Below are 226438 nucleotides of genomic sequence, written 5' to 3'. Positions count from 1 at the left end.
CAATTGGGTTTCGATGTAGCCCGGCGCGATGGCGTTGACGCGAATGCCGTTGGCCGCGTATTCGATGCCCAGTGCACGGGTCAGGCCGAGCAAACCGTGCTTGGCCACCGGGTACGGGAAACAGCCCGGAATGATGTGGCTGGAGTGGGTCGACGCAATGTTGATGATGCTGCCGATGCCCTGTTCGATCATTTGCGGCAGCACAGCCTTGCAGCCATACCAGGCGCCGTCGAGGTCGATGGCGAAGCAGCGACGCCAATCTTCCTCGGTCATTTCCAGCGGATCACGGAACACATTGACCCCGGCGCAGTTGACCAGGACGTCGATGCGGCCGTGCAGATCAATCGCCAGCCTGGCCATGGCGTGCAGGTCTTGCTGGTGCGAAACGTCAGCCTTGATCGCGACCACGTCCGCACCCTGTTCACGCCAATGCGCCGCGACTTTCTCGACTTTCTCAGCCTGGATATCGCTGATGATCAGCTTGGCCTGCTGGGCCGCGAACGTCGCGACGATGGCCTCGCCGATGCCCTGGGCAGCGCCGGTCAGCAACACCACCTTGTTCTTCAGGCGCTCGCCTTTGGGCGGCTCCGGCACCGCTGGCAAGGAAAGAGGTTCAGCCATGAATCAAGACTCCTTTTGCGGGCACGACAAAAACCGGGCATCTGTCGATGTCCGGTCAAAAGACTGTCTGGAAAATCGCTGCATCACTTCACCTGTTTTGTTTTTTTAAGTGTGAGTGCGTGTAACTGATGGCCGACTATAAACCTGCCCGGCAAATAATCTCAATATATAATTTTACATCCCATATTTTGGGATTTATCCAGCAAAGCGCGTACAAGGTTTCCCGGCCACATTTACTCGAAGCGACAACACCGCCCCGTCCAGCGGATGGTTGAGCGGGCTCGCCGCGCTGGTGATGTACAGGGTTTTCAGGTCTTCGCCACCGAATACGCAACTGGTGGGACGGCTGACAGGCAGTTCGATGATTCGATCGACGTGTCCGTCCGGGGTCAGTCTTATCAGGCAACTGCCATCCCAGCGGGCGTTCCAGATGTAACCTTCGGCATCCATGGCCGAGCCGTCGGGGACCCCACGCTTGTCGGGACCGAACCAGACATAAGCGGTGTCCAGATTGCCGTCGGCGTGGATGAAGTAGCGGTACAGCGTGGCGTCGAGGCTGTCAGCGAAAAACAGAGTGGTGGCGTCTTCGCTCCACAGCAGCGTGTTGGGAATTCCCAGTCCGCGAAGCAACGGCGTAACCCGGGCATCGCGGTCGATACGGAACAGGCCACCGGAGCGACGGGTGACCGGCAAGTCTTCGCCGTTTTCGCCGATGTTGTTCTGCATGGTGCCGAGCCAGAGCCGCCCCTGCGCATCGCAACGGGCCTCGTTGGGGCGGTTGCCGGGTTGCGGGTCGGCCATGCAGAGCAAGGTCAGTCGTGGTTCAAGGCCCGGGGAGTCGAGGTCCAGACGATAGACGCCGCTGCTCAACGCGACCAGCGCATCGCCGCTTTCACACGGAATGAAGGCGGAGATGTGTTCCGGCATTTGCCAAATCTGGACGTTGGCGCCGATTAACCGGAGGGCTTGTTTGCCGGCGATGTCGACCCAGTACAGCGCCTGTGTCGGGGCATCCCAGAACGGGCCTTCGCCAAGCCGCGCCCGGTGCTGGGTCAGCGCATTCAACGTCATGAAACCTCCTGCCTTGTTCTTGTTTTTAGGTGTGAGCGAGCTTGCTCGCGATAGCGGTGTGTCTGTGACATCTATGTCGGGTGTGCCGACGCTTTCGCGAGCAGGCTCGGTCCCACATGGGTTCTTTGTAGTCAGCCAGTTCTTTTGTCGGCCACGACTTGGGGGTAGAAGCGTTTGATCGCCAGGTCTGCGTTATCGATCAGGGTCATGCACGCCCACACCCCGCGCGCGGCGTCGCGGGCGGCGATGGCGTCGGCCATGTCTTTGTGGATGGGCAGCGTACGCCGCAGTTCGTCGGGGTCGGCGGCAGAGACTTCGAATGACACCGCCAGCAGCGCGCCGAGCGCCGGGACCATTTGTTCGATGAATTGGTTGTGGCTGGCGGCGAGGATGCACTCGTGGAATACCCGGTCGGCGCGGTTGTAATCGACGCCACTGTCCACGGCCCGCTCCAGCGCGTTGTAGGCCAGGAGGATGGCCTGCACTTGCTCGACCGTCGCCCGTTCACAGGCCCAGCGCACGGCCATCGGCTCGATGGTGCGGCGCAGGTCGAGCAAGTCGTCGACGAAGTTTTCCGGCAAACCACTGCGTGACAGCCAGCCGACGACTTGCGGATCGAAGAGGTTCCAGCGCCGCACCGGCAGCACCCGCGTACCGACTTTCGGCCCGACTTCAAGCATGCCTTTGGCGACCAGTGTCTTGATCGCTTCACGGATGACCGTGCGGCTGACCCCCAGCTGCTCGCCCAGGTCGGCTTCGACCTTGAGGGTTTCGCCGGGCTTGACCTCGCCAGCGGCAATCCAGCAACCCAGCCAATCGACCGTTGAGGCGTGAAAACTGCTGGACATGGAAACCTCAAGACCGCGCGCGATGGAGCAACACGCTAATCATCATACGATTGGGTGTCAATTGGATTATTGAAAGAACACAGAGAACCCTGTGGGAGCGAGCTTGCTCGCGATGAGGCCGTAACATTCAACATCAATGTTGACTGTCACACCGCCATCGCGAGCAAGCTCGCTCCCACAGGGTTTTGCATTAAGGCTCGAGACCGATGGGGAAAAACTCGCCGCCACTCCACACACCCAGCCAGCGTTGCCCGTCGATTTCACGGGTCACGGCCAGTTCAACCAGTTGATAGAACACATTGCGGTGGATCAGGGCTTCAAGATTGGTCCGCACATGCACGTAGGGCGCGGGCTCTTGAGTGACCGGATCAATGACCACCCGAATCGGGTGCTCCGCGCCTGCCTCGGCCGTTTCATCCACGTTGGTGGTGAATCGCAGGAGCTGAGCCTCACCCTCGCCTTCCACATCGACGGCAATCGCCACGAACGGCGCATCATCGACCTTGATCCCGACCTTCTCGACCGGAGTGATCAGGAAGTAATCATCGCCATCGCGACGAATGATGGTCGAGAACAATTTGACCATCGGCTTGCGCCCGATTGGCGTGCCCAGGTAATACCAGGTGCCGTCGCGGGCGATGCGCATGTCGATGTCGCCACAGAAGTCGGGGTTCCACAGGTGGACCGGCGGCAAGCCTTTGGTCTTGGGGATTTGCCCCAACAAGTCGTTGGCTTTTTGCGGGCCACTCATGGCGTTCTCCTTTAAATTACTGGTCGCTGATCCCGATCAGGCTGCGCGCGTATTGCTGCAGGGGTGGGCCGATCAGGTCTTCTGGCTTGTTGTCGTGGAACGTCAGTAAACCGCCACGACTCTTGATGCGTGCAGTATCAATCAAATACTGGGTGCTGGTCTCGATCAACATGATCTGAATCACGCCGCTGTCGATGCCGAGGCGGTCCACGTATTCCTGATCGAGCCACTCATCGGAGTTGCCGATGCGGTCGTCAGCCTTGGCGAACCGCGTGTAAAGCAGGTAATGGGCACCCGCGGCACGGGCTTCAGCCATGGCCTGGTCGAGGCCTTCGGGTGCACGGGCGCGGCGGACCATCGGGAAGTATTCGACAAAGCCGTTAAAGGCTTCTTCGGCCACCACGTTTGGGCGCGGATAAGGACTGCCTGGTGGCGAAAAGGCACCTTGGGCGATGTAGATGAACGAGTCCGGCTGAATCCGCAGGTTATTCACCCGACGGCTGTCGCTGTGATCCAGCAGCCCCGCGTCGCTCATCTGGTAGCGAGTCCCTTCAGCCATGTCGCTGACATTCATGCAGCCACCAAGCGCCAAAACGGCCAGCAGCAAAACCAGGCTACGCATCCTACCCTCCAGAGGCCGGTGACGGAAAACCGGCGAATGGCCATGGGATGCAGCTTCCGCGCCAGTCTTGAGCATAGGGATGTTTGCAAATAGATAATGCAAATCTGTGGCGAGGGAGCTTGCTCCCGCTCGGTTGCGCAGCAGCCGTAAATTCTGAGGAATGCAGTGTCTTTGGAAATTCGGGGGCCGCTTCGCGCCCCAACGGGAGCAAGCTCCCTCGCCACAGGGCGTGTCAGCCGCCAATAATCTTCATGACTGTCGCGCCGCCGGAGAACGCCACTTCCTGCTTGTCACCCAAGGCCTTCACCAGCAGCCGCTGCAACGCCGGCAGCGCTTGATGGCGAGGTTTGTCGAGCAAGTCGCCGACATAGTGACGGTTGCTCGACGACAGGCAGCCATGCAGCCAACCCGTGGACGAAAGACGCAAGCGCGAGCACGTACGGCAGAATGGAACGCTTTCATTGGCGATTACACCAAAATGCCCCTGCCCCGGAATCTCGTAGCGCACCGCAGTGGCATCGACCGGTGCATCGGCCTGCAGATACTCATAACGCTCGCCAATCAAGCTCAGCAACTGCTGGAGGCTGACGAACTGTTGCAGGAACGCATTGGAGTCGGTGGCCAGGTGGCCCATGCGCATCAGCTCGATGAAGCGCAACTCATAGCCGCGTTCCAGGCAGTAATCGAGCAGCGGCATCACCTGATCAAGGTTCTGTCCGCGCAGCGGCACCATGTTGACCTTGATCTTTATGCCCGCCGCGCTGGCCTGATCCATGCCGTCGAGCACGGTCGCCAGATCGCCGCCGCGGGCAATGCTGCGAAAGGCGCTGGCGTCCAGGGTGTCGAGGGAAACGTTGATACGACGAATGCCGGCGTCCACCAGCAACGGCAGCTTTTTCGCCAGCAGCTGACCATTGGTGGTCAGGCTGATGTCTTCCAGGCCCATCTGGCCAACGGCGGTCATGAAGGCTTCGAGTTTGGGGCTGACCAGCGGCTCGCCGCCAGTGATACGCAAACGCTCGATGCCCGCCGCTTCGATCAAATATGCCACGCCGCGCGCCATGGCCTCGGCCGACAATTCATCCTGCGCAGCTACCAGCCGCTTGCCGTTGGGCACACAGTAGGTACACGCGTAATTGCAGGCTGAGGTCAGACTGATCCGCAAATTGCGAAAACGCCTGCCTTGACGGTCAACGATCATGGATCACTCCGGCGATGGACAAGTGGAACGCACAAAACTTGACTCAGAATTCAAGTTTTGGCAAGTCCCAAGCCTGAGTATATTCCTGCGGTACTGCGCCATATAGAGAAATCATGGCGCAATCAGGCAGCTGAATGGTTCAGCTGCTCGGAGTGTCGGTATCGCGCTTGCGCTTGTTGCCCATGCGCACGCCGATGTCCATCAGAAACTGGAAGAAGCCTTCCTGATCTTCCAGCACGTTGCTCCAGAACGGCGAGTGATACAGCGCCACAGCGCCATGCACCAGCGCCCACGATGCGCAGTAATGGAAGTACGGCGGCACGTCTTCGAGCTTGCCTTCGCTGATCCGGCCTTTGATCAGCAGGGTCAGGCGTTCGAAGTTCGAGGCGCGGATCTTGTGCAGTTCCTCGACCATCTCCGGCACTTGATTGCCCTTGACCACCTTCTCTTCCAGGCGGTCGAACAACCGATAGCGTTGCGGATCGCGCATGCGGAATTCGAAGTAAGCCCGGGACAGCGCTTCCTTGTCCTTGTCGACATCGGCCGAATGCAACAGCTCGTTCAAATCACGCTCGTAATCGAGCATCAGGCGCAGATAGATCTCCGCCTTGGATTTGAAGTGCTTGTAGATCGTGCCTTTGCCGATACCGACGGCATCAGCAATCATCTCGACGGTGACACTGTCTTCACCTTGGTCGAGGAACAGCTTGAGCGCGGTATCGAGAATTTCTTGCTCGCGGCGACGAAACTCACGGACCTTACGAGGTTCTTTATGCATAAGAAAAGGTCTGTTGGGGGTCAAAATTCGAAGCCGCGTATTATGCCTAACTTACGCAAAAATGCACGGATCATCCGACCATATCTGTGTTTCTTGATGATTTCCCGCAGGCTCGCTCATTGATGAGAACTCTTCCGAAGCGGGCGTATTCCAAAATTGTTTAAAAACCGGGGCCCGTAAACTGGACTAGGCGCAATAGTGATCAATACTTGAACTGTCGGCGAGACATCTCCCCCAAGTGTTGCGCCGATATTGGTACCAACGGACCGCGTACCATTGTTTTACTCCTAATGGTCTTAACCCGGATTCACCCCCCAGAACCCGGGTTTTTTTTGCCTGCGATTTGACCCTGCGCAGCGAGCCTGCTCGCGCTAGCCCTAAACCGGTTTCACATGCGCCAAAGGGAACAGCCGCTTGAAGTTCTCGGTGGTCTGCTCGGCAAATCGCTCGTAAGGCTCACCCCGCAACATGGCCAGAAATTCCGCGACTTCCCTTACATACTGCGGCAGGTTCGGCTTGCCGCGATACGGGATCGGCGCGAGGTATGGCGAGTCGGTTTCCACCAGCAAGCGGTCGGCAGGCACTTTGCTGGCCACATCGCGTAGCGCGTCGGCATTGCGGAAAGTGACAATACCAGACAGGGAAATGTAATAACCCATGTCCAGCGCGTCCTTGGCCATGTCCCAGTCTTCGGTGAAGCAATGCAGTACGCCGGCCTGTGGCAGTGCCGCCTCACGCAACAAGCTTAAAGTATCGGCACGGGCGCCGCGGGTGTGGATGATCACTGGCTTGCCGGTCTGCTGTGCTGCCTGCAAATGTAGGCGGAATGACTCCTGCTGCAACTCGGCCGCTTCCGGTTCGTAGTGATAATCCAGACCGGTTTCGCCAATCGCGACGACGCGCGGGTGATTGAGTTCGCGCAACAACCAGTCCAGTGCGGGCGCAGCGCCCGGCTGCACATCCAGCGGATGCACGCCGACCGAACAATCGACGTCGTCATAACGTTCAGCCAGGGCTTTGACGTCGGCCGCGTTGTCGACACTGACGCCGATGCACAGGAAGTGCCCTACCCCGCGCTGACGGGCCGCGTCGAGTGCCGCATCCAGAGAGCCGTCGTGGGCGGCGAGGTCGAGACGATCAAGGTGACAATGGGAATCTACGAGCATAAAAGGGCTGCAACTTACATCGTATGGGTGGGACGGTCGGATTTGAGGGCTCCGGCCAGGTAGTTTTCGATTCGACTGCGCGCCGTGTTGTCACCGTCGTTGAACTGCACGCCGACGCCAGCGGCGCGGTTACCCTGAGCGCCTTTGGGCGTGACCCAGGTGACTTTGCCCGCGACCGGAATCTTTTCGGCTTCATCCATCAGGTTCAGCAACATGAAGACCTCATCGCCCAACTTGTAGCTTTTGTTGGTCGGGATAAACAGCCCGCCGTTCTTGATGAAGGGCATGTAGGCCGCGTACAGCACGGATTTGTCCTTGATGGTCAGGGACAAAATGCCGTTACGCGGCCCCGGGTTGACGAGTTCATTCATGCTGACCTCCACTGCTGATGCACAGAGTCTAGGCGCAGACAATCACTTCTGGGTAGGCAGCGAGGCCCATTGCACCAGCAGCGCTTCCAGCAAAAGTGCCGGATTGAGGTTGGCTTTGCTCATCACCTTCTGACGCTGGGCAAGGATCCAGTCCTGGATATTCAGGACTTTATCCTGAGCGGCTTTCTGCGCCAGGTACTGAATCACCTTACGCATGTCCGTCAATCCCAGACCGTCTTCATCCTGGGTCAGCTGATAGCGCAGGATCAGGCTCGACCAGTCGCAGAACCAGTCGAACAGCAGCAACTGCGGAATGGTTTTCCATTCTTCGGCCAATTGTGTCGGCGATTGCTGTTGTTTGAGCAACTTCTTCACGCCCTCCACCACCAGCGCGCGCTGTTCGCGCACACCCTGGGCCTGCAACTTGACCGCGCCCAGCGGAGAACCGGCGGCCAGCGTCAGCAGTTCGACGCGCTCGTCTTCCGAGCTGTCCGGCAACGCCTTCGCCAACCATGCAAGGCTCATCGCTTCGCTCGGCAGTGGGCAGGCCTGCTGTACGCAACGGCTCTTGATGGTCGGCAACAGGCGACTGGTCTGGTGACTGACCAACAGCAAAACGGTATCGCCCGACGGCTCTTCCAGGCTTTTGAGCAAGGCGTTGGCGGCGTTGACGTTCATCGACTCGACCGGCTCGATCAACACCACTTTGCGCCCGCCCATTTGCGAGGTCTGCACCACGAAGCTGACCAGATCGCGGACCTGATCGACCTTGATCGCCTTGTCGGCTTCTTCCGGCTCGAGGATGTAGTTGTCGGGATGACTGCCAGCCTTGAGCAGCAGGCAGGATTTGCATTCACCGCATGCGTCCTGCGCGGTTGGCCGCTGACACAGCAGGCTGGCCATCAAGCGTTCCGCCAGCGCGCGCTTGCCGATCCCGGCCGGGCCATGCAGCAGATAGGCGTGAGCGTGTTGCTTACGACCGGCCAACTGTTGCCAGAGGCTGTCCTGCCACGGATAGGCTTCAGCCACGGGTCAACTCCAGCAGACGCGGCAACAAGGCGTCCAGCGAATGCTGAACCTGCACCAGCGGCTGGGCGGCATCGACCAGCACATAGCGCGCCGGATCCGCCTCGGCGCGCTTGAGGAACGCACTGCGCACGGCATCAAAAAAGGTTCGGCCTTCGAGTTCGAAGCGGTCCAGACGACCGCGAGCACTGGCGCGGGCCAGGCCCACTTCCACCGGCAGGTCGAAGATCAAGGTCAGGTCCGGGCGCAGATCGCCCTGGACGAAGGTTTCGAGCGTCGCGATGCGCTCCAGCGACAGACCGCGACCGCCACCTTGATAGGCGTATGTAGAATCCGTGAAACGATCACACAACACCACCGCACCACGGGCCAGCGCCGGGCGAATCACTTCGGCCAGATGCTGGGCGCGCGCGGCAAACACCAGCAGCAGCTCCGTGTCGGGGTTCATGACTTCATCAACCGGGGCCAGCAGCACTTCGCGAATCCGCTCGGCCAACGGCGTACCACCCGGTTCGCGGGTCAGCACCACTTCGATACCGGCAGCGCGCAGGCGCTCGGCCAGGTATTCGCGATTGGTACTTTTGCCGGCGCCTTCCGGGCCTTCCAGGGTAATAAACAAGCCAGTCACGGGCAGTCCTTATCAGAAATTATTGCGCGCCTTGCGGAGCGACAGCTTCCGGCGCGGGCTCAGCTGCCGGTGCAGGCATCGGAACCGGAACCGGAACCGGAGCCGGAGCCGGAGCCGGTTCTTGCGGCACGACGGAGGGCAACGCCTCGGGATCGGGATCAGGTGAAGCCGCCGGAATCGGCGCCTCGGCCTCCGGTGCTTCGCCATTCGCCGCCTCTGGCCCAGGGATCGGTGCCGGGCTGGAACGATAATCGGCACGACGCTTGAGCTGGAACTCACGCACTGCGTTGTTATGGGCATCCAGATCATCGGAGAACACATGGCTGCCATCGCCACGCGCAACGAAGTACAGGCTGTTGCCGGCCACCGGGTTCAAAGCGGCATGGATGGCTTCGCGGCCGACCATGGCAATCGGCGTCGGTGGCAGCCCCGAGATCATATAGGTGTTGTACGGGGTCGCTTCCTTGAGGTGGGCGCGGGTCAGTTTGCCGCTGTAGCGATCACCCAGACCGTAGATCACCGTCGGGTCGGTCTGCAGCAACATGCCGATCGCCATGCGTCGAACAAAGACCCCGGCAATCTGCCCGCGCTCTTGCGGCACGCCGGTTTCCTTCTCCACCAGCGAGGCCATGATCAGCGCCTGATAGGGTTCGGTGTACGGCGCATCCGCAGAACGTTGATCCCACTCTTTGGCGAGGACTTCGTCGAGGCGGTCATAGGCTTTTTTCAGCAGATCGACGTCGCTCATGCCACGTACAAAGCGATAGGTGTCGGGGAAGAAACGACCTTCCGGGAAAATCCCGCGGTGACCGAGTTTTTCCATGACCTGGCTGTCGCTCAAACCTGCGATTGTCTGCTCGAGTTTTTCATCTTTGGCCAGGGCGGCGCGGACCTGGCGGAAATTCCAGCCTTCGACCAGCGTCACGCTGTACTGAACCATTTCGCCGCGTTTCCACAGGTCGATCAGCCCTTCAACCGTCATGCCCGGAAGCATGCGGTATTCGCCACTGTGCAACGGTTGCTTGGGCAGATTGAAGCGCCAGTAAACGCGCAGCCAGAACGCGTCCTTGATGACGCCGTCGGCTTCGAGTCGATAGAAGGTGCGGGTGGGTGTCGTGCCTTTGGGCACGTCCAGCAGCTCTTCCTGGGTGATGTTCAGCGGTTGTTCCAGCGCCGAATGGATTTTCCAGGCAGAAGCGCCCAGACACAGCCCCGCCAGTACCAATCCGGTTTCCAGCAGCAGCAAGAATTTACGTCTCACGTATCAAGCATCCAGTAGCGCGCGGGCAATGGTTTGGAGTTTACGGGTGAGCGGCCCAACCGGCCAGCTCAGCGCAGCATAGGCGCGCACGGGCCAAACGCCATACACGCTGTTGCAGACAAAGACTTCATCGGCCCATTGCAGCTGTTCGAGCGTGATGTCGCCCACTTGCGTGGGGATCCCCGATGACTCGGCTTGAAACAATAATTCGTCACGCATCACACCGGCCACGCCGCAGCGTTTCAAATCGGCGGTGATTAGCACGCCATCGCGCACCAGGAACAGATTACTGAACACACCCTCGATCACGCGACCGGCCTGATCCAGCATCAAGCCTTCGGCATGTTCGCTGTCTTGCCATTCGGAGCGGGCAATCACTTGCTCAAGACGGTTCAAATGTTTGAGCCCGGCAAGCAAGGGTTGTTTTGAAAGTCGTGTGGCACAGGGAAACAATCGAACGCCCTGCTCGGCATGCGCAGCGGGATATACCGCCGGAGGATTGCCTTGCAGAATGCGTCGGACTTGCGCCGAAGGATCAGGCGCATAACCGCGCAGACTGTCGCCGCGCGTGAGGATGAGCTTGAGCACGCCCTCACCGAGCGCTGCGGCATAGGCCAGCAATTCGTTGCGAACCAGGTCGTGATCCGCCGAAATCGCCAGGCGCGAACAGCCCTGCGCCAGACGCGACAGATGCCGCTCCAGCAACAGCGGCTGCCCGCCGCGCACGGCAATGGTCTCAAACAGACCATCACCGTAGGCCAGGCCGCGATCCTTCAGCGACAGAGTGTCAGCCGGCTGACCGTCGACCCAGCTGTCCATCAGTCAGCGAACCGGCGGAAAACCAGCGAGCCGTTGGTCCCGCCAAACCCGAAGGAGTTCGACAGCACCACATCGATGTCCATGTTGCGCGCCGTGTGCGGTACGAAGTCGAGGTCGCAGCCTTCGTCCGGCTCATCAAGGTTGATGGTCGGCGGCGCGACCTGGCTGTTGATCGCCAGTACGCTGAAGATGGCTTCAACGGCGCCCGCCGCCCCCAACAGGTGACCGGTCATGGACTTTGTCGAACTGACGGCCAGCTTGTAGGCATGATCGCCGAACACCGACTTGATCGCACAGGCTTCGGCAAGGTCACCGGCCGAGGTCGAGGTGCCGTGGGCGTTGATGTATTGAACCTGATCAACATTGACCTTGGCATCACGCAGGGCGTTGGTGATGCAACGTGCAGCACCCGCACCGTCTGCCGGTGGCGACGTCATGTGGTAAGCGTCGCCACTGGTGCCGAAACCGATCAGCTCGGCATAGATGGTCGCGCCGCGCGCCTTGGCGTGCTCCAGCTCTTCAAGCACCAGGGCACCGGCACCGTCGGACAGGACGAAGCCGTCACGGCCCTTGTCCCACGGACGGCTGGCACGGGTCGGTTCGTCGTTGCGGGTCGACAGCGCGCGGGAAGCACCGAAGCCGCCCATGCCCAGTCCGCACGCGGCCATTTCGGCGCCGCCGGCAATCATCACGTCGGCTTCGTCGTACATGATGTTGCGGGCAGCCATGCCGATGCAGTGCGTACCAGTGGTACATGCCGTGGCGATGGCGTAGTTAGGTCCCTGTGCACCCAGGTGGATGGACAGGAAACCGGAAATCATATTGATGATCGAGCCTGGCACGAAAAACGGAGAGATCCGCCGTGGGCCGGAATCATGCAGGGTGCGGCTGGTTTCTTCGATATTGGTCAGACCGCCAATACCCGAGCCCATGGCCACGCCGATACGCTCTCGGTTGGCATCAGTAACTTCCAGCCCCGAGTTACGCACCGCCTGAAAACCTGCGGCCAGACCGTATTGAATGAACAGGTCGAGCTTGCGCGCTTCCTTGACCGACAGGTATTCCTCGACATTGAAGCCCTTTACCGAGCCGCCAAAACGGGTGGAATAGGCAGAAAGGTCGGTGTGTTCGATCAGACCAATGCCACTGCGGCCAGCCAGAATGCCCTGCCAACTGCTCGGCACATCCGTGCCCAGTGGCGACAACATACCCATACCGGTGACTACGACGCGTCTACGCGACACAGCACTCTCCTTTTTTCAAATGACGACTTTGCATCAGGCCTAAAGAAAAAACCGCACGCCGTGATGGCAGTGCGGTTTTTCCATGACAGCAAGCAACGATTACAAGCTATTAAGCCTGGTGGTTAGTAACGTAATCGATTGCGGCTTGTACAGTAGTGATCTTCTCAGCTTCTTCGTCAGGGATTTCGGTCTCGAATTCCTCTTCCAGAGCCATCACCAGCTCAACGGTGTCAAGGGAGTCGGCACCCAGGTCTTCAACGAAGGAAGCAGTGTTGACCACTTCTTCTTCTTTAACGCCCAGTTGCTCAGCAACGATTTTCTTGACGCGCTCTTCGATGGTGCTCATACCTTGTTTTCACTCCTAATGGACAAATTCAGGCAGCTGGCCAGTGGGTAAGTGTATAGAAAGACTTTTCAGCTTTTCAACTGAAAGCTTCACTCCTCAAACCCGACAGCCCTCTGCCTATAAATAGATTGCAGCTTTATAACGGATTTTAGACAGCTCGTATGACATTTTTTTGAAGCGATCCGTCACATTTAACTCATGTACATCCCGCCGTTCACCGGGATTGTAGCCCCAGTAACGTAAGCCGCACCGTCCGACGCAAGAAAAGCGACCACAGACGCGATCTCTTGTGCTTGTCCCAGACGGCCCAGCGGAATCTGCGTCTGCAAGGCTTCACGCTGTGCCTCGGGCAGTTCGCGAGTCATATCGGTATCGATGAACCCAGGGGCCACCGAGTTTACCGTAATCGAACGCGAACCGACTTCACGCGCCAGTGCACGGCTGAAACCTTCCAGACCGGCCTTGGCGGCTGCGTAGTTTACTTGGCCTGCGTTGCCCATGGCACCCACAACAGAGCCAATACTGATAATTCGTCCCCAACGGGCTTTGGTCATGCCACGCAAAACGCCCTTGGAGAGGCGGAACAGACTGTTCAGGTTGGTATCGACAACGTCATGCCACTCGTCGTCTTTCATGCGCATCATCAGGTTATCGCGGGTGATACCGGCATTGTTGACCAGGATCGCCGGCGCACCGAACTGTGCAGTGATGCTCGCCAGTACCGCAGCAACGGATTCATCGCTGGTGACGTTCAGCTCAAGACCCGTGCCTTGAATACCATTTTCTTTCAGGGTCGCGGCAATTCGCTCGGCACCGGAAGCGGAGGTCGCGGTGCCAATCACGATGGCGCCCTGACGACCCAGTTCCAGGGCGATGGCCTGGCCAATGCCACGGCTCGCGCCGGTGACCAGTGCAACTTTACCTTGCAGACTCATGCAAGCTTCTCCTGATTCAGGCCAGCGCTGCACGAGCGGCAGCGAAAGCGTCTGGGGTATTGAGGTTGGATGTCGACACGCCTTCGGCGCAACGCTTGTTCAGACCGGCCAGCACTTTGCCAGGACCGCATTCGACCAATTGGGTCGCGCCCTTGGCAGCCAGTGCCTGGACCGATTCCACCCAGCGCACGGGCTTGTAGAGCTGCTCAAGCAGATCACGCTTGAGGGTTTCCAGATCGGCCGGCACATTGGCACTGACGTTCTGTACCACTGGGATCTGCGGCGCCTGCCAGTCGATAGCAGCGATGGACGCGGCAAAACGCTCGGCTGCCGGGCGCATCAGCTCACAGTGCGACGGCACGCTGACCGGCAATGGCATGGCGCGCTTGGCACCACGAGCCTTGCAGCCTTCGATGGCACGCTCGACCGCCGCCTTGGCGCCGGCGATGACCACTTGGCCCGGGGAGTTGAAGTTCACCGCGCTGACCACTTCGCCTTGCGCCGCTTCGGCACAGGCAGCCAGTACATCAGCGTCATCCAGACCGAGGATCGCGGCCATGCCGCCCTGCCCGGCCGGTACGGCTTCCTGCATCAACTGACCGCGACGCTCAACCAGCTTCACGGCGTCACCCAGACTCAGGCTGCCTGCAGCGACCAGGGCGCTGTATTCGCCCAGGCTGTGACCGGCAACATAAGCCGGGCGCGCGCCACCTTCGGCCAACCACAGACGCCACAAGGCGATCGAGGCGGTCAGAATGGCCGGCTGGGTTTTATCGGTTTGATTGAGCTGCTCTTCCGGCCCTTGCTGGGTCAGTGCCCACAGGTCGTAACCCAGAGCATCGGAAGCTTCTTTGAATGTTTCGAGGACAACCGGATGTTGCGCGCCCAACTCGGCCAGCATGCCGAGGGACTGCGAACCCTGTCCTGGAAAGACGAATGCGAGGGAAGCAGACATGTAACGAGCCCCTAATGATCTTGTCGTCGGAGAAATGACGTCCCGCTTGGGGACGCAAGAAACTGACAGTTGGATGGCCAATTAAACTGAGCGGTCACATTTAAGCATTGTCCGACGAAAACGCCTAAAGCAACAAATCCTCCAGACGACCGTGTATCCGTTCCGGCAGGTTTTCCTGAATCTCGATCAGCGCACGGGAAATGGCGCTCTGAAAGCCCTGCACACCCGCCGAACCATGGCTTTTCACCACAATCCCCTGCAAACCGAGGAAGCTGGCACCGTTGTGCCGCGCAGGCGCGAGATCGGCTTGCAGCCGTTTCATCAACGGCAGCGCCAGGGCACCGACCATTTTCGAGGCGAGGTTTTTCCTGAACAAGGCTTCGATGCGCCCGGCAATCATGGTCGCCAGGCCTTCGCTGGATTTGAGCAGGATATTGCCGACAAAACCGTCACACACCACCACATCCGCCTCGCCACGGTACAAACCGTCACCTTCGACAAAACCGATGTAATTGATGCCCCGGGCTGCCTGCAATAACGTGGCAGCCAGCTTGACCTGCTGATTGCCCTTGATGTCTTCGGTGCCAATGTTCAGCAGCGCGACACGCGGGCGGACAATACCGAGCGTCTCCGCCGCCACCGAGCCCATAACGGCGAACTGCAACAAGTGCTCGGCACTGCAATCGACGTTGGCGCCCAGGTCGAGTAACTGGCAATAGCCCTTTTGTGTCGGAATCGCCGCCACCATCGCCGGACGATCAATGCCCGGCAAGGTCTTGAGCACAAACCGCGACAACGCCATCAGCGCACCGGTATTACCGGCACTGACACAAGCCTGGACCTTGCCATCACGTAGCAACTCCAGCGCCACGCGCATCGACGAATCGGGCTTGCCACGCAGGGCCTGCGCAGGCTTTTCGTCCATGGTAATGACTTCGGACGCCGGCACGATCGACAGGCGCGAGCGATCCACAGCCGATTGGCCAGAGAGCAATTCTTCAAGTAGGGAAGGTTGACCGACGAGGGTCAGGTGCAGCGAGGGTGTAGCAGACAGGCAAGCAAGGCTGGCCTGAACAATGCTGCGGGGACCGAAGTCCCCGCCCATTGCGTCAATCGCGATGACTTGAGCGGACAAGTGATTACTCGTCAGCGCCCTTGTCGATCACTTTACGGCCACGGTATACGCCTTCTGGCGATACGTGGTGACGCAGGTGAACTTCACCGGTGGTTTTTTCTACAGACAGGGTGCTCGCCTCGAGAGCGTCGTGCGAACGGCGCATGTCACGGGCGGAGCGGGATTTTTTGTTCTGCTGAACAGCCATAATTGATTAACTCCTAAACGTTTGGGTCACGCTTTAACTGCGCCAATACACTGAACGGGTTGGACCGCGTTACCTCGTCCTCGCTCGGTTCGGGCTCATCGAGACCCGCCGGCTGCTGGCATTCTTCCGGATGATGAGCAGGCACAATGGGCAAGGCGAGCAGAAGCTCCTCCTCGATCAGTGACTGCAGATCCAATGGATCTTCGCCCAGTTCCAGCACGTCATAACCTTTCGGCAACGACTGGGTATTCGCACCCTCCTTCACCACAGCATAACTGCATTCGCTATGGATCGGCAGGGTGACCAGCTCAAGACAACGCTGGCAAACCATTTTGACCTCGGTGTCGATAAAGCTGTGGATGACCACAGATTTACGTTCATCTCGTTCAAAAACGAATTTAGCCTGCACCGTACCGACAGTGTCGGAAAGCGGGTCGCAGAGTCTCTCCAAATCGGCCAGCAGCAGTTCACCTTGAAGGGTGGTGCCACGGTCAGCCAATTTGCGCGGGTCAACGTGAGGTGGAATCGGGTCATTCAACATAGGCGCAGCATTATAGGGATGCACCCAGCCATGTCAAAGGAAATTCAGCCCTGTCCGTCACTTGCAAGCCTCCGCTAGAATTCGCGCCTGACTTTTGGAGTTGCGCATGCTGCCTTTATTACTCGCTTCAAGCTCGATGTATCGCCGGGAATTGCTGGCTCGCTTGCAGCTGCCATTCACCTGCAGCTCGCCGGATATCGACGAAAGCCACCGACCGGGCGAGCCGGCCATCGAGTTGGTCAAACGCCTGGCCAAAGAAAAAGCCCAGGCGCTTTCGGGCAGCCATACCGCTCATCTGATCATCGGCTCCGATCAGGTCGCGGTACTCGGCGACCGCATTATCGGCAAACCTCACACTTTCGAAAACGCCCGCGAACAACTGCTGGCCGCGAGCGGCGCCAGCGTGACCTTCCTCACCGGCCTGGCGCTGCTCAACAGCCAGACCGGTGAATGCCAGGTCGATTGCGTGCCGTTCACCGTCCACATGCGCACGCTGGATCAGGCACGCATCGAACGCTACCTGCGCACCGAGCAGCCCTACGACTGCGCTGGCAGCTTCAAGGCCGAAGGTTTGGGGGTGAGCCTGTTTCAAAGCACCGAAGGCCCTGATGCCACCAGCCTGATCGGCCTGCCGCTGATTCGCCTGATCGACATGCTGCTGGCCGAAGGCGTGCAAATCCCCTAACTGCTACAAGGACCGCGCAGGCATAAAAAACCGGCCACACAGGCCGGTTTATTATGCAGCCTCAGAATCAGCGCATCGATGGACCGTGAAAGCCCATCCACATCGCCAATTGCTCGGCAACGCTGGCACCAAGCTTTTTCGAGAAACGATCGAACGGCGATTCCTGAACGGTGAAGTCCACCAGCTCCTTCTCGCCAATCACGTCACGGGCCACCGAACTGGCATTGCCCAGGCCATCGATCAGACCGAGCGGCAGCGCCTGTTCACCGTTCCAGATCAACCCGGAGAACAGCTCCGGATGCTCTTTGTCCTTGAGGCGATCGCCACGCCCCTTCTTCACGCTGTTGATGAACTGCTGGTGCGTGGTGTCCAGCACGCCCTGCCAGAACTGGGTTTCCTCGGGCTTCTGCGGCTGGAACGGATCAAGGAACGACTTGTGCTCGCCTGACGTATACGTCCGGCGCTCCACACCCAGCTTCTCCATGGTGCCGACAAAGCCATAGCCGGCCGCCGTTACACCAATGGACCCCACCAGGCTCGCCTTGTCGGCGTAGATCTGATCCGCCGCACTGGCGATGTAGTAGGCACCGGAAGCGCCCAGATCCGAGATCACCGCGTACACCTTGATCTGCGGATGCAGGGCACGCAGACGAACGATTTCGTCATACACATAACCCGACTGCACCGGACTGCCGCCCGGGCTGTTGATGCGCAGAATGATGCCCTTGACCTTATCGTCCTCGAAGGCCGCACGCAGGCTGCCGACGATGTTGTCAGCACTGGCCGATTCTTTGTCGGCAATCATGCCAACCACGTCGATCAATGCGGTGTAGTTGGAGCTGCGGGTCGCACTCTTTTCCATGTCCATCAGCGGCGTGAACAGGATCAGCGCCACAAACAGGTACACGAACGTCAGCAACTTGAAGAAAATCCCCCAGCGACGGGAGCGGCGCTGTTCCTGCACGCCGGCCAGCAAGGTCTTTTCCAGCAGCTTCCAGCTTTTTTCGTCACCGCTCTCTACGCTCGCCTTGGCGGGCGCTTTCCATTCGTCGGTCATGACATCTACCCCAGCAAAAACCGGTTAAGCCCGCTGATTCAGCCAGGCATGCAATTCTGAAAAACGATCAATAGCCAGCGCCGGCTCGAACAACTTCAACGCCTCGATCGATTGCGCGCCGTAGCTGACCGCCACCGAGTCCATGCCGGCGTTGCGCGCCATCTGCAAGTCGAAGGACGAATCGCCGATCATCAGCGCCTGCTCGGGGCGGACCTCGCAATGCGCGAGAATCTGCTCAAGCATCAGCGGATGCGGCTTGCTGGCGGTTTCGTCAGCGGCACGAGTGATATCGAAATAATCCTCCCAGCCGTGGGATTTCAGCACCCGATCCAGTCCGCGACGGGCCTTGCCGGTCGCTACAGCCAGATGATAACCCTCGGCACGAAACGCCTCCATCGACTCGGCGACACCTTCGAACAACGGCGAAGGCACAGCCTCGGCGGCGATGTAGTGATCGGCATAGTGCTGACGGAACGCTAAAAGCTCGGTATCGCCAATCTCCGGATACAAGGTGCGAATCGCCTCAGGCAAACCCAGGCCGATGATGCCCTTGACGGCAAAATCATCACGCAACTGAAATCCGGAGCGCTCGGAGGCGACATGCATCGCCTCCACAATCCGACCAATGGAGTCGGCCAACGTGCCATCCCAATCGAAAATCAGCAGCTTGTAATCAGAGTGGCGCACTCAGTCGCTCCACGGTCTTGGACCACATTTCATCCACAGGCGCCTGCAATTTCAGCTCGCTACCATCCGGCAGCGGCACGGTCAGCATGTAGGCGTGCAGGAACAGGCGCTTGCCGCCCAGATCGCGGATTTCCTTGCTGAAACCTTCGTCGCCATACTTGGTATCGCCAGCAATACTATGCCCGGCGTGCAGGGTGTGGACGCGGATCTGGTGAGTCCGGCCGGTGATCGGCTTGGCTTCGATCAGGGTGGCAAAGTCGCCGAAGCGGCGCAGGACCTTGAACACGGTCACCGACTCCTTGCCCTCCTCCTCGTCGACTTCGACCATGCGTTCGCCGGAGCGCAGATTGCTCTTGCCCAGCGACGCCCGGACTTGCTTGATCGAAGCCGCCCAGTTACCACGGACCAGCGCCATGTAGCGCTTGTCGACGCCATCGCCGCGCAATGCCGTGTGCAAATGGCGCAACATGCTGCGCTTCTTGGCGATCATCAGCAGGCCGGAGGTATCACGGTCGAGACGATGAACCAGTTCCAGCTCCTTGCAATCGGGACGCAACTGACGAAAGGCTTCGATCACCCCGTAAGTCAGGCCGCTGCCGCCATGAACCGCAATGCCGCAAGGCTTGTTGATCACGATCAGCGCTTTGTCTTCGAAGACAATCGAGGCTTCGAGGCGTTGCAGCAGGCCCTGGGCCAGCGGCACCGGCTCGTCGCGCTCAGGCACGCGAACCGGCGGCACGCGCACGATATCGCCCGCCTGCAGCTTGTATTCGGGCTTGATCCGACCTTTGTTCACACGCACTTCGCCTTTACGCAAAATGCGGTAAATCAAGGTCTTGGGCACGCCTTTGAGCCGAGCGAGAAGGAAGTTATCAATACGTTGGCCGGCATATTCCGGCGAGACCTCCAGCAGTTGTACGGCTGGGGTCGAAGGGGTTGTAGTCGTCATGGCGCGGATGATAACAATTTTTTATGGAATTGAAGCACTTAATCATTGCTGCTATAGTCGCGAACGCCGCCAAAAGCGGCCTGGACAGCGGACCAACGGTCAAAAACCGGCCCTGACCAACGCAATTCACCAGGACGCGAGGCCGTCCTACGGGGCTTTCGCTACGTAACGGTGGAGTTTGCAGCTGTAACGAGCGCAGGTGACATGAGGCCTGAATCATGCCGCAAAGCAGAGTTTTAACTCGCCTTGCGAGCAAATATTCACGGCCAGTTCACAAAGTGCAGTCAGCCACGAACGACCCTGAGCGAACGCTTCGGAAACAACGCCTAAATTAGCCATGATGCGTGACCTCCCCCTTCGGAGCTCACGGTAAATGCCAACCCGCTGCGGATTCTGCGCGCGGCAGCACCCGAATTATCAGGGATACGTGTAGGGTGGAGATGCACAACCGCTGGACTGTGTAGCAATAGGCTTTATCAAGACGCTTCATCTCGTCCACAGCCGCTGGTTGATTCCTCCTCCTGACTGAGTGCTTAAGTAGCCACAGCAAGCAGGACGCGTACGTCGCGACACCGGCCCAATTGGTCGGGGTTCGCTAGACACTGGAGTGGCCAACCACTCCTGACGCACCTGACACCGACCGTGAGAAGTCGTGTGTGCCGAACGCCGTTTCCGGCAGCCCGGAAACCGACGGTACTACATGAAAAGAATGCTGATTAACGCAACTCAACCCGAAGAGTTGCGTGTTGCACTGGTAGATGGCCAACGCCTCTACGACCTGGACATCGAATCCGGTGCACGCGAGCAGAAGAAGGCCAACATCTATAAAGGCCGGATTACTCGCATCGAACCAAGCCTTGAGGCTGCCTTTGTCGATTTCGGCTCCGAGCGCCACGGCTTCCTGCCCCTCAAAGAAATCTCCCGCGAATACTTCAAGAAAGCCCCCGAAGGCCGCGTCAACATCAAGGACGTCCTGAGCGAAGGCCAGGAAGTCATCGTTCAGGTCGAAAAAGAAGAACGTGGCAACAAGGGCGCCGCCCTGACCACCTTCATTAGCCTGGCCGGTCGTTACCTCGTTCTGATGCCTAACAACCCGCGTGCCGGCGGTATCTCCCGTCGCATCGAAGGTGAAGAGCGCAACGAACTGCGTGAAGCCCTGAACGGTCTGGTTGCCCCGGCCGACATGGGTCTGATCGTGCGCACTGCCGGCCTTGGCCGCAGCAGCGAAGAAATGCAGTGGGACCTCGATTACCTGCTGCAACTCTGGACCGCCATCAAAGAAGCTTCGCTGGATCGTTCCGCGCCATTCCTGATCTACCAGGAAAGCAACGTGATCATCCGCGCCATCCGCGATTACCTGCGCCAGGACATCGGCGAAGTGCTGATCGACAGCGTTGAAGCCCAGGACGAAGCCCTGACCTTCATCCGCCAGGTAATGCCGCAGTACGCCAGCAAGATCAAGCTGTACGAAGACAGCGTTCCGCTGTTCAACCGCTTCCAGATCGAAAGCCAGATCGAGACCGCTTTCCAGCGCGTCGTTGAACTGCCTTCCGGCGGCTCCATCGTTATCGATCCGACCGAAGCCCTGGTGTCCATCGACATCAACTCGGCGCGCGCCACAAAAGGCAGCGACATCGAAGAAACCGCCCTGCAGACCAACCTTGAAGCTGCCGAAGAAATCGCCCGTCAGTTGCGCTTGCGCGACATCGGCGGCCTGATCGTCATCGACTTCATCGACATGACCCCTGCCAAGAACCAGCGCGCCGTGGAAGAGAAAGTCCGCGAATGCCTGGAAGCCGACCGCGCTCGCGTGCAAGTCGGTCGCATTTCGCGCTTCGGTCTGCTGGAAATGTCCCGTCAGCGCCTGCGTCCATCCCTGGGCGAAAGCAGCGGCATCGTTTGCCCGCGTTGCAACGGCACCGGCATCATCCGTGATGTTGAATCGCTGTCGCTGGCGATCCTGCGCCTGATCGAAGAAGAAGCCCTGAAAGACCGCACCGCCGAAGTTCGCGCACAAGTGCCGATCCCGGTGGCTGCGTTCCTGCTCAACGAAAAACGCAACTCGATCACCAAGATCGAACTGCGCACCCGTGCCCGCATCGTCATTCTGCCGAACGATCACCTCGAAACGCCGCACTTCGAAGTTCAGCGTCTGCGCGATGACAGCCCGGAAGCCGCTGTCGGCCAGTCCAGCTACGAAATCGCTGCTGCCGCTGCCGAAGTCGAAGAAGTCCAGCCAGCCGCTGCGACCCGCACCCTGGTTCGCCAGGAAGCTGCGGTCAAGACGGCTCCGGCCCGCGCCAACGCTCCGGTTCCGACCGAAGTCGTCGCTGCCGCACCAGTGGCTGCACCGGCTGCCGCGCCAGAACCAAGCCTGTTCAAAGGCCTGGTGAAGTCGCTGGTCAGCCTGTTCGCGACCAAGGAAGAGCCTGCTGCTCCGGTTGTGGTTGAAAAACCAGTGACCACCGAGCGTCCGGCCCGTAACGAAGAGCGTCGCAACGGTCGTCAGCAGAGCCGCAACCGTAATGGTCGCCGCGATGAAGAACGCAAGCCTCGTGAGGAACGTGCACCGCGTGAAGAGCGCGCACCCCGCGAGCCACGCGAAGCCCGTGAAGAAACTCCGGCCGTAGCCCGCGAAGAACGTGCTCCACGTGAAGAGCGCGCACCTCGCGCCCCTCGTGAAGAACGTGCACCGCGTGCTCCGCGCGAAGACCGCAAGCCACGTGGCGATCGTGAAGAGCGTCCGGTTCGTGAACTGCGCGAGCCTCTGGATGCTGCTCCGGCCGCTGCTGCTGCAACGGCTACCGCTGAAGAGCGTCCGGCTCGCCAGCCACGTGAAGAACGTGCGCCACGCCCACCGCGTGAAGAACGTCAGCCACGTGCGGAACAAGCGGCTGCCGCCGTTGCTGAAGAAGAGTTGACCGGCAACGAAGAGCAACTGCAGGAAGACGGTCAGGAAGGCGCCGAAGGCGATCGTCCACGCCGCCGCTCCCGTGGCCAGCGTCGTCGCAGCAACCGTCGCGAGCGTCAACGCGACGCCAACGGCAACGTGATCGAAGGTTCGGAAGAATCCGAAGGTAACGAAGCTGGCGAAAGCAACGATGCGCCAAGCACTGCGGATCTGGCCGCTGGCCTGGCGGTTACCGCAGCCGTTGCCAGCACCGTGATCAGCGCACCGGCTGAAGCCCAGGCTCACGAGCAAGCTGAACGCGCAACGGCGTCTGTTCAGGAAACGGCTCCGGTTGAAGCGCCAGTGGTTGAAGCAACGACTCCGGTCGAAGCAACCGCCGCGCCGGAAATCGAAGTGGCTCCGGTTCGTGAAGCGTTTGTTCGTGAAGAAGCCCAACCGGTGGTTGAAGCGGCTGTTGTCGCCGAGCCAGTGGTGGCTGCCGAGCCTGCTGCCGAAACTGTCACTGAAACCGTGACCGAAGCTGTCCGCGAAGTTCGTGAAGAACAAACCGCGTTCAACTGGGTTGCCGAGACGGTTGCTGTTGAAGCGCCTGCACCGGTGGCTGAAGCTGTAGTGGCTGAAGCGAAGGTTTCCGAGCCAGTGGTTGTGGCTGCCGAACCTGCTCCAGTCGTTGAAGCACCGGCTCCGGTTGTTGCCGAAGTGGCTGAACCAGCCGTAGAAGCGGCCCCGGTCAGTGCCCTGACGCCAAGCGGCCGTGCGCCGAACGACCCGCGTGAAGTGCGTCGTCGCAAGCGTGAAGCCGAGCGTCTGCAGAAGGAAGCCGAACTGGCTGCCGCTGCGGCACCGGTTGAAGCGCCTGTCGCTGCCGAACCGGCTCCGGTTGTTGCTGAAGTGGTCGAAGCGGCACCTGTTGCCGAGTCGGTCATCGAAGAAGCACCGCGCTCCGTTCAGGAAGCCGTAAAACAACACGAACAAGCCCAGGAAAAAGAGCACGAGCCTAAACCTCTCGTCTAACGCCTAGGCCATAAAAAGCCCCGTCTGGTCACCCAGGCGGGGCTTTTTTATGCCTCCGAACATCGCTCCCACAGGGATTTTATGCAGGTCTGAAGGTCAGTGATTCAGGCACATCGACATCCCACAGCACTCCGGGATCATCCACCACCAACTCAACCACCCTGCCCTGCGCAAACAGCGGCTTGGCCCCTCGATCCCCCGACAACCTCATCAACCCCGGTCCAAAACGGCGACCAAAGCCCACCGGATGCCCAAACTCTCCCTCCAGCACCGGCACGCTGATCGCATCATCAGCCACACCCGCCAGCACATTATCTACCGTCGAAGGCAGGATAAACGGCATATCCCCCAGCACAACCAACCAACCATCCAGCTGCTGACACGCCGCCACACCCGCCGCAATGCTGTCGCCCATGCCTGTCGAGTCGATCAACACAATCTCGCAGCCATACGCTTGAGCCATGCGAATCACCTGCGGACGATCCGCTGTCGTCACCAGCACGCGCCTTTCTATCGTCGCGGGCAGACTCGCCAACACCTGCTCGATCACCGAACGAACCGCCCCGTCGCGCCCCGTGCAGTCGGCCAACAACTTGTCTTTTTCAGCCCCGGCCACCTGACGAAAACGACTGCCCTGCCCCGCCGCCAGCACGATGACGCCGATGGATTCACTCATACAGCCTCCTGCAACGGCTTCTTTTGCTTCAGTTCGACGCCGTTCTTGATCGCCACAATTTCGGCCATCAGTGACAAGGCGATTTCCGCCGGACTGTGGCTGCCAATGTGCAACCCGACCGGGCCATGCAGACGCTCGATAGCGTCTGGCGACAAGCCCAGTTCGGCGAGGTTTTCCCGGCGCTTCACGCTGTTGACCCGCGAACCCAGCGCGCCGACATAAAAGGCCTTGGAATCCAGCGCCGTGAGCAGCGCCATGTCATCCAGGCGAGGATCGTGAGTCAGGGCAACGATGGCCGTGCGTTCGTCAGTCTGGATATTCAGCACTGCCTCATCCGGCATGCCCGAGACAAAACGACCGTGCTGCTCTTCCCACCCATAAACAAACTCGGTGCGCGGATCGCAGATCAACACTTCGAAATCCAGCAACCGCGCCATCTCGGCGACGTAACGGGACAATTGCCCCGCGCCGATCAGCAATAAACGCCAACGCGGACCATAAATCGCGCGCAACGTGGTGCCGTCAAAGCTCAAAACATCGGATTTACTCGCTGACTGCACAACCACTTCACCGGTCGCAATATCCAGCGAACGAGCGACGATTTCATGGGCCTCACAGCGCGCCAGCAATTCGGCTACCCACTGCGGATCGCCGACCCGCTCCTCAGTCAGACGCAACGTGCCGCCGCACGGCAAACCAAACCGTGCGGCTTCCTCGCGAGTAACGCCGTAGGTGATCAACTGCACCGGCGGCCCATCCACCGGGATACGCCCGTCGTGCAGCCGGGCAATCAGGTCATCCTCGACACAACCGCCCGACACCGAACCGATCACCACACCATCTTCACGCAAGGCCAGCATGGCGCCAGGTGCCCGGGGCGCGGTGCCCCAGGTCTGGACCACGCTGTACAGCACCACCCGCTGACCCGCTAGGCGCCATTCGAGCACGCTGCGCAGGACATTCAGATCGACGCTGTCCATCAGGCTTGCGCCTTCTGCCAACCTTGCAGCTGAAAGCGAACCGGCAGGTTACGGATGCGCTTGCCGGTGGCGGCGAAGATCGCGTTGCACAACGCCGGCGCAATCGGCGGCACGCCCGGCTCACCGACGCCGCCCAAGGGCACAACGCCTGGCGGGGTGACCAGATGCACGGCGACTTCCTTGGGCGCCAGGGACATGCGCGCCACTTCGTACATGTGGAAGTTGTCCTGCTGGACCTTGCCGTCCTTGAAGCTGATTTCCCCCAGCACCGCATTGCCCAGGCCCATGACGCAGGCGCCCTCGAACTGCGAGCGGATGCGCTCGGGGTTGATCTGCGGCCCGCAATCCACAGCGATGTCAGCCTTGTGCACGATCAACGTGCCGTCATCTTTGACTTCGACCTCGATCACCGCCGCCACATAGGTGACGAAGCTGTAATGCACCGCCAGCCCCAAGCCTCGGCCCTTGGGCAATTCACGCCCCCAACCCGCGGCTTTCGCGGCGGTTTCCAGCACCGTGCGCAGGCGGCCGGTATCGATCGGATAGCGCTCGGGGGATTCGCCGTAGTTCCACTCTTCACTCAACGTGCGCGGGTCGATCTGACGATCAGGGCCAAGCAGCTTGATCTGGTATTTGAGCGGATCCTGACCGGCCTTGTGCGCCAGCTCATCGACGAAGCTCTGAATCGCAAAGCCATGGGGGATGTTCGACACCGAGCGATACCAGCCGACGCGGGTATGCACCGTCGCTTCCGGGTTTTCCAGGCGCACGTTGGGAATCGCGTAGGCCATGTTGGTGAACCCCATGCCCAGTTCAAACGCTGCCTCGTGGTTCATCCCCGGTGCAAACAGCGCGGTGATACTCGGGGCCACGGTACGGTGCAGCCAGCCGGAGGGCAGGCCGTCCTTGTTCAGGCTGGCTTTGAGGTACTCGGCCGACACGGTGTGGAAATAGGAACAGTGGATGTCGTCTTCACGGGTCCATTGCACCCGCACGGCCTTGCCGGGGAACTCTTTGGCGAGTATCGCCGCTTCAATGATGAAGTCAGGTTTGGACTTTCGACCAAAACCGCCGCCGAGCAAGGTGACGTTAAACGTAACGTTATCGAACGGAACGCCAAGGCGTTCGCCAATCCGTGTACGGGTGACCTGCGGCGCCTGACTCGGCCCCCAGGCTTCGCAGACGCCATCCTTGAAGCGGGCAATGGCAACCATCGGCTCCATCGGTGCCTGCGCCAGGTGCGGCAGGTAATAAGACGCTTCGAGGGTGCTGTCGGCGCTCTTCATTGCTTCGTCGATACTGCCGGTATTGCGCACCACTTTCCCGGGCTTGAGGGACGCCGCTTCGAGTTCCTTGCGATAGGCAATCGAGTCATAACTGGCGTTCGGGCCGTCATCCCACTCGATCTTCAGCGCCTCGCGGCCCTTGATCGCCGCCCAGGTGTTGCTGGCCACCACGGCCACGCCGCCCAACGGTTGAAATTCAGACGGCAGTGGGCTGCCTTCGATCTGCAGGACCTTGATCACGCCAGGGACTTTCAGCGCGGCGCTGGAGTCGAGGGATTTGACCTTGCCGCCGTACACCGCCGGACGCGCAATGGTGGCGTAGAGCATGCCGTCGAAATGCACGTCGGCCCCGTAAATGGCACGGCCGTTGACGATGTCGGCACCGTCGATGGCCTTGGTGCCCTCTTTGCCAATGTAGCGAAACTCCGACGGATCCTTGAGCCGTACGCTGTCACGCGCGGGCACCGCCAGCGCTCCGGCCGCCACAGCCAACGCGCCATAGCCCAATTCACGACCGGACGGTTTATGGATGACTTTGTGCAGTTGCGCATGGCACTCGGCGACCGGCACCTTCCACTGCTCGGCAGCGGCCTGTTCGAGCATGGTGCGCGCGGCGGCACCGCAGCGGCGCATTGGCTCGTACCAGTGACGCATGCTGCGTGAACCGTCGGTGTCCTGGTTGCCGAAACGCACTTCATCGCCTGGCGCCTGTTGCACCTTCACCATCGCCCAGTCAGCGTCCAGTTCATCGGCCACCACCATCGTCAGGCTGGTGCGTACGCCCTGGCCCATTTCCGAACGGTTGCAGATCACGGTCACCGTGCCATCGGCGGCGATGCTGACGTAAACCTTGGGATCATCAATCGCGCCGTGGGGCATGCCGTCGGCGCCGAACTTCTTCGAGGCCTCTTCAGCGAAAACGTCCTGCCAGCCCCAGCTGGCCGCGAGCACCAAGGCACTGGTGGCACCGACCCCTTTGAGGAAACCGCGGCGGCTGAAGTTACTCAGGGCAAAATCATTCGGTAACGGGCTCATGCCTTGGCCTCCTTCAAGTGAGTGGAAGCCTGGCGGATAGCCGTCTTGATGCGGTTATAGGTCCCGCAGCGGCAAATGTTGCCGACCATCGCCTCTTCGATCTGTGCATCCGTAGGATTGGGGTTGGTCTTGAGCAGCGCCGTCGCCGACATGATCTGCCCGCCCTGGCAAAAACCGCATTGGGCCACGGCGGTGTCGAGCCAGGCTTGCTGGACCACTTGCCCGACCGGATCGGCGTGCAGGTTGTCGATGGTGGTGACGTTCTGCCCGACCACCGAACCAATCGGCGTAATGCAACTGCGCGCCGGTGATCCGTCGATGTGAATCGTGCAGGCACCGCACAGGCCCATGCCGCAGCCGAATTTGGTGCCGTTGTAACCGGCCACGTCGCGGATCGCCCAAAGCAGCGGCATGTCCTCAGTGACGTCGAGTGGATGGTCTTGACCGTTGAGTTTCAGGGTAATCATGGGCACGCCCGCATAGATCTAGGGTTATGGGGTCGAGCAATCTGCCGTGGGATCTTGATTCGTGATACGCAGATCGACTCAGGCTAAAGAGGCTCTCTTATGCGACGGGAACGTCTGCACCGGGCCTTTGATGGAGCAAATGCTTGCATCGTTAGGTGGCTAAGTTAACCCAGCATTAACAAAAAAGCCCTGCACAGTGGAAGTGTGCAGGGCTTTGAGATCAGTCCTGAAAGCTTAGCTTCAATACTGGTTGGGCTCCATTTCCAGATCGACATGGAAACGGTCCGAAATGTCTTTCCGGATTCGCTGCGCCAGGTTGAGCAATTGCAGGCCCGTGGCACCGCCGTAATTGACCAGCACCAGCGCCTGTAACTTATGCACGCCGGCATCCTCGTCGCGGAAACCTTTCCACCCCGCCCGCTCGATCAACCAGCCTGCGGCCAGTTTCATTTGCCCGTCGGGCTGCGCATACGCCACCAGATCCGGGTATTCGCCCCTGAGTTGGGCGACCAGCGCCGCTGGCACCAACGGGTTTTTGAAGAAGCTGCCGGCATTGCCCAGCACCGCCGGGTCCGGCAGCTTTTCATTGCGGATGCTGCAAATCGCCTGGCTGACATCCGTGGCCGTCGGGTGCTCGATGCCTTGCTCGGTCAGGCGCTGGCGCACCGGGCCGTATTCCAGATGCAAGTGCGCCGCACGGTGGAGAGTGAAACGAACGCGCAGGATCAGCCAGCGTCCCGGCTCCTGCTTGAACAGGCTGTCGCGGTAAGCAAAGTTGCACTCGGCCAAGGTGAAGTCTCGCAGCTCGCCAGTCTGGCGATCCAGCGCGGTCAGGCCGGCAAACACATCCTTGATCTCGACCCCGTACGCACCGATGTTCTGCATCGGCGCCGCACCGACGGTGCCGGGGATCAGGCTGAGGTTTTCCAGGCCCGACAAACCCTGCGCCAGGGTGTGTTGCACGAACGGATGCCACGGCTCGCCAGCCTCGGCTTCGATCACGACTTTGCTGCCATCATCACTGAGGATGCGAATTCCGCGCGTGGCCATGCGCAGCACCAGCGACTGGATATCGGCGGTCAGCAGCAGATTGCTGCCGCCGCCAATCACCAACAACGGAACGTCATGCTGTGCGGCGTAGGCCAGGGCCTCACGCACGTCAGAATCGCTATGGGCCTCGGCGAACAGGCGAGCCTGAACGTCGACACCAAAGCTGTTGAACGGCTTGAGCGAAACCTGTGATTGAACCTGCAAACTCATAACCGTCCCTTCAATTCGATCACCAGCAAGTCACTGGCGCGCTCGATCAGGTCCAGCACCTGCTCGAAGCCCTGGTCGCCGTCGTAATACGGATCCGGCACTTCATCGAGCTCCGACTGGTAGCGGCGCAGGAACAGGTCCAGCTCGGCCTTGCCCTTGGCCGGCTGCAAGGCCTTGAGGTGCCGCAGGTTGCTGTTGTCCATCGCCAGGATCAGGTCGTAAGTGGCGAAATCGGCGCGGGTGACTTGCTGGGCGCGCTGGGCGGACAGGTCGTAGCCACGCAGTTTGGCCGCAGCCTGGCTGCGTTTGTCCGGCGCCTTGCCGACGTGCCAGTCACCGGTGCCGGCGGAGGCGACCTCAATCTGATCGGCCAGCCCCGCTTCGCGCAGTTTGTGCCGCAGCACACCTTCGGCCGTTGGAGAACGGCAGATGTTGCCCAGGCACACGAACAGAACGCGCATCAGGCCTCCAGCAGGCGACGAACGCGCTCAAGGTCTTCAACGGTGTCGACCCCGGTGGGTGGTGCGATCGACGCGTCGGCGACGTGAATCCGTACGCCGTGCCACAGGGCACGCAGCTGTTCCAGGGATTCGGTGTTTTCCAGCCAGCACGGGCCCCAGCTGACGAAGTCATGCAGGAAACCGGCGCGGTAGGCATAAATGCCAATGTGGCGACGATACGGCACGCCTTCCGGCAGTTGCTCGCGGCTTTTGGCAAACGCGTCCCGCGCCCACGGCAAGGTCGAGCGACTGAAGGTCAGCGCCAGACCATTTAGGTCACTGACGACCTTGACCACGTTGGGGTTGAACAGGGTGTCTACGTCTTCGATCGGCTCCGCGAGGGTGGCCATGCGCGCTTCGGTGTGGGCCGCGAGGTTAGCCGCGACCTGATCGATCACGCTCGGCGGAATCAGCGGCTCGTCACCCTGGACGTTGACCACGATGGCGTCAGGCGCCAGGCCCAGCTTCGCGGCGACTTCGGCCAGACGGTCGGTGCCGGAATTGTGGTCTTCGCGGGTCAGCACCACTTCGGCGCCGAAGCCGTTGCACGCCTCGACGATGCGCGCATCGTCAGTGGCAACCACCACGCGCTGGGCGCTGCTTTTGCTCGCCTGTTCCCAGACATGCTGGATCATCGGCTTGCCGGCGATCAGCAGCAGCGGTTTGCCCGGCAAACGGGTCGAGGCATAACGCGATGGAATGACAACGGTAAAGGCTGTGGTCATTTATCCAGTCGCTCGTCGGTGGTCAGGGTGCGGGCTTCGGTTTCGAGCATCACCGGGATGCCATCGCGAATCGGGTACGCGAGGCCGGCGCCCTTGCTGATCAGCTCGGTCTTGTCGGCGCTGAGCTTGAGTGGGCCTTTGCAGACCGGGCAAGCGAGGATGTCGAGCAATTTGGTGTCCATGAGCATTCCCTGGATAAAAACGGAGTTAAGGCAAAAGACGAGCCGGCAACAGGCGCATCAGCTGCGTATCGAACCAGGCCACGAAGGCCGGCGATGGCGCAGCATCGACCGCCAGGTACCACCAATCGGCGGCGGCGAAGGCACGGCACTTCACCGCGTCCTTTTCAGTCATCACCAACGGCAATGACGGTGTGAAATTCAAGGCCTGCACGCTGTATTCGGCGTGGTCGGCAAACGCATGCGGGACAGGTTTGCAGTGTAGCGTTTCGAGGGTGGTGAAGAAACGCTGCGGATTGCCGATCCCGGCTACGGCGTGCACCGCCTGACCTGCGGGGAAGTGATCGAGGGGACGTCGTTCACCGCTGCGCAAGTTGATCAGGGCGGTCGGTTGCAACTGGAAGGCAAACCCGCCGTCGCGATCCTCCGCGGCGCCGTTGTAGAGCACCGCGTCGACGCTTTGCAGGCGTTCGACTGGCTCACGCAACGGCCCGGCTGGCAGGCAACGCTGGTTGCCCAGGCCTCGGGCGGCGTCGATCAGCACCAGTTCAAGGTCGCGGGCCAGACGGTAATGCTGCATGCCGTCATCGGAGAGGATCAGGTCCAGCGGCTCGCTCGCCAGCAGTGCTTCTACCGCGCGGCTGCGGTCCGGGTCGATCATCAACGGCACGCCGGTACGCTGGACGATCAACAACGGTTCATCACCCGCCACTTCGGCACGTTGGTCGGCTTTGACCCGCCAGGGTAGCTGCGGCGGCTTGGCGCCGTAACCACGACTGACCACGCCCACCCGCAAGCCACTGCGCTGGCAATGCTCGATCATCCACAGGATCAGCGGCGTCTTGCCGGTACCGCCCACGGTGATATTGCCGACCACGATCAGCGGCACGGGCGGTTGATAGATCTCGCCCTCACCCGCGAGGAAACGCTTGCGCTTGTTCATGACCACCCGCCGATACAGCCACTCCAGTGGCTGCAGCAGCTTCAGGGCCGGATGACCTTCGTACCACGCGGCGAGCAAGCGATCAGACATGGCCATCAATGCGCGGGCGGCGCCGCCTCGACAGTGGTCATGCGCAAGTGGCTGAAACCGAGCTTGCCGGCGGCGTCCATGGCGGTAATGACAGACTGATGCTGCGTCTTGCCGTCAGCGCTGATGGACAGCGGCAGATTAGTGTCGCCGTTGGACTCTTTTTGCAGCGCTTCCATCACCGTTGCCAGGTCGCTCTTGGGCAGGACTCGATTGTTCACCGAGAACACGCCTTCGGCGTTGATACCGATGTCCAGTTGCTTGACCTGCTGATCCTCAGCTGGCGAACCACTGACCGCTTCCGGCAAGTCGACGCGCAACTGGGTTTCACGGGTAAACGTGGTCGTGACAACGAAAAACAGCAGCAGGATGAACACCACGTCGATCAGCGACGCGAGGTTGATGTCTACCGTTTCCCGCGGCTTGCGGCGGAATTTCACGCTCGGCCCTCGGTCAGGTCCACATCACGGTCACCCTGCACCACCTCGACCAGTTTGATCGCTTCCTGCTCCATGCCCACCACCAGTTCATCGATCCGGCGTTGCAGGAAACGATGGAAGAACACCGACGGGATACCAACCATCAGGCCCGCAGCTGTGGTGATCAAGGCTTTGGAAATGCCGCCGGCGAGCACCGCGGCGTTGGTGCCCATGCCTGTGCCCATGAACGCGCTGAAGATATCGATCATGCCCAGCACCGTCCCCAACAACCCCAGCAACGGGGCCATGGCGGCGATGGTGCCCAAGGCGTTGATGTAACGCTCCAGTTCATGGATGACCCGGGCGGCGGCCTCTTCGATGCACTCTTTCATGATCTCGCGACCATGCTTGGAGTTGGCCAGGCCCGCCGCCAGGATTTCGCCCAACGGCGAGTTGGCGCGCAGTTCCTTGAGTTTTTCTTTATTGAGCTGTTTGTCTTTGATCCAGACCCAGACCTGGCCGAGCAAGTGCTCGGGGGTCACACGGCTGGCGCGCAGGGTCCACAGGCGCTCGGCGACGATGGCCATGGCCGCGATGGAACTCAGAATGATCGGCAGCATCATCCAGCCGCCGGATTTGACCAATTCCCACACAGTGACAGTCCCCTCGAAAAAGTGCGCCACTCTAACATAGGGGGTCGGCGCACCGAAGACCGTGATGTCGCATCCGGTCGGGCTTTAATAACTCTCGGCTATTTATTGACCGGCGGTGGATCGCGCCAGAAACGCCGGTCCAGACGCATCGTCCACGGAGGCTGGAAACACCCCAGTTGCAGATAAATGGCACCGTGCTCGGCGCTGTCGTAAATCGCCATGCCGCGTTTTTGATAACGCGCCACGACCGTGGGGTGCGGATGGCCAAAGGAATTGCCCTGGCCACGGGAGATCAATACGGCCTTGGGTTGCAACACGTTCAAAAGAACCATTGACGAGGAACTGCGGCTGCCGTGATGCGGTGACTGCAACCAATCGGTGGCCACCGCCAGCGAACTCTCCAACAAGACCCGTTCGGCAGCGGTGTCGATATCACCGGTCAGCAACAGTCGCTCGCCGCTGGCTTCTATTTGCAAGACGCAGGATTTCTGATTGCGGTCCTGGGCTGACGTCCATTGCCACAATTGGAAATTCACACCGTCCCAAGTCCATTGCCGGCCACTTTCACAGCCTTGGGCTTGCAGTGCGTCAGGTAAACCCTCGGGATCGCCACTGAGTATCTGCTTGACCGGCAGGCCATTGCTCACGGCTCGCGCTCCGCCTGCGTGATCGGCATCGGCGTGACTGATCAGCATCAGGTCGAGGCCCCTTACCCCGAGTTTGCGTAACGACGGCAGCACCACCCGCTCCCCCATGTCCAGATCGCCGAAACGCGGCCCTGCGTCATACAGCAGCGTGTGATGTCGGGTCCGCACCAGAATGGCCAAACCTTGACCGACGTCCAGTTGCCAGACATCGGCCCTGCCTTCCGGCAACAACGGCCGAAGCGGGAACACCAGCAACAACAGCAGCGGCCATCCTAATGGGCGTAGAGGCACGCCTCGCGGCAACAACAGCAGGACGGCGCCCAATGTACCCAGTGCCCAACACCACCACGGGATCGCCACCGGCACCCACGCCGGCAAATGCCCGGCCATCATTGTCAGCGCCCAGAACATCCCGTCGATCAAACCGCCCGCCAGCCATAGCAAGCCTTCGCCCACATAAGGGACGAGCAACAACAATGTCCCGAGCAAGGCGGGCGGCAACACCACCAGGCTGATCCAGGGCACGGCCAGCAGATTGACCACCGGCCCGCTGAGGCTGATCGGCAAGCCGAGCACCAGCAGCAACGGGCACAGGCCGATCGCGATCAGCCATTGAGCCCGCGTCCAGGTTTGCCACCATCGCCAGGGGCCCAGCCGCCCGCCAAAGGTGAAGATCAACACCCCCACGGCGGCGAAGGACAACCAGAAACCCGGCTGCAGGCTGGCCAACGGATCCAGCAGCAAAACACCATTGAGCGCCAGCAACAGCGGCCACCAGGCGCCGAGGTGACGAAAGCGCAGCCGCCATAGCAGCACCAGACCGATCATCACGCAGGCGCGTTGCACCGGAACGTCGAAGCCGGCCAGCAGCCCGTAAGCCAGCGCCGCCGAGAACGCCAGCCCGCAGGCCCATGGCAGCCACGGTAAACGGCCTGGCCAGAGGCCAAACCGCGCCAACCCGGCGATCAGCAGGTAGACCAGCCCCGCCAACATTCCGATGTGCTGCCCGGAAATCACCAGCAGATGCACCGTGCCGGTGTCTTGCAGCACCTGCCACTCCTCACGGCTCAGCCCGGCGCCATCGCCCAGTACCAGCGCGGTCAACGCGGCGGTTCGGCCTTGGGCATCGACCGCGAGTAAACGCTGGCGGATACCGTCACGCCAGGCCCATCGGGCTTCGGCGAGTCGCTCACCGTCCTTGACCGTGCCGATCGCACCGATGCGTTGAGCCAGCAGCCAGGCGTCGTAATCGAAGGCATGCGGATTGAGCAGCCCGACAGGACGCTTCAATTTGACCGCCAGTCGCCAGCGTTCGCCGCTGCTGACCGGCGGCCCGCCATACCAGGCCAGGCGCAAACGCCTGGGCAGCTTCGTTCGCCTGGATTGACTGTCCGTCAGTTCGAATCGCACCACGCCGTCGGCATTTTGCGCCAGCCCCGTCACCCGCCCTTCAACCCAACGGGTTTCGCCGTCGAGTTTTTGTAGCAGCCGATCATCCAGCGCCCACTGCGCATTCGCGCACGCCCAACTGAAGCCGAACAGGAAAAACGCCAACGGATACGTCCGAAACGGCAGCAGCATCAAACCCGACAGTGGCAGCCACATCCAAAACCAGACCGGCGGTAAAACCGGCAAAAAACGCAGGGCCAACAAACCCAGCGCGAGCGCCAACATCCCTGTGCGCATACACTCATCCTTGAGAGTCCCCACCTAGGCATAGCCGGCCAACCGCACCGGCGCCGTTATCAATTGTCACAAAGTCTGAATGGGCGGTTCGTAGAATCCAGACATACTTGCCGCCTTAACCGACCGAGAAGCCTTATGCCCCGGCGCTTGTTCAAACGCTACATGCCAGACCCGACCAGCATCAGGGAACACAAATCCTTACGCTTTCTCGGCACCCTGCTGCATGACCCCAACCTCTGGCACCTCAACCGTCACTCCGTGGCCCGCGCGATGGCGGTTGGCCTGTTCGCGGCGTTTCTACCGATCCCGTTGCAAATGCTCCTGGCTGCGGTGCTGGCGATCATGGTGCGAGGCAACATGCCGATTGCGGTGAGCCTGGTCTGGCTGACCAACCCGATCACCATGCCGGCGGTGTTTTTCTGCACGTACCAGACCGGGGCCTGGCTGTTGGATGTGCCCACTCGCCAGTTGCCCGACTCTTTGTCCTGGGAATGGGTCAGCAGCGAATTGTCGACGTTATGGCAACCGTTTTTGCTGGGTTCGGTGGTGACAGGGTTGGTGTTGGGGGCTCTCGCCTATTTCCTGACCATGACGTACTGGCGGTGGTGGGTGGCGCGCCAGTGGAAGCGGCGCAAGAAAAGCCGGATGTAGGAATGCAAAACGGCCTCCATTGTTGGAGGCCGTTTTTTCATGCGGTGTTTGTGCTGGCGGTCTTGAATCAGGTACGCATCCCGCGCCCACTGACCAGCAACCGTGCGCAACCGACATACAACACAATCGTCGCCACCAGCATAAAGGTGATTGCGATGCTGATCTTGATGTCCGAAACCCCAAGAATGCCGTATCGGAACGCGTTGACCATGTGCAACACCGGGTTCGCCAGGGACACGGTCTGCCAGAACGGTGGCAACAGGGAGATCGAGTAAAACACCCCGCCCAGGTAAGTCAGCGGTGTCAGCACGAAGGTCGGGATGATCGAGATGTCATCGAAGTTGCGTGCAAACACGGCGTTGATGAAGCCCAGCAGCGAAAAGATCGTCGCCGTCAGTACCACCACCAGAATGGTCACGCCCAGGTGATGCACCTGCAAATCGGTGAAGAACAGCGACAGTATCGTCACGATGATCCCGACCATCAGCCCGCGCAACACGCCGCCCAGGGTATAGCCGATCAGAATCGTATGCGGCGACACTGGCGACACCATCAGTTCCTCGATGGAACGCTGGAACTTGCTGCCGAAGAAACTCGAGACCACGTTGCCATAGGAGTTGGTGATCACCGACATCATGATCAGCCCCGGCACGATGTACTCCATGTAGGTGAAGCCACCCATGCCACCAATCTGCTTGCCGATCAGATTGCCGAAGATCACGAAATACAAAACCATGGTGATGGCCGGCGGCAGCAGCGTCTGCGGCCAGATCCGGGTAAAACGCCGGACCTCACGGTAAACGATGGTATTGAGGGCAACGAGGTTGGGCTGCAGCTCGGAACTCATACCGCCACCTTCGACAGATTTTTCTCCACCAGGGACACGAACAACTCCTCGAGGCGATTGGTTTTGTTGCGCAGGCTCAGCACTTCGATGTTTTGCTGCGCCAGTTGAGTAAACAGCGCGGTGATGCCCATGGCCTTGTCGACCTGGACTTCCAGCGTGTGACCATCGAGCAGTCGGGTCGGGTAGCCGAGTAACTGCGGCGCACTGGTCAACGTGTTTTTGATGTCGAGCAGGAAGGTTTCCACATGCAGTTGGCTGAGTAACTGTTTCATGCTGGTGTTTTCGACAATAGTGCCGTGGTCGATGATGCCGATGTTGCGGCACAACTGCTCAGCCTCTTCCAGGTAGTGCGTGGTGAGGATGATGGTGATGCCTTTCTGGTTCAGCTCGGTGAGGAAGGTCCACATCGAGCGACGCAGTTCAATGTCCACACCCGCCGTCGGTTCGTCGAGGATCAGCAGACGCGGTTCGTGGACCAGCGCACGGGCGATCATCAGTCGACGCTTCATGCCGCCGGACAGTGAACGCGACGGCACATCGCGTTTGTCCCACAGCCCCAGTTGGGTCAGGTATTGCTCGGCGCGTTCCTTGGCGATTTTCGGCGGGATGCCGTAGTAACCAGCCTGGGTGACGACGATGTCGAAAGTCTTTTCAAACTGGTTGAAGTTGAATTCCTGGGGCACCACGCCGATGCAACGCTTGAGCGCCGCCGGCTCCTTGTCCAGGTCGTGACCGAAGATATTCACCGTTCCGCTGGTCTTGTTCACCAGGGTCGAGAGAATGCCGATGGTCGTGGATTTGCCCGCGCCGTTAGGGCCGAGCAGGGCGAAGAAGTCACCTTCGGCAACGTCCAGATCGATACCACTCAGGGCCTGGAAACCGTTGCCGTAGGTTTTGGTTAGCTGCCGGATGGACAGAGCGGAACTCATATCGGATTACGCACCAAGAAGGAAGAAAGGGATAAAAGACGGCCTGCGGCGACTGGAGCAACCACGGCACATGAGCGCAATGGTGCTTGTCGCCGCCACACAAGTACAGTCAAGTGTGTCGATAGTGAGTATTAACTCAACGCGGTCATAACGGCTTTTTGATACGCCGGACGCTGTTTCAACCGGGCATACCAGGCTTCGAGGTGCGGCTGCGGCGCCCGCTCGATCGGCATCTCGAACCAGGCATAAATAAAACTGCCGAGCGGAATATCGCCCATGCCGATTTCATCACCGGACAGGTAAGGTTTGATCGACAACGCTTGATCGGCCATCGACAGCAGCTCAGTGCATTCTTTGATTGCGGCGTTGATGGCCGACCAGTCCTGCTTGTCTGCCGAAGTGCGCATCACGCCCCAGAATACGGTGCGGAACGGGCCGGCGAGGCTTGAAGTGGTCCAGTCCATCCACTTGTCGGCCGTGGCGCGAGCTTTTACATCCGCCGGATACCAGGCGCTGCCGTCGGCATATCGGGCCATCAAGTAACGCACGATGGCATTGGATTCCCACAGGACAAAGCCGTCATCCTCGATCACCGGAATGCGACCGTTGGGGTTCATCGCCCGGTACTCCGGTGTATCGACGACACCAAAGGCGCCGCCCGCATCGATGGCCTCGTAGGCCAGCCCCAGCTCTTCGGCGGCCCACAAAGGCTTTCTGACATTCGACGAGTTTTTACGACCCCAGATCTTCAGCATGACCGCCTCTTTTTCGATAAGTGGGCAGGCAGCATACGCCGGATCAGGCGCGACTCAAATCGCTCTGCATATCCCCCAGCAGGGCCGGCAGTGTGTCGCTGAACAAGTGTGGATAGCACTTTTCCAGGTGCTCGAAAAAGAAGGCTTCCGGCACGTCGGTGAACTGGCCGTGATCGACCAGGTACTCCATCAACTGCGCGCCATCGCGATTGAACGGATGAAAGACACTGTCGTTGATCCCGTCGAATTCCAGCGGCGCAACATTGAACAATTCACAGAGTTGCTGGTTGAAGGCCGGCGTGGCCTTGACCCAGCGGTCGTTCAGATACAGCTCGGTGTAGCCGTGCATGGCGAACACATCGCTTTTCAGCAGTTCGAGCAAGCGCGGGGTCGACAGGTGATTGCGCACGTCCGCCAGGCCGATGCGCGCAGGGATCCCGCAATGTCGTGCGGCACCGGCCAACAACGTGGCTTTGGGCACGCAATAGCTTTCCCCGGCGGCCAGCGCATAACTGCCGCGCAAGGTCTCTGGGTTGCGGCTGAACGTGTAGGGGTTGTAACGCACGGCCTCGCGCACCGCGTAGTAGAGGTTGATTGCCTGCTCAAGCGGATCGCGACCACTGCCGCGGTGTTTTTCGGCGAACTCCACCACCGAGGGGTGGTCACTATCGATGAAGCGGCCGGGACTCAAGTACTCGTGCATGAGATCAATCTCCTGGGGAAGCCCCGAGTCTAGCGACAGGCTCAGCACAGAGATAACGACGTTTCGGCCAAACATGCGCGTATTGTCGCGTAGGAAACGAACGAATTCCCGAGCGTGTTGCCAACCGAGCCTACAAATCTCGCCCAAGGTTTCCCACGATTTCAATCACCTCGCTCTGACCACCCTGTTTGGCGGATGCCGTCTAAGCTCTGAAGGTTGGTTTTACCCTGGTTCACGGAGGATTAAATATGCTGCTGTTGTGGATACTGGTTCTGATTGTCGGGATAGCCTGGTTAGCCCATCGTCGCACCGCCCCCCTGCCCGCCCTGTGCATTATTGCCGTCTACATCGTCGCGATGGGCGCTTTCAGCCACGCGCCGGGTTGGCTGCTGCTGGTGTTCTGGGTGTTGATTGCAGCCGTTGCGGCCCCCTTGCTGCTGCCCGACCTGCGTCGCAAGTTCTTCAGCGCGCCGCTGTTCAGCTGGTTCCAGAAAACCCTGCCGCCGATGTCGCAAACCGAACGCGACGCCATCGACGCCGGCACCGTATGGTGGGACGGCGAATTGTTCAGCGGCCGTCCGGACTGGGACAAATTGCTGTCCTATCCAAAAGCCCAACTGACTGAGGAGGAACAGGCTTTCATCGACGGCCCGACCGAGGAACTCTGCGCCATGGTCACCGACTGGCAGATCGGGCAAGACATGGACCTGCCCGCTGAAGCCTGGACACACATCAAGGAAAACGGCTTCTTCGCGCTGATCATTCCCAAGGAATTTGGCGGCAAGGGCTTCTCCGCCTACGCCCACTCACAGGTCGCGATGAAACTGGCGACCCGCAGCGGCGATCTTGCGTCCACCGTGATGGTCCCCAATTCCCTCGGCCCGGCCGAACTGCTGCTGCATTACGGCACCGATGAACAACGCAATCATTACCTGCCAAGGCTGGCCCGTGGTGACGACATTCCGTGCTTCGCGTTGACCGGTCCGCTGGCCGGTTCTGACGCCGGGGCAATGCCCGACACCGGGGTGATCTGCAAAGGTGAATGGGAAGGCAAGGAAACCCTCGGCCTGCGCCTGAACTGGGAAAAGCGTTACATCACCTTAGGCCCGGTGGCGACCCTGCTCGGCCTCGCCTTCAAGGCCTATGACCCGGACCACTTGCTGGGAGACAAGGAAGACCTGGGCATCAGCCTGGCGCTGATTCCAACCGACACGGCCGGTGTTGAAATCGGCCGCCGTCACCTGCCGCTGGGGGCCGCGTTCATGAACGGCCCGAACTCCGGCAAGGACGTGTTCGTGCCGCTCGATTTCCTCATCGGCGGCCAGGAAATGCTCGGCAAGGGCTGGATGATGCTGATGAATTGCCTGTCGGTCGGGCGTTCGATTTCGTTGCCGGCAGTCGGCACCGGCGCGGCCAAGTTCACCAGTCTGGTGACGGGGCAGTACGCTCAGGTTCGCGAGCAATTCAACGTTCCATTGTCGGCGTTCGAAGGGATTCAGGAAGCCATGGCGCGCATCGGCGGCAACGCCTGGATGATGGACGCGGCGCGAATGTTGACTGCCAACGCGGTGGACCTGGGTGAGAAACCGTCGGTGCTCTCGGCGATTCTCAAGTATCACCTTACCGAACGCGGTCGCGAGTGCATCAGCCACGCGATGGACGTTCACGGCGGTAAAGCCATCATCATGGGACCGAACAACTACCTCGGTCGCAGCTGGAATGGCGCGCCGATTTTCATCACCGTGGAAGGCGCGAACATTCTTTCGCGCAACCTGATGATCTTCGGCCAGGGTGCCATTCGCTGCCATCCGTTCGTACTCAAGGAAATGGCCCTCGCCGGTCGTGAAGACAAGGACCAGGCCCTTACCGAGTTCGATGGCCTGCTGCTCAAACACATTGGTTTTGCCGTGAGCAATGCCGCCAGCACGTTGGTGCTGAACCTCGGTTTCGGGCACTTCGAGCACACGCCGGGCAACACGCTCAGCCAGGGCTACTTCCGCGCGCTCAATCGTCAGGCCGCAGCGTTCGCCATGCTGGCGGACCTGAGCATGATGCTGTTGGGCGGTGAACTGAAACGCCGCGAACGCCTGTCTGCACGCCTCGGGGATGTACTCAGCAACCTGTACCTCGCCTCTGCCGCCCTCAAGCGTTACCACGATCTCGATTCACCAGAGCACATGGCGCCGCTGTTTACCTGGGCCATGGAGGAAAGCCTTGGTCAGTCGGAACGGGCACTGGATGAACTGCTGACCAACTTCCCGAACAAGGTACTGGGTTGCCTGTTGCGGGTGATCGTGTTCCCGTTCGGCCGTCGACACAAAGGGCCATCGGACAAACTCGGCGCCGAAGTGGCTGCCGTGATTGGTCGCGCCAAGGGCGACCCGACGCTCGAAGAGCTGCTGGGCGGTTGCTACCGTCCGCAATCGGCCGAGGACGCCGTCGGTGCTTTGCAACACGCCTGCAATTTGTTGAACGCTGCGCAGCCGCTGCAGAAAAAACTGCACATCGCGCTCAAAAGTGGCCAGGTCAAACCGGCCGCCGGGGAACACGTCATCGATGCCGCGCTGGAGGCGGGAGTATTGCAGGCAACGGAAGCGCAAACCCTGCGGGCCGCCGAAGCGGCACGACGCAAGGTGATCGACGTCGATGATTTTGACAAAGGAGAACTGGCATTGGCACCCGGAAAGGTCCGCTGATCCAGTGCCCCCATGCAAAACGGGCGCAGGGGCTTTATACTCCCGCGCCCGTTTTGCTCTTGAGGACTTATCTCGTGTCCAACGTCGTTGCCGACCATCTCGTCTTGCTTGACCACTTGCGCAGCATCCTGGTCGCCGTGGGTGAGGCCGAACAGGTTCCCGAAGAAAGCCATGCCTTGTTCCTGGAGCGCTTCGATGAATTGCGTGCGTTGCTGCCGGTCGATCCGATCGAAAGCCAATACCTGGGCCAGGACATTCTCTGCCAGGTAATCACCCGCTACCCGCAAATTGCCCACCTGGTTCCGCGCGACCTGCTGTGGTACTTCGCCGGTGACTGCCTGCATTACATGCCCGATGATGAAATCGATCTGTATCAGGCGCTGGAAGAACGTCGCTTCGAAGCTGAACAGAACGACGAACCGTTTGACTGGAACCAGGAAAAGCAGCTGCTGGCGATGTCGAACGACGACAGCAAGCACTGATTTCCGACCAGTTACACAAAAGGCCCGCATGGTTGAACATGCGGGCCTTTTTTGTGCGATCAAAACAAGCCGTCACTCTCGGGCAGCTCATACTCCGATACGCCCATCACCAGACTGCTCGACTTACCGGGCTTGCCCAACGTCGGCTCCTTCTCCAGACACTCCACCAAGTAATCAATCAATACCCGTATTTTGGGAGGCAGGTACCGAGTGGGCGAATGCAGCAACCAGGCCCCGCCGTGGTAGGAGGCCAGAAAGGTCCAGTCCGGCAGCACTTGCACCATCACCCCCTTCTCCAAGGCCCGCCGCGCCGTGAAATACGGCAGGCTGCCAATGCCGATGTGCTGCAATACCGCTCCAAACCGTACGCCAGTATGATTGGCGGCATATCGCCCGCGCACACCGACAGTCACCGATTTGCTGCCTTTCTTGAATTTCCAGCGCGCATCGCTTGGGGTTTCACCCAGGTAGATACAACTGTGATTGAGCAAGTCATGGGGGTGCGTCGGCGTCCCGTGTTCGGCCAAATATTGCGGTGTCGCACAGAGCAAATGGTCGATCGTCAGCAACTGCCGCCCCACCAGCCCCGAAGGTGGCCGATCGGTGATGCGAATCGCCAGGTCGACGTGATCATCGATCAAATCGACCTGGCGATCTTCAAGCATCAGTTCTACATCCACTTTGGGATAGCGGCGTAAAAACTCCGGCATGTGCGGGTGAATCACAATTCTTCCCACCGCTTTTGGAACGCTCAGACGCACCAACCCTTCGGCTTCGTCAGTGAACTGCCCGCTGATTTCCATCACCGACTTGGCCGCGCTGACCATTTCCTGGCAACGCTTGAACACTTCTTCGCCACCGTCGCTCAAGCGTAATTTGCGCGTGGTTCGTTGCAGCAGGCGCGTGGCCAGCGCCTTCTCCAGCCGCGAAATGCTGCGACTGACCGCCGAAGGTGAAGAACCCAGTTGGCGGGCCGCCTCGGAAAAGCTGCCGGTCTCGACAACCTTGACGAAAATCGCCATTTCCCCAAGCAGCGGCAGTGGAAGATTTATGCTCACAGCGCAACAGTCCTTTGATGTTTGAACGGATTATCACGCAATTCCACGCTTCATATAATAAAAATAGAAACTTTAATAAGGGCATGGAATATGACGCTTCGCCTCTTTTTCCATAGTGATGACCTCAAGGCTAATGTGGAAGTCCTGGATTGCACGCCCCACGAAAACGAATTTGCAGTGGTGCTGCGCGCCACGCTGTTCCACCCACAAGGTGGCGGACAGCCCTTTGATACCGGCTCAATTGGCGATAGCCAGGTCCTGCGGGTAATCCAGGATCCTGAGCGGATCATTCATTTCGTCGACCGACCGGTAAAACCCGGCATGACCCAGATTCGCGTGGACGGCGAGCGACGCCAGTTCAATACGCGCATGCATTCAGCCGGGCATCTGATCGGTCACTTCGTCCAGGCCAAGGGCTGGATGCCGATCAAGGCGCATCACTGGCCGGGCGAAGGGCGGGTGCAGTTCAAAGCACTGGAAAGTGCACAGGACGTCGACGCCCAAACCGTTCAACTCGGCATTGAACAGTGGATTGCCGAGGATTTTCCGCGCCTGACGTCATTGCGCGAAGGCGCCCGGGAAATCGGTTTCGGGGCACTGCCCGCCTACGGCTGCGGCGGCACCCATGTACGTAGCCTGAAGGAATTGGCCACGGTCACGATCGCCTCCCTTTCATTGAAGAAGGGAACGCTGTCAGTCCACTACACCGTGGACTGAGCATTTGGGCGATGACGGCACCGTCATCGCCTGACGCCGGGGGAGCCTGCGCTCGCGGGTTCTGTTGACTATCTGATAGATGGACCTAAGACATGATGCTTGACGTCGAGCGTCTCGATGAGACGTGCATAAAAAAACTGGCCAATGAAGAAGTCCTCGCCATCCGCGTCAAAGGCTTGCTGCCCCAGCCGCTGGCGATTCAGATTGGCGACAAGATCCTCGCCCCCGGTTTCGAAGGCTATATCAATGCGCCAAGCATCGGCCGCATTGGCATGGCGTTTTATGAAGCGGAAAACCAGCCGCTGCTGATCGAGGACTACTTCGAACGCGCCACCCGCAACATTGCGGAATTGCGTAACCGGTGCGCGCCCTATTCGTCCCCGGTCGACACCCTGCGCTGCATGCTCGACGAATCCTGGCCGGCAGGCGCGCACCTGGAGAACCTCTACGGTCGCAAGATGTATGTCGGCTTGTCGCGGGTGGTGAAACCGGGCGTTTGTTTTCTTGCCCACCACGACATTTTCGCCAAGGACGCCCCCGACAGTTACCAGGCCAGAAGCCTGGAAGCACAGTTTGCCTGCAACGTTTACCTGAACATGCCGACCGAGGGCGGCGCACTGCAGATGTGGGACGACGACATTTCGCCGGACCGGTTCGACGAGATGCGCGGCGACAGCTACGGCATCGACCCGGCCTTGCTCGGCCCTCCGACCTTGGAGATACGCCCCGAGCCGGGCGATTTCATCATGTTCAATTCGCGCTGTATGCACTCGGTGACACCGGGCGTGGCGGATCCGCGATTGAGCCTTTCATTCTTTGTCGGCTACCGCGGCAATGCTTCACCCCTTACCTTCTGGAGTTGAGATGCTTTCGAATTACTTGGGCGAGTTCCTGGCGCTGGCAACCATTCACTTCCTGGCCGTGGTCGCACCCGGGCCGGACTTTGCCGTGACCATCCGCCAGAGCGTGCGTTTCGGCCGGTTGGTGGGCATCTGCACGGCGCTGGGTATCGGCGCGGGGATTTCCGTGCACGTGCTTTACACCCTGCTCGGGGTCGGCGCCCTGATGCATACCACACCGTGGCTGTTGACCGTGGCCAAGGTCGTGGGCGGCGCCTACATTTTGTACCTCGGGATCAGCTTGCTACGCAGCAAACCAAAATCCACGCTTGAGGGCGATAAAGTCCCGGACGAACCCGTCGTCGAACAAACGCTGTTGAAGGCCTTCACCACCGGGTTTCTGACCAACGCGACCAACCCCAAGGCGACGCTGTTTTTCCTGGCGATTTTCACCACCATCATCAGCGCCACAACACCGCTGAACATCCAGGCGCTGTATGGGGTCTGGATGTGTTTTGTGAATGCGGTGTGGTTTGTGATCGTCGCGCTGTTCTTTTCCAGCACCCGGGTGCGCGTGCTGTTCATGCGCATGGGGCATTGGTTTGAACGGACGATGGGGGTGATTCTGATCCTGTTCGCCGGGCGCCTGATTCTGTCGATGTAAAACCTGCGCCCACGCAAAAGGCCCGCCGAGTCTGACTCGCGGGCCTTTTTCATATCTGCGTCGCTTTTGCATTTCTGTGCGACAGATCCCACTTTAAAGCCTCCCCTTTCACGCCTACGTGGTGTTAGTTTGGAAATGTTTCTGACCAATCGATCAGACACTTCCCACAAACCGCCTGCAAAGGAATGCCTTTCACAATGGACTTCTCACTTAAGCATCTGGCCGCGTCGACCCTGATTCTGGCCAGCCTTTCGTCGTTTACCGTAGCCGCGCAAACCAACATCACCCCGCAACAGAGTGCGACCATTCTCAAGAATTTCAGCGACGCCTCAGCCTCGGATTTCAGGCAGTTCCTGGCCGGCGTGGCCAAAAGCAACCTGGCCAAAACCGCCGACCTCGGCCCGGCCATCAGCGCTTTCCAGGACAACAAGACGCTTACCCCGGAACAGCAGAACGAAATCCATCGTCTTCTGGGCCTCTATGCACGGGTGAAATATGGCGCTGCGGCTACCGAGACGTTGCGTGAGCTGGTGGCAATCCCGACCTTCCAGGTGGAGGGCGTTGCTCAGCACGACAACCCCGAATTCATCAAGATCGCCGACAAGATCAAAAGCCTTGCCCAGTCCTTCAACCTGAATTTCCGCAACATCGACAACCGTGTCTATGAAATTTCCCTTGAGGGCAGCGGTGATGAAGTGGTGGGCATTCACGCACATGCCGACGTGGTGCCGGTGACGCCAGAGAACTGGGTCCTGAAAGACGGCACCCGCCTGGATCCGTTCAAGGTCACCCTGATCGGCGACCGCATGTATGGTCGCGGTACCGAGGATGACAAGAACGGTATCGTGGTGGCCCTGTACGCCATGAAGGTGATCAAGGAAGAGAAGCTGCCGCTGGCAAGGAATTTCAAGCTGCTGATCGACACCACCGAAGAAACCACCGGCGACGCCATCCCCTATTACTTCGAACACAACCCGACGCCCAACTACAACCTGGCGCTGGACGGCGGCTACCCGGTGGTCATCGCCGAAAAAGGCTACGGCACCGTGATGGGCAGCTTTGCCCGGCGTGACGGCGAGGGCCAGGGCGCGGAAATCACCTCGATGACCGGCGGCTTGGCCACCAACCAGATTCCGTCGGCTTCGGTCGCCACATTAGTGACTGACAAGCCTGCCGAACTGGCCGCCAGCCTGCAAAAGGCCGGTAGCGAGTATGCCAAGCGCAATGGTGGAAACTTCGAGGTAAGCGCCAAAGTCGTCGACAAGGACGTCAAGCTCACGGTGACCGGCGTTTCCGCCCACTCCTCCGAGCCCGAGTCTGGCGTCAACCCGGTCGCCAGGATGCTGGACTTCATCAACAGCCTCGACGGAAAAGTCGCGCTCAAGCACAACCACATCACCGACGCCGCCCGCTACGCTGCCGACAACTGGGGGCTGGATTACCTGGGCGGGAAATTGGGTGTCGGTTTTGCCGATGACTTCATGGGGCCGCTGACGACGTCTCTGACCTTTGTCGGGATGAATGACACAACCTTCAAGCTGGCGGTCAACCTGCGCGTGCCGAAGGGCAAGTCCCCGGAAGCCCTCAAGGCCGAAATTGCCGAAAAGATTGGCGCTTGGAGCAAGAAGAGCCACGTAGCGGCAACGTTCGACTATTCCATCGCCGAGCCGATGTATCGCAATCCTGAGGGTGAGTGGGTCAAGGCCTTGCTGGCCGTGGCCAGCGAAAACCTGGGCATGGAACACAAGTACGGCACTTCTGCCGGCGCCACGTCGGTGCATGAACTGCCCAATGGTGTGCAATTCGGCCTGGCCCGGCCGGAAGTGAAATACACCGGCCACACGGATAACGAGTTCAAGACGGTCGACCAGTTCCTGCTGGACCTGCAGATCGTGACCGAAATGATGGGGCGCATCGGGCAGTTGCCGAAGCTCTGATCGCCTTCCGACCCACCTGATGCTCATCAGTCAGGGAACAAAACCTGGGGGAGCGAGCTTGCTCGCGATGGCGGAGTTACATTCAACATCAATGTTGACTGCCCCATCGCTATCGCGAGCAAGCTCGCTCCCACAAGGATTGCGTTGCTGAACACTTGAACTGATCGGCACAACTCGAAGAAGCTTTTTTGTTGCGCCATAAAAAACGCACAAACAAAAACGCCGCTCATTGCTGAGCGGCGTTTTCGTTAAATATGGAGCGGGAAACGAGACTCGAACTCGCGACCCCGACCTTGGCAAGGTCGTGCTCTACCAACTGAGCTATTCCCGCAAATGGCGTCCCCTAGGGGACTCGAACCCCTGTTACCGCCGTGAAAGGGCGGTGTCCTAGGCCACTAGACGAAGGGGACACGCTAACTGAAACACATGGTGTGTATTTCAGTGCCCAAATCCGCATCCGAAGATATCGGTTCTGGTTTCACTCAACGCCGCCCGAAAGCAACGCTGTTTAAAAATGGAGCGGGAAACGAGACTCGAACTCGCGACCCCGACCTTGGCAAGGTCGTGCTCTACCAACTGAGCTATTCCCGCATTGGCGTCCCCTAGGGGACTCGAACCCCTGTTACCGCCGTGAAAGGGCGGTGTCCTAGGCCACTAGACGAAGGGGACACACGTACAACATTCACTCCCTACCGCGTTTCGCTGTGTGCTTTACGCTGTAAGTGGCGCGCATTCTATGGATGGATTGAGGGGTCGTCAACCCCCAGATATAAATTTATTTAAATCAATGACTTCGCCCTGCTTTCAGACGCGTTTCGGGCTTTTCCACAGACTGGCCCCCAACGCCTATATTCCGGCCTCCTTCAAGACGCTATAGTCCACGCCATCAAGATGATGGCAATCTGGAACATCTTCGCCACCATTTATATAAGCAGAGCAACGGCCGATACATTTATGGCCATAGCTGATTCAAGTCGTCGAGCGGCCTATGCGCCCCAATGGCAAGCCACTACACTCGAACGCAAACCCTATAAAGAGGTCTTACCGGTGACACCACTCATGATCACCCTGCTAGTTGTAGCCGGGATCGCACTATTGATCGCCATTGGCTACATGAACCATGTGGTGGAAAACAACAAGCTGGAAAAGGCCCGTACCAAGGTTGAGCTCAACGACCGCCTGCGTCGCTGCGGCGAGATCACCGAGACCTTTCCCGGCCAGTTGATGACACCGGCGCTCAAGCTGCTGTTGACCCGCCTGGAGCTCAACGTCTGCCAGCGCCTGCTCAACCTGGAAAAGACCAGTGCCAACCTCAGGGCGCGGATCACCGAACTGGAGGCCCTTGCCGCCCAAGGCGAGTCGATCCCGGTCAACAATCCGCCAGCACCGATCCAGACCGAAGCCAAGGCCAAGGACGTACGCTTCCTGCTGGAAGCCCTGCATGGCCAGATCACCCGTGCCGCACAGGACGGTTTCCTGCCGACCAACGAAGCCAAGCGCTGGATCCGCGAAGTCCGCCATATCCTGGTACTGCTGCACATCGAGTTCTTCAACAATCTTGGCCAGCATTGCTTGCAACAGAACCAGCCAGGTCAGGCGCGCCTGGCGTTCGAACGTGGCGTGCAGTACCTGCGTAAACAGCAAGAGCCGCAGGTCTATGCCGAGCAATTGGAATACCTGGAGAAACTCCTGGCTCGCGCCAACGCCATGGTGATGGACAACATCGCTGCCGTTGAGGGTGAGGCAAACCAGTTGAACGTAGGCCTCAAACAAGTCGACGCCGATGCCGACTGGAAAAAGAAAGTGATCTACGACTGATTTGCGAGAATAGAAAAGCCACCTGCGAAGGTGGCTTTTTTTTGGGTTGGGTTGGGTGGGGAGTGCAGTCGGGAGAGATGGGTTGGCTGTCGGGCCGTCATCGCGAGCAGGCTCGCTCCCACAAGGCTCCCACAGTGATCACAGGGCTCTTCAGAGCCGGAAGTGCCCCACCATCCCTTTCAGTTCAAGCCCGAGCTGAGCCAGCTCAATGCTGGACGCCGCGTTGCCCTGCATCGCCAGTGACGACTGATCCGCGCTCGCGCGAATGCTCGTGACGCTGCGATTGATTTCCTCGGCCACCGAACTCTGCTCCTCGGCTGCCGCGGCAATCTGCTGGTTCATCTGCTGAATCAACGACACCGCTGCCGCAATACTCCCCAGCGCACTCTCGGTCTGCAACGCATCGCTGACGGCGAGTTTCACCAGTTCGCCGCTGTTCTGAATCTGCTGCACCGACGATTGAGCGGCCGAGCGCAAGGCACTGACCAGTCGCTCGATCTCCTCGGTCGATTGCTGGGTACGCTTGGCGAGCGCCCGGACCTCGTCGGCCACCACGGCAAACCCCCTGCCCTGCTCGCCTGCCCGCGCGGCTTCGATCGCCGCGTTGAGCGCCAACAGGTTGGTCTGTTCGGCAACACTTTTGATCACGCTGAGCACTGTGCCAATGTTCTGGATCTCTGCGCTCAGGCTTTCGATGCTGGAACTGGCCGACGTCGCCGAATCCGCCAGTTGCTCGATGCGTGCCATGCTCTGGCGCACCACTTGCTGACCGCTTTCGACTTTGCCATCCGCGGTCTGTGCGGCCTGGGCCGCCTCTTCGGCATTGCGCGCCACGTCGTGCACCGTCGCGGTCATCTGGTTCATCGCCGTGGCGACCTGCTCGGTTTCTTCTTTCTGACTGCTGACTTCCAGGTTGGTCTGCTCGGTCACCGCCGACAGTGAATGCGCCGAACTGGCCAATTGCTCGATACCGGCCTGCAAGCCACTGACGATGCTGCTGAGCCCGGCGCCCATCTGCTGCATCGCCTGCATCAATTGGCCGATCTCGTCACGGCGCGTCACTTCAACCGTCGCACTCAAATCACCCGCGGCAATTTGCTGGGCAACCAGGATCACACTGCGCAGCGGTGCCACGATCAACCGGGTAATCACCCACGCCGCCACCAGCCCGACCAGCAACGCCAGGGCTGAGGAGCCTATGATCAGCAACGAGTTCTTTTTCAACTCGGCCTGCATCGACTGGTCTTCGGCGACATAGGCTTGATCCACCCGCTCCACCACTTGCGCGGCGCGCTGATGCAACTGTTCGTAGACGGTTTTCTCCTGGGCCAACAGGCCGGTATATTCCGTCAGTTTTTCGCTGAAACTGCCGATGTGACCGCTCACTTCATTGAGGACCGTCTGATAGCCCTCATCCTTGACCGTGGTTTTCAGCTGTTCGGCCTGGGTCAACGCCTGTTCCGCCTGCTCGATCTTGCCCTGGCCTGCGCTGTCGTCACCCTTGCGGCTCTGGTCCAGACGCACGCGCGCCTCGTTCATGGCCTGCAACATCAACCGCGAGACCTGGCTGACCTGACTGGCCTGCTCAAGGAATTGCCCACCCTCCTTACCTTCGGATTGCTTCAAGGTGTAGGCGCCATCATCGGCCAGGCCGGCTTGCAACACATCAAGGTTGTTGGCCACGCTGGACACCGACCAACTGGCCATTTCCAGCGCCAGGTCCTTGGCCTGACTCAGCGAGACAAACTCATCGAACGCCTTGCGATAAGCACCCAGCGACTGCTCGACATCATTCATCACCGGCACGTTAGCCGCGGACGCAGCCTTGAGCTGGGTCGCCAGAGCGATCAGGCCATCAACGCCTTCGTGCAGGGCATCGGCGGTTTTCGGGTTGCCGTGCAAGGCGTACTCCTGCTCAAGCAGACGCACCTTGAGCAAGCCGCTATTGAGCGACGACATCTGCTTGAGCCCATCGAAGCGATGACTGATGGTTTGCAGGGACCACACGCCGATGGCTGCCACCAGCGCGGTCAGCAGCAGCACCAGGACAAACCCGACACCCATTTTTTTTGCCATACCGAGGTTGGCAAAACGTCCTTGCACGGCCGAAATCATTGCACTTAGTCCCCTGACATAGTCTGTTGACGCAGATTCGCAACGGGCCTGTGCCAGCACAAGTCTCTGGCGTCGGAATAATGGCAAAAAGCTACGCCCGCGTCGTTTTCAGAACGCTTGAGGTCGATTCAGAGTGGTGGCCTGAAAAAATGCCCGGGCACGAGGATCACAGGCGCAAGCCACGTTGATGCGCTGCCAGTCCGTGGCCTCACCGCCGGGATTGAATGCAGTGGCGGAAGACAACAACACACCGAAGCGTCGGGCTTGCGTGCGCACCTGAGCGTAGTCAGACATTCGTGATCGTGCCCAGATGAACAATCCGCCCACCGGTTTGCCGAAAACCTCCCAATCGGCATCTTCGAGTATCTGCAAGGCAGCCTCTCTGTCGGTGTTCAATCGCTGGCGCTGACGCTGGACCAATTTGCGATACGCGCCGCTGGCCAAGAGGCAAGCCAGCACCGATTCGCAGAATCTTGAAGCGCCCATGCTGCTGGTCATCTTGACCTCGGCCAGTCGCGAAACAACCGCGACACTGGCGACGACAAAGCCGACGCGCAATGAACTGCTGAGGGTTTTAGAGTAGCTACCGACGTAGATGACGTTGTCGTCGATACCCAGCGCCGCGAGGCGAGTGCCGGGGCCGCGGTGCAAATCGGCAAAGACGTCATCTTCGATGACCAGCACACCGTGGTCTCGGGTCAGTTGCAGCACCTGCTGCGCCACGGCGGGTGCCAGGCTGCTGCCGGTCGGGTTGTGGTAGAAGCTATTGATAAACAGCGCACGGGGCCGGTACTTCAGCAACAACGCTTCAAGCGCCTGCGTATCAGGCCCGCGGGGGGTACGCGGCACCTCGATCATCGTCACGCCGTTCAGCCTGAGCAGATCGAACAACAGCGAATACCCCGGGCTTTCCACCACCACGCAATCCCCGGGTTTAAGCAACGTACGCACGATCAGATCCAGCCCGTGAGTCGCCCCGGTGGTGGTCAGTATCCGTCGTTCATCCACTTCGATGTCGAGTGGCTGGAGACGCTTGAGGATCTGCGATCGCAAGGCTGGCAACCCCAGTGGCGTGCTGTAGCTGAACAAAGCAGCCATGTCGGTGCGGCTCACCTGGCGAATCGCGTAGCTCAAATCGTCGGTTTCACGCCAGCTTTCGGGCAGGCTGCCACAGCCCAGTTGAAGTTTGCCCGTCACGCACTCCTGCGTTACGTCCGCCCCTTCTGACCAGGGACAACCCGGTCCCTGCGCAGGATGGGCAACTATGAAACCGGAGCCCTGACGCGGCGCCAGCATGCCTTGTGCGACCAGGCGCTCACAGGCTTCGACGACGCTGGATTGACTGAGCAGATTGACCCGTGCAATTTGCCGCGCTGAAGGCAAACGTGTCCCCGGCAGCACTCCGTCCCGACGGAGCCAGTCGGCCAACCCGTCGACGATTTGCTGCACGACTGGCACCAATGCCTGTCGATCGATTCTCAATTCCATGAGCAAGCAAACTCCTGTCCGTTTTGCGGGAAACAGTTAATCACAGGAGCGCTGGAGGAGAGGTGCGACAACGCCGCCAAAACCCTCGGTTCTAACCCTTTGAAACACATTGATCAGCCACGTCACGGAACTGTAAAAAAGCCCGCAAACGTGCGGGCTTTTTCCTACATTGCAGCGCCTGATTTCAAAACGCGGTAACGCCACCATCCACCGCCAGCGAATGGCCGGTGGTGAACGCCGCACCGTCGCTGCACAAGTACAACACCGCGCTGGCGATCTCCTCTACCTTGCCGATGCGACCCACCGGGTGCATGGCGTTGGCAAACTCGCCCTTCTTCGGATCTGCTTCATAGGCACGGCGGAACATGTCAGTGTCGATCACCGCCGGGCAGACCGCGTTCACGCGAATCTTTTTCTTCGCATATTCGATGGCCGCCGACTTGGTCAGGCCGATGACTGCATGTTTGGACGCCGCGTAAATGCTCATCTTCGGCGCAGCCCCAAGGCCCGCCACCGAAGCGGTGTTGACGATCGCACCGCCACCCTGGGCCAACAACAAAGGCAACTGATACTTCATGCACAGCCAGACGCCCTTGACGTTGACGCCCATGATCGCGTCGAACTCATCCAGTGTGCCGTCGGCGAGTTTGCCTTTCTCGATCTCGATGCCGGCGTTGTTGAAGGCATAGTCGAGACGGCCGTAGGTGTTGACCACTTCGTCCATCAGATTTTTTACATCGCTTTCCAGCGTGACGTTGCAACGCACGAAGGTCGCTTCGCCGCCGGCCGTACGAATCAGCGCCACGGTGCCTTCGCCGCCGGCGGTGTCCATGTCGGCCACCACCACTTTCAACCCTTCGGCCGCGAATGCCTGGGCCGTCGCACGGCCTATACCGTTGGCAGCGCCGGTCACCACGGCGACCAGGCCGGAAAACGTCATGCTCATTGTTATGTCCTCGAGTGCGGGGGATTTCGTATTTTCAGTCTAGCCACGAAGGGTCATGCCACGGCAGCACTATCAGGTGGCCGGTTGGGCGCCCATGCGTGGCAGTGATAGAACGACGGTGCCAACTATCACTGCACTGGATCGATGTGCATTCGCCGTATCAGCCAAACTTGCGGCATTGGGCCTGAAGGGCTATCAACAAGGCTTCATTCATCTTGAGTGCCTGTCATGACTACCCAGACCAATCGCCAGTTCCTGCTCGCCAAACGTCCAGTGGGTCCAGCAACCCGCGAGACTTTTACCTATCAGGAAGTACCGGTCGGTGAGCCGGCGGCAGGTCAGATTCTGGTGAAAAACGAATACCTGTCCCTGGACCCGGCCATGCGCGGCTGGATGAACGAGGGCAAGTCCTACATTCCACCGGTCGGTCTGGGTGAAGTGATGCGTGCCCTGGGCGTAGGCAAAGTCGTTGCGTCGAACAACCCGGGGTTTGCGGTCGGGGACTACGTCAACGGCGCGCTTGGCGTGCAGGATTACTTCCTCGGCGAACCGCGCGGTTTCTACAAGGTTGATCCAAAACTGGCGCCGTTGCCACGCTACTTGTCCGCCCTGGGCATGACCGGGATGACGGCCTACTTCGCCCTGCTCGATGTCGGCGCGCCGAAGGCCGGTGACACGGTGGTGTTGTCGGGCGCAGCCGGCGCGGTGGGCAGCATCGCCGGGCAGATCGCCAAGATCAAAGGCTGCCGCGTGGTCGGGATTGCGGGCGGCGCGGACAAGTGTCAGTTCCTGATCGACGAATTGGGTTTTGACGGTGCCATCGACTACAAGAACGAGGACGTCGTCGCCGGTCTTAAACGCGAATGCCCGAAAGGGGTGGACGTGTATTTCGATAACGTCGGCGGCGACATTCTCGACGCCGTGCTGAGCCGACTGAACATGAAGGCACGCGTGGTGATTTGCGGCGCGATCAGCCAGTACAACAACAAGGAAGCGGTCAAGGGCCCGGCCAACTACCTGGCGCTGTTGGTCAACCGCGCGCGCATGGAAGGTTTTGTCGTGATGGACTACGCCGCCCAGTTCGCCGCCGCCGGGCAGGAAATGGCCGGCTGGATGGCCAAGGGGCAACTCAAGAGCAAGGAAGACATTGTTGACGGACTGGAGACATTCCCGGAGACACTGATGAAATTGTTCAGCGGCGAGAATTTCGGGAAGTTGGTGTTGAAGGTTTAACCCACTCTTACCAGACACCACAAAACTACTGTAGGAGTGAGCCTGCTCGCGATAGCGGTGTATCAGTCAATGATGATGTCGACTGATAGACCGCAATCGCGAGCAGGCTCACTCCTACATTTTGATCTTCGGTGTTGGGTCAGGCGAGTTCGGCGACTACGGCGGCAAGCGCTTTTGCTGGATCAGCTGCCTGGCTGATCGGACGGCCAATCACCAGATAATCGGAACCGGCGTCCAGGGCCTGGCGTGGGGTCAGGATGCGGCGTTGATCGTCTTGCGCACTGCCCGCCGGACGAATGCCCGGGGTCACCAGTTGCAACGACGGGTGAGCCGACTTCAAGGCCTGGGCTTCCAGTGCCGAGCACACCAGACCGTCCATCCCGGCTTTTTCCGCCAGCGCGGCCAGGCGCAACACTTGCTCCTGTGGCTCGATGTCCAGACCGATACCGGCCAGGTCTTCACGTTCCATGCTGGTCAGCACGGTCACGCCGATCAGCAGCGGCTTGGGCCCGGTACGCTGGTCCAGCACTTCACGGCAGGCCGCCATCATGCGCAGGCCGCCGGAGCAGTGAACATTGACCATCCACACGCCCATTTCCGCCGCAGCTTTGACGGCCATGGCGGTGGTGTTCGGGATGTCGTGGAATTTCAGGTCCAGGAACACTTCAAAACCCTTGTCACGCAGGGTGCCGACGATTTCCGACGCGCAGCTGGTGAACAGTTCCTTGCCGACTTTTACCCGGCACAGCTTCGGGTCCAACTGGTCGGCCAGCTTCAGTGCGGCGTCACGGGTGGGGAAATCCAGGGCGACGATGATAGGAGTCTGGCAGACGGACATGTGAGGGCTCTCAGGCAGGACGAAATCGGCGCGCATTGTAGCGGAACCAGCGGCGCTGCGGGACCCGATGATCGGTAATTCGTCATCGGCGCTCAGGCAAGACTAGTCCTTTGGCCAATTGTGTCGAGGCCGATACACTCATGACACGCTCACAACATCCTTCATCGCTACCGTCGGCAGCCGCAACACGTCCTTACAGCACTTCCCGCCTCCGGGCCGGACGCCTATGCTGAAGCCACAACCTCGCAGCCCATCTTTGTGGTTGGCAGCCTCTCTGGCAGATGAACGCACGCATGCACAACACCCAAGCCCCTTTGAACGACGATCAAAAAGCGCCCGGCGATGACAAACGCTGGAGCATTCGCGCCCTGATCGTCGACGATGACGTCCCGATTCGCGAACTGATGATCGACTACCTCGCCCGGTTCAACATCCACGCCAGCGGGGTCACCGACGGCGCGGCGATGCGTCTGGCGCTGCAAGCCGAACATTTCGATGTGGTGGTGCTGGACCTGATGCTGCCGGGCGAAGACGGTTTGTCGTTGTGTCGCTGGCTGCGTGCCGAGTCGGACATTCCGATCCTGATGCTCACGGCCCGCTGCGAACCGACCGACCGGATCATCGGCCTGGAACTGGGCGCCGATGACTACATGGCCAAACCGTTTGAACCCCGTGAACTGGTGGCGAGGATTCAGACCATTCTGCGACGGGTGCGCGATGATCGCACCGAACAACGGGCGAACATTCGCTTCGACAATTGGCGCCTGAACAGCGTGTTGCGCCAGTTGATTGCCGCCGACGGCCTGGTGGTGCCCCTGTCCAACGCCGAGTTCCGCCTGCTCTGGGTGTTTATCGAACGTCCGCGCCGGGTGCTCAGCCGCGAGCAATTGCTGGACGCCGCTCGTGGCCGCTCGATCGAGGCCTTTGATCGCAGCATCGACCTGCTGGTCTCGCGCCTGCGCCAGAAACTCGGTGATGACCCCAAAGCCCCGCAGTTGATCAAGACCGTTCGCGGTGAGGGTTATCTGTTCGACGCCAGAGACATCGGCTGATGCGTGCGCGCTTCGATACGCTGTTCGGCCGCCTGTTCGGCGTGCTGTTGCTGGCGATTTTCCTTGCGCACCTGTTGGCCTTTGCCTGGTTTCACCATTACGGCCCGCCCCCTCCTCCACCGCCACGGCCGGAGTTTTCCCAAGGCCTCGACGGGCAGCGCCCACCGATGGACCCACGCTTTGAAAACCGCCCGCCTCGACCATGGTTCGGCGGGCCGTTGGTGCCGCTGACCTTTCAATTGATCTCGCTGGTCATTGCGGCCTGGTACGGCGCCAAACTGCTGAGCCGACCGATCCAGCGCCTGAGCGATGCCGCCGAGCGCTTGAGCGAAAACCTCGACAGCACGCCGCTGGATGAGTCGGGGCCACGGGAAGCGCGGCAAGCGGCCTACACCTTCAACTTGATGCAGAAACGCATCATCGAACAGGTGCAGCAGCGCTCGCGGATGCTTGGCGCGGTGTCCCATGACCTGCGCACGCCGCTGTCGCGACTCAAATTGCGCCTGGAGCAGATCGACGACGAGAAGCTGCAAGGTCAGATGCGTCAGGACCTGGACGACATGATCAGCATGCTCGACGCCACCCTGACGTATCTGCATGAACAGCGCACCAGCGAGGCCCGGCAATGGATGGACGTGCAAGCGTTGGTGGAATCGTTGTGTGAAAACGCCCAGGACCAGGGCGCCGATGTGCAGGCCAGCGGTCACTGCGCCCCGCTGCAAGTCCAGCCGATGGCGTTGCGTTCGTGTATCAATAATCTGCTGGATAACGCGCTGCGCTACGCGGGACAAGCGTTGATCACCCTCGAAGACAGTCGCGAAACCCTGGTAATTCGGGTGATTGACCATGGGCCGGGTATTGCGGCAGATAAACGTGAGGCGGTGTTTGAGCCGTTCTTTCGCCTGGAAGGCTCACGCAACCGCAACTCCGGCGGTGTCGGCCTGGGCATGACCATCGCCCGCGAGGCTTCGGAACGTCTGGGCGGGCAATTGAGCCTGGAAGAAACACCAGGCGGTGGTTTGACTGCCGTCATTGATCTACCTAGATCCCTGTAGCAGCCGGCGAAGCCTGCGTTCGGCTGCGCAGCAGTCGTAAACCGACTGACTCTATCTTGCTGAAACACCGCGGTGAAGGGTCTAGCGACTGCTTCGCAGTCGAACGCAGGCTTCGCCAGCTGCGACAAGTACCTGACGTGATCTGTGTACTGACCGGTACAAACCTCACATACCCACGACACCTTGCCCCTTGAGGCTGCAGAAGCCGGTGTCCCCACCGGTTTTCCATTCCAGGGAGTGAGCACAATGATCGGTAGCGTCAGCAACTACACGAGCTATACCAGCACCAGCAGCACCACAAACAATACCGCCCGCAGCCAGCCGTTCCAGAAAGAACTGCTGGCCAAGCTCGATACCAACAGCGACGGCGCGGTGGATCAGGACGAGCTGAAAAGTGCCTTGTCGCAAAAATCCGACGACGGCCTGGTGGTCAACCTGAGCAAAAATTTCGCCGACCTCGACAGCGATAACAGCGGCAACCTGAGCAGTGAAGAAATGGCCGCGATGGCCCCGCCTCCGCCACCGCAACACGATCAACCACCGAGCACTGAACTCGCCGATGCAATGATCAGCGCCCTGGACACCGACGGTGACGGCGCCATCAGCAGCGACGAGCTGAGCACCGGCCTGACCAGCGCTGGCAGCAGTGCCGACAGCAAGGAAATCTTCTCGGCCCTGGACAAGAACCAGGACGGTACCGTCAGCAAGGACGAACTCGCCGCCAGCCTCGCCCCTGCGCCCCCACCGCCACAGCAGGTGTCCAGCGAGGAACTGTTCGGCCAGCTCGATACCGACAGTGATGGCAGCGTGACCGCCACCGAACTGAGCAGCGCGCTGCAGGCGAGCAACCGCCCGTCATCGACCAGCACCGACACCAGCGCCGCACTGCTCAAGGCACTGGACAGTGACAGCAGCGGCGGTGTCAGCAGCGATGAATTGAAAGCAGCCTTGCAAGCAGGCCGTGAGAAAACCAGTGACAGCTCGACCGATCAGTTCAACGTCAACGATGCGCTGCACAAGATGGTCGCCAATCTGAGCAAACAGTATTCGCTCGATAACGTGGCGACGGTGGGCAAGTACTTGAACGTCGCGACCTGAGCCAAGCGTCAAGCCCGGTAGACCGCAGCGACCCTATCGCGAGCAGGCTCACGCCTACAGGGGATTTGTGAACGACACAGATCCAGTGTAGGCGTGAGCCAGCTCGCGATGGGGCCATAAGCCTGAATACAAAAATCTAAGGGCGGCGATCTTCTACCCGAGCCTGACTCTTGCTCCAGTCAGTCAGCAAGCTGTATGCCACCGCCAACAACGTCGGCCCGATAAACAGCCCGATAAAACCAAACGCAATCAACCCGCCGAACACCCCCAGCAGCACAATCACCAACGGCAGATTCCCGCCCCGGCTGATCAGGTACGGCTTGAGCACGTTGTCGACGCCACTGATGATGAACATGCCCCAGATTCCCAGGAACACCGCCATCCCGTACTCACCTTTCCACGCCAGCCACGCCGTTGCCGGAATCCACACCAGCGGTGGCCCCATCGGAATCAGACTGAGCAGGAAGGTCACGATGCCCAGTACCAAGGCTCCCGGCACCCCGGCGATCAGGAACCCGATCAGTGCCAGCACGGCCTGCGCCGCTGCCGTACCGATCACGCCGTTCACCACCCGCTGCACCGTGCCCGCCACCAGATCAATGTAATACCCGGCACGCTCGCCGATCAGGCGCTCCAGCAACCCATGAACAAAGATCGCCAGACGCGGGCCGTCGCGGTAGAAAAAGAACACAAACACGATGCTCAGTGTCAGCTCGAGAATCCCGCCGCCGATCTGCGCACTGCGCGCCAGCAGCCAGTTACCGACCTGCCCCAGATAAGGCTTGAGCGCGACCATCATCGCCGCGCCCTGTTCATCGATGCTGTTCCAGACCACCACCAGCCGTGCGCCCACAAAGGGAACACTGCCTAACCAGTCAGGCGCCTGCGGCAGGCCTTCGACTTGTACATCCTTGATAAACACCGTGGCGTCACGCACATGGTCGGCCAGGTTGAACCCCAGCCATACCAGCGGCACGGCCACCAGTAACATCCAGCCGAGGGTCAGCAGCGCTGCCGCCAAGGATTCGCGGCCATTGAGCCAGCGGGTCAACAAACGCATCAGCGGCCAACTGGCAAACGCCAGCACCGCGCCCCAGAACAGCGCCGACCAGAACGGCGCCATCACCCAGAAGCTCGCACCAAACAGCACCAGGAGCAGAATCTGCACCAACAGCCGATCATTATTGGGCATGTAAAGTCTCGAAAAAATCAGTCAACAAAGGGTAGACGAATGCGCCGTGCGCATTCGCCTGTGCAGCTTATCGCAACAGCTCGATGTGCAGGCCAGAGCCTTCGACGGTGCCGCCTTCCAGTCGCGCCGCACGCACGCCCTGAGCAATCAATGCCTGACGCCAAGCCTCAGCCTTGGCACCGGAAACACTGACTCGCAAGGTGGTGTCCAGGTTCAGTCCGCGTGAAATCAGACGCAGCCACGTGTCGTCGGGATCAGCGTTCAGTTTCGGGAAATCGAGTTCACCGGTGCTTTTAAGCTGACGCAGCAGAGTGGCCGACGTCGGCAACAAGTCGCCCAACGGCGCCGCCGCATCGAATTGCTCGACATGCAGGTAGGCTTTGCGGTTGCCGCGAGTGATGCTGTAAAGCGCCACCAGCGAATTGTCCTGTGGCGCCGCCAATCTCAGCAGCAAATACGCCTGTTGATCGTCGGCACCGTAGAGCTTGGCATTGCCGAAGACTTCGTTGGCCCACAGGCTGCTTTCGCCGCAATCGCGGGCCTGGCACCAGAACAGCAACTCGGCGCCCTGTTTTTGCAAGGCTTCCCGCGCGGCGGTAAAGGCTTCGGTGGAGGAGTGCTCCGGCGGCAACTCATAGGTGACCGAGGTGGTTTGCCCGCGTGCCGTGACCTGACCGTCAAAGCGCAACTGGCCACTGATCTTGCGGATCGAACCCAGGGGGTAAATCCGTTCGAGCTCGACGGCCGGACGATAATCAACGATCTGCGCATCTTCCATGCGCGGCAGGATCGGCAAGTCCTGACTGCCGGGGACATCCGCGGCAAACGATAAAGGACTGAAACAGCACAACGCCAGCAGACTGAGTGAACGCATGGACAGGCTCATCGGATCAGCATGGCCTGAGCCCCTTTTAACGTTCGTTCCTTTTTGTCGAAATCCGGCGCATGCAGGCCGGGTTCCTCGATCACGATAGAGACCTTGTGGCCGTTCGGGGTCGCAGCGGTATAGCGATCTATCATGGTTGTCTCCCATTTCAACCCGCCCAGCCTCGACAGTTGCCCGGCGCAAGTCAAGGAACGGCGAAGAACCGATTGAAACAGTCTGCGACAAGGTCGGCGCCGGTTTCGTCATTCAGGTGCAAATGATGACCGCCTGGCAGCTGTTCACGGCTAAAGGGTAGACGTTCCAGCAACTCGGAATGCTTGGCGAGCATGCCGTCGGCCGCGACCACCAGTTTGGCCGGACAACTGACTCGCTGGACAAAAGCCATGGCCTGTTCGGTGGTCAGACGCAGCGGCGATGGCAGCGTCAGGCGGTTGTCGGTGCGCCAGGTGTAACCGCCCGGCACGGGCATCAAGCCGCGCTGGGCCAGCAGCTCGGCGGCTTCGCGACTGACCGCCACCAACCCCTTCATGCGCGCTTCGATGGCGCGATCGAGGGTGTTGTAGACCGGTTTTTGCTTCTCCCGCAAATCCAGCTGCGCTTGCAGGGCCATGCCCATGCGCTCGGCGGCATTTTCGCCTTTGTCTGTAGGAGGAATGAGGCCGTCGATCAACGCCAGGTGTGTGACGCGCTCCGGCATCGACCCGGCAATGATCAACGAGGCGATAGCCCCCATGGAGTGCCCCATCAGTGCAAACCGCTTGAGGCCCAGTTGTTCGGCGACTTGCAACACATCATGGGCGTAATCCCACATCGCGTAACCGGCGCCAGGCGGGCGATGCCCGGAATGACCGTGACCGGCCATGTCCAGGGCGATGATGCGCAAGCCTTTGAGCTTGGGCGCCAGTCGGGCAAAGCTGTTGGCATTGTCCAGCCAGCCATGCAGCGCAATCACCGGCAAGCCGTCTTCAGGACCGAACAAGTGTGCCGCCAACTCGATGTGCGGCAGGCTCAGACGGACTTCTTCGACGGCATTGCTCATGCGCAATCCTTTTGACGGCGACCGTCCCATCGGCTGAACAGGGTTTTCAGCAGCGTGGCCGTGTCGTGTGGACGTTCGAGAGGAAACATATGACCGCCGGGCAGCGTCAGAGATTCACCCTGCGGCATGCGTCCGACAGCGCTGGCGTGATGACGCATCACCACGCGGCTCTTGTGCCCGCGCACCACCGCCAGCGGCACTTTCAGCTGACGCGTGCGACCGGGGCTGGTGTGGGGCACGCCACGGTAGATGCTGATTTCCGTGGCAGGATCGAAGCGCAGGCGCAGTGTGTCACCCACCTTGTGCAAACCGTGTTGCAAGTAGGCGTCAAAGCATTCCGGGTCAAAACTGCGGAACAAGGTTTTGCCTGAGAAGTAGCTACGCGCACTTTCGAGGTCGGCGAATTCTTCTCGGCGCCCCAGGGTACGGCCGGCCGGGGTCAAGCGGTCGATGAAGCCGAAACGCTTGGCGGCGCGAATGACCCATTGATCGGTGCGGGTCAGGACCGGTGAATCGAGCATCACCACGCCGCGATACAACTCCGGGCAACGCAAGGCCGCGTGCAAGTGCAGCACGCCCCCAAAGGAATGGCCGACGCCCCACACCGGTTCCGCTTGCTGCTTGAGGTGATGGATCAGTTCGTCCACCAGGTTGTACCAATTGTCGTCCGCGGGAAAACGCGGGTCATGAGCGTGCTGCTCCAGATGCGTCACCTGATACTCGGGCGCCAGCGCCGCGAACAACTTGCCGTAGGTTCCGGAAGGAAAGCCATTGGCGTGGGCGAAAAATATCTGTTGCGACATACCGGCAAATCCATGAGCGAGAACAGGCGTTGATTGTCCGTAAGACGACGGCTGACAGCAATGACTGTAAGTGACAGGAATGATGACAGTCCGGTCAGGGCAATACCGAAACGCTGATGAAGATCCCTGTAGCAGCTGTCGAGCCTTGGCGAGGCTGCGTTCGCGGTCAACCTGAAACACCGCGTTGGTAGATTTCACGACGGCTTCGCAGCCGAGCGCAGCCTCGCCGGGGCTCGACAGCAGCTATACGAGGCGGATGCAGGCTTCGTTTAGCGGGCCGGCGGGTTCTCCCCCAGCGGCACGACCGCCATGGTCAGGCGCGACACGCAACTGGCCTTGCCTTCATCGCTGGTCAAGCGGATGTCCCAGACGTGTGTCGTGCGGCCAATGTGGATGGGCGTGGCCACGGCCGTCACCCGCCCACTGCGCAGGCCGCGCAGGTGGTTGGCGTTGATTTCCAGGCCCACGCAGTAAAACTTGCTGGCGTCGATGCACAGGTAGCTGGCCATTGAGCCGACCGTTTCGGCCAGCACCACCGACGCGCCGCCGTGCAGCAGGCCGTAAGGCTGGTGAGTGCGGTGGTCAATGACCATGCTCGCGGTCAGGGAGCCTTCGTCAAACGCTTCGAAGCGGATATCCAGCACTTCGCCGATGGTGTTTTTCTGGATCGCGTTCAACTGCTCGATGTTGGGAGTGGTACGCCACAGACTCATCGCTGCTTTCCTTTGTTGGTTTTGTTCGTGGCTCAATCCTGCCACAGCACCGCCTCGCTGCGCTCGCTCCATTCTTCGAAGCGGTCGCCGTAAGCCGCTTCGATCACGTTGCGCTTGATCTTCAGTGTTGGCGTCAGGAAGCCGTTTTCCACGGCCCAGCTGTCCTTGACCACCACCAGACGCCGCAAACGCTCGTGTTTGTCGAGGACGCCATTGACCTCATCCAGGAGTTTTTCCAGGCTTGAGTGCAGCCCCGCCCTCGCCGTGCCGCTGGCGTCCTGCTGCCCGACCGCCGATAGCACGCACAGCCCCAGCGGTGCACTCAAACCGTCACCGACCACGCACACTTGTTCAATCCGCGAATGCACCGCCAGGCGATTTTCAATCGGTGCCGGCGCGACGTACTTGCCCTTGCTGGTCTTGAAAATTTCTTTCAGGCGTCCGGTCAGGCGCAGGTTGCCTTCGGCGTCTTCCTCACCCTTGTCGCCGGTGCGCAGGAAGCCGTCCCCGGTGATGGTTTCAGCGGTTTTCTGTGGTTCCTTGAAATAGCCGAGCATGGTCGCGCCGCTGCGCACCATGACCTCGCCCGATTCGTCGATCCGCACTTCTACCTCAGGGCACGGCTTGCCGATCCAGCCGGACTTGTTCTCGCCGGGCCGGCCAATGTGCGAATAGCCGCAGCTCTCGGTCATGCCGTAGACCTCCAGCACGTCCAGCCCCAGTTTGCGGTACCACAGCAGCAAGGTTTGTGGCACGGGCGCAGCGCCGGACAAGGCAACGCGCAACGCGTCCAGCCCCAGCCCGGCGAGGACTTTATGCCCGACCCGCTTGCCGATGAAGGGCAGCCCGAGCAGAAAATCCAGGCGTTTTGCCGGGATCTTGCTGTACACGCCCATCTGGAATTTGGTCCAGATCCGCGGCACACCGAACAAGGCAGTAGGCCGGGCGCGCTTTAAATCCGTCAGGAAGGTGTCGAGACTCTCGGCAAAAAACACCGTCTGCCCGGTGTAAATCGACGCCAACTCAACGAACATCCGCTCGGCCACATGGCACAGCGGCAGGTAGGACAACAGCCGGTCCGACTCGTTGAGGCCGAATAGCTGCGTACCGCGGGTGGTGGCGAACCCCAGATTGCCGAAACTGTGCATCACGCCTTTGGGCAGGCCGGTGGTGCCGGAGGTGTAAATGATAGTGGCCAACTGATCGGCTGCCGGCGTGGGGTCATCCTGGATGGGTGAGCTGCGTTGCAGGTCGGCCCAGCTGAAATCGAAGGTGCCCGGTGGGTGCAACGGCAGACTGATCGTCGGCAGCTCAGGTCTGACGCCGAGGGACATGCTTGGCCAGTCATCGAGCTTGCCGATAAACGCCAGCGCTGCTTCGGAATGATCGAGTACCTGGGCCACCGATTCGGCGGTCAGGTTGGGGTACAACGGCACCGAGACATGCCCGGCCATCCAGATCGCCAGGTCGGCGATGATCCAGTGGGCACAGTTTTTCGAGATCAGTGCGATGTGGCTGCCTTGCGGCAATTCACGAGCGCGCAGCCAGTGCGCGGCGCAGCGAGCCTGATGGCCGACGTCGGCCCAGGTCAGTGTTTCAACTTGCCCGCCACCCGTGGGCTGGACCAGAAAACGCTGGCGTGGATGACGGGCCTCACGCTCGTAGAAAACATCCAGCGGCAAACGAAAAGCAGCAGACATGCGACTCGCTCCTGAATTTTTGGTCTGGAGCAAGCGTAGTCAACCAAGCGGTTGCTTGGTTGACTATTTCATTACAAATATCAGCAACACCGCAGCCCCCTGTAGGACCCGGGCTTGCCCGCGATGCAGGCGCTGCGGTTTATGAATCAGACCGCGTCGATGCAATCGCGGGCAAGCCTCGCTCCCACATTGATGCCCTGTACCGACAGTGCTAAGGGTGTTTGATGCCCTTGAGTTTCATGGCGCCGGCCGGCGGCAGGTCACCTTCTAGCTCTGCCAGGCCGGCGGTCTTGACGGTTTCCGGCTCTTGCAGGTGACCGTGTTGCAGGTAACCGAGCAGATTGCCCACCAGCGGGTTGTGGCTGACCAACAGCGCGTTATCCACCGACACCAACTGCTCCGACACCGCTTGCGGGCGGTTGTCGGGCGTCAGCCACTCGACGGTGCGGATGTTCGGTTCGAACCCCAGCGCGTCGCGCACCAACTGCGCGGTCTGTTGCGCACGCAGGTAAGGGCTGGCGTAGATCGCGGTAATCGGCTGACCGATCAACTCGGCCGCACTGCGCAGCACTTCTTCGCGACCACGAAGAGTCAGCGCTCGCTCGGAATCAGGACGCGAGCCGTACGGTTCAGCTTCACCATGACGCAATACCCAGAGTTTCATAGCTTGGGTTCCTCATCTCGGGCCGGATGCGGCGCGGGCGCCACAACATGCGGCGCTTCACCTTCCGGTGTACGCGGCGTCGGCCAGTCGGCGAACGGCCAGGGTTTCTGGTCGCTGTGGAAGCTGCCGAAACGACCGATCTGCGCCAGGAACTGGCTCAGGCTGTCGCCAAAGTTCATCAGGCTGGCGCTCGGGGCGCCATAGAACAAACGATAGATCAGTTGCACCAGCACTACCGCGCCCAGGATGAACTGCGCCACTTGCCAGACCAGCACGAAGACAATCATCCACAGCACCCGCAGCAGGATGGACTCGTACTTGGTTTCCATTTTCGGATCGTTCATGTCGTGCTCCCCTGCTTATTTACAAAGCGTGCTTAGTTGAAACCGCTGGTCGAGATGAAGTCGACGTCGGTTTTCGGTTCGCCGCGCATCAACAGCTCAATCACTTGATTTAGCGTGCGCCCTTCGAACAGGATCGCGTGCAGCCCGGCGACCAGCGGCATATAGACGCCCACCTCCTGAGCCTTGGCCTTGAGCACTTTGAGCGTGTTCACGCCTTCGGCGACTTCACCCAGACGCGTCACCGCTTCCTCCAGGCTCAGGCCCTGGCCGAGGGCGAACCCGACCTGGTAATTGCGGCTTTTCGGCGACGAGCAGGTGACGATCAAATCGCCCACCCCGGCAAGACCGAGGAAGGTCATCGGGTTGGCGCCCTGATTCACTGCAAAACGGGTCATTTCCGCCAGTGCTCGAGTGATCAGCATGCTCTTGGTGTTTTCGCCCATGCCCAGCGCCACGGCCATGCCGGCAATGATCGCGTAGACGTTTTTCAGCGCCCCGCCCAACTCGACGCCAAAGCGGTCGGCGCTGGCGTACACGCGAAAAGTCCGGCCATGCAGCGCTTCCTGAACTCGCTGACACAGCTCTTCGTCTTCGCTGGCGACCACCGTCGCGGTCAGCGCGTGTTCGGCGATTTCACGGGCCAGGTTCGGTCCGGACAGCACGCCGATGCGCGCTTGCGGAGCGATTTCCTCGAGGATCTCGCTCATCAGCTTGAAGGTGTGGGCTTCGATGCCTTTGGTCAGGCTGACCAGCAGTTTGCCGCTCAACTGTGCGGCATGCGGGACCAGGACCGAACGCAGGGCACTGGAGGGCAGCGCGACGAAACACAGGTCGCAGGCGTCCAGCGTGGCTTGCAAGTCTGTCACCGGTTCTACCGCCGGGAGAATCTTGATGCCTTTGAGGTAACGCGGGTTCTCGCGATTGACCCGGATGGCCTCGGCCTGTTCGGGGTCTCGCATCCACTGCCGGACCTGATGCCCGTTTTCGGCCAGCAGATTTGCCACGGCGGTACCAAAACTTCCGCCTCCCAGGACCGCAATTGGGCGCTGTTCAGTCATATGCAATCCGTTAATCCATACCAGTGGCGATGTCGGCATTATACGGAGCGCCCCCGTGGCGGCCAGCCCCTGCGTCAATTACCAACACTTGTAGGAAGAAGACCAATAAATACGAGGAAAATGCCGGCATCGTGAATGGAAAAGTGACCGCGCTCGGTTAACATGCGCGCCAACTCCTCACGATCAAAGGGTATGACGTGTCGCTTGGTTCTCCATCATCCCGTTCGCCGCTGGTCCTGGCGCTGATGTTCAGCCCGTCCTTGCTGGCCGACGATTTGTTCCTCGACAACGAACCGCTCCCGCAAGTGCTGACGGCGACACGCCTGAAGCAATCGCCGGCCGCAGTTCCGGGGAGCATGACGGTGATTGACAGCGAATTGATCAACGCCAGCGGCGCACGGGACATCAGCGAATTGTTGCGACTGGTGCCGGGCATGATGGTCGGCAACATCAGCGGCAACCAGGCCACCGTGAACTACCACGGCACCAACGCCACTGAGGCCCGCCGCCTGCAAGTGCTGATCGACGGTCGCTCGGTGTACCGCGCAGGCCTGGCCACGGTGGACTGGAGCGATATTCCGGTGGCCATGGAGGACATTGAGCGCATCGAAGTGTTTCGCGGCCCGAACACCGTCAGCTACGGCGCCAACGCGCTGATGGCCGTGGTCAATATCATCACGCGCAACCCGGCCAACAGCCATGGCACCCGCGTGAAAGTCACCCGTGGTCAACGCGGCATCAACGACTATTACGCCAGCCAGGGCACCGGCTGGGACGGCGGCGACTTGCGTCTGTCACTGTCGGGGCAGCAAGACGACGGTTTCGATTCGGACCGCAACGGGGCCGATTATCGGGACAGCCGTCGCCTGAACCGCTTCAACCTTGCGGTCAGCCAGACGCTCGCGCAAAACCAAAGCATCGACTGGCAATTGAATGCGAAGGAAGGCACCAACCAGCGACCGTATACCTACCGCCCGGTGTTCCCGGGGATTACCGCCGCCGGGGACAATTCCGACGTCGCCGCCAAAGATTACGCCGGCTCGCTGCGCTGGAACCTGGACCTCAATCCCGATCACAGCCTGTATGTCCAAGGCTCGGCCCAACACTGGGATCGCCAGCAAACCTGGCGCGCCTGTGATGCCGAAGCGTCGTTCAGCCCGGAGCTGACCCAGCTTTGGCAGCTCAACCCGAATTACACCGAACGCCTGGCGCGCAACATGGATCGCTTCACCGGTCCCGGCGCACCTCTGGGCACGCCAGCGGAACAAGCTCTGGCCAATCAGGTGCTGGGGCAATGGAAAAACGGCGCCCGGCAAACACTCTGTGGCGACATCGACCAGAGCGCCCGGGAATCGCGCTACGACCTCGAAGTGCAGGACACCCTCAGCCTGTCCGACAGCCTGCGACTGGTCAGCGGCATGAACTATCGTTACGACCGGGCCGATTCCGAGACCTACTTCAATGGCACGCTCGACGACACCACGTGGCGCACGTTCGGCCAGCTGGAATGGCGTGCCACCGAGCACTGGTTGTTGCAGGGCGGGGCGATGTTCGAAGACACGCAATTGACCGGCAGCTCACTGACCCCGCGCGTGGCGGTCAATTACCTGATCAACCCGCGTCATGGCTTGCGTGCCGTGTATTCGGAAGCGATTCGCTCACCGGACATGTTCGAGAACAACGTCAACTGGAGTTACCAGGTGACCAACCTGCGGCCCACCGCTTACGGCCAGACCAGCGCCCGCTATTTCGTCAAGACCCGTGGGCCCGGCGACCTCGACAAGGAACGCATGCGCTCGCGAGAGCTGGGCTACAACGGCTACTTCGTCGAACTGGGGCTGAGCGTCGATGTGAAGCTGTTCTACGACGAAATCAACGGCATGATCAGCGAACCGCTGCGCAACAATCAGTACATCGCCAGCAACTCCAACACCTCGCGCTTCACCGGGGCGGAAACGCAACTGGACTGGCGCCTAGGCAGCGCTGACCGCCTGCGCCTGACCTATGCCTACGTGGACACCGACGCCAGTAATCCGCTGGATGAGCAACAGACCGCGCGCAACAGCGGCTCCGCCGGTTGGCTGCGCAACTGGGGACAGGGCTGGAGCAGCGCCCTCTTCTACTATGGCGACGATGCGCTCAACGGCTATCGCTTCGAGCGGGTCGACACCCGCATCGCCAAACGCCTCGGTTTGGGCAAGGCCAACCTGGAACTGGCCGGCATCCTTCAGCAACGCCTGGACAATCAACCCACCACCTTTGTCGACAACAACTACGACGAGCGTCGAGTGGTTTACTTCAGCGCGGAGCTGACGTTTTAAATGCGCCGTCGCCTGTCATGGAAGTCGCCGCGACCGGGTCGCCTGCTGGCCGGGTTGTGCCTGGCGGTTGGCTGCCTGCTCGGCGCCCTGCCGATACAGGCTGCAGACATTCTGTTGACCGGCACCGAAGACAGCCCCGGCGTGCAGTCCTTCGTCCATGCATTGAGCGAGATGCGCCCCACCGACAACGTCCGCTTCCAACTACTGGCGAGTCTCCCCTCGCCAGGTAAACTGCCTGCCGCCACGCGCCTGATCCTGCTGGATCTGCCGAGCCTCGACTGGCGTCAGCAAGAGGCCCAGGGGCCGACGACGCTGGTACTGCGCATCAGTCGCCTGCAAGCCCAACAACGTTTCGGCGTGAACTTTCCACCACACCTCAGCCTGCTCTGGAGTGATCCGCCACTGGATCGGCAATTGCGCCTGACCCGACTGATCCTGCCCCAGGCGCGGCGCGTCGGCGTGCTGTTCGACAGTCACAGTGAATTCCTGCTGAAAGAAATGCGTCTGGCCGCCCTGGGGGAAAGTCTTGATGTGGTCGCCGAGCGCTGGGATAACACCAATGACAGTCGCCCCTTGCAGGATTTGCTGAAAAACTGCGACGTGCTGCTGGGCCTCGACGATCCCGACCTGTACAACCCGAAAACCGCAAAAAATCTGCTGTTGAGCAGCTATTCCCGGCAACTGGCCTTGGTCGGCCCGAATGCCGCGTTCGTCAAGGCCGGCAGCCTGGCCAGCACTTACAGCGATCAGAGCGACTGGCTGCAAGTGCTCGACGAATTGCTCGACCTGCCACCGACGAGCTGGCCGCGCGCGCTTTACCCGCAACACTTCAAAGTCTCAAGTAACCCGCAAGTGGCTCGTTCATTAGGTATTGAGCAGATTGATGACGCATCTGCCGCCCTCCAGCTGGCTGAAGGAGAAAGCCGCCCATGACCTTCCGACGCCCTTGGGACATCAATACCCGCACCCAAATGATCAGCCTTGGCCCGGCCCTGTTGCTGACATTGGTGCTGATCAGTTTTTTTACGTTCGTACGGATTCAGGACCTGCGTCAGGAGCTCAATCACACCGGGCAGTTGATCGCCAACCAATTGGCTCCCGCCACCGAATACGGGGTGATTTCGGGTAACAACGAGGTGCTCGAAAGCTTGCTCAAGGCGACACTCGCCACGCCGAACGTGCGTTTCCTGGAGGTCCAGGACAACGCCAACCGGATTCTGGTGTACGTCGAGCAACCCTCGGAAACCCACCGACGCTCGCAGCAGGTTGAAGTGTTCCAGGCACCGGTGCGGTTGCAGCGGATCGCGCTCAACAATGATTTTTTCCAGGGCTCCAAAGCCTCGAGCACCGGCCCCTCCGAGGACTATCTGGGCCGGGTGATCGTCGGTCTGTCGAATGACGCCTTCAACCAGCGTCAGCAGGAAATCCTGTTGAAAGCCGCGATCCTCGCCCTGTTCGCCCTGCTGTTTACCTTTCTGGTGGCACGGCGCCTGGCGGGCAGCCTGTCGCAACCGATTCGCGACATTGGCAACGCGGTGAAGGCCATCCAGGAAGGCGATTACACACGCCCCTTGCCGATTGTCGACGACACCGAGCTGGGCGCGCTGTCGCAACACATCAACAACCTCGCCAGCGGCCTCGAACAAGCCAGTCGCGAACAGCATCAGGCGATGGCGCAGTTGATCCAGACACGCGAGGAAGCGGAAAAGGCCAACAATGCCAAGTCTGATTTCCTGGCGATGATGAGCCATGAACTGCGCACGCCGATGAATGGCGTACTCGGCATGCTGCAATTGCTCGAAACCACCGACATGACCGAAGAGCAGCTCGAATACGCGGCACTGGCCTCGGAGTCCACCGAACACCTGCTCAAGGTCATCAACGACATTCTCGACTTCTCACGCATCGAGCGTTCGGAACTGGAACTCGAGCACATCCCGTTCAATCTCGCGGACCTGATCGTCAGTTGCGCCCAATCGTTCCAGCACAGCGCGGCGCAACGCGGGCTCGATCTGCAGTTGCTGATCCCCGACGACATGCGCGCCCTCCAGGTTCAAGGCGATCCGACACGCATCCGGCAGATTCTGGTCAACCTGGTCGGCAATGCCTTGAAGTTCACCGAGCATGGCCGCGTCAGCATCGAACCGCAGTGGCAATCGCTGGACCACGAACTGCTGTGGTTCACCTGCACCGTGCGCGACAGCGGCATTGGCATTTGCGCTGAAAGCCTGGAGCTGATGTTCAATGCCTTCCAGCAGGCCGACAGCTCCATCTCACGACGCTACGGGGGCACCGGCCTGGGGCTGCCGATTGCCCGCACGTTGGCTGAACGCATGGGCGGCACCTTGCGGGCGCAGAGCGAAGAAGGCCAGGGCTCGGTGTTTACCCTGGAAATTCCGCTAGCTCTCTATAAACAGACGCTTCCGGTGCTGGCCCCGAGGGCGCAGACCGGCAATGAGGATGGCGCGGGGCATAACGTGTTGCTGGTCGAAGACAACCCGGTCAATCAGACCGTGATCGAAGCAATGTTGCGCAGCCTGGGCTTTACTGTCAACGTCGCCACCGACGGCGCGCAGGCCGTGCGTAGCGCCGAAAGCCTGATTTTTGAAGCGATCCTGATGGACTGCCGACTGCCGATCATCGACGGCTATGAAGCGACCCGACAGATTCGCCAATTGCCCGGCTGTGCGGACTTGCCGATCATCGCCTTGACCGCCAATGCGCTGCAGGGCGATCGCGAAGCCTGTTTGTCGGCGGGCATGAACGATTACTTGGCCAAGCCCTTCAAACGAACGGATTTGCAGCAAATTCTGCAGCGCTGGGTGCAGTAGTACAGGCCTTTCGACCATCTGCGACTGGCGTGAAAGGCGAAAGTGCGGCAGTCTTAGGCACCCGAACAGGCCCGAAAAGGGGCTTGAATAATAATTTCAGTGCACAAGTGTACATTCATGTCCTTGGTGCTGTGACTTTCACCACAACGCAATAGTCTATGAGTAGGCTGCTGACTCGAGGCATGAACGCCTCGATCGGCCGGGAGATTTGCCCCACCCTGCCGCATGGGACTATTGAGGAGCTCGCATGACCCAACAAAACGCCTTTACTCGGGAAGACCTGCTGCGCTGCAGTCGCGGTGAGCTGTTCGGCCCAGGTAACGCACAACTGCCCGCCCCGAACATGCTGATGGTGGATCGCATCACCCATATCAGTGCCGAGGGTGGCAAGTACGGCAAAGGTGAATTGGTCGCCGAGCTGGATATCACTCCGGACCTGTGGTTTTTCGCCTGCCACTTCGAAGGTGATCCGGTGATGCCGGGCTGCCTGGGCCTTGACGCCATGTGGCAATTGGTCGGCTTCTTCCTCGGCTGGCAAGGCCTGCCGGGCCGTGGCCGTGCGCTGGGTTCGGGCGAAGTGAAATTCTTCGGCCAGGTCCTGCCGACCGCCAAAAAAGTCACCTATAACATTCAGATCAAGCGCGTGTTGAAAGGCAAACTGAACCTGGCCATTGCCGACGGTTCGGTCAGCGTCGACGGCCGCGAGATCTACACCGCCGAAGGCCTTCGGGTCGGCGTTTTCACCTCCACTGACAACTTCTAAGGGTTATCCGCATGCGCCGCGTCGTTATCACTGGTCTGGGCATCGTTTCGTGCCTGGGCAATGACAAAGAGACCGTCTCCGCTAACCTGCGTGCAAGTCGCCCTGGCATCCGGTTCAACCCGGAATATGCCGAAATGGGTCTGCGTAGCCAGGTTTCCGGCTCCATCGACCTTCCCCTCGAAGAACTGATCGATCGCAAGATCTATCGCTTCGTTGGCCACGCGGCGGCTTACGCCTACCTGGCCATGAAAGACGCCATCACCGACTCCGGTCTGACCGATGAGCAAGTCTCCAACCCGCGTACCGGCCTGATCGCCGGTTCCGGTGGCGCCTCCACGCTGAACCAGATGGAAGCGCTGGACATCCTGCGCGAGAAAGGCGTGAAGCGCGTTGGCCCGTACCGTGTAACGCGGACCATGAGCAGCACCGTTTCCGCTTGCCTGGCCACCCCGTTCAAGATCAAGGGCCTGAACTACTCCATCGCTTCTGCCTGCGCCACCAGTGCTCACTGCATCGGCAACGCCATGGAACAGATCCAGATGGGCAAGCAGGACGTCGTGTTCGCTGGCGGCGGCGAAGAAGAGCATTGGAGCCAGTCGTTCCTGTTCGACGCCATGGGCGCACTGTCCAGCCAGTACAACGAAACCCCGGAAAAAGCTTCCCGTGCCTACGACGCCAAGCGTGACGGTTTCGTCATCGCCGGCGGTGGCGGCATGGTCGTGGTAGAAGAGCTGGAACACGCTCTGGCCCGCGGCGCGAAGATCTACGCGGAAATCGTTGGCTACGGCGCGACTTCCGACGGCTACGACATGGTCGCCCCAAGCGGCGAAGGCGCCATCCGCTGCATGCAGATGGCCATGTCCACCGTTGACGCTCCGATCGACTACCTGAACACCCACGGCACCTCGACTCCGGTCGGCGACGTCGCGGAAATGAAAGGTGTGCGTGAAGTGTTCGGCGACAAGGCTCCGGCCATCAGCTCCACCAAGAGTCTGTCGGGTCACTCCCTGGGCGCCGCCGGCGTTCACGAAGCGATCTACTGCATGCTGATGATGGAAGGCAACTTCATGGCCGGTTCCGCCAACATCGAAGAACTGGACCCGGAAGTGGCAGACATGCCAATCCTGACCAAGACGCGCGAAAATGCCACCATCAACACCGTGATGAGCAACAGCTTCGGTTTCGGTGGCACCAACGCCACGCTGGTACTGAAGCGTTGGGCAGGTAAGTAATACCTCGCCGTTTCGCTGCACACAAAAACGCCCCGACTGGTTCGGGGCGTTTTTTTTGTGCCCTAATAAAGTGAATGCACCGCAGTTCCTGTAGCAGCTTGGTTATTCATGAACATGAAGCTTTTGTCATAAAACTCAACGCCCTGCGACCGAATGTCGCGCGTTACGCGGGCTGCAGGACTTTTGCAGAATCGGCAATTGTCCGTTACCAATCCCGAGCGTTTACTTAGCAAGCTAACAAAACGTATAACAAAGACCTGCACACGCCTTGGTGCAGATAATTGAGATTGGAGCTAGCAGATGACTGTAAAAGTAACTGAACGCGACGATTCACATAAATCCCATGAGGGTGTAGCCGCTGGTATCCGCATTTGGGATGTCCACCAACAGGACCTACTGGTGGGGATGTTTCATTCCGAGACTGACGCGCACAACTACAAAACCGAACTGGAAACACTGGAGCAGCAAAGGGCGTTGCGCTCCGCTTGAGCAACTACAGCATTGAAAACGACAAACCCCGCCATGAGCGGGGTTTGTCGTTGTTGCAACCTCTAACGGCTTACCACATCAGATCATCCGGAATCTGGTAGGCGGCGTACGGATCGTCCTCGGCGGCCACTTCTTCAGTCTTCACGTTCATCTGCACGATGCGTTGTGGATCACGCTCCTGGATCTTCAGCGCCGCTTCACACGGGATCACTTCATAACCGCCGGCGTGGTGCACGATGGCCAGGAAGCCATTGCTGAGCTGATTACGCATCAGCGTGTTGACGCAAAGGCGCTTGACCTTTTTGTCATCAACGAAGTTGTAGTAGTCCTCGGTGGTCAGCTTCGGCAGACGCGAGACTTCGATCAATTGCTTGATCTGCGCGGCGCGGGCCTTGGCCTCGACTTTTTCCTGCTGCTGACGGTTCAGCTCCTGGTCGCGCTTGACCTTCTCGGCCTTCGCTTCCTGCGCCGCACGCTGCTGCGAGTCATCCAGCTCGATATGGCCTTTGTGGGCCAGGCGCTGTTGTTTCTGCTTCTCTTTGCCGACCTGTTTGGCCTGCTTCTGGTTGACCAGCCCTGCTTTGAGCAACTGGTCGCGAAGGGAAATGCTCATGGTGCTTGTTTCTCACTTAGGCAACTGCTCAACCGCAGCTGGTCAAATTCTTTTCCTGACGTTTGGCTTCGCCCCACAAGGCGTCCAACTCTTCGAGGGTGCAATCTTCTATGGGACGGTGGGTGTCGCGCAATGCCTGTTCGATAAAACGGAAGCGTCTTTCGAATTTGCTGTTGGCGCCACGCAGCGCGGTTTCCGGATCAACCTTGAGATGACGCGCCAGATTGACCACGGAAAACAGCAGATCACCGACTTCATCGGCAATCGCCGCCGAGTCATTGTCGGCCATCGCTTCGAGCACTTCATCAAGCTCTTCACGAACCTTGTCCAGCACCGGCAAGGCGTCCGGCCAGTCGAAACCGACCTGCCCGGCGCGCTTCTGCAACTTGGCCGAACGAGACAACGCCGGCAGCGCAGCAGGCACATCGTCGAGCAAGGACAGTTGTTGCGGCGCGGCAGACTTCTCGGCGCGCTCCTCGGCCTTGATCTCTTCCCAGCGCTGCTTGACCTGTTCTTCACTCAGGCGCGGGATGTCCATGGGCGCGTACAGATCACCGGTGGGGAACACATGAGGATGGCGACGGATCAGCTTGCGGGTGATGCTGTCGATCACACCGTCAAACTCGAAGCGCCCTTCTTCCCGGGCCAGCTGGCTGTAATAAACCACCTGAAACAGCAAATCCCCCAACTCGCCCTGCAAATGATCGAAGTCGCCGCGCTCGATGGCGTCAGCGACTTCATAGGCTTCCTCAAGGGTGTGCGGGACGATGGTGGCGTAGGTTTGCTTGATGTCCCACGGGCAACCGAACTGCGGGTCGCGCAGACGGTTCATCAAGTGCAATAAGTCTTCGAGTGAATACATCAATCAGTCTCTACACAAACCCTTGCAGGAGTGAGCCTGCTCGCGATGGGGGCGTGTCAGTCGGCATTAATCGTGACGGATACACCGCTATCGCGAGCAGGCTCACTCCTACATTGATCATCTCAAGGAGTACGGTTACGGCGGGTTTCGATGATGTTCGGCAACTGGGAAATCCGTCCCAGCAACCGCCCCAGCGCATCCAGCCCCGGAATCTCGATGGTCAGGGACATCAACGCGGTGTTGTCCTCTTTGTTCGAGCGGGTGTTGACCGCCAGCACGTTGATCCGCTCGTTGAGCAGCACCTGCGACACGTCACGCAGCAAGCCGGAGCGGTCGTAGGCGCGGATGACGATGTCCACCGGGTAAGTGAGCACCGGCACCGGACCCCAGCTGACCTGGATGATCCGCTCAGGCTCGCGCCCGCCCAGTTGCAGCACCGAGGCGCAGTCCTGGCGGTGAATGCTCACGCCGCGGCCCTGGGTGATGTAGCCGACGATGGCATCCCCCGGCAACGGCTGGCAGCAGCCGGCCATTTGCGTCATCAGATTGCCGACACCCTGGATCTGAATGTCGCCACGCTTGCCCGGTTTGTAGCCGGTGGCTTTGCGCGGGATCAGCTCCAGCTGCTCGTTGCCGCGTTCCGGCTCGACCAGTTGCTGCGCCAGGTTCACCAGTTGCGCCAGGCGCAGATCTCCGGCGCCCAAGGCCGCGAACATGTCCTCGGCGGTCTTCATGTTGGCCTTGTCGGCCAGCTTGTCGAAGTCCACCGCCGGCAGGCCCAGACGATTGAGTTCGCGCTCAAGCAGGGTTTTACCGGCCGCGACGTTCTGGTCACGCGCCTGCAACTTGAACCAGTGGACAATCTTCGCCCGTGCCCGCGAGGTGGTGATGTAACCCAGGTTCGGGTTCAGCCAGTCGCGGCTCGGGGTGCCGTGCTTGCTGGTGATGATCTCGACCTGTTCACCGGTTTGCAGGCTGTAGTTGAGCGGCACGATCCGGCCGTTGATCTTCGCGCCACGGCAGTTATGGCCGATTTCGGTGTGCACGCGGTACGCAAAGTCCAGCGGCGTCGCGCCTTTGGGCAGGTCGATGGCGTGACCGTCCGGGGTGAAGATGTAGACCCGGTCCGGCTCGATATCGACCCGCAACTGTTCCGCCAGGCCGCCGATATCGCCCAGCTCTTCGTGCCACTCGAGGACCTGACGCAGCCAGGAGATTTTCTCTTCGTAGTGGTTGGAGCCGGATTTGACGTCGGTGCCCTTGTAGCGCCAGTGCGCACACACGCCCAGCTCGGCTTCCTCGTGCATGGCGTGGGTGCGGATCTGCACTTCCAGCACCTTGCCCTCGGGGCCGATCACCGCGGTGTGCAGCGAGCGGTAGCCGTTCTCTTTCGGGTTGGCGATGTAGTCGTCGAATTCTTTGGGAATGTGCCGCCACAGGGTGTGGACAATGCCGAGCGCGGTGTAACAATCGCGCATTTCCGGCACCAGCACGCGAACGGCGCGCACGTCGTAGATCTGGCTGAATTCCAGACCCTTGCGCTGCATTTTGCGCCAGATCGAGTAGATGTGTTTGGCCCGGCCGCTGATGTCGGCATCGACGCCGGTGGCCTGCAATTCATTCTTCAGCTGGCTCATCACGTCAGCGATGAAACGTTCGCGATCCAGACGCCGTTCATGCAGCAATTTGGCGATCTGTTTGTACTGGTCAGGCTCAAGGTAACGGAAGGACAAATCCTCCAGTTCCCACTTGATGTGACCGATACCGAGACGGTGCGCGAGAGGCGCATAGATGTCGAAGACTTCACGGGCGACGCGATTGCGTTTTTCGTCGTCAGCGGTTTTCACCGCTCGAATCGCGCAGGTGCGTTCAGCCAGTTTGATCAGCGCGACGCGAACGTCGTCGACCATGGCGACCAGCATTTTGCGCAGGTTTTCGACCTGGCCCTGAGTGCCCAGCACCAGGGATTTACGCGGGCTCAGGCTGTCGCTGATCGCCGCCATGCGCTGCACGCCGTCGATAAGCTTGGCCACCACCGGGCCGAAGCGCTGGCTGATCGCAGGCAACAGAATCTGCCCTTCGCGCACGCCACGGTACAAGATCGCGGCGACCAGTGAATCCTGATCGAGTTTGAGGTCGGCGAGAATCTCGGCGATCTCAAGGCCCGTGCGGAAACTCGACGTCCCTTCGGACCAGAGATTCTTCGCCGCATTGGCCTGCTGTTCAGACGTACGAGCGAACTCGCACGCTTCCTTCAAGGCTTCGCGATCCAGTGCCGGATCGACACTGACCGCATGATCGAGCCAAGCCTCGAGATTGATACTGCCGTCTGTATTGATCGGCTGGTGTGCTCTCACCTGTACCATCTTGCTTACCTTCCCTACGACGCAGATTCAATGCGTCAAATCGCTGACCTTCGTTGCCCGCTTGCGCTCGCGGGGCTCATGCGAGCGCTGCACGGGCGGGACAGTCGGACCAGACGAGCCGTCCTAGCTCGCTTCAAATAACGCCATGGCCTCGACATGTGCCGTTTGAGGAAACATATCGAGAATCCCGGCACGTTTTAACCGGTAGCCCTGCTTGATCAATTCAACCGTGTCGCGCGCCAGCGTTGCCGGGTTGCACGACACGTACACCAACCGCTTGGCGCCCAAGGACGCCAGCTTGCGCACGGCCTCGAAAGCACCATCACGCGGTGGGTCCAAGAGTACCGCACAAAAGCCTTCGCGCGCCCATTCGGCGTCGGACAAAGGCTGGGATAAATCGGCCTGAAAAAACTTCGCGTTATGCAGATTATTACTAGCCGCGTTCGCAGCGGCGCGCTCGACCATGGCCTGCACACCTTCCACCGCGACCACTTCGCGAACGGCCTTGGCCAGCGGCAATGCAAAGTTACCCAAGCCACAAAACAAATCCAGAACCCGCTCATCCGCTTGCGGTTTCAGCCAGTCCAACGCCTGGGCAATCATCGCTTCGTTGACCCCGGCATTGACCTGAATGAAATCCCCCGGCCGGTAGGCCAGTTCCAGGTCCCACTGCTCCAGGCGATAACCCAGCGACGCATTGGCCTCGACCGGTTGCGGTTCACCGTCCCCATGCAGCCACAATTGGGCTTCATGGACGGCGCAGAAATCCTTGAGGATGGCCATGTCGGCGTCAGACAACGGCGCCATGTGCCGCAGCAACACGGCCAATGACGAACCGCTGAACAACTCCACATGCCCCAGCGCTTGAGGTTTGCTCAAGCGACGGAGCATCTCCGGCAAGCCGCTCATGATCGGTTGCAAGGGCTGTACCAGCACCGTGCATTCGTTGATCGCGACGATGTCCTGACTGCCCGCTGCGCGGAAACCGACCTCGAGTTTTTTCGCTTTCATGTCCCAACGCACCGCCACGCGGGCGCGACGACGGTAACCGAATTCCGGACCGCTCAACGGCGCTGCCCACTCTTGCGGTTCGACACCGGCGACCTTTGACAGTTGCTCGGCAAGCATGCGTTGTTTCAGGGCGAGTTGTTCAGAATGAGGCATATGTTGCACGCTGCAGCCGCCACAGCGACCGGCGTGCGGGCACGGTGCCGGGCGACGCAGTTCGCTGGCCTGGAACACGCGCTCGGTGCGCGCCTCGACCACTTTGCCGTGGGCGCCCAATACTCGCGCCTCGACGTCTTCACCGGCCAATGCGCCGATGACGAACCAGGTGCGACCTTCAAAAAAAGCGATACCGCGACCGTCATTGGCCAGGCGCTCGATGCTCAAGCGCTGCTTTTTGCCGGTCGGGATTTGTGGGGCCTTGCTGCCGCCCGTGGGTTGGAAGCGCAGGCCTCTCTCGTGCTTGGCCATCAGTTAGGCGCGTCGAAAATGCCGGTCGACAAATAACGGTCGCCACGGTCGCAAATGATCGCGACGATCACCGCGTTTTCAACTTCTTTGGACAGGCGCAGCATCGCCGCCACGGCGCCGCCCGAAGACACGCCACAGAAGATGCCTTCTTCGCGGGCCAGACGACGGGTCACGTCCTCGGCTTCACTTTGCGCCATGTCGACAATACGGTCGACACGATCCGCCTGATAAATCTTCGGCAGGTATTCCTGCGGCCAGCGACGGATGCCCGGAATCGCCGAGCCTTCCATCGGTTGCAGGCCGATGATCTGCACGCCTTCGTTCTGTTCTTTCAAATAGCGAGAGACCCCCATGATGGTACCGGTGGTGCCCATCGAACTGACGAAATGGGTGATGGAGCCCTCGGTCTGACGCCAGATTTCCGGGCCGGTGGTGGTGTAGTGCGCTTGCGGGTTATCCCCGTTGGCGAACTGGTCCAGCACCTTGCCACGGCCTTCGGCTTCCATCCGCTGAGCGAGGTCGCGGGCGCCTTCCATACCTTCTTCCTGGGTGACCAGGATCAGCTCGGCACCATAAGCCGTCATCGCGGCTTTACGTTCGGCGCTGGAGTTGTCCGGCATGATCAGGATCATCTTGTAACCCTTGATCGCGGCGGCCATCGCCAACGCAATACCGGTGTTACCCGAGGTCGCTTCGATCAACGTATCGCCGACGTGGATCTGCCCGCGCAACTCGGCGCGAGTGATCATCGACAGCGCCGGACGGTCCTTGACCGAACCCGCCGGGTTATTCCCTTCGAGCTTGAGCAAAAGGGTATTGCTGGTGGCACCGGGCAGGCGCTGCAAACGGACCAGCGGAGTGTTGCCGACGCAATCGGCGATGGTTGGGTACTGCAAGGTCATGGCGTATTCGCAATCCAGACTGCGGGGGCGCCTATCATACCGGCAAACGTTCGAAGGCCATATCACGCAAAGTGCGGTGCTTATGGCTTATGGGAATAAGCAGTGAAATTCTGGTCACTCCTTTATGCCGACTGGTTAATTTGTGACGGGTGGCTGGGATGGCCTCATCGCGGGCAAGCCCGCTCCCACAGGGTTAGAGGACGATCACGCCATATACGGGTGACACACATCCAGTGTGGGAGCGGGCTTGCCCGCGATGGCGTCATCACTCACACCCTCAACTTCAGCCACCAACCGCATATTCAGCCGCAACCCACCCCCAGTGTTCTCAGCCCACAACTGTCCACCCTGACGCCGCACCGCATTCCTCGCAATGCTCAACCCCAACCCGAACCCGCCATCCCCCGGTCGCGAACCGTCGAGCCGAATGAAGGGGCAGAAGATCCGCTCAAGATCAGTCTCTGCCACCCCGCCGCCTTCATCTTCCAGCCACACATGCCAGAAATCGCCATCACGTTGCCCGCCCAGACTCACCACACCGCCCTTGGGCGAATGACGAATGGCGTTGCGCAGGATGTTTTCCAGCGCCTGCGCCAGGGTGTTGAGGTTGCCGCGCACCCAGCACGACGAGTCCACCGTGCAGCGCAATTGACTGCCCGGCCAGCCGCTTTCATAGCAGGCATTTTCCGTGAGCATTTCCCACAAGGCCTGGACCTGAATCGCTTCGTCAGGCAACGGCGCACGCTCGGTATCGAGCCAGGCCAGTTGCAGCGTGTCCTCTACCAGACGCTGCATGCCATCGACCTCCCGCCCGATACGCTCGCGCAACGCCGTCAACCCCTGCTCGCTTTCGCTGGCCACCCGCAAGCGGCTCAACGGTGTGCGCAGTTCGTGGGACAGGTCGCGCAGCAATTGTTGCTGCAAGGCCACGGTGCTTTGCAGGCGCTCGGACATGTGGTCGAAGGCCCTGCCCAGCTCGCCGAGTTCATCCGAACGATTGGTGGTGCTGCTCGACAGGCGCACGTTCAATTGGTCCGCGCGCCAGGCGTTGGCCTGTTCGCGAAGACTGTTCAACGGCACGACCAGCAGTCGATACAGACCGACACACAACAACAGTGTGAACATTCCCGGAATGATGCCGTTGGTGATCACGCGCCAGATCAACCGGTATTGCCCCGGTACAAAACGTTGGGGCAACTCGATCACCAGGCTGCCGGCCGCCGGGTCGTTGGGAAAAGGGATTCTCAACCATGGCAAGCCCCTGGTGTGGCGACTCGTTGGCCAATCCAGCCCCCGCAAAAAAGTCAGGCGCTGAATTTCTTTATCCGTCAGTGGATAGCTGCTCAACGACTGCAAGTCAGCGCCGATGACACCGACCCAGGATGTCTCGCGCTTGCCGATACCCTGCAGCCAGACGTCGACGCCTGCACTCTGGTGCTGATTCCAGGCTTGCTCGGCTTCGGCGGCGTAGCGGGTCAGCGTGATCCGGGCCTCTTCGGACAAGAACAGGTTTTTCTGCTCCATGTACCGCCCCCACGACCAGCTCAGCCAGATCATCAGCAGACAAAACGCTACCAACAAACAGGCAAGTTTCCAGAACAGCGAGTGACGTCCCGGCAGGTCAGACCATTTCATCGGCAGCACTCAGGACGTAACCCTTGCCCCAAACCGTACGCACTTCGCGCTCGGTGTAGCCGATACCCTTGAGCTTGCGGCGGATCTGACTGATGTGCATGTCGAGGCTGCGGTCATGGGCGGCGTAACCCCGTTGCAGCACATGCTGATACAGGAAGGCTTTGCTCAACACTTCATCGCCATTGCGGTTGAGCGTTTCCAACAACCGATATTCGCTGCGAGTCAGGCCGGCGGCGTGCTCGCCATGGAAAACCTCACACAGTTCATCGTCAAAACGCAGGCTGTGCGCCTCGCAGGCCAACGGCTGCGGCGCCGGTCGACGGTCGAGCGCCACCCGACGCAGGATCGCTTCGATGCGCACGCGCAACTCGGCCATGCTGAAGGGTTTTGGCAGGTAGTCATCGGCGCCCAGACGAAAGCCGCTGATGCGATCCTCCTCGGCACCCAATGCCGACATCAGCACCACGGGCGTGGCATGGCTCTGGCGTAATTGCGTCAACACATTGAGCCCGTCCAGGCCCGGCAGCAGGATATCCATCAACACCACATCGAAAGCTTGCTGGCGCGCGATGGCCAGGCCTTCCTGACCGTTCTGGCACCAGGTCACCTGAAAACCGCAACGGCCCAAATGCTCGCGCACATAGGCACCGAGCACGAGGTCGTCTTCGATGGAAAGGATTCGGGGATGGCCAATCGGGATGGGAGTCATCAGTATCTGCAAATAATTCTCAGTTGAGCGATTATTAAAGATTGCCTGCCGATGGGCAACCCAAGGTTTGCCCAAGACACAAAAGCAGCCCGCCCGCCGACGAATGACGACATCAATTTTACGAAGATTGACTGCCTGCAAATCGCTACACTGCCCGGGTGGCGCGTACCGGATGTACCCGCAGGTCAATCAATCGCTGGATGCAGGAGAGATGCGTGCTCAAGAAACTGGGAATTAAAGGCCGCGTGCTGTTGCTGACCCTGTTGCCGACCACTTTGATGGCCTTGGTCCTGGGCGGCTATTTCACCTGGATGCAGCAATCCGACCTGCAATCCCAACTGATGCAGCGCGGCGAAATGATCGCCGAGCAGCTGGCACCGCTGGTGGCCCCGGCCATGGCGCACAAGGACAATGAGCTGCTGGAACGCATCGCCACCCAGTCGCTGGAAACAGCCGACGTGCGCGCAGTGACCTTCCTCGCCCCCGACCGCACACCGGTAGCCCACGCCGGCCCGACCATGCTCAATCAGGCGCCGCCGCTGGGCGACGGTTCGAAGATGTTGCGCCGCAGCGGCAACGATGCGACGCGTTACCTGCTGCCGGTGTTCGGCAAACACCGCAACCTGGCCGGCGACTTGATTCCCGACGAAGCCGACCGCCTGCTGGGCTGGGTCGAACTCGAGCTGTCGCACAGCGGCATGTTGCTGCGCGGTTACCGCAGCCTGTTTGCCAGCCTGATGATGATTGCTGCCGGTCTGGCGGGTGCGGCGCTGCTGGCCCTGCGCATGGGCCGGACCATCAATCGGCCGATCAGCCAGATCAAACTGGCGGTGGCGCAACTCAAGGACGGTCATCTGGAAACCCGCCTGCCACCCCTCGGCAGCCAGGAACTGGATGAACTGGCGTCCGGCATCAACCGCATGGCCGGCACCCTGCAGAACGCCCAGGAAGAATTGCAGCACAGTGTCGATCAGGCCACCGAAGACGTGCGTCAGAATCTGGAAACCATCGAGATCCAGAACATCGAGCTGGACCTGGCGCGCAAGGAAGCCCTGGAAGCGAGCCGGATCAAATCCGAGTTCCTGGCCAACATGAGCCATGAAATCCGCACGCCGCTCAACGGCATTCTCGGCTTCACCCACCTGCTGCAAAAAAGCGAGCTGACGCCGCGTCAGCTCGACTACCTGGGCACCATCGAAAAGTCCGCCGACAGCTTGCTGGGGATCATCAACGAGATCCTCGACTTCTCGAAAATCGAGGCCGGCAAACTGGTGCTCGACAACATTCCGTTCAACCTGCGCGACTTGCTGCAGGACACCCTGACCATCCTCGCCCCCGCCGCCCACGCAAAACAGCTGGAACTGGTGAGTCTGGTCTATCGCGACACGCCGTTGTCGCTGGTGGGCGATCCGCTGCGACTCAAGCAGATCCTCACCAACCTGGTCAGCAACGCGATCAAGTTCACCCGCGAAGGCACCATCGTCGCCCGTGCCATGCTCGAAGAAGAACACGAAGACAGCGTGCAACTGCGCATCAGCATCCAGGACACGGGCATCGGCCTGTCGAGTCAGGACGTGCGCGCGCTGTTCCAGGCTTTCAGCCAGGCCGACAATTCGTTGTCTCGGCAACCCGGCGGCACCGGGCTGGGGCTGGTGATTTCCAAGCGACTGATTGAACAGATGGGCGGCGAGATTGGCGTCGACAGTACGCCGGGCGAAGGTTCGGAGTTCTGGATCAGCCTGAGCCTGCCCAAGACCCGCGACGACGCCGAAGACCTGCCCAGCGCTCCCCTGCTCGGGCGCCGCGTGGCGGTGCTGGAAAACCATGAACTGGCGCGGCAGGCATTGCAGCATCAACTGGAAGATTGCGGCCTGAGCGTCACGCCGTTCAATACCCTGGAAAGCCTGGCCAATGGCGTGACCGGCGCGCATCAGACCGATCAGGCCATCGACCTGGCGGTGCTCGGCATCACCAGCAACGACATGCCGCCCGAGCGTCTCAACCAGCACATCTGGGACCTCGAACACCTGGGCTGCAAAGTCCTGGTGCTGTGCCCGACCACCGAGCAGACGCTGTTCCATCTCTCGGTGCCGAACCCGCACAGTCAACTTCAGGCCAAACCGGCCTGCACGCGCAAACTGCGTCGGGCCTTGTCCGATCTGGTCAACCCGCGCCAGCAGCGCAGCGAACCCGGCGAACCGGTCTCCAGTCGTGCGCCGAAAGTCCTGTGCGTCGACGACAACCCGGCCAACCTGTTGCTGGTGCAAACCCTGCTCGAAGACATGGGTGCCAAGGTGCTTGCAGTTGAAAGCGGTTACGCGGCGGTCAAAGCGGTGCAGAACGAAACCTTCGACCTGGTATTGATGGACGTGCAAATGCCCGGCATGGACGGGCGTCAAAGCACCGAAGCGATTCGCCAGTGGGAAAGCGAGCGGCATTGCACTCCGCTGCCGATCGTTGCCCTCACCGCTCACGCCATGGCCAATGAAAAACGCGCACTGCTACAAAGCGGCATGGACGATTACCTGACCAAACCCATCAGCGAGCGGCAACTGGCGCAGGTGGTGCTGAAGTGGACAGGTCTGGCGTTGCGCAACCATGGGCCGGAGCGTGCCAACGAAAGCCACGGTGGCGGGCATGATTTGCTGGTGCTCGACCCCGAAGAAGGTTTACGCCTGGCCGCGGGGAAGGCGGATCTGGCGGCAGACATGCTGGCAATGTTGCTGGCCTCGCTTGAAGCCGACCGCGAAGCCATTCGCATCGCCCGGGAAAGCAATGACCAGAATGCATTGATCGAACGCGTCCACCGCTTGCACGGGGCGACCCGTTATTGCGGCGTCCCGCAACTGCGTGCGGCCTGTCAACGCAGTGAAACCCTGCTCAAGCAACAGGACCCGAAAGCCCCCGGCGCGCTGGAAGACCTCGACCGGGCGATCAATCGCCTGGCCGCGCATGCCCGCATCAACGCTTGATGCAGCGCAACGGCGCTGACCACCATCAGCGCTAAGCTGCCTTTGTTAGCAGCTGCCGAAGGCTGCTACATAAAAGCTTTGACCGAGTTAAATGGAGGACTCATGCGCACGATTCTTTTCAGCAGCCAGACCTACGACCGTGACAGTTTTCTGGGCGCCGAGCTGCCTGCCGGCATCGAACTGCACTTTCAATCGGCGCGGCTGAGCCTTGATACCGTGGCGCTGGCAGAACATCACGAGGTGGTCTGCGCCTTCATCAATGACGACCTCAGCGCCCCGGTGCTGGAACGTCTTGCTGCGGGCGGTACGCGCCTGATTGCCCTGCGCTCGGCCGGTTACAACCATGTCGACCTGGCGGTGGCGAAACGTCTGGGCCTTGCAATCGTGCGCGTCCCGGCTTATTCCCCGCACGCTGTGGCTGAACACGCGGTTGCGTTGATCCTGGCGCTCAACCGCCGCTTGCACCGGGCCTACAACCGCACCCGCGAAGGCGATTTCAGCCTGCACGGGCTGACCGGCTTCGACCTGGTGGGCAAGACCGTCGGCGTGGTCGGCACCGGGCAGATCGGCGCAACGTTCGCCAAGATCATGAACGGTTTCGGCTGCCAGTTACTCGCCTACGACCCGTTCCCCAATCCGCAGGTCGAAGCCCTTGGCGCCCGCTACCTGAGTTTGCCGGAACTGCTGGCGCAGTCGCAGATCATCAGCCTGCATTGCCCACTCAATGAGCAAAGCAAACACCTGATCAACCGAGAATCACTGGCGCACATGCAACCGGGCGCAATGCTGATCAACACCGGGCGTGGCGGCCTGGTGGACACCCCGGCGCTGATCGACGCCTTGAAGGACGGCCAATTGGGTTATCTGGGGCTGGATGTGTATGAAGAAGAGGCGCAGCTGTTTTTCGAGGACCGCTCGGACCTGCCGCTACAGGATGATGTGCTGGCGCGGCTGCTGACCTTTCCGAATGTGATCGTCACTGCGCACCAGGCCTTCCTGACCCGCGAAGCCCTGGGCGCGATTGCCGCGACGACCTTGCAGAACATCGTCGCCTGGGGCGCCGGAACGCCGCAGAATCAGGTCGAGGGCTGATTTTTCTCAGGCTTTGGACAACAGGATCATCAGGCCCAGCCAGCCGAAACCGAGCAAGCGCTGCCCCACGGAATGCCCGCGACGCAGCAGGAACCAGACAAAAAACGGCGGCAGGAAGAAAATCATCAGCTTCAGCCAGAGTTCTACCGGTCGCGTCCCGTTCAGCGTGGGTGTCGGAGCCGGTGCTGAAACGTCGGCTTCCACCTGGGTTTTTCGTTTGCGTCCGAACGCGGCTGGAGTCACCCGGGCCACTTTCTCATCTTCCGGCAAACGCCCGAAAGAAATCGGTGCCTGTACGGGCGCTACTGTCGAAGTGGCCGCTTGCACCGTTGCCGCCGGTGCACCGCAATGAATGCAAGCAGGCGCCGTAGAGCTGATGCTTTGCTTGCACTCATAACATTCGATTAACGCCATGTCCGTTCCCTAAAAGTGTAAAAGCGGCAGTGTGCCATGAGTCGACAGGTTTTTTGAACCTGATCGAAGGTCATCTCCCCGCCCCATGCTGCGTGCAGGCCCGTGATAGCATACCGCGCATATTTGGAGGACCCATGGTCGAACACGATTTCCGCTACACCCTGATGAGCCCGCAACACACCCTTACCGAATGCCGGGCCCTCGTGCCGGGGCGTTATCAAGTCACCGGCAACGGCGGCTCGATCCGGATTGGCGACGTGCTGGTAGTGACCCTCAAAGGCAGCAAGGACTTGTCCATGCGCCTGACCGTTGAAACGGTTCGCCACTTGATCAACCCGCCGGGCCAATGGGTCGCGGTGAGCAGTGGCCCGGTGTTCGGCGAGTTGGGGATCCACACCTGGGAAGTCAATTGCGACAGCTGCGCCAAAGCCTTGAGCTTTGAATTCGCGGTCGACGCCAAACTGGGCAACAAGGCTGAAAAACCGGCTGCTAACGCGCGGATTGCCGAATTGGGCTGGACCACCGTGGGTGAAAAACACCTGTGCCCGACATGCCAGGAGTCTGCGTGATGAAACGCCTCGCCCTGACCTCCCTGGTCGGTGCCAGCCTGCTGGGCTGCGCCGCCGAGCCGGTGCAACTGCAACAAAACCGTAGCTACATTCTGGAATGGATCGGCGAACGTCCGTTGATGGACTACAGCCACCTGACCATCACCCTCGGTGACGACGGCCGGGCCTACGGCAACGGCGGCTGCAACCATTGGTTCGCGCCCTACACTCTGGAAGGCGACAAGCTGAGCTTCGGCCAGATCGGCAGCACCCGCAAGTTGTGCGCGCCAGCGGTCATGGAGCAGGAAAAACGCTTCTTGCAGGCGCTGGAAGGCGTGCAGCGCTGGGACATTTCCCCGATCGAGCAGATGCGTTTCTGGCCGGCCGAAGGCAAGCCGTTGCGTTGGTGGCTTGAAGAGGGTTGATCGACGCACAGCAACCTATGTAGCAGCTGGCTGCGCCAGCTGCTACAAGTCGTGTACGGCTTAACAGTCATCTCACTTGACCGCCTGCAACGCCTCAAGCTTTGCCATCACCCCCGCCGCCGTCTGCTCGCCCATCAGTTGTTCGCGAACCTTGCCCTTGTTATCGATGATGTACGTCACCGGCAACGCCTCGCTGCGTGGCAATTCAAAAAAATCGGCCGGGTCTGAAGCCAGGACCGTGAACTTGATCCCCAGTTTCTCGCTGGCGCTCTTCAGCTCTTCACCCTGCACGTTGTCGAAATTGACCCCGAACACGCCGATCTTCTTGTCCTTCAACTGATCGGCCAACGCGTTCAACTGTGGAATCTCGGTCCGGCAGGGGCCACACCATTCAGCCCAGTAATTAAGCACCAGCCATTTGCCATCCAGGCGATTGGCAGCAACCTTGTGACCGTCCTGGTCGATACCATAGTCATTGCCGCAGCCCCCCAGCATCAACGCCCCGATAATCGCCAATGCCGCTGCCAGTCGCCTTGTCATGTCGTAATCCTTGCTCAAAATTGAATGCGCCTGCGACCCATCGCCTCGCAAGGTTCTGGATTGCGCGCTGCACAGTTAGAATAGCCGCCACTTTACGCAAGAAGCGACCCGCACATGACCGATCTGACGCTTTATCACAACCCGCGCTGCTCGAAATCCCGCGGTGCGCTCGAACTGCTCGAGGCCCGTGGCCTGACCCCGACCGTGGTCCGCTACCTCGAAACTCCGCTGGACGCCGCGCAAATCCAGACCCTGCTGAGGAAACTCGGCCTCAGTGCCCGGCAACTGCTGCGCACCGGTGAGGACGAGTACAAAACCCTCAACCTGGCGGACAGCAGCCTGAGCGAAGCGCAATTGGTCGGCGCCATCGCGGCGCATCCGAAACTCATGGAGCGACCGATTCTCGAAGTCGGCGACAAAGCCGTCATCGGCCGTCCGCCAGAGCAAATCCTGGAGTTGCTGCCGTGAGCGCGCCGTACATTCTGGTGCTGTATTACAGCCGCAGCGGCTCGACCAATGAAATGGCCCGGCAAATTGCCCGTGGCGTCGAGCAGTCCGGGATGGAAGCGCGCCTGCGCACCGTGCCGGCGATCTCCACCGAATGTGAAGCGGTGTCGCCGGACATTCCGGACGAAGGCGCGCTGTACGCCAGCCTCGACGACCTGAAGAACTGCGCGGGCCTGGCCCTGGGCAGCCCGACCCGTTTCGGCAACATGGCCGCGCCACTCAAGTATTTCCTCGATGGCACCAGCAACCTGTGGCTGACCGGCGCGCTGGTGGGCAAGCCGGCTGGCGTGTTCACCTCCACGGCGAGCCTGCACGGCGGCCAGGAAACCACGCTGCTGTCGATGATGTTGCCGCTGCTGCACCACGGCATGCTGATCACCGGCTTGCCTTACAGCGAGTCGGCGCTGCTGGAAACCCGTGGCGGCGGCACGCCATACGGCGCCAGTCATCACGCCGGGGCCGACGGCAAAAGCGGTTTGAATGAACATGAAGTGGCGCTGTGCCGGGCCTTGGGCCTGCGGTTGGCGAAGACTGCGCAAAAGCTGGGGAACTGACGTGGCCAAGAAGCCGAAGATTCTGCCGTCCATTGAATGGCTCCAGCCGCGGGTCCGGGCGATGCGCGTCATCAGCCTGCTGTGCTTTTTCGGTCTGGTGGGGCTGTTGTGCGCCTACTACCTGGTGTTCGCCGACCTGCATGGCGCGCGGCCATGGGTGATTCTGCTGATCGAGCTGGTGCCTTTGTTGTTACTGGCACCCGGCATGATTATCGGCAGTGCCCGCGGGCATTCGTGGATGTGTTTTGTGGTGAACCTGTATTTCATCAAGGGCGCGTTGGCGGCGTATGACCCGAACCGGCAGCTGTTTGGGTTGCTGGAGATGGGGGCGAGCCTGGCAGTCTTTTGCTCGGCATTGTTGTATGTGCGGTGGCGGTTTCAGCTCAATCGCAAGCTTGCGGGCGAAGGTGAGATTAGCGTCGCCTGACAGACCGCTGTCGCGAGCAGGCCCACTCCTACACTGGATCTGTGGTGTTCACAAATCCCCTGCAGGAGTGAGCCTGCTCACGATGGGATCAACTCGGTCTTAATGATTGACGGTGTAAGCCAGCATCATCGAAATCTGGCTCATCGCCCGCCCGCCACTCTGTTCATGCCACTGGTTGAACACCTCCTGCACCAAGGCCAGATCGCGCAAACTGGTCGGCACCTTGTCGACGATCTTCTGCGCATTCAACGCCGCAACCACGTCGTAGCTCGGCACAAACGTGTCCTTGCCGACCATGCGCAAGAAACGCGGCGCCGACAGCCCGCCCAATTGATGGCCGCGTTTTTTAAGGTACGTCCACAGCCCGACGATATCCGTCACCGGCCAATCGGCAATCAGCGCACCAAAGCTGCCCTTCTCATGCGAGACGTCCAGAATGAACTGCGCGTTGCGCGGCACGCTTTTGAGCTTGCCCAGGTGGCGGATGATTCGCGCATCCTGCATCAAGCGTTCGAGGTGTTCGGCGCTCATCAGCACGACTTTCTCCGGGTCGAACTTGAAGAACACTTCTTCGAAAGCCGGCCACTTGGCGTCCACCAGGCTGTGCTTGAGGCCGGCGCGGAAGACCCGCAGGGCCATAGTCGAGAGGTAGCGGTCGTCGCTGATTTTGCGCAATTGTGCCGGGGTTTTCGGAACGGGCAGATGGGCTTCCAGTTCAGCTGCTGAACCGAAGCGGTTCAGACAGTATTCGTGCAGCCACTTGTAATCGCGCATGCCCTCTCCTGAGGTATTAAACGAAAAACCAAATGGGGGAGCGAGCCTGCTCGCGAAGAGGGAGCATCAGTCAACCTACTCGTTGAATGACACACCGCTTTCGCGAGCAGGCTCGCTCCCACAGTTTTAATCAGAGGTTGACCACGTTAACGAAGCGCGAAGCCGCCGTCTCGTCGATCTTGAGGCTGGTGAAATCAAACAGGTTGCGATCCGCCAGTTGAGACGGCTGCACATTTTGCAGACTGCGGAAAATGCTTTCGGTACGGCCCGGGGTCTTGCGTTCCCAGTCTTGCAGCATGTCCTTGACCACCTGACGTTGCAGGTTTTCCTGAGAACCACAGAGGTTGCACGGGATGATCGGGAATTGCTTGAAGTCCGAATAGGCCTGGATGTCTTTTTCGTTGCAGTAGGCCAGCGGACGGATCACCACGTTGCGCCCGTCGTCGGCGCGCAGTTTTGGCGGCATGGCCTTGAGCGAACCGTTGAAGAACATGTTGAGGAAGAACGTCTCGACGATGTCGTCACGGTGATGACCGAGGGCCATTTTGGTCGCGCCGATTTCGTCGGCAAAGGTGTACAGCGTGCCGCGACGCAGCCGCGAGCACAGCGAGCAGGTGGTCTTGCCCTCCGGGATCAGCTCCTTGACCACCGAGTAGGTGTCTTTCTCGACGATGTGGTACTCGATGCCCAGTTCCTTGAGGTAGGCCGGCAGCACGTGCTCCGGGAACCCTGGCTGCTTCTGGTCCATGTTCACGGCCACGATCTCGAACTTGATCGGGGCGACCTTCTGCAAGTGCATCAGCACGTCGAGCATGGTGTAGCTGTCCTTGCCACCGGACAGGCAGACCATGACCTTGTCGCCGTCTTCAATCATGTTGAAATCGGCAACAGCCTCACCGGCCTGACGGCGAAGGCGCTTTTGCAGTTTGTTCTGGTTAACCGTGAGAGTGCCCATGACGCGAATCCGTGAGGTGTGACGAAAGGCCGGCATTTTACGCAAAAACTTCGCTCTTGTGGCGAGCGCCCCACAGGGACTTATGTCGACAGACCCGTCGGCGATTAACAGTGATCTTTACAGCGCGATTTGCTCTAAGCCCCTATCACCTGTACGGGTAAGTCCTTTCTATACTGCGACATAAGGTCGCATTCAAATCCAGACCTTTACTTACGTGGCCACTTTGGCCTGTAGGCGCTCCACTGGGGGGCGACGGTAAAAACAAGAGGAGTGACTGGCATGATCCATCACGTAGTGGGGCTTTTCACCCACCCCGACCAGGAATGGAAAGAAATCCGTGGCGACCAAGAGGAAAGCATCAGCCACATGTACCTGACTCACACGCTGATTCTGGCGGCGATCCCCGCCGTGTCCGCGTTTATCGGCACCACGCAGGTCGGCTGGGTAATCGGCAGCCGCGCACCCGTGATGCTGACGCAGGAAAGCGCGCTATGGATGACGATCATGTCTTACGTGGCGATGCTCGGCGGTGTTGCAGTCATGGGGGCGTTCATCCACTGGATGGCTCGCACCTATGACGCCAACCCGAGCCTGGCCCGTTGCGTTGCGTTTGCGACCTACACCGCAACCCCGCTGTTCATCGGCGGTCTGGCGGCGCTGTACCCACACATGTGGCTGGGGATGATCGTCGGGACGGCGGCCATCTGCTACACGGTGTACCTGCTGTACGTGGGGCTACCCACTTTCATGAACATTCCATCAGACGAGGGGTTCCTGTTTTCAAGTTCGGTGCTTGCGGTAGGCCTGGTGGTGTTGGTTGCCATCATGGCGTTCACAGTCATTGTCTGGGGACTCGGCGTGGGGCCGGTCTATACGAACTAATGGTTCTTTCCACCCAAAAACAAGATCTGCCAATACAGGCCGCCGCAAGGCGGCCTTCTAATGTCGGGGGCGACGACCATTCGGCGCCTCGGCGATTCGCAAGACTCCAGGGTTGCGGCATACTCGACGTCTCTGGAGATCCATCAAGCATGCCCGAGCAACTCAATACCCGCGTCGAAGACTGTTACCAACTGGCCGAATCCTTTTTCAAACGAACGTTCAAACGCCCCGTGGTGAGCCTCAAGCTGCGCGGTCAAAAAGCCGGTGTCGCGCATTTGCACGAGAACCTGCTGCGCTTCAATCCGCAGCTGTACCGGGAAAACACCGAAGACTTCCTCAAGCAAACCGTGGCCCACGAGGTCGCGCACCTGATCGCTCATCAACTGTTTGGCGACCGCATCCAGCCGCACGGTGAAGAGTGGCAGCTGATCATGCGCGGCGTGTACGAACTGCCGCCCAATCGCTGCCACACCTACGACGTCAAACGCCGCAGCGTGACGCGCTATATCTACAAATGCCCGTGTGCAGACAGCGATTTCCCGTTTTCAGCGCAGCGCCATGGTCTGGTGCGACAGGGCCGGCGGTATTTGTGCCGGCGGTGCCGGAGCACGTTGGTGTTCAGTGGGGAGATGCGGGTCGAGTAACCGCACGATCGTTCCCACGCTCCGCGTGGAACGATCAATGGGGCCCTGTCAGCCGCTAGATAACCACCTTGGCACGCCGCAATTCTTCGATCCGCTGCGCACTAAACCCCAACTCCCCCAACACCTGATCCGTATGCTGCCCCAGCGCCGCGCCGATATACCGTGGCTCAGGCAAACCGTCCGAAAACTTCAACGGACACGCCATCTGCGCCTGCGTAGAGCCATCCCCTCGCGGAACCTCGGTCACCAAATCCCGCGCCTTCAGCTGCGGATGCGCAATCGCCTCGCCCAGATTCAACACCGGCTCGACACACGCATCCAGCTCAGCAAACAAGCCGCACAACTCGCCGAAATCATGTTTCTCGAATTCAGTCTTCAACGCGTCCTTGAGCTTTTTCTGGTCCGCAGGCTTTGGCGACAACCCCAGGGATGACAACTCCTCCAGCCCCAGCGCCGTACACAGTTGCTTCATAAACGCGGGCTCCAGGCTGCCCACTGAAAACCAGCGTCCATCCCGTGAACGGTAATAGTCATAGAAGCTGCCGCCATTGAGCATCTGGTTTTCCCGGCGCGGCTCCACGCCACAGGCCAGGTACCCGGCGCCGGCCATGGCGTTCAGGCTGAACGCACAATCGGTCATGCTCACGTCAAGGTGCTGGCCCTGCCCGGTCTGCTGCCGGGCGATGACCGCCGCGAGCAGGCCGATGACCCCGTGCAGCGAGCCCCCGGCGACATCCGCCACTTGCATGCCCAACGGCAGCGGCCCGCTGTCGGCGCGGCCGGTGTAGCTGGCCAGTCCCGCCAGCGCCAGGTAGTTGATGTCGTGGCCGGCGCGGTCTTTGTAGGGGCCGGTCTGGCCATAACCGGTAATCGATACGTAGATCAACTTGGGATTGATCGCCTTCAAGGCTTCATAACCCAGGCCCAGGCGTTCCATCACACCGGGACGGAACTGCTCCAGCACGATGTCATAGTCGGTCAGCAACTGCTTGATCACCTCCAGTGCTTCGGGGTGCTTGAGGTCCAGCGCCAGGCTGCGCTTGTTGCGATTGAGGTAGGCGTGACTCGCGGACACGCCCTGATCATGCGGCGGCAACACCCGCAGCAGATCCATGCGCGTCGGTGATTCGATGCGCAACACCTCGGCGCCCATGTCCGCCAGCAACAACGAGGCAAACGGCCCCGGCAACAGTGTCGAAAAATCCAGAACCTTGAGTGATGCCAATGGCCCGAGCATGAGCGATCTCCGTGAACGATACCTCCAGCCTAGGCAGCCGATCGGATTGCAGCAATCACCCGAAGTGTCAGCAAAGGTGACCGTTACGCTCAAATCACGGGCAAGAAAAAACCCGCCGAAGCGGGTTTTTCATTGCAACGCGTGTTACTTGACGTTGCTTGGGGTTGGGCCTTCGGCCACGCCCAGGTCGTCTTCTACGCGCTCGTCGGAGATGCCGCGACCGCCAGAAGCCAGTTCTGCGTGCATCACGTCAACGTCCAGCTCCTTGACCCACTTGGCCACGACCAGGGTGGCAACGGCGTTACCCACCAGGTTGGTCAGGGCGCGGGCTTCGGACATGAAGCGGTCGATACCGAGAATCAGCGCCAGGCCGGCAACCGGCAAGTGGCCGACGGCGGACAAGGTAGCGGCCAACACGATGAAACCACTACCGGTCACGCCAGCAGCGCCTTTGGAGGACAGCAGCAACACCACCAACAGAGTGATCTGGTGAGTGATGTCCATGTGGGTGTCGGTCGCCTGAGCGATGAACACGGCCGCCATGGTCAGGTAGATCGCGGTGCCGTCGAGGTTGAACGAGTAACCCGTCGGGATCACCAGACCCACGACGGATTTCTGCGCGCCCAGACGCTCCATCTTGATCAGCATGCGTGGCAGTACCGATTCCGAAGAAGAAGTACCCAACACGATCAGCAGTTCTTCACGGATGTAGCGAATGACTTTGAGAATGCTGAAGCCATGAGCGCGAGCGATACCGCCCAGCACAACCAGTACGAACACGAGGCACGTGATGTAGAAGCACGCCATCAACTGACCCAGCTGCACCAGCGAGCCGACACCGTAGGCGCCGATGGTGAACGCCATGGCGCCGAAGGCACCCAGTGGCGCGAGCTTCATGATCATGTTGATGATGTTGAACATCACGTGGGCGAAGCGATCGATGAAATCGAGCAGCGGTCGGCCGTAGGAGCCCAGGCGATGCAGGGCGAAACCGAAGATCACCGAGAACATCAGCACCTGCAGGATATCGCCGGTGGCGAACGCGCCGAAGATGGTGTTCGGGATCACGTTCAGCAGGAAGCCAACCACGCTTTGATCAGCGCCGGCGGCCACGTACTGCGCCACTTTGGAGGCATCCAGCGTGGTCACGTCGATGTGCATGCCGTTGCCCGGCTGGACGATGTTGACCACCACCAGACCGACCAGCAAAGCGATGGTCGACACGATTTCAAAATACAGCAGCGCGTAACCGCCGGTCTTGCCGACCGATTTCATGTCCTGCATGCCGGCGATACCGCTGACCACGGTGCAGAAGATGATCGGGGCGATGATCATTTTGATCAGTTTGATGAACCCGTCACCCAGCGGCTTGAGGGCCACACCGGCCTGCGGATAGAAGTGACCGATCAAAATACCGATGATGATGGCAACGATCACCTGGAAATACAGGGATTTATACAGTGGCTGACGAGTCGTCATTGCAAAGTTCCTCAAGAGTGCCCGGTGACAACATCCACCTGTTGTCCCTGACACCTGAATTGCGAACCCTCCTGCTTCTGGAGGGATTTGTTTTTCGAGCTGCGCGACGGCAGGCATCTGCTCGTTGTATCGCAAGGCCCGTGCCACCTTCGCCGAAATCCCGGCAAGCCTTTTGACATCAAGGGCTGCAGGTTTTTCTTCGTCACCGAGCGGTGACACAGATGTGGCGGATTTCCGCCCATCTATCCAACCTCGTCCGGCAATTTGGCGGATATCCGCCTTGTTCGTCGGCGGTCAGCGCGGCTACCATCCGTCGTTCAATGGACGGACCTGCCTCCTATGCGCGAACGCACCATCGCCAGTCATTTCGCCCGTGCCGTCCTCGGTGGCGCGCGCCGGCTGGGTTATGACTATTCAGACCTGTTGCAGCAACTGGGCATCAGTCCCGAGCTGCTGGACGAACCGCGGGCGCGTATCGCACCGGAGCAGTTCACCCGTTTGATCCAGGGTCTGTGGCTGGCACTGGACGACGAATACCTCGGATTCGGGCCGGTCCCGAGTAAAACCGGGAGCTTCGCCATGATGTGCCACGCCGTGATCCACTGTCGCAATCTGGAAAAGGCACTGCATCGCGGCTTATTGTTTTATAGCTTATTCCCCGACGGTCCGCGCCTGACCCTGGCCCACGAAGGCGAAATGATCCGCCTGAGCCTCGACGATTCGAAGTTCCAGGACCCGGATCATTTCCTCACCGAAAGCCAGTTGATGGTGTGGCACCGCCTCGGCAGCTGGCTGATCGGCCAGCGCATGCGTTTGGAACAAGTGACGTTCAGTTACCCAAGGCCCGAACACGGCGCCGAATACGATTTACTGTTCCCCTGCCCGATGGTGTTTTCCTCCGCGCAGAGCAGCCTGCTGTTTCACAGTCGTTACCTGAACATGCCGCTGTTGCAGGACGAACGCACCCTCAAGCATTTCCTCGAACACTCCCCCGCCGACCTGCTGTCGCGCCCGGATGACGGCGACAGCCTGAGCAGCCAATTGCGCCGTTTGCTGAGCCGCGACAGCGCTCGCTGGCCTGACCTGGAAGCGGTGGCCGCGCACATGCACATCAGCCCGCAGACCTTGCGTCGGCATTTGCGCGAGGAAGGCACGAGTTTTCAGGAATTGAAGGATCAACTGAGGCGCGATATTGCGATTTATCATTTGGGGCGCGCGGATTTGTCGTTGCAGCAGATTGCTGAACAGTTGGGGTTTTCCGAGCCTTCGGCGTTTCATCGGGCGTTCAAGAAGTGGACCGGGTTGACGCCAGGGGCTTATCGCGCGCAGGAGAATTGATTTTTTGTATTGAATCTACGGGCCCCTTCGCGAGCAGGCTCACTCCTACAGGGATCTTCAGTGAACACACTATTTGTGTGCAACCGAGATCAAATGTAGGAGTGAGCCTGCTCGCGATGAACGATAACGCGGTCTACCAGACTGAACGCCTACGGCGGATCAAGCCTGTCCAGCATCCGGTTCACCGCCGGCTCCCCAGCCTCACAACCTGCAATCCCCAGTACCGTGTTGCGCGGTGTCCCCACCACCTCTTGAACGCAGTGAAGCTGCGTGGTTGGTTGAACCCCAAACGATAGAACCCACGCCCCAGGCGCACGAGCCGGCGGATTCTGGCGTAGTCGTAGGCAGCGCCGCAAGGATGTGTAGCCTGAGTGAGTATCTGGAGATGCCTTTTAAACACCTCTGTTTATGGCTTGATCAGATACCCGCAGGAAGGCAGGGAAGAACACATAAATTCGTCCCTTTTTCCCTCGAGTCTTTCTCTATCAATAGTTCAACGGAATAATCGCAAATGCTTTGGCGCTGGTAACATACGGCACCCCGTTTGCAGGTGCGTTGACGGGCAGTGTACTTATGATGGGAATAGATCGCTGTGTTGACCCGTCCGGGCGGAACCATTCTGTAATACAAGTAATCCAGCTCCGGTTCAAATTATCGACCCGAATTGTCGACATCCATCCTCTTCTAACATACCCGTCACTTCCCGCTTGAATCATCGGTGGATAGTCAGGAAGGTTATCCACCTTATATTTGTCGTACCGGATACTCATAGGGGAAATAAACGTGTTTAGCCAAATTGCATCCCCTGTCTGACCTTGCTCTCGAGCCCAAGCCTCTGCCTGCCGGGGCGTCAGCATTGTGGCGCTGAATACCACTTGATAGACATTAGAGACTGTTACCGGGTACCTGCCGGTGCTGCCGTTAGCGTCTTCAACTTCAATATAGGTACTCCCATTCATTCGCCCTGTAACGTTTCCTTCCTGGGAGACAAACGCAATATCCGGATTGCCCGACTTATAAGTTATCGGCAGTTGCCCCGTCGTCGGCCGGCGCGTTGCGTTGTTATTGTTGATGGGGTCACCCGTTTCACTCCACCCACTCACATAGAGCGCCAAACCGTTCAGCAGCATTATCGAGGGGTCGATATCCAAGGGGCGAGCAACAATAAAATCCCGCGACGGAGTAGATTCCGACTCACTTCCGTATAACGCTTTGGCCGTGAAGCTTTGAAGACCTACCGCCAGGGTGGCAGGAGCGGTCCAGCTGCCGTCAGTTTGACTGGTTGGAACGGGCGCCCCTATAGCGGCGTTCATATTGAGGATCTGGACCGACCGGCCTTTGCTTGCATTGCCTTCCAGGGTCACGTTCATATCAGTGATCGTTTCACCCGGAAGAATTTCCCTCCCCCCGGAGTCTCTTATCGAGGTGATGGTTGGCCTTTCATCCACTACCGGCTCACCAATCACCTGCGCCGTGGCAGGCGTCGAGGTAGCGACGACCGCACCGCCCCGGACCAACTGATACACCACCTTCACGGTGCTATTGGCGATGATCTTGCTGTTTGGAATACTCCCCACAAACTGACTCGGTATGTGTGTGACTGGCGAAGTTTCTTCGTGAGTCGCAACGACGTTGCCATTCAACTCGGCGGTAAAAACCAGTTTGATCGAATCGCCCACTTTCCAGATCGTTTCAATAAGGTGGATCAACGCCGATAACGGATTACCGTTCAACTTGGCGAGGTCCACAGTGTTGGGATCGTCATTGTTCTCGGTCGGGATTTCTCGCAGGATTGCCATCGCCAGTGTTAGCCGATTGAGATGAACATCGGCAGTCACAATATCCGACCAGGTAGGCGGCCCGTTAGGGTTGTTCAGGAAGTCGACAACCCTGAACTTGAATTCAAAATCTGAATCGTCTCCCCCCTCTATCAGTGTCTGCCGGGGGATCGGGATGACGATGTTTTGCGGTGGAGCAGAGTCAGGTGGTTCGCTGTCTGGCAGCAGTTGGTAGCGCACAAGAACACCGTTGCAATCGACAAAAATACGGTCATACCACTGGATATTTTTGTAGGTTACGGTAACCGTTACGCTATCTGCCTCGTCGACACCGATACTCTGATGACTGACGTTAATGGCCAATACAGGCGGGGTGTCACCCGGAGGGGAGCTGCGGTAGAGCAGTTTGAGTGGCTGGGTCAACTCCGTATTGCCTGAAGTACGCCGGACTCGAATGTTCAGTTCATTGTTGCCTTTCTGAAAATAATCAGGAGGAACGGTCAGCGAAATATCCTTTTCCTCCTCTCCCTCGGCGACGATCGTCTGGTCCACATCATCTCCATTCAGAACAAGTGTCAGCACGTCTTTTTCCGCCTGCCCGATGTAAGCCAGTGAAAAGACCATAAAACCGGCTCTGACATGAGCAATGGAGGCACCGCCGTGTGCATTTTCATCAGGCGGATACAGCTCGATCATCTTGGGGGCGAAAGGTAGCGACAAGTCAAATACTTGAATCGTGCGTTCGTTGCTCATTGCAAACTCCAGGTCCGATTTTCAGCAGGGCTGGTGTTATATGGCACGAACTTATCATGGGACGGCTACTGTCAAATCTGACAGTAGCGACGGGTGGCTGCGATCTAAAAATCAAACGGTCGCTGGTGAGTGTCTGGCGATGTGTTCAAAACATCAGTTGTTTCATCGCCAAGGCTGGCCCCATCGCGAGCGGGCTCACGCCCACACTTGGTCTCAAGTGCCCACAAAAAGTGGGTTCACCGAAGGTCCCTTGCGGGAGCGAGTCGGCTGCGGGGAGCTATCCGACTAAGATGCCCACAAGAACACCACCCACCCTGCGGTCAAACCACCGGAAAATGAATCCGGAACGCCGCCCCGCCCATCGGCGAATCCCCCAGCGTCAGCTTCGCGCTGTAGCTCTCGATAATGTCCTTCACCACCGCAAGTCCAATCCCCTGCCCCGGATGCTGGCGATCCAGCCGCTCGCCCCGTTGAAGAATCCGCGCGCGCTGATCTGCCGGCACACCCGGCCCATCATCCTCGACACACAACTCCACCCCGCTCAGGGTTTCACGCACGCGGATGCGCACTTCACCCAGGCACAGCCGATAAGCGTTTTCCAGCAGGTTGCCCATCATTTCCAGCAAGGCGCCCTGCTCGATCGGTATGTAACACGGTTGCGGCAGATCAAACGCCACACGCACGCGTTTGTCGCGGTAGACCTTGTCCAGCGTGTCGCACAGGCTTTGCAACACCGGTTGCAGGCGCACCTGGTGGCGCACCAGACCGCTTTTGCGCAGGCTCGCGCGTTGCAGTTGATAGCTGATTTGTTGGCTCATGCGCTCGATCTGGGTTTGCAACACCCAGGCCTGCTCGCGGTTTTCCGGGCGCTGGGCCATGTCTTCGCTGACGCCTTGCAACACGGTCAGCGGGGTTTTAAGGCTGTGGGCGAGGTCGTCGAGGGAATCGCGGTAACGACTGCGCTGCTCACGCTCGCTGTGCAGCAAGCGGTTGAGGGAGCCGGTCAGGCGCAGCAGTTCGCGCGGGTGTTGTTCGCTGAGGCTTTCGAGGGTGCCGCTTTCGATTTCGTCGAGTTCCTGGCTAAGCCGGCGCAACGCCTGCAACCCCCAGGTCAGGCCGATCCACAGCAACGACAGCAACACCAGCAAGGCTGCGCCGAAACCGAGGTAGAGGTTTTCGCGCAGGCCTTCGAGGGTGTTTTCGTACTCGCGCACCGGTTGCAGCGTGACGATGCTGAACGCCGCGCTTTTGCCGCCGAGCAACTTGACCTCGACGTCATAAACGAAGAATTCCTGCCCATTGGCCTCACGAATCCGCGCGAACTCGTTGCCGCGTCCGTCGTAACGCGGCTTGTAGTTGATCAGCTCTTGCCCGGTGGCCTTCGACCGCCAGACCAGGTGACCTTCGCGGTCGAAGATGTAGCCGAGCAAACGGCTGTCGGTCAGGTTGAAGCGCTCATCGGGCAATTGCGCCGGCATTTGCAGGGAGTTGTTTTCCACCCGAGCGGCGGAGATCAGCGTGGTGACGTCCGAGGCCAGGCGTTGCTCGATCGAGTCCTGCAACGCCAGGCTGAACGCGCCCTGCATCGCCGGCAGCAACGCCAACATGAACAACACCGCCAACAGCGTGGCGGCGAGCATCAAGCGAACGCGAAGGGAACGAATCAAGTGCAGCGCTCATTGAACAGGTAACCGAGGCCGCGCACGGTATCGATCGGTTTGAACCCGGCCGGGCCTTCGAGTTTGCGGCGCAGACGGCCGACCAGGACTTCAATGACGTTCGGATCGCGCTCGTCGTCATCGGGGTAGAGCTGCTCCATCAAGCGGTCCTTGGCCACCACTTGCTGGTGATGACGCATGAGGTATTCGAGGATCCGGTACTCATACGCCGTCAGCGCCAGCGGTTGTTCATCGAGGGACGCTTGCTTGCGATTGAGGTCCAGCAACAACGGCCCGGCGACGATGGTCGACTGGGTGAAACCGCTGGAGCGACGCAGCAAGGCATTCAGCCGCGCGTCGAGTTCTTCGAACTGGAACGGCTTGACCACATAATCGTCGGCGCCGGCGGCGAGGCCCTCGACCTTGTCCTGCCAGTTGCCGCGCGCGGTGAGGATCAGGATCGGAAAGGTCTTGCCCTGCGTGCGCAATTGACGGATCAAGTCGAGCCCGCCCATGCCCGGCAGGCCGAGGTCGATCACCGCCAGGTCAAAATTGAACTGTCCGGTCTGGTACAGCGCCTCTTCGGCATTGGCCACGGATTCGACCACGTGGCCGCTCTCCGTCAGGCGGGTTTGCAGGTGATGGCGCAACAGCGCTTCATCTTCGACGACCAGCAGTTTCATAACGCTCTCCCGGGCAAAACAACATCTCCAATGGCACAACGGCGCATCCAACGGTCAGGACAGATCATAGCGGCTCATCAGGTCTTGCTGATTGAGTTTAATGCCATTGTGCGAGACCGACACGGTGGCGTAACCGGCGCGGTAGTCGGCCGGGGTTGTGGGGTGGCCCAAATGCGCATTCCAGGGACTGTCATGGCCCACGGTACTGACCGTGCTGAAGCTGTTCAGTGTGAGGGATCTTTTGACCTTCTCGTTGGTCTTCCCAAGAGCAAGGCTGGCTATGATGTCATCGGAGGCAAGCGCGGCGGTGCTGGCGCTCAGAACGGTGAAAGCCAGAATCAGGTTTTTAAAGCCAGTCATTAGGGAATGTCCTCATGCGCAGGTGCTTTGGGTACGGAGCTACCTTACTGGCGCGCCCCTGAACTGCCCCTGAACGCAGACTGAACCTGAGCTGAACCAGATTGACCCGGCTGTTTTGATGACTCACTTGCAGGAGATCCGACCATGCGCGTATTCCTCGCCCTCTGTTGGCTGGTGTTGAGCGGGCTGACTCAAGCCGCCATCAAGACTCAGGAAATCCCCTATCAAAGTGCCGACGGCACAAAAATGATCGGCTATTACGCCTACGACGACGCCATCAAGGGGCCGCGCCCCGGCGTGGTGGTGGTGCATGAGTTCTGGGGCCTGAATGATTACGCCAAGCGCCGCGCCCGTGACCTCGCCGGCCTGGGCTACAGCGCGCTGGCCATCGACATGTATGGCGGCGGCAAGAACACCGAGCATCCGAAGGATGCGATGGCGTTCATGCAGGCAGTGCTGAAAGACAGCTCGGCGGCCGCCGTGCGTTTTCAGGCCGGGCTTGACCTGTTGAAGCAACAACCGCAAACCGACCCGAATAAAGTCGCGGCGATGGGTTACTGCTTCGGCGGTGGTGTGGTGCTGAACGCGGCGCGCCAGGGTGCCCCGCTGCTGGGAGTGGTGAGCTTCCACGGCGCGCTGGCAACCAATACGCCAGCAACCCCTGGCCGTGTGAAGGCGAAAATCCTGGTGGAACATGGAGCGCTGGACAGTATGGTCACGCCGGATGCCGTGGCGGCGTTCAAGGCTGAAATGGACAAGGCAGGCGCCGACTATACATTCGTCAGCCTGGAGGGCGCCAAGCACGGGTTCAGCAATCCGGACGCGGACCGGTTGAGCCATGGCGATCATGGTGGACCGGATATCGGGTACAACAAAGCGGCGGATGAGCGTTCGTGGGCGGATATGCGGGCGTTTTTCAAAAAGATATTTGGTTAGTCAGGTGGACCGCGGCGCGGCTATCGCGAGCGAGCTCGCTCCCACAGGGATCTATGTCGCTACGCAGATCCGGTGCGGGAGCGAGCTCGCTCGCGATGGCCGCGCCGCCCATCCAGACCTTTGCACTACCCAGCCCGCGAGCAACCCGGCAAAATGCCCGCCATGAATCCCGCCCCCGCCCTTCCCGTCTGCTGCACCCCACTCGACGCCCATTGGCCGCTGCCGTTGGTGCTGCCCGATACGGCGTTGCTGAGTACCCACTTCGACAGTTCGCAACTGGCCAGCGATGATTTCCGGCGTAGCGCCATCGAGCCGCCGGCAAGCATTCAGCGCTCGGTCGCCAAGCGCCAGGCCGAGTTTCTCGCCGGACGGGTGTGCGCCAGGGCCGCGCTGCAACAATTGGATGGCCTGAGTTTTATCCCGGCCATCGGCGAAGACCGGGCGCCAGTGTGGCCCGCGCACATCGCCGGTTCAATCACCCACAGCACCGGCCGGGCAGCGGCCATTGTCGCGAGGAAAACCGATTGGCGCGGGTTGGGGATGGACCTGGAAAACCTGCTCAACCCGGAACGGGCCGAGCGCCTGGCCGGGGAAATCCTCACGCCGCCGGAGTTGCAACGCATGACGGCCGGTCGTCGCGATGATCTGGCGCTGCTGGTGACGCTGACGTTTTCGGTGAAGGAAAGTCTGTTCAAGGCGCTGTACCCGATTGTTCAGCAGCGCTTTTATTTTGAACATGCCGAGGTGCTGGAATGGACCGAGGCCGGTGAAGTGCGGTTGCGGTTGCTGACGGATTTGTCTGGCGAGTGGCGCAATGGCACGGAGCTGGAGGCGCAGTTTGGGTTGATGGATGGGCAGTTGTTGAGTCTGGTCAGTATCAAGGCTTGAAGATTTTTAGCGCTTGTACTGGCCTCATCGCGCGCAAGCTCGCTCCCACAGGGATTTATGTCACTACGCAGATCCAGTGTGGGAGCGAGCTTGCTCGCGATGGCGGCCTGACGCTCACCACACCTCTCAACGCTTCTCCTGATTGCGCGGCCAACTCAAACTGAAACAAGCCCCACCCAGACTTTTGCTCTTGCTGATCAACGCACGCCCGTCATGCCAATGGATGATCCGTCGCACAATGGACAACCCCAACCCATGACCGCCCGACGCCCGGGTACGGCTGTCGTCCAGGCGCAGGAACGGCGTGAAAATCCGTTCCCAGGCCAACTCCGGCACACCCGGTCCGTCATCCTCGACGTCCACCCGGCAGCGTTGCTGCCCCACCTGATAACTCACGGTCACCCGCGACGAGGCGTGGCGCATGGCATTGCTGACCAGGTTCTGGATGGCCCGATGCAAGTAACGCGGTTCAGCCTCGACCCAGGCGTCATCGCAATCTGCCGCCGACAGGCATAACCCGCGCTGCACCGTAACGTCGGCGCGTAACGGCGCCAGTTCTTCGATCACTTGATTGACCAGCGCGTCCAGGTCGATCCGCTGGAAATTCAGCGCCGGCGAGCCCTGCTCCAGCCGCGCGTAGGTCAGCATCTCATCGACCAGTTTGTCGAGGTCCTCGATGTCGTGGTCCATGCCTTCGCGGTATTTTTCCAGCTGCTGCGGCGTGGTGGCCGAGCCGATCATCTCCAGGCCGAAACGCAGGCGCGCCACCGGTGTGCGCAATTCGTGGGACACCGCGCGCACCAGTTCACGCTGGATCGCCAGCAATTGCTGCAAGTGCTCGGCCATGCCGTTGAACGCGGCGGCCAGTCGCCCCACCGAGTCGGCGCCGCGCGCCGGCACACGGGTTTCCAGGCTGCCCTTGGCGATGCGCGTGGCGGCGGCTTCCAGACCGCGCAAACGGCGCTCCAGTTGCCGCACCAGGAGGTAGACGATCAAACCAATCAGGCTCAAACCCAGGGCCGCGATCAACACCAGCCATTCGGGCGGATAGGGATTCATCTGGTACAACGGGCCGATCTCCAGCACCCACGGCGTCCCGACCATGCCGGCAAACACCCGGATCGAGTCGCCGCCCTTGCCCAGCGCCATCACCGTGTCGCCCTCGGACACCCGGCGGCTCTGGTCTTCGTCCATGTCCGCCTGCTCGACCTTGACCAGGCGCAAGTCGAAACCGAAGCCCTTGTCTTCTTTCAGCAGCGCCAACCGTTCGGGCTGCTCCGCCACCGGGTAGCGCACCAGTTCATCGACCAGCAGATAAATCGTGGCACGGGCCAGTTGTTCACTGATCTGCTGCACCTCCCCCGTCAGCACAAGCTGTTCCTTGTCGCTGACCAGCCGATAGACCTTGGCCGCGTGCGGGCCGGTCTGCTCCACCAGCGCCTGACCGCGCAGTACGCGGGTGCGCTGGGTGAGGTCGAGGTCGGTCTGGGCGAACGTGGTCAACGCCAGTGGAATCCCGAGCAAGCGCTCCCAGACCAACAACGCGCGGTGGCGCTCAGTGTTGTTCATCGGCTTGAGGTTGTCGGCCATCAACGAAAACGTACCGTGGGCCAAGCGCTCCCGGTATTGCTCGCTGCGCACCTCATTGAGCAGATGCAGCGCCAGCACGCCGAGCACCGCGACCAACACCAGCGCCGCGCACATGCCGCCATAAATGCGCAGGAAGATCGAATTCACAGCGACGGGTCTACGCAAGCTTCGGGAACGAACAAATAACCTTTGCTGCGGATGGTCTTGATCAGTCGCGGATGCTCGGGGTCATCGCCTATTTTCGGGCGGATGCGCGAGATACGCACATCGATGGAACGGTCCTGGCCGTCATAACCGATGCCGCGCAACGCGGTAAAAATCTCTTCCCGGGACAGGATGCGCCCGGCGTTGGCGACGAGCAGCCAGAGCAGGTCGAACTCGGCGCTGGTCAGCTCGATGCCGTTGTCATGCAGCCAGGCTTCACGCAACGCGTTGTCCACCACCAGCGGACCAAACTGCAGACGCCGCTGTTTTTCCGGGGTGGCCTCGGGGGCTTCGCTACGACGCAACAGGGCCTGAATGCGTGCCAGCAACAGGCGCGGGCGCACGGGTTTGCACACGTAGTCGTCGGCACCGAGGTCGAGGCCGAGGATCTGGTCGGTATCGTCGGTGCGGGCGGTGAGCATGAGGATCGGGCCGTCATATTTGTCACGGACCTTGCGGCAAATGCTCAAGCCGTCTTCGCCCGGCAGCATCAGGTCGAGAATTACCAGGTCCGGTTTCTCTTTGATGATGCGTGCCGCCGCCAGCGCACCGTTGCCTTCGATTGAAACGCGCAGGCCATTGGCCTCCAGGTAGTCGCGGGTCAGTTCGGCCAGACGCTGGTCGTCCTCCACAATCAATACCTGCCAGGCTTCTTGCTCCACGGTGACCTCTGCTTGCCAACAACACTTATAAGGAAGGATCCGCCCGTCTTTTTGTAATGATTGGGGAGGATAAGAATGCATAACCATGGGGCGATTGTATAAACGCCGCCCGCCGAGAACACAAGCCGGCAAATGCGTTCGGACAACCCGGTTTTTTGTGATAGGGTTCGCGCCCTTAAAAATCCAAACGGCTGTTTTCAATCGTTGAAAATCGATGAAAAACGGCTCGCTCCAGCTAGGTCGCGGCCTACACGCCCGTTCCACCTTTCACACACAATTTACGCACAGGTTTATCCACAGGTAGTACGTTGCAACACCCTCCAAAACGCATTATCTTGTACCTCGGCGCCAAAAAAACCCTACATGTAGGGTTTTAGCTTAAAAGCCCAACCACATTTCAGACCAGAAACTCAAGCGCTTTATTGCCTGTTTATGGTTGAACCAAGCACGAAATTACAAGCCCAAACCGCACAGGCGGATGGCACCGTTTTTTCAGGCCAGAACAGCCGAAACGGTACGGGTGTTGCAGTCATCACTGGCACCCCTGAAAGGAATCCGGCTTCGAGTCCAGGCTCGCGGCCAAAAACTTCGGCAAGGAAGCGGCATCATTAGCCTTTTTCCTACTGTCCCGAAGTTGTTATGCCCGACCTCCGTCGGTTGTAGTGCTTTTGGACAGAACGGTGGGCACCTTTATGGTGCCCAAACAAACATAGAGAATGTGGAGACACCCCCCCATGCAAACCGACACAACTCGCGAGAACCCGCAGGGCACCTTGCCGCAGGCCGCTGATTCGACTTCGGATCTGTCCGCCACCGCGCCTGGCCAGCTGCGTGTGATCAAGCGTAACGGCACTGTCGTTCCTTACACCGATGACAAGATCACCGTCGCCATCACCAAAGCGTTTCTCGCAGTTGAGGGCGGCACCGCGGCCGCCTCGTCGCGAATCCATGACACCGTGGCCCGCCTGACCGAACAAGTCACCGCAACCTTCAAGCGTCGCATGCCCTCGGGCGGCACCATCCACATCGAAGAAATCCAGGACCAGGTTGAACTGGCCCTGATGCGTGCCGGCGAGCAGAAAGTAGCCCGCGACTACGTGATCTACCGTGACGGCCGTTCGAAACAACGCGCCGCCCACGCCCCGGCCGAAGAAGCCGTCAACGCTCACCCGTCGATCCGCATCACCCGCGCCGATGGCAGCTTTGCACCTCTGGACATGGGTCGTCTGAACACCATCGTCACCGAAGCGTGCGAAGGCCTGGAAGAAGTCGACGGCGACCTGATCCAGCGCGAAACCCTGAAAAACCTGTACGACGGCGTGGCCCTGACCGACGTCAACACCGCCCTGGTGATGACTGCCCGTACCCTGGTTGAACGTGAGCCGAACTACTCGTTCGTGACCGCTCGCCTGCTGATGGACACCCTGCGTGCCGAAGGCCTGAGCTTCCTCAACGTTGCCGAAAGCGCGACCCACCACGAGATGGTCGACCTGTACGCCAAGGCGCTGCCTGCGTACATCGCCAAGGGTATCGAATTCGAATTGCTGAATCCGGTCCTGGCGACTTTCGACCTGGAAAAACTCGGCAAGGCGATCAACCACGAGCGCGATCAGCAGTTCACGTACCTGGGCCTGCAAACCCTGTACGACCGTTACTTCATCCACAAGGACGGTATCCGCTTCGAACTGCCGCAAATCTTCTTCATGCGTGTGGCCATGGGCCTGGCGATCGAAGAGAAGCAGAAAGAAGACCGTGCCATCGAGTTCTACAACCTGTTGTCGTCCTTCGACTACATGTCCTCGACGCCAACCCTGTTCAACGCCGGTACCCTGCGTCCACAGCTGTCGAGCTGCTACCTGACCACCGTGCCGGATGACCTGTCGGGCATCTACCACGCGATCCACGACAACGCCATGTTGTCGAAATTCGCCGGCGGCCTGGGCAACGACTGGACGCCGGTTCGTGCGCTGGGTTCGTACATCAAGGGCACCAACGGCAAATCCCAAGGCGTTGTTCCGTTCCTCAAAGTAGTGAACGACACCGCCGTTGCCGTTAACCAGGGTGGCAAGCGCAAAGGCGCTGTGTGTGCCTACCTGGAAACCTGGCACATGGACATCGAAGAGTTCATCGAGCTGCGCAAGAACACCGGCGATGACCGTCGTCGTACCCACGACATGAACACCGCCAACTGGATCCCTGACCTGTTCATGAAGCGCGTCTTCGATGACGGCAAGTGGACTCTGTTCTCGCCATCCGAAGTACCGGACCTGCACGACCTGACCGGTAAAGCCTTCGAAGAGCGCTACGAGTACTACGAAGCCCTGACCGAATACCCAGGCAAGGTCAAACTGTTCAAGACCATCCAGGCCAAAGACCTGTGGCGCAAAATGCTGTCCATGCTGTTTGAAACCGGCCACCCATGGCTGACCTTCAAAGACCCGTGCAACCTGCGCAGCCCGCAGCAGCACGTGGGCGTGGTCCACAGCTCGAACCTGTGCACCGAGATCACCTTGAACACCAACAAGGACGAGATCGCCGTTTGCAACCTGGGCTCGATCAACCTGCCGAACCACATCGTCAACGGCAAGCTGGACACCGCCAAGCTGGAACGCACCGTGAACACCGCTGTTCGCATGCTCGATAACGTGATCGACATCAACTACTACTCGGTGCCGCAAGCGAAGAACTCCAACTTCAAGCACCGTCCGGTCGGCCTGGGCATCATGGGCTTCCAGGATGCGCTGTACCTGCAGCACATTCCTTACGGTTCCGACGCTGCCGTCGAGTTCGCCGACAAGTCGATGGAAGCGGTCAGCTACTACGCGATCCAGGCTTCTTGCGACCTCGCCGACGAGCGTGGCGCCTACGAGACGTTCCAGGGTTCGCTGTGGTCCAAAGGCATCCTGCCGCTGGATTCGCAACAGATCCTGATCGAGCAACGCGGCCAGAAGTACATCGACGTTGACCTGAACGAATCCCTGGACTGGGCACCGGTTCGCGCCCGTGTACAGAAAGGCATTCGTAACTCCAACATCATGGCCATCGCACCGACCGCGACCATCGCCAACATCACTGGCGTCTCGCAGTCGATCGAACCGACCTACCAGAACCTCTACGTGAAATCGAACCTGTCGGGCGAATTCACCGTGATCAACCCGTACCTGGTTCGCGACCTCAAGGCTCGCGGTCTGTGGGACTCGGTCATGATCAACGACCTGAAGTACTACGACGGTTCGGTGCAGCAGATCGAGCGCATCCCGCAAGAACTCAAAGAGCTCTACGCGACTGCTTTCGAAGTGGACACCAAGTGGATCGTTGACGCGGCAAGCCGTCGCCAGAAGTGGATCGACCAGGCTCAATCGCTGAACCTGTACATCGCTGGCGCTTCGGGCAAGAAACTGGACGTAACCTACCGCATGGCCTGGTACCGTGGCCTGAAAACCACTTACTACCTCCGTGCCCTGGCCGCGACCAGCACCGAGAAGTCGACCATCAACACCGGCAAGCTGAACGCTGTTTCCAGTGGCGGCAACCACGGTGAAGATTCGGTCCTGGCAGCACCTGCCGGCCCTGCTCCAGTGCCAAAGGCCTGCGCCATCGACGAGCCGGATTGCGAAGCTTGCCAATAAGCCGAGCCAGTAGGCGCTGAAAGGCGCTGACCTGAAACCCCCGATCAATCCTCTGGATAGGTCGGGGGTTTTCTTTTACCCAAAGGAAAGTGGTGAACGGGCTGCTCGCGATCAAGCCAGCCCTGATTACCAGGATGTCTGCACCAAGGACAAATCCCGACCATAAAAAAACCCCTCTTTCGAGGGGTTCTTTATGCGGCGCTATCAGGCATCAGGTCATCTGAATGATGGTCTGCATGATGGTGCTCTGGGTGGAGATGGTCTTGGCGTTCGCCTGGTAGTTGCTCTGCGCCTTGATCAAATCAACCAGTTCGTTGGTCAGGTTGACGTTGGACTCTTCCAGCGAGTTGGACACTACCGAACCCAAGGTACCGGTTTTCGGTGCATCGATGCCAGGCACGCCCGAGGCGAAGGTTTCTTTCCAGCCAGAACCACCGATTGGCTGCAAGCCTTGTTCGTTGGCGAAGCTGGCAATGGCGACCTGGCCGATGGCCTTGGTTTGCTGGTTGGTGAAGTTGGCGGTCATGACGCCGCTTTCATCGATGGTCAGGCTGGAAATCTGGCCTGTCGCGTAACCGTCCTGATACTGCGCAGTACGTGCGGTTGGCGAAGCGTACGAAGTGGTTTTGGTCATGTCGAACGCGATACCGGCCGCGGCTGCGTCCGAACCGTTCAAGGCCCAGGTTGGCGGGTTGGTGTTGGCGTTAACCATCACGCCCGGCTTCCAGCCAGTCATGGTCAGGGTGGTACCCGTTTGCGTCCAGCCAGCACCGCCCACCAGAGTCTTGATGCTGCCATCAGGATTGAAGGTGATATCCGCCTGGATCGGCACCGGCGGCTCAGCCAGTGGGTTGGTTGGGCTACGGCCGTCCATGTAGGTGTAGACAGTCCAGGAGTTGGACGCCGCATTTTTAACGTAGTACTGGTCCATCGTGTGTTGGTTACCCTGCGTGTCGTACACAGGGGTGGAAATAGTTTTGTTGTAGCTGTTGGTGTCTTTGACGTTGAACGGGGTCACTGTTGGCAGTGGGTCCGAGGAGTTCAGGTTCATCGTCTGATCGACACGGGTGGTCGCATGCGGCGCCAGGCTCGAGGTGTCGATTTTCAGGTCGGTCAGCACACCGTTGATGATCTTGCCGTTGGCGTCTACGCCAAAACCCTGCAAGCGACGGCCGTTGTTGTCGACCACGTAGTTCTGGGCGTCAGTCTTGAACGCACCGGCCCGGGTGTAGCTCAGCGAGCCGTTGTCGCTCATGACGAAGAAACCGTTGCCCTGGATACCCATGTCCAACACGTTGCCGGTGTTGTTCACGTCACCCTGGCCGAACTGCTGGGAAACGTTGGCCAGACGCACGCCGTTGCCGACGGTCTTGCTGCCGGTACCCAGGCGCGTGGCCGAGTACACGTCTTCGAATTCTGCACGGGACGATTTGAAACCGGTGGTCGCGACGTTGGCGATGTTGTTACCGGTGACGTCCAGTTGTTTGTTGGCTGCATAGAGACCGCTAAGGCCGATATTGAAAGACATATTCCACTCCTTTGTGCCGTGTTAGTCGGCTCTATATACCAATGGTCTGTACTTTGGACAGGGCAACACTGCCCAGGCCTGCCAGGTTCAGCATCAACTCACCGCCGGTCTGGCTGATGGTCACGCTGTTGACGGTTGCCGGCAGGTAAGTCACCAGCGAGGTCGCCTTGCTGTCGTAAGTCGCGGTAGCTGCAAACTTGTAAGTGCCGGCCTTGGCCACTTCACCCGCATCGTTCTTGCCGTCCCAGATGAAACCGGCGTTGCCGGCCTGCTGACTGCCAAGATCGATGGTGCGAACCACTTTGCCATCGGTATCGGTGATCTTGATCGTGACCGGGTTCGTCGAGGCCGGTACGACCGCCGTACCGTTGAAACTCTTGGAGGTATCGACCACCGCGGTGTCGGTCTGGGCGACAACCGAACGACCCACCAGCGAAGAAGCCTGCAACGCTTGCGACGAGTTGTAGTTGCCGGCAATGCCGCTGACCGTATCGTTGAGCGTGGTGATGCCTTCCAGGCTGCTGAACTGCGCCAACTGCGCGACGAACGCGCCGTTGTCCTGCGGCTCCAGCGGGTTCTGGTTTTTCAGTTGAGTCACCAACAACTGCAAGAAGGCGTCTTTGCCCAACGCTTTATTGCCGGTGGCGCTGCTGGTAGCGGCGGCCAGGCCGTCGCTGCTGGTGTTGCTCTTGACCGAAGAATTGGCCAGGACATCCTTGATGCTTACGGCGCTGGTAGTATCGGTAACACTCATCTGAGTCGCCCCTTATCACTGACCGAGGGTCAGGACCTTCTGCATCATGGTTTTGGCGGTGTTCATCATTTCGGCGTTGGTCTGGAACGAACGGCTCGCGGAAATCATGTCGGCCATTTCTTCGACGACGTTGACGTTCGGGTAGTAGACGTAGCCCTTGGCGTCGGCAGCGGGATGGTTCGGCTCATAACGCGCTTCGAGGTTGCTCTGGTCTTCGACCACGCCGAGCACTTGCACGCCTTGACCGGCAGCGTCCTGGCTCTGGAACAGCGAATCGCTGCCGCCGCTCTGGCCGCCCTGGAACATGGTGGCGAACACCGGGTGACGGGCGCGATAGGTCTGGTCGATGCTCGACGAGACGGTTTCGGCGTTGGCGATGTTCGAGGCCACGGTGTTCAAGCGCGTGGTTTGTGCACTCATGCCGCTACCGGCAATGTTGAAAACACTGGATAGAGACATGACTTACTCTCCGCGCAGGGCTGATACCAGCCCTTTGAATTTGCTGTTGAGCAGGGTGAAGCTGGCCTGGAAGCCGACGGCGTTTTCCGCGTAGTTCGACTGTTCCAGTTGGGCGTCCACGGTGTTCTGGTCGATCGACGGTTGCATCGGCGTGCGATACAGCAGCGACTCGTCGCCATTGCCCAGGCCTTCAGCTTCGATATGACGGCTGTTGGTCATGTTCAAGGCAAAGGTACCGCCCTTGGTTTTCTCGTTCTGTGCGGCAAGCACTTTTGAGAAGTCCAGATCCCGAGCCTTGTAGTTCGGGGTGTCGGCGTTGGCGATGTTGTTGGCCAGGACTTCGGCACGCTGAGCGCGGAAGCCCAGGGCTTGTTCGTGGATACCGAGCGCTTTATCGAAGCTGATGCTCATGTCGGGAAACCTTCGGGTGACCTGATTTTTCGTAACAGAGACATAGCAAGCGGCGTGCCAAATCGAAAAACCCCGGAAACCGGGGCTTTGCCGGCAGTGGCAAGGGCGGCAATGCCAGAAAAGCGGCAACCGGTTTCCGCAGGCTGCCGCTTTTCTGCCGCTTATCGCCTTCGAAAGAACAACTCTTACCCTGTGGGAGCCGGGCTTGCCCGCGATGGCGGTGTGTCAGCCCCATCAAATTCGTCAGTGATACCGCCATCGCGGGCAAACCCGGCTCCCTCAAGGGTTTAGCGGTGTTGGTGGAAAACCATCAGGCATAAAAAACGGGAGCCCCTGAGGACTCCCGTTTTTTGTGCCGCCAACGAATCACTTCGCCTGGTAAATGATCCCCGGGCTGCACTGGACCATCTGGTAATGGTCCGGCAAACCGTTCAGCGCTTCAGACGCGCCGAGGAACAGATAGCCACCTGGCTTGAGCGTGCTGTGAATGCGCAACAGGATGTCTTTCTTCACCTCGGCGGAGAAGTAGATCAGCACGTTGCGGCAGAACACGATGTCGAACTTGCCCAGCGCTGCATAACTGTCCAGCAGGTTGAACGAACGAAACTCCACGCGGCTCTTGATCGGCGCCTTGATCGCCCAGCGTCCCGGCCCTTTCGGGTCGAAGTAACGCTGAAGACGCTCGGGCGACAGGCCACGGCCGATCGCCAGGCTGTCATACTCGCCGGTCTTGCAGTTGGTCAGCATGGTGCCGGACAGGTCGGTGGCGACAATCTGCGCCCCCATCTTCAACTGGCCCATGTTGACGCGTTCGAACTCATCGATGGACATCGACAGCGAGTACGGTTCCTGCCCCGACGAACACGCAGCGGACCAGATCCGCAAGCGCTGGCCGGGTGCAGCCTTGATCGCTTCAGGCAATACCTTGTTCTTCAACACTTCAAACGGATAGGTGTCACGAAACCACAGGGTTTCGTTGGTCGTCATCGCGTCCACCACCATCTCGCGCAAACCGCTGCGCGGCTGGGTCTGGATGCGCTGGACCAGCTCACCCAGGGATTTGATGCCTTGCTGTTCCATCAGTTTGTTGAGACGGCTCGAGACCAGGTACTGCTTGTTTTCACCGAGCAAAATGCCACAGGCTTTTTCCAGGAAGACCCGGAACTGTTCGAAATCCAAATTACCCGTAGACAAAGATACCGCCTCTTAAATCGTGTTAATCACCAGGGGCAGAAGGCCCCTAGCTGATATCTGCTGCTTTGATCCGGTCGACTACCCGGGATGCCAGGTCATCAGGACGGAACTTGGCAAGGAAGTCATCGGCACCGACTTTCTTGACCATCGCCTGATTGAATACCCCGGACAACGAAGTATGCAGGATGATATGAAGCTTTTGCATGCGTGGGTCGTTGCGGATCTCGGCCGTGAGGGTGTACCCGTCCATTTCCGGCATCTCGATGTCGGAAATCATCATCAGGAACTCTTCTTCCGGCTTTTTCCCTTCGTCGACCAGCTTGCGCAAGTAATCCAGCGCTTGCTTGCCGTCGTTCAACGCCACCACTTCGACACCGACGGTTTGCAGGCAACGAGTCACTTGCTTGCGCGCCACCGACGAGTCATCGACGGTCAGGACCGTCAAGGACAAGGCCTTGTGCTGGGTTTCGACATCGACCACACCGACCGAAATCGCTTCCGGTGTCGGCGCCACTTCCGCGAGGATTTTCTCGACGTCGATGATTTCGACTAACTGATTGTCGACCCGAGTCACAGCCGTCAGGTAGTGATCGCGTCCCGTGCCCTTGGGTGGCGGATGAATCTCTTCCCAGTTCATGTTGACGATGCGCTCCACCGAGCGCACCAGGAAACCCTGGGTCTTGGTGTTGTACTCCGTGATGATCACGAACGGATTGCTTTGATCTTTGAGCGCGCCGGAGCCGGTCGCCATGGCCAGATCAAGAATCGGAATGGTCGCCCCCCGGATATTTGCCACACCGCACACGACAGGACTGGATTTTGGCATCAGCGTGAGTTTTGGGCATTGCAGCACTTCCCGAACCTTGAACACGTTGATCCCATAGAGTTGCTGGCCGTCGAGACGGAACAACAGCAGCTCCAGGCGATTCTGCCCTACCAGTTGCGTGCGCTGGTTTACCGCATCCATTACACCAGCCATGCACAGACTCCTACACCAACGCTTAAGTGTGTTGCGACGCACGTTCATTGCTAAACGGCACGGCGCTTGCTTTTTAACTCTTATGAACACAGAACTGACATTTTTCCGACGCCTGACATCAAACGCTCGCCACGTGCTTTGCGCGATGTCGGCCGTCTGCCTGTTCAACGCTGGCAGCCCTGCCCTTGCTGACGCAGTTACCTTGCCTGACATGCTTATCGGCGTCACTCAGGGCTTTCTTGAGTTCACCGTAGAAGACTATTTGGCGACCAGTCAAACCGAAGGCCGTTATGAGATCGAGGTCAAGCAGCTCGATCCGCGCCTGCGCATGCCCATGTGCGACAAGGAATTGACAGCCACTCTGGAGAGCCCGGCGATCCCGATTGGCCGGGTCACGGTCAAGGTTCGTTGCGACAGCACCTCGCCCTGGACGGTGTTCGTGCCCGCTCAAGTCCGCCTGTTTCGCGACGTCGTCACCACCACGCGGCCCCTCAAACGCGCCGGCTATATCGAGCCGGGCGACGTCATGCTGCGCGAACGCGACATCAGCCTGATCGGCCAGGGATACTTCACCTCCATCGATCAGACGATTGGACAAAAACTTACCCGACCAACGGTCGCCGATCAGGTGCTGACGCTGGTCCATCTCGAACAGGCCGAAGTCATTTCCAAAGGTGACCAAGTGGTGATTACCGCCCGCAGTGGTACGCTCAGCGTGCGCATGCCGGGCGAAGCCCTGTCCAATGGCGGCTTGCGTGAACAGATCCGGGTAAAAAACCTCAACTCCCAACGGGTCATCAAGGCGCAGGTCATGGCGCCGGGCCAGGTGGAAGTGGCCATGTAGAAACTCTGCGCTTGCGAAAACATGGCGCTGGCCGTGGCTGTTCCCTAAACTGTGCCTCACGCAGGAAATGCGCTGGCGCATGCAGGCTCGTTGATAAATGGGCCTAAAGTTTTTGCAGGAAGAGCCGAAAACATGGCAAGCGTCCAAATTCCCAGAGGTTTTTTATCATGGTCATCGATTTCAGCCGTTTGAACAGTTCCTCGTCACTGACCGGCAGTACGCGTACCAGCGCCAACAAGGACACTGCCGAAGCCGGCAAATCCGCGCCGCTGAATACCCCGGCCGAACAGGCCAGTACCGCCAAAAGCGGGGAATCGGTACACCTCAGCAATGAGGCTCAACAGTTGCAGAAGGTCACTGACAAGCTGCGCGATCAGCCTGCCGTCGACAATGCCCGCGTGGCCGAGTTGAAAGCAGCGATTGCCGATGGCAGCTATAAAGTCGACAGCAACCGTGTAGCCAGCAAACTGCTCAACTTCGAAGCCCAGCGCTAGGCCCCCGGCCTGCGCCAGGCTTTTGGACGCTTAAACCCCAAGGCCAGCCATGCACGACACTAATTTACTGCAACTGATCATCGACGACTTTGCTCCAGCACAACACTTGCTGGAGTTACTGCAAACCGAGTCCCTCGCCTTGCATGGTCGCGACATGCCACTGCTCGAAGACATTCTGGCGCGCAAACAGGCAATGATCATTCTGCTCGAACAGCATGGCCGCAAGCGCAGCGAAGTCCTCGCCAGCCTCAATCTGCCCACCAATCGCAAGGGCCTGGAGCAACTCGCCAGCGAATCCAGCGTCGGTGACCAGTTACTTGCGCAAAGCGATGCCCTGACCGACCTTCTGGCTCAGTGCCAGGCCATCAACGTCAATAATGGTCAGTCGATCCTGGTCCAGCAGGCCGCCACGGCCAATCAGCTGAAAATCCTCACCGGCGGCGAACCACCCGCGCTTTACGATGCCCGCGGATCAACCGCCAAGCTAGCGAAGCCGCGCCCGCTCAGTCAGGCGTGAACCTGTTGATGAGTTCGCACTTTCAAGACGCGCTACATGATGGCAGTATGCTGGCCATGCGCAGTCACATTTTGTCCGGAGAACGATGAACCGTGCCCAATGCCTTAACCGCGGAAGATGCTCCGCAGCCACCCAAGGTGCTCTCCACGCCCATGGAGATCGCGGGTAACCTGCGGCAACTGCAAGAAAGCCATGACCCGCTGATCATTACGTTCCACGAACGTAACCAGCGCTTCCAGAGCTATCTGGTTGAGGTTGACCGTGACAACAACATGATTGCCCTGGATGAAATGGTGCCCCGCGATGGTGAGCGCTATCTGCTGGCAGGCGAATCGTTTCGGGTCGAAGGCTTCCACGACGGCGTGCGCATCGCCTGGGAAAGCAACGGCCCGCTGAGCATCGACGAACTCAGCGACGCACGCTGCTATCGCGGCAAACTCCCTGACGAAGTCGTCTACCATCAGCGCCGCAATGCCTTCCGGGCTGCATTGAAACTGGCGCAATTAGTCAATGTCGAACTGGGCGGTGAAAAGCTCAAGTCGCCCATCAAAGGCAAGTTGCTGGATATTTCCGCCACCGGCTGCAAGCTGCGCTTTGAGGGTGACATCACCAGCCGACTGCAATTGGGCCAGGTCTACGACCGCTTCGTCGCCGACCTGCCCTTCGGCAGCATGACCACCCCGGTGGAACTGCGTTACCTGCACTTCGAAGAAAGGATCTCCACCACCTTCGCCGGCATCCGCTTTCACAACATGAGCGGGCTGGTGCAGCGCCAGGTCGAGCGATTCGTGTATCAGCTTCAACGTGAAGCACGGCGCTTCGATAAAGACGATCTCTGATACACCGCGTCAACAAAAAACGGGCAGCCCCTTGCGGTGACTGCCCGTTTTTTTATGCATCAAAAAATCAAGGCCTGGCTTCAGTGAAACTTTGTTCGCGACCGGCGTCCGGGTCTTCCGGTGGCGTCGGCTCACCTTCCAGTTCCACCTCTGGTTCCGGCTCCGCTTCCGGATGCGGCGGACTCTGCATCTGCTCTTGAACGATCTGCTCGTCGACACGCGGGTCAAGGCACACCACCAGCGGCGAGCTCGACATGCTGTCCGGCATGGCGACGTGATGCAGCGGCGCATCGTCGACCTGATGCAGGTTGGTGACCGCTTTCGGACGGATCCGCCACACCAGCACCAGCGCGAAGAAACTGAAGAACGCGTAGAGCATGTGGCTGCCGAACAGCTTCATCAGCACCCCGGCGACCAGCGGCCCGATACTGGCGCCGACGCCGTAGGTCACCAGCAGCATCGCTGTCAGCGAGACCCGGCGATCACCCTCGACATGGTCATTGGAGAACGCCACCGCCAACGGATACAGGCAGAACTGCACCAGCGAACAGAAGAACCCGGAGATGAACAAGACCTCCAGCGGCACCTTCTGCAGAATCGCCAGCGGCAACGCGGCCAGTGCCAGGCTGAAGGCAAAACAGCGGATCAACAGCGCCCGGTCATAACGATCAGACAGCCAACCCAGCGGCCACTGCACCAGCAGGCCAGCAAAAATACAGCTACCCATGAACAGACCGACCTGCTCGGTGGACAACCCCTGCTGTGACGCATACAGCGGCGCCAGACCGTAGAACGAACCGACGATCAGCCCTGCCCCCAATACCGTGCTCAACGACTGCGGTACACGTTTGATAAAGAAGCGCGGCTCCATCGGCGCGGGGTGCAACGGCGCCGGGTGAATCCGTCGAGTCAGGGCCACCGGCACCAGGCACAGGGCAAAGCACAAGGCGACCAGCATCAGCAGCTCCAGGCCCAGGCCTGGATGCATGACCAGAATCAGCTGACCCAGCACCAACCCCAGGTAGGAAGCGATCATGTAGCCGCTGAAGACCATGCCGCGCTGCTTGGCATCGGCCTGCTCGTTGAGCCAGCTCTCAATGACCATGTACTGACACATCATCCCCAGGCCGACGATCACCCGCAGGAACAGCCAGGCCGGCAGCCAGTCGATCAATCCATGACCGAGCACCGCCGCACCGACGATCCCGGCACACGCGGCATAGGCACGAATATGCCCGACCCGGGCAATCAATCGGTGACCGATCTTGCCGCCCAGCACCAGGCCAAAATAGTTGGCCGCCATCAACGCACCGACCCACAAGCTGTCGACGTGATCGGCCGCCAGGCGCAAGGCCAGGTAAGTGCTCAACAGGCCCGAGCCGATCAACATCATCAGCGAGGCGAAATACAGCGCTCGAAAGGATTTCCAGATTTGGCGCATCGGCGTTCCGAGCGGCTCCTTGCAGTGAAGATCAGGCTACCGAAACGATAGCCCGAAGACGACGAAGCGTCAGGCCTGAGCAGCTAAAACACGCCGTTCCCAGGGAGTAATTTCATCAAAGAAGCTGGTCAGTTCCATGGACTTCGAAGCGACGTAGCCTTCGATGAACTCAGTGCCAAACAGTTCCTTCGCCAATTGGCTACGTTTCAGACGCTCAAGAGCCGCATGCAAGGTACACGGCAACGAAAGATTATCCGGCACGTCGAATTCGCCCTGGATCGCCTCGGTCGGCTCCAGCTCATTTTCAATGCCATGCAACCCGGCGGCAAGGCTGGCGGCGATCGCCAGGTACGGATTGGCGTCCGCTCCCGGCAAACGGTTTTCGACCCGACGAGCGACCGGTGAACTGGCCGGAATGCGCAACCCGGCGGCGCGGTTGTCGTGGGACCAGCAGGCATTATTCGGCGACGCGTACGGATGGCACAAGCGCTGATACGAGTTCACGTTCGGTGCAAACAACGCCGTGAAATCGGCCATGCCGGCCTGCTGGCCACCGATGAAGTGACGGAAGGTCGCGGTCGGCTGACCGGCCTCGTCGCTGAACACGTTACGCCCGGTGTTGATGTCGACAATGCTTTGGTGAATGTGCATCGAACTGCCCGGTGTGTGCGCCAGCGGCTTGGCCATGCAGACCACCGTCAAGCCATGCTTGAGCGCGACTTCCTTGAGCAGGTGCTTGAACAGCAAGGTCTGATCCGCCAGCAGCAGCGGATCACCGTGCAGCAGGTTGATCTCGAACTGGCTGACACCCATTTCGTGCATGAAGGTGTCGCGCGGCAGGCCCAACGCCGCCATGCAGGTGTAGACCTCACTGAAGAACGGCCGCAAGCCGCTATTGGAACTGACACTGAATGCCGACTGACCATCCTCGCGACGACCGTCCAGGCCCAGCGGCGGCTGGAACGGTTGAGTCGGATCGGGGTTGGGCGCAAACACGAAGAACTCCAGCTCGGTCGCCACCACCGGCGCCAGGCCGCGAGCCGCGTAACGCGCGATCACCGATTTGAGTTGACCGCGGGTCGACAGACTCGACGGTTCACCGGTCAATTCGTCCGCATCGCAAATGGCCAGCGCTCGGGGCTGTTGGCTCCAGGGCAAGCGATAGATATGCGCAGGGTCCGGCACCAACGCAAGGTCGCCGTCATCGCTGCCGTAAAAACGCGCGGGTGGATACCCGCCCATGATGCATTGCAGCAGCACACCCCGCGCCAACTGCAACCGACGTCCTTCGAGGAAACCCTCGGCCGTCATGACTTTGCCCCGGGGAACTCCATTCAAGTCCGGGGTGACACATTCAATCTCATCAATGCCCGCCAATCGCTGTGCGAGTGAACGATGGCCATCGGTAGTCATGACTCAATCCTTTGTTGTGCGAGCCGCGAACGGCGACCCGTACAAAATAGGCTTCACCTGTTCAGAATTTCAAGCAGCGCCACACAATAAAGAACGCTCAGGGCAGGTAAAGGCTGAATACACCGCCGCCCAACGGGCCGCCATTGCTGAGCCGGGTGCTGCCGACGACGCCATTGCGCTGATGCATCGCGGCGATGCGCCCGGCAAAGTACAGGCCCAGGCCGGTGCTACTGCTGCTGTAGTTGATGCCTTGCACATAATCCGCCTGAAACTCGATCATCTCCACAGGATAGCCGGCGCCATCATCATTGATGCTCAGCACCAGTTGACCGCCCTCGTCGCTGACGCTGATCAGCAGCGACTCGCGCGCGTAGCGAATGGCGTTGTTGATGATGTTGCCCAGTACCGAGGCGACCAGCTCGCGGTCGAAGAAACCCAGCGGGCTCAACGGGTCGACTTCATAGGTCGCAATAATACCGCGACTGGCGAACACGTCTTGATGGCTGGCCAGTTGCGCTTCAAGAAAGTCATCCAGGTCATGGTAGGCCGGTTGCAACGGCAACTGATTGACCCCCAGTTTGTACAGGCCCAACAACTGCACGAGCATGCCGTTGAGGTGGGCGAACTCGTATTCGATGACGCCCTGCTCCGGGCTGTGCTGCTCCGGGTCGGGCAAGCGCGCCAGCCACTGGCTGTGCGCCTGCATCAGCATGGCCAGCGAGTTCTTCATGTCGTGCACGGTGGAGGCAATCACCGTCGAGAAATCCAATGCCGGGTTGTCTTGGCTCATCCGCCGAACGCCTTGATTTTCAGTTTCTGATAGCGCGGATAACGCGCGTCGGTGTCGGGCATCAAGCCGACCATTTTCAGGCAGACCCGACATTCATCGATTTCCGCCGATGGCACACTGGTGTCGGTGCCGTGCAGCAGCGACTGCGCCATGTTCAAGGCGATACTGATGTTTTTCGGCTGCATCGCCAGCGCCTTGCGGAACACCGACCGGGCTTCCACCAGGTTGCCGGTCTTGTACACCCGCACGCCCTCACGATTGAGCTCGGCGGCGGCGTTGCTGGAACTGAGGATGGTCGGGGCGTCGGTCAACTTGGCGATGCCCTTCATCACCACCGGATCATCACCGTAGATTTCCGCGCAATTCTTCAGCATCGAGGCGCCCGCGCTGGCTTGGCCAAGCATTTGCAACTGCTTGGCCACCAGCAGCGCCGCTTCGGCACTCATGAATTGCTCCATGCCGTCGAGACGCATCATCGCTTGTTCGGTGAGTTTCTCGGCGGTTTCGGCGTCGTTGAGCAACAGGCTGGTGGCTTTCATCAGCCGCGCACGAATCTGCAGGCCCGGGTCGGATGGGTTTTCCTTGGCCACCAGGCTGAGGGTCGTGTTGATTTCCAGGCGGGTGCGGGTATCCAGGCCTTTCTCACTGCCTTTGCTGATCAAGGCGTGAGCCAGACCGAGGTTGCTTTCCGCATCCTTGAAGCGCGACTGCGCGCCCTGGGACACCGCCTGGCGATACGCCCTGGAGGCGGTGTCGAAATCTTCGTTGGCCATCGCCAGTTTGCCCAGCAAGGCTTGCCGGCGCACGGCCAGCGGCGACAGGCGAATGGCTTCTTCCAATACTTTCTGTGCGCCCTTGGTGTCGCCTTCGACCACCAGCACGTCGGCCATGCCGTCATACAGCGCCGGCATCATCGGAAACACTTTCAGGGCTTTTTCGTAGATGCCCTTGGCCTGGCTGACCTGGCCGCGCTTGAACAGCAACTGGCCCAACCCGGCAAATGCCCACGGCAACGGCCGATCAGCAATGATGCTGTCGTAAAGGCGCTCCAGCGCTTCGTTCTGATTCAAGTCGCGCAAGGCATCCGCGCGATAGCGCAGACACAGCGGCGAATAACGGATGTCCTTCTTGCACAGCTCGATGCAGGCATTGAGCACTTCCAGCGGCTTGCCACGGTCGAGGGCTTGCAGGATCGGCTTGAGCAGGTTCTTGCGCTGCTCCAGCCGCTCCAGACGCTGAGCCAGGCCCGAGCGGTTGAACGGCTTGGTCAGGTAGGCATCCGGTTCATGCTCCAGCGCACTGAGCACCATGGCCTGGCTGGTTTCGGCGGTGACCATGACGAACACGCTTTCATGGCTGATCAGCTTCTCGATCATCAAGTCTTCGAGGACCTGCTGACCGTTCTTCTTGCCGTCGCCGAGGTGGAAATCCTGCAGGATAAAATCGTAGGCCTTCTGCGAACACATGCGCAGCGCCTGCTCGCCGGAATCCGCGGTATCCACGTCCTTGACGCCCAGCTCTCGCAGCATGGACCTGACGGAACTGCGGAAATCCGAGACATCATCGACGATCAGAAAACTCTTTTGGTGATACGACAGCATCGAAGATTTCCAGGCAGTTTTAAGAAGAAGAGCATGACCGTTCGGGTTATCGGCCAGCAGTGCCGATACCTTGAGACGTCGTGACGCTCAAGCGATGGCTAAATATTTGAAGGTGTTATGTAAAAACGGGATTATTCTGTTTTATCGACGCGCGTGTTACCCCCGTTTTACGACAACGCCCCATGTCGCCGGTAGAAGGCAGAACAGATGACCAGCACCCCCAAACAACCGGCCGGCGCTTCCGAGCGCAAGGCCCCACGCCCGAGCGACCTGGACTTCCCGGTGGTCGGCATCGGCGCGTCTGCGGGGGGACTGCAAGCCATCAAGCTGTTTTTCCAGAACATGCCTCAAGACAACGGCATGGCGTTTGTCATCATTCTTCACCTGTCGCCCGACCATCAGAGCATTGCCGACAAGATCATCCAGGAATCGACGAAAATGCCGGTCCTGCAGGTCACCGAGACCGTGCCCATCGAGAAAAACCACGTATATGTCATCTCGCCGGCCCAGCGCCTGGCCATGGATGACGGTTTTCTAAAGGTCAGCAGCAACGCCGCGCGCGAGACGCGGCATGCCTCTATCGACCTGTTCTTCCGCGACCTCGCCGAGGTCCATCGCGAGCGTGCGTTTTGCCTGATCCTGTCAGGCAGCGGCTCCGATGGCGCGGTCGGTTTGTCACGCATCAAGGAACACGGTGGCGTGACCATGGCCCAGGTGCCGGAAGACGCCGAATTCGACGGCATGCCTCGCGCAGCCATCGATACTGGCATGGTCGACCTGATATTACCCGTCACGGAAATGCCACAAAAATTGCTCGAACTGTGGCAAAACGCCAAGGAAATCACGTTGCCCATTGCCGGTGACGCGGAACTGAAAACCTTCCACTCGGTGTCGGAACGCGAGGCCGCTATCAATGAACAAATGCTCCACGACATTCTGATCCAGTTGCGCACCGGCACCGGCCACGACTTCAAGCATTACAAACGCGCCACCGTGTTGCGGCGGATCGAACGGCGGATGCAAGTCACCGCCCAGCCCGACCTGGGCGCCTACTTCCGCTACCTGCAAAACAATCCCGAAGAAACCAAGGCGCTGCTCGGCGACATGCTGATTGGGGTGACCAACTTCTTCAGAGACCGAGAGGCGTTCGAAGCGCTGGAACGGGATGTTTTACCGCAACTGGTCAGCGCCGCCGTGTCGGCGCAACCGGAAAAAGAAGAAATTCGCGTCTGGTCCGCCGGCTGTTCCACCGGCGAAGAAGCCTACAGCCTGGCGATCTTGCTCAACGACCAGCTGCAACTGGACGCCAGCAAGGCAACGATGCAGTTGTTCGCCACCGACATCGATGAACGCGCCATCAGCGTTGGCCGCGCCGGGTTGTATCCGCAAGCGATCATCACCGATGTGCCGCCGACGCGGCTGCGGCATTACTTCGTCAAGGAGGACGATCACTACCGGATCCGCAAGGAAATTCGCGAACGGGTGCTGTTTGCCAAGCACAGCCTGCTGTCGGATCCGCCGTTCTCGCAGATCGACCTGATCGTCTGCCGCAACTTGCTGATCTATCTGGATCGCGAAGTGCAGCGTGAAATCCTGCAGATGTTCCACTTTGCGCTGCGGCCTGGCGGGTTCCTGTTTCTCGGCTCTTCAGAGAGCGCGGACGCTTGCCACGAATTGTTCGCCCCGGTGGATAAACGCAATCGCATCTTCCGCGCCAAGACCGGTACCGCCAACAGCCGTCGCACGCCGACCATGCCCCGCGGCGGTTACGTGCGGGTGAGTACGTCCCGCGAGGCGCCGCCCCGCGCGGTGCCGCGCAAGCTGTCCTTTGCCGACATTCACCAGCGTGCGCTTGAGCTCGCCGCGCCGCCGAGCATGATTGTCGATGCCAACGCCGAAATCCTGCACATGAGTGATGGCGCCGGGCGCTTTCTGCGGCATGTGGGTGGCGAACTGACGCGCAACCTGCTGACACTGATCCTGCCGGAGCTGCGCCTGGAAATCCGCACCACGCTGTTTCAGGTACAGCAGAGCAACCTGGTGGTCAAGTCCAGGGCCGTACCGCTCAAGCGCGGCAACCAGAGCTACATGATCAACCTCGTGGCTCAGCCTTATAAGGACGAAGAGTCGGATGGCGAGTACGTGCTGGTGATCTTCGAAGAAGTCGAAGTCGACCCGTCCGAACAGACCGCCACGACCCTGCTACAGACCGAAAGCCAGGTGCTGTCCAATCTTGAGCGCGAACTGCAACGAACCAAGTTGCATTTGCAGGACACCATTGAACAATCGGAAGTCTCCAGTGAAGAACTGAAAGCCTCCAACGAAGAAATGCAGGCAATCAACGAAGAGTTGCGCTCGGCCACCGAAGAGCTGGAAACCAGCAAGGAAGAGCTGCAATCGATCAACGAAGAGTTGCTGACGGTCAACTACGAGCTGAAAACCAAAGTTGAAGAAACCGACAAGATCAACGACTACCTGACCAACCTGATCGCTTCCACCGACATTGCCACGGTGTTTGTCGACCGCAACATGCGGATCAAATGGTTCACCCCGCGCGCCACCGACATTTTCAGCATGCTGCCGGTCGATACCGGCCGCTCGCTGCTCGACATCACCCATCGCCTGCACTACGACGGCCTGGCCAGTGACGCGGCGCAGGTGTTCGAATCGTTGAACATGATCGAACGGGAAGTCAGCAGCACCGACAAACGCTGGTACATCGCCCGCCTGTTGCCGTACCGCTCCAGCGAAGACCACATCGACGGCACGGTGCTGACGTTCATCGACATCACCAAGCGCCGCGCGGCGGAAGAAGATCTGCGCCTGGGTGAAGAACGCATGCGCCTGGTGGCCGAAAGCACCCGCGACTACGCGATCATCACCCTCGATGAACAGGGCATCATCACCAGCTGGAACAAAGGCGCCGAGCTGATCTTCGGCTACAGCAAGGCCGAGGCGGAAGGCGCTTTCTACGATTTCATTTTTTCCGCCGAAGACCGTGCCGCCGGGGTTCCCGAAAACGAACTGCTGGCAGTGCGCACCCAGGGCCGCAGCGAAGATGAACGCTGGCACTTGCGCAAGGATGGCAGCCGCTTCTTTTGCAGCGGCGAAGTGACCTTGCTCAGCGGCGACAACCTGCGCGGTTACGTGAAAATCGCCCGGGACCTGACCGGCCACAAACGTCAACACGAAGAACAGAGCCAGGAACTGGCCGAGACGCGCAATACCAATTACCTCAAAGATGAATTCTTTGCGGTCATGTCCCACGAGCTCAAGCACCCGTTGAACCTGATCCAGCTCAACGCCGAATTGCTGCGCCGCCTGCCCGTGACCAAGTCCCTGCCCCCGGCCGCCAAAGCGGTGAACACCATTTGTGATGCCGTCACCAGCCAGGCGCGGATCATCGATGATCTGCTGGACGTCGCCCGAGTGCGCACCGGCAAGCTAAAGCTGCAACCGGTCGCCGTCGACCTTGTCAGTGTGCTGCGCGATATCCATACCGTGGTCCTGAACGAGCAACACGAAACCAAGGTCGAGCTGCATGTGCCTTCAGGGCCGCTGATGGTCCACGCAGACCCGACGCGCCTGGAACAGATCATCTGGAACCTGGTGAACAACGCCCTGAAATTCACCCCGGCCAATGGGCTGGTTCAGCTGATTGCCGGTCAGGCCGGAAACAAGATACGGCTGGATGTCAAAGACAACGGCACCGGCATCGCTGCCGAAAACCTCGAACATGTATTCGATCTGTTTGGCCAGGCTGAAAAGCAACATGCCACGCATTCCCGCGAAGGACTGGGGATCGGGTTGTCACTGGTCCGCCAGTTGACCGAAGCACAACGGGGCACGGTCGAAGTGAATTCCCAAGGGCTGGGCGCGGGCTGTACGTTCAGCGTCTATTTGCCGATGGCCCACACCGATGACGCAGAGAAATCCTCCGCTCAGGTCAACGAGACCGCTGGCAGGTTAAGCGGGCTGACGATTCTGTTGGTCGATGACTCGGCCGAAGTGCTGGAAACCTTGAAGATGCTGCTGGAAATGGAAGACGCCGAAGTCATCGCTTTCGACCGGCCGGTAGCCGCTCTGGACGCGGCAAAACACACGCGCTTCGACTTGATCATTTCGGACCTGGGCATGCCGGTCATGAACGGTCACGAACTGATGAGCGCGTTACGCAAACTGCCTCAGGCCAAGGACGTGCCGGCGATTGCGCTGACGGGTTATGGCACCCGCAGCGACATTCAAAAAGCCCGGCAATCGGGTTTTAACCAGCACCTTGGTAAACCGGTGTCCTACGATGACCTGATCGAAACCATCGAGGCTCTGCGGCGCTCTTCGGTCCTCTGATCGGCCAGTTAACTAGTTCAAATAGGCGCGTTGCACGCAGACGCGCCGGTCAATGGCTTGGCGCAGGCGCTCCTTGTGGTCCGACCAGACCCTCGGATCGACCTTGCTGGCGCGCATCAACTCCAGCATGGCCGTCTTGGCCGCCAGGTATTCCGACCAGGCATCCTCGGAACGTATCTTCAAACGCTCGCGCTCGGTCATCTCCATGCGCCGCAGCGCCAGTGTCGGCTCATCGGTGATGACAGGACTGAGCGTCAATTGCGGCCGATGGGGCGCAACAAATGCCTGAGTGTCCGCCAGCCATTCCCTCGCTCGCTGCGCGCCCCACTTCAACGCCGTGCAATAGTGCTCACCGACGCGCCGATCGTGAAACTCCTCGCAGATTGCCCAGCCGTCGTCATCGTAAATACCCACAAACACCTGGGTGACGCCTTCGACGCTGGTCCGTGCCTGCACGTCAACCTGCAGGCCATTGCCGAGCACTTCTTCATGGGTGTGGAGCGGTAACCGACTGTTGGTCCATAACCAGAATTGAGCCCCCCTGCGTCGCATCGTTTCACCTCCTGAAATCATTTCAGGAGTAAGGCACAGCGATGACAGGTTTGCCATGTAGGTCGTCGGTTGGCCGGACATAAAAAAACCCTGTCGGATGGAGGTATCCGACAGGGCTTTTTTTATTGTTTCTAACGCAACAGATGCACTGCCAGACCCACAAGTGCACAGGCCATCAGCACCTGAATGACGCCCCGCTTGAAGCGGAACAAGGCAATGGCCGCGGCGATCGCGATCAGTGCCGAGGGCCAATCGAGTTGGCCGCTGAAACCCTTTGGCCACAGCACGTGATAGCCGAAGAAGCACGCCAGATTGAGAATCACACCCACGACGGCGGCCGTAATCGCAGTCAGTGGCGCAGTGAACTTGAGCTCATTGTGGGTCGACTCGACCAATGGTCCGCCCGCGAGGATGAACAGGAACGAGGGCAGGAAGGTAAACCAGGTCACCAGGCAGGCAGCGACGGCTCCCGCGAGAAAAACATGGTCGCTGCCGAACACTTGAGCAACATACGCGCCGACAAAACTGACGAAGGCCACGACCATGATCAACGGTCCAGGTGTGGTTTCGCCTAACGCCAGGCCATCGATCATTTGAGTCGGTGTCAGCCAGCCATAATGCCCGACCGCCCCTTGATAGACATAGGGAAGCACGGCATACGCACCGCCAAACGTCAGCAGGGCCGCTTTGGTAAAGAACCACCCCATCTGGGTCAGGGTGCCTTCCCAGCCAAAGAGCACGGTCAAAATCCCCATTGGCAGGCCCCATAACGCGGCGCCGATCACGGCCAGCGTTGCCAATTTCAACCAACTGAACCGGGCATGCTCCGGGGACGGGGTGTCATCATCGATCACAGCCGGGCCAAAGGACTTTTTGGCAGCTCCATGACCACCGGTCCTGAACTTATCGGGCGCCAGGCGTCCGCCGACATAGCCAAGCACTGCGGCACCCAGAACGATCAGCGGGAACGGCACATTGAACGCGAAGATGGCGGTGAATGAAGCGGCCGCTATCGCCCATAGCCAATTGTTCTTCAATGCCCGAGAGCCGATCCGATGGGCCGCCTGCACGACAATGGCGGTCACGGCAGGCTTGATGCCATAGAAAAGCCCGGCCACCACCGGCACGTCACCGAAGGCGATGTACATCCACGACAACCCGATCAGGATGAACAACGACGGCAGCACAAACAGTGCGCCGGCAATCACCCCGCCCCAGGTTCGATGCATCAACCAGCCGATATAGGTCGCCAACTGCTGCGCCTCTGGCCCGGGGAGCAACATGCAGTAGTTGAGGGCATGCAGGAATCGGCGCTCGGATATCCAGCGCCGCCGTTCGACCAGCTCTTGGTGCATGATCGAGATCTGCCCCGCAGGCCCGCCGAAACTGATGAAGCCAAGCTTCAACCAGAACCAGAACGCCTCACGAAGACTGATTGCGCCCGGCCTGGACAGCTTTTCTTCAACCATTAGCGCCAAAGCCTCTGGAAACGAACAAGCAGGGAATGTGCGATGCGGGCACTAACGGAAACGGCGCCTTGCGCAAGGCGCCATGAAATAGATGGTGTCCCAGGGCAGGTTCGAACTGCCAACCTTCCCCTTAGGAGGGGGATGCTCTATCCAATTGAGCTACTGAGACACACGTCGCCCGCACGAAATGCGGTGCGATGGACGGCGTGCATGTTAACGGGCAAGCCCGGATTTGTCATGTCGTCCGTAGGGCTTTTTAAGTGTAGGCAGACGCCCCACCGGGCTGTGGCTTTGTTTACCGTGCAAATTGCATCCCCTCAAAATGCCATCATTGCAATTTGCAATGCCACCCCTTCTCAACGACAAGTTAATTCCTTGTTTTTAAAGGATTTAATAGCCGTTAAACTATTGGCACGCGGGCTGCTTCAGCTGTTCTCAAGAACAACCGAGGTGAGCCTCATGAATCGCGCCCTTTTACTCTCGAATGCGATCGCCCTGGCAGTCCTGGCGGGTTTTCATTTTGCCCCCGAGAACAGCGCGGTGCAGGTCGCTCAACGTATGCCGCATTACCTGCAGCTGCAAAAAGCCCCGCAATTGGCGGTCATGAGCGATCAGGGCGGGTTTATTCGCCAGGATGTGAGCCAGGAAGGCCCATCGTTATCGCAGGCTTCCGAACGCTTTGTATTTTGAATCACCCTATCAGGAGCACAGCATGTCCAAATCAGCCGCAGGATTTTTGATCCTTGCCTTACTGAGCGGCATTCTTCATTTGGCTTTGGTTCAGGAGGTGGTTGTCACCCTGCCGCTGATTGCCTGCGGCGTTTTCGCCGGGTTGTTTGTGTTGGCGCTAATTGCCGGGCGAAAAATCAAGTTCGATCCGGTGCTGCGTTAAATTTCAGCAGATCGAGGAGATGGGCAACGGTCACGGCGAGCTCGCCAGAGTTATCGAGTCGATGGACTGGCATGTTGTCAGCCGCGAACTGTGTGTTGCGGTGTAGCCTGTCTTCTATGTCCGCCAGGCTCTCACGACCACGCCGCACCAGGCGTTCGCGCAACACTTCATCCTTGACGGTCAACAGTACCGGGATCAGATCGGGGTAACGCTGTAGCGCCTCGGCAAGATGAGCGCGAGAACCGTTGACCAATACATCCCGGCCCTCCTTTAGCCACTGATCGATCTGAATCGGAATCCCATAATCCAGGCCATTGGCCTGCCACGACAGCGCGAAGTCACCCGCGTCTTTCAGGTGCCGGAATTCCTCGCGCGAGACGCCGACAGCGTCCTCGCCCACCGACTCGGCCGAGCGCGTTATGACCCGGCGCACCACTTCGCAGTTCATCAACTGCAAAGGTTTTCGAGCCGCTTCAATGAGGCTGTCTTTGCCGGATCCGGAAGGCCCCATCATATAAATCAGCCTGCCATCCATCCTGAATCATCCCCCACAGCGAGTTCGCCCCTAGTAAATCGGCCAATTGCCACTATCCTGTATCAGACAAGGATCAAGGATCGAATCCGCATAGCATGCACCTTCAGACGTCTTCAGACATCATCTGCGGGAGCAAAGGACGCGGTCGGCAATGCGGCTCTGGGCAACTTTTCCAACCAGTCCACATTTCTGACAAGGGGTGCTGGCATTAAGCCTTTACCCGGCTCAATATTTGTCACAGAATTGACGCCAATGATATGGCTTCTTTGAGGCATGATGCGGGCCTCTTTCAATTCAGGTTGAACATTTGGCCAGTAAGCTTGTCCTACCAGACATCCTGCGGCCAATCCCGAGAACCGCTCCCCTGAACTAACCGGTTAAATATATGCGCCCATTGAAACAGGCAATTTATTCCAGCCGTACGGCTGACAAGTTCGTCGTACGTCTGCCAGACGGAATGCGTGAACGCATTGCCGAGGTGGCTCGCAATCATCATCGCAGCATGAACTCCGAAATCATTGCACGCCTTGAGCAGAGTCTTATTCAGGAAGGTGCACTGGGCGAAGAGTTGAGCATGCGCCTGGACAGCCCGGAGCTGTCATTGCACGAACGCGAATTACTGCAACGTTTCCGTCAACTGTCCCACCGCCAGCAAAACGCCCTTGTTTCGCTGATCGCCCACGACGCTGAAATGGCCGCAGACGCGTCCTGAATCACCCCGAAAGCTCAAGCCAGCATTATCGCTGGCTTTTTTTTGCCTGAAATTTGGCCATAAAAAACCCGCCAATTGGGCGGGTTTCTTAAAGCGGGTCAAGTCAGAGCAGGAAGATCGTCGCCAGCCCAAGGAAGATGAAGAACCCGCCACTGTCGGTCATGGCGGTGATCATCACGCTCGCGCCCATCGCAGGGTCGCGTCCAAGCCGCGCCAGGGTCATCGGAATCAAAACCCCCATCAACGCCGCCAGCAACAGGTTGAGCGTCATGGCGGCCGTCATGACCACGCCAAGGGACCAACTGCCGTAAAGCAGATAGGCCACCACGCCAATCACCCCGCCCCAGACCAGGCCATTGATCAGACCGACCGCCAATTCCTTGCGCATCAGCCGCGAGGTATTGCCGGTACTGACCTGATCCAGCGCCATCGCACGAACGATCATGGTGATGGTCTGGTTACCGGAGTTGCCACCGATACCGGCTACGATCGGCATCAATGCCGCCAGTGCGACCAGTTTTTCGATGGAGCCTTCAAACAGGCCGATCACCCGCGATGCAATAAACGCGGTAATCAGGTTTACCGCCAGCCAGGCCCAACGGTTGCGCAGGGATTTCCAGACTGACGCGAAAATATCTTCTTCTTCGCGCAGACCCGCCATGTTGAGAACTTCGTTTTCGCTCTCTTCACGAATCAGGTCGACCATTTCATCGATGGTCAGACGGCCGATCAGCTTGCCGTTCTTGTCGACCACGGGGGCCGAGATCAAGTCGTAACGTTCGAACGCCTGAGCGGCGTCATAGGCGTCCTCGTCCGGGTGAAAACTCACCGGGTCGCTGGCCATGACTTCCGAAACCTGTTTTTCCGGATCGTTGACCAGCAGACGCTTGATCGGCAGCACACCTTTCAGCACGCCGTCGTAGTCGACAACGAACAGCTTGTCGGTGTGGCCGGGCAGCTCTTTGAGGCGACGCAGGTAACGCAGAACCACTTCGAGACTGACATCCTCACGGATGGTCACCATCTCGAAGTCCATCAGTGCCCCGACTTGCTCCTCGTCGTAGGACAACGCGGAGCGAACGCGCTCACGCTGTTGACCATCGAGGGTTTCCATCAGCTCGTGGACGACGTCTCGCGGCAGCTCGGACGCCAGGTCAGCGAGTTCGTCGGCGTCCATGTCCTTGGCCGCGGCCAGGAGCTCGTGATCGTCCATGTCGGCGATCAGGGTTTCACGGACCGAGTCGGATACTTCGAGCAGGATGTCGCCATCGCGATCAGCCTTGACCAATTGCCAAAGCGTCAGACGATCGTCCAGCGGCAGCGCTTCAAGGATGTAGGCAACGTCGGCGGAGTGCAGATCATCGAGTTTGCGTTGCAGCTCGACGAGGTTTTGCCGGTGAACCAGGTTCTCGACCCGGTCGTGATGCGGACCTTCCTGGCGATGAGTCAGGTCTTCGACGACCCGCTGACGCTGCAACAGCTCAACAACTTGAGCGAGGCGGTCCTGCAGGCTTTCTTGCGTTTTCTTTACTTCAACTTCGGACATAGGCGAACTCCACTCCCAGCAGCGGGGCACGCCGGAAGGATCAATCAGTCAATTCATGATTGGTGAAACGGGGTACTGAGTAACTACTGGGTAAGTCCATGGAGGTATTCCACAAGCCCCGGCGGGGCTGACGGGCGCAATGATACACCGCCCAACGGTTTTAAACGTTAAAAAATCGTGGCTGAAACAAGCGCTTGCAAGCCAAACCTGAGCGCCACCCTATCTATCAAGTGCGACGACTCATTCTGAAAAGAAAACACACCATCTTCCAAAAATGTAGCAGCTACCCTTGGTATCGACCGTCAAGGAGGACGCCATATGCCATCGATTGCGTACTATTTTTTGCTGACCACCCTGCTCTGCCTGCCGCCCCTGTTGCACGCGAAGACTGTGCATCGCTGCGAAGCTGCCAACGGGCATGTCACCTTCACCACCTTGAGCTGTACGGCCGGAGAGAGCCTTTCATTGCAGGATGTGCGCACTTTCACACCCGGCAGCACGATGGCGCTCATGCCAGATGCCAACACTGGTGAAACATCAGGTATGAAAAACATCAGGAGAGAACCGATCATCGCGGGTCAGGCAGAAGACAAATGCGGGAACCTGATCAGCGCCAGGGAGCGACGCGAAGCGATCATCAATCAACGCGTCGTCGCAGGCATGAGTCAGCAGGACGTCGAGAGCGCACTTGGCAAGCCAGACAAGATCAATATCAGGAATTCATCAACGAGTTACCGCTACGACGCGAAGCGAGGCCGTAGCGCACAGGTCGAGTTTGATGAGAAAGGATGTACGAAAGGGAAAGCCAAATCCCAGACAGCAAAAAGCCCGCGTTAGACGCAGGCTTTTTGGTGTTTGGTGCACTCGACAGGATTCGAACCTGTGACCGCTCGGTTCGTAGCCGAGTACTCTATCCAGCTGAGCTACGAGTGCATTTGTTGCCGCGCATTATAGGCCGTTTAATCTCTATGTCAAACACTTTTTCTAGTAATTTCAACAACTTACCGAAGAAGCCAGATTACAACGTACTACGCAAATAATGGCGGAGAACGGGGGATTCGAACCCCCGACACCCTTTTGAGGTGTACTCCCTTAGCAGGGGAGCGCCTTCGGCCACTCGGCCAGCTCTCCGCAACACGGGGCGTATCTTAACCAACCTTTTCCCCGTTTGCAAACATAAAAAACGATAAAAATTAATGGCTTGGTTCTTCGTCCTTCTCTTTCTTTATACGCAGGTAAATTTCCTCACGGTGCACAGCAACCTCTTTCGGGGCGTTCACACCGATACGCACTTGATTTCCTTTGACGCCGAGCACGGTCACGGTGATTTCGCCATCACCAATAATCAGGCTTTCTGCGCACCGACGGGTCAGAATCAGCATACCTTTCTCCTAACGCATTTCATTTCAGGGACAACAGTCTGCAAAAAAAAGGCACTCGACCCACAACCAGAATGATCGCAGCCCTACATGCCTGAGTATTGACCAGCGCGAGCAAAAGAACAGTTTTAGGCCGCGCCATTCAAAAAAAGACAAAGGGCGCGGTCAGACCGCGCCCTTTGGTAAACGCATCACTCGCCCTGACGGGCCGGTGCGTCCAGTTCGAAAGCTGTGTGCAGAGCGCGCACAGCCAGTTCCAGGTACTTCTCTTCGATCACAACGGAGACTTTGATTTCCGATGTCGAGATCATCTGGATGTTGATGCTTTCTTTCGCCAGGGATTCGAACATGCGGCTGGCCACGCCTGCGTGGGAGCGCATGCCGACGCCGACGATCGATACCTTGGCAATCTTGGTGTCGCCCACGACTTCACGGGCACCCAGCTCGCCAGCGGTTTTTTCCAGCACGGCTTGCGCCGCCTGGTAGTCGTTGCGGTGCACAGTGAAGGTGAAGTCGGTGGTGTTATCGTGCGCGACGTTCTGCACGATCATGTCGACTTCGATGTTCGCGGCACTGATCGGGCCGAGAATCTTGAATGCAACGCCCGGGATGTCTGGCACGCCACGGATGGTCAGCTTGGCTTCATCGCGGTTGAATGCGATACCGGAAATGATCGGCTGTTCCATGGTTTCCTCTTCATCAATAGTAATGAGGGTGCCCGGACCCTCCTTGAAGCTGTGCAGTACGCGCAGCGGAACGTTGTACTTGCCGGCAAACTCGACCGCACGGATCTGCAGTACCTTGGAACCGAGGCTGGCCATTTCCAGCATCTCTTCGAAGGTAATCTTTTCCAGGCGTTGAGCCACGGACACCACACGCGGGTCGGTGGTGTAGACACCATCGACGTCGGTGTAGATCTGGCATTCATCAGCCTTCAGGGCTGCGGCCAGCGCCACGCCGGTGGTGTCGGAACCGCCGCGACCGAGGGTGGTGATGTTGCCGTGCTCGTCGACGCCCTGGAAACCGGCGACAACCACTACGCGACCGGCTTTCAGATCACCACGAATCTTCTGGTCATCAATCTGCAAGATACGCGCTTTATTGTGCGCGCTATCGGTCAGAATCCGCACCTGATTACCGGTGTAGGACACCGCTGGCACGCCGCGCTTGATCAGCGCCATGGCCAACAGTGCAATCGTCACCTGCTCACCGGTGGAAACGATCACATCCAGCTCGCGGGGAACCGGTTGGCCGTCGCCACTGATTTGCTTGGCCAGATCGATCAGACGGTTGGTTTCGCCGCTCATTGCAGACAGCACAACCACCAGGTCATCGCCAGCATCGCGGAATTTCTTAACCTTGTCGGCGACCTGCTCGATTCTCTCGACAGTGCCGACCGAGGTGCCTCCAAATTTCTGTACGATCAAAGCCATTTCAAAGCCGCCTCTGCCCATGAAGGGCGCCCAAATAATCACTCAAACAGCGTTCTGACCCGCTACTAGACCGCGGGTCAGACACACTGCCTTATAAACCCTGCTCTACAAATGGAACGGTCAGGGCCAATGCTGCATCCAGAGCGCCGGCGTCTGTACCGCCGCCCTGCGCCATGTCTGGACGACCACCGCCCTTCCCGCCCACTGCCGCAGCGGCTTGCTTCATCAAATCACCGGCTTTGAGTTGGCCAGTCAGGTCTTTGGTTACGCCTGCAACCAGAACGACCTTTTCCTCATGGACACTGCCGAGCAGGATCACTGCGCGGCCGAGTTTGTTTTTCAGTTGATCGACCAGCGCCAGCAGCGCCTTGCCATCCTGACCGTCCAGACGCACGGCCAGCACCTTCACGCCTTTGACGTCCAGGGCTGCGGCCGACAGATCGTCGCCCGCTGCACTGGCAGCCTTGGCTTGCAACTGCTCGAGTTGCTTTTCCAGCAGACGGTTGCGCTCCAGCACAGCCGACAGCTTGTCGATCAGGTTGTCGCGGCTACCCTTGACCAGGTTGGCCGCTTCCTTGAGTTGTTCTTCGGCCGCGTTCAAGTAGGCCAGTGCCGCAGCGCCGGTGACGGCCTCGATACGACGCACACCCGATGCCACACCGCCTTCGCTGATGATTTTCAACAGACCGATGTCGCCGGTACGGTTGGCGTGGATACCGCCACACAGCTCAACCGAGAAATCGCCACCCATGCTCAGCACGCGCACATTGTCGCCGTACTTCTCGCCGAACAGCGCCATGGCGCCCTTCTTCTTGGCGGTCTCGATGTCGGTTTCTTCGGTTTCAACCGCGGAGTTCTTGCGGATCTCTGCGTTGACGATGTCTTCCAGAGCTTTCAATTGCTCAGGCTTGATGGCTTCGAAGTGGCTGAAGTCAAAGCGCAGGCGCTGACTGTCGACCAACGAACCTTTCTGCTGAACGTGATCGCCCAGCACCTGACGCAATGCGGCGTGCAGCAAGTGAGTGGCCGAGTGGTTCAGCGACGTGGCATGACGCACGTCGGCTTCGACGTGAGCTTCAACCGGCGCGCCGATGATCAGGCTGCCCGATGCCAATACACCGTGGTGCAGGAAGGCGCCGCCGGTCTTGGTGGTATCGCGCACGTCGAAGCGGCTGTTGCCGGCTTGCAGATAACCACAGTCACCAATCTGGCCACCGGACTCCGCGTAGAACGGGGTCTGGTTCAGAACGACCACGCCTTCTTCGCCTTCGCTCAACACGTCAACCGATTGCCCTTCTTTATAGAGAGCCACGACTTTCGCCGAACCGCTGGTCGCTTTGTAACCGGTAAATTCGGTAGCCACATCAACCTTGACCAGGCTGTTGTAGTCCATGCCGAAGGAACTGGCGGAACGGGCACGGACACGTTGGGCTTCCATTTCGCGCTCAAAGCCTTCTTCGTCGATGGTCAGGCTGCGCTCGCGAGCGATGTCGCCGGTCAGGTCCATCGGGAAACCGTAGGTGTCGTAGAGTTTGAACACGACGTCGCCCGGTACCACGTCGCCTTTGAGGTCGGCCAGATCCTGCTCGAGGATTTTCAGGCCTTGCTCCAGGGTCTTGGCGAACTGCTCTTCTTCAGCTTTCAGAACACGTTCGATGTGCGCCTGCTGGGATTTCAGCTCAGGGAAGGCTTCGCCCATCTCGGCAACCAGGGCCGCAACGATCTGATAGAAGAAACTGCCCTTGGCGCCCAGCTTGTTGCCGTGACGGCAAGCGCGACGAATGATCCGGCGCAGTACATAGCCGCGACCTTCGTTGGACGGCAGCACACCGTCAGCGATCAGGAAGCCGCAAGAACGAATGTGGTCAGCCACGACTTTCAGGGAAGCCTGAGCGTCGTTGGTGCAACCGATGGCCTTGGCCGAAGCGCTCAGCAGGCTCTGGAACAGGTCGATTTCATAGTTCGAGTGAACGTGCTGCAGCACGGCACTGATCCGCTCCAGGCCCATGCCGGTGTCGACCGACGGCGCTGGCAGCGGGTGCAACACGCCATCGGCGGTGCGGTTGAACTGCATGAACACGTTGTTCCAGATCTCGATGTAACGGTCACCGTCTTCTTCCGGCGAGCCCGGTGGGCCGCCCCAGATGTCGGCACCGTGATCATAGAAAATTTCGGTGCAAGGACCGCACGGGCCGGTATCGCCCATGGTCCAGAAGTTGTCGGACGCGTACGGCGCGCCTTTGTTGTCGCCGATGCGAACCATGCGCTCGGCCGGAACACCAATTTCCTTGGTCCAGATGTCGTACGCCTCGTCATCGCTGGCGTAGACGGTCACCCAGAGCTTTTCCTTCGGCAGATTCAGCCACTGGTCGGAGGTCAGGAAGTTCCAGGCGTAGGTGATCGCGTCACGCTTGAAATAATCACCGAAGCTGAAGTTACCCAGCATTTCGAAGAAAGTGTGGTGACGGGCGGTATAACCGACGTTTTCCAGGTCGTTGTGCTTGCCGCCGGCGCGCACGCATTTCTGGCTGCTGACCGCGCGGGTGTACGCGCGTTTTTCCTGGCCCAGGAAGCAGTCCTTGAACTGGTTCATCCCCGCGTTAGTGAACAGCAGGGTTGGGTCGTTGCCCGGAATCAAAGAGCTGGAGGCTACACGAGTGTGGCCTTGCTCTTCGAAGAAGCGAAGGAAGGCTTCACGGATTTCTGCGCTTTTCATTAGGTTCTTCCACGGAGGCTGCGGCCAAAGGCCTGTTCGAAACGTCAACAGACGAAGCGACGGCAAAGGGCCGCATTATATCGGCCCTGCGCGCGGGGTACAGCGTGTTTATACGATAGAAACAGTCAATTGGAGCGCTAACGCTATCACTTGCGCGAAAAGTCGACGAATGCCGCGACGACCTGCCCGATTTGCTCACGATTGACGTCCATGTGCGTGACCATACGCAGACGCCCTGCCGCGCTCAACTTGATCCCGCGTTCGGCGGCGAACGTCTTGATGGCTTCGGCCTTGTCACCCATCGGCACGTACACCATGTTGGTCTGCACCGGTTCGACGTCGTAACCCGCCGCGCGCAGGCCTTCAGCCAACAGCTGCGCATTGGCGTGGTCGTCGGCCAGACGCTGGACGTTGTTGTCCAGCGCATACAAGCCTGCTGCCGCCAGAATCCCGGCCTGACGCATGCCGCCTCCGACCATCTTGCGCAATCGGCGCGCCTTGGCAATCAACTCGACCGAGCCGCACAACACCGAACCGACCGGCGCGCCCAGGCCTTTGGACAGACACACCGACACGGAATCGAAGTGCTGAGTGATTTCCCGGGCATCAACCCCCAGTTTGACGGCCGCGTTGTAGAGCCGCGCGCCGTCCAGGTGCAGCTGCAAGCCATGTTCACGGGTAAAGCTGCGGGCCCGCGCCAGATACTCCAGCGGCAGCACTTTGCCTTGCATGGTGTTTTCCAGCGCCAGCAAACGGGTGCGGGCGAAGTGGAAATCGTCCGGTTTGATCGCGGCGGCCACCTGGGTCAGGTCCAGCGAGCCATCGGCCTGCAGTTCCAACGGCTGCGGTTGAATCGAACCGAGCACCGCTGCACCGCCACCTTCATACTTATAGGTGTGGGCCTGTTGGCCGACAATGTATTCCTCGCCCCGCTCGCAATGCGCCATCAAACCCAGCAGGTTACTCATCGTGCCTGTCGGCACAAACAGGGCTGCGGCGAAACCCAGACGTTTTGCCAGCTCGGCTTCAAGACGGTTGACCGTCGGATCCTCGCCATAAACGTCGTCACCGGTGGCCGCGCAGGCCATTGCGTCGAGCATCCCGGCGGAAGGTTGGGTGACGGTGTCGCTGCGAAGATCGATAACGCTCATGAATCTGGCCTCGGTAAGCAGGGGAAATCCCTTTCAAGTAGGAATTACTGCGGTCATGACGACGAATAATCAACCCTTGAGCCGGAAAAGACAGCCCAAACCAGCGAAAAAGTCGATAACAATCATCAGATAGCAGCGATGCGCGGCTCACAAATATGTGTTAAAAACGCTGCGCCGCCAGACAATCTGGCGGCAAAACGTTCTCAGGGCGGGGTGCAACTCCCCACCGGCGGTAATTGCGCGCAACGCGCATAGCCCGCGAGCGCTTGGCGACAGGTACGGCAATGACCGTGCATGACGACAAGGTCAGCAGACCCGGTGTGATCCCGGGGCCGACGGTCATAGTCCGGATGAAGAGAGAACGGGATTGACGCCAAAGGGCCGTCCGCTGCATTCGTGCGAGCGTGCGTACCCTGAAATCCCATTCGATTCATATGCCCTGTTTTAACCATAAACAGGAGTCAGAACATGCAACCCACCGCAATCGATAGCAAAAGCAAAAACCATCAGGGCGAGCGCGTTGCGTTCATCCAGGCCTGCTGGCACAAGGAAATCGTCGATCAGAGCCGTAAAGGCTTTGTCACCGAAATGATTGCCCAGGGTTATCAGGAATCGGACATCGATTTCTTCGAAGTCGGCGGCGCCTTTGAAATGCCCCTGCACGCCAAGTTGCTGGCCAAGACCGGCCGTTATTCGGGCATCGTCGCGGCAGCCCTGGTGGTTGATGGCGGGATCTACCGTCACGAGTTCGTCGCCCAGTCGGTGGTCAGTGGCCTGATGCAGGTGCAACTGGAAACTGAAGTGCCCGTGTTCTCGGTATCCCTGACCCCGCACCACTTCCATGCAGGTGAAGAGCACCAGAAGTTCTTCTTCGAGCATTTCCTGCATAAAGGTCAGGAAGCCGCGAAGACCTGCGCGGATACGCTGCACAAGATCCGTAACCTGCGTCGCTCCGAACCCCGGGCGGTAGCCGTCTAAGTCGGAAGATCGTTCCCACGCACCGCGTGGGAACGATCAGTGCGCAAAAGTCAGGCGAGGTTTTCGTCGGTGGTCGGTACGATCAGGATGCCGGCGCGCAAGCCATTCTTCACCTTGGGGTTCGGGAAGATAATCCGGGCGCCCTCTTCTTCGATGATCCAGCGGGTATTGGCGATGTCTTCCGCCAGCAGGTAACCCACGTCCAGTTCGGAAAAGTTCTCGATGTCCGCCGGAAGGTTCAAGCGGAAGCTGTCGCTGTGCTTGATGATTTCCCGTGCCACGCTGTACAGCTGCAAACCGTCCAGTGCTGCTTCGGTCGGTTCCGGTTCGGCGCCTTCGATGATCTGTTTCAGGCGGGTTTCCAGCTGGGAAACGTTGACCCCGGCGTTCTGCCCGAATGGCCTTGCCTTGCCCAGTTCAAGGGTGAAGGACTCGGCGCCCAGCTTGTCGTAGGTGTAGGAACTGAAAACGATGGATGGCTTGTTCTGCAACAGCACCGCTTCCATGCCGGCAGCACGCAGGCGTGCCAGTTCCTGTCGCGAATGCTGGCGACCTTCCTTCCAGGGGTACAAGGCGAACTGCTCAATCTTCGAGCCGCGAATCGCGGTGTGCAGGTCGTAGTGCAGACGCTGACGATCTGGCAGGCTGAAGAAACTCGCCGCCAGCCGCTCCAGCTCACAAGCGCGCAAGGCTTCGGAGCCGCTGCTTTGCTCGTGACGGCCGTTGAACAGCCGATTGACGTCCTGCTCGACAAAGCGCTCGCCTTTGCGAATCGCTTCCGGGTTACCGAACAGGAACAGAATACGTGCGCGCGGCTTCAAATCACCGCGAGCGATGTCATGCAACAGGCGGTCAAGCAACTCGATTGGCGCTGTTTCGTTGCCGTGAATACCGGCTGACAACAGCAGGTCCAGGCCATTGTCGCGCGCTTCAGGTGGCCGGACTTCCAGCGCACCTTCGCTCAACCAGCGCATCCGCACGCCTTCGACAGTCAGTTGAGTCTTCTCCGCCGGTTCACGGCCGGCGAGGGTCAGTTCAAGCAGTTTGCCGAGGGCGAGCATAGAGCGGTTTCCTTAGTGGTCGTGTGCGCAATCCGGGCCGTGCACGTGGTCTTCGTCGCCGACTTCAGCCGGTTCCATTTCCAGTTGCAGACTTACCAGATTAGTCGCCAATGGACGCAGCAGCAGGTTGGCGTATTCAGCGTCACCTTCTTCGACGTCCACGCCGATCAGCAGTTGGCCACGGCCATCGTGCTGGATCCACAGCTCTTTGCCTTGCCACAGGACCGCGACGCGGGTGCAGGAGGTTTCCAGTTGCGTGCCGTCGGTGTCTTCAAGGATCAGCTGCAGGGTATCGCTCATGTTTTTTACGCTCTCGTTTGAGACTTTCAATTGATCTGGAATGGATAAACCGCGCCCAGTTTAAGGATTTGCGTCAGTTCATCCAGTGCCGTCCGGCATTCAAGCAGCAATTGCGGGTCCGCGAGATCGTTTTCGGTCATGCGGTCGCGGTAGTGCTTGTCGACCCATTCGGTCAACGTGCCGTACAACGGTGCCGTCATGATAACCCCTGGGTTGACCGCCGCCAGCTCGGTTTCATTCAGTGCGACGCGCAGCCGCAGGCAAGCCGGGCCGCCACCGTTCTGCATGCTTTGCTTCAGATCGAAGACTTTCACTTCGCGGATCAGGCCGCCGGAGCTGGTCAGACCTTGCAGGTACTGCCAGACACGCTCGTTGCCACGGCATTCTTCGGGCACGATCAACAGCATCGAACCGTCAGGACGCGACAGCAGTTGGCTGTTGAACAGGTAGGACCGAACGGCGTCTTCCACGGTGACGGCGGAACGCGGCACGCAGATGGACTGGAATTTGCCGCCGACTTTTGCGAGTTTGCTTTGCAGCTCGGCCAGCATCTGCTCGGTGTCGAGGAATGCGTCCTCGTGATAGAACAACACTTCGCCATTACCTACAGCGATCACGTCGTTGTGGAATACGCCCTGATCGATCACCGACGGGTTCTGCTGCGCGTAGACCACACCGTCTTCGCTCAAGCCGTGCAGGCGGGCAACGGCCTGTGACGCTTCCAGCGTCTGGCGTGCCGGGTATTTCTGCGGTGCAGGGTAGCGGGTATCGAATGCGCTGCGACCGAACACGAAGAACTCGACGCCGGCTTCACCGTATTCACGGCAGAAACGGGTGTGGTTGGCCGCGCCTTCGTCACCGAACTGCGCCACGGCCGGCAACGCGGCATGGTGCGCAAAGTGCTTCTGATCGGCGAACATCGCACCCAGCACGCGGCTGGTGGTCGGGTGTTCGATGCTGCGGTGGTACTTGCAGTTGAGGTTGGCGGCGGTGAAATGAACGCGGCCGTCAGCGGTGTCGGCACTCGGGCTGACCGTGGCGGCGTTGGCTACCCACATGCTCGACGCCGAGCAACTGGCAACCAGCAACGGCATCGCGTCTTTAGCGGCTTGCTCGATCACTTGCGCGTCGGTGCCGCTGAAACCCAAACGGCGCAGTGCGGCCACGTCCGGGCGTTCTTGTGGCGCCAACACACCTTGCTGAAAGCCCATTTCCATCAGCGCTTTCATTTTCGCCAGGCCTTGCAGCGCGGCTTCCTTCGGGTTCGAAGACTGCTGGCTGTTGCTCTGGGACGCGACGTTGCCGTAGGACAAACCGCCGTAGTTATGGGTCGGCCCCACTAGACCGTCAAAATTGACTTCATAGGATTTCATCAGCGAGGCTCCACGAGAATCTGTTGTTATAGGCTACTGGTAACTGTTCTTTTAGACCGGGTCGCGGCCATCGCGGGCAAGCCCGGCTCCCACAGGTTCGGCGGTGTTCATACACTATGTATTCGACGCAAATCCGGTGGGAGCGGGCTTGCCCGCGATTGGGCATTACGCCATCTTCACGCCAGGCGTGAGAGCAGCAGGCAACACCAGGCTCGGGGTTTCCAGCGAGGCCACCGGGTAAGCGCAGTAATCGGCTGCGTAGTAGGCGCTGGCGCGATGGTTGCCCGAGGCCCCCACACCGCCGAATGGTGCGCTGCTCGCGGCACCGGTCAGCTGCTTGTTCCAGTTGACGATACCGGCGCGGCTTTCCAGCCAGAACTGCCGGTAACGCGCTTCGGAATCCGACAGCAAACCCGCCGCCAGGCCATAGTCGGTATCGTTGGCTTCGGCGATCGCCGCTTCAAAATCAGCGTAGCGGATCACTTGCAGCAACGGGCCGAACAGCTCTTCGTCAGGACGGTCAGCCACGGCCGTCACGTCCAGAATGCCCGGGGTCAGCAACGCGGCTTGTGCCTGCGGCTGAGTCATTTCCAGCAACGCCACTGCGCCATTGGCCAGCAAATGTTCTTGCGCGTCCATCAACGCTTTCGCGGCGCCAAGGGAAATAACCGACCCCATGAAGGGTGCCGGTTGTTGATCAAACGCACCCACTTCAATCGTCGCGCTGACCGCCACCAGACGCGCCAGCAGCGTGTCGCCCCAGGCGCCCTGCGGCACCAGCAAGCGGCGTGCACAGGTGCAACGCTGACCGGCGGAAATGAAGGCCGACTGGATGATGGTGTAAACAGCGGCATCGAGGTCTGCCACTTCGTCGACCACCAGCGGGTTGTTACCCCCCATTTCCAGCGCCAGGATCTTGTCTGGACGACCGGCGAATTGCTGATGCAGGTGATTACCGGTGCGGCTGGAACCAGTGAAGAACAGACCGTCGATGCCCGGGTTTGCCGCCAGGGCAATACCGGTTTCACGAGCGCCTTGCAGCAGGTTCAACACGCCCGCCGGCAAGCCGGCTTCGATCCAGCATTTAACCGTCAGCTCGGCGACTTTCGGGGTCAACTCGCTGGGTTTGAACAACACGCTGTTACCGGCCAGCAGCGCTGGCACGATGTGACCGTTCGGCAAGTGGCCAGGGAAATTGTAAGGACCGAACACCGCCACCACGCCGTGCGGTTTATGACGCAGCACAGCAGTGGCGTCGCCCAGCGGGCCGCTCTTCTCGCCGGTACGTTCACGGTAGCTCTGCACCGAAATCGCAATCTTGTTGACCATGCTGGTCACTTCAGTCGCCGACTCCCACAGTGGCTTGCCGGTTTCTTCACCGATGCAGCGCGCCAGTTCGTCAGCCTTGTTTTTCAGTGCGGCGGCAAAGGCCTCAAGCACGGCAATGCGCTCGTCCAGGGTCCGACGGGCCCAGCCCGGGAATGCCTGACGCGCGGCTTGCACGGCGGATTCAACCTGAGCCGCCGTGGCGCCTTCGCCGGACCACAGCACTTGCTGGGTCACCGGGTTCAGCGACTGGAAGGCTTCACCCTGGCCGGCCAGCCATTCACCTGCGATGTATAGCGAATTCATTATTTCGACTCCCGAGCAGCAGACAACGGAACGGCGCGCACTTGATCGCCGGCGTTGAGTTGAAGACGTTTGGCGGTCAGCGGATCAACCACCAGCGTGCCGGCGGCGAAGCGTGCTGGCGCGGCAGTGATCCGGCAGTCTTCGCGCTTGCGGTTATGAATCAGGAACGGCGTAGCGTCGTCGCCCGGTGTGCCGATGGCCAGCACCAGCGCCTCGCTGTCACGCACCGCGCGAATCTTGCCGGTTTCGCACTCGACGGCCGGGCCGGCGTCGAAGATGTCGACGTAGCCCTGGTAGCTGAAACCTTCGCTCTTGAGCATGGCCAGCGCCGGCTCGGTGTCCGGATGGACCTTGCCGATGACGTTGCGCGCGTCGGGCGAAAGGAAGCAGGTGTACAGCGGAAACTTCGGCATCAGTTCGGCAATGAATGCCTTGTTGCCCACGCCGGTCAGGTAATCAGCCTGGCTGAATTCCATCTTGAAGAAGTGACGGCCCAGGCTCTCCCAGAAAGGCGAACGCCCGGCTTCATCGGAGACACCACGCATCTCGGCGATGATCTTGTTGCCGAACAGTTGCGGGAACTCGGCAATGAACAACATCCGCGCCTTCGCCAGCATGCGGCCATTGAGGCCGGTGCGGAAATCGGCGTGCAGGAACAACGAGCACAGCTCGGAGTTGCCGGTCAGGTCATTGGCCAGAAACAGCGTCGGAATCTCGCGGTAGATGTTCAGCTCTTGCGAAGCGCTGACCGTCAGGCCGACCCGGAAGTTGTACCAAGGCTCACGCAGGCCGACCGCACCGGCGATGGCGGAAATGCCCACCACGCGGCCCGCGTCATCTTCAAGTACGAACAGGTAGTCCGCATCAGCGCGCCCGGCTTCGCCGCGAAAGGTCTTCTCGGCCCAGCCGACCCGATGGGCCAGACGTTCTTCGTTGGCCGGCAAGGTAGTCAGGCCGGTGCCGGTGCTGCGGGCCAGGTCGATCAGAGCGGGTAAATCGCTGCTGCGTACGGGACGAACGATCATGCTATCTCCTCAAACGGGCCGCTTGCGCCACCCGTGAAATTTCGCTGCTTTCCAGGTATCTCTCGCTGGAAATCAATGCCGGCGTTAAACCGCCACCAGGCGCACGCTGGCACCTTCACCGACGCCCAAGGCTTCGGCCGCTTCCAGATCCAGGGTCACGGGTTTGCCTGGCGCGTAATCGAGCTCAAGCAACACGGCGCGGTAATCCTGCAACTGGGCATTGGCCACCAGGTACTGACGTCCGACACCTTTGACCGGCTCGCCGATTTTCACCGGTACGACGCGGCTCTGGGCGATCGAACGGATCCCCGTCACACGGGCGTGCAAGGTCGGGCCACCGTCGAAAATGTCGATGTAGTGATCGGTCTCGAAGCCTTCGCGCATCAGGATGTCGAAGGTGATCTGCGCCCGTGGATGCACCTGGCCCATCGCCTCTTGAGCAGAGTCCGGTAGCAGCGGCACATAGATCGGGTAATGCGGCATCAGCTCGGCCAGGAACGTGCGGCTCTTCAGACCGCACAGACGCTCGGCTTCAGCGTAGTTGAGGTCGAAGAAGTTGCGGCCGATGGCATCCCAGAATGGCGAGTCGCCGTTTTCATCGCTGTAACCGACGATCTCGGTCACCACGGAATCGGCAAAGCGCTCCGGATGGCTGGCGACGAACAGCAGGCGCCCACGAGAATTGAGCTCGGCCCAAGGCGACCCCACCAGCTCGCGCTGCACGTAGAAACTGGTCAGCAGGCTGTTGCCGGTCAGGTCGTGGCACTGGGAGAGCACGTGAATCTTGTTATGAATCTTCAGCTCGCGGGAGGCGTGCACGAAGGTTTCATTACGGAAACTGTAGAACGGCTCGGAATAACCGGCCGAGGCCACGATCGCCGAGCAACCGGCCAGCTTGCCGGTGGTCGTGTCTTCGAGGACGAAGAAATAGCTCTCTTCACCGTTGAAGCTGACTTCGGCAGCAAACGAGGCTTCGCTTGCAGCGATCTTGTCGCTCAGGCGTTCAACGTCATCCGGCAAGGAAGTGACACCAATCGGGCTGTCCGCAGCCAGACGCTGTACCTCGCCCAGATCAGCCATTTGCGCGGGGCGCATCACCAGCATGGTGTCACTCCTTTCTCGAAAAACTCTTTGAGGAAAATAACCGGCCCCCTTGTAGGAGCGAGCCTGCTCGCGATGGTGGATCAGCAACATTGATGTCGACTGACACACCATCGCGAGCAGGCTCACTCCTACAGAAAAGCGGGCCCGGCATAAAAATTGGGTTCGACGCCTGAAAGTTCAGGCGTCGAAGGGCCGTATCAGGCTTGTGTCAGTTTGGCGGCAGCGCGTTCGAAGCGGTCCAGACCGGCATCGATATCAGCGTCTTCAACCACCAGGCTCGGCGCGAAGCGAATCACGTCCGGGCCGGCTTGCAGAATCATCAGGCCTTCACGTTCGGCGGCGTTGAAGATGTCTTTGGCCTTGCCCTTCCAGGCATCGCTCAGCACGCAACCGATCAGCAGACCCAGGCCACGAACCTGAGTGAACAGGCCGTACTTCTCGCCGATCTGCTCAAGGCGCGCCTTGAACTTGTCGTGCTTGGCATTGACGCCGGCCAGCACTTCAGGGGTGTTGATCACGTCGATCACGGCCTCAGCGACAGCGCACGCCAGCGGGTTGCCGCCGTAAGTGGTGCCATGGGTGCCGACGACCAGGTGTTTGGCCAGGTCTTCGGTGGTCAGCATGGCGGCGATCGGGAAACCACCGCCCAGGCTCTTGGCACTGGTCAGGATGTCCGGGGTCACGCCGTAATGCTGGTAGGCGAACAGCTTGCCGCTGCGGCCCATGCCGGTTTGCACTTCGTCGAACACCAACAGCGCGTTGTGCTCGGTGCACAGGTCGCGTGCGCCTTGCAGATAGGCCTGCTCGGCCGGCAACACACCGCCCTCGCCCTGGATCGGCTCAAGCACCACCGCGCAGGTCTTGTCGGAAATGGCTGCTTTCAACGCCGCCAGATCGTTGTACGGCACGTGGGTGATGCCGGTGATTTTCGGACCGAAACCGTCGGAGTACTTCGACTGGCCACCGACGTTCACGGTGAACAGGGTGCGACCGTGGAAGCTGTTCAGCGCGGCGATGATTTCGTACTTCTCGGTACCAAAACGATCGAAGGCGACGCGACGGGCCAGTTTGAAAGCGGCCTCGTTGGCTTCGGCGCCGGAGTTACAGAAGAACACGCGCTCGGCAAACGTAGCGTCGATCAGCTTATGCGCCAGGCGCAGGGCCGGCTCATTGGTGAACACGTTGGACACGTGCCACAGCTTGTTAGCCTGCTCGGTCAAGGCACCGACCAGCGCAGGGTGTGCGTGGCCCAATACGTTAACGGCAATCCCGCCGGCGAAGTCGATCAGCTCGCGGCCAGACTGGTCCCAGACGCGGGAACCGGCACCACGCACAGGGATGAAAGCGGCAGGCGCGTAGTTAGGAACCATTACCTGGTCGAAATCGGCGCGTTGTACCGCAGCGTGCTCAACGGACATCGGAGTCTCCTGAAGAGGAACACTCGCCTGAAACTGGCGAGCGATGGGGGGATTGTAAGGACAGTTTTCAGCCCGGCCTTGCCGCCAAGCGACAACTTCTTATAGCGCAAACCCCGGTTTCAGTCGGGTTTACGGCAATGCGACATATAGCGTCGCAAAGGCGCAGTTTAAACCGCCGGCACAGGTTATAGGCAGGCTTGTCGAACGGTGCGGTAAATATGTACCGCACCAGCCCCGTCATCGTCTGTTTTGCTGGTGACTCATCCAAACGCTAAGGGAATAGCGCATGAGTCGACACGAACAAGATCGCCCTTCTAACGCAGCCGGCAATGAATCCGCCACGCAGCCGGACGATCACTACCATCACCTGTTCAACAATCTGCCGACCTGGGTACTGGAAGCCTCGCCCGCCACACGCGACGCCCTAAAAAACGCCTCGCCTGCCACGCCGCGGTGGTACGGCACCGCGACATCCGTGCAACACCAGTCGCTGAAAAAGCTCGGCCAGGACCACTGGACCCAGCGAAATCGCCTGGACTCAACCCTGTCCAAGCTGCAAAGCGCACGCGCCTTCGCCGAACCTCTTCTGACCGCGGCGCTGAAAACCCGGTTTGATCTGGAACTGGACGTCAACACCACGTTCCTGCGCCTTTACATCCCGCAAACCGTGCCCTGGTTCGGAGTCAGGACGGGCGCCGCACGCACCTGGACGGTGTCGCTGCTCGATGCCGCCCTGCATAACTTCCAGGAATCGGAAGTGGCGGCCGATGCTTACGAATCGGCATCAACGTTCATTACCGCGCCGTCACCCAATGGGCAGTTCGATACGCTGCCAGCGATCAAACAAAAAATAACCGTCCCCGCCTTTGCGCGGCTGTGCCGGGATCTGGACATCGGCGCCCGGTACAACACGTACCTCAAAGACAATCTGGGGCTGACTAACCCGGTGGCCGGCGCGGTGTTGAAATCGAAGGTGATCGGCTCGCACAAAGCGGCACTCAAAGCGGCGTTGCAAATGGCTCAACTGCGCAAGGACATTCCGGAGGATGCCTGCCTCTCGATCCTGCGCCTTGTGGAAGGGCGTTCAGGTGCGCGACTCAATGGTCAACCGCTGTACGGCCATGACCTGAGCATCATGTCCTCCTCCCTGACCGGCATTGTCATTTTCGCAGCGAGTCTGGAGCGCGCACGCAAAGGAACGCGGATCATCGCCTACATTCCCGACGATCCCGAACATCCACTCAAGGAATACCCGAACACCCTGGCGTTCATGAACGAGCTGACCCGCAAGCTGCGTGCCCCGGCTTACCAGACATTCTTCAGCCGTTTCGTCGAGCACAAGGAAAGGGGCCACTTTTTCGCTGATCTCAATCAACGTCTTCAGCGCGTCACCTGGCATCAGCACACGCGTGGCGACCCATTGCCTAGCTGGCGGGAAACGCCCATCGACAGGCCCAACCTGCGGTTTTCAATGACGCCGTTCAGCGCGGACCTGTGGAATCATGTCTATCAGCGCCAACTGAACAAGATCATCAACGATGCCAGCACGCAGGCCGTCGCCACCGCCTCCGCGGACCGAAACGGGCGCTGGGCATTGTGGGATGCCTTCAGCAAAGTGGCGTCGACGCTGCTTGAAATCGCGTCGTTCGTTGCCTTGCCATTCGTTCCGTTTCTCGGCGAAGTAATGCTGGGTTACATGGCCTACCAGTTACTCGACGAAACGTTCGAAGGCATCGTAGACCTGGCCGAAGGGTTGAAAACGGAGGCGCTAAGGCATCTGATAACGCTCGCTGAAACAGTGGTTGAAGTAGGCACATTCGCAGTGGGTGGCGCGATCGCTGCCGGCGCCTTCAGCCGTTTGCTTTCGCGCGAAGCGGTCGCGCTGGTCGACCCGCTCAAACCCGTCGCAACGCCAAAAGGAAAAATCCGCTATTGGAAGCAAGATCTACTCCCTTACGAACACGCCCAGAGCCTGCCTGACGGTGCAACCCCCGATCAACTTGGCCTCTATCGCCACGGGGGCAAGACGCTGCTGCCCCTGGAAGGAAAACTGTACGCCGTGAAACCCGAAGGCACCTCCGGCGCGTATCAGATTGAGCATCCGACCCGCACCGATGCTTATCAGCCTTCTTTACTGCACAACCACCACGGCGCCTGGCACACCGAACTGGAGCAGCCGCTGCATTGGGATCGGGAAACGGTCATGCGTCGCATCGGCCACGATGTCGAGTCGTTCAGCAACGCCGAGCGCGAGCAGATCCTGCAGGTCAGCGGTTTTCACGACAATGCCCTGCGCGAGATGCATGCCGAACACTACCGCCCGCCTTCGCTGCTGACCGACACGATCAAGCGCTACAGGATCAACCGGGACATCGACACCTTTATCGAGCAGATCGGCAGTGATCAAGCCGAGCACTACCAAAAGGCCGATGCGGTCATGCAGCATCAACTGCTGAGCAGCTACGACGACTGGCCTGTCGACACGCCGATGCCGGCAGCGCAAGACCAAACGTCAACCTTCAGACAACAGACCGCCGAACTTGCCCGGAGCCACCGCAAATCGCTGTTCGATCTGCGCTACCGAGCACTGGAAAAAACCGATGACCTGCGAGTCCAGCGACTGCTGGATGACGTGCAGGGGCTACCCACCGATATCGCCGAGGAATTGGTGAGCAATGCATCCGGCACCGAGCTGAAACAACTGCACAACGGCCACCTTCCCCAGCGACTCAAGAATGCAGCGCTCAAAGCCATGGAAGCCGTGCGCGCGACCCGAGCTTGCGAAGGCTTTTATTCCGAAGCGCTGGACACCACCGACACCCACCGACTGGCCTTGCACAGCCTGAATTCGCTGCCCGATTTGCCGGCCGAATTACGCATCGAAGTGAGGGACTACTCGGCCGAGGGGACCTTGCGCGACAGCATTGGCCAGCCCGATGCGCCCATTCAAAAAATACTGATTCGCGCTGAAGACGGCACTTACCAGGTTCACCAGGACACTGGCTCGACGCAGGGGAGTTTTTATCAGGCCCTGTTCCGGGCGCTGCCGGAGTCGCAGCGCAACAAGCTGAACCCTTTGATCGCAGACGCCCGGACACTCAAACAACGCATCGCCGAACACGCACTGGACCAACCGGCCTTACGCAGGCTGTTCGCAAAAAATCCCCATCGAAAACCGTTCTATGACCCAACCACCATGCGCCTGCCCGGTGGTGCCGAGGGCTACAGTCGAATCGACCGCGAGACACCGACGCTCAACGACCGGGTGCGCGAGGTTTACCCCAACCTTCCTCAGGAAGAAATGCAGTCCATTGTCCAGGCATTGCAACTTCATCCCGATGGCGCTCGCGTAGAACTTTCACGTGTGAGGAGGGAGTTGGCCCGACTGCATCAGGACCTGCGCGTCTGGGTCAGTGACTCGCCCACGGCTCATCCTGAAACCGGACGCCCGCTCAGTGAGCTGGAGCAACAAGCCGAGCGAAACAATCGCCGGTTGCTGGCCCAGGAAATCCAGCGCAGCTGGCGGCGACAGTCCGACCGGGATTTCGACACCCCGGAGGGGGTGACCCAATATGTGCTCAGGTTCGAACAGCCGATACTCGGTGACTTTCCGCCACTGAGTGCCGACTTCAGTCATGTGTCGCGGTTGTCCCTGGAAGGCACGCGCAGTGCGCAGGCCATTCCCGCGTTTCTAAGGGGCTTCAGCGGACTGCGCCGCCTGGAGTTGCGCCGATTTTCCCTGACCACCCTCCCCGACGCCATCAGCCGAATGCCCGACCTTCAAGCCTTGGTCTTGAGCGATTGCGGCATCCGGGTCGACGCCGCCACCTGGTCGAAGCTGGCGTCACTGAAAAAACTGGCCATGCTGGACCTTTACAAAAATCCGTTTGAAAGCCTGCCGCGCATCGACACGATGAGTGAGCTGGTGCACCTGGACCTGAGCGACACTCGCATGACGGAGATTCCGGCCGGCGCTCTGCAACACCCGAAGCTCGAAACCCTCCTGCTGATGAACAACCGCATCAGCGAGTTGCCTGCCGAGTTATTCGAAAGTTCGCTGTACGACAAGCGCGGCCTGCACCTCACCCACAACCCGCTTTCGAACAGCGCGCGGGAATTGATCAAGCAACACCACTTCGAAAACGCCTACGACATGGGTGTCTATGCTCCCGAAGCCGATATTGATCGCATCAAGGCGTTGTACCCCAGCATGGAAGTCGAACAGGCCAGTGAGTTTGTCTACGAATTGCCGGGGACTCTGGAGGAAGGCCGCACATACCTTACGCGCCTCGAAGAAGAGCTCACCCAACTGAAAAATGATTTGTCTGCCTGGACCACCGATGTTCCGGACCAGCACCCCGTGACGGGTGAACCGTTCAGCCCCGACCAACTCTCTGCCGAGCAAGCCAACCGTGACGAACTCAAGCAGGCACTTGAGAAGTGCTGGCAGCGTGAATCTGGACTGGATGATTTCAACGACGCACTTGAGCCGACGTTCGAGCTTATGGTCCGCCCGGTTATCAATGGCGAGCTGCCCGCCATGAGTGCAGACTTCAGTCATGTTTCCGCGCTGGAGATCCAAAGCGCCGAGGGTGCAACACGACTGGGGCGTTTCCTCGAGTCCTTTACCAACCTCAAAAGCCTGAGGCTGCGCGAGTGCGACCTCGGTGACATCCCCGATGCGGTCTTCAAGATGGGGCGCCTGCGCTCGCTGTCGCTCCCCGAATGCCGGGTCAGCCTGTCTGCGCAGACGGCAAATGCATTGGCGGGCATGGAGCAGCTTGATTACATCGACCTGAGCTTAAACCCGTTGGGGCGTACGCCGGATCTAAGCCAAATGCCCAACCTGTCGACCGTGTTGCTCAACGACACCGGCATCACTGACATCCCCCATGGCCTGCTTCAGCTGACGGATCTGGACTGGGTCGACCTGAGCATGAATGCAATTACCGAGGTGCCCAGCGACCTGCTGGAATTGCCGGTGGAGGTGGCTGAAAACATCACCTTGAGAGGCAATCCGTTTTCGGAGGAAAGCCTGGCGCAACTGGTCCGCTACTTTGAACTGACCCGTGCGGATTTTGGCGTGGACGAGGTCATCAACCAAGGTGAGATGCAGGTTTCGACTTCAGAGGGTTCCGAGGTCGACGAATAACATCAGCCGCGCTCGGACGGCACCGACGACAACTCGAATGGACTGCTGCTGCGCCGCTGGTTGCGATCTTCCCGCGGCGTGGCACCGAAGAAGTTGCGATAGGCACTGGAGAAATGTGGCCCCGAGGAGAAGCCACACGACAGGCCGATCTGGATGATCGACTTGCTGGTTTGCATCAACATCTGCCGGGCCTTGTTCAGGCGCAATTCCAGGTAGTACTGGCTCGGCACACGGTTGAGGTATTGCTTGAAGATCCGCTCTAATTGCCGACGGGACACGCACACGTGCTGGGCGATTTCGTCGGTGGTCAGCGGCTCTTCGATGTTGGCTTCCATCAGCAGCACCGCTTGGGTGAGCTTTGGATGGCTGGAACCGAGGCGGTTTTGCAGCGGGATACGTTGGCGCTCCCCGCCTTCGCGAATGCGCTCGACCACCAGTTCTTCCGAGACGGCGCCAGCGAGTTCGGCGCCATGATCACGGGCCAATACTGCCAACAACAAATCAAGTACCGACAGGCCGCCGCACGCGGTCAGCCGATCGCGATCCCAATCGAACAAATGACTGGTGGCGATGACTTTAGGGAAACGCTCGGTGAAATCGTCCTGCCAGCGCCAGTGCACGGCAGCGCGATACCCATCAAGCAAACCCAACTGCGCCAGCGGGTACACACCCGCCGACAAACCGCCAATCACACAACCGGAACGCACCAGTTGTTTCAACGCACTGCTGAGCGCCGGCGCAAGCGTGGTCGGCGGCTCATCGGCGAGCAAAAACAGCTTCTGGAAATTTTCGAGTTTGCCGGCCCACGGCTCACCCGGCAATTGCCAGGCGCCTTCGGTCGGCGGTTCGGCCTGCAAAAACGACAGTTCGTAAACCACGTCCGGGTGCACACGCTGGGCAACACGCAAGGCCTCCTCAGCCAGCGCAAGCGTCAGTGCTTTAGTGCTGGGCCAAATCAGGAAACCAATTCGATGGGCAGTCATGGCGGGCAATCCGAAACGAGAACAGTGAAGAAGGCATGGGCCAATGCTAGCCCGTAAATGAACGCAAATCTCAAACCTGTAGCGATCAAATGTGGGAGCCGGCTTGCCAGCGATAACGGTGGATCAGATAACATCTCTGATGCAGACATACCGCTATCGCTGGCAAGCCAGCCCCCACAGGGATCGGGGCCGGCCTTCAGGTTGCGAAGCATGCACTATCCCGGTGCACAACGGCAGTCTTGATTACTTCAGGCTGCCCGAGAGGAATTGTTGCAGACGCTCGGACTGGGGATTGACCAGCACCTCACGCGGGTTGCCACTTTCTTCGACGACACCTTTGTGCAGGAACACCAACTGGTTCGACACTTCACGGGCAAAGCCCATTTCGTGCGTGACCACCACCATGGTCCGGCCTTCCTGGGCCAGGGCCTGCATGACTTTCAGCACGTCGCCGACCAGTTCCGGGTCGAGTGCCGAGGTCGGTTCGTCGAACAGCATCACCTCAGGTTCCATCGCCAGCGCACGGGCAATCGCCACACGCTGTTGCTCGCCGCCGGACATGTGGCCAGGGTAGGCGTCCTTACGGTGACCCACGCCGACCTTGTTCAGGTAGTGCTCGGCTTTTTCGCGGGCTTCGGCCTTGGACATGCCCAGCACGTGAACTGGCGCTTCCATGATGTTTTCCAGCGCGGTCATGTGCGACCACAGGTTGAAATGCTGGAACACCATCGACAGGCGCGAACGCATGCGTTGCAGCTGTTTCGGGTCGGCCGCCTTCAACGCGCCGTCCTTGTTGGCGACCAGTTTCAGCTCTTCGTTGTTGAGCAGAATCTTGCCTGCGTGCGGCTGCTCCAGCAGGTTGATGCAGCGCAGGAAGGTACTTTTGCCGGAGCCACTGGAGCCGATGATGCTGATCACATCGCCAGCCGCCGCTTTCAGGGACACGCCCTTGAGCACTTCGTGACTGCCATAGCGTTTATGCAGGTCTTGGACTTCAAGTTTGTACATGCGGTCGGTTCTCACAAAAACAGTCAGTCAGTCGTTGAGCAAGCGCCCGTGACGCAGCGCTTCGCGCCCCGCCACCTTGGCCAGCCAGAAACCGGGTTGGGCATAACGCAGCCGTTCAATGGCAAACAGCACCCCGGACGTACCAGCACACACCGTGCTGACCCGATCCGACAACGGATCGATCACTTCAAAAATCTCGTCACCGGCTTCGATCCACTCACCGGGTTTACGCAGGAAACTCACCACACCGGGGTGCGGTGCAAACAGCAATTCGGTGCCTTCGAACGGCAAGCCTTCGCACGCTTCTTGCGCAGGTTTTGGCCATTCGCCGCTAATCAGGCCTTGCTCGGCGAGGAACGCCAGAATGCCTTCGGCGTGAGCCACGGACTCAAGACGACCGGTATCCGCCTGACCACCTAATTCAAGGGTAGTCGCCAGACACGCCAGCGGAATCTGTGCATCCGGGAACAGGCGCGACAGACGCAACCACGGCAGCGAGCAGGCTTCGTCGAAGGAACTGCCGCCGGAATCTTCCGCGAGCAAACCCACCTTCACGTTCAAGTGCGCGGCCAACGAACGCCACTGCGGCCAGTGTTGCGGCAAGGCGTACATGTGCAGTGCCGCTTCGGCGTCGCAGTGCAAATCCAGCACCACATCGGCGGTGCAGGCGTGGCTGAGCAAGATGCGCTGCATGCCTTGCAACTGACTCGCAGCCGGTGGCAATGCAGCAAGCGCATCGCTCATGGCCTGACGGATCATCTGGATATTGGCGTGCGGATCATCACCGAGGTGCCCTGCCAGCTCAGACGCAACCGGCGCGCTCAGCTCAACGAAATCGCGGTTGAAATTCTTGCCGCTGCCGGCCTCGAAACGCCCTTGATGATTGCCCTGCAACAGTTGACCGAGACCCAGTGGGTTGGCCACCGGCACCAACTCGATCACACCGTTGAGCAAGCCTTGGGCTTCGAGCTCGGTCAGGCGCTTTTTCAGCTCCCAGGCCGTGCGCATCCCCGGCAGTTCATCGGCGTGCAGGCTGGCCTGGATGTAGGCCTTGCGCTCGCCACTGCCGAAGCGGAATACCGAAATCTGGCGTTCGCTGCCCAGGTGGCTCCACGGCAATACGTGATCGATGCGTTCCATATCAGTGCTTCCGCGGGGCCAGATAGCCCAGCCAGCGGCGCTCGGCCAGTTTGAACAGCTTCACCAGGATGAAGGTCAGGCACAGGTAGAACGCGCCGGCGGTGATGTAGGCTTCGAACGGCAGGTAGTACTGGGCGTTGACCGTGCGTGCGGCACCGGTGATGTCGATCAGGGTCACAATGGACGCCAGACTGGTGGTCTGCAGCATCATGATCACTTCGTTGCTGTACTGCGGCAGCGCCCGGCGCAGGGCCGATGGCAACAGGATGCGCTTGTACATCTTGTAGCGCGACATGCCCATCGCCTTGGCGGCTTCGATCTCGCCATTCGGGGTGGCCCGCAGGCTGCCCGCAATGATTTCGGCAGTGTAGGCGCTGGTGTTGATGGCAAAGGCCAGGCATGCACAGAACGTTGCGCTGGACAGCCACGGCCACAGGAAGCTTTCACGTACCGCTTCGAATTGCGCCAACCCGTAGTAGATCAGGAACAGCTGCACCAGCATCGGCGTGCCGCGGATCACGTAGGTGTAGAGCCAGGCGCTCATGTTGACGGCGGCGTTCTTCGACACGCGCATCAAGCCCAGGGGCAAGGCGCACAGCAGGCCGAAAAACAGCGACAGCGCGAGCAATTTGAGGGTAGTCACCAAGCCGCCGAGGTACAGCGGCAAGGCCTCCCAAATGACGTTGTAGTCGAAGATCATAGATCAGCCGCCCTTACGCCTACCGAGTAGCGCTTCTCAAGGTGACGCAATGCCAGCAACGAAACACTGGTGATGACCAGGTACATCGCCGCCACTGCGAGGAAGAAGGTGAAAGGCTCGCGGGTGGCATCTGCCGCCTGCTTGGCCTTGAACATCATGTCTTGCAGACCTACCACCGAAATCAGCGCGGTAGCCTTGGTCAAGACCAGCCAGTTATTGGTGAAGCCCGGAATCGCCAGGCGAATCATCTGCGGCACCAATACCCGGAAGAACACCTGAAAACTGCTCATGCCGTACGCCATGCCGGCTTCTGCCTGCCCCTTCGGGATCGCCATGAAGGCGCCACGGAAGGTTTCCGACAGGTACGCACCGAAGATGAAACCGAGGGTGCCGATACCGGCGGCCAACGGGTTCAGGTCGATGTAGTCGTTAAAGCCCAGCAGCGGTGCGACGCGGTTGAGCAGGTCCTGGCCGCCGTAGAAAATCAGCAGGATCAGCACCAGATCGGGAATACCGCGGATCACCGTGGAATACAGATCGCCCAGCCAGGCCAGCCAGCGAATCGGCGACAGACGCAGCGCAACGCCGATCAGCCCCAGAACAATGGCCAGGACCATGGACGACAAGGCGAGCTGAAGCGTCAGCCATGCGCCATCGAGGATGACAGCCCCGTAGCCTTTCAACATGATTCAGGTCCTCGAAAGTTGGGATGAAAAAATGGCGCAAACCTCAGAGATCCTGTTGCTTGCGCCATTTCGGACTTGTCGCCGCAGCGTATTACTTGCCGTAGATATCGAAGGCGAAGTACTTGTCCTGGATTTGCTTGTATTTGCCGTTCTCACGAATGGCGGCGATGGCAGCGTTGAGCTTGTCGAGATCAGCCTTGTCATCCTTGCGCACAGCGATACCCACGCCGTCGCCGAAGTATTTGACGTCGGTGAACGCCGGGCCAACGAAGGCGAAGCCCTTGCCAGCGTCGGTTTTCAGGAAACCGTCATCCAGCAGCGTAGCGTCTGCCACGGTGCCGTCGAGGCGGCCGGCGGCCACGTCGAGGTAAATTTCGTTCTGCGAACCGTAAGGCTTGATCTCCGCACCCAGCGGGGCCAGGACTTCGCGGGCGAAACGCTCGTGGATCGAGCCACGTTGCACGCCGATGTTCTTGCCCTTGAGCTCAGTCAGGCCTTCGCTGACTTGAGTGCCAGCCTTCATGACCAGGCGTGCCGGGGTGTTGTAGTACTTGTTGGTGAAGTCGACAGACTTCTTGCGGTCTTCAGTGATCGACATGGACGACAGGATCGCGTCGATCTTGCGCACTTTCAGTGCCGGGATCAGACCGTCGAACTCTTGCTCGACCCATACGCACTTGACCTTCATCTGCTCGCACAGAGCGTTGCCGATGTCGTAGTCGAAACCAACGATGCTGCCGTCCGGCGCTTTGGAAGCGAACGGAGGGTAAGCCGCTTCGATGCCGATTTTCAGAGGCTTTTCATCGGCGAAGGTTGGCAGCGACAGCACGGACAGTGCCAGGGCGCCAAGCAGCACGAGTTTCTTCATCTTGGGACTCCATCGGTAAAGGGCAAAAACGGCAGAGTGAGCGACAGCCCAATATGCGAGTGAGTAGAACGACAAAGCGGTTGCTGCGTCGTAGGAATCGCGTGTTGTTTTCAACACGGTCACCGACGAGCGAGTGATCGGCATTCTAACGACAGGCCCGAAGCCGATATTTCTTCAATGCGACAACAAATTACAGATGCACCGAGAAAGCCGCTTGAGCGCGTTGACAGCCCTGCAAAATCATGCAAGAGCAAAAGACAGTGAACCGATCTACGTTGCAAATTGCGGGCCTATTATTGGCAAACCCTTCTAATCCGGCAAGCTTGGCGTTATGTCTTATTTTTCCAGGGGGCTTGGGAGGCGTGGGAATGGGGTTTTGCGTTTCCCAATGCCCCGGATTGGCACGAGCGGTTACACATTCAGTTACTTGAAGGAGGATGGGTAACAGTGGGAAAGGACCTACAACTGAGTCCGATAATTATTGGCTGTTGTTTATGGGGTGCCTGACCTGATCCCATCGCGGGCAAGCCTGCTCCCACAGTGGTCTTTGTTGCTCACAAACTCCATGCCCACTAAAGATCCCTGTGGGAGCGGGCTTGCCCGCGATGGGGCCGGGGCTGCTCACGCAAAAATATCAGGCAATAAAAAACCCCACCAGGCTCACCACCTGGCGGGGTTTCATGTCTCAAGACCCGCTACTTAAGCAACGTTCATGGTCTTGTGCGTATCAATCAAATGCTGCACCACTCCCGGATCCGCCAGGGTCGAGATATCCCCCAACCCGTCGTATTCAGCCGTGGCGATCTTGCGCAGAATCCGGCGCATGATCTTGCCCGAACGGGTTTTCGGCAGCCCAGGTGCCCACTGAATCACATCCGGCGAGGCGATCGGACCAATCTCCTTGCGCACCCAGTTTTTCAGTTCCAGACGCAGCTGCTCGCTCGGCTCTTCGCCATTTTTCAGGGTGACGTAGACATAAATGCCCTGCCCCTTGATGTCGTGCGGTACGCCGACCACTGCCGCTTCGGCGACTTTCGGGTGCGCAACCATCGCGCTTTCGATCTCGGCGGTGCCCATGCGGTGGCCAGACACGTTGAGCACGTCATCCACGCGACCCGTGATCCAGTAGTAACCATCCGCATCACGACGCGCACCGTCACCGGTGAAATACATGCCGCGGAAGGTCTTGAAGTAGGTATCGACGAAACGGTCATGGTCGCCGTACAGCGTACGGGCCTGACCCGGCCACGAATCGAGAATCACCAGGTTGCCCTCGGCAACGCCCTCGATGATGTTACCGAGGTTGTCCACCAGCGCTGGCACCACACCGAAGAACGGACGCGCCGCCGAACCCGGCTTGAGTGCGTGAGCGCCCGGCAGTGGGCTCATCATGTTGCCGCCGGTTTCGGTCTGCCACCAAGTGTCGACGATCGGGCAACGGGACTTGCCGACATTCTTGTAGTACCAATCCCAGGCTTCCGGGTTGATCGGCTCACCGACCGAACCGAGCAGGCGCAGGCTGCTGCCATCAGCCCCCTCAACCGCCGCAGTGCCCGACGCCATCATCGCGCGGATCGCCGTCGGTGCGGTGTAGAGGATGTTGACCTTGTGCTTGTCGACGATCTTCGCCACCCGGGTGATGTCCGGATAGTTCGGCACGCCTTCGAACAGCAGCGTGGTCGCGCCATTGGCCAGCGGGCCGTAGACGATGTAGCTGTGACCGGTGACCCAGCCAACGTCAGCGGTGCACCAGTAGATTTCGCCCGGACGGTAGTCGAACACGCGCTCGTGGGTCATCGCCGCATACAACAGATAACCGCCGGTGGTGTGCTGCACGCCCTTAGGCTTGCCGGTCGAACCGGAGGTGTAAAGGATGAACAGCGCTTCTTCGGCGCCCATCTCTTTCGGCGCGCAGACACTGCCCGCCACTTTCATCAGGTCTTCAAACCAGATGTCGCGATGCTGGTTCCACTTGATGTCGCCACCGGTGCGCTTGCACACGATGACTTTCTGGATGCTGCTGGTTTCCGGGTTGGTCAGCGCGTCGTCGACGTTGGTCTTGAGCGGGATCTTCTTGCCGGCACGAATACCTTCGTCAGCGGTGATCACCACTTTGGATTTGCAGTCGATGATGCGACCGGCCAGGGCTTCCGGCGAGAAACCACCGAACACCACCGAGTGAATCGCGCCGATCCGGGTGCAGGCCAGCATGGCGACCACGGCTTCGGGGATCATCGGCATATAGATAGTCACCACGTCGCCGCGGTGCACATCCTGGCCGCGCAAGGCGTTGGCGAATTTGCAGACTTGTTCGTGCAACTCGCGGTAGGTGATGTTGCGGCTTTCGGAAGGGTCATCCCCTTCCCAGATGATCGCGATTTGATCGCCGCGCTCGGCCAGATGACGGTCGAGGCAGTTGTAGGAAACGTTCAGGGTGCCGTCGGCGAACCATTTGATGTCGACATGGTGATCGTCGAAGGACGTCTGCTTCACCGTGGTGAAAGGCTTGATCCAGTCGAGGCGCTTGGCTTGCTCGCGCCAGAAGCCGTCCGGGTTGACGACCGACTGCTGGTACATGGCCTTGTAGGTCGCCTCGTCAGTCAGCGTGTTAGCCAGGACCTCGGGACGAACGGGATACAGGGAAGCCGCACTCATCTTTCTTACCTCGGTGGAATAGTTGTTTTTGTATGGCCCCAGTTGTAGCCGGGCCGGGCCTATAGAACCATTCGACGATGGTAGTAACAAGCCCCTACAAAATGTCCTGAAAAGCCCGCAACCCCAACTACCACGCCTCTTTCAGGGTGTTTCAACCCCCAGTCACAATGCGGTCTGTAGCCGCTGGCGAAGCCTGCGTCCGGCTGCACAGCAGTCGAACGCAGGCTTCGCCAGCGGCTACAAGTCGTGCGTCGTCGTAGATAGATGGGGCTGTTTTCGTGGATTGTTACGAAATCTGTCAAAGGTGTTTATCAAATCCACGGCTATATGATTGAAACCCCTACGCCTAAAATCTGCCACGCCAACAAGGCAATCTGATTAACCAAGTTGCAGCCCCCACGAAGGCAGTTAATCAAACACTCCGGTACCCAAGCTCCACACGCAACCCCACAAAGGTTGCGTGACCCCATTCGACCTCTAAAAGGTAAATTTGAAATGAAAGCTTTATTAGTTCTGGCCCTCAGCAGCCTGTGCGCAACCGCCATGGCAGACGAGGTTCCGACTGATGTCGCACAGCAACAACCGGTAGTTGAGGAATACACTTACTCCACCCATCTGGACATCGCCAAAGTTGTTTCCATGAGCGAAGTACCGAATGTATGTGAAGTTGTCCCGATGAAAATGGAATACGAAGACTCCAAGGGCCAACACCATATTCTGAGCTACACCATGATGGGTAACGGCTGCTCCAATGGCTGATCATTCGCCCGCCTCTTAACGGTTCGACCCATCCGCCCCGCCCTTTCAAGGCAGATGCAGCGCCGAACCCAACACATCTACTTATACGATTGCTTTAAGCATTTATTTGCGCTTTTCAATCAAATTAGTTGGCGTAGCATTCATTCCATACCCAAGGCACCAAACGCCAACAAACCTGGAGCACGACCATGAAAACCAAACTGATCCTCGCCCTGACCCTTTCTGTCCTGGCTGCCAACACTTTCGCTGCTGACGGTTTCGACCGCACCGGCTCGGCTGCCCACACCGCACAGGCAGCTGTCGCTTCTGATGGATACGACCACACCGGTTCGGCTTCCTTTGCCGCCGATGGTGCCGATCACATCGGTGCAGGCAAGCTGGCTTCGGACGGCTTTGATCACACAGGCGCCGCCAAAGTCGCTGCTGACGGCTTCGATCGCACCGGTTCGGCCAAAGTCGCCGCCGATGGTGCTGATCACGTCGGTGCAGCACGCCTGAGCTGATCATCGAGCCTGACTTCACAGCCCGGCTTCGGCCGGGCTTAGTTGTGTCTTGAACCACCGAAAACCGATTCAAAACACAACATGTAGTGAAAAACCGCTTTTTTTGCCTATTTTTTGAACAAAAAAGTAGTGCGTCAAAATTTATGAAAAAAAATCTGCACCGGCGATATCCAGCCAAAGCCCTATAAACCCTCGCTCCGACCGAAAAACCTGCCTTCTCGTCCGCTCCATGCGCGGATTCGCCCCACCACGGCCGCAAAAATTTCCCTATAATGCCGGCTTAAACGGGCCTGCAATATTCCCTTACAGGGATAACAGCCAGTCTGAAGCCCACGCCGACGTCCTCACCGATTTCTGCGCCCCTCAGAGGCTCTCGGAACCCCGTACAAAATTATGTTTATTTGCCTGCGTGTACCGCTGCAAAAAACGCTATCCAACGCGGCCAGTACGGCCGTGTGAAAAACAACCGATCAGTTTTCACACGGGCATCTGGCCCTCACGCAGGAGACGACACGTCATGCTGAGCTGGGACGAATTCGACAAAGAAGACAGCGGCGAAGCCGTGGTAAAAGGCGCTAACGCCGGCCACGCGACCGAAGCCAACATGGACCGACTCGACACCGCTGGTGGTGTCGCCGCTCAAGAAGCTCGCGCCGTTACCGCGAACGACTCTGCCGCCATCGCCCGTGCCAAAGCTGCCCTGGACACCCTCGACGTCGCCGAAGGCCTCGCCGAACTCGAAGGCGCCTCTGCTCGCGTCGCTGTCGACGAAAAGCGCATGATCAACTGCCGCGCCGACCTCAACCAACTTGTACCGTTCAAGTACGACTGGGCCTGGCAGAAGTATCTGGACGGTTGCGCAAACCACTGGATGCCGCAAGAAGTCAACATGACCGCCGACATCGCCCTCTGGAAAGACCCGGAAGGCCTGACCGACGACGAGCGTCGCATCGTGATGCGCAACCTCGGCTTCTTCTCCACCGCCGACTCCCTGGTTGCCAACAACCTGGTCCTGGCCGTGTACCGCCTGATCACCAACCCGGAATGCCGCCAGTACATCCTGCGCCAGGCCTTCGAAGAGGCGATCCACACCCACGCCTACCAGTACTGCATCGAATCGTTGGCCATGGATGAAGGCGAGATCTTCAACATGTACCACGAGATCCCATCGGTCGCGAAAAAAGCCACCTGGGGCCTCAAATACACCCGTTCGATCTCCGATCCGAAGTTCGAAACCGGCACCGTCGAAACCGACAAAGAACTGCTGCGCAACCTGATCGCCTACTACTGCGTTCTGGAAGGCATCTTCTTCTACTGCGGCTTCACCCAGATCCTCTCCATGGGCCGCCGCAACAAAATGACCGGCGTCGCCGAGCAGTTCCAGTACATCCTGCGCGACGAATCCATGCACCTGAACTTCGGCATCGACGTGATCAACCAGATCAAAATCGAAAACCCACACCTGTGGGATGCCGAGATGAAGGAAGAAGCTTCGCAGATGATTCTGCAGGGCACTCAGCTGGAGATCGAATACGCACGTGACACCATGCCTCGCGGCGTGTTGGGCATGAACGCGGCGATGATGGAGGACTACCTGAAGTTCATCGCTAACCGTCGTTTGTCGCAGATTGGGTTGAAGGAAGAGTATCCGGGGACTACGAATCCGTTCCCTTGGATGAGCGAGATTATGGACTTGAAGAAAGAGAAGAATTTCTTTGAGACTCGCGTGATCGAATACCAAACCGGTGGTGCGCTTAGCTGGGATTGATTTCCGAGCTCACCGCGATTTGACGATTGCCGTCTGAATCGACAAATCTGAAAAGCAAAAGCCCCGATCTGATCGGGGCTTTTTTATGAGTGATGGGTAGTCCTTTTCCATCCCTACACCACAACGCAAAATCTCCTACATCACTTGCAGCCGTATCCGCATTGATGCCAGCTCAAAGCACCTCTAAGCTCCATTGCAGGTGCCTAAGAAACGCCCAACGTAGAAAGCTTTGCCAATCACTCAGAGATGCAATCACCTTAAGGTGGATTGTCGTTTGGAGGTGTGATGGCGTGGCACGTTGGGATTTCTTTAGTCCATTCTACGTTGGGTTCAGGCCCTCAAAAATCTAAACGTAGAGGTCATGGATATGCCTAAACTTTATCGACAGCTTGCTCTCGAAACCCTGGAGATCAGCGATGTCTGATCCCTTCTCTGTAACTGTTTTCTCCCGCCACAACCTCACCCTCCACGCCCTCCTCCTGGAAAATCAGCCCTGGTTTTGCGCCCGCGATTTCGGTCGGTTAATGGGTTTTCATCTGAATGATCGGGTGGTCAGCAAACTCGACGAAGATCAGCGGAATACGTTGTTGATTGAATACTACGGGCAAGCGGAAAGACGGCTGATGCTCAGCGAGTCCGGCGTGTATGCATTGTTGGTATATCACTACACGCCGGGGAATAGGCTGTTGCGGGGGTGGCTAACTCATCAAGTGGTGCCGGCATTACGCGATTCAAGCCAATCAAAGAATACGGATCGACCCATGCTGAGTTTGTTGGATTGGCCGGAAATGTCGTTGAGTCTGTTGCATTGGCAGGATGAAGGCTGGATTCGGCTGCGGGATATGCCTTATCTGTTGCTCAATCGCACACGGCGGCGGGTGCCGGTGGTGAAGCCTTGGTGGCGGAAGGTTTTGGAGTTGTTTCAGTCTTCAAAGCATTCGGTGGGTTAGCCTTTGTAGGACCAACCGAAAGAAGCGCCGGTCTTATCTGTAGGAATTTTCGTAGACAGTCGTAATGGCCACTCAGTATCGTCCGAGGGTATTCAGCCCTCGGCGATTGTATGGACACGGAAAAGAGCAACAGCGATTGGACTGACATTGAGATTCAGGCTGCGGTCGATGCCTATCTCAACATGTTGTCCCGCGAGCAGAGCGGTCAGAAAGTCGTTAAGACTGAGGAGAACCGCATCCTACGTGAGGGAGCCTTAGCCGGTCGGACCAAAGGGTCGGTTGAGTTTCGGATGCAGAACATCTCTACCGTGCTGGAGGAGTTGGGTCGAGATCGCATTGCAGGTTACAAACCCGCCAAGAATGTCGGCGCGAATGTTGCGCGAAGCATTCGAGAAGCGCTCAACGCTCCAAGTACGTTGACCCCTGAGGATTTTGTCCCGACAGCGGACGAGGCAACGCTGGAACAGCGATCTGCCAAACTCGAGAAACAACCGATTAAAGACGTGCCGAAAGGGATTGAGAGACCAGAACAGACTCAGTCCAGCGGAAAGTCTTTTGTTCGCGATCCTGGGGTGAGAGCTTGGGTTCGCCAGCAGGCTAACGGTAGATGCGAAGGCTGTGGCGAGCCCGCTCCGTTCGAAAAGGATGGCAGGCCGTTTCTTGAGGTCCATCACGTTAAGCATTTAGCACAGGACGGTTCGGATCGTCCGAGTAATGCCGTGGCCCTGTGCCCGAACTGTCATCGACGTTGTCACCACTCGGGTGACCGGGATGAGTTCACTGCCTCACTGTTCCAGAAGGTGGAACGGTTGAAGTTTGAGTGATTGGGCTTGGAGAACTTCATCGGCACATGTGCACGAAGACAGCCAGCCGTAAGGATTGCGCTGCCCTCCCGATAAAAAGAGAAAACGCCTAGAGTCATCAAGGACTCGTCCTACAGCCACGATCAGCCACGTTCGTTAACGTCGCGCAGCTCCTTTTCCAGGGCTGCCGATGGATGAACGAAAGGATGATCAGTGGCTGGCAACAAGGACATTCCGCGGATTAAGAATCCGCCCTCCGGTGATGGGCATCACGTCACCTACCGTTACATGACGGCCACCGAATTGGCCGAGCGGGACGCAAGGCAAAAAGCCTACGAGGCCATGCTGGGCAGGCAAGACGCCTTCGAACGCAGCCGTCAGGTCATAGCGGAAAAGCAAAGGCCGCCACAAGCGGGATGTGTCTTCGCCAAGTCCTGCAACCTGCCGGACGCCATCATCGATTACTCGAATCCCTCAGGGATGGTGCCGACCGATAGCCTGAAAGACTACGGTGACCTGATTCTGCTGGGTGCTCGCCAAGCGGATGAATCAGGCGCTATGCCACTGAAGAGGATCAGTGGCACAGCGATTCCCGTCGGTTTTGGCTCCCTCGCCTTGGCCGGCTCGGCATTCGCCGCTGTCCCCGCCGCAGCCGCAGGCACCGTCGCAGCGGCGCTGGTTGGTCTCGTAGCGTTGGTCACACCCTCGAATCTGGGCGACAGCTCGCTTTACACCGAAGACCAACTCCGTGCGCTCAAACAGGCCCGTACCCGCGTTCGCCTGCGGGTCGAGCAACAGACTGACGGCAGCCTCAAGGGATACGCTTTCTACACCGGCAAAAATCGCGATTGGGAAATGGTTGATGTCGCGCAGTTCACAATGCGTGGCAGCCAGCAGGTGGCTGACCTGGGCGACGGCATTGAACTGATCTGGACACCGGCTGTAGAGGGTTCCGACATCCTGGGCATTCCGGCGCTGGAGGCTGCCCCGCAAGCACCGCATATCTGGGTTTACCCTCCAACGAAAGCGGCTGACAGTATCATCGTGAACCCGGTTTATCCGCCGGAGTACAAGGATTTCATTCTTGTGTTTCCGGCTGATTCGGGGGTAAGGCCGGTCTATGTCGTTGTCAGTATTTCTCATCATTACTACCCGAAGCCACATACCTTGCCGGCCTTCCCGGATGCAAAATGGGCCCCAGGCAAAACCCGCATGAAGGGCGGGGGCCTACGTCCTCGTTGGAAGGATAAAAAAGGCACAATTTACGAATGGGACTTCCAGCACGGCGCAGTGGAGAAATACAACAAACGCGGAAAACACTTGGGCGAGTTTGATCACGCATCAGGCAATCAGACAAAACCTGCAGACCCAACGAGGACGGTAGAGCCATGAAGCACACGGTGATGGGTATAAATGAGGGAGACGACTTTGCTTCTTATGAGAACGTGCTCGCGATCAAAAGCGAGGAGCTCGCGGTATTGATGGGCTGGAAGGATCAAGAGGACTACGTGTATGACTACCAATTGACGAAGGATCAAATTACAGCCATTGAACAGGCCTGCTCGGTTTCGTTTCCATCCGATCTCATTCTTTTTTTAACCACCAGTCAAAATTGACGTGTGATGGGTTAACCGTGTTTTGAAAGTCACACAATCGAGTCTGGGCGACAGCTCGCTTGGAAGACCAACTCCGTTCGCTCAAACAGGCCCGCATCCGAGCTCCGTTTGAAAAGGCTCTAAAACGTTGTTACCCAGCCTAAGCCGATGGCCACCCATGCTCCCTCGTTCACTTGTTCATCATCTCGCTATGATGTGCGTCGCCTTCCATCGCGTCCTTGCCATGGTCGGAAAGCTGGGCATCAAACCACTGGTGAAGCGCCGCTACCAAGGCTGGATCCGAGGTCTTGAAGGCCAATTCGGCTCCGCCTTCGATGTCTTTGTAGGTGATCGCCATTTGCCCAGGCTTGGCCGCTTTCAGGTCCGCCAGGCCAGGCATGTCTTGGCCATGGATGTGCGCCGGGCCTGAGAAGTCGCCCTTGAGAAACCGCTCGCGGATGTCTTGAAGGTGCTGGCGAACCCACTGCACTTGGGCAGCATCCGCAGGCTGTTTGGCGACCACTTGCTGAATGCCGCCTTCGGCGGTCTTGGTGAAGACATGGGTCGTCGCTGCGAGACTGAACGGCATGACATCCTTGCCGCGACCTGCAACCTCGGCTTGCCGTTGTGCGTCATCGTTCGAATGGTTCGTGGTCTGAGCGTAAAGGTTCGCAGCAAGCGCCGAGAGAACGATTGAGGCGATGGCGGTTTTTAGCACGGTCTTTCTCCGATGTGGGAAGGGCGTTAAGCCGATGCTGACGCGTCAATCCAGCAGGCGCTTGAGCGCTGCGACCCCAACAGGTGGCTCCGCCGTCCAGGGCACCACGATGACATCGTGGCTGGTTTGGCCTGCAACCCGCGCCATCTGCTTGCGCTCACTGTCCAGGCGCGCTCGCAGCAGCGGGTCATCGGTGTCTGTCGCCAATAGAGACTTATTGACCACCCAGGCAAACGGTTCGATTTTGGCCCTGCGCAAGTCATCCTGCAGTGCCGCCGCCTGAGACACCGGTGTGGCTTCGGGCAGCGTCACCAGGATGATTTTGGTGTAGTGCGCATCTTGCAGGCGCATCAAAGGCGTGACGATGTGGTCCGAGGCGCCGTTGAATTCCCGAACCATCTGGCGGTGATAGGCGCCTGTGGCATCCATCAATAGCAGTGAGTGACCCGTGGGGGCGGTATCGAGCACCACGAACGACGTTCTGGCTTGAGCAACCACGCGGGAGAACGCGTGGAAGACCGCGACCTCTTCGGTGCAGGGGGATCGTAGATCCTCGATGAGCAAGGCTATTTCATCGTCCGTCAGGGTCGGCGCGCGGGAGGCCACGATCTTGTCCACGTATTTTTGGGTCTCGACCTTGGGGTCGATGCGGCCAACGTCGAGCCCTTGCACATCGGCGTTGAGGGTCGCCGCCAGATGCGCCGCAGGGTCCGTGGTGCTCAGGTGCACTGACTTGCCGTGCTGCACCAGACCCAGGGCGATGGCGGCGGCAATGGTGGTTTTGCCTACTCCCCCTTTACCCATGACCATGATCAACCCGCGTTCGTCATTCGCAAGCTCAGCAACCAGTTCCGAGAGGGTGTGATGCTCCAGGGGTGAGCGCGTTTGTGTTGCAGCCGTTGTTGGCCTGGCAAGTTCCGGGGAAAGCAGACCGCGGAGCGCGGGCAAGCCAACGGAATCTATAGCCTTGAGCGAAATGTAGTCGGCTGAAAGCTGGCGCAGCGACGTGGGCATCTCGTCGAGCGCCTGCTGGCCGATCGCTTCGATGGCGGCTGCGATCGGGTCATTCAAGTCGCTGCGTTTGAACACAGCGTTCACCACTAAACGCTGGTTTTCCAGACCCAACTCACGGAGCTCGTCGGAGGAACGCGCGGCCTCGCCCAGTGCGCCTTTGTCAGGGCGAGCCACTAGCACGACGGTGGTCAGGGCTGGATTGTTGAGCGCCGCCAACGCCTGATTGAAAAGTTGCTCCTGCATTTTCAACCCCGAGTGCGGCCCCAGGCATGACGCACCACGATCATTGCCTTCCAAAAATCCGCTCCACGCTTTGGGCAGGCTCAACAACCTGAGCGTGTGCCCCGTGGGTGCGGTATCGAACACCACATGATCATAGGCCGCGCCGCCCTGTGACAGGAGATGGGAGAACTCATCGAACGTTGCGATTTCGGTCGTGCACGCTCCCGAGAGTTGCTCACGCACCAGAGCAATATCTTGATCGCTGGCCTGGGAGCCCATTTGCTCGACCACCCGGGCCCGGTAGTCGATGGCAGCGGTCCCGGGGTCGATGTTGAGCACGAACATTCCAGGCACATTCGGTACCGCTACAGGCTGATTGCTCAGCTCGACACCGAGCATCTCATCAAGGTTCGAGGCCGCGTCTGTGCTGACCAGCAGCACCTTCTTGCCTGCATCAGCCAAGGCGATTGATACCGCTGTGGAAACCGACGTTTTGCCAACCCCGCCCTTGCCAGTGAAGAACATATATTTGGTGGGTTGAGCGAGCAGTTTGATGGTGGACTGCATGGCACGCTAGCCTCGCTGCGGAGCACAATTGAGGCTCAGAGTTTAGACCGATGTTCAGCACATCCAACTTTATCTGGAAAACAGTCAGTGCAACCCGCCGCAGCTCCCGCTATTAATACCCTTCCCCACTCAAGGACCCGAGCCTGCCATGAAATTCGACCTCGCCTATTGCCTCAGCCTCGACGACAAGCTGTCGATCTATGACGTGCGCGATCTGAATTTCGACGAAACCATGGCGTTCGACTCCGCCAAAGAGCACTTCCAGTGCCCCAACGATGCCTGTCGCTTGGCGTTCGATGCGGCCAATGTGCTGACAACCTTCAACGCCAAAAACGTGAATTACGTCCGCACTCCGCACTTCAAGAACACCCCCGGCACCCGGCACATGGCAGATTGTCCTTATGCCAGTCTCAAAGCCTCGGCGTCTGGTGTGGACGCGGACGGTGCGGAAACGGATGACAGTCGCGAGGAGCATTTCCCGTCGGAGTTGTTACTGACCCGGCGTCAGTATGTGCGTCAACCATCGAACCCGGCGGGGACGGCGGATGAAGTTCGAGACATCCCGAAAACCGTTTCGGCGGACCATCACACAGAACACCCGACCCGCGAATCAGCACCCGACAAGACCAGTGTCTTCGCCCACCCGGTGGAATGTTTTGTGTCGAACTTCGAGGACAAGGACCTGCTCAAGCGCATGCCGCTGAAGATTGGCGAGCACACGGCGCCTTATGGGTCGTTCTTCAAGAAGATCGAATACCTGACGGACAACAAGGGGCTGATTTACTGGGGCAAGATCAAGGAGATCAAGGATTACACCCAGAGCTTTCGCATCGATTTCGAACAGAAGGTCTGGTTCAAGCAGGCGGATGAGGCGAAGAAGAAGCCGTATTCAGTCAACGTTTACCTGAGCAAGAAGTTGATCGATAACTACCGCAAGCGCAAAGCGTTTCTGGAAGAGATCAAGCACGCCATCGAGAGCGGCAAGGATCTGTATTGCTTCTTTTATGGCGTGACGCCGGAGTTGAAGCAGGTGCCGAGCAAGAAAAACCCCGAGCAGACGTTCGGGGTGTTCAGTGCGAATATCGAGAACCTGGATCACTTTAATATTCGGGAAGCGCCGGGGTTGGCGGGTACGCAATCAGGGCAGCTGTAGCGCAACGCCGCCGGGGTGTTGCTTGATCAGGCTATACGGCAGGACACCCCAGCCCACATTTCCACACACTGCGGCCACGTGAGGAAAGGACGGATCTAACTTGATCCCCTGCTCGGTGAAATACCAGGAAGGAAAACTCCAGCGGTCCTCGTCATCGTAGTCGCAGTCGTCGTCCCCTTCTGGCGTGACCGTCATTTGATTGGGATAGAGATTAAGCAATTGAGCCACCAGCCACGGCGCCAGCTCTTTGCCGCGGTAATCAGAATAGGCACTGAATGACTCAGACGAAGAAATGTAGGCGTCGTAGTTTTCCTCGTAGTGCAGCGGTTTTCCCTGTCCCACCCACAGCACGTCATCAAGCGTCAGAGATTGGCCCGTTTTAGCATCCAGGTTGAGTGAGTCATTGACCTGATCCGGGTAAGCACCGCCACAGAAGTACTCGGTTGAGACACGGACGCTCATGACGTTCGGCGTCATCCACAGAGGCTGGCTCGTCTGTGCGTAGTAGGCGTCAGCGTAGTTAGCGAAGCATCCGTAATACCCCACAACCTCCTGCCACAAACGGCCCATCAATTGCTGATTGATACGCTTACGCTCCTCAGCGTTGTAGCCCGAAACCACTTCAAACAGCTCGGCTTTAGATTGTGGGTCGCGCCACCATTGCAGCGTGTAACCCATGAAGGTTTCAGTCTTGCCTTGTGTAAGCTTCATACCCTGCAAGCGTAGGTATTCATAAGGCGCCTTGTCGTGAAGCCTGGCGAGATAGGGCAAGGTGTCGGCGGGAATCTGAGGAAGGTTCGCTGGCTGCAGATCAATCTTCAAGACTTTGCCTTTAGGGCTAGTCCATTCTCCGGACCAGCCGCTGGACTTTGGTTGTAAGCGAATTGTCGGAAAAGGTTTGTGCTCTCCATATCGCTGGTCACCCTCTTCCAGCACAAGTGCTTTTCCTTCCTTTGAGCCACTAAGCACCAAGTCCTTGCGGTACTTTTGGTAAAAGTAACGACCCTCACTGCCATCGGCGCTCACCTCCAGCACAATCGGCATTTTTCCCAGAGTCCCGGTATAGACCTGCCTGCCGCTGTCGGCCCACAACATCGTAGAAAACGTGGAGCACACCAATACGACAATGCCAGCAAGACGAAACAGTCCTTTAAACATCAAATCATCCTTGAATGCAGCAAGTATTGGCTCGCAAGAAAGAGCGGCGGATTATGGCGAACCCGTGTTCGAGAATCGATAAAAAGCTGACTTGATAACGATCAGCTCAGGCACATGCTGACCATCACCAACACCAGCAACCCCACATAGACCTGCGCATGCACCCGATCCGGTATCCGCCCGATCCACGGTGTGGCCAACCGAATCCCCACCAACGATCCCATCGTCAACACCGCAAACGCCAGCAGATCCACATAGCCGATAAACCACGGCCCCAGATCAAACTCAGCAAACCCCGCCATCGCCATGTAAGTCAGCGTCCCGGCCAACGCCACCGGCAGGCTCAACGGATTGGCCATGGACGTCGCCTGACTCATGCTCAGCCCGCACCGTCGCAACAACGGTACGGTCATGACGCTGCCACCCACGCCGAGAAACGTTGCGATCACGCCGATTCCTGCGCCACCACCCGACACTTCTGCCCTCCCCAATCGTCGTGGGATTGCGGTGTCGGACGCTGTCAGAAAACCACGTCGGAACAGGCAATCCACAATGGTCACGCCCAGGTACGCGATGAAGGCATAACGAATCACCTCACCACTTACCCACATCGCGGCGAGCGCTCCGAGGATTGCGCCCAGGCCGATGAACCCGCCCAGCGGCCACACATAATGACGAACGAGATTGCCGGCGCGACGGTGTTTGCCAGTGGCGATCAGTGCGTTGACGATCATCACACAGGTCGAAGTCGCCACGGCAATGTGCATCGCCGAATGGCCTATGGGATCGTCGGCGCCATGGCTGGCGGTGAGCATGCGGTAGAGCAATGGCACGACGACGAAGCCGCCGCCAAAACCGAACAACACCGCAGTGACGCCAGTCATGCACCCGAAAAATGCCAGCAGGAGATAAAACATTGCGCGTCGTCCGTTGGTTGAAAGCGGTCGACGATAGAGCGATGCGCCTTGGCCTGCTTCAGCAAGTCAGCCAATAATGTTCGCGTTTACGCCAACTGCTGGAAGCCGCTCGATGCGCAATGTTTCGATTGATCTACTGGATGACACGCCTCGCCCGGTGGTGGCGATCGGCACGGATTATTCCCACGGCCATGTGTTGCCTCGTCATACACATCGGCGGGCGCAGTTGTTGTATGGCGCCACCGGGGTGATGCAGGTCAGCACGCATGACGGCAATTGGGTGGTGCCGCCACAGCGGGCGGTGTGGATTCCGGCGGGGGTGGAGCATGAGGTGTTGATGCTGGGGGTCAGCACGCGCAGTTTGTACATCGAACCTGGTGCGGTTCACCTGGGGTCGCGTTGCCAGGTGATCAATGTGTCGCCGTTGATGCGGCACTTGTTGATGGAGGCGGTGGAGATCCCGCTGGTGTACGACGAGGCCGGGCGCGATGGCGCGCTGATCGACTTGCTGCTGCATGAACTGGCGCGCAGTGCTCACTTGCCGCTGCACATTCCTTTACCGGTCGATGCGCGGTTGCTGGGGTTGTGCCAAGGCTTTTTGCAGCGGCCCGATGCGCATCAATCGCCGCAGCAATGGGCCGATCAATTGCACATCAGCTTGCGCACGTTCAATCGGCTGTTCCGCCAGCAGACTGGCCTCAGTTTCAGCCAATGGCGCCAGCGGGCCTGTGTGGTGTTGGCCCTGGCGCGGTTGGCGGCGGGGACGCCGGTGACGCGGATTGCGCTGGATTTCGGTTATGACAGCCCTGCGGCATTCTCGACCATGTTTCGCCGCCTATTGGGGCAAGCACCGTCCGTCTGGATGGAGGGGGCGACATAGCAAAAATCAAAAAATGAGTTTGATCCGGGCGCAAAACAACTGTACAAAACAACAGTACTTTTTTGGATTAGCACTCTCGAGCCCGGAGAACACCATGGCCTCTATTGCGATGAAAATCACCCTGGAACGTATCGCCCTTTTCCAATTCACCCCGGCCCATTGCGCCCAGGCCCGAGCGATGCTGGGTTGGAGCGTGGAAGAGCTTTCGGAGGAATCCGGTGTCTCCGTGGACGCCATTGTGCGATTCGAGGCCGAACGCGATGTGCTGGATGTCACCCGGCTGGCGTTGGCGTATCGGTTTGAATCGGAAGGCCTGGTGTTCTTCCCCGGATTTGCGCCGGGTCGAGGGATGAATGTGAAAGGGTCGACGCCTGATCCGGTGGGTCGGGCGGACTACGCGATGGTTGAGTGAGGAGTCAGCAGATGAATGGAATCAATGAATGCGACAGGCGCGGTCATCCGTCTTTGGGTGATATCGATGCGGGGCAGATGAGGGCAAAGGCCGAATACCTCATGAAGATTGGCATGCTGCTGGATATCGGTCAGTTGGGCAAGGCGGAAGCGGCGCAAAGGCTGGGGCTGTCAGCCGGGGAGCTGGATGAAATTCTCGGTGGGAACGTTCGCGATCTGACAGTGGCGAAGATTGTGGGCCGCTCCATGGCGAGCGGCCCGACGGTGGAGGATCAGGCGTTCTGATGCCTGACTTGATCACGCTGAAATGACCGTTCCCGTTGAGACCCTACTGCTCTTCAAAAGCCGGATTCTGGCGTTCTAACGATGCTTGCTCATAGCTGTAAGCCAGCGCCAGCAGTTGGGGTTCACTCCAGCGCTGGCCGAAAAAGAACACAGACGTCGGCTGCCCATCACTGCTCATGCCCGACGGGACGGTAATGGCGGGGTAACCGGCGACGGCGGCGCTGAATTGCGAGTAGCCATCGGCATCGGCGAACAATGCGTCCAGGTGATGTTCAGTCATTTGCTCATCAATGGCAGCCTTGAAACTGGCATTGAGGATGCCGAACATCTCGGCGGCCTGCGAGGGGGTCATGTCCAGTTCGTTGATGTCGTTCAGCATTTGCTGCCCGTAGCCTTCGGCGCCCGGGTTAAGTTCGTTGAAGTCGATCAACTGTTGAAGCGTCTGAATCGGCAAGCCTGAACGACTGGCCAGGTACTCGGGCAGTTCATGTTTCATGCCTGCCATGAGGGCGTTGAAGTAGCCATCGATATCAGGCAGTCGAAGTGTCAACGGCACCAGGGTCGCGCCTTGCTCTTCCAGTGTGGCCAGGGCCATCAGGAATTCAAAACCAGGTCGAAGAACAGTGCCGTTCGTGCCGACGTACTCAGTCGGGTAACCGATTCTTTTGCCTTGCAGCGCCTCGGTGGTAAGCAGCGCGGTGTAGTCAACGCCGACGGGGGCATCGCGGGTGACCGGGTCACTGGCGTCAACGCCTTGCAGGGCATTGAACATCAGCGCGGCATCGCGGACGGTCCGAGAGAGCGAGCCCGGCGTGTCTTGCAGACGTGTGATGGGAATGATGCCCGATCGGCTGAACAGACCCAACGTAGGCTTCACGCCCACCACGCCATTGGCCGAAGCAGGGCACGCGATGGAACCGTTGGTTTCGGTCCCCATGGCTAACGGTGCAAAACCGGCGGCAACACCGGCGGCTGATCCCGAGCTGGAACCGCAGATTTCGCCGTTCAACACGTGGGGATTTTTACCTTGGCCACCTCGACCACTCCAACCGTGGGGCAAGCCCATTTCCCGGACGTAAGCCCATTCGCTCATGTTGGTTTTGCCGAGAATGACGGCACCTGCGTCACGCAGCTGTTGGACCACAAACGCGTCGTTCGCAGCAGGCTGACCGACCATGGCCAAAGAACCCGCGCTCGTTTGCATCTGGTCCGCCGTGTCGATGTTGTCCTTGAGCAGAACGGGGATGCCGTGCAGCGGGCCACGCACTTTTCCGTCCTGACGCTCTTGGTCCAAGGCGCTGGCAATGTCGATGGCCTGGGGGTTGAGCTCGATAATCGCGTTGATCGACGGCCCTTGCTTATCCAGCGTGTGAATGCGCGCCTGCAAATATTCCACCAGGGCGACTGAGGTGAGTTCGTTACGCGCCATTCGCTCGGTGAGCTCGCTGACGCTCGCATATTCGAGCGGCTGGGCAGTGACGGAGGCGTTGTTGTCTGCCAATGCAGGCCCGGAGACCGATAGCAGAATGATCTGCGCCAGCGCCGTCATGCGGTTTTTTAAAATGTCCTTCATTTACAGCATCCTTGTTATGGCTAATCACGGGCGAGTCATTTCACCCGCCGCACAGCCTACCGAAATCGTAGGAAACGGCTGTCAGTCACAAGGAGCTGTCAATGTAGGAAACGTCACCCTGACTTGTAGCCGCTACAAGCCAAACGCCCTTCTTCCTTCACCGTACTTTCCATTTCCGACCACCATGCGGCCCCTCGCTGTGGGTACATGATGTTAAACGCCTCGCCCATTTGCGGCGTAGTGATCGACACATTGCGCTCCCAGGCCAACGCCAAAATCCGGTCGAAGGGCTCGAACCAGGGGTGCATCGACAAGTCGAAGGTGCCGTTGTGAATGGGCAGTAGCCAGCGTCCTTTGAGGTCGATGTGTGCCTGCAGGGTTTCTTCCGGCTGCATGTGAATGTGCGGCCATTCAACGTTGTAGGCGCCGGTTTCCATCAGCGTCAGGTCGAACGGGCCGTACTGTTCGCCGATGCGTTTGAAGCCGTCGAAATAGCCGCTGTCGCCGCTGAAGAAGACCCGAGTGTCGCCGTCGATCATCACCCACGAGGCCCAAAGGGTGCTGTTGCCGTCGAACAAACCGCGCCCGGAAAAGTGTTGTGAAGGGGTGGCGATGAACTGGATGCCGTCGACCTCAGTGCCCTGCCACCAATCGAGTTGGCGCACTTTGCCGGCCTCCACGCCCCATTTGATCAGCGTGTCGCCGACGCCCAGCGGGGTAAGGAAGTACTTGGCCTTGTCCGCCAGTTTGAGTACCGCGCGATAGTCGAGGTGGTCGTAGTGATCGTGAGACAGGATCACCGCTTCAATCGGCGGCAATTCTTCCAGGCTGATCGGCGGCTGGTGGAAGCGCTTGGGGCCGGCCCATTGCACGGGTGAAGCGCGCTCGGCGAAGACCGGGTCGGTGATCCAGAATTTGTCCCGCAGCTTCAGCAGGACGGTGGAGTGGCCGAGGCGGTAGACGCTGTGGTTGGGCGCTGCGATCAACGCCGCCTGGGTCAGGGCTTGTACCGGCACTGAGGCCGCTGGGCGGCTATTGCGCGGTTTGTGGAAGATCATGCTCCACATGATGCGCAGCATTTTGTGAACGCCTTCACGTTGCACGGGCACATGGTTTTGAAAGCGCCCTAGTGCCTGATGAGAAGCTTCAGGCGTAGGGGCGTTATCCGCAGCGGAAGTAGAAGTGGCCATGACTGAGTGACTCCAGAAAAACCGCAAGATGGCAGTTCTTCACGGTGGGACGATAAATGGCCAAAGCACGCACGCATCAGCCGGAGATCTATTTTTCGCTGGGCAGGATTAACAAAACGTTACACTGCACAGTGTAGTTTCTAGGTTGCATCAAAGCCGATGACAAGTAAACTACCGAGTGTAACTTTCCTTTGCCTCTTGCCGAAGCGTACTTATGACAGCTCCACAGCGCCTCACCGACCGAAAACGTGCAGCCATTATCCAGGCGGCGATTGTCGAATTCCGTGCCAACGGTTTCGATATCACCAGCATGGACAAGATTGCCGCCACTGCCGGCGTGTCGAAGCGCACGGTGTACAACCACTTCCCGAGCAAGGAAGAGTTGTTTGCCGAAATCCTCAATCAATTGTGGGCGCGGGTACTGTCAGATCAGGAAACGTCCTACCGCCCTGACCTGCCCTTGCGCGACCAGATGCGCGTGATGTTGCAGGCGAAAATGCAGACGCTCGGCGATGACAATTTTCTCGACCTGGCGCGGGTGGCCATCGCCGCCACGATTCATTCGCCCGAGCGTGCGCAGAACATGGTCGCCAGAATGGGCCAGCGTGAAGAAGACCTGACCGTGTGGATTCGCACGGCACAGGCCGATGGTCGATTGAAACCGGTCGACCCCGCGTTTGCCGCCCAACAGATTCAGGGGATGCTCAAGTCCTTTGCGTTCTGGCCACAGATTTCCATGGGGTTGCCGGGGCTGTCACCGCAGATGCAGACCACCGTGGTGGAGTCGGCGCTGGACATGTTTCTGGCCTGTTATCAGGTCTGCGAAAAATGACACGGTCCCGCCCTTCCCCTGCAGGGCTCAGCGCTCAATAAATCAGTGCAATGTGTTTCAGAATGAAACTGGCGTGGGGGCTATAGTGAGCGTCAGTCCCAGCGCCATGCAGAGAGCATCATGACCACCCCAACCGCTGATAAAAAACCCGTCGTCGATCATTTACGCTTCCATCGCGCTCACGCCCACCTCGCGCCTACTTTCGGCAACGACAAATTTGCCCTGCGCGCCGAAGCCTTCGCGCGGTTCTTCGGCACGCCGACCTTTCTCGGGGCGCAGACGCTGATCGTGGCGGTGTGGATATGCCTCAATATCTTTGGCGTGACCCATTTCGACGTCTACCCGTTCATCCTGCTCAACCTGGCGTTCAGCCTGCAAGCGGCTTACGCCGCCCCACTGATTCTGCTGGCCCAGACCCGTCAGGCGGCGCGTGACAAAGCGCAATCCGATGCCGATGCGCAACACCGTGAGGCCATCGCCGTGGCCAACAGCGAACGTCAGGCCGAAGCTGCAAAAAACAACGCGCAATTGATGGAGTTGCTCGAACAAAACACCCGGCTCACCGAGATGACCAAGACCCTCACCGAGCGCATTGAAAACCTGACCTCGGAAATGCATCAGCACTTCGTGCGCAAAGAGCCGCCCAAGGTTTAACGCGCGCTCAAGGCAATCGCAGCGCCTGCCCCAACTCATCAAACAGCGTCACCACAGAGCGCAATGCGCGGCAGTCTGGACGGGTCAGCAGCCAGAGCGCGGTGTCGTAACCGTCCAGAGGAGCGGTCAGTGGCTGCAACGTGTCGCCGATCAAAAAGTCCGGCAAGGCCGCCACCCCTAACCCGGCCCGCACCAGCTCGGTCACTGACAGCATACTGTTGCAGCGATAGGCCGGCGTGACGCCCGGCAAGTGCTGACGCCGCCAGGCAACGGTGGGATGGTCAGGCAGGAAATCGTCAGGCGCGATCCAGGTCAGCGAAGCCAAATCTTCAGGGTCGACAGACTTCAGATACCGCTGACTGGCGCACACCCGATAGGAAATGTCCGCCAGACGTCGACCAACCAAATGCTCGGGCGGTGTGCGCGTCAGGCGCAACGCGATGTCAGCATCGCGGCGGCTGAGGTTGGCGAAGTCGTTGGAGGTGCTCAGCTCAATGGTTAGTGCCGGGTAGGACGGCATGAACTGCGCCAGCGCCGGCAGCAGCAACCCTTGCAGGACCGAATCGGTGCAGGTCAGGCGAACAGTGCCGCTGATGACTTCCCCGCCCTGCTCCACCCCGATTCGCGCCGCGTCCAACGCTTGTTCTGCGCGCTCGGCCTGCTCGGCCAAGGTTTGCGCGAGCGTCGTCGGCAAATACCCGGCGCGGCTCTTTTCGAACAGTTGTTGCCCCAATGCCGCTTCCAGTCGGCGGACGGCGCGAAACACCGTTGAAACGTCGACTTTCAGCAAGTTCGAAGCCCTGGACAGCGAACCGCCACGCACCAGCGCGAGGATCAGGGCCAGGTCGGGATAGTCCAGCCGATAGTGCGTCGCTGCATTGATCATTTGGAATAACGCCAATATTGAGTGCGTGAACGCCAATCTATAGTGGCTGCCAGGAATCAACAAGCCGAGAGAGCACTCATGGAAACCCCCTTAATCCGCATCGCCCTGATCGGCGACTACGACCCTCAAATCACCGCCCACCAAGCCATTCCCGTCGCCCTTGGCATGGCTGCCGAAGAGTTGAAGCTGGACGTGCAATTCCAGTGGCTGGCCACTGACCAGATCAACGCCGACACACCGCTGCAAGGTTTCGAGGGTTTCTGGTGCGTGCCCGGGAGTCCTTATCGAGACATGGACGGGGCGTTACGGGCGATCCGCTTTGCCCGAGAGCAGCAACGGCCGTTCCTCGGCACCTGTGGCGGGTTTCAACATGCGGTTTTGGAGTACGCCCGCCATGTGTTGGGCTGGGAAGATGCCGAACACGGCGAGACGCATCCTGATGCCGCACGGGCGCTTCTGACCCCGCTGACCTGTTCGCTGGTAGAAGCGGTGGACAGCATTCATCTGGCTGTAGGTTCGTTGATCGCCAAGGCGTACGAAACGACTGCCATACGCGAAGGCTATCGCTGTCGCTTCGGTGTGAATCCTGAGTTTGAACGAGCGCTATTGGTCCAGCAGCTGCACGCCGTTGGCCATGATTCCCAAGGGGACTTGCGGGCGGTTGAGCTCAAGGGACATCCGTTCTTTGTCGCCACGTTGTTCCAGCCGGAACGTGCAGCGCTCAAGGGCGTTCTGCCGCCGCTGGTCCGCGCTTTCATCAAGGCTTGTGTGAGGTAGAAACCATGACGACGCCTTACTACGCGGTGATTTTCACCTCCCGGCGCACTGAAGGTGATCACGGTTACGCCGAGGCCGCCGAACGCATGGTGGAACTGGCTCGTGAGCAGCCGGGGTTTCTGGGTGTGGAATCAGCTCGGGGCGAGGATGGGCTCGGGATTACGGTTTCGTATTGGGCCAGTGAAGCGGCGATTCTGGCGTGGAAACATCATCCCGAGCACAGTCAGATTCGTGAGCGTGGGCGGTCGACGTGGTATGCGGAGTGTCAGACGCGGGTGTGCAGGGTTGAGCGGGATTATCGGTTTCAGCTCTGAGCGTTGTGGTGTCCTTTTGGACGCCATCGCGAGCAGGCTCACTCCTACAGGGGAACGCGTTTCAACTGTAGGAGTGAGCCTGTTCGCGATGAGGCCAGCCAAGGCTCCGCAAACCTTCAACCCCGGACAAGACTCCGCACCGCCGCAATCTGCGGCACGTCCCGCCGCTGCATATACACCCGCAACGGCTCGGTGATGTTGATGCGGTCATCAATATTCTGATCCAGCAGCAACTGAATCAACTCACGCTTGAGCGTCATGACCGGCCCCGGCCCTGGCGCCCAGACAAACTCGCTCACCGGAATGATGCCGTCATCGGCCACGTCCATGCCGAACGCGTCTTCGCTGAATCGAACGATGTAATGACCCGTCTTGCGATTGAGGCCGACGAAGCCGTTGAGTTGGTCGGCAGCCTGGCAGATGAGTTCGGAAGTGATGCGCATATAAACCTCACAAAAAGGTCGTTAACGACCGGTGATCGATGGTTTACACGCAAGGAAATCGACGCGGGTTTCCCTCTGCCGGGGAAACTGCCGCGGCCAAGAGTACTGCAAAGCAGCGCACACCGGCGCTGAAAAAATGAGCTTTAAACACGTTTATGTCGGTCTGGCGATAGCGCGAGCGGCGCTCAGTTGTTAAAAGGGACGTCTTTGAAAATCTCTCTGCGAAAGGATCTCGACATGCCGGTTACCTTCACCAAAAGCGCCCTGCTGCTGAGCCTGATGCTCGGCCTCGGCCAGGCACAGGCCGCCAGCGAGCCCAGCCCGACCGCTCTGGCCAGCCGTTTGGGCATTCCGCACCCGGCGGTAATCGCCCACCGAGGCGCGTCGTTCGATGCCCCCGAGTCCACCGCGGCCGCCTATAAACTGGCCCGCGACCTGGGCGCCGATTACCTGGAAATGGACCTGCAACGCAGCAAGGACGGCGTGCTGTTTGCCCTGCACGACAACAACCTGCAACGCACCACCGACGTCGCCACCCGGTTCCCGGATCGCAAGAACAGCCCGGCCAACGCGTTCACCATGGCCGAGCTGAAAACCCTCGACGCCGGCAGTTGGTTCAACACGGCTTACCCGGATCGCGCGCGTCCGTCCTACGCCGGGCTGAAAATCCTGACGCTGGACGAGATCATCGACATCGCCCAAGGCAACCCGCTGCACAAGCCGGGCTTGTACATCGAGACCAAAGAGCCGAAGCAATTCCCCGGCATCGAGCGCGACCTCAAGGACAAGTTGCAGGACCGAGGCTGGCTGAGCCCGGCCGGTTCGAAACTGGGGAAAAGTGATCTGGCGGTCGGCCAGGGCAAAGGCAAGGTCGTGCTGCAGACCTTCGAGAAGAGCAGCCTGGAACTGCTGCAAAAAGAAATGCCGAAAGTGCCGAAGATCCTGCTGCTGTGGGTCGGCGAAGGCAGCATCGAGCCGAAATCCAAAGTGACGTTCGCTGAATCTGGCGACAAGGACAAAGCCACTTATTACGCCAGGCAGGAACCGAAAGACAAAGCTGAATTTCAGCAATGGGTCGAGTACGCCAAGGCCCAGGGCGCTATCGGCACCGGCCCTTCCGCCGCACTGACCCAGGGTGGCGATCAGAGCTATTCGGACCTGGTGCAGCCGTGGATGAACCAGTTCACCCACGATCAGGGTTTGTTGGTGCACGTGTACACCATTGATGATGCGGTGGATTACCAGAAGGTGATGGATGCCGGGGTGGATGGGGTCTTTACTAACCGGGCCAGTGAGTTGTTGAAGTTCTATAAGCGGCCGGCGGCGGGGACGGTTGCGCAGTTGCTGCAGAATAACGGGTATTGATTCGGGACCGCGGTGCGGCTATCGCGGGCAAGCCACGCTCCCACAGGAATTGGGCAGCACTTGTGGGTGGTGGCTTTCTGGAATTAAGGATGAATTAAGTTGCCATAGTTAATCTGGCGCCACTTAAACAGAACAACCCAAGGAAAGAACTTCATGAAAACATTGACGGCCCTGTTCACCGCCGCTGCCCTGACCCTCACTGCTGGCCTGGCCCAGGCTGATGTTCGCGTCGATCAGATCCATGAACTGGTCAAGAGCGGCAAGATCAAGCCGCTGGAAGAACTGAACCAGGCAGCGCTGAAACTGCATCCGGGTGCGACCATCACCGACACGGACCTGGACAACCACTTCAACGGCTACGAATACGAAGTTGAACTGCGTCTGGCTGACGGCACGGAATGGGACGTCGATTTCGATGCTGCGACCGGCAAAGTCCTGAGCAACAAACAGGACAAGTAACCCGAACTGATAAAGCCGCACGATCTCCAAATCGTGCGGCTTTTTTACGTCCCGAATTCAGCGCGAGCCAACGCGCCGCCAGCCCGATAGAATCGGTCCACGGTGTTCACGCAGGGATTGATCGATATGGGGCAAACAGCGGCAGCAGACATCGCCACGATCGGTCGGATCAGCGCGGTGCCGGCGATTCTCCAGGTCATCCGCGAGTTGACGGGCCTGCGTTTCTGCGCGGTGGCGCGCGTGACGGAGAATTCCTGGACCGCTTGCGCCGTGCTCGATCAACTGGATTTTGGCTTGCAGGTCGGCGGTGAGCTGGAGGTGGCCACGACCCTGTGCCACGAAATTCGTCAGGCCCACCAGTCGGTGGTGATCGACAAGGCCAGTGAAGACCCGCTCTACCACAATCACCACACGCCGCGTATTTACCAGTTTGAAAGCTACATCTCAGTGCCGATCTTCCGCACCGACGGACGCTTTTTCGGCACCATTTGCGCACTTGATCCCCACCCTGCGCCGCTCACATCCAGCACGATCCAGAGCACCATGGAATCCTTCGCCCGGATGCTGGCGCTGCAAATCGAAGCCGAAGAAAACCAGCAGCACACCGAAGCGGCACTCAAGCAGGAACGTGAAACCTCGCAATTGCGCGAACAGTTCATCGCCGTGCTCGGCCATGACCTGCGCAACCCGTTGTTCGCGATCAGTGCCGGCGCCGAAATGCTCCTGCGAAAACTGCCTGAGCCAGCGAATCAGCAACGGGCCCGGCATATCCTCACCAGCGCCCGACGCGCCACCCGACTGGTCGATGACGTGCTGGATTTTGCCCGTGGCTCCTTTGGCAGCGGCATTCCGGTGAACATCAAACCCTGCGCGGATCTGGGCGCGGCTTTACGGCATGTGATTTCCGAGGTCCAGAGTGTTCACCCGGACCGCGTCATATCCTCTTACATCGGCGATTTGCACAATGTCCCGTGCGACCGCGAGCGGGTCGCCCAGTTGCTGTCCAATCTGGTGGCGAATGCGGTAATCCACGGCGATCCCCAAGGTCCTGTCGAGGTCAATGCGCAGATCAAGGACAGGCACTTCCTCCTGAGCGTAAAAAATCAGGGGCTGATTGCCGAGAACGCATTGGCCTACCTGTTCCGCCCCTACTCGCGACCGGCCAGCGATACGCCGCAGACCGGCCTCGGATTGGGCTTGTACATTGCCAGTCAGATTGCGCAGTCCCACGGTGGAAAACTGGACGTGGTTTCGACCGCGCTACAGGGCACGACGTTTACCTTCACACTGCCTGTGCAGGCTTAGGCGCTGGTACTGACCAGCGAACCCGACGTGCTGGAATCAGCGTCCTGCAACGCCTGCAACAACGCCGCCGTTGCTGTCTGCAACGAACCTGAGGTGGTCGCCACCTGCGACTGAGCCGCCGCGACATCAGCGGCTTTGGCGTCGGCATCTTCCTGTTTTGCCTGGGCTGCTTGCAGCTGTTGCTGTTGTTCCTGCATCTGCTTTTGCAGTTCGGCGATTTGCTTGCGCAAGGCTTTCACCGCATCGGATTCTTCGCTGCTGCTGGAACTGCTGTCGCTCGACGCGGGAGCGCCACCGGCGGCCACTTTGCTGTCGTCGGAAGGCGTCTCGGTGGTGGCGGTGACGGAGGTGTCGGCGGCGGGATCGCTGATCGCGGTTTTGCTGGTGGAGGTGGTGAGGGTCTGGTTGATCGAGACAGAGGTGATGCTGACCATGGGATGTATCCAGTGTGGGATTTGGGTATCTCCCACATCGACATGGCCCGGCCGCACTTGAGATCGACTGTGTACCGACTCGGTAAGCGAGCCGGTACACAGCCGTCGGTCTTACGCGCTCAAACGCGCCGTCACTTCATTCAACTGCGACGACACCCCGTGCAGGTTGTGGCTTGCCGCTTCGGTGCGTTGCACGTTGTCCAGATTGGTACTGGCGATGCTGGTGATCTCGGTAAGGTTGCGCGAGATGTCCTCGGCCACCGAGGTCTGCTCTTCGGCAGCGGTGGCGATCTGGCGGTTCATGTCGCGAATCGCTTCGACGGCCTGGGTGATCCGCTCCAGCATGGCGCCGGCCTCGGTCACTTGCTGCACGCTTTCTTCACTGCGTGACTGCCCGCTTTCAATCGCCTGCGCCGCGTCCACCGCGCCGGTTTGCACGGTCTGAATGATCTGGTTGATCTCGATGATCGACGCCGCCGTGCGCTGGGCCAGGCTGCGCACTTCATCGGCGACCACCGCAAAACCGCGCCCGGCTTCACCGGCACGGGCCGCTTCGATGGCGGCGTTGAGCGCCAGCAGGTTGGTCTGTTCGGCGATGCCGCGAATCACTTCCAGCACCTTGCCGATGCGGCCGCTGTCGGTTTCCAGCTGACGAATGACCGTGGCGGTGTTGGCGATTTCACCGCGCATCTGGGTGATGGTATGGATGGTGCCCTGCATGACTTTTTCGCCCTGCTGCGCGGACTGGTCAGCGTCGTCGGCAGCGCGTGCGGCGTCGGCGGCGTGACGCGCAACTTCTTGCGCGGTCGCGGACATTTCATTCATCGCCGTGGCCACCTGATCAGTGCGGTTGAACTGCTCGTTGGTGCCACCCGCCATCTGGCTGGCGATGGCGTTCAGTTCGCCGCTGGCGCTGTCGAGGTCCTTGGCGCTGCGCTGCAAATGGCTGAAGGTGTCGGCGAGGAAATCGCGCAGGGTATTGGCGGCGACCGCCAGTTTGCCCAGCTCATCCTGACGGGTGCTGGCCACGCGATCGGCGAATTTGCCCTGGCTGAGTTGCGCCACGTAGTCGATCAGTTTGCGAATCGGTTCAACCAGATTGCGGTTGACCAGCCACAGGCTCAACAGACCGATCAGCAAGCCCGAGGCGAGCATCACGATGATCCCCAGCAACACGGTGCGGTCAGCGTCGGCACTGATTAGCTTCGACTGCTCGGCGCCCTGTTTGCGCAGTTCGACAACCAGTTCGCTCATCTGATCACTGGCCGCGCGGTCCACGCCTTTCACAGCGGTATCGCCAGCAGTCGGGTCGGCACCGGCTGCGACGTAGGCATCGCGACCCTTTTGATAGGCAGTGCCCAGCAAGCGGTGTTCATCACGCAGGCGTTCGATGCGGGTCTTGAGTTGCGGCTCGATGCCCTTCTGCCCGGCCAGTTCACCGAGGATGCTTTGCACATCGCGCTGACGGTCTTCGAATTGCTTCCAGTATTTGTCCAGGTCCGCCGGTTGTTTGCCGCGCAGCAGGACGTTTTTCCATTCCTGAACCTGCACCTTGAATTGCAGGTTGGCTTCATCGATCAACTGGGAAGTGTGCAGCGGGCCGTCGATCAGGTTCGCGTAGCTCTGAACACCGCTGGACAGGAAATGAAAGCAAGCCAAAGCGATCAGCAACATCGCCAGCAGGCTGCCGCTCAACAAGGCGAGGATTTGTGCTCTCAGGGATTTTTGCAGCATCGAGTGATACTCATGACAGGGGTGAGACACGCCGCAACATGGCGTGAAAGGTGTCCGGACGTCCCTGTCTGCGACTTGGCTCGTGGCCAAAGGCGCGCACGTTAACGTAAGCGAGATCGGCGTGCCAGAGCGGTTCTTTAATCCAATCCGACCGTCGGTAGAGCCACTATTTGGCCTTCATTGATCCGTCACACAACCGTCAAGAATCCTTGCGATGATGCGGCTCAGGTGAACCTGTAAACCCGCCACAACTCGACCCTGCAGCCGCAGGCTTCGCCAGCTGCTACATAGAGCGATAGCGCCCCCTTGCGAGCACTCATGAACCACAGCATCGACCAAAGCCATCGCGACACGGACCTGTTCGGCCTGCTCTACGGTTTCAGTTTTCGCCCCGGTGAACGTGGTCGCGAGATCGATTCGGCCAAAGCGCTGCAATACCTGCAACAACCCGACGACAGCCAAGAATTCCTCTGGCTGCACCTGAATCTGGCGCACGCCGCGTGCGAGCGCTGGATGAAAAGTCATCTGGAATTGCCGGAGGAATTTTTCGAGGCGCTGCACGAAGGCTCGCGTTCGACGCGCATCGAACATGTGGATTCGGCCTTGCTGGCGGTGGTCAACGACGTGGTGTTCAACCTCAGTAGCATGGTCTCCTCGGATGTCTCGACCCTGTGGGTGTGCGCCCGCAGTCGGCTGATCATCAGTGCCCGTCTGCAACCGCTGCACTCGGTGGACAAGCTGCGCTCTTCGGTGAAGGCCGGTGAATGTTTTCGATCGCCGCTGGAGTTGCTTGTGCATTTGCTGCGCGATCAGGGCGAGGTGCTGACGCAAATCGTGCGCAAGACCAGCTTGAGTGTGGATCAGATCGAAGATGAACTGTTGTCGTCGCGGCTGTCGACCAACCGCGCCGAACTGGGTGCCAACCGCCGCGTGCTGGTGCGTCTGCAACGCCTGCTGGCGCTGGAGCCGGGGTCGTTGCTGCGCTTGCTCAATCGGCCACCGCAATGGCTGCAGAAGGAGGACGTCAAGGAGCTGCGCAAGTCCACCGAAGAGTTTGCACTGATCATCAACGACCTCACGGCGCTGGGTGAGCGGATCAAACTGCTGCAAGAAGAAATCGCCGCCAACCTCAACGAGCAGAGCAACCGCACGCTGTTTACGCTGACGGTGGTGACGGTGCTGGCGTTGCCGATCAACATCATTGCCGGTTTCTTTGGCATGAACGTCGGCGGCATCCCTCTGTCCGGCGACCCGGAAGGGTTCTGGATCCTGGTGGCACTGGTCGCAACCTTTACCGTGCTGGCCGGACGCTGGGCGTTTCGCAAGCGCCAGGATTACTAAGTCTCCCCGCAACCTGCAGCAGCTGGCGAAGCCTGCTGCTACAGGTTGCGGGGGAATTCTGATTAACGGAATAGCAAAAACACTAAACCCTGATCTGACGCAGTCTCTCTGTAACAATTAGCAACGACTATCCCTGATACACCTCCCTCATCAGGATTGTTCGTTATGGCTACGCCTTCCTACCCCGCCGATACTCAGGCATCCGCTGTCCGTAGCGCCAAACCTCAACTCGATAAAAAGCCTAGCCTGCTTACCCTCGTGGTGTTTTTCGGGGTGCTGGCCAGCGGGCTATTGTTCACCGCTTACAGCCTGATGCACGACATGAGCGAACTCGGTACGGTGGTCACCACTTGGACCCCGTTTCTGCTGTTGGGCGTAGCACTGCTGATCGCGCTGGGCTTTGAATTCGTCAACGGTTTCCACGACACCGCCAACGCGGTGGCCACGGTGATTTACACCAACTCGATGCCGCCGAACTTCGCGGTGGCGTGGTCCGGCTTCTTCAACTTCCTCGGCGTGCTGCTGTCCAGCGGTGCGGTGGCGTTCGGCATCATCGCCCTGCTGCCCGTGGAGCTGATTCTGCAAGTCGGTTCCTCCGCCGGTTTCGCCATGATCTTCGCCCTGTTGATCGCGGCGATCCTGTGGAACCTCGGCACTTGGTGGCTGGGCTTGCCGGCCTCGTCGTCGCACACCTTGATCGGTTCGATTATCGGCGTCGGCGTGGCCAATGCCCTGATGCACGGTCACGACGGCACCAGCGGTGTGGATTGGGCGCAGGCGACCAAGATCGGCTACGCGTTGCTGTTGTCGCCGCTGGTGGGCTTCGGCTTTGCCGCGCTGTTGCTGCTGGCCTTGCGTGCGTTCGTCAAGAATCGGGCGCTGTACAAGGCGCCGGTCGGCAACACGCCGCCGCCGTGGTGGATTCGCGGGATGTTGATCGTGACCTGCACCGGTGTCTCGTTCGCCCACGGTTCCAACGACGGCCAGAAAGGCATGGGCCTGATCATGTTGATCCTGGTCGGCACGCTGCCCATGGCCTATGCGCTGAACCGCACCATGCCGGCCGACCAGGCGCTGCAGTTCGCCGCCGTAGCGGAAGTGACCCAGCAAGCGCTGGTCAAGGCGGCGCCACAACCGGCCCCGGCCGACCCGCGTCCGGTGCTGTCCGAATACGTGCGCAGCAAGGAAGCCACGCCGCAGCTGATCCCGGCACTCGCCGCCCTCACCGGCAGCATCGGCGCCCAGGTCAAGGGTTACGGCTCGCTGTCCAAAGTGCCGGCCGAGGCCGTGGGCAACGTGCGCAACGACATGTACCTGACCAGCGAAACCATTCGCCTGATGGACAAGAACAAAGTCGGTAATTTCGACGCCGACACCAGCGGCAAACTGCAACTGTTCAAGCAGCAGATCGACAACTCGACGCGTTTCATTCCGTTGTGGGTGAAAATCGCCGTGGCGATTGCTTTGGGCCTGGGCACCATGGTCGGCTGGAAGCGCATCGTGGTGACGGTTGGCGAGAAGATCGGCAAGACCCACCTGACCTACGCCCAGGGCGCCTCGGCGGAAACCGTGGCGATGCTGACGATTGGCGCGGCGGATATGTTCGGCCTGCCGGTGTCGACTACCCATGTGTTGTCGTCGGGTGTGGCCGGGAGCATGGTCGCCAACGGCGGCGGTTTGCAGATGAAAACCATCCGCAACCTGCTGATGGCCTGGGTGCTGACCTTGCCCGCGGCGATCATGTTGTCGGGCAGCCTGTACTGGTTGTTCACCAAACTGTTCTAAATCGACACAACCCCCTGTAGCCGCTGGCGCAGCCGGACGCAGGCTGCGCCAGCGGCTACAGGGATTTTTTTTGCCGGGTAAAAAGCATTTCGTCGCAAATACAGGCGATTACGCATTTATTGATCCACTACCCGCCCGTTAGCACTTCAGTTTGCTAACGTGTTGCCGATTCTTAAGAGACTCGATGCATTCAGGAGTGGGATCGTGAATCTGTATATCAATCAGCTTCAGCAAAAAGCTGACTTCAAAGAAGCCATCTACGCCGGCGACATCTTCCTGAACACTCAGCTGCGCGCGGCCAAAGAGCTGTGTGCATTTGCTCAGGAAAGCATCACCGCCGCTTTCGACGGCGAGACCAACCACCAGGCCCTGCACACGCTGATGCCGGTGGAAGAATTCGTGGTGTTGGTAACACGCCTCAAGGGCCAGTTCACCAACAGCCAGCGCGCCAAGGACCTGATCCTGTCGTTTATCGACGAGATCGGCGTCGACCCGCGCGAGTACATTTTCGACGTACCGCGCATTCGCGTGGTGCCCAACTATGATTACCTGCACGCCGGCGTCAGCTACGCCTACAAACCGCACCGCGACACGTGGTACGGCAGCGTCGATTGCCAGATCAACACCTGGATGCCGGTGCACACCATTCGCCCCGACCAGACCATGATGATCAATGCCGGTTACTTCGACGTGCCGGTGAAGAACACCTCCAGCGAATGGAGCCTCAACGACTGGATCAGCAACCAGCGGCACAAGGCCAAGGACAACCTCAAGGAGGAAGTCCGCGTGCACCCGGTGCCACTGGAGGCGATCAATACCGCGTCTGAAGTGCGCATCGCCGGCAACACCGGTGAGATGCTGATTTTCTCCGGCTCGCACTTGCACGGCACGGTCGCCAACCACACCGATCAAACCCGCTTCAGCGTGGATTTCCGCCTGATGCACCTCGATGACCTCAAGCACAAGCGTGGCGCAATCAACGTCGACAGCGCCTGCCCTGACGTCGGCGCCGGTTTCAAAGATTATTTCCACGCCCACGACTTCTCGAATTTCCAAGGAATCCAGCAATGACCAAGCGTCGCATCACGCCTGCCGAGGCCCAGTACAACGAAACCCGTGCCAACGTTCTGAAACGGGTCGATGCCGAATACGTGGCCGACGCCCCGTTCGTGTTCGCCAACCGCATCGGCGTGACCGCTGCCCTGTCGCGCATGGAACTGTTCAAGAAAGTCGCTGAAGTACCGGGCGCGATCATCGAGTGCGGGGTGTACAAGGGCAACTCGCTGATGCTGTACATGCACTTGTCAATGATCCTGGAACCGTACGCGATCAACCGTTCGATCATCGGCTTCGACACCTTTGAAGGCTTCCAGAGCATCGACAAGAAAGAAGACCCGGCCGACGTCAACGAGACCATGTTCTCCGACACCGACCAATCGCTGATCCAGGACATGATCGACGCCAACGACCTGCTGCGCCCGGTCAACCGCATCCCGCGTTGCGAACTGGTCAAGGGCGACATCGTCAAGACCGTGCCGGAGTGGGTCAAGACCCGTCCTGACCTGGTCGTGGCCATGCTGATCCTCGACACCGACCTGTACGAATCGACCAAAGTCGCGCTGGAAACCTTCCTGCCGTACATGCCAAAAGGCGCGATCGTGGTGCTGGACGAAGTGGCTTACCGCAACTTCCCGGGCGAAACCAAAGCCCTGCGCGAAGTGCTGGACCTGAACAAGATCGAGCTGAAGCGTTTGCCGTTTGATTCGTGCGTGGGCTACTTCCACGTCTAACGCATACCCCGGGGCTGACACAAAACCCTGTGGGAGCGAGCTTGCTCGCGATGAGGCCATCACATTCAACATCACTGTTGACTGAACCACCGCCATCGCGAGCAAGCTCACTCCTGCACATAATCTCCTTCAGGTTATGGGCTGGATCACCCAGCCAGTCCATAAACCCTCTGACCCGCGACCGCTGCTTGCCGTCCACTTCATACATCCCCCCCTCCGACCGCGTTATTCATCCTTCGCAAACAGTGCGCGTCACCAACCGCTCCCGCACCACGTCATACACCCAGTGGTAAAGGTAGGTGTACGGCAGGAAAAACAGCAGCACACCGATGTCGAGCAGGAACGCTTCCCACAGGCCGATCTTCAGCCACCAGGCAATCAGCGGCACACCAAAGGCAACCAGACCACCTTCAAACAACAGCGCATGGACCACCCGGACCCACGCGTTATGCGCCATTTTGTAGTGCTTGAGCACACGGTCGAACAGGCCGTTGAAGACCACGTTCCAGGCCAGGGCCAGGGCTGCAATGAACAGGGTGACCATGCCCATGTCGAGCAGCGGTTTGTCCATGATCCAGGCCAGTAACGGGGTACAGATCAGGATGGCCAGCAGTTCGAAACCAACGGCTTGGAAAATACGTTCAGTGATGGATTTGTTGGCGCTCATGGCCAGGCTCCTCTGAGTGACTGTGGTTGCCATGATCCTTCATCACACCGATACTTCATAACCAATAACCATCGATCAAGGCGATAGTTCATGGCCTCTCACGAAGTGTTGCTGGCGTTTGTCCAGGCGGCGACTCAAGGCTCGTTTTCCGCAGCGGCGCGCAAGCTGGGCCGTAGCCAGTCGACCATCAGTGCGGCGGTGGCCAGTCTTGAAATCGATTTGAATCTGGTCCTGTTCGACCGCAGCAGTCGTAAACCCAGCCTGACCCCGGTCGGGCACGTGATGCTGCAACGGGCCGAGGAGATCCTGGCCGCCACCAGCCGCCTGGAAATGACCGCCAGCCAGTTGTCACAAGGCATCGAGCCGAAACTGACCGTGGCGATTTCCGATACCTATCAATCCGACCGCTTCGAAGCGGCGCTGGGTGCGTTTGAACAGCGTTATCCGGACCTGGAGCTTGAGTGCCTGATTGCTGAATGCGATGACTTGATTGCGCTGGTGCAACGGGGGCGGGCGCAGGTGGCGTTCGCCGAAATGCAGGACAGTTATCCGCCGGATCTGGTGAGTTCGACGGTTGAGGAGCGCACGGAAATTGCGTTGTTCGTCTCCCCGGCGCATCCATTGGCGGCGCTTCATCATATTGATCAGGATGTCCTGCAACAGCACCGGGAATTGCGCCTGGCGACCATCGTCAATCCGTATGAAACCCGGGCGAAGGGGCGTGTGTGGTCGGCGCCGAGTTATTTGATGCTGCTGGAAATGGCTCAGGGTGGCTTTGGCTGGGCGCCGTTGCCGCGCTGGCTGGTGGAGCGGTTTGGGCCGGGGTCGTTACAGGAACTGAAAGTGCGCGGCTGGCCGAAACCGGTGTTTGTCGATGCACTGTGGTCGCGCCAGCATCCACCGGGGCCGGCGGGGAGTTGGTTGTTGCACAAGATGCTGGAATAGCGATGGGGCCCTCCAGATCACATCACTCCAACGCCTTGATCCGCGCTTCAAGAAACCGCCGCTCCGGCATTTGCTGGGTCAACTCCAAGGCTCGCTCATACGCCGCCCGCGCCTCCTCCACCCTGCCCAACTGCCGACAAAACTCCGCCCGCGCCGAATGCGCCAGGTGGTAGTCCTGCAATTCACCTCGATCCAGAATCGCTTCAACCAGGGCCAAACCCGCCAACGGTCCATCGCGCCTGGAGATCGCTGCCGCCCGGTTCAACTCGATCACCGGCGACGGCACCACCCGCAACAGCAGGTCATACAGACCGACAATCTGCAGCCAGTCGGTGTCCTGCGGTGTCGCCGCCTCGGCATGCACCGCCGCTATGGCCGCTTGCAGGCAATAAGGCCCGAAGCGCTGCCGGGTCAGCGCCTGTTCGACCAAGGCGCAGCCCTCGGCGATCATCCCGGCGTCCCACAACGAGCGGTCCTGCTCATCCAGCAGGATCAACTCGCCGGTCGCCGACGTCCGGGCCTGGCGTCGTGATTCGTGCAGCAACATCATCGCCAGCAAGCCCATGACCTCCGGCTCCGGCAGCAACTCCAGCAACAATCGCCCCAGCCGGATCGCCTCGCGCGTCAGGTCTTCGCGCGTCACTTCAGCGCCGATGGACGCCGAGTACCCCTCGTTGAACACCAGGTAAATCACCCGCAGCACGCTGTCGAGGCGCTCGGGCAGCTCCGCCAGCGTCGGCACTTGATAAGGGATTTTCGCATCACGGATTTTTGCCTTCGCCCGCACGATGCGTTGAGCGATGGTGGCCGGCGCCGACAGGAACGCCCGGGCGATTTCTTCTGTGGTCAGGTCGCAGACTTCGCGCAAGGTCAGTGGTACCTGAGCGTCGGAGGCGAGTGCCGGGTGACAGCAGGTGAAGATCAGGCGCAGGCGATCGTCTTCCACGTCTTCGTCACTCCAGTCGGCCTGCTCCAGCGCCTCCAGCTGCGCGATCAGCATCGGTTGCGAAGCAATAAAACGCGTGCGCCGACGCAAGGCATCGATGGCCTTGAAGCGCCCGGTGGACACCAGCCAGGCGCGCGGATTGGCCGGCACGCCGTCACGCTGCCAGCGTTCGACCGCGATGAAAAAGGCCTCGTGCAGGGCCTCTTCGGCGAGGTCGAAATCGCCGAGCAAGCGGATCAGCGTCGCCAGGATCCGCCGCGAGTCTTCGCGGTAAACCTGCTCGACCCGGGCCTGCACCGCCTCGCCAGGCATCAGTCCGGCATGCCTTCGGTCACCAGCGTTTCCAGGCGATCAAGGCTTTGCCCCCAGCCGTCATGAAACCCCATGGCTTCGTGGGCCTGGTGATCCTCTTGGGACCAATGCATGGCACGCGCGGTGTACAGGGTTTTGCCGTCCCGCTCTTCGAGCGTCACTTCGGCCGCCATGAACGGTTTGCCCGACGGAATCCAGCCTGGGATAAACGCGTCGGTGAACACCAGCCGCTCAGGCGCGACAATCTCCAGAAACACGCCCATCGTTGGGTACTCGCTGCCGTCCGGGGCGCGCATCAAGGTGCGAAACTGGCCGCCGACCCACAGGTCCATTTCACACTCTGGCGTGGTCATGCCGTGCGGCCCCCACCATTGGGCGAGCAAGGTCGGCTCGGTCCAGGCGCGGAAGATCTTCTGGCGTGGCGCGTCGATCAGGCGGCTGATGGATAACTCGAACTCGGCAGACTTTTTTTCAGCTGATTGCGGGCTCATGCACAACTCCTTTTTGGTTGTTGTTATTCAAGGATTCAACTGACGAACGGGACGCACCTCGACGCAGCCGACCCGGGCCGCCGGGATGTTGCCGGCGACCTGGAGCGCTTCATTGAGGTCCTTGGCATCAATCAGGTAGAAGCCGGCCAACTGCTCCTTGGTTTCGGCGAACGGACCGTCGGTGATCGACATCTTGCCGTTACGCATGCGCACGGTGGTGGCGGTCTGCACCGACTCCAGCGCCTCGGCCGCGAGCATCCGGCCGCCACGCTGGATCGACTCGGCGTAGGCCATGCACTCGGCGTCGTTCGGGCTCTCGGGCAGCGAGTGCAAGGTGTGCTCGTTGCTGTAGACCAGGCATAGGTATTTCATGTGGCTCTCCTGAATCGAACGGATCAACTATGGCTGCAGATTGACGCGTTGGCGAAATTCCCGACGATCAGGGCTCCAGATTGAACAGCGCAGCGCCACTGGCCATGTCGAACGGGGCCGACCAGTGTTCGTGGACAATCCGCCATTGCTCGGCGTCGCGACGGTAGCAAGCGGTCACGCGCATCCAGCAGGCCTGGGTTTCACCCTTGTCGTTGGTGCCGCCACAATGGGCCAGCCAATGGGCGAAGGCGATGTGCTCGTCCGCCACGATGTTCATGTGAGCGAAGTCGAACTTATGCGGGCCCTGGCACATTTCCATGCACTCCAGCCAATGCGCGCGGTAGGCGGTTTTGCCACGAAATTGCAAGGCTTTGACCGCGTCGTAGGAGACGATGTCCTCGGCATACAGGGCCATGATTTCGTCGACATCCTTGGAGATGACGGCCTGGCGATAAGTGTTGATCAGGGTCTCGATTTCGTGAGTGGCACTCATGGTGGTTCTCCGTGTTTTTTGTGTGAAGACACCCTTAGTCGTTTGGCAAAAAGCCAAATCGACAGTCGAAATAAAAATAATCCATCGGCGCAAACTCGCTAGAATCCGAGGCTCATTCATGTGGGAAAAGGACACTCCAGTGACAGCCCGTCTCGTGCCTTACGAAAGCCTGAACGCGCGCCAGCGCCAGCAGGTCGAGGCCATCGAAGTACACAAGGAACAAATCAGGTTCAGCGGCGACATTCACGGTGCATTGCACACCTTGCTGTCCAAACCCGGCCCCGGCGTCAAAGGATTTGCGCTGCTGGTCGAGGATGCTCCGGTGGCCTTCCTGCTGCTCAAGCGCCCGCCGGTGTTACCGGCCTGGGCCGATGAACACAGCGCCACGCTGCATGCGTTGCAAGTCGATCAACGTGCTCAGGGAAAAGGCTATGGCAAGGCTTGCCTGCAAGCGCTGCCCGAGGTGGCGCGACAGGCGTTTCCGGAGATAAAGGGGCTGGAATTGTCGGTGGATGCGGACAATGAGTCGGCCATCGCGCTGTATGCAAAATTCGGCTGGGTGGATAGCGGCGAGGCCTACAAGGGCCGGATTGGGTATGAGCGGCGAATGGGCCTGGTTTTCTGAGGCCCTACTGACCCAACACCAGGCCCATGTAGGAGTGAGCCTGCTCGCGATGGCAATTTGTCAGTCACCTCACTGTTGAATGTGTAGACGCTATCGCGAGCAGGCTCACTCCTACGGGGGGGATCTTCGTAGGTCTTACAAATCCAGCACCATCTCATGCCACGCCATCCCGCCATGGTCCGAAGCCGACGGTTTGATGTAGGCAAAGCCAAACCCGGCATACAGCGGAACATGCCGCTCCTTGCACATCAGGTGGATATGGGTTTTGCCCAGTGCACGCATCCGCTCAACGAACTCGCCCATCAACCGCTTCGCCAACCCCTGCCCCTGATAGTCCGGGTGCACCACCACCGACATGATCACCACATGCGGGCCGGCCGGGTCGTGGCCGATCAGCTCCTTGAACGCTTCATCCGACATCTCCACCTGAAACGCCGCACCGGAATTGATGAAACCGGCTACAACGCCGTCGACTTCAGCCACGATGAAACCCTCGGGCCAGGTGGCAATGCGGGTGGCGATTTTCTCGCGGGTGGCGGCCTCGTCACCTTCGTAGGCAACGGTTTCGATGGCGTAACAGCGGTCCAGGTCAGTGGCGGTGACGTTGCGGATGAGGGTGTTCATGGCGGCTCGGAATCAGCGTGGGAAAGGCTGCGAATCATAGTTGAATAAGGTGTTCATATCGATCACTGCCGGCACCGTAAAGCCTGCGTATAGGCGCTTTCATTGCTCGAAGGTTCGGATTATTGATGGAGCCGGTCTCAGGACATCAATAGGGGAAACACACCATGAGCAGCGTTCAGATCGGTCTTCTTATGTTGTTGGGCATCAGCACGTTTGGCTTCATCACCTTGTCGATCGACCTGATGCGCGCGCGCCGGATGAAGCAGGGTAAATGACACGTCGAGAGGCGGACGCATGGTCCGCCCCTCGCTGTAATCATTCGGATTTGAGCGGCAGCCAGATTTCCAGCACGCCGGTGTTGAGCTTGGGGTTGAAGTCTTCGCTGTAGCGTTCGAACTCCGGGGCGTCCGCCGCCTCTTTGCCGGACTGCGGCAACCAGGTTTTCCAGATGTACTGAAAGGTCTGGGGCAAGGTATCCAGCGATCCCTTGTGCTCGAATACGGCGTAGTGCTGCGGTTGAACCTCGACCCAGCGGTACTTATCCGGCAGGTCGTCGAGCTTTTCGATTTCGACGCCGGCGATGTATTCGAATCCACCCTTGCCATCCGGATTGCAGCAGATGCCGTAGGTCACTTCGCCTTTTTGACCGGGAATCAGGCCAATCTCGGGAATGAATTTTTCCCAAAGGTCGGGGATCTTTTTTGTCGTCTCCGCTGTAAATAGGCCACCCAGCCCTGCAATGAGCAAAAAATGCCCATGTACGAAGCGGGGCTCGGCTGGTTTCACGCCTGTTTGCTCATCCATGGCTCAACTCCTGTGGCTTAAAAATGGGTTCGGCTGGGAGTATAGAAGCCAAACCCGATTCGCCCAGTTACAGGGCGTGCAACTGTTCCACGGCCGCCGAGCCAACAAACTCGTTGTACCCCGATAGGATCACGTAGACCGCGAAATAGCAGAAGATCGCTGCCGATGCCATGTACGAGTAGCGCAGCAGTTTGTCACCCAGCAACTTGCCGCCATGGCTCGCGGCAAAGCACAAACCGGCACTCCAGAGCAGACCGGCACAGAGGAATCCGCCGAGAAACAGCGCGGAGCTGAGCGCACCACCGCCACCGGAACGGGCGATCAGCGTGCCGCCCACCGCCGCGAACCACAGGATGGCGCTGGGCGAGGACATGGCGAGAAAGATCCCGCGGAAAAATTCTTTGCGATGGGAGTTCTGCCCCACCTCTTCGGCTTGCGCCAATGCCGCTTCGTGGTGAATCGCCGAATAGATCATCTTTGCCGCAAAATAGATCAGCAACGCCGAACCACCGATCCACAGCACCCAGCGCACGGTTTCGTATTGCAGCAAAACGGTCATGCCCGCCAGCGCCAGCACGGCGTAGATCAGGTCGCCGACACAGGTCCCCAAACCCAGCGCAAAGCCCTGAAAATAGCCGCGTTGCATGGCCAGGGTGATCATCGCGATGTTGGCCACGCCGATATCCAGGCACAACGAAAGGCTCAGCAAGAAGCCGCTGCTAAATTCCATCAACCGATTTCCTTCGGAAAAATTTGTTTACACACTCGCTGGACAGTGTGCCACGACTGCCCTTATCTTCCGCAACAGGCCACCGCAGTGGCCAGCGTCGCTCGGACGGTTCCGGGCGCTCACGTTATCCGAGGCAACAATGGCCGAACAAGGTTCGCCGCGCCGCTTTGCGCGCATAGATCGACTCCCCCCTTACGTATTCAACATCACTGCCGAGCTGAAGATGGCCGCCCGTCGTCGTGGCGAAGACATCATCGACTTCAGCATGGGCAACCCTGATGGGCCTACTCCGCCGCACATCGTCGAAAAACTGGTGACGGTTGCCCAGCGCGAAGACACCCACGGCTACTCGACGTCCAAAGGCATTCCGCGCCTGCGCCGGGCGATTTCCAATTGGTACAAGGATCGCTACGAGGTCGACATCGACCCGGAAACCGAAGCCATTGTCACCATCGGTTCCAAGGAAGGCCTGGCGCACCTGATGCTGGCCACCCTGGATCAGGGCGATACCGTGCTGGTGCCGAACCCGAGTTATCCGATTCACATCTACGGTGCCGTGATTGCCGGCGCCCAGGTGCGTTCGGTACCGCTGATTCCGGGCGTGGATTTCTTCGCCGAACTGGAACGGGCGATTCGTGGCTCGATCCCGAAACCGAAAATGATGATCCTCGGCTTCCCGTCCAACCCTACCGCGCAATGCGTGGAGCTGGACTTCTTTGAACGGGTGATCGCCCTCGCCAAGCAGTACGACGTACTGGTGGTGCACGACCTGGCCTACGCCGACATCGTCTATGACGGCTGGAAAGCTCCGTCGATCATGCAAGTGCCGGGCGCCAAGGACATCGCGGTGGAGTTTTTCACCCTGTCCAAGAGTTACAACATGGCGGGTTGGCGGATCGGTTTCATGGTCGGCAACCCGGAACTGGTCAACGCCCTGGCACGGATCAAGAGTTACCACGACTACGGCACGTTCACCCCGCTGCAAGTCGCGGCGATTGCGGCGCTGGAAGGCGATCAGCAATGCGTCAAGGACATCGCCGAGCAGTATCGGCAGCGGCGCAACGTGCTGGTCAAAGGCCTGCATGAGCTGGGCTGGATGGTCGAGAACCCGAAAGCGTCGATGTACGTCTGGGCCAAGATTCCCGAGGCGTATGCGCACCTGGGCTCGCTGGAGTTCGCCAAGAAGCTGCTGGCCGAGGCCAAGGTCTGCGTCTCGCCGGGCGTGGGCTTTGGTGAGTACGGGGATGATCATGTGCGCTTCGCGCTGATCGAAAACCAGGACCGGATTCGTCAGGCCGTGCGCGGGATACGCGGGATGTTCAGGGCGGATGGCTTGGTCACCAAAAACTAGCGCCTGACACATAACAATGTGGGAGCGAGCTTGCTCGCTCCCACATTAGTTTCGGGGTGATCACAAGAGCTGTGTCACCACCTGTGTTTTTGCTTAAACAAACATCGACAGCAGCAGGATAAAGCCCAGCGCAACCACGGACAGGATGGTTTCCATCGCGGTCCAGGTCTTGAAGGTTTCTGCCACGGTCATGTTGAAGTACTGCTTCACCAGCCAAAAACCCGCGTCGTTGACGTGAGACAGGACCAACGAACCGGCACCGGTGGCCAACACCAGCAGCTCACGGTTCACACCCGGAATCATCCCCACCACCGGCACCACAATGCCCGCGCCGGTAATGGTCGCCACAGTCGCCGAACCGGTTGCAACTCGAATCACCGCCGCCACCAGCCACGCCAGCAGGATCGGCGAGATCTGTGCGTTCACCGCCATGTGGCCGATCACGTCACCCACGCCGCTGGTCACCAGCATCTGCTTGAAGCCACCACCGGCACCGATGATCAGAATGATCGCGGCAGTCGGCGCAAGGCTCGAATCGAGCCATTTCAGAATGCGTTTCGAGTCGATGCCCTGACGGTGACCGAAGGTGTACAGCGACAGCAGCAACGCCAGCAACAGCGCCGAGATCGGGTGGCCGATCAGGTCCATGAAGGAGCGGGCGAAATTGCCTTCTGGCAGTACCACATCGGCAAAGGTCTTGAGCAACATCAGGAACACTGGCAGCAGCACGGTGATCAGCGTGATGCTGAAGCTTGGCAGGTCGGCCGAGTCAGGCTCGCGCGCCAGTTGATCCACCAGTTCCTGGTTAGGATGGCCGGGGATGTATTTGGCAATGAATGTACCGAAGATCGGGCCGGCAATGATGGCCGTTGGCAGCGCCACAATCAGACCGTAGAGAATGGTTTTACCGATGTCGGCACCGAACACGCCAATGGCCAGCAACGGCCCCGGGTGCGGCGGAACCAGGCCGTGCACGGCGGACAGACCGGCCAGCAGCGGGATACCGATCTTGATGATCGACACGCCGGTACGGCGTGCAACGATGAACACCAGCGGGATCAGCAGCACGAAACCGATTTCGAAGAACAGCGGAATGCCGACCAGGAACGCCGCGAACATCATCGCCCACTGCACTTTGTCTTTGCCGAACGCGCGAATCAGCGTCTGGGCAATCTGATCCGCCCCGCCCGACTCGGCCATCATTTTGCCGAGCATGGTGCCCAGCGCGAGGATGATCCCGACAAAACCGAGCACGCCACCGAAACCGTCCTGGAACGCTTTGATAACGGTACCGATCGGCATGCCGGAGGTCAGCCCGAGAAAGGCAGCGGCGATGATCAGGGCAATGAACGGGTGGAACTTGAACTTGGTAATCAGGAATATAAGCCCGATCACCGTGACCACTGCATCAAGCAGCAGGAACGTCTCGTGGGACATGCCAAACATTAGGGGTGTCTCCTGGTTGTTGTTGTTATTAAAGCGGGTAATTCGCGAGCCATCAGGACAGCGCTATCTTTTTTGGCAACACTCATACGGCCTGTTTCAGGCCGTGTGCCTGCCACCAGACATGCGCCTGCGACGCCAGTTGCTCGACGCTGTAGGTCGATGCATCCAGCGCCAGGGTCAACGGCTCGCCCACGGGGGATTCGAGGGTGGCGAACTGGCTGTCGATCAGGGTCGAAGGCATGAAGTGCCCTGGCCGGTGCGACACACGCTCGGCGGCGACTTCAGGGGTCAGCTCAAGAAACACGAAGCCCAGGCCCGGCAAAGCGCTGCGCAACACTTCGCGGTAGCTGTGTTTGAGGGCCGAGCAGGTCAGCACCGGGCGTTCGCCCTTGGCGTCGACGCGGCGCAGTTCATCGCACAGGCTGTCGAGCCAGCCGGCACGGTCCTGGTCGTTCAGGGGGATACCCGCGCTCATCTTTTCGATATTGGCGGCAGGGTGGAAAGTATCGCCTTCAATGGCAGTCGCGCCGCTGAGTTGGCACAAGGCCTCGCTGACGCATGTCTTGCCGCAACCGGCAACGCCCATGATGACCAGGGCGGTGATGGGATGATTCATGTAACACCTCAGCGCGCAGACAGCGCTACCTTTGACAGCTATGACACTCGATCAAAAGTAGAAGTTGCCGACGCCTTCTTGTCATTTTTGTGGGTTGCAGCATTTTCGTCCCAGTGCCAAAAAGCGAGGTTCAGGCAAAACTCGCTTACGCATTTGCAGCCGCTTCGGGACAGCGCTACCTTAGTGCCTTGAATTTTGTTTGGCAAGCCGCCCGATGACCTCCCCTAAAAACGATAAAAATACCCGCACCACTGGCCGCCCTACCCTCAATGAAGTAGCCCGACTGGCCGGGGTCAGCCCGATTACCGCCTCCCGTGCGTTGCGCGGCGTCAGCACCGTGGCCGCCGAACTGGTAGAAAAAGTCCAGAAAGCCGCGCTCGAACTCAACTACGTGGTCAACCCCGCCGCCCGCGCCCTGGCCTCGGCGCAGAGCCATTCGGTGGTGGTTTTGGTGCCATCGCTGTCCAACCTGTTGTTCATCGACACACTGGAAGCCATTCATCAGGTGCTTCGCCCCAAGGGCTTCGAAGTGCTGATCGGCAACTTCCATTATTCACGCGATGAAGAAGAAAACCTGCTGCGCAACTACATGGCCTATCAACCTCGCGGCTTGCTGCTGACCGGTTTCGACCGCACTGAAAGTTCGCGACGGATGATTGAAGCCAGCAACATTCCCTGTGTGTACATGATGGAACTGGACAGCGCGGCGGGTGTGAATTGCGTGGGTTTCTCGCAACTGGCCGCCGGCGAAACGGCGGCCGAACATTTGCTGTCCCGTGGTCGCAAGCGCCTGGCCTACATTGGCGCGCAACTGGACCAGCGCACCTTGCTACGCGGCGAAGGGTTCCGCAAAGCCCTGCAGAAGGCCGGGTTGTACGACCCGGGTCTGGAAGTGCTGACCCCGCGTGCCTCCTCCGTCGGATTGGGCGGCGAGCTGTTTCTGCAACTACTGGCCAGTCACCCCGATGTCGATGCGATCTTCTTCGGCAACGACGACCTGGCCCAGGGCGCACTGCTTGAAGCCCTGCGCCATGGCATCAAGATCCCGGAACAAGTCGCCATCCTCGGTTTCAACGACCTGCCCGCCTCGGCGCACATGGTGCCGCGCCTGAGCAGCATCAATACGCCGCGCGAGGCCATTGGCCGACGTTCGGCGGAGTTGATGTTGACGTTGCTGGCGGGGAATTCGGTGGCTAAACCGGTGCAGGATATGGGGTTTGAACTAAAAATCCGGGAAAGCACATAACCCCCCTGTAGGAGTGAGCCTGCTCGCGATGGCGGAGTGTCAATCAACAGGGATTTGACGGAGAGACCGTTATCGCGAGCAGGCTCTCTCCTACAGGGGATCAGCGTTGGCACAGCGATTCGACAAACGCCAACGCGCCTTTCTGCAACGGCTGGCTCTTGAGCCAAACGGCATGCACCGGCAACTCCAGACCATTCTCGATGTTGCGAAAGTTCAGGCGCTTGAGCCTTCCGGCATCGAGTAGCGGCTGGACCACAGACACCGGAAAGTTACCCCAACCCAATCCCGCTTCGACCATCTCCAGCGCCATCGCCAACGTGTCGGTGCGCCAGTAAGACTCGCCCACCAAGGGCCGGGTTTCGCTGATCGGCAGATCGCGGCTGGCGACGATAATTTGCCGGACATTGACCAGATCCTCGAGAAACAAATCCCGCCCTTGAAACATCGGGTTGTTCGCCGCGAGCGTGGCGACCATCCGCTCCGTGCCGACAAACTGAAACCGCTCCAGCGCATTCATGCTGAGCCCGGCGAAGGCCAGGCACACGCTGACCCGGCCGCTGTGCAGCATGGCCAACACATCATCCTGCGGCGCACTGAGCACTTCGACTTCCAGCAGTGGATGACGCTCGGCAATCACCTTGATCGCCGCCATCAAACGCCCCTTGTCGATGTCCGCCACCACGCCGATCGACAACTTGCTCTCCAGCCCCAGCGATAACTCGATCGCATGCACTTGCAGGTGTTTGAGTTGCTCGGCGATCAGTCGTGCGTGCGGCACCAGTGCACTGGCCATGGCGGTGGGCACCGGTTCGCGATGACTGCGGTCAAACAGCGGATAACCCAGTTCAGCCTCCAGGTTGGCGATGCCCATGCTCACGGCCGACGGGACTTTCCCCAGCGCCCGGGCAGCGGCTGAAAACGAGCCGCGTTCGATCACCGCAAGAAACAACTCGATGCTGTCGCTGTTGAAATTCATCCACCGTCCTATCAATAAAACTGAAAGCTACTGACTTTTTCTGTCACGACTATTGAAGCTATCTTTCGCCGCCTTCGCCAGTGCTGCTGGTTTCAAGTTCGCAAGAAAGAGGCAAATCCCCATGCAAGGCGTTAAACGCAAACTGGTCTATGTATCGTTGTATGAAGTCATCGGCATGACGTTTTCGGCACTCGGCCTGGCGCTGTTGTCCGGCACTTCCCCAGGCAGCACCGGCCCCTTGGCGGTGATCATCACCACCCTCGCCGTGACCTGGAATTTCATCTACACCTCGCTGTTCGAGCGTTGGGAAAGTCGCCAGTTATCACGCACCCGCACCGTTAAACGGCGCATCGTCCATGCCGTGGGTTTTCAACTAACCTTGATAGTGTTTCTCATCCCGTTGATTGCCTGGTGGATGAACATCAGTCTGGTGCAAGCGTTCCTGCTGGACTTGGCATTGATTATTTTCATCCCGTGCTACACCTTTGCGTTCAACTGGTTATTTGATCGCACGTTTGGTTTGCCAACGTCGGCGCTGCCGGATCCGGTTTGAAAACGGAGTAGCTCAATGGAACATGCACTGAAGATTCTCGGTAAGGCGTCGTCGATCAACGTCAGAAAAGTCCTGTGGACCTGTGAGGAACTGGGCGCTACCTACGAGCGTGAGGACTGGGGCAGCGGTTATGCGTCGACCCACACGCCGGAGTTTCTGCGCCTGAACCCCAATGCACAGGTGCCGGTGATCATCGATGAGGCAGGCGTGTTGTGGGAGTCGAATACCATCTGCCGCTACCTGGCCGGCAAACACCAAAATACCGATCTGCTGCCGCATGACCCGGCGGCGCGTGCGCGGGTGGAGCAGTGGATGGATTGGCAAGCCACCGAGCTCAACCCTTCCTGGAGCTACGCGTTTACCGCGTTGGTGCGCAAGGACCCGGAGTTTCAGGACCCGCACCGGATTGCCGTCGGCGTGCGAGGCTGGAACCAGAAAATGGCCCTCCTCGAACACCAACTCGCGACCACCAAAGCCTATGTCGCCGGGCCTCGTTTTACCCTGGCCGACATTGTCATCGGGCTGTCGGTCAACCGCTGGCTGATGACCCCGATGGAGCGGCCGGACTTCCCCGCCATCGACGAATATTTCCAACGCCTGGCACAACGCCAGGGTTTCCTGAAACACGGCTGTAACGGCTTGCCGTGACGGCGCGGTCGAACGCTGCCGCCTGACGGCAACTCCTGACCGCTATTACCCCCTCAAGCCCCGTAAATATGGGTATCAAGCGACGGCACGCTAATTGCTCCTGCCCTCCGGTCAGCAATTACCTACAGGCTATTCATCATGTTGGTCAGTGCAAAACAAACACAAATGGTCCCTCTGCCCAAGCGTCCCGGCGAAGACCCGAGTGCTGAAGCCGCCGCCGGGCTGCAAAGCGGCATGCAGGGCGCGATGCTGCAAGCGCTGCAAACCAATGTTCAGGCGCAGGTCCAGGCGTCCGCGACCCAACAAACCACGCAGCAAGTGAACGAGGCGAGCAAGATCAGCGACAACATCGATGAAGCCTTTGCCAAGACCCGCGTGGCGCTGCAAGCAGCCGATCCGTCGAAAGTGCCGGCCGACATTCAAGGCAACTCCACCGACAGTTCGGCAATGACCGACTTCAAGGACTACATGAGCAAAACGCCGGAACAGCGGCTGCGCGACAGTATTCTGAAAGACATGGGCATTACCGAAGAAGACTTGAAAGCCATGCCGCCGGAGAAACAACAGGCCATCGCGCAAGAGATTGCCGATCGCATGCAAGACAAGATGAAACTGGCGCAGGCCGAGAAAGAAACCAGCAGTAGCGAAAAAAGCGGCACTCAAGTAGTCGACAAGTTTCTGGCATCGCTTTAACCCGCGAGCATAAAAAAGGGCCCCTCTACCGGGACCCTTTTTCATTTTTACCGTGGTCAGTTCAATTGCAAGGTCGAGTTGAACTGTCTGATTGCATCGACGACATGCCGCGAGCCTACAGTGCTCAACCAGAGCCCCAATCGGTCACTGGCCAGAACAATACTGAACCAGCCGCCGTACACGCCGATCAACAACAGCCAGGTCGGCCATTCGGTGCGGGCCGTCAGGCGTTGACGCAGGGTGTCGATTTCTTCTCGGTGGGCGGTATCGAAGTACTGGGGCATGGCGTTGTTCAGATCGGGGACCAGTCCCCTTCTGTGCAGTTGCCTTGGGACATCTTGCAGATTATTCGGTTATTTCGTTAAACCTGCAGCAGGAGCCCGATTGCCGGGCTCCCTTGTCGCGGGATCAGTGACCGAACACATCCACCTTCTTGGCCTTCTTGTCCGCGCGCTTTTCATCGGCGGTTTTCGCCGGCTTTTTCTTCGCTGCTTTCTTTGAATCCATGCCTTTGGCCATGATACGTACTCCACTCATACGGGATGTGAGATCAGGTATACACCTATCCCTGCGCGTACGTTCTTTTATAATCGCCCGCTTTGCACACCGACAGTCCAGACCCATGCCCGACACCCAGTACACCCTGCTCGACGAGCCGTTATGGCCCCTGATGAACAAATTTTATCGCGCGCACCAATCGCCGATGAAAGCCGTGCGCGATGCTCGGTTATGGGTGGCACGACGCAATGAGATTGTGGCGGCGCTGTGTTTGCGACCGGTGGCGGGCGGGTATTGGTTGACGGGGTTGTTTGTTGACCCGACCTGTCGCGAACAGGGGATTGCCGGCGAGTTGATTGCGGCAGCGGTCAAGGACCTCGACCTTCCGGTGTGGCTGTTTTGCCATCCGGATCTGCGTGGCTTTTATGAACGTCGCGGCTTTACCTTCGATCCGCAGATGCCGTACGCCATGGTGGAGCGGTTGAGTCGTTATGCGCGCAGCAAGCCGATGATTGCGATGGGGCTGGAGCTAGGCAAACCGCTCATTCAAGACTTGTGAAAATCCAATGTGGTGGTCTTAGTCGTCAGCGTTCGGATCAAGGTCCGGGAACATGACTTCGGTAAACCCGAACTTGCTGAAGTCGGTAATGCGCGACGGGTACAAACGGCCGATCAGGTGATCGCATTCATGCTGCACCACCCGCGCATGGAAGCCTGAGGCGATGCGCACGATGGGTTGGCCCTTGGGGTCGACACCTTCGTAGCGAATCTGCTGATAACGGTCCACGGCGCCGCGCAGGCCCGGCACGGACAGGCACCCTTCAAACCCCTCTTCCAGCGTCGGGCTCAACGGTGTGATCAGTGGATTGATCAGGATGGTTTGCGGCACCGCCTCGGCGTCCGGGTACCGTTCACTGTGCTCGAAACCAAAGATCACCAGTTGCAGGTCGACCCCGATCTGCGGCGCAGCCAGGCCGACGCCGCCAACGCTTTCCATGGTCTGGAACATGTCGTCGATCAACTGCCACAACTCGGGGCTGTCGAACATCTCGGCCGGTACCGGCGGGGCAACGCGCAGCAGGCGCTCATCGCCCATTTTCAGAATTTCACGGATCATTTGGTGACTTCGTCAGTGGAGGGATGGACCGAGTGATCGCGCCCCAATCCCGAAACGTGGTGTTTTTGATGGTCGTGGCCGTGTTCGCCAGGAACCTTCTCGCCGGGGTCCTTGCCTTCGCTCGACATGTGCTCGATGACCGCGTTCATCTCCGCGCCGAGCAACAGCACCGCGGCGGAAATGTAGAAGTACAGCAACAGCACGATGATCGCGCCGATACTGCCATACATGGCGTTGTAGTTGGCGAACTCCTTGACGTACAGACCGAAGCCCACAGAGGCACAGATCCACACCACCACCGCCAGTACCGATCCCGGCGTGATAAAGCGAAACTCCTGTTTGACGTCGGGCATGACGTAATAAATCACGGCCACCGCGACCATCAGCAGAATCACCACCACCGGCCAGCGCACGATGGTCCAGAGGGTCACGATGAAGTCTTCGAGACCGACCTGCGCGGCGATCCAGCCCATCAACTGCGGACCGAGCACCATCAGCGCGGCGGCGACCAGCAGCATGCCGGCGATGCCGACGGTGTAAATGATCGACAACGGGAAGCGCTTCCACGCCGGCCGGCCTTCGACCACATCGTAGGCCGCGTTCATCGCGCTCATCATCAGCCGCACACCGGCGGAGGCGGTGTACAGCGCAATCACGATACCCACCGAGAGCAATCCACCCTTGGATTGCTGGAGCTGGTCAATGACCGGGTTGACCTGTTCCAGCGCCTGGGGCGGCAAGACCAGTTCCGATTGCAGGCGCAGCCAGGAGAAAAAGTCCGGCAGGTGCAGAAAACCGATCAGGGCAATCAGGAACAAAATGAAGGGAAACAGCGAGAACAACATCTGATAGGCCAGCGCCGAGGCATAGGTCGACATTTCATCGTCGATGAACTCGGTGACCGTGCGCACCATCACACGGTGCAGGGGCAGGCCTTTCATGTCCGGGAAAATCATTAGCGTCTCCTTTCGCCGCAAGATTGGGGTTGAAGTCGTGGCGACTCAGGGGCCGTTTGCTACATCAAAGTAGCCTACTTGGCGACTTTGAAACAATTTCCGCGCTCAAGTTCAGGCTGACACAAAAACGGCCATCCGAGGATGGCCGTTCGTGATCATCGTCAAAGGCCGAATCAAGCCTTGTCGACGCCTTTCTTGATGGCGTCTTTGGCTTTGCCTATAGCTTGCTGAGCCTCGCCTTTCTTTTCCTGCACTTTGCCTTCAGCTTGCAGGCGGGTGTTGTCAGTGGCCTTGCCGACACCTTGCTTGACGTTGCCGACGGCTTCGTTGGCCATGCCTTTTACTTTATCGCCAGTGCTGCTCATGGTGTTGCTCCTGTGAACAAATCAATGAGAAAAGTCGTTACACAAGGATTGACCGGGGGCGTTTGCAGGGAGTTTCATTTATTTTGTACGGCACATTTCGTCGATCTTGGCAGGTTGGGCTTTATGTTTGCCGACCAACCCCCGAGAATGCGCAACGTATTCAGGCCATGGCGCTGAAGATCCAATCCCGTAGGAATGTTATGAAACTCGATAAAAAGCAGGCCATTGCCCGCAGAAACCAGGAACTTGGCGGTGCCGTGCTTGGCGTCAATAACTGCCATTTCACCGAATTGAACCGCAACCGCAACATCTGGTGGTTCGATATCCCGGTCGCGCGTCTGGCCATTGGTCAGTACGAATGGGTTCACTTGCTGATGCACACGCCGGACACCGACGAGCTGCTGCACCTGAAAGTGCCGACCGTGTTCCTGCGCGAGAAGCTTGAAGGCCTGGTGGTGCGCAATGAAGGCAAGCGCAAGGCGGCCTTGAGCCTGGAGCTGAGTGCCGACAAGGACTCGTTCCTGCAGGACATGCGCCCGGCGGGTACCAACGTCAATTTCGCACCGTTCCGCCTCTGAAAGCAAAAGCCTGCTCGCGATAGCGGTCTGACAGTCAAAGAAGATTTGGCAGGCAAAAAAAGCCCCGCATCTGCGGGGCTTTTTGTTGTTACGCGCCGACCTTTTTCGCGGCGATTTTCTTCAGTTCTTCGTCGCGCAACTCGCGGCGCAGAATCTTGCCGACGTTAGTGGTCGGCAGCGCGTCGCGGAACTCGACGGCACGCGGCACCTTGTAGCCGGTGACGTTCGCACGCATGTGCTCCATCACTTGCTCTTTGGTCAGCGTCACGCCCGGTTTGGCGACGATGAAGATCTTGATCGCCTCGCCCGACTTCTCATCCGGCACACCTATGGCCGCACATTGCAGCACGCCCGGCAGGGTCGCGAGCACGTCTTCCAGTTCGTTCGGGTACACGTTGAAACCGGAAACCAGGATCATGTCTTTCTTGCGATCGACAATACGCATGTAGCCGTCCGGCTGGATCAGCGCGATGTCACCGGTCTTCAACCAGCCTTCGCTGTCGAGGATTTCATCGGTGGCTTCCTGGCGCTGCCAGTAGCCTTTCATCACCTGCGGACCTTTGACGCACAGTTCGCCGATTTCACCCAACGGTTGCTCCACGCCAGCATCGTCGATGACTTTGCAGCGGGTCGAAGGGACCGGAATACCGATGGTGCCGATCTGGATGTGCTGGATCGGGTTGACGGTGGCCACTGGACTGGTTTCGGTCATGCCATAACCTTCGCAGATAGCGCAGCCGGTGACCGCTTTCCAGCGTTCGGCGGCAGCCAGTTGCAGGGCCATGCCACCGGACAGGGTGACTTTCAGCGCCGAGAAGTCCAGCTTGCGGAAACCTTCGTTATTGCACAGGGCCACGAACAACGTGTTGAGGCCGACAAAACCGCTGAACTTCCACTTCGACAGTTCCTTGACCATCGCCGGCAAGTCGCGCGGGTTGCTGATCAGGATGTTGTGGTTGCCGATCAGCATCATCGCCATGCAATGAAAGGTGAACGCATAGATGTGATAAAGCGGCAACGGCGTGATCAGGATCTCGCAACCTTCATTAAGGTTGGAGCCCATCAGCGCCTTGCATTGCAGCATGTTTGCCACGAGGTTGCGGTGGGTCAGCATCGCCCCTTTTGCCACGCCGGTGGTGCCGCCGGTGTATTGCAGCACCGCGACATCGCTGCTGGCCGGGTTGGCTTCAGCCACTGGCTGGCCATGGCCCTTGCTCAGCACGTCGTTGAATTTGACGGCCTTGGGCAAGTGATACGCCGGGACCATCTTCTTCACGTACTTGATGACGCTGTTGATCAACAGGCGCTTGAGCGGCGGCAGCAAGTCGGCCACTTCGGTGACGATCACGTGCTTGACGCCGGTTTTCGGCACGACGGTTTCCGCCAGATGCGCCATGTTGGCCAGGCAGACCAGGGCTTTGGCACCGGAATCGTTGAACTGGTGTTCCATTTCCCGCGCGGTGTACAGCGGGTTGGTGTTGACCACGATCAGCCCGGCGCGGATGGCACCGAAGACGGCGACCGGGTACTGCAACACGTTGGGCAACTGCACGGCGATTCGATCGCCCGGCTGCAAGTCGGTATGCTGTTGCAGGTAAGCGGCAAAGGCACCGGACAATTCGTACAGTTCACCGTAGGTGAGTGTCTTGCCCAGGTTGCTGAATGCCGGCTTGTTGGCGAAGCGTTGGCAGGATTGCTTCAACACTGCCTGAATATTCGGGTACTCGTCTGGATTGATCTCGGCAGCGATCCCAGCTGGGTACTTATCCTTCCAAAAGTCTTCGATCATGGAAGCCCACTCCTCAGCAACGCGAATTCAGCACCGCATTTGATGCGATTATTATTGGTGTGTGTTTTATCGGTGAGTCTGGCTTTTTACTAGGCCGAGAAGTCACAAAGCGCGCCGAGAGTAGCAGCTTTGCCAAGGGTCGACCAGAGCCAAAAGCGGCCTCTATGGTCACAATTGTGACTCAAGAATAACCGGCAGTCATTTTAGAGCAAAAAACCTATAAAGCCTTGGAAGCCCCGAAAACAGGAGCTTTCCAGCCCCTAAAAGCATCGCGGGCAAGCCATGCTCCTACAAGGATCAGCGATGATCTTGTGGGAGCGTGGCTCGCCCGCGATCCGCGCAAAGCGCGGCCATTCAATGATTAAGCGATATCGCGCAACTCCCGCCGCAGAATCTTCCCGACCGGCGTCATCGGCAACGACTCACGCAACACGATGTGCTTGGGCACTTTGTACGCCGTGAAGTTTTCCTTGCAGTACGCCTTCAGCTCTTCAAGGCTGACCCCCGCTTCACGGGCCACTACAAACAACTTCACCGCCTCCCCCGAACGCTCGTCCGGCACACCGATGACCGCACAGTTGGCGACTCTCGGGTGAGCCATCACCACGTCTTCAATCTCGTTCGGGTACACGTTGAAACCCGAGACGATGATCATGTCTTTCTTGCGATCGACGATGCGCACAAAACCGTCCGGGTCGATTACCGCAATGTCGCCGGACTTGAACCAGCCCTCGGCATCCAGCACTTCGGCGGTGGCTTCCGGTTTCTGCCAGTAGCCCTTCATGATCTGCGGGCCCTTGATGCACAGTTCGCCGCGCTCGCCCAATGGCTGCTCGACGCCGTCATCGTTGATCACTTTGAGCGTGGTGCCCGGCACCGGCAGGCCGACCGTGCCGATCCGCGATTGATCGCCGTACGGGTTGGTACAGGCCACTGGCGACGTTTCGGTCAGGCCGTAACCTTCGGTGATGCGGCAACCGGTCATCTGCTCCCAACGCTCGGCGGTGGCCTTGACCAGCGCCGTGCCGCCGGAGTTGGTCAGCTTGAGGCTGGAGAAATCCAGGGTCTTGAAGTCCGGGTGATCCATCAAGGCGACGAACAGCGTGTTGAGCCCCAGCAACGCCGAGAACCGCCAGTTCTTCAGCTCCTTGATGAAGCCGCCAATGTCGCGCGGATTGGTGATCAGCACGTTGTGGTTGCCGGTCACCATCATGCACATGCAATTCGCCGTGAAAGCATAGATGTGGTACAGCGGCAGCGGCGCGATCATCACCTCCTGCCCTTCGCGCAGCAGCGGTTGACCGTCAGCGCCGAACTGCCCAAGGCATGCCCGCGCCTGTTGCATGTTCGCCACCAGGTTGCCGTGGCTCAGCATTGCGCCCTTGGCCAAACCGGTGGTGCCGCCGGTGTATTGCAGCACGGCGATGTCGCCGAGGCTGACTTTCAGCGGCTTGATCCCCAGGCCACGTCCCATGTGCAGCGCGCTCTTGAACGAAATGGCCTGCGGCAACGAATACGCCGGGACCATTTTCTTGACCTTGCTGACCATGGTATTGACCAGCCAGCCCTTGGCGGCAGGCATCAGGTCGCCCATTCGCGCTTCGATCAGGTACTGGATGTCGGTGTCGGGCAGCACTTCCTGGACCTTCTGCCCGAACATGTTCAGGTACACCAGCGCCCGCGCGCCGGAATCCTTGAACTGATGACGCATCTCCCGCGCGGTGTACAACGGGTTGGTGTTGACCACGATCAGCCCGGCGCGCAAGGCACCGAACACGGCAATCGGGTAATGCAGGACGTTAGGCATCTGCACCGCGATGCGATCCCCCGGCACCAGGTCGGTGTGGGCTTGCAGGTACGCGGCGAAGGCCAGGCTCTGGCGTTCCAGTTCGGCGTAGGTCAGGGTCACGCCCATGTTGCTGAAGGCCGGGCGATCAGCAAATTTCTTGCAGGAACGCTCGAACACCTCAATCACCGACTTATAGGCCCCAAGATCGATGTCCAGGGGCACGCCGGCCGGGCGTTTGTCATTCCAGAAATCAGGTTGCATTGTTCTTGTCCTCTTTACCTGAGCCTATCCGGGCCGCTTTTCTGTCACTTCTAAAAAACCTGAAGCGAAAGGCGGGGCTCCACGGACACTAGCAGTTATGGCGATTCAGGCAAATACAGCCAACGCCGTCATTGACCGCGTGAATCTTCCTGCCGTGGCGCGGCCTGATCAGACGGCAAGCGCGGGATGCGCTATACAATGCAACCACGCCCATGCCACATGCAGCCCCATGCAAAGGAATCGCCATGATCCACGACACGTTCTGGCTGACCGCGAGTGACCACAGCCGCCTCTTCGTCAACCAGTGGCTGCCCGCCTCGCCGTTAAAAGCCGTGATCCTGCTGGCCCATGGCATGGCCGAACACAGCGCTCGCTACGCCCGGCTGGCGGAAAAATTCTGCGAGCAGGGCTACGGCGTGTATGCACCGGATCTGCGTGGACATGGCAAAACTGCCGAAAACGGCACGCTGGGCCATTTCGCCGATGACGATGGCTGGTGCAAAGTCGTCGGCGACCTCGCCAGCCTCAACCAACACATCGGCCAGCATCATCCTGGCGTGCCCATTGTGTTGCTCGGTCACAGCATGGGCAGCTACATCGCCCAGGCTTATCTGCTGCATCACAGCGCCAGCCTGCACGGCGCGGTGCTTAGCGGCTCGAACTTCCAGCCCGTGGCGCTCTATCGCGCGGCGCGGCAGATCGCCCGCCTGGAGAAGTTGCGCCAGGGGCCCAAGGGCCGTAGTGCGCTGATTGAATGGCTGTCCTTCGGTTCGTTCAACAAACAATTCAAACCGGCGCGCACCCGTTTCGACTGGCTCAGTCGCGACCCGGCAGAAGTGGATAGGTACGCCAACGACCCGCTCTGCGGCTTCCGTTGCACCAACCAGCTGTGGATCGATTTGCTCGGTGGGTTGCAGCAAATCAGCAAAGCGTCCAATCTCGCCCAGATCGATCCGGGCCTGCCGCTGCTGGTGATTGGCGGCGAATGTGATCCGGTGAGCGAAGGCAAACGTCTGAAAGATCTGGCTGACGCCTTGCGTGCGGCAGGCAGCCAGAACCTGCACCTGACGATTTACCCGCAGGCGCGGCATGAACTGTTCAATGAGAGCAACCGCGAGGAAGTGATCAACGACGTGTTGCAGTGGATTGCCCAGGCCCTCAGCCACCGCCGGCCACCCCGGTCGGAATAGTTTTTTTGTGGATTCATTTATTCGTCACAGGAATCGAGACAGATGACCCAGGTTACCAACACCCCTTACGAAGCCCTCGAAGTCGGCCAGACCGCCAGCTACAGCAAAAAGGTCGAGGAGCGCGACATTCAGTTGTTCGCTGCAATGTCCGGCGATCACAACCCGGTGCACCTGGACGCCGAATTCGCGGCAGGCACCATGTTCAAGGAGCGCATCGCACATGGCATGTTCAGTGGTGCGCTGATCAGCGCCGCCGTGGCGTGCGAGCTGCCTGGGCCGGGGACGATCTATATTGGCCAGCAGATGAGCTTTCAGAAACCGGTGAAAATCGGCGACACCCTGACCGTACGCCTGGAAATCCTCGAGAAACTACCGAAGTTTCGTGTACGCATTGCCACTCGCGTGTTCAACCAGAACGATGAGTTGGTAGTAGACGGCGAAGCCGAGATCCTGGCACCGCGCAAGCAGCAGACCGTGACGTTGCCGACATTGCCGGCGATCAGCATCGGCTAATCGACCAGGCATAAAAAAACGCCAGACTGGCTGGCGTTTTTTGGCAGGCAACGAACGCTTACGAGCGTGCGCGAGCCTGGTTACGCAGGGCTTTCACCTGGTCATGATTGCGTTGCACGCCGTGGTACTGACGTTCAACCAGATCACGAATACCCACCAGGTTGTGTTTGTTGATTTTCTCCATGGCTTCGCGGTAAGCCTTCAGCGCGTGGTCTTCACCGCGTTCGGCTTCGTTCAGAACGGCTTCTTCGTCTTTGCCGGTGAACATCGACTTCACGTCGACCCAACGACGGTGCAAGTCGCCGCTGACACTGGTAGAAGTTTCCGGATCACCCCCCATCGAACGCACGGCTGATTGCAGTTCAGCAGCGGCGGTGGCGCAATCGGCAGAACGCTGAACGAACAGCGTTTTGAGTTCTGGGTGCTTGATGTCTTCAGCGCAAGTCTTGAACCCTTCCTGACCGTCTTTGCTGGTTTCAATCAGGTCGTTGAGTACAGAGATGGCTTCTTTATTCATGTCGGTCATTTTTCAATTCCTTGCGGGTTGATGAAAGATGCAATGACTGTTGCACCCTGCATGCCAGCTTCTGACCGATTATTTATTCGTTATTTTTCAATCAGTTATATAAAACAGCAAAATCTGTATCCGTTTTTTTTGCATGATCTGTCAATTGGCCTGCATGCAGAATGCCTGTATTTTCCAGACGCATAGAATCAAGACGACCCACTGATGAACCCTGAAAAACTCGAACTGCTGATCACTCGCGAAATGCCCTTCGGCAAATACAAGGGCCGGATCATTGCCGACCTGCCCGGCCAGTACCTGAACTGGTTTGCCCGGGAAGGATTTCCCCATGGCGAACTCGGTGGCTTGCTGGCCTTGATGCAGGAAATCGACCACAACGGCTTGTCGGAACTGCTAGAACCCCTGCGCGCCAAACACGGCAAACCTGCGCCCCGCCATTGATCCTGACCGAGTAGCCCATGCCCGATAACACCCGCCGCGCCCGTGATGAATCCTTCTGGAAGACCTTTGCCGACCGCTACGCCGTCGAACCCGGCCCGATCAACCTGGAAAACGGTTACTTCGGGCGCATGTCGCGAACGGTAGTCGAGGAATACCAGCGCAACATCGAGCTCATCAATCGCAGCAACTCAGTGTATGTCCGCCAGCGCTTCGAACAGGGTGAAATCCTGCAGATCCGCGCACAACTGGCCGAGTTGGTGGACGTGCCCGCCGAAGCCGTCGCCCTGACCCGCAACGCTTCGGACGGCATGCAATCGTTGATCCGCAACTACAACCGCCTGCAACCGGGCGATCAAGTGCTGTTCAGCGATCTGGAATACGACACCGTCAAAGGCGCGATGCGTTGGCTGGCGCGCAATCGCGGGGTCGAGGTGATCGAAATCAATCACGCCCACCCCGCCAGTTTCGACAGTTTGCTGGCCAGCTACCGCGACGCTTTTGCGCGTTATCCCAAACTCAAACTGATGGCCCTGACTCACGTCACCCACCGCACCGGCCTGGTGATGCCGGTGCAGGCGATTGCCGCCGCCGCCAAGGAACACGGCGTCGATGTGATCCTCGATGGCGCCCACGCACTGGGGCAGATTGACTTCAAGCTCGATGAACTCGGTGTCTCGTTCGCCGGCTTCAACCTGCACAAATGGATCGGCGCGCCGCTGACCCTGGGCTTCATCTACATCGCGCCCGAGCGCCTGGCCGATATCGACCCGGACATGGGCGAGGTGCATTTCCCGGTCACCGATATTCGAGCACGCACGCCGTACAGCACACCCAATATTCCGGCGCTGCTGACCTTGCCGCTGGTGTTCGAAGAACATCAGGCCATGGGCGGGTCCGCCGCCAAAAGTGCCCGGCTCAACTACTTGCGCAATCTGTGGGTGCGCGAAGTGCGCGAACTCCCGGGGATCGAAGTGATGACGCCGGATGATCCTCGCTTGTATTGCGGCATCACGTCGATGCGTTTCACCCGACAAGCCGATCAACAACCGATGGTCGAGCGACTGCTCAACGACTACAACCTGTTTACCGTCATGCGCAGCGGTGCCGCGAGTGGTCCGTGCATTCGCATCACCCCGGGCCTGACCACCACCGCCGTACACATGCAACTGCTGGCCCGGGCGCTGAGCGAACTGCGCTGAGGTCATACGGTGTACTTGTCGAAATCCTCGGGCTTGATGTGCGATGACACCGCGAAGGTGTCGATGCCTATGGTCGTGGCGCCGAAGAAGCCATCTTCATTCGAATCCCGGCTGAGGGTGTGCACGTTCAAGGTCGACGCTTCGCCGCTGTGGTGCTTGTAGTAAACGTCTTCATCGTTGGTCAGCGCCAAGGACTTGCGACCGCTGTACTCACGTGAGTTGAGGACCGAGCGCGACGCCACCTCGGGCAAGTACAACTGACCGACCCAGGCGACATGCCGTTCTTCCAGGTAATTGTTGCCGGCGGTGATGCGCACGGCGACGTGAATGTGCAGCGCACGGCCGGCGTAGAACCCCGGATAGACCGTGGTAAACCGCACGACGCCTTGCCTGTCGGTGAACTGCCCGCCTCGCAGGTAGGTGTCGTCGTCGGTGCGCGGGACCGAGCCGATGTCACCGTTGTCCACTTCCTTGTCTGGATCAATCCTGCTCCAGCCCGAATAAAACCCGCGCGCATTGCAATGCCAGATATCGACCAGCGCGCCGGTGACAGGTTGCCCGGTCATGGCATCAACGATTTGCAGGCGCAGCACCAGGGGAACACCATCGGCGCCTTCGCTGATGTTGCGCCGGATCAGTTTCGGATTGCGGAAATACGGGCCGGGGATCTGCTCAGGAGATAGCAGGTAAACCGGTGATGCGGGTGCAACTGAGGTGTTGTCGTCCATGACGTTCTCTCTTCCATAAGAAGCGTGCAGATTAACGTCGGGCGAGTGGTGAGATGCGGTAACTATGTATCGCTCGAGGAAGACCTGTAGCAACTGCCGAAGGCCGCTATAAGGAATTTCGATGGCCAGTTTTTTGCGGGCAAAAAAAAACGGTGCACCGACCAAGCGCACCGTAAAGCCGTAGAACACACAACGAAGTGTCAGGTAAAGCGGATCAGTCCAGCAGCGCCAAGGCCTCGGCGGTGCATTCCTGAATGCGGGCCCAGTCGCCGTTCTTGATCCACTCCGGATCAAGCATCCAGCTACCGCCCACGCACATCACGTTTTTCAACGCCATGTAGCTCTTGATGTTGGCCGGGCCGACGCCACCAGTCGGGCAGAATTTCACTTCGCCGAATGGACCGCCGAGGGCCTTGATGGCCGCGACGCCGCCGCTGACTTCCGCCGGGAACAGCTTGAAGCGGCGATAGCCCAGGCCATAGCCTTCCATGATGCCGGAGGCGTTGCTGATCCCCGGCAACAGCGGGATCGGGCTGTTGACGCTGGCTTCAAGCAAATCACGGGTGATGCCCGGTGTGACGATGAACTGCGAACCGGCCGCTTCGGCGGCGGCGAGCATGTGGCGATCGAGCACGGTGCCGGCACCGGTCATCAGTTCCGGACGCTGTTCGCGCAGGATCTGGATGGCCTTGAGGCCGAACTGCGAACGCAGGGTCACTTCCAGGGCGGTCAGGCCACCGGCGGCCAGGGCGTCGGCCAGTGGCAGCACGTCCTGCTCGCGAGCGATGGTGATCACCGGCAGAATCCGCGCCTTGGCGCAGAGGCTGTCGATCAGGGCAACTTTGTCCGCCATGGATACGGTCGGGGATGGGGTTGTCATAGCGGCTGTTCCTTGGCTCATGGGCACCAGTAAATCTCTAACGTAGGTTGCAAAAACGCGCGAATCGGCATGGCGGCGACATCGTCGACGGCCAATGCGGCACTCAGGGTGGTCAGCTTGGATTGACCGGAAATCGATAGCACTTTGTGTTTGGCCGAGGCCAGCAGCGCACGGCTCATGGTCAGGCGCTGATGCGGCACGGTCGGCGCCAGCATCGGGTAGCAGCGACGTGTGCCGTCGACTTTCAAGGCGTCGGCCAGGTTCGGGCTGTTCGGGAACAACGAGGCGGTGTGGCCGTCGTCGCCCATGCCCAGCACCAGCACGTCGATCACCGGCAGTTCGGACAACAAACGGTCGGCCTGCTCGGCCGCCTGTTCCAGGTTGGCGCTGGCGCTGTACAGACTCAGGAACTGAGCCTTGGCCGCCGGGCCTTGCAACAGATAACGCTTGAGCAGACCGGCATTGCTGTCGGCATGTTCCACCGGCACCCAACGCTCGTCAGCCAGGCTGACCACCACGTTCGACCAGTCCAGTGCCTGCTTGGCCAGGTGCTGGAAAAACGCCACCGGACTGCGACCGCCAGACACCACCAGCGTGGCAGTGCCCTGGGCCTCGATCGCTTCGCTCAGTTGCTTGGCCACCGACAGTGCCAGCGCTTGTGCCAACAGCACCGGGCTCTTGAACTCATGGGCGCTGACGCCCTGAGGCAGTTTCAAATCAGATATCGCCATACCACGACCTCCCGTCCCGCGTGATCAGAGCAATGGAGCTCATCGGTCCCCAGGACCCGGCCGCGTAAGGCTTGGGCGCATCACCGGATTTTTTCCACCCGGCGATCAACTGGTCACACCACTTCCACGCGGCTTCGATTTCATCTTTACGGACAAACAGGTTCTGATTGCCGCGCATCACTTCCAGCAACAACCGCTCGTAGGCATCGGGAATCCGCGCGCTGCGATAGGTGTCGGAAAAATTCAGCTGCAACGGACCGCTGCGCAGCTGCATGCCCTTGTCCAGGCCTTGTTCTTTGGTCATCACGCGCAAGGAAATGCCTTCGTCCGGTTGCAGGCGGATAATCAGCTTGTTGCTGATTTGCAGGCGCTGCTCGGGGGCGAAGATGTAGTGCGACGGTTCCTTGAAGTGAATGACGATCTGCGACAGTTTCTGCGGCATGCGCTTGCCGGTGCGCAGGTAAAACGGTACGCCGGCCCAACGCCAGTTGCGGATATCGGCACGCAAGGCGACGAAGGTTTCGGTGTCGCTCTGGGTGTTCGAATTGGGCTCTTCCAGGTAACCCGGCACCGGCTTGCCTTCGCTGTAGCCGGCGATGTATTGACCGCGCACCACCTGAGTGGTCAGGCCTTCCGGGCTGATCGGCGCAAGTGCCTTGAGGACTTTGACTTTCTCGTCGCGGATGCTGTCGGCGGACAGGTCGGCCGGTGGGTCCATGGCGATCAGGCAGAGCAGTTGCAGCAGGTGATTCTGGATCATGTCCCGCAGCTGCCCGGCCTTGTCGAAGTAACCCCAGCGGCCTTCGATCCCGACCTTCTCGGCCACGGTGATTTCCACGTGGGAGATGTAGTTCTGGTTCCACTGGGTTTCGAACAGGCTGTTGGCGAAACGCAGGGCAATGAGGTTTTGAACCGTCTCTTTGCCCAGGTAGTGGTCGATGCGATAGGTGCGGTTTTCCGGGAAAAACTGCGCCACCGCGTCGTTGACCTTGCGCGAGGATTCCAGGTCCGAGCCGATCGGTTTTTCCAGCACCACGCGGGTGTTTTCCGCGAGGCCGACTTTGGCCAGGTTCTCGCAAATCGCGCCGTACACAGCGGCCGGCGTGGCAAAGTAGGCAATCACACGCTGGGCGCTGCCGGCCATATCGGCCAGGGCGATGTAATCGTCAGCCTTGAGGAAGTCCACGTGCAGGTAGGTCAGCCGCGCCAGAAAGCGCTCGACCACGGCTTCGTCCAGCTCTTTGGCGCCCACATAACGACGCAGTTCGGCGCCGATGAATGCCAGGTGCTGCTGCTCGGTGCCGGGCTCGCGGGCCAGCGCGATAATGCGCGTATCCTCGTGCAGAAGGCCTGCGCCATCGAGTTGATAGAGGGCAGGAAACAGCTTGCGCAAAGCCAGGTCGCCGAGGGCGCCGAACAAGGCAAAGGTGCACGGTTCAACCGTAATCGAAGGCATGATGTTTGTTCTTTTATCAAGTTAAGCTACAAATACCTTTTTTTAAGGCATCGCTCAAGAGAAAATGTAGTAATAACCACAACATTTTCGCAAAATACAGAATCCGAGTGGTAGCCGGTCGGAGCCATCAGTAGGATAGGCCACCGTTTGGGGCCGCATCCAAGGCCCTTTTGGCATAGCCGAACTCTAATTTGCGCAGCTGACCCAAGGAACACATATGGACCGCGTGCGAAATTTACTGGAACAGATCCAGAATCGCCTTGAAGACCTGAACAAGGCGGAACGTAAAGTCGCCGAAGTGATCCTGCTCAACCCAGAGCAGGCCACCCGGTTCAGCATCGCTGCGCTCGCCCAGGCCTCCAAGGTCAGCGAGCCGACCGTCAACCGCTTCTGCCGCTCGTTCGGCGTCAGCGGCTACCCGGAACTCAAACTTCAGTTGGCCCAAAGCCTGGCCAGTGGCGCGGCGTATGTCAGCCGCGCGGTCGAGGCCGATGACAACCCTGAAGCCTATACAAAGAAGATTTTCGGCAGCGCCATCGCCTCGCTGGACAGTGCCCTGCAGGCGTTGGACCCGAACCTGATCAGCCGCGCCGTCGACCTGTTGATCCAGGCCCGGCAGATCCACTTCTTCGGCCTCGGCGCCTCGGCCCCGGTGGCGCTGGACGCGCAGCACAAGTTCTTCCGCTTCAACCTGGCCGTCACCGCCCACGCCGACGTACTGATGCAACGCATGATTGCGTCGGTGGCGCACACCGGCGAATTGTTCGTGATCATTTCCTACACCGGCCGCACCCGCGAACTGGTGGAAGTGGCGCGCATCGCCCGTGAGAACGGTGCGTCGGTGCTGGGCCTGACCGCCGAGGGTTCGCCGTTGGCCAAGGCCAGTACGCTGAGCCTGAATATTCCACTGCCGGAAGACACCGACATCTACATGCCGATGACTTCACGCATCATCCAGCTGACCGTGCTGGACGTGCTGGCGACCGGCATGACGCTGCGTCGCGGGGTGGATTTCCAGCCGCATTTGCGCAAGATCAAAGAAAGCCTGAATGCGAGCCGCTATCCGGTTGGGGATGAGTTCAACTAATCTGGCATCTCCGCAGCCTGACAGGGCCTCATCGCGAGCAAGCTCGCGATGAGGCCAGCCGCACCACCGCAATCTTGAGCTAAACGCCAACCCGCGCCTGCAAACTCAAATGCGCCCTCTCTCCTGGCGCCAGGCTCAGGCGATGGGCGCCGCCACTCGCCGCTTCCACACACACGAATTCTGAAATCTCATTCCAGCTCACCCCCAGCAGTGGCCGCGAGCCGGGATGCCAGACCACCGTGTCCGAATGGTCACCGGTATCGATGCACAATTCACGTTGCCAAGCGTGGTCCTTGAGCTGCAACTCGCCGTCGTGCTGGAACACGCGCTGGCAACCGCCATCGACCCGCAACTCCCCCTCCTGCTGGCAAACCTGGCGATTCAAGTGATCATACCCCTGCGCGCCCTCGAGCCCAGACAGCGCTACCTCACCCACGTCACCAATACGCCAGTAAGCGTGCAACGCCTGACTCAATTGGCACGGCAAGGTGTCTTGATGCTCGGTGCTCAGGCGCAAATCCATGCGTTCGCCCAAATGGGCGTGCAGGTCCACCTGCCAGTCACACAACTGCAGTTGCCAGTGCAATCGCACGCCATCGTCATCGTGGCTGCTGTCGAGCAGCTTCCAGTCGATCAGCCGTGCCCAACCATGGGAAGGCCAAGCGTTTTCGCTTGGATGACGGCCATACCAAGGCCAGCACACAGGCACGCCACCACGAATCGCACCGACCTGCGGCCACTTCGCCGCGCACCAGAGCCAGGGCTTTTGACCCGCAGGCTGGAAATGCAGCAACTGCGCGCCCTGGCGACTGAACACCGCCTGACACAGCGGATGATCGATCACCAACACGTCGCGCTTCTGATAGCGCTCCCACGCAAACACCGGACGTTCGCGCAAGGATTTGAAGAAGCGTTGTAGCGGATGCTCATGCATGTGCCACGGTCCTGAAAATCATCTGTTGCCGGGGCGCGCCCCCCCAAAAAAAAGCGGACAGCCTGGGCTGTCCGCAAATATGCGCACATAGAGAGGAGCTTATCGCAACAGCGTTAGAACACCGACTGAATTTTCAGGCCGGCCACCAGTGCGTTATCGACTTCATCAACACCGCCCGGGTGAGTGATGTATTGCAGGTTAGGACGCACGGTCAGCCAGTTGGTAACGTGGAAGCCGTAGTTGATTTCGTAGTTGTACTCGGTGGTCCGCAGTGGCGAGAACAGTGGGTTCTCGTAATCAGTGACATTGTTCGCCGCGTTCACCAGCTCGGCGTTTTTCTTCACGTCATCGTTGACGTGGGTGCGGGCGAAACCGATACCCATGTCATCTTTAGGACG

The 226438-nt window shown here is 59.4% G+C and carries 217 protein-coding genes, 7 tRNA genes, 3 pseudogenes and 1 riboswitch (1 of these 228 cut by a window edge); of the genes and pseudogenes, 80 read left to right on the top strand and 147 right to left on the bottom strand.

Annotated elements, in window-relative coordinates; translation table 11 throughout:
- The 20 genes from D882_RS0115295 to D882_RS0115200 form a co-directional block, all read right to left on the bottom strand.
- Positions 1-621, bottom strand: partial view of an SDR family oxidoreductase gene (locus tag D882_RS0115295; protein ID WP_027924054.1) — the 5' portion only. The gene continues 198 nt to the left of window position 1, outside the view; the window shows 621 of its 819 coding nt (coding positions 1-621); its start codon is at positions 619-621; the stop codon falls past the left edge of the window.
- A 195-nt stretch (positions 622-816) separates the two neighbouring features.
- Positions 817-1692, bottom strand: a complete 876-nt coding sequence (locus tag D882_RS0115290) for an SMP-30/gluconolactonase/LRE family protein (RefSeq protein WP_027924053.1) — start codon at positions 1690-1692, stop codon at positions 817-819.
- Positions 1693-1823: 131 nt separating this feature from the next.
- Positions 1824-2540 carry a FadR/GntR family transcriptional regulator gene (locus D882_RS0115285; RefSeq protein WP_027924052.1) on the bottom strand — a complete coding sequence of 239 codons (717 nt, stop codon included), beginning with the start codon at positions 2538-2540 and terminating at the stop codon, positions 1824-1826.
- Positions 2541-2730: 190 nt separating this feature from the next.
- Positions 2731-3291 (bottom strand): DUF1285 domain-containing protein, encoded by a 561-nt coding sequence (locus D882_RS0115280; protein ID WP_027924051.1) that lies wholly within the window; start codon positions 3289-3291, stop codon positions 2731-2733.
- 16 nt (positions 3292-3307) lie between these two features.
- Positions 3308-3913 (bottom strand): DUF4823 domain-containing protein, encoded by a 606-nt coding sequence (locus D882_RS0115275; protein ID WP_027924050.1) that lies wholly within the window; start codon positions 3911-3913, stop codon positions 3308-3310.
- A 232-nt stretch (positions 3914-4145) separates the two neighbouring features.
- Positions 4146-5114 (bottom strand): GTP 3',8-cyclase MoaA, encoded by a 969-nt coding sequence (locus D882_RS0115270; protein ID WP_027924049.1) that lies wholly within the window; start codon positions 5112-5114, stop codon positions 4146-4148.
- Positions 5115-5253: 139 nt separating this feature from the next.
- Positions 5254-5892 carry a TetR/AcrR family transcriptional regulator gene (locus D882_RS0115265; protein ID WP_008152317.1) on the bottom strand — a complete coding sequence of 213 codons (639 nt, stop codon included), beginning with the start codon at positions 5890-5892 and terminating at the stop codon, positions 5254-5256.
- Positions 5893-6269: 377 nt separating this feature from the next.
- Positions 6270-7058 carry a TatD family hydrolase gene (locus D882_RS0115260; RefSeq protein ID WP_027924048.1) on the bottom strand — a complete coding sequence of 263 codons (789 nt, stop codon included), beginning with the start codon at positions 7056-7058 and terminating at the stop codon, positions 6270-6272.
- A 14-nt stretch (positions 7059-7072) separates the two neighbouring features.
- A complete protein-coding gene (locus D882_RS0115255) occupies positions 7073-7429 on the bottom strand; it encodes a PilZ domain-containing protein (protein ID WP_027924047.1) in 357 nt (118 codons plus the stop codon).
- 42 nt (positions 7430-7471) lie between these two features.
- Complete coding sequence (locus D882_RS0115250) at positions 7472-8458, bottom strand: DNA polymerase III subunit delta' (protein ID WP_027924046.1); 987 nt, start codon at positions 8456-8458, stop codon at positions 7472-7474.
- Positions 8451-9083, bottom strand: coding sequence for a dTMP kinase (tmk, locus tag D882_RS0115245; RefSeq protein ID WP_027924045.1), 633 nt, complete (start codon positions 9081-9083; stop codon positions 8451-8453). Before tmk ends, D882_RS0115250 begins: the two co-directional genes overlap by 8 nt.
- A gap of 19 nt (positions 9084-9102) precedes the next feature.
- The gene (gene mltG / locus D882_RS0115240; protein WP_027924044.1) at positions 9103-10344 is read right to left on the bottom strand and encodes an endolytic transglycosylase MltG; all 1242 of its coding nucleotides are present in this window, start codon (positions 10342-10344) and stop codon (positions 9103-9105) included.
- Between the two features lie 3 nt (positions 10345-10347).
- Positions 10348-11163 carry an aminodeoxychorismate lyase gene (gene pabC, locus D882_RS0115235; protein WP_027924043.1) on the bottom strand — a complete coding sequence of 272 codons (816 nt, stop codon included), beginning with the start codon at positions 11161-11163 and terminating at the stop codon, positions 10348-10350.
- Positions 11163-12407: a beta-ketoacyl-ACP synthase II gene (gene fabF, locus D882_RS0115230; protein ID WP_027924042.1), complete on the bottom strand. Its 1245-nt coding sequence runs from the start codon at positions 12405-12407 to the stop codon at positions 11163-11165. The genes pabC and fabF overlap by 1 nt, the downstream gene beginning before the upstream one ends.
- Positions 12408-12516: 109 nt before the next feature.
- A complete protein-coding gene (gene acpP / locus D882_RS0115225) occupies positions 12517-12753 on the bottom strand; it encodes an acyl carrier protein (protein WP_003442511.1) in 237 nt (78 codons plus the stop codon).
- A gap of 191 nt (positions 12754-12944) precedes the next feature.
- Positions 12945-13688: a 3-oxoacyl-ACP reductase FabG gene (gene fabG / locus D882_RS0115220; RefSeq protein ID WP_027924041.1), complete on the bottom strand. Its 744-nt coding sequence runs from the start codon at positions 13686-13688 to the stop codon at positions 12945-12947.
- Between the two features lie 16 nt (positions 13689-13704).
- Positions 13705-14643: an ACP S-malonyltransferase gene (gene fabD, locus D882_RS0115215; protein WP_027924040.1), complete on the bottom strand. Its 939-nt coding sequence runs from the start codon at positions 14641-14643 to the stop codon at positions 13705-13707.
- 124 nt (positions 14644-14767) lie between these two features.
- Positions 14768-15778, bottom strand: a complete 1011-nt coding sequence (plsX, locus tag D882_RS0115210) for a phosphate acyltransferase PlsX (RefSeq protein ID WP_027924039.1) — start codon at positions 15776-15778, stop codon at positions 14768-14770.
- Positions 15779-15782: 4 nt separating this feature from the next.
- The gene (gene rpmF, locus D882_RS0115205) at positions 15783-15965 is read right to left on the bottom strand and encodes a 50S ribosomal protein L32 (protein WP_003179396.1); all 183 of its coding nucleotides are present in this window, start codon (positions 15963-15965) and stop codon (positions 15783-15785) included.
- Positions 15966-15978: 13 nt separating this feature from the next.
- Positions 15979-16506 (bottom strand): YceD family protein, encoded by a 528-nt coding sequence (locus D882_RS0115200; RefSeq protein ID WP_004371317.1) that lies wholly within the window; start codon positions 16504-16506, stop codon positions 15979-15981.
- A gap of 106 nt (positions 16507-16612) precedes the next feature.
- Between D882_RS0115200 and D882_RS0115195 the strand changes: the two genes are divergently transcribed.
- Positions 16613-17191 (top strand): nucleoside triphosphate pyrophosphatase, encoded by a 579-nt coding sequence (locus tag D882_RS0115195; RefSeq protein ID WP_027924038.1) that lies wholly within the window; start codon positions 16613-16615, stop codon positions 17189-17191.
- Between the two features lie 67 nt (positions 17192-17258).
- On the opposite strand, the gene D882_RS0115190 is transcribed toward D882_RS0115195, so the two are convergent.
- Genes D882_RS0115190 through rluC form a run of 3 tightly spaced genes read right to left on the bottom strand, consistent with a single transcriptional unit; the run spans position 17259 to position 19884 of the window.
- Positions 17259-18248, bottom strand: a complete 990-nt coding sequence (locus D882_RS0115190; RefSeq protein WP_027924037.1) for a S49 family peptidase — start codon at positions 18246-18248, stop codon at positions 17259-17261.
- A gap of 24 nt (positions 18249-18272) precedes the next feature.
- A complete protein-coding gene (locus D882_RS0115185) occupies positions 18273-18935 on the bottom strand; it encodes an HAD-IA family hydrolase (RefSeq protein WP_027924036.1) in 663 nt (220 codons plus the stop codon).
- On the bottom strand, positions 18922-19884 hold the full coding sequence (rluC, locus tag D882_RS0115180; RefSeq protein ID WP_027924035.1) for a 23S rRNA pseudouridine(955/2504/2580) synthase RluC: 963 nt from the start codon (positions 19882-19884) through the stop codon (positions 18922-18924). The genes D882_RS0115185 and rluC overlap by 14 nt, the downstream gene beginning before the upstream one ends.
- Before the next feature lie 700 nt (positions 19885-20584).
- Here rluC and rne point away from each other — a divergent pair.
- Entirely contained in the window at positions 20585-23809 is a 3225-nt protein-coding gene (rne, locus tag D882_RS0115175) for a ribonuclease E (protein ID WP_027924034.1), read from the top strand.
- Between the two features lie 79 nt (positions 23810-23888).
- On the opposite strand, the gene D882_RS0115170 is transcribed toward rne, so the two are convergent.
- The 12 genes from D882_RS0115170 to D882_RS0115115 all read right to left on the bottom strand — a co-directional run bounded on the left by D882_RS0115170 (position 23889) and on the right by D882_RS0115115 (position 35352).
- Entirely contained in the window at positions 23889-24485 is a 597-nt protein-coding gene (locus D882_RS0115170) for an NTP transferase domain-containing protein (RefSeq protein WP_027924033.1), read from the bottom strand.
- Complete coding sequence (locus D882_RS0115165; protein WP_027924032.1) at positions 24482-25465, bottom strand: XdhC family protein; 984 nt, start codon at positions 25463-25465, stop codon at positions 24482-24484. Before D882_RS0115165 ends, D882_RS0115170 begins: the two co-directional genes overlap by 4 nt.
- On the bottom strand, positions 25465-27786 hold the full coding sequence (locus tag D882_RS0115160; RefSeq protein ID WP_027924031.1) for a xanthine dehydrogenase family protein molybdopterin-binding subunit: 2322 nt from the start codon (positions 27784-27786) through the stop codon (positions 25465-25467). The genes D882_RS0115165 and D882_RS0115160 overlap by 1 nt, the downstream gene beginning before the upstream one ends.
- Positions 27783-28253 (bottom strand): (2Fe-2S)-binding protein, encoded by a 471-nt coding sequence (locus D882_RS0115155; RefSeq protein WP_027924030.1) that lies wholly within the window; start codon positions 28251-28253, stop codon positions 27783-27785. The genes D882_RS0115160 and D882_RS0115155 overlap by 4 nt, the downstream gene beginning before the upstream one ends.
- Positions 28254-28493: 240 nt before the next feature.
- Complete coding sequence (gene murB / locus D882_RS0115150) at positions 28494-29513, bottom strand: UDP-N-acetylmuramate dehydrogenase (RefSeq protein ID WP_027924029.1); 1020 nt, start codon at positions 29511-29513, stop codon at positions 28494-28496.
- Positions 29510-29974 carry a low molecular weight protein-tyrosine-phosphatase gene (locus D882_RS0115145; protein ID WP_027924028.1) on the bottom strand — a complete coding sequence of 155 codons (465 nt, stop codon included), beginning with the start codon at positions 29972-29974 and terminating at the stop codon, positions 29510-29512. Before D882_RS0115145 ends, murB begins: the two co-directional genes overlap by 4 nt.
- A complete protein-coding gene (kdsB, locus tag D882_RS0115140; RefSeq protein WP_027924027.1) occupies positions 29974-30738 on the bottom strand; it encodes a 3-deoxy-manno-octulosonate cytidylyltransferase in 765 nt (254 codons plus the stop codon). The genes D882_RS0115145 and kdsB overlap by 1 nt, the downstream gene beginning before the upstream one ends.
- Positions 30735-30920 (bottom strand): Trm112 family protein, encoded by a 186-nt coding sequence (locus D882_RS0115135; protein WP_007945752.1) that lies wholly within the window; start codon positions 30918-30920, stop codon positions 30735-30737. Before D882_RS0115135 ends, kdsB begins: the two co-directional genes overlap by 4 nt.
- 25 nt (positions 30921-30945) lie before the next feature.
- Entirely contained in the window at positions 30946-31956 is a 1011-nt protein-coding gene (gene lpxK / locus D882_RS0115130; RefSeq protein WP_027924026.1) for a tetraacyldisaccharide 4'-kinase, read from the bottom strand.
- Complete coding sequence (locus tag D882_RS0115125; protein WP_027924025.1) at positions 31956-32387, bottom strand: biopolymer transporter ExbD; 432 nt, start codon at positions 32385-32387, stop codon at positions 31956-31958. Before D882_RS0115125 ends, lpxK begins: the two co-directional genes overlap by 1 nt.
- Positions 32384-33019, bottom strand: coding sequence for a MotA/TolQ/ExbB proton channel family protein (locus D882_RS0115120; protein WP_027924024.1), 636 nt, complete (start codon positions 33017-33019; stop codon positions 32384-32386). Before D882_RS0115120 ends, D882_RS0115125 begins: the two co-directional genes overlap by 4 nt.
- A gap of 98 nt (positions 33020-33117) precedes the next feature.
- Complete coding sequence (locus D882_RS0115115; RefSeq protein WP_027924023.1) at positions 33118-35352, bottom strand: DNA internalization-related competence protein ComEC/Rec2; 2235 nt, start codon at positions 35350-35352, stop codon at positions 33118-33120.
- Positions 35353-35487: 135 nt separating this feature from the next.
- Between D882_RS0115115 and D882_RS0115110 the strand changes: the two genes are divergently transcribed.
- Positions 35488-36003 (top strand): DUF2062 domain-containing protein, encoded by a 516-nt coding sequence (locus D882_RS0115110; protein ID WP_027924022.1) that lies wholly within the window; start codon positions 35488-35490, stop codon positions 36001-36003.
- A gap of 67 nt (positions 36004-36070) precedes the next feature.
- Here the strand turns inward: D882_RS0115110 and D882_RS0115105 are convergent, their stop codons facing one another.
- The 4 genes from D882_RS0115105 to D882_RS0115090 form a co-directional block, all read right to left on the bottom strand.
- On the bottom strand, positions 36071-36850 hold the full coding sequence (locus D882_RS0115105; protein WP_027924021.1) for an ABC transporter permease: 780 nt from the start codon (positions 36848-36850) through the stop codon (positions 36071-36073).
- Entirely contained in the window at positions 36847-37779 is a 933-nt protein-coding gene (locus D882_RS0115100) for an ABC transporter ATP-binding protein (RefSeq protein WP_027924020.1), read from the bottom strand. The genes D882_RS0115105 and D882_RS0115100 overlap by 4 nt, the downstream gene beginning before the upstream one ends.
- A 131-nt stretch (positions 37780-37910) precedes the next feature.
- On the bottom strand, positions 37911-38534 hold the full coding sequence (locus D882_RS0115095; protein WP_027924019.1) for a glutathione S-transferase family protein: 624 nt from the start codon (positions 38532-38534) through the stop codon (positions 37911-37913).
- A 43-nt stretch (positions 38535-38577) separates the two neighbouring features.
- Entirely contained in the window at positions 38578-39237 is a 660-nt protein-coding gene (locus D882_RS0115090; protein ID WP_027924018.1) for a transglutaminase family protein, read from the bottom strand.
- A 248-nt stretch (positions 39238-39485) separates the two neighbouring features.
- Here D882_RS0115090 and D882_RS0115085 point away from each other — a divergent pair, with 248 nt between their 5' ends.
- Both D882_RS0115085 and D882_RS0115080 read left to right on the top strand, forming a co-directional pair.
- Positions 39486-41933, top strand: a complete 2448-nt coding sequence (locus D882_RS0115085; RefSeq protein ID WP_027924017.1) for an acyl-CoA dehydrogenase — start codon at positions 39486-39488, stop codon at positions 41931-41933.
- A gap of 74 nt (positions 41934-42007) precedes the next feature.
- Complete coding sequence (locus D882_RS0115080; RefSeq protein WP_027924016.1) at positions 42008-42415, top strand: PA2817 family protein; 408 nt, start codon at positions 42008-42010, stop codon at positions 42413-42415.
- Between the two features lie 59 nt (positions 42416-42474).
- Here the strand turns inward: D882_RS0115080 and D882_RS0115075 are convergent, their stop codons facing one another.
- Positions 42475-43473, bottom strand: a complete 999-nt coding sequence (locus tag D882_RS0115075) for a LysR family transcriptional regulator (RefSeq protein WP_027924015.1) — start codon at positions 43471-43473, stop codon at positions 42475-42477.
- Between the two features lie 90 nt (positions 43474-43563).
- Here D882_RS0115075 and D882_RS0115070 point away from each other — a divergent pair, with 90 nt between their 5' ends.
- The 4 genes from D882_RS0115070 (at position 43564) to D882_RS0115055 (ending at position 47630) form a co-directional block, all read left to right on the top strand.
- Positions 43564-44190 carry a serine-tRNA(Ala) deacylase AlaX gene (locus tag D882_RS0115070; protein ID WP_027924014.1) on the top strand — a complete coding sequence of 209 codons (627 nt, stop codon included), beginning with the start codon at positions 43564-43566 and terminating at the stop codon, positions 44188-44190.
- Between the two features lie 92 nt (positions 44191-44282).
- Positions 44283-45053 (top strand): 2OG-Fe(II) oxygenase, encoded by a 771-nt coding sequence (locus tag D882_RS0115065; protein ID WP_027924013.1) that lies wholly within the window; start codon positions 44283-44285, stop codon positions 45051-45053.
- Position 45054: 1 nt separating this feature from the next.
- Entirely contained in the window at positions 45055-45693 is a 639-nt protein-coding gene (locus D882_RS0115060) for a LysE family translocator (RefSeq protein WP_027924012.1), read from the top strand.
- 197 nt (positions 45694-45890) lie between these two features.
- Positions 45891-47630, top strand: coding sequence for a dipeptidase (locus tag D882_RS0115055; RefSeq protein WP_027924011.1), 1740 nt, complete (start codon positions 45891-45893; stop codon positions 47628-47630).
- A gap of 255 nt (positions 47631-47885) precedes the next feature.
- Here D882_RS0115055 and D882_RS0115050 read toward each other — a convergent pair.
- From D882_RS0115050 to D882_RS0115035, 4 genes are all read right to left on the bottom strand, one after another.
- Positions 47886-47961 (bottom strand) — tRNA-Gly (locus tag D882_RS0115050).
- 3 nt (positions 47962-47964) lie between these two features.
- Positions 47965-48040 (bottom strand) — tRNA-Glu (locus D882_RS0115045).
- A 105-nt stretch (positions 48041-48145) separates the two neighbouring features.
- A tRNA-Gly gene (locus D882_RS0115040) sits at positions 48146-48221 on the bottom strand.
- A 2-nt stretch (positions 48222-48223) separates the two neighbouring features.
- Positions 48224-48299 (bottom strand) — tRNA-Glu (locus D882_RS0115035).
- 378 nt (positions 48300-48677) lie between these two features.
- Here D882_RS0115035 and D882_RS0115030 point away from each other — a divergent pair.
- The gene (locus D882_RS0115030) at positions 48678-49448 is read left to right on the top strand and encodes a hypothetical protein (protein WP_027924010.1); all 771 of its coding nucleotides are present in this window, start codon (positions 48678-48680) and stop codon (positions 49446-49448) included.
- Between the two features lie 150 nt (positions 49449-49598).
- On the opposite strand, the gene D882_RS1000000133555 is transcribed toward D882_RS0115030, so the two are convergent.
- The 4 genes and pseudogenes from D882_RS1000000133555 to D882_RS0115015 form a co-directional block, all read right to left on the bottom strand.
- Positions 49599-50303 (bottom strand): methyl-accepting chemotaxis protein, encoded by a 705-nt coding sequence (locus D882_RS1000000133555; protein ID WP_371258949.1) that lies wholly within the window; start codon positions 50301-50303, stop codon positions 49599-49601.
- 204 nt (positions 50304-50507) lie between these two features.
- Positions 50508-50684, bottom strand: a pseudogene (locus tag D882_RS1000000133550) (HAMP domain-containing protein); the annotation flags it as partial.
- A 987-nt stretch (positions 50685-51671) separates the two neighbouring features.
- Positions 51672-53051: a PLP-dependent aminotransferase family protein gene (locus tag D882_RS0115020; protein ID WP_027924008.1), complete on the bottom strand. Its 1380-nt coding sequence runs from the start codon at positions 53049-53051 to the stop codon at positions 51672-51674.
- Between the two features lie 184 nt (positions 53052-53235).
- The gene (locus D882_RS0115015; RefSeq protein ID WP_027924007.1) at positions 53236-53997 is read right to left on the bottom strand and encodes an SDR family oxidoreductase; all 762 of its coding nucleotides are present in this window, start codon (positions 53995-53997) and stop codon (positions 53236-53238) included.
- Positions 53998-54225: 228 nt separating this feature from the next.
- Between D882_RS0115015 and D882_RS0115010 the strand changes: the two genes are divergently transcribed.
- The gene (locus tag D882_RS0115010) at positions 54226-55230 is read left to right on the top strand and encodes an NADP-dependent oxidoreductase (protein WP_027924006.1); all 1005 of its coding nucleotides are present in this window, start codon (positions 54226-54228) and stop codon (positions 55228-55230) included.
- A 139-nt stretch (positions 55231-55369) separates the two neighbouring features.
- Here the strand turns inward: D882_RS0115010 and pyrF are convergent, their stop codons facing one another.
- Positions 55370-56068 (bottom strand): orotidine-5'-phosphate decarboxylase, encoded by a 699-nt coding sequence (gene pyrF, locus D882_RS0115005; RefSeq protein ID WP_027924005.1) that lies wholly within the window; start codon positions 56066-56068, stop codon positions 55370-55372.
- Between the two features lie 293 nt (positions 56069-56361).
- Between pyrF and D882_RS0115000 the strand changes: the two genes are divergently transcribed.
- The 3 genes from D882_RS0115000 (at position 56362) to xopAW (ending at position 59273) form a co-directional block, all read left to right on the top strand.
- Positions 56362-57120: a response regulator gene (locus D882_RS0115000; protein ID WP_027924004.1), complete on the top strand. Its 759-nt coding sequence runs from the start codon at positions 56362-56364 to the stop codon at positions 57118-57120.
- Positions 57120-58175: a HAMP domain-containing sensor histidine kinase gene (locus D882_RS0114995; protein ID WP_027924003.1), complete on the top strand. Its 1056-nt coding sequence runs from the start codon at positions 57120-57122 to the stop codon at positions 58173-58175. The genes D882_RS0115000 and D882_RS0114995 overlap by 1 nt, the downstream gene beginning before the upstream one ends.
- A 246-nt stretch (positions 58176-58421) precedes the next feature.
- Positions 58422-59273, top strand: coding sequence for a XopAW family type III secretion system calcium-binding effector (gene xopAW, locus D882_RS0114990; protein WP_027924002.1), 852 nt, complete (start codon positions 58422-58424; stop codon positions 59271-59273).
- Between the two features lie 136 nt (positions 59274-59409).
- On the opposite strand, the gene D882_RS0114985 is transcribed toward xopAW, so the two are convergent.
- The 10 genes and pseudogenes from D882_RS0114985 to D882_RS0114940 all read right to left on the bottom strand — a co-directional run bounded on the left by D882_RS0114985 (position 59410) and on the right by D882_RS0114940 (position 67672).
- Positions 59410-60465: an AI-2E family transporter gene (locus tag D882_RS0114985; protein ID WP_027924001.1), complete on the bottom strand. Its 1056-nt coding sequence runs from the start codon at positions 60463-60465 to the stop codon at positions 59410-59412.
- A 67-nt stretch (positions 60466-60532) separates the two neighbouring features.
- Positions 60533-61339, bottom strand: a complete 807-nt coding sequence (locus D882_RS0114980) for a DUF4892 domain-containing protein (RefSeq protein WP_027924000.1) — start codon at positions 61337-61339, stop codon at positions 60533-60535.
- Positions 61340-61383: 44 nt separating this feature from the next.
- Positions 61384-61485 (bottom strand): annotated as a pseudogene (locus D882_RS1000000132690) (glutathione S-transferase); the annotation flags it as partial.
- 50 nt (positions 61486-61535) lie between these two features.
- The gene (locus D882_RS0114970) at positions 61536-62390 is read right to left on the bottom strand and encodes an alpha/beta hydrolase (RefSeq protein ID WP_027923999.1); all 855 of its coding nucleotides are present in this window, start codon (positions 62388-62390) and stop codon (positions 61536-61538) included.
- A complete protein-coding gene (locus D882_RS0114965; RefSeq protein ID WP_027923998.1) occupies positions 62387-63193 on the bottom strand; it encodes an alpha/beta fold hydrolase in 807 nt (268 codons plus the stop codon). The genes D882_RS0114970 and D882_RS0114965 overlap by 4 nt, the downstream gene beginning before the upstream one ends.
- 269 nt (positions 63194-63462) lie before the next feature.
- A complete protein-coding gene (locus D882_RS0114960) occupies positions 63463-63906 on the bottom strand; it encodes a hotdog fold thioesterase (protein ID WP_027923997.1) in 444 nt (147 codons plus the stop codon).
- A gap of 32 nt (positions 63907-63938) precedes the next feature.
- On the bottom strand, positions 63939-65606 hold the full coding sequence (locus D882_RS0114955; RefSeq protein ID WP_027923996.1) for an AMP-binding protein: 1668 nt from the start codon (positions 65604-65606) through the stop codon (positions 63939-63941).
- Positions 65607-65817: 211 nt separating this feature from the next.
- On the bottom strand, positions 65818-66270 hold the full coding sequence (sixA, locus tag D882_RS0114950) for a phosphohistidine phosphatase SixA (RefSeq protein WP_027923995.1): 453 nt from the start codon (positions 66268-66270) through the stop codon (positions 65818-65820).
- The gene (locus D882_RS0114945; RefSeq protein ID WP_027923994.1) at positions 66267-66614 is read right to left on the bottom strand and encodes a DUF4389 domain-containing protein; all 348 of its coding nucleotides are present in this window, start codon (positions 66612-66614) and stop codon (positions 66267-66269) included. The genes sixA and D882_RS0114945 overlap by 4 nt, the downstream gene beginning before the upstream one ends.
- Before the next feature lie 32 nt (positions 66615-66646).
- A complete protein-coding gene (locus D882_RS0114940; RefSeq protein WP_027923993.1) occupies positions 66647-67672 on the bottom strand; it encodes an NAD(P)H-dependent glycerol-3-phosphate dehydrogenase in 1026 nt (341 codons plus the stop codon).
- 197 nt (positions 67673-67869) lie between these two features.
- Here D882_RS0114940 and D882_RS0114935 point away from each other — a divergent pair, with 197 nt between their 5' ends.
- The 6 genes from D882_RS0114935 to D882_RS0114910 all read left to right on the top strand — a co-directional run bounded on the left by D882_RS0114935 (position 67870) and on the right by D882_RS0114910 (position 75308).
- Positions 67870-69993: a TonB-dependent receptor domain-containing protein gene (locus D882_RS0114935; RefSeq protein ID WP_027923992.1), complete on the top strand. Its 2124-nt coding sequence runs from the start codon at positions 67870-67872 to the stop codon at positions 69991-69993.
- Positions 69994-70926, top strand: a complete 933-nt coding sequence (locus D882_RS0114930; protein WP_027923991.1) for an ABC transporter substrate-binding protein — start codon at positions 69994-69996, stop codon at positions 70924-70926.
- Positions 70923-72824 carry an ATP-binding protein gene (locus D882_RS0114925; protein WP_027923990.1) on the top strand — a complete coding sequence of 634 codons (1902 nt, stop codon included), beginning with the start codon at positions 70923-70925 and terminating at the stop codon, positions 72822-72824. The genes D882_RS0114930 and D882_RS0114925 overlap by 4 nt, the downstream gene beginning before the upstream one ends.
- Before the next feature lie 247 nt (positions 72825-73071).
- Positions 73072-73587 (top strand): 3-hydroxyacyl-[acyl-carrier-protein] dehydratase FabA, encoded by a 516-nt coding sequence (gene fabA, locus D882_RS0114920; protein ID WP_008148022.1) that lies wholly within the window; start codon positions 73072-73074, stop codon positions 73585-73587.
- An 11-nt stretch (positions 73588-73598) separates the two neighbouring features.
- The gene (fabB, locus tag D882_RS0114915; RefSeq protein WP_027923989.1) at positions 73599-74819 is read left to right on the top strand and encodes a beta-ketoacyl-ACP synthase I; all 1221 of its coding nucleotides are present in this window, start codon (positions 73599-73601) and stop codon (positions 74817-74819) included.
- A 300-nt stretch (positions 74820-75119) separates the two neighbouring features.
- Entirely contained in the window at positions 75120-75308 is a 189-nt protein-coding gene (locus tag D882_RS0114910; RefSeq protein ID WP_027923988.1) for a hypothetical protein, read from the top strand.
- A 70-nt stretch (positions 75309-75378) separates the two neighbouring features.
- Here the strand turns inward: D882_RS0114910 and D882_RS0114905 are convergent, their stop codons facing one another.
- The 7 genes from D882_RS0114905 to D882_RS0114875 form a co-directional block, all read right to left on the bottom strand.
- Positions 75379-75921 (bottom strand): DUF2058 domain-containing protein, encoded by a 543-nt coding sequence (locus tag D882_RS0114905; RefSeq protein WP_027923987.1) that lies wholly within the window; start codon positions 75919-75921, stop codon positions 75379-75381.
- A 28-nt stretch (positions 75922-75949) separates the two neighbouring features.
- On the bottom strand, positions 75950-76783 hold the full coding sequence (mazG, locus tag D882_RS0114900) for a nucleoside triphosphate pyrophosphohydrolase (RefSeq protein ID WP_027923986.1): 834 nt from the start codon (positions 76781-76783) through the stop codon (positions 75950-75952).
- Positions 76784-76905: 122 nt separating this feature from the next.
- Entirely contained in the window at positions 76906-79149 is a 2244-nt protein-coding gene (gene relA, locus D882_RS0114895; RefSeq protein ID WP_027923985.1) for a GTP diphosphokinase, read from the bottom strand.
- Positions 79150-79272: 123 nt separating this feature from the next.
- On the bottom strand, positions 79273-80625 hold the full coding sequence (rlmD, locus tag D882_RS0114890; protein ID WP_027923984.1) for a 23S rRNA (uracil(1939)-C(5))-methyltransferase RlmD: 1353 nt from the start codon (positions 80623-80625) through the stop codon (positions 79273-79275).
- A complete protein-coding gene (gene cysM / locus D882_RS0114885) occupies positions 80625-81527 on the bottom strand; it encodes a cysteine synthase CysM (RefSeq protein ID WP_027923983.1) in 903 nt (300 codons plus the stop codon). Before cysM ends, rlmD begins: the two co-directional genes overlap by 1 nt.
- Before the next feature lie 204 nt (positions 81528-81731).
- The gene (locus D882_RS0114880; protein ID WP_027923982.1) at positions 81732-83162 is read right to left on the bottom strand and encodes a sensor histidine kinase; all 1431 of its coding nucleotides are present in this window, start codon (positions 83160-83162) and stop codon (positions 81732-81734) included.
- Positions 83149-83871 (bottom strand): response regulator transcription factor, encoded by a 723-nt coding sequence (locus D882_RS0114875; RefSeq protein ID WP_027923981.1) that lies wholly within the window; start codon positions 83869-83871, stop codon positions 83149-83151. The genes D882_RS0114880 and D882_RS0114875 overlap by 14 nt, the downstream gene beginning before the upstream one ends.
- Positions 83872-84086: 215 nt before the next feature.
- Between D882_RS0114875 and D882_RS0114870 the strand changes: the two genes are divergently transcribed.
- Together D882_RS0114870 and D882_RS0114865 are read left to right on the top strand one after the other, a co-directional pair.
- Complete coding sequence (locus D882_RS0114870) at positions 84087-86843, top strand: response regulator (protein ID WP_027923980.1); 2757 nt, start codon at positions 84087-84089, stop codon at positions 86841-86843.
- A gap of 102 nt (positions 86844-86945) precedes the next feature.
- Positions 86946-87935 carry a 2-hydroxyacid dehydrogenase gene (locus D882_RS0114865; RefSeq protein WP_027923979.1) on the top strand — a complete coding sequence of 330 codons (990 nt, stop codon included), beginning with the start codon at positions 86946-86948 and terminating at the stop codon, positions 87933-87935.
- A gap of 6 nt (positions 87936-87941) precedes the next feature.
- Here D882_RS0114865 and D882_RS0114860 read toward each other — a convergent pair whose 3' ends face one another.
- Positions 87942-88349 (bottom strand): hypothetical protein, encoded by a 408-nt coding sequence (locus tag D882_RS0114860; protein ID WP_027923978.1) that lies wholly within the window; start codon positions 88347-88349, stop codon positions 87942-87944.
- Positions 88350-88483: 134 nt separating this feature from the next.
- On the opposite strand from D882_RS0114860, the gene D882_RS0114855 reads away from it, so the two are divergent.
- Entirely contained in the window at positions 88484-88918 is a 435-nt protein-coding gene (locus D882_RS0114855; RefSeq protein ID WP_027923977.1) for a hypothetical protein, read from the top strand.
- Entirely contained in the window at positions 88918-89322 is a 405-nt protein-coding gene (locus D882_RS0114850) for an META domain-containing protein (RefSeq protein WP_027923976.1), read from the top strand. The genes D882_RS0114855 and D882_RS0114850 overlap by 1 nt, the downstream gene beginning before the upstream one ends.
- 72 nt (positions 89323-89394) lie before the next feature.
- On the opposite strand, the gene D882_RS0114845 is transcribed toward D882_RS0114850, so the two are convergent.
- Positions 89395-89862 (bottom strand): TlpA disulfide reductase family protein, encoded by a 468-nt coding sequence (locus tag D882_RS0114845; protein ID WP_027923975.1) that lies wholly within the window; start codon positions 89860-89862, stop codon positions 89395-89397.
- Positions 89863-89976: 114 nt separating this feature from the next.
- On the opposite strand from D882_RS0114845, the gene arsC reads away from it, so the two are divergent.
- From arsC to D882_RS0114830, 3 genes are read left to right on the top strand one after another with little or no spacing between them, the layout of a single operon-like run.
- Entirely contained in the window at positions 89977-90330 is a 354-nt protein-coding gene (arsC, locus tag D882_RS0114840; protein WP_027923974.1) for an arsenate reductase (glutaredoxin), read from the top strand.
- The gene (gene wrbA / locus D882_RS0114835; RefSeq protein ID WP_027923973.1) at positions 90327-90923 is read left to right on the top strand and encodes an NAD(P)H:quinone oxidoreductase; all 597 of its coding nucleotides are present in this window, start codon (positions 90327-90329) and stop codon (positions 90921-90923) included. Before arsC ends, wrbA begins: the two co-directional genes overlap by 4 nt.
- A gap of 1 nt (position 90924) precedes the next feature.
- Positions 90925-91350 carry a DUF2069 domain-containing protein gene (locus tag D882_RS0114830; protein ID WP_027923972.1) on the top strand — a complete coding sequence of 142 codons (426 nt, stop codon included), beginning with the start codon at positions 90925-90927 and terminating at the stop codon, positions 91348-91350.
- Between the two features lie 99 nt (positions 91351-91449).
- On the opposite strand, the gene D882_RS0114825 is transcribed toward D882_RS0114830, so the two are convergent.
- Together D882_RS0114825 and ttcA are read right to left on the bottom strand one after the other, a co-directional pair.
- Entirely contained in the window at positions 91450-92124 is a 675-nt protein-coding gene (locus D882_RS0114825) for a DNA-3-methyladenine glycosylase I (protein ID WP_027923971.1), read from the bottom strand.
- A gap of 130 nt (positions 92125-92254) precedes the next feature.
- Entirely contained in the window at positions 92255-93079 is an 825-nt protein-coding gene (gene ttcA, locus D882_RS0114820; RefSeq protein ID WP_027923970.1) for a tRNA 2-thiocytidine(32) synthetase TtcA, read from the bottom strand.
- A gap of 279 nt (positions 93080-93358) precedes the next feature.
- On the opposite strand from ttcA, the gene D882_RS0114815 reads away from it, so the two are divergent.
- Together D882_RS0114815 and D882_RS0114810 are read left to right on the top strand one after the other, a co-directional pair.
- Entirely contained in the window at positions 93359-93961 is a 603-nt protein-coding gene (locus D882_RS0114815; protein WP_008029348.1) for a Yip1 family protein, read from the top strand.
- Positions 93962-94110: 149 nt separating this feature from the next.
- The gene (locus tag D882_RS0114810) at positions 94111-94605 is read left to right on the top strand and encodes a SprT family zinc-dependent metalloprotease (RefSeq protein ID WP_027923969.1); all 495 of its coding nucleotides are present in this window, start codon (positions 94111-94113) and stop codon (positions 94603-94605) included.
- 55 nt (positions 94606-94660) lie between these two features.
- On the opposite strand, the gene D882_RS0114805 is transcribed toward D882_RS0114810, so the two are convergent.
- Together D882_RS0114805 and D882_RS0114800 are read right to left on the bottom strand one after the other, a co-directional pair.
- A complete protein-coding gene (locus D882_RS0114805; RefSeq protein ID WP_027923968.1) occupies positions 94661-95842 on the bottom strand; it encodes a CaiB/BaiF CoA-transferase family protein in 1182 nt (393 codons plus the stop codon).
- A gap of 144 nt (positions 95843-95986) precedes the next feature.
- Entirely contained in the window at positions 95987-97321 is a 1335-nt protein-coding gene (locus D882_RS0114800) for a dicarboxylate/amino acid:cation symporter (protein ID WP_027923967.1), read from the bottom strand.
- Between the two features lie 339 nt (positions 97322-97660).
- Between D882_RS0114800 and D882_RS0114795 the strand changes: the two genes are divergently transcribed.
- Positions 97661-98659 carry an AraC family transcriptional regulator gene (locus D882_RS0114795; protein ID WP_027923966.1) on the top strand — a complete coding sequence of 333 codons (999 nt, stop codon included), beginning with the start codon at positions 97661-97663 and terminating at the stop codon, positions 98657-98659.
- Positions 98660-99144: 485 nt separating this feature from the next.
- Here D882_RS0114795 and D882_RS0114790 read toward each other — a convergent pair whose 3' ends face one another.
- The 4 genes from D882_RS0114790 to D882_RS0114775 all read right to left on the bottom strand — a co-directional run bounded on the left by D882_RS0114790 (position 99145) and on the right by D882_RS0114775 (position 103891).
- On the bottom strand, positions 99145-101190 hold the full coding sequence (locus tag D882_RS0114790; protein ID WP_027923965.1) for a hypothetical protein: 2046 nt from the start codon (positions 101188-101190) through the stop codon (positions 99145-99147).
- A 320-nt stretch (positions 101191-101510) separates the two neighbouring features.
- Entirely contained in the window at positions 101511-102857 is a 1347-nt protein-coding gene (locus tag D882_RS0114785) for an ATP-binding protein (RefSeq protein WP_027923964.1), read from the bottom strand.
- On the bottom strand, positions 102854-103531 hold the full coding sequence (locus tag D882_RS0114780; protein WP_027923963.1) for a response regulator transcription factor: 678 nt from the start codon (positions 103529-103531) through the stop codon (positions 102854-102856). The genes D882_RS0114785 and D882_RS0114780 overlap by 4 nt, the downstream gene beginning before the upstream one ends.
- A gap of 54 nt (positions 103532-103585) precedes the next feature.
- Complete coding sequence (locus tag D882_RS0114775; RefSeq protein ID WP_027923962.1) at positions 103586-103891, bottom strand: hypothetical protein; 306 nt, start codon at positions 103889-103891, stop codon at positions 103586-103588.
- Between the two features lie 144 nt (positions 103892-104035).
- On the opposite strand from D882_RS0114775, the gene D882_RS0114770 reads away from it, so the two are divergent.
- Positions 104036-104827, top strand: coding sequence for a dienelactone hydrolase family protein (locus D882_RS0114770; protein WP_027923961.1), 792 nt, complete (start codon positions 104036-104038; stop codon positions 104825-104827).
- A 162-nt stretch (positions 104828-104989) separates the two neighbouring features.
- Positions 104990-105715 (top strand): 4'-phosphopantetheinyl transferase, encoded by a 726-nt coding sequence (locus tag D882_RS0114765; RefSeq protein WP_218186578.1) that lies wholly within the window; start codon positions 104990-104992, stop codon positions 105713-105715.
- Positions 105716-105841: 126 nt separating this feature from the next.
- Here the strand turns inward: D882_RS0114765 and D882_RS0114760 are convergent, their stop codons facing one another.
- Both D882_RS0114760 and D882_RS0114755 read right to left on the bottom strand, forming a co-directional pair.
- The gene (locus D882_RS0114760) at positions 105842-107452 is read right to left on the bottom strand and encodes an ATP-binding protein (protein WP_027923959.1); all 1611 of its coding nucleotides are present in this window, start codon (positions 107450-107452) and stop codon (positions 105842-105844) included.
- Positions 107449-108171, bottom strand: coding sequence for a response regulator (locus D882_RS0114755; protein ID WP_027923958.1), 723 nt, complete (start codon positions 108169-108171; stop codon positions 107449-107451). The genes D882_RS0114760 and D882_RS0114755 overlap by 4 nt, the downstream gene beginning before the upstream one ends.
- Before the next feature lie 734 nt (positions 108172-108905).
- On the opposite strand from D882_RS0114755, the gene D882_RS0114750 reads away from it, so the two are divergent.
- Positions 108906-111800: a ribonucleoside-diphosphate reductase subunit alpha gene (locus D882_RS0114750; protein ID WP_027923957.1), complete on the top strand. Its 2895-nt coding sequence runs from the start codon at positions 108906-108908 to the stop codon at positions 111798-111800.
- 211 nt (positions 111801-112011) lie between these two features.
- On the opposite strand, the gene flgE is transcribed toward D882_RS0114750, so the two are convergent.
- The 6 genes from flgE to D882_RS0114720 all read right to left on the bottom strand — a co-directional run bounded on the left by flgE (position 112012) and on the right by D882_RS0114720 (position 117125).
- Entirely contained in the window at positions 112012-113328 is a 1317-nt protein-coding gene (flgE, locus tag D882_RS0114745) for a flagellar hook protein FlgE (RefSeq protein ID WP_027923956.1), read from the bottom strand.
- Positions 113329-113359: 31 nt separating this feature from the next.
- A complete protein-coding gene (gene flgD, locus D882_RS0114740) occupies positions 113360-114082 on the bottom strand; it encodes a flagellar hook assembly protein FlgD (protein WP_027923955.1) in 723 nt (240 codons plus the stop codon).
- 15 nt (positions 114083-114097) lie between these two features.
- Positions 114098-114541: a flagellar basal body rod protein FlgC gene (flgC, locus tag D882_RS0114735; RefSeq protein ID WP_007980123.1), complete on the bottom strand. Its 444-nt coding sequence runs from the start codon at positions 114539-114541 to the stop codon at positions 114098-114100.
- Between the two features lie 3 nt (positions 114542-114544).
- A complete protein-coding gene (flgB, locus tag D882_RS0114730; protein WP_027923954.1) occupies positions 114545-114952 on the bottom strand; it encodes a flagellar basal body rod protein FlgB in 408 nt (135 codons plus the stop codon).
- A gap of 366 nt (positions 114953-115318) precedes the next feature.
- The gene (gene cheR, locus D882_RS0114725; protein WP_010457158.1) at positions 115319-116146 is read right to left on the bottom strand and encodes a protein-glutamate O-methyltransferase CheR; all 828 of its coding nucleotides are present in this window, start codon (positions 116144-116146) and stop codon (positions 115319-115321) included.
- Between the two features lie 46 nt (positions 116147-116192).
- The gene (locus D882_RS0114720) at positions 116193-117125 is read right to left on the bottom strand and encodes a chemotaxis protein CheV (protein ID WP_027923953.1); all 933 of its coding nucleotides are present in this window, start codon (positions 117123-117125) and stop codon (positions 116193-116195) included.
- Positions 117126-117207: 82 nt separating this feature from the next.
- On the opposite strand from D882_RS0114720, the gene flgA reads away from it, so the two are divergent.
- The 4 genes from flgA to D882_RS0114700 all read left to right on the top strand — a co-directional run bounded on the left by flgA (position 117208) and on the right by D882_RS0114700 (position 119819).
- On the top strand, positions 117208-117969 hold the full coding sequence (gene flgA, locus D882_RS0114715; protein ID WP_081743963.1) for a flagellar basal body P-ring formation chaperone FlgA: 762 nt from the start codon (positions 117208-117210) through the stop codon (positions 117967-117969).
- 167 nt (positions 117970-118136) lie between these two features.
- On the top strand, positions 118137-118463 hold the full coding sequence (flgM, locus tag D882_RS0114710) for a flagellar biosynthesis anti-sigma factor FlgM (RefSeq protein ID WP_027923951.1): 327 nt from the start codon (positions 118137-118139) through the stop codon (positions 118461-118463).
- Between the two features lie 49 nt (positions 118464-118512).
- The gene (locus D882_RS0114705) at positions 118513-118980 is read left to right on the top strand and encodes a flagella synthesis protein FlgN (protein WP_027923950.1); all 468 of its coding nucleotides are present in this window, start codon (positions 118513-118515) and stop codon (positions 118978-118980) included.
- 92 nt (positions 118981-119072) lie between these two features.
- On the top strand, positions 119073-119819 hold the full coding sequence (locus D882_RS0114700) for a flagellar brake protein (RefSeq protein WP_027923949.1): 747 nt from the start codon (positions 119073-119075) through the stop codon (positions 119817-119819).
- Between the two features lie 67 nt (positions 119820-119886).
- Here the strand turns inward: D882_RS0114700 and D882_RS0114695 are convergent, their stop codons facing one another.
- The 4 genes from D882_RS0114695 to D882_RS0114680 all read right to left on the bottom strand — a co-directional run bounded on the left by D882_RS0114695 (position 119887) and on the right by D882_RS0114680 (position 125064).
- Positions 119887-121260, bottom strand: a complete 1374-nt coding sequence (locus D882_RS0114695; RefSeq protein ID WP_027923948.1) for an MFS transporter — start codon at positions 121258-121260, stop codon at positions 119887-119889.
- Between the two features lie 69 nt (positions 121261-121329).
- Positions 121330-122571 carry a glutamine synthetase family protein gene (locus D882_RS0114690; RefSeq protein ID WP_172825979.1) on the bottom strand — a complete coding sequence of 414 codons (1242 nt, stop codon included), beginning with the start codon at positions 122569-122571 and terminating at the stop codon, positions 121330-121332.
- 199 nt (positions 122572-122770) lie between these two features.
- On the bottom strand, positions 122771-123463 hold the full coding sequence (locus tag D882_RS0114685; RefSeq protein ID WP_027923946.1) for a sensor histidine kinase KdpD: 693 nt from the start codon (positions 123461-123463) through the stop codon (positions 122771-122773).
- Positions 123460-125064: a tetratricopeptide repeat-containing response regulator gene (locus D882_RS0114680; protein ID WP_027923945.1), complete on the bottom strand. Its 1605-nt coding sequence runs from the start codon at positions 125062-125064 to the stop codon at positions 123460-123462. The genes D882_RS0114685 and D882_RS0114680 overlap by 4 nt, the downstream gene beginning before the upstream one ends.
- A 207-nt stretch (positions 125065-125271) precedes the next feature.
- On the opposite strand from D882_RS0114680, the gene D882_RS0114675 reads away from it, so the two are divergent.
- Positions 125272-129411 carry a CheR family methyltransferase gene (locus tag D882_RS0114675; RefSeq protein ID WP_027923944.1) on the top strand — a complete coding sequence of 1380 codons (4140 nt, stop codon included), beginning with the start codon at positions 125272-125274 and terminating at the stop codon, positions 129409-129411.
- A 12-nt stretch (positions 129412-129423) separates the two neighbouring features.
- On the opposite strand, the gene D882_RS0114670 is transcribed toward D882_RS0114675, so the two are convergent.
- From D882_RS0114670 to D882_RS0114660, 3 genes are all read right to left on the bottom strand, one after another.
- A complete protein-coding gene (locus D882_RS0114670) occupies positions 129424-129963 on the bottom strand; it encodes a hypothetical protein (RefSeq protein ID WP_027923943.1) in 540 nt (179 codons plus the stop codon).
- Positions 129964-130094: 131 nt separating this feature from the next.
- Positions 130095-131432: a chromate efflux transporter gene (gene chrA, locus D882_RS0114665; RefSeq protein WP_027923942.1), complete on the bottom strand. Its 1338-nt coding sequence runs from the start codon at positions 131430-131432 to the stop codon at positions 130095-130097.
- Positions 131433-131524: 92 nt separating this feature from the next.
- Positions 131525-131601 (bottom strand) — tRNA-Arg (locus tag D882_RS0114660).
- Positions 131602-131891: 290 nt separating this feature from the next.
- Here D882_RS0114660 and D882_RS0114655 point away from each other — a divergent pair.
- Both D882_RS0114655 and D882_RS0114650 read left to right on the top strand, forming a co-directional pair.
- The gene (locus D882_RS0114655) at positions 131892-132122 is read left to right on the top strand and encodes a hypothetical protein (protein ID WP_027923941.1); all 231 of its coding nucleotides are present in this window, start codon (positions 131892-131894) and stop codon (positions 132120-132122) included.
- Between the two features lie 22 nt (positions 132123-132144).
- Positions 132145-132324, top strand: a complete 180-nt coding sequence (locus tag D882_RS0114650) for a PA3371 family protein (RefSeq protein WP_027923940.1) — start codon at positions 132145-132147, stop codon at positions 132322-132324.
- On the opposite strand, the gene phnN is transcribed toward D882_RS0114650, so the two are convergent.
- The gene (gene phnN / locus D882_RS0114645; RefSeq protein WP_027923939.1) at positions 132299-132859 is read right to left on the bottom strand and encodes a phosphonate metabolism protein/1,5-bisphosphokinase (PRPP-forming) PhnN; all 561 of its coding nucleotides are present in this window, start codon (positions 132857-132859) and stop codon (positions 132299-132301) included. The genes D882_RS0114650 and phnN overlap by 26 nt on opposite strands.
- 385 nt (positions 132860-133244) lie before the next feature.
- Here phnN and D882_RS0114640 point away from each other — a divergent pair, with 385 nt between their 5' ends.
- On the top strand, positions 133245-133571 hold the full coding sequence (locus tag D882_RS0114640) for an Arc family DNA-binding protein (RefSeq protein ID WP_003178899.1): 327 nt from the start codon (positions 133245-133247) through the stop codon (positions 133569-133571).
- A 103-nt stretch (positions 133572-133674) separates the two neighbouring features.
- Here the strand turns inward: D882_RS0114640 and mgtE are convergent, their stop codons facing one another.
- Positions 133675-135117 (bottom strand): magnesium transporter, encoded by a 1443-nt coding sequence (mgtE, locus tag D882_RS0114635; protein ID WP_010457218.1) that lies wholly within the window; start codon positions 135115-135117, stop codon positions 133675-133677.
- A 318-nt stretch (positions 135118-135435) separates the two neighbouring features.
- Between mgtE and D882_RS0114630 the strand changes: the two genes are divergently transcribed.
- Positions 135436-135954 carry a hypothetical protein gene (locus D882_RS0114630; protein WP_027923938.1) on the top strand — a complete coding sequence of 173 codons (519 nt, stop codon included), beginning with the start codon at positions 135436-135438 and terminating at the stop codon, positions 135952-135954.
- A 19-nt stretch (positions 135955-135973) separates the two neighbouring features.
- On the opposite strand, the gene D882_RS0114625 is transcribed toward D882_RS0114630, so the two are convergent.
- The 6 genes from D882_RS0114625 to ltaE all read right to left on the bottom strand — a co-directional run bounded on the left by D882_RS0114625 (position 135974) and on the right by ltaE (position 141796).
- A tRNA-Arg gene (locus tag D882_RS0114625) sits at positions 135974-136050 on the bottom strand.
- A 107-nt stretch (positions 136051-136157) separates the two neighbouring features.
- A tRNA-Ser gene (locus D882_RS0114620) sits at positions 136158-136248 on the bottom strand.
- A 62-nt stretch (positions 136249-136310) separates the two neighbouring features.
- Positions 136311-136499: a carbon storage regulator CsrA gene (gene csrA / locus D882_RS0114615; protein WP_002554426.1), complete on the bottom strand. Its 189-nt coding sequence runs from the start codon at positions 136497-136499 to the stop codon at positions 136311-136313.
- Between the two features lie 188 nt (positions 136500-136687).
- On the bottom strand, positions 136688-137929 hold the full coding sequence (locus tag D882_RS0114610) for an aspartate kinase (RefSeq protein ID WP_027923937.1): 1242 nt from the start codon (positions 137927-137929) through the stop codon (positions 136688-136690).
- Positions 137930-138020: 91 nt separating this feature from the next.
- Entirely contained in the window at positions 138021-140645 is a 2625-nt protein-coding gene (gene alaS / locus D882_RS0114605) for an alanine--tRNA ligase (protein ID WP_027923936.1), read from the bottom strand.
- 146 nt (positions 140646-140791) lie between these two features.
- On the bottom strand, positions 140792-141796 hold the full coding sequence (gene ltaE, locus D882_RS0114600; protein WP_027923935.1) for a low-specificity L-threonine aldolase: 1005 nt from the start codon (positions 141794-141796) through the stop codon (positions 140792-140794).
- A gap of 195 nt (positions 141797-141991) precedes the next feature.
- Positions 141992-142163: riboswitch (FMN riboswitch) on the top strand.
- Positions 142164-142264: 101 nt separating this feature from the next.
- Between ltaE and D882_RS0114595 the strand changes: the two genes are divergently transcribed.
- Positions 142265-142774: a 6,7-dimethyl-8-ribityllumazine synthase gene (locus tag D882_RS0114595; RefSeq protein ID WP_027923934.1), complete on the top strand. Its 510-nt coding sequence runs from the start codon at positions 142265-142267 to the stop codon at positions 142772-142774.
- Between the two features lie 50 nt (positions 142775-142824).
- Here the strand turns inward: D882_RS0114595 and astE are convergent, their stop codons facing one another.
- The 7 genes from astE to D882_RS0114560 form a co-directional block, all read right to left on the bottom strand.
- Positions 142825-143835, bottom strand: a complete 1011-nt coding sequence (gene astE, locus D882_RS0114590) for a succinylglutamate desuccinylase (RefSeq protein ID WP_027923933.1) — start codon at positions 143833-143835, stop codon at positions 142825-142827.
- A 12-nt stretch (positions 143836-143847) separates the two neighbouring features.
- On the bottom strand, positions 143848-144135 hold the full coding sequence (locus D882_RS0114585) for a hypothetical protein (protein ID WP_027923932.1): 288 nt from the start codon (positions 144133-144135) through the stop codon (positions 143848-143850).
- A gap of 26 nt (positions 144136-144161) precedes the next feature.
- A complete protein-coding gene (gene astB / locus D882_RS0114580) occupies positions 144162-145508 on the bottom strand; it encodes an N-succinylarginine dihydrolase (protein ID WP_027923931.1) in 1347 nt (448 codons plus the stop codon).
- A 165-nt stretch (positions 145509-145673) separates the two neighbouring features.
- Positions 145674-147143, bottom strand: a complete 1470-nt coding sequence (gene astD, locus D882_RS0114575) for a succinylglutamate-semialdehyde dehydrogenase (protein WP_177327614.1) — start codon at positions 147141-147143, stop codon at positions 145674-145676.
- The gene (gene astA, locus D882_RS0114570; RefSeq protein ID WP_027923929.1) at positions 147140-148165 is read right to left on the bottom strand and encodes an arginine N-succinyltransferase; all 1026 of its coding nucleotides are present in this window, start codon (positions 148163-148165) and stop codon (positions 147140-147142) included. Before astA ends, astD begins: the two co-directional genes overlap by 4 nt.
- 84 nt (positions 148166-148249) lie before the next feature.
- On the bottom strand, positions 148250-149269 hold the full coding sequence (aruF, locus tag D882_RS0114565) for an arginine/ornithine succinyltransferase subunit alpha (RefSeq protein ID WP_027923928.1): 1020 nt from the start codon (positions 149267-149269) through the stop codon (positions 148250-148252).
- Positions 149270-149466: 197 nt separating this feature from the next.
- Positions 149467-150687, bottom strand: a complete 1221-nt coding sequence (locus D882_RS0114560) for an aspartate aminotransferase family protein (RefSeq protein WP_027923927.1) — start codon at positions 150685-150687, stop codon at positions 149467-149469.
- Positions 150688-150973: 286 nt separating this feature from the next.
- Between D882_RS0114560 and D882_RS0114555 the strand changes: the two genes are divergently transcribed.
- Entirely contained in the window at positions 150974-155839 is a 4866-nt protein-coding gene (locus D882_RS0114555; RefSeq protein WP_027923926.1) for a dermonecrotic toxin domain-containing protein, read from the top strand.
- A 2-nt stretch (positions 155840-155841) separates the two neighbouring features.
- On the opposite strand, the gene argR is transcribed toward D882_RS0114555, so the two are convergent.
- From argR to acs, 7 genes are all read right to left on the bottom strand, one after another.
- Positions 155842-156822: a transcriptional regulator ArgR gene (argR, locus tag D882_RS0114550; RefSeq protein WP_027923925.1), complete on the bottom strand. Its 981-nt coding sequence runs from the start codon at positions 156820-156822 to the stop codon at positions 155842-155844.
- 243 nt (positions 156823-157065) lie between these two features.
- The gene (locus D882_RS0114545) at positions 157066-157830 is read right to left on the bottom strand and encodes an ABC transporter ATP-binding protein (protein WP_007943885.1); all 765 of its coding nucleotides are present in this window, start codon (positions 157828-157830) and stop codon (positions 157066-157068) included.
- Between the two features lie 27 nt (positions 157831-157857).
- Positions 157858-158970 carry a M14 family metallopeptidase gene (locus D882_RS0114540; RefSeq protein WP_027923924.1) on the bottom strand — a complete coding sequence of 371 codons (1113 nt, stop codon included), beginning with the start codon at positions 158968-158970 and terminating at the stop codon, positions 157858-157860.
- A 1-nt stretch (position 158971) separates the two neighbouring features.
- The gene (locus D882_RS0114535) at positions 158972-159670 is read right to left on the bottom strand and encodes an ABC transporter permease (RefSeq protein ID WP_027923923.1); all 699 of its coding nucleotides are present in this window, start codon (positions 159668-159670) and stop codon (positions 158972-158974) included.
- Complete coding sequence (locus D882_RS0114530) at positions 159667-160356, bottom strand: ABC transporter permease (RefSeq protein ID WP_027923922.1); 690 nt, start codon at positions 160354-160356, stop codon at positions 159667-159669. The genes D882_RS0114535 and D882_RS0114530 overlap by 4 nt, the downstream gene beginning before the upstream one ends.
- Positions 160357-160447: 91 nt before the next feature.
- The gene (locus D882_RS0114525; protein ID WP_027923921.1) at positions 160448-161224 is read right to left on the bottom strand and encodes an ABC transporter substrate-binding protein; all 777 of its coding nucleotides are present in this window, start codon (positions 161222-161224) and stop codon (positions 160448-160450) included.
- 699 nt (positions 161225-161923) lie between these two features.
- On the bottom strand, positions 161924-163879 hold the full coding sequence (acs, locus tag D882_RS0114520; RefSeq protein WP_027923920.1) for an acetate--CoA ligase: 1956 nt from the start codon (positions 163877-163879) through the stop codon (positions 161924-161926).
- Positions 163880-164374: 495 nt separating this feature from the next.
- Here acs and D882_RS0114515 point away from each other — a divergent pair, with 495 nt between their 5' ends.
- The 7 genes from D882_RS0114515 (at position 164375) to D882_RS0114485 (ending at position 170278) form a co-directional block, all read left to right on the top strand.
- Positions 164375-164638 carry a DUF2790 domain-containing protein gene (locus D882_RS0114515; protein ID WP_027923919.1) on the top strand — a complete coding sequence of 88 codons (264 nt, stop codon included), beginning with the start codon at positions 164375-164377 and terminating at the stop codon, positions 164636-164638.
- Between the two features lie 188 nt (positions 164639-164826).
- The gene (locus D882_RS0114510) at positions 164827-165141 is read left to right on the top strand and encodes a hypothetical protein (protein WP_027923918.1); all 315 of its coding nucleotides are present in this window, start codon (positions 164827-164829) and stop codon (positions 165139-165141) included.
- A 517-nt stretch (positions 165142-165658) separates the two neighbouring features.
- Positions 165659-166909, top strand: coding sequence for a ribonucleotide-diphosphate reductase subunit beta (locus tag D882_RS0114505; RefSeq protein ID WP_007943877.1), 1251 nt, complete (start codon positions 165659-165661; stop codon positions 166907-166909).
- 416 nt (positions 166910-167325) lie between these two features.
- Positions 167326-167859: a Bro-N domain-containing protein gene (locus D882_RS0114500; RefSeq protein WP_027923917.1), complete on the top strand. Its 534-nt coding sequence runs from the start codon at positions 167326-167328 to the stop codon at positions 167857-167859.
- A 110-nt stretch (positions 167860-167969) separates the two neighbouring features.
- Positions 167970-168683: an HNH endonuclease gene (locus D882_RS0114495; protein WP_027923916.1), complete on the top strand. Its 714-nt coding sequence runs from the start codon at positions 167970-167972 to the stop codon at positions 168681-168683.
- A 192-nt stretch (positions 168684-168875) separates the two neighbouring features.
- Positions 168876-170054 carry a colicin E3/pyocin S6 family cytotoxin gene (locus D882_RS0114490; RefSeq protein ID WP_027923915.1) on the top strand — a complete coding sequence of 393 codons (1179 nt, stop codon included), beginning with the start codon at positions 168876-168878 and terminating at the stop codon, positions 170052-170054.
- Entirely contained in the window at positions 170051-170278 is a 228-nt protein-coding gene (locus D882_RS0114485) for a hypothetical protein (protein ID WP_027923914.1), read from the top strand. The genes D882_RS0114490 and D882_RS0114485 overlap by 4 nt, the downstream gene beginning before the upstream one ends.
- Before the next feature lie 169 nt (positions 170279-170447).
- Here D882_RS0114485 and D882_RS0114480 read toward each other — a convergent pair whose 3' ends face one another.
- Together D882_RS0114480 and arsA are read right to left on the bottom strand one after the other, a co-directional pair.
- Entirely contained in the window at positions 170448-170846 is a 399-nt protein-coding gene (locus tag D882_RS0114480; RefSeq protein WP_197622296.1) for an aspartate carbamoyltransferase, read from the bottom strand.
- A 174-nt stretch (positions 170847-171020) separates the two neighbouring features.
- Positions 171021-172778 (bottom strand): arsenical pump-driving ATPase, encoded by a 1758-nt coding sequence (gene arsA / locus D882_RS0114475; RefSeq protein WP_027923912.1) that lies wholly within the window; start codon positions 172776-172778, stop codon positions 171021-171023.
- Positions 172779-172926: 148 nt separating this feature from the next.
- Here arsA and D882_RS0114470 point away from each other — a divergent pair, with 148 nt between their 5' ends.
- On the top strand, positions 172927-173931 hold the full coding sequence (locus tag D882_RS0114470) for a hypothetical protein (RefSeq protein ID WP_027923911.1): 1005 nt from the start codon (positions 172927-172929) through the stop codon (positions 173929-173931).
- On the opposite strand, the gene D882_RS0114465 is transcribed toward D882_RS0114470, so the two are convergent.
- Both D882_RS0114465 and D882_RS0114460 read right to left on the bottom strand, forming a co-directional pair.
- Positions 173917-175089, bottom strand: coding sequence for a hypothetical protein (locus tag D882_RS0114465; RefSeq protein WP_027923910.1), 1173 nt, complete (start codon positions 175087-175089; stop codon positions 173917-173919). The genes D882_RS0114470 and D882_RS0114465 overlap by 15 nt on opposite strands.
- Before the next feature lie 101 nt (positions 175090-175190).
- A complete protein-coding gene (locus tag D882_RS0114460) occupies positions 175191-176006 on the bottom strand; it encodes a sulfite exporter TauE/SafE family protein (RefSeq protein WP_027923909.1) in 816 nt (271 codons plus the stop codon).
- Between the two features lie 112 nt (positions 176007-176118).
- On the opposite strand from D882_RS0114460, the gene D882_RS0114455 reads away from it, so the two are divergent.
- From D882_RS0114455 to D882_RS0114445, 3 genes are all read left to right on the top strand, one after another.
- Positions 176119-176886, top strand: coding sequence for a helix-turn-helix transcriptional regulator (locus D882_RS0114455; protein ID WP_027923908.1), 768 nt, complete (start codon positions 176119-176121; stop codon positions 176884-176886).
- Between the two features lie 94 nt (positions 176887-176980).
- Positions 176981-177298, top strand: coding sequence for a helix-turn-helix transcriptional regulator (locus D882_RS0114450; protein ID WP_027923907.1), 318 nt, complete (start codon positions 176981-176983; stop codon positions 177296-177298).
- 11 nt (positions 177299-177309) lie between these two features.
- A complete protein-coding gene (locus D882_RS0114445) occupies positions 177310-177582 on the top strand; it encodes an XRE family transcriptional regulator (protein WP_155953731.1) in 273 nt (90 codons plus the stop codon).
- Positions 177583-177625: 43 nt separating this feature from the next.
- Here D882_RS0114445 and D882_RS0114440 read toward each other — a convergent pair whose 3' ends face one another.
- Both D882_RS0114440 and D882_RS0114435 read right to left on the bottom strand, forming a co-directional pair.
- Positions 177626-179155: an amidase family protein gene (locus D882_RS0114440; protein WP_027923905.1), complete on the bottom strand. Its 1530-nt coding sequence runs from the start codon at positions 179153-179155 to the stop codon at positions 177626-177628.
- A 113-nt stretch (positions 179156-179268) separates the two neighbouring features.
- Positions 179269-180345, bottom strand: a complete 1077-nt coding sequence (locus D882_RS0114435; RefSeq protein WP_027923904.1) for an MBL fold metallo-hydrolase — start codon at positions 180343-180345, stop codon at positions 179269-179271.
- A 214-nt stretch (positions 180346-180559) separates the two neighbouring features.
- On the opposite strand from D882_RS0114435, the gene D882_RS0114430 reads away from it, so the two are divergent.
- Together D882_RS0114430 and D882_RS0114425 are read left to right on the top strand one after the other, a co-directional pair.
- Positions 180560-181177 (top strand): TetR/AcrR family transcriptional regulator, encoded by a 618-nt coding sequence (locus tag D882_RS0114430; RefSeq protein ID WP_027923903.1) that lies wholly within the window; start codon positions 180560-180562, stop codon positions 181175-181177.
- A gap of 120 nt (positions 181178-181297) precedes the next feature.
- A complete protein-coding gene (locus tag D882_RS0114425) occupies positions 181298-181831 on the top strand; it encodes a DUF1003 domain-containing protein (protein WP_027923902.1) in 534 nt (177 codons plus the stop codon).
- Positions 181832-181838: 7 nt separating this feature from the next.
- Here D882_RS0114425 and D882_RS0114420 read toward each other — a convergent pair whose 3' ends face one another.
- A complete protein-coding gene (locus tag D882_RS0114420; RefSeq protein ID WP_081743962.1) occupies positions 181839-182780 on the bottom strand; it encodes a LysR family transcriptional regulator in 942 nt (313 codons plus the stop codon).
- Positions 182781-182795: 15 nt separating this feature from the next.
- On the opposite strand from D882_RS0114420, the gene D882_RS0114415 reads away from it, so the two are divergent.
- The gene (locus tag D882_RS0114415; protein WP_027923900.1) at positions 182796-183494 is read left to right on the top strand and encodes a CTP synthase; all 699 of its coding nucleotides are present in this window, start codon (positions 182796-182798) and stop codon (positions 183492-183494) included.
- Positions 183495-183499: 5 nt separating this feature from the next.
- A complete protein-coding gene (locus tag D882_RS0114410; RefSeq protein WP_027923899.1) occupies positions 183500-183808 on the top strand; it encodes an antibiotic biosynthesis monooxygenase in 309 nt (102 codons plus the stop codon).
- A gap of 116 nt (positions 183809-183924) precedes the next feature.
- Here the strand turns inward: D882_RS0114410 and D882_RS0114405 are convergent, their stop codons facing one another.
- Positions 183925-184251, bottom strand: coding sequence for a DUF2025 family protein (locus tag D882_RS0114405; RefSeq protein ID WP_027923898.1), 327 nt, complete (start codon positions 184249-184251; stop codon positions 183925-183927).
- A 237-nt stretch (positions 184252-184488) separates the two neighbouring features.
- Here D882_RS0114405 and D882_RS0114400 point away from each other — a divergent pair, with 237 nt between their 5' ends.
- The 3 genes from D882_RS0114400 (at position 184489) to D882_RS0114390 (ending at position 187380) form a co-directional block, all read left to right on the top strand.
- Positions 184489-185616 (top strand): glycerophosphodiester phosphodiesterase, encoded by a 1128-nt coding sequence (locus tag D882_RS0114400; protein ID WP_027923897.1) that lies wholly within the window; start codon positions 184489-184491, stop codon positions 185614-185616.
- A 153-nt stretch (positions 185617-185769) separates the two neighbouring features.
- Positions 185770-186075 (top strand): PepSY domain-containing protein, encoded by a 306-nt coding sequence (locus D882_RS0114395; protein WP_027923896.1) that lies wholly within the window; start codon positions 185770-185772, stop codon positions 186073-186075.
- A gap of 126 nt (positions 186076-186201) precedes the next feature.
- Positions 186202-187380, top strand: coding sequence for a GAF domain-containing sensor histidine kinase (locus D882_RS0114390; RefSeq protein ID WP_027923895.1), 1179 nt, complete (start codon positions 186202-186204; stop codon positions 187378-187380).
- Here the strand turns inward: D882_RS0114390 and D882_RS0114385 are convergent.
- Both D882_RS0114385 and D882_RS0114380 read right to left on the bottom strand, forming a co-directional pair.
- Positions 187377-187814, bottom strand: a complete 438-nt coding sequence (locus D882_RS0114385; RefSeq protein WP_027923894.1) for a hypothetical protein — start codon at positions 187812-187814, stop codon at positions 187377-187379. The two genes, D882_RS0114390 and D882_RS0114385, sit on opposite strands and share 4 nt — an antisense overlap.
- Before the next feature lie 111 nt (positions 187815-187925).
- Positions 187926-189548: a methyl-accepting chemotaxis protein gene (locus D882_RS0114380; protein WP_027923893.1), complete on the bottom strand. Its 1623-nt coding sequence runs from the start codon at positions 189546-189548 to the stop codon at positions 187926-187928.
- Between the two features lie 318 nt (positions 189549-189866).
- On the opposite strand from D882_RS0114380, the gene D882_RS0114375 reads away from it, so the two are divergent.
- From D882_RS0114375 to D882_RS0114360, 4 genes are all read left to right on the top strand, one after another.
- Positions 189867-190889, top strand: coding sequence for a transporter (locus D882_RS0114375; RefSeq protein ID WP_027923892.1), 1023 nt, complete (start codon positions 189867-189869; stop codon positions 190887-190889).
- A 165-nt stretch (positions 190890-191054) separates the two neighbouring features.
- Positions 191055-192674, top strand: coding sequence for an inorganic phosphate transporter (locus tag D882_RS0114370; protein WP_027923891.1), 1620 nt, complete (start codon positions 191055-191057; stop codon positions 192672-192674).
- 204 nt (positions 192675-192878) lie between these two features.
- On the top strand, positions 192879-193745 hold the full coding sequence (locus D882_RS0114365; RefSeq protein WP_027923890.1) for a hypothetical protein: 867 nt from the start codon (positions 192879-192881) through the stop codon (positions 193743-193745).
- Positions 193742-194464, top strand: a complete 723-nt coding sequence (locus D882_RS0114360; protein ID WP_007946102.1) for a TylF/MycF/NovP-related O-methyltransferase — start codon at positions 193742-193744, stop codon at positions 194462-194464. The genes D882_RS0114365 and D882_RS0114360 overlap by 4 nt, the downstream gene beginning before the upstream one ends.
- Positions 194465-194693: 229 nt before the next feature.
- On the opposite strand, the gene D882_RS0114355 is transcribed toward D882_RS0114360, so the two are convergent.
- Complete coding sequence (locus D882_RS0114355; protein ID WP_027923889.1) at positions 194694-195131, bottom strand: multidrug/biocide efflux PACE transporter; 438 nt, start codon at positions 195129-195131, stop codon at positions 194694-194696.
- 90 nt (positions 195132-195221) lie between these two features.
- Between D882_RS0114355 and D882_RS0114350 the strand changes: the two genes are divergently transcribed.
- Positions 195222-196076 carry a LysR family transcriptional regulator gene (locus D882_RS0114350; RefSeq protein ID WP_027923888.1) on the top strand — a complete coding sequence of 285 codons (855 nt, stop codon included), beginning with the start codon at positions 195222-195224 and terminating at the stop codon, positions 196074-196076.
- 22 nt (positions 196077-196098) lie between these two features.
- Here the strand turns inward: D882_RS0114350 and D882_RS0114345 are convergent, their stop codons facing one another.
- From D882_RS0114345 to D882_RS0114330, 4 genes are all read right to left on the bottom strand, one after another.
- Complete coding sequence (locus D882_RS0114345) at positions 196099-197334, bottom strand: RNA polymerase sigma factor (protein ID WP_027923887.1); 1236 nt, start codon at positions 197332-197334, stop codon at positions 196099-196101.
- Entirely contained in the window at positions 197334-197825 is a 492-nt protein-coding gene (locus tag D882_RS0114340) for an SRPBCC family protein (protein ID WP_027923886.1), read from the bottom strand. The genes D882_RS0114345 and D882_RS0114340 overlap by 1 nt, the downstream gene beginning before the upstream one ends.
- Before the next feature lie 27 nt (positions 197826-197852).
- Positions 197853-198197 carry a YciI family protein gene (locus tag D882_RS0114335; RefSeq protein WP_027923885.1) on the bottom strand — a complete coding sequence of 115 codons (345 nt, stop codon included), beginning with the start codon at positions 198195-198197 and terminating at the stop codon, positions 197853-197855.
- Between the two features lie 67 nt (positions 198198-198264).
- Positions 198265-198690: a nuclear transport factor 2 family protein gene (locus D882_RS0114330; RefSeq protein WP_027923884.1), complete on the bottom strand. Its 426-nt coding sequence runs from the start codon at positions 198688-198690 to the stop codon at positions 198265-198267.
- A 139-nt stretch (positions 198691-198829) separates the two neighbouring features.
- Here D882_RS0114330 and D882_RS0114325 point away from each other — a divergent pair, with 139 nt between their 5' ends.
- Complete coding sequence (locus D882_RS0114325) at positions 198830-199315, top strand: N-acetyltransferase (RefSeq protein ID WP_027923883.1); 486 nt, start codon at positions 198830-198832, stop codon at positions 199313-199315.
- 135 nt (positions 199316-199450) lie between these two features.
- Here the strand turns inward: D882_RS0114325 and D882_RS0114320 are convergent, their stop codons facing one another.
- The 3 genes from D882_RS0114320 to D882_RS0114305 form a co-directional block, all read right to left on the bottom strand.
- Positions 199451-199939, bottom strand: coding sequence for a GNAT family N-acetyltransferase (locus D882_RS0114320; RefSeq protein ID WP_027923882.1), 489 nt, complete (start codon positions 199937-199939; stop codon positions 199451-199453).
- A gap of 315 nt (positions 199940-200254) precedes the next feature.
- Positions 200255-200743 (bottom strand): GyrI-like domain-containing protein, encoded by a 489-nt coding sequence (locus D882_RS0114310; protein ID WP_027923881.1) that lies wholly within the window; start codon positions 200741-200743, stop codon positions 200255-200257.
- 67 nt (positions 200744-200810) lie between these two features.
- Positions 200811-201473, bottom strand: a complete 663-nt coding sequence (locus D882_RS0114305; RefSeq protein WP_027923880.1) for a LysE family translocator — start codon at positions 201471-201473, stop codon at positions 200811-200813.
- A 139-nt stretch (positions 201474-201612) separates the two neighbouring features.
- Between D882_RS0114305 and alaC the strand changes: the two genes are divergently transcribed.
- Positions 201613-202824 carry an alanine transaminase gene (gene alaC / locus D882_RS0114300; RefSeq protein ID WP_027923879.1) on the top strand — a complete coding sequence of 404 codons (1212 nt, stop codon included), beginning with the start codon at positions 201613-201615 and terminating at the stop codon, positions 202822-202824.
- A gap of 93 nt (positions 202825-202917) precedes the next feature.
- Here alaC and D882_RS0114295 read toward each other — a convergent pair whose 3' ends face one another.
- On the bottom strand, positions 202918-204270 hold the full coding sequence (locus tag D882_RS0114295) for a GntP family permease (protein ID WP_027923878.1): 1353 nt from the start codon (positions 204268-204270) through the stop codon (positions 202918-202920).
- Positions 204271-204352: 82 nt separating this feature from the next.
- Complete coding sequence (locus tag D882_RS0114290) at positions 204353-204886, bottom strand: gluconokinase (RefSeq protein WP_027923877.1); 534 nt, start codon at positions 204884-204886, stop codon at positions 204353-204355.
- Between the two features lie 214 nt (positions 204887-205100).
- On the opposite strand from D882_RS0114290, the gene D882_RS0114285 reads away from it, so the two are divergent.
- Entirely contained in the window at positions 205101-206132 is a 1032-nt protein-coding gene (locus tag D882_RS0114285) for a LacI family DNA-binding transcriptional regulator (RefSeq protein WP_027923876.1), read from the top strand.
- A 100-nt stretch (positions 206133-206232) separates the two neighbouring features.
- Here the strand turns inward: D882_RS0114285 and D882_RS0114280 are convergent, their stop codons facing one another.
- Complete coding sequence (locus D882_RS0114280; protein ID WP_027923875.1) at positions 206233-207108, bottom strand: LysR family transcriptional regulator; 876 nt, start codon at positions 207106-207108, stop codon at positions 206233-206235.
- A gap of 121 nt (positions 207109-207229) precedes the next feature.
- On the opposite strand from D882_RS0114280, the gene D882_RS0114275 reads away from it, so the two are divergent.
- The 3 genes from D882_RS0114275 to D882_RS0114265 all read left to right on the top strand — a co-directional run bounded on the left by D882_RS0114275 (position 207230) and on the right by D882_RS0114265 (position 209002).
- Positions 207230-207661 carry a PACE efflux transporter gene (locus D882_RS0114275; RefSeq protein WP_027923874.1) on the top strand — a complete coding sequence of 144 codons (432 nt, stop codon included), beginning with the start codon at positions 207230-207232 and terminating at the stop codon, positions 207659-207661.
- 15 nt (positions 207662-207676) lie between these two features.
- The gene (locus D882_RS0114270) at positions 207677-208309 is read left to right on the top strand and encodes a glutathione S-transferase family protein (RefSeq protein ID WP_027923873.1); all 633 of its coding nucleotides are present in this window, start codon (positions 207677-207679) and stop codon (positions 208307-208309) included.
- A gap of 138 nt (positions 208310-208447) precedes the next feature.
- Positions 208448-209002: a hypothetical protein gene (locus tag D882_RS0114265; RefSeq protein WP_027923872.1), complete on the top strand. Its 555-nt coding sequence runs from the start codon at positions 208448-208450 to the stop codon at positions 209000-209002.
- Between the two features lie 116 nt (positions 209003-209118).
- On the opposite strand, the pseudogene D882_RS0114260 reads toward D882_RS0114265, so the two are convergent.
- A pseudogene (locus tag D882_RS0114260) lies at positions 209119-209286 on the bottom strand (fatty acid desaturase); the annotation flags it as partial.
- Positions 209287-209624: 338 nt separating this feature from the next.
- Between D882_RS0114260 and D882_RS0114250 the strand changes: the two are divergent.
- Positions 209625-210059: a GNAT family N-acetyltransferase gene (locus D882_RS0114250; RefSeq protein WP_027923870.1), complete on the top strand. Its 435-nt coding sequence runs from the start codon at positions 209625-209627 to the stop codon at positions 210057-210059.
- Positions 210060-210077: 18 nt separating this feature from the next.
- Here the strand turns inward: D882_RS0114250 and def are convergent, their stop codons facing one another.
- The 3 genes from def to D882_RS0114235 all read right to left on the bottom strand — a co-directional run bounded on the left by def (position 210078) and on the right by D882_RS0114235 (position 211938).
- The gene (gene def / locus D882_RS0114245; protein WP_027923869.1) at positions 210078-210617 is read right to left on the bottom strand and encodes a peptide deformylase; all 540 of its coding nucleotides are present in this window, start codon (positions 210615-210617) and stop codon (positions 210078-210080) included.
- Complete coding sequence (locus D882_RS0114240) at positions 210614-211573, bottom strand: YihY/virulence factor BrkB family protein (protein ID WP_027923868.1); 960 nt, start codon at positions 211571-211573, stop codon at positions 210614-210616. The genes def and D882_RS0114240 overlap by 4 nt, the downstream gene beginning before the upstream one ends.
- 173 nt (positions 211574-211746) lie before the next feature.
- Positions 211747-211938 (bottom strand): CsbD family protein, encoded by a 192-nt coding sequence (locus D882_RS0114235; RefSeq protein ID WP_027923867.1) that lies wholly within the window; start codon positions 211936-211938, stop codon positions 211747-211749.
- Between the two features lie 200 nt (positions 211939-212138).
- Here D882_RS0114235 and D882_RS0114230 point away from each other — a divergent pair, with 200 nt between their 5' ends.
- Positions 212139-212516 carry a hypothetical protein gene (locus tag D882_RS0114230; protein WP_027923866.1) on the top strand — a complete coding sequence of 126 codons (378 nt, stop codon included), beginning with the start codon at positions 212139-212141 and terminating at the stop codon, positions 212514-212516.
- Positions 212517-212604: 88 nt separating this feature from the next.
- Here D882_RS0114230 and fadD1 read toward each other — a convergent pair whose 3' ends face one another.
- Positions 212605-214305, bottom strand: coding sequence for a long-chain-fatty-acid--CoA ligase FadD1 (fadD1, locus tag D882_RS0114225; protein ID WP_027923865.1), 1701 nt, complete (start codon positions 214303-214305; stop codon positions 212605-212607).
- Positions 214306-214666: 361 nt separating this feature from the next.
- Positions 214667-216355 (bottom strand): long-chain-fatty-acid--CoA ligase FadD2, encoded by a 1689-nt coding sequence (gene fadD2 / locus D882_RS0114220; protein WP_027923864.1) that lies wholly within the window; start codon positions 216353-216355, stop codon positions 214667-214669.
- A 245-nt stretch (positions 216356-216600) separates the two neighbouring features.
- Here fadD2 and D882_RS0114215 point away from each other — a divergent pair, with 245 nt between their 5' ends.
- Together D882_RS0114215 and D882_RS0114210 are read left to right on the top strand one after the other, a co-directional pair.
- Positions 216601-217545 (top strand): alpha/beta hydrolase, encoded by a 945-nt coding sequence (locus D882_RS0114215; protein ID WP_027923863.1) that lies wholly within the window; start codon positions 216601-216603, stop codon positions 217543-217545.
- A gap of 42 nt (positions 217546-217587) precedes the next feature.
- Positions 217588-218058 carry a MaoC family dehydratase gene (locus D882_RS0114210; RefSeq protein WP_027923862.1) on the top strand — a complete coding sequence of 157 codons (471 nt, stop codon included), beginning with the start codon at positions 217588-217590 and terminating at the stop codon, positions 218056-218058.
- Positions 218059-218116: 58 nt separating this feature from the next.
- Here D882_RS0114210 and D882_RS0114205 read toward each other — a convergent pair whose 3' ends face one another.
- Positions 218117-218584, bottom strand: coding sequence for a PA2169 family four-helix-bundle protein (locus D882_RS0114205; RefSeq protein WP_027923861.1), 468 nt, complete (start codon positions 218582-218584; stop codon positions 218117-218119).
- A gap of 204 nt (positions 218585-218788) precedes the next feature.
- Here D882_RS0114205 and D882_RS0114200 point away from each other — a divergent pair, with 204 nt between their 5' ends.
- Together D882_RS0114200 and D882_RS0114195 are read left to right on the top strand one after the other, a co-directional pair.
- Positions 218789-219025 carry a DUF3820 family protein gene (locus D882_RS0114200; RefSeq protein WP_007949456.1) on the top strand — a complete coding sequence of 79 codons (237 nt, stop codon included), beginning with the start codon at positions 218789-218791 and terminating at the stop codon, positions 219023-219025.
- Positions 219026-219042: 17 nt separating this feature from the next.
- Positions 219043-220224: an aminotransferase class V-fold PLP-dependent enzyme gene (locus tag D882_RS0114195; RefSeq protein ID WP_027923860.1), complete on the top strand. Its 1182-nt coding sequence runs from the start codon at positions 219043-219045 to the stop codon at positions 220222-220224.
- 2 nt (positions 220225-220226) lie between these two features.
- Here D882_RS0114195 and D882_RS0114190 read toward each other — a convergent pair whose 3' ends face one another.
- From D882_RS0114190 to zwf, 4 genes are all read right to left on the bottom strand, one after another.
- Entirely contained in the window at positions 220227-220952 is a 726-nt protein-coding gene (locus D882_RS0114190; RefSeq protein WP_027923859.1) for an intradiol ring-cleavage dioxygenase, read from the bottom strand.
- 214 nt (positions 220953-221166) lie between these two features.
- Positions 221167-221832 carry a bifunctional 4-hydroxy-2-oxoglutarate aldolase/2-dehydro-3-deoxy-phosphogluconate aldolase gene (locus tag D882_RS0114185; protein ID WP_007949453.1) on the bottom strand — a complete coding sequence of 222 codons (666 nt, stop codon included), beginning with the start codon at positions 221830-221832 and terminating at the stop codon, positions 221167-221169.
- 17 nt (positions 221833-221849) lie between these two features.
- Positions 221850-222563, bottom strand: a complete 714-nt coding sequence (pgl, locus tag D882_RS0114180; RefSeq protein WP_027923858.1) for a 6-phosphogluconolactonase — start codon at positions 222561-222563, stop codon at positions 221850-221852.
- Positions 222550-224019 (bottom strand): glucose-6-phosphate dehydrogenase, encoded by a 1470-nt coding sequence (zwf, locus tag D882_RS0114175; protein WP_027923857.1) that lies wholly within the window; start codon positions 224017-224019, stop codon positions 222550-222552. The genes pgl and zwf overlap by 14 nt, the downstream gene beginning before the upstream one ends.
- A 226-nt stretch (positions 224020-224245) precedes the next feature.
- Between zwf and D882_RS0114170 the strand changes: the two genes are divergently transcribed.
- Positions 224246-225106, top strand: a complete 861-nt coding sequence (locus D882_RS0114170; RefSeq protein ID WP_172825977.1) for a MurR/RpiR family transcriptional regulator — start codon at positions 224246-224248, stop codon at positions 225104-225106.
- A gap of 79 nt (positions 225107-225185) precedes the next feature.
- Here the strand turns inward: D882_RS0114170 and D882_RS0114165 are convergent, their stop codons facing one another.
- Both D882_RS0114165 and D882_RS01000000131155 read right to left on the bottom strand, forming a co-directional pair.
- Positions 225186-226040 carry a D-hexose-6-phosphate mutarotase gene (locus D882_RS0114165; RefSeq protein ID WP_027923856.1) on the bottom strand — a complete coding sequence of 285 codons (855 nt, stop codon included), beginning with the start codon at positions 226038-226040 and terminating at the stop codon, positions 225186-225188.
- Between the two features lie 113 nt (positions 226041-226153).
- On the bottom strand, positions 226154-226438 hold a 285-nt coding region (locus D882_RS01000000131155), incomplete at its 5' end, for a carbohydrate porin (RefSeq protein WP_032833544.1).

This window comes from Pseudomonas sp. URMO17WK12:I12 (genome assembly GCF_000514395.1).
Lineage (GTDB): Bacteria > Pseudomonadota > Gammaproteobacteria > Pseudomonadales > Pseudomonadaceae > Aquipseudomonas > Aquipseudomonas mucoides.
Note: the sequence above shows the minus strand (reverse complement) of the source record. Positions and strands in the feature narration are given on the sequence as shown.

Bases quoted from the DNA above. Each gene is read 5' to 3' on its own strand.
- D882_RS0115290 (WP_027924053.1), bottom strand. From the start codon at position 1,692: ATGACGTTGAATGCGCTGACCCAGCACCGGGCGCGGCTTGGCGAAGGC.
- D882_RS0115285 (WP_027924052.1), bottom strand. From the start codon at position 2,540: ATGTCCAGCAGTTTTCACGCCTCAACGGTCGATTGGCTGGGTTGCTGG.
- D882_RS0115280 (WP_027924051.1), bottom strand. From the start codon at position 3,291: ATGAGTGGCCCGCAAAAAGCCAACGACTTGTTGGGGCAAATCCCCAAG.
- D882_RS0115275 (WP_027924050.1), bottom strand. From the start codon at position 3,913: ATGCGTAGCCTGGTTTTGCTGCTGGCCGTTTTGGCGCTTGGTGGCTGC.
- D882_RS0115270 (WP_027924049.1), bottom strand. From the start codon at position 5,114: ATGATCGTTGACCGTCAAGGCAGGCGTTTTCGCAATTTGCGGATCAGT.
- D882_RS0115265 (WP_008152317.1), bottom strand. From the start codon at position 5,892: ATGCATAAAGAACCTCGTAAGGTCCGTGAGTTTCGTCGCCGCGAGCAA.
- D882_RS0115260 (WP_027924048.1), bottom strand. From the start codon at position 7,058: ATGCTCGTAGATTCCCATTGTCACCTTGATCGTCTCGACCTCGCCGCC.
- D882_RS0115255 (WP_027924047.1), bottom strand. From the start codon at position 7,429: ATGAATGAACTCGTCAACCCGGGGCCGCGTAACGGCATTTTGTCCCTG.
- pabC (WP_027924043.1), bottom strand. From the start codon at position 11,163: ATGGACAGCTGGGTCGACGGTCAGCCGGCTGACACTCTGTCGCTGAAG.
- acpP (WP_003442511.1), bottom strand. From the start codon at position 12,753: ATGAGCACCATCGAAGAGCGCGTCAAGAAAATCGTTGCTGAGCAACTG.
- fabG (WP_027924041.1), bottom strand. From the start codon at position 13,688: ATGAGTCTGCAAGGTAAAGTTGCACTGGTCACCGGCGCGAGCCGTGGC.
- fabD (WP_027924040.1), bottom strand. From the start codon at position 14,643: ATGTCTGCTTCCCTCGCATTCGTCTTTCCAGGACAGGGTTCGCAGTCC.
- rpmF (WP_003179396.1), bottom strand. From the start codon at position 15,965: ATGGCTGTTCAGCAGAACAAAAAATCCCGCTCCGCCCGTGACATGCGC.
- D882_RS0115200 (WP_004371317.1), bottom strand. From the start codon at position 16,506: ATGTTGAATGACCCGATTCCACCTCACGTTGACCCGCGCAAATTGGCT.
- D882_RS0115195 (WP_027924038.1), top strand. From the start codon at position 16,613: ATGCTGCCTTTATTACTCGCTTCAAGCTCGATGTATCGCCGGGAATTG.
- D882_RS0115190 (WP_027924037.1), bottom strand. From the start codon at position 18,248: ATGACCGACGAATGGAAAGCGCCCGCCAAGGCGAGCGTAGAGAGCGGT.
- rluC (WP_027924035.1), bottom strand. From the start codon at position 19,884: ATGACGACTACAACCCCTTCGACCCCAGCCGTACAACTGCTGGAGGTC.
- rne (WP_027924034.1), top strand. From the start codon at position 20,585: ATGAAAAGAATGCTGATTAACGCAACTCAACCCGAAGAGTTGCGTGTT.
- D882_RS0115170 (WP_027924033.1), bottom strand. From the start codon at position 24,485: ATGAGTGAATCCATCGGCGTCATCGTGCTGGCGGCGGGGCAGGGCAGT.
- D882_RS0115165 (WP_027924032.1), bottom strand. From the start codon at position 25,465: ATGGACAGCGTCGATCTGAATGTCCTGCGCAGCGTGCTCGAATGGCGC.
- D882_RS0115160 (WP_027924031.1), bottom strand. From the start codon at position 27,786: ATGAGCCCGTTACCGAATGATTTTGCCCTGAGTAACTTCAGCCGCCGC.
- D882_RS0115155 (WP_027924030.1), bottom strand. From the start codon at position 28,253: ATGATTACCCTGAAACTCAACGGTCAAGACCATCCACTCGACGTCACT.
- murB (WP_027924029.1), bottom strand. From the start codon at position 29,513: ATGAGTTTGCAGGTTCAATCACAGGTTTCGCTCAAGCCGTTCAACAGC.
- D882_RS0115145 (WP_027924028.1), bottom strand. From the start codon at position 29,974: ATGCGCGTTCTGTTCGTGTGCCTGGGCAACATCTGCCGTTCTCCAACG.
- kdsB (WP_027924027.1), bottom strand. From the start codon at position 30,738: ATGACCACAGCCTTTACCGTTGTCATTCCATCGCGTTATGCCTCGACC.
- D882_RS0115135 (WP_007945752.1), bottom strand. From the start codon at position 30,920: ATGGACACCAAATTGCTCGACATCCTCGCTTGCCCGGTCTGCAAAGGC.
- lpxK (WP_027924026.1), bottom strand. From the start codon at position 31,956: ATGGCCATGTCTGATCGCTTGCTCGCCGCGTGGTACGAAGGTCATCCG.
- D882_RS0115115 (WP_027924023.1), bottom strand. From the start codon at position 35,352: ATGCGCACAGGGATGTTGGCGCTCGCGCTGGGTTTGTTGGCCCTGCGT.
- D882_RS0115110 (WP_027924022.1), top strand. From the start codon at position 35,488: ATGCCCCGGCGCTTGTTCAAACGCTACATGCCAGACCCGACCAGCATC.
- D882_RS0115105 (WP_027924021.1), bottom strand. From the start codon at position 36,850: ATGAGTTCCGAGCTGCAGCCCAACCTCGTTGCCCTCAATACCATCGTT.
- D882_RS0115100 (WP_027924020.1), bottom strand. From the start codon at position 37,779: ATGAGTTCCGCTCTGTCCATCCGGCAGCTAACCAAAACCTACGGCAAC.
- D882_RS0115095 (WP_027924019.1), bottom strand. From the start codon at position 38,534: ATGCTGAAGATCTGGGGTCGTAAAAACTCGTCGAATGTCAGAAAGCCT.
- D882_RS0115090 (WP_027924018.1), bottom strand. From the start codon at position 39,237: ATGCACGAGTACTTGAGTCCCGGCCGCTTCATCGATAGTGACCACCCC.
- D882_RS0115085 (WP_027924017.1), top strand. From the start codon at position 39,486: ATGCTGCTGTTGTGGATACTGGTTCTGATTGTCGGGATAGCCTGGTTA.
- D882_RS0115070 (WP_027924014.1), top strand. From the start codon at position 43,564: ATGACGCTTCGCCTCTTTTTCCATAGTGATGACCTCAAGGCTAATGTG.
- D882_RS0115065 (WP_027924013.1), top strand. From the start codon at position 44,283: ATGATGCTTGACGTCGAGCGTCTCGATGAGACGTGCATAAAAAAACTG.
- D882_RS0115060 (WP_027924012.1), top strand. From the start codon at position 45,055: ATGCTTTCGAATTACTTGGGCGAGTTCCTGGCGCTGGCAACCATTCAC.
- D882_RS0115055 (WP_027924011.1), top strand. From the start codon at position 45,891: ATGGACTTCTCACTTAAGCATCTGGCCGCGTCGACCCTGATTCTGGCC.
- D882_RS1000000133555 (WP_371258949.1), bottom strand. From the start codon at position 50,303: ATGACCGCGACGGTGCACGACGTGGCGCGCAATGCCGAAGAGGCGGCC.
- D882_RS0115020 (WP_027924008.1), bottom strand. From the start codon at position 53,051: ATGGAATTGAGAATCGATCGACAGGCATTGGTGCCAGTCGTGCAGCAA.
- D882_RS0115015 (WP_027924007.1), bottom strand. From the start codon at position 53,997: ATGAGCATGACGTTTTCCGGCCTGGTCGCCGTGGTGACCGGCGCTGCC.
- D882_RS0115010 (WP_027924006.1), top strand. From the start codon at position 54,226: ATGACTACCCAGACCAATCGCCAGTTCCTGCTCGCCAAACGTCCAGTG.
- pyrF (WP_027924005.1), bottom strand. From the start codon at position 56,068: ATGTCCGTCTGCCAGACTCCTATCATCGTCGCCCTGGATTTCCCCACC.
- D882_RS0115000 (WP_027924004.1), top strand. From the start codon at position 56,362: ATGCACAACACCCAAGCCCCTTTGAACGACGATCAAAAAGCGCCCGGC.
- D882_RS0114995 (WP_027924003.1), top strand. From the start codon at position 57,120: ATGCGTGCGCGCTTCGATACGCTGTTCGGCCGCCTGTTCGGCGTGCTG.
- xopAW (WP_027924002.1), top strand. From the start codon at position 58,422: ATGATCGGTAGCGTCAGCAACTACACGAGCTATACCAGCACCAGCAGC.
- D882_RS0114985 (WP_027924001.1), bottom strand. From the start codon at position 60,465: ATGCCCAATAATGATCGGCTGTTGGTGCAGATTCTGCTCCTGGTGCTG.
- D882_RS0114980 (WP_027924000.1), bottom strand. From the start codon at position 61,339: ATGCGTTCACTCAGTCTGCTGGCGTTGTGCTGTTTCAGTCCTTTATCG.
- D882_RS0114970 (WP_027923999.1), bottom strand. From the start codon at position 62,390: ATGAGCAATGCCGTCGAAGAAGTCCGTCTGAGCCTGCCGCACATCGAG.
- D882_RS0114965 (WP_027923998.1), bottom strand. From the start codon at position 63,193: ATGTCGCAACAGATATTTTTCGCCCACGCCAATGGCTTTCCTTCCGGA.
- D882_RS0114960 (WP_027923997.1), bottom strand. From the start codon at position 63,906: ATGAGTCTGTGGCGTACCACTCCCAACATCGAGCAGTTGAACGCGATC.
- D882_RS0114955 (WP_027923996.1), bottom strand. From the start codon at position 65,606: ATGTCTGCTGCTTTTCGTTTGCCGCTGGATGTTTTCTACGAGCGTGAG.
- sixA (WP_027923995.1), bottom strand. From the start codon at position 66,270: ATGAAACTCTGGGTATTGCGTCATGGTGAAGCTGAACCGTACGGCTCG.
- D882_RS0114945 (WP_027923994.1), bottom strand. From the start codon at position 66,614: ATGAACGATCCGAAAATGGAAACCAAGTACGAGTCCATCCTGCTGCGG.
- D882_RS0114940 (WP_027923993.1), bottom strand. From the start codon at position 67,672: ATGACTGAACAGCGCCCAATTGCGGTCCTGGGAGGCGGAAGTTTTGGT.
- D882_RS0114930 (WP_027923991.1), top strand. From the start codon at position 69,994: ATGCGCCGTCGCCTGTCATGGAAGTCGCCGCGACCGGGTCGCCTGCTG.
- D882_RS0114925 (WP_027923990.1), top strand. From the start codon at position 70,923: ATGACCTTCCGACGCCCTTGGGACATCAATACCCGCACCCAAATGATC.
- fabA (WP_008148022.1), top strand. From the start codon at position 73,072: ATGACCCAACAAAACGCCTTTACTCGGGAAGACCTGCTGCGCTGCAGT.
- fabB (WP_027923989.1), top strand. From the start codon at position 73,599: ATGCGCCGCGTCGTTATCACTGGTCTGGGCATCGTTTCGTGCCTGGGC.
- D882_RS0114910 (WP_027923988.1), top strand. From the start codon at position 75,120: ATGACTGTAAAAGTAACTGAACGCGACGATTCACATAAATCCCATGAG.
- D882_RS0114905 (WP_027923987.1), bottom strand. From the start codon at position 75,921: ATGAGCATTTCCCTTCGCGACCAGTTGCTCAAAGCAGGGCTGGTCAAC.
- mazG (WP_027923986.1), bottom strand. From the start codon at position 76,783: ATGTATTCACTCGAAGACTTATTGCACTTGATGAACCGTCTGCGCGAC.
- relA (WP_027923985.1), bottom strand. From the start codon at position 79,149: ATGGTACAGGTGAGAGCACACCAGCCGATCAATACAGACGGCAGTATC.
- rlmD (WP_027923984.1), bottom strand. From the start codon at position 80,625: ATGGCCAAGCACGAGAGAGGCCTGCGCTTCCAACCCACGGGCGGCAGC.
- cysM (WP_027923983.1), bottom strand. From the start codon at position 81,527: ATGACCTTGCAGTACCCAACCATCGCCGATTGCGTCGGCAACACTCCG.
- D882_RS0114880 (WP_027923982.1), bottom strand. From the start codon at position 83,162: ATGAAATGGTCTGACCTGCCGGGACGTCACTCGCTGTTCTGGAAACTT.
- D882_RS0114875 (WP_027923981.1), bottom strand. From the start codon at position 83,871: ATGACTCCCATCCCGATTGGCCATCCCCGAATCCTTTCCATCGAAGAC.
- D882_RS0114865 (WP_027923979.1), top strand. From the start codon at position 86,946: ATGCGCACGATTCTTTTCAGCAGCCAGACCTACGACCGTGACAGTTTT.
- D882_RS0114860 (WP_027923978.1), bottom strand. From the start codon at position 88,349: ATGGCGTTAATCGAATGTTATGAGTGCAAGCAAAGCATCAGCTCTACG.
- D882_RS0114855 (WP_027923977.1), top strand. From the start codon at position 88,484: ATGGTCGAACACGATTTCCGCTACACCCTGATGAGCCCGCAACACACC.
- D882_RS0114850 (WP_027923976.1), top strand. From the start codon at position 88,918: ATGAAACGCCTCGCCCTGACCTCCCTGGTCGGTGCCAGCCTGCTGGGC.
- D882_RS0114845 (WP_027923975.1), bottom strand. From the start codon at position 89,862: ATGACAAGGCGACTGGCAGCGGCATTGGCGATTATCGGGGCGTTGATG.
- arsC (WP_027923974.1), top strand. From the start codon at position 89,977: ATGACCGATCTGACGCTTTATCACAACCCGCGCTGCTCGAAATCCCGC.
- D882_RS0114825 (WP_027923971.1), bottom strand. From the start codon at position 92,124: ATGCGCGATTACAAGTGGCTGCACGAATACTGTCTGAACCGCTTCGGT.
- ttcA (WP_027923970.1), bottom strand. From the start codon at position 93,079: ATGGGCACTCTCACGGTTAACCAGAACAAACTGCAAAAGCGCCTTCGC.
- D882_RS0114815 (WP_008029348.1), top strand. From the start codon at position 93,359: ATGATCCATCACGTAGTGGGGCTTTTCACCCACCCCGACCAGGAATGG.
- D882_RS0114810 (WP_027923969.1), top strand. From the start codon at position 94,111: ATGCCCGAGCAACTCAATACCCGCGTCGAAGACTGTTACCAACTGGCC.
- D882_RS0114805 (WP_027923968.1), bottom strand. From the start codon at position 95,842: ATGCTCGGGCCATTGGCATCACTCAAGGTTCTGGATTTTTCGACACTG.
- D882_RS0114800 (WP_027923967.1), bottom strand. From the start codon at position 97,321: ATGACGACTCGTCAGCCACTGTATAAATCCCTGTATTTCCAGGTGATC.
- D882_RS0114795 (WP_027923966.1), top strand. From the start codon at position 97,661: ATGCGCGAACGCACCATCGCCAGTCATTTCGCCCGTGCCGTCCTCGGT.
- D882_RS0114790 (WP_027923965.1), bottom strand. From the start codon at position 101,190: ATGAGCAACGAACGCACGATTCAAGTATTTGACTTGTCGCTACCTTTC.
- D882_RS0114780 (WP_027923963.1), bottom strand. From the start codon at position 103,531: ATGAAACTGCTGGTCGTCGAAGATGAAGCGCTGTTGCGCCATCACCTG.
- D882_RS0114775 (WP_027923962.1), bottom strand. From the start codon at position 103,891: ATGACTGGCTTTAAAAACCTGATTCTGGCTTTCACCGTTCTGAGCGCC.
- D882_RS0114770 (WP_027923961.1), top strand. From the start codon at position 104,036: ATGCGCGTATTCCTCGCCCTCTGTTGGCTGGTGTTGAGCGGGCTGACT.
- D882_RS0114765 (WP_218186578.1), top strand. From the start codon at position 104,990: ATGAATCCCGCCCCCGCCCTTCCCGTCTGCTGCACCCCACTCGACGCC.
- D882_RS0114750 (WP_027923957.1), top strand. From the start codon at position 108,906: ATGCAAACCGACACAACTCGCGAGAACCCGCAGGGCACCTTGCCGCAG.
- flgE (WP_027923956.1), bottom strand. From the start codon at position 113,328: ATGTCTTTCAATATCGGCCTTAGCGGTCTCTATGCAGCCAACAAACAA.
- flgD (WP_027923955.1), bottom strand. From the start codon at position 114,082: ATGAGTGTTACCGATACTACCAGCGCCGTAAGCATCAAGGATGTCCTG.
- flgC (WP_007980123.1), bottom strand. From the start codon at position 114,541: ATGTCTCTATCCAGTGTTTTCAACATTGCCGGTAGCGGCATGAGTGCA.
- flgB (WP_027923954.1), bottom strand. From the start codon at position 114,952: ATGAGCATCAGCTTCGATAAAGCGCTCGGTATCCACGAACAAGCCCTG.
- D882_RS0114720 (WP_027923953.1), bottom strand. From the start codon at position 117,125: ATGGCTGGTGTAATGGATGCGGTAAACCAGCGCACGCAACTGGTAGGG.
- flgA (WP_081743963.1), top strand. From the start codon at position 117,208: ATGAACACAGAACTGACATTTTTCCGACGCCTGACATCAAACGCTCGC.
- flgM (WP_027923951.1), top strand. From the start codon at position 118,137: ATGGTCATCGATTTCAGCCGTTTGAACAGTTCCTCGTCACTGACCGGC.
- D882_RS0114705 (WP_027923950.1), top strand. From the start codon at position 118,513: ATGCACGACACTAATTTACTGCAACTGATCATCGACGACTTTGCTCCA.
- D882_RS0114695 (WP_027923948.1), bottom strand. From the start codon at position 121,260: ATGCGCCAAATCTGGAAATCCTTTCGAGCGCTGTATTTCGCCTCGCTG.
- D882_RS0114690 (WP_172825979.1), bottom strand. From the start codon at position 122,571: ATGACGGCCGAGGGTTTCCTCGAAGGACGTCGGTTGCAGTTGGCGCGG.
- D882_RS0114685 (WP_027923946.1), bottom strand. From the start codon at position 123,463: ATGAGCCAAGACAACCCGGCATTGGATTTCTCGACGGTGATTGCCTCC.
- D882_RS0114680 (WP_027923945.1), bottom strand. From the start codon at position 125,064: ATGCTGTCGTATCACCAAAAGAGTTTTCTGATCGTCGATGATGTCTCG.
- D882_RS0114675 (WP_027923944.1), top strand. From the start codon at position 125,272: ATGACCAGCACCCCCAAACAACCGGCCGGCGCTTCCGAGCGCAAGGCC.
- D882_RS0114670 (WP_027923943.1), bottom strand. From the start codon at position 129,963: ATGCGACGCAGGGGGGCTCAATTCTGGTTATGGACCAACAGTCGGTTA.
- chrA (WP_027923942.1), bottom strand. From the start codon at position 131,432: ATGGTTGAAGAAAAGCTGTCCAGGCCGGGCGCAATCAGTCTTCGTGAG.
- D882_RS0114655 (WP_027923941.1), top strand. From the start codon at position 131,892: ATGAATCGCGCCCTTTTACTCTCGAATGCGATCGCCCTGGCAGTCCTG.
- D882_RS0114650 (WP_027923940.1), top strand. From the start codon at position 132,145: ATGTCCAAATCAGCCGCAGGATTTTTGATCCTTGCCTTACTGAGCGGC.
- phnN (WP_027923939.1), bottom strand. From the start codon at position 132,859: ATGGATGGCAGGCTGATTTATATGATGGGGCCTTCCGGATCCGGCAAA.
- D882_RS0114640 (WP_003178899.1), top strand. From the start codon at position 133,245: ATGCGCCCATTGAAACAGGCAATTTATTCCAGCCGTACGGCTGACAAG.
- mgtE (WP_010457218.1), bottom strand. From the start codon at position 135,117: ATGTCCGAAGTTGAAGTAAAGAAAACGCAAGAAAGCCTGCAGGACCGC.
- D882_RS0114630 (WP_027923938.1), top strand. From the start codon at position 135,436: ATGCCATCGATTGCGTACTATTTTTTGCTGACCACCCTGCTCTGCCTG.
- csrA (WP_002554426.1), bottom strand. From the start codon at position 136,499: ATGCTGATTCTGACCCGTCGGTGCGCAGAAAGCCTGATTATTGGTGAT.
- D882_RS0114610 (WP_027923937.1), bottom strand. From the start codon at position 137,929: ATGGCTTTGATCGTACAGAAATTTGGAGGCACCTCGGTCGGCACTGTC.
- alaS (WP_027923936.1), bottom strand. From the start codon at position 140,645: ATGAAAAGCGCAGAAATCCGTGAAGCCTTCCTTCGCTTCTTCGAAGAG.
- ltaE (WP_027923935.1), bottom strand. From the start codon at position 141,796: ATGAGCGTTATCGATCTTCGCAGCGACACCGTCACCCAACCTTCCGCC.
- D882_RS0114595 (WP_027923934.1), top strand. From the start codon at position 142,265: ATGCAACCCACCGCAATCGATAGCAAAAGCAAAAACCATCAGGGCGAG.
- astE (WP_027923933.1), bottom strand. From the start codon at position 143,835: ATGCTCGCCCTCGGCAAACTGCTTGAACTGACCCTCGCCGGCCGTGAA.
- D882_RS0114585 (WP_027923932.1), bottom strand. From the start codon at position 144,135: ATGAGCGATACCCTGCAGCTGATCCTTGAAGACACCGACGGCACGCAA.
- astB (WP_027923931.1), bottom strand. From the start codon at position 145,508: ATGAAATCCTATGAAGTCAATTTTGACGGTCTAGTGGGGCCGACCCAT.
- astA (WP_027923929.1), bottom strand. From the start codon at position 148,165: ATGATCGTTCGTCCCGTACGCAGCAGCGATTTACCCGCTCTGATCGAC.
- aruF (WP_027923928.1), bottom strand. From the start codon at position 149,269: ATGCTGGTGATGCGCCCCGCGCAAATGGCTGATCTGGGCGAGGTACAG.
- D882_RS0114560 (WP_027923927.1), bottom strand. From the start codon at position 150,687: ATGTCCGTTGAGCACGCTGCGGTACAACGCGCCGATTTCGACCAGGTA.
- D882_RS0114555 (WP_027923926.1), top strand. From the start codon at position 150,974: ATGAGTCGACACGAACAAGATCGCCCTTCTAACGCAGCCGGCAATGAA.
- argR (WP_027923925.1), bottom strand. From the start codon at position 156,822: ATGACTGCCCATCGAATTGGTTTCCTGATTTGGCCCAGCACTAAAGCA.
- D882_RS0114545 (WP_007943885.1), bottom strand. From the start codon at position 157,830: ATGTACAAACTTGAAGTCCAAGACCTGCATAAACGCTATGGCAGTCAC.
- D882_RS0114540 (WP_027923924.1), bottom strand. From the start codon at position 158,970: ATGGAACGCATCGATCACGTATTGCCGTGGAGCCACCTGGGCAGCGAA.
- D882_RS0114535 (WP_027923923.1), bottom strand. From the start codon at position 159,670: ATGATCTTCGACTACAACGTCATTTGGGAGGCCTTGCCGCTGTACCTC.
- D882_RS0114530 (WP_027923922.1), bottom strand. From the start codon at position 160,356: ATGTTGAAAGGCTACGGGGCTGTCATCCTCGATGGCGCATGGCTGACG.
- D882_RS0114525 (WP_027923921.1), bottom strand. From the start codon at position 161,224: ATGAAGAAACTCGTGCTGCTTGGCGCCCTGGCACTGTCCGTGCTGTCG.
- acs (WP_027923920.1), bottom strand. From the start codon at position 163,879: ATGAGTGCGGCTTCCCTGTATCCCGTTCGTCCCGAGGTCCTGGCTAAC.
- D882_RS0114515 (WP_027923919.1), top strand. From the start codon at position 164,375: ATGAAAGCTTTATTAGTTCTGGCCCTCAGCAGCCTGTGCGCAACCGCC.
- D882_RS0114510 (WP_027923918.1), top strand. From the start codon at position 164,827: ATGAAAACCAAACTGATCCTCGCCCTGACCCTTTCTGTCCTGGCTGCC.
- D882_RS0114505 (WP_007943877.1), top strand. From the start codon at position 165,659: ATGCTGAGCTGGGACGAATTCGACAAAGAAGACAGCGGCGAAGCCGTG.
- D882_RS0114500 (WP_027923917.1), top strand. From the start codon at position 167,326: ATGTCTGATCCCTTCTCTGTAACTGTTTTCTCCCGCCACAACCTCACC.
- D882_RS0114495 (WP_027923916.1), top strand. From the start codon at position 167,970: ATGGACACGGAAAAGAGCAACAGCGATTGGACTGACATTGAGATTCAG.
- D882_RS0114485 (WP_027923914.1), top strand. From the start codon at position 170,051: ATGAAGCACACGGTGATGGGTATAAATGAGGGAGACGACTTTGCTTCT.
- D882_RS0114480 (WP_197622296.1), bottom strand. From the start codon at position 170,846: ATGCCGTTCAGTCTCGCAGCGACGACCCATGTCTTCACCAAGACCGCC.
- arsA (WP_027923912.1), bottom strand. From the start codon at position 172,778: ATGCAGTCCACCATCAAACTGCTCGCTCAACCCACCAAATATATGTTC.
- D882_RS0114470 (WP_027923911.1), top strand. From the start codon at position 172,927: ATGAAATTCGACCTCGCCTATTGCCTCAGCCTCGACGACAAGCTGTCG.
- D882_RS0114465 (WP_027923910.1), bottom strand. From the start codon at position 175,089: ATGTTTAAAGGACTGTTTCGTCTTGCTGGCATTGTCGTATTGGTGTGC.
- D882_RS0114460 (WP_027923909.1), bottom strand. From the start codon at position 176,006: ATGTTTTATCTCCTGCTGGCATTTTTCGGGTGCATGACTGGCGTCACT.
- D882_RS0114455 (WP_027923908.1), top strand. From the start codon at position 176,119: ATGCGCAATGTTTCGATTGATCTACTGGATGACACGCCTCGCCCGGTG.
- D882_RS0114450 (WP_027923907.1), top strand. From the start codon at position 176,981: ATGGCCTCTATTGCGATGAAAATCACCCTGGAACGTATCGCCCTTTTC.
- D882_RS0114445 (WP_155953731.1), top strand. From the start codon at position 177,310: ATGAATGGAATCAATGAATGCGACAGGCGCGGTCATCCGTCTTTGGGT.
- D882_RS0114440 (WP_027923905.1), bottom strand. From the start codon at position 179,155: ATGAAGGACATTTTAAAAAACCGCATGACGGCGCTGGCGCAGATCATT.
- D882_RS0114435 (WP_027923904.1), bottom strand. From the start codon at position 180,345: ATGGCCACTTCTACTTCCGCTGCGGATAACGCCCCTACGCCTGAAGCT.
- D882_RS0114430 (WP_027923903.1), top strand. From the start codon at position 180,560: ATGACAGCTCCACAGCGCCTCACCGACCGAAAACGTGCAGCCATTATC.
- D882_RS0114425 (WP_027923902.1), top strand. From the start codon at position 181,298: ATGACCACCCCAACCGCTGATAAAAAACCCGTCGTCGATCATTTACGC.
- D882_RS0114415 (WP_027923900.1), top strand. From the start codon at position 182,796: ATGGAAACCCCCTTAATCCGCATCGCCCTGATCGGCGACTACGACCCT.
- D882_RS0114410 (WP_027923899.1), top strand. From the start codon at position 183,500: ATGACGACGCCTTACTACGCGGTGATTTTCACCTCCCGGCGCACTGAA.
- D882_RS0114405 (WP_027923898.1), bottom strand. From the start codon at position 184,251: ATGCGCATCACTTCCGAACTCATCTGCCAGGCTGCCGACCAACTCAAC.
- D882_RS0114400 (WP_027923897.1), top strand. From the start codon at position 184,489: ATGCCGGTTACCTTCACCAAAAGCGCCCTGCTGCTGAGCCTGATGCTC.
- D882_RS0114395 (WP_027923896.1), top strand. From the start codon at position 185,770: ATGAAAACATTGACGGCCCTGTTCACCGCCGCTGCCCTGACCCTCACT.
- D882_RS0114390 (WP_027923895.1), top strand. From the start codon at position 186,202: ATGGGGCAAACAGCGGCAGCAGACATCGCCACGATCGGTCGGATCAGC.
- D882_RS0114385 (WP_027923894.1), bottom strand. From the start codon at position 187,814: ATGGTCAGCATCACCTCTGTCTCGATCAACCAGACCCTCACCACCTCC.
- D882_RS0114380 (WP_027923893.1), bottom strand. From the start codon at position 189,548: ATGCTGCAAAAATCCCTGAGAGCACAAATCCTCGCCTTGTTGAGCGGC.
- D882_RS0114375 (WP_027923892.1), top strand. From the start codon at position 189,867: ATGAACCACAGCATCGACCAAAGCCATCGCGACACGGACCTGTTCGGC.
- D882_RS0114370 (WP_027923891.1), top strand. From the start codon at position 191,055: ATGGCTACGCCTTCCTACCCCGCCGATACTCAGGCATCCGCTGTCCGT.
- D882_RS0114360 (WP_007946102.1), top strand. From the start codon at position 193,742: ATGACCAAGCGTCGCATCACGCCTGCCGAGGCCCAGTACAACGAAACC.
- D882_RS0114355 (WP_027923889.1), bottom strand. From the start codon at position 195,131: ATGAGCGCCAACAAATCCATCACTGAACGTATTTTCCAAGCCGTTGGT.
- D882_RS0114350 (WP_027923888.1), top strand. From the start codon at position 195,222: ATGGCCTCTCACGAAGTGTTGCTGGCGTTTGTCCAGGCGGCGACTCAA.
- D882_RS0114345 (WP_027923887.1), bottom strand. From the start codon at position 197,334: ATGCCTGGCGAGGCGGTGCAGGCCCGGGTCGAGCAGGTTTACCGCGAA.
- D882_RS0114340 (WP_027923886.1), bottom strand. From the start codon at position 197,825: ATGAGCCCGCAATCAGCTGAAAAAAAGTCTGCCGAGTTCGAGTTATCC.
- D882_RS0114335 (WP_027923885.1), bottom strand. From the start codon at position 198,197: ATGAAATACCTATGCCTGGTCTACAGCAACGAGCACACCTTGCACTCG.
- D882_RS0114330 (WP_027923884.1), bottom strand. From the start codon at position 198,690: ATGAGTGCCACTCACGAAATCGAGACCCTGATCAACACTTATCGCCAG.
- D882_RS0114320 (WP_027923882.1), bottom strand. From the start codon at position 199,939: ATGAACACCCTCATCCGCAACGTCACCGCCACTGACCTGGACCGCTGT.
- D882_RS0114310 (WP_027923881.1), bottom strand. From the start codon at position 200,743: ATGGATGAGCAAACAGGCGTGAAACCAGCCGAGCCCCGCTTCGTACAT.
- D882_RS0114305 (WP_027923880.1), bottom strand. From the start codon at position 201,473: ATGGAATTTAGCAGCGGCTTCTTGCTGAGCCTTTCGTTGTGCCTGGAT.
- alaC (WP_027923879.1), top strand. From the start codon at position 201,613: ATGGCCGAACAAGGTTCGCCGCGCCGCTTTGCGCGCATAGATCGACTC.
- D882_RS0114295 (WP_027923878.1), bottom strand. From the start codon at position 204,270: ATGTTTGGCATGTCCCACGAGACGTTCCTGCTGCTTGATGCAGTGGTC.
- D882_RS0114290 (WP_027923877.1), bottom strand. From the start codon at position 204,886: ATGAATCATCCCATCACCGCCCTGGTCATCATGGGCGTTGCCGGTTGC.
- D882_RS0114285 (WP_027923876.1), top strand. From the start codon at position 205,101: ATGACCTCCCCTAAAAACGATAAAAATACCCGCACCACTGGCCGCCCT.
- D882_RS0114280 (WP_027923875.1), bottom strand. From the start codon at position 207,108: ATGAATTTCAACAGCGACAGCATCGAGTTGTTTCTTGCGGTGATCGAA.
- D882_RS0114275 (WP_027923874.1), top strand. From the start codon at position 207,230: ATGCAAGGCGTTAAACGCAAACTGGTCTATGTATCGTTGTATGAAGTC.
- D882_RS0114270 (WP_027923873.1), top strand. From the start codon at position 207,677: ATGGAACATGCACTGAAGATTCTCGGTAAGGCGTCGTCGATCAACGTC.
- D882_RS0114265 (WP_027923872.1), top strand. From the start codon at position 208,448: ATGTTGGTCAGTGCAAAACAAACACAAATGGTCCCTCTGCCCAAGCGT.
- D882_RS0114250 (WP_027923870.1), top strand. From the start codon at position 209,625: ATGCCCGACACCCAGTACACCCTGCTCGACGAGCCGTTATGGCCCCTG.
- def (WP_027923869.1), bottom strand. From the start codon at position 210,617: ATGATCCGTGAAATTCTGAAAATGGGCGATGAGCGCCTGCTGCGCGTT.
- D882_RS0114240 (WP_027923868.1), bottom strand. From the start codon at position 211,573: ATGATTTTCCCGGACATGAAAGGCCTGCCCCTGCACCGTGTGATGGTG.
- D882_RS0114235 (WP_027923867.1), bottom strand. From the start codon at position 211,938: ATGAGCAGCACTGGCGATAAAGTAAAAGGCATGGCCAACGAAGCCGTC.
- D882_RS0114230 (WP_027923866.1), top strand. From the start codon at position 212,139: ATGAAACTCGATAAAAAGCAGGCCATTGCCCGCAGAAACCAGGAACTT.
- fadD1 (WP_027923865.1), bottom strand. From the start codon at position 214,305: ATGATCGAAGACTTTTGGAAGGATAAGTACCCAGCTGGGATCGCTGCC.
- fadD2 (WP_027923864.1), bottom strand. From the start codon at position 216,355: ATGCAACCTGATTTCTGGAATGACAAACGCCCGGCCGGCGTGCCCCTG.
- D882_RS0114215 (WP_027923863.1), top strand. From the start codon at position 216,601: ATGATCCACGACACGTTCTGGCTGACCGCGAGTGACCACAGCCGCCTC.
- D882_RS0114210 (WP_027923862.1), top strand. From the start codon at position 217,588: ATGACCCAGGTTACCAACACCCCTTACGAAGCCCTCGAAGTCGGCCAG.
- D882_RS0114205 (WP_027923861.1), bottom strand. From the start codon at position 218,584: ATGACCGACATGAATAAAGAAGCCATCTCTGTACTCAACGACCTGATT.
- D882_RS0114200 (WP_007949456.1), top strand. From the start codon at position 218,789: ATGAACCCTGAAAAACTCGAACTGCTGATCACTCGCGAAATGCCCTTC.
- D882_RS0114195 (WP_027923860.1), top strand. From the start codon at position 219,043: ATGCCCGATAACACCCGCCGCGCCCGTGATGAATCCTTCTGGAAGACC.
- D882_RS0114190 (WP_027923859.1), bottom strand. From the start codon at position 220,952: ATGGACGACAACACCTCAGTTGCACCCGCATCACCGGTTTACCTGCTA.
- D882_RS0114185 (WP_007949453.1), bottom strand. From the start codon at position 221,832: ATGACAACCCCATCCCCGACCGTATCCATGGCGGACAAAGTTGCCCTG.
- pgl (WP_027923858.1), bottom strand. From the start codon at position 222,563: ATGGCGATATCTGATTTGAAACTGCCTCAGGGCGTCAGCGCCCATGAG.
- zwf (WP_027923857.1), bottom strand. From the start codon at position 224,019: ATGCCTTCGATTACGGTTGAACCGTGCACCTTTGCCTTGTTCGGCGCC.
- D882_RS0114165 (WP_027923856.1), bottom strand. From the start codon at position 226,040: ATGCATGAGCATCCGCTACAACGCTTCTTCAAATCCTTGCGCGAACGT.